Source organism: Pedobacter sp. SG908, assembly GCF_011759615.1.
Classification (GTDB): Bacteria; Bacteroidota; Bacteroidia; order Sphingobacteriales; family Sphingobacteriaceae; genus Pedobacter; species Pedobacter riviphilus.
Window position 1 is genome coordinate 519,043 of record NZ_JAAOYY010000001.1, and the last position, 230,686, is coordinate 749,728.

Consider the following 230,686-nt stretch of genomic DNA (forward strand, 5'->3'; position numbering starts at 1 on the left):
TGAGAGTGGAAGTAATTCAGATGGCTGGCATATTTCTCGTTTAGCGAAAATAGTTTTAAGTTTAATGTATAAGTTATCTTTTTTTTGATAAAAAGCAGGGAAAGAATATACCATGAATTATTATAATCTAAAACAGATCCGAAAACCCATACCTAAGTTGGTTGTAACGGATACAGACGGACAAGAATTATTTTCTTTCATTTTTACAGAAGAAAACGAAGAGATATTAACGGCAGATATAGCTGGCAGCGCATATTGTCTGGCGAAAAATCCCCTTAGTGAAAGAACCAGCTACGAATTAAAAAAAGATGATTTTTTATTTTGTGAGATCTTGGGTGGTAGCATTCCAATGTTAACCATCAAAAGCATAATATCGGATGATAATAACAATGATATCAGCGTAGAATTGAATATTTCTGCACATATTAGTTTTTGGACCAAACAACCCTCTCTTACCTTGTTTTATAATGAGGCCAGGTTATTTAAGATAAAACACACATTCTTTAGTGGCTGGGAACTTGAAAGTGCTGTGGCAGAAGACCATAAAAACTTCAATAATTTTCTTTTTACCTTTGTATCCCTGTTCGTAATTTCACAACGTGAGTTACATTTTAGAGTGCTGGGAGAGTATTAGCTTTTAAATATATTACCTGGATAATGTTATCAGCATTGCTCTTTCATCGCAAAACTGCCTAAGGGTTAAAATAATGTTCTGCAACCAGGAACCTAAAAGGAGTTAAGCATCTGAGCTTCCCTTACTATCTTTTTATACTTTGTTTTCTGTACGGAAGGTGGGAGCCTGATAATCTGCCGGCAAGTAGTCTTGCGGAATAGTTGTCGCGTTACCATCCCTGAGTGCCTTGTAGTGTGGCGACATGATCTCTACGCCGGCTTCGTTAAACTGATCCTGGATATTGGCATGTAGCCCTGAATAGATAACGGCCTGTTTGTTTGCAGATTTTGTAAAAGCATTAAGGCGATAGCTTACATAATAATCATCAAGACTAGTTTGGAGCACATAGGGCTTAGGTTCAGCCTCAATGAGCTCAGTGGCAAGTGCCGCATCAATCAGCAGTTGATGTACCTGTCTCCAGGGAACATCATAACCTATAGTAACTGTAGTATTGACGATGAGCCCCTTTTCGGCAGCTTCTATACTGAAGTTTATGGTATGGTTGTTCATCACAGTAGAGTTGGGGATAGAGACGATCTCATTCTGAATGGTACGTACCCGGGTTACCAGCAAGGTCTTTTCGGTAATATCACCTGTAACCTCACCAATTTTTACCCGGTCGCCGATCCTGAAGGCGCGCATATAGGTTAACACGAGGCCAGCAACAACATTGCCTAATGCACCTGCAGATCCAAAAGTAAACAGCACGCCCATAAATACCGATACTCCCTTAAAAACACCTGAATCCGATCCTGGCAGGTAAGGGAAGATCACAATGAGCATAAAGGCCAGGATCAACACCCTGATAATCTGATAGGTAGGGTTCGCCCAGTCTTTATAAAAGCCTGGAATGGTGAGCTTTCCCCGTTCAATCTCTGTTTTAATGAAGCGGACCAGGCGGATTACGTAACGAAAAACCACCAGCAACACGAGTATGGTCATCAGATCGGGGATATAGTGCCACACCGAAATGCCAATTTTTTTTAGTGGGCTGAGGATATAACTCAGCAGGTTGACAGAAAGATCACGGGTAAAGGGGAAAATGCCAAATAACACTGGAAAAGCAAGGTAAATAACCACCAGGATAACGGCGTAACGGATGATTTTTAATATAATGGCTATTGCGTTCTGTTGATGCGCAGCATCTAAGAGCTCATAATTTTTTATCCTGATCCCTTCTTTGAGGCGACCGTCTGAGGAAATAATTTTTCCGGACAGTTTTTTAAAAAGCTTATTGATCAGGTAAATCAGGGCAATAACCACAGTGATGACCAATAAGGTTAGCAGGATCTCTTCCAGGATAACCCGCCAACTGTTATCCTTCCGGTACTGCTCAAGGGCAGTCGATATTTTTTTCTTGATGTACGCTGTATAACTGTTACGGTCTTTTTTTGCCCAAAGTGCATCCTGGTCGGTGATTGATAATAACAGGCTGCTGCCATAGAGTAGGTCTGTAGATTGTTCTGCCGGGCTGATTTTGAGTGAGTCTGCTGAGTACCCAGGGGCATCACCAATGCGCTCTAGCCTCTCTGCAACCGCCCGGGCACGGTCTGATGCACTGAAACTTCCCAATTTGGCATAGATATAATAAAGGGTATCTGAATGAAAAACCACTGGTATGCCCTTGATGATGGAGCGAAGCGAATCAATCTGGTGTTGCTGGCTCGAAAGATGTACCGAATCTCTTTTCTTAAGTGAGGTGAGCTCTGCCATTAGAGATTCACGCTGGGATTTATCCGCTACACCCAATATGCTCACACGCCTTTCAAGCTCAGATCTTTTAAGTGAGTCTGATAGCCTCTCGGCAGACAGCTGGTTAACCCTGTCGAGATCATTTTCGAGTTTTTTAATGGCTACACTGTCGGTTTTTTTGTTAGCGCTATCTTGTCTTGCAATGCAGTTAAAGGTAGAAGCACAAATGATGAGGGCAAGTACGGTAAAAATTCTGATCATATTTTTTTCAATGGCTTTACCTAAAGTAATAAAATTAAGCCATAACTGAATAAAATCGGCGTAGGTTGCCATTAAAATGAGCCGATCAGATTTTGAACCATAACTGGGTTTTCATATTTAAACTAATTGAGTATTTGCGCCTAAAACAAATAAGTCATACCTTACCCTTAATTGCTAAGTCAGCTGCTTATGTTAGCCGCCGGGTATATATGAATTGCTTAATAAACGAATTACATCTATGAGAAAAAAACTCTTTTTGTTTGGAATAGGCTGTCTGCTGATTGTAGGCTTGTCGGAAAAAACATTTGCTGCAACAATTGTAAAACCAGATCATATGCAGGTGCTTACTGAGCCTGCAGCGCTGATTGGCCGCTGGGATATTACGGTTGATGTAAACGGAAAATTGGCACCAGCCTGGTTGGAAGTAAAACTATCGGGTTATAAAACTTTAGTGGGGTATTTTGTATCTACTGCAGGTAGTGCACGTCCGGTATCGGAAGTAAAATTTGCTGATGGCAAGTTTAAGTTTGAAATCCCGCCACAATGGGAAAATGGTACATCGAATTTGATTATCGACGGTACTGTGGCCGAAGCAGGCATCGAGGGGATAATGACTGATTGCAATGGTAAACAATATAGCTGGAAAGGTGTTAAAGCACCTTACCTGAAAAGAGCTGTTGCGCCAGCATGGGGTAAACCTATCAATTTGTTCAATGGTAAAGATCTATCTGGATGGAAAACCAATGGACCAAACCAGTGGATAGTGAAAAATGGTATTTTAACCAGTCCGAAAGCAGGTTCAAATCTTATTACTGAACAGAAATACAATGATTTTAAGCTCCATGTCGAATTCAGGTATTCAAAAGGTGGAAATAGCGGTGTGTACTTAAGAGGCCGTTACGAGGTGCAGATTGAAGATAGCAAAAAAGATGCGCATCCTAATAGCGTACTCTTCGGTGGTATTTATGGATTTTTAACTCCTAACGAAATGGTTACGCTTGGTCCAGATGAATGGCAGCGATACGATATTACTCTTGTTGGCCGTTTGGTAACAGTGGTAGCCAATGGCAAAACCATCATCAGTAACCAGGAAATTCCGGGCATTACCGGAGGAGCATTGGATAGTAATGAGGGAGAGCCCGGGCCTATTTATCTCCAGGGAGATCACGAACCGATCGAATATCGGAAAATTGTAATTACACCGGCAAAATAATTATCTCTAATAGGACAGGCTGTTTCATAAAATAGAGTTGCCAATCCCGAGGGATAATTTTATGCAAATTTTAGATTATAAGGGTCGTCATTTCCAACTCGATAGGGAATCACTTGCAAGTTTGAAAAACAGCTAAAAGATTTTATACTGAAGAAATAGTATCACTTTAGAAAATCTCTAAGCCAGTATTGAGCAGAACGATATACACAGCGAGGTAACAAACAAAAAATGCAGTTGACAATGCAAAATAGCGGGTTACCCTATAACTCCCCCTTTTAAATGGAAGTAGAAAAAGGATATTGAATATTTCTGACAACAATGCACATATAAAATTCAAGCAGACCATTACGCAGCTAAAGGCCACTACGAAAATGGCTGGCTGGATAATGATTCCTGAAAGAAGGCCATAAAGTGCACCCATAATAAAACTGATCAACAGAATAACAATGGCATATTTTAATCCCGATTTAAACTGGATCAGGAAATATCTGCCCAATTTTGGCAGTGGCGTTTTTATTTTCGTTGGGTTTAATTCTTTTTCAACTGTTGGGGTTTCCAATGCCTCATTCAAAGCTGCTTCATTTGTCTTGCGTTTTTTGCCTTTCTTTTGTTTCTTATAACGTGGCCACCAAATAATAAAACCAGTAATAAATAGGGCAAGTGGCATTAATCCGGCAATGATGGCAATAACCTGTGTAGGCCTGCCGCCAAAACTTCCATAGTGGATGGGTGTTAACCAGCTGAGGTAAGCATTACCTACATTGGGGAAATCCTTCCGGCTGTTCAATAGCACTTTGCCTGTATATTGATCAACAATAAGCATTTCTCTTTTTCCAACTTTAGGCAGGTTTCCACTAACTACATCTAAGCGGTAGGTACCTGTTTTTTCGGCCGGAAAAGCAATCCCACCAATATAACTGTTGGGCATTTTTTCTTTCGCTGCGGCAACAATATCTTTAAGTGGAAGGGGTACAGCCTGTGCATACCATGCCGATTTAGCTCCTAACAATTTAGCCACTCCTTGCGGCGATTTCCCGCTGAGCACGAATAACAGGGGGATAACAAGGGTAGAAAAAGTAATGGAAAAACCGGTAAGACTCAATATCGCCACAATGGGAGAGGAGTAAAACCCGAGTGAATTGTGCCAATCGTAATTTTGCCGTTTAAATGATCCCCTAAACCTTATTGTAAGTGCCGATTTTAGCTGTTTCCATTTTTTGGGGATCCATAAACGCAAGCCTGAAATGGTTAAAATTAAGAGGCAAAGTGACGCCAGGCCGCAAATATAACGGCCTGCAACAGGGATGAGCAGCGTACGATGCAGTTCGGTAACAATATGGATAAATGAACTGGTGTGTATTCTTTTACCCCCCGTTTTTCCCGTATACGGATTGATAAAGGTTTCTTCGCCCGTTTTTAAATTCATAACGCTGTATGCTTCATTGGGATTTTTGAAGTTGTTCAGCATCAGGTAGTCGATTTTTAGCTCAGGGTAATTCTTTTTAATGAGTGGTACAATCTCCTCAACGGGCATCTTTTGTTTCTGCGCAATTACCTCGAACAGATCAGGGTTCAGTGCACGATCGATCTCATCCTGAAAAACCAGGATACTCCCTGTAACGCCTACAAAGGCCACAATTGCGCCGGCAATAATACCCAGGTACAGGTGCCATTTGCCGAACCACCTTTTTTGATGTTTTGCCCAATTTAAACTTTTACGATTGTGTTCTGATTTCATTCTTGAGCGTAGCATCTCCGTTATGCAACATGGTTTGTTTACACGTACAAAGAAATCGTTTTAAATGCTTTTATCCAAATTATTTTTAATGAGTCTAAATAAGTGTTTTAATGAAAGCTGTTAATCAGAGTATTAATCGGGAGGAAAACAATGTATTCAAAACATTGGCGCATGTTAACTAGTATATATTTAAAAACACTTTCTGGTTAAAACATCGCGAGAGTTTAGGTTAATTCTTGTAAAATAATTCAGACGATTTATAGTATAGTGGGAAAAAATATCTAAAATTGATTGATACAATTTTATAACCAGGTATTAATGGCCGAAGCCCATGATTTTAGTGATGCCGAATTAACTGAACTGCTTAGAGAAGGAGACCGGGGCGCTTTTACCGTTATTTACAATAATTATTGGAAATTACTTTTCCAAACCGCGTACCGCATTCTCAATAATACTATCGCCGCGGAAGACATTGTACAGGATATTTTTGTGAGTTTATGGAACCGGAAAAACGAGGCGGTTATCCTCAATCTTAAAGCCTACCTGCAACAGGCTACACGGTTCGCTGTGTATGAGGCCATAAGGCAGAGGAAACATGACAGTAACTTTTACAACCGTTTGGCCTTGATAACGGCCGATATCATTACCGATAATCCATTGCTGTTTAAAGAACAGCAAGAATTACTCTCAGAGATTATCAACGCTCTTCCTGAAGACTGTAAGGAGAGCTTCCGCCTAAGCAGGGAAGAGGGTATGACCTACAAACAGATTGCTGCTGTGCTGGGTATTTCAGAAAAAACAGTAGAAAAGCGCATTACAAAGTCGCTAAAGCATATCCGTAAGGGCTTATCCTTAAGTGGATGTTTATCTGTACTCACCACCATATTTTTCTAATAACCCGAGTTCGATTAATTATTTTTAACTACTTAAGGTAACCGGGATTAAGCAAAGGCCGGGGCTGCTGTAACCGACGCTGCATAAGCTTTGCTTTCCTTAAAAATATCAAAGTAGTACCAAATGCTGTTATTTCTAATAACGTGAAAAAATATTTTCATTTAACCGTAGGGTATAGGCATCATTTTTACACTAGTAATAAAATGGTATCATGGAAAGACAGCGCTATTTAAATTTATTGGAAAAATATCTTGCTGGTAAATCCACCAGGAAGGAAGAGGCATTATTGGATGAGTATTACAAAAGACTGGAGGCAATGTCTGATGTGAGTTTATCTGATGAGCAGGAGTATGCCCTGAAAGCCTCAATCCTGGAAAAGATCGGCTCCAGGATTGACCTGCCTGAAGAGCAGCCCAAACAAACCCTAAAACGCTCTTACCGGATATGGTATGCTGCAGCATCCATATTGATTATGATTGCTGTTGGCAGTTTTTTTATCAGGAGAGATAAAAAGACACAGATCGTAAGCCAGGTACCAAATGCGGCAAAACAAGACATCAGGCCAGGATCGAACAAAGCTGTGCTGACCTTAAGTAACGGAGCACAGATTGTGTTAACAGACCCACACGCAGGGGTTTTGGCCAAAGAAGGTGCTACAGAGATTATCAAAAAAGAAAATGGGGAGCTGGTGTACAACCTCGGGGATAAAGCCACAGGACAAAGCACTCAGCCCGTTTACAATACCATAACTGTTCCCAGGGGCGGGCAGTATCAGCTTGTTTTATCTGATGGGAGTAAGGTTTTGTTAAATGCAGCTTCTTCACTTACCTATCCTGCTGAATTTAATGGCAGGTACAGAAATGTAGAACTTAAAGGCGAAGGCTATTTTGAGGTTGCCAAAAATACATCCAGGCCGTTCATTGTGAAAGCTAATGATGTTGAGGTACGTGTTCTGGGTACCCACTTTAATATTTCTGCTTACGGGGATGATGCCGATATTACCACTACACTGATAGAAGGTTCCGTTAGCATGAACAAGGGAAAACAAACCAAACTTCTTGCACCTGGCCAACAGGGTATTTCAGCTTATACCAACAGCGAAATTTCGGTCCAGCACGCCAATATCGAACAGGTGATGGGCTGGGTAAAGGGCAACTTTGTATTTAAAGATCTGAACATCAAAGAAGTGATGAAAATAGCCAGCAGATGGTACGATATCGAAGTAGAATACCGAGGTAACGTACAATCGAAAAAATTTGGCGGAACAACCTCTAGGTTCAGCAATATCACTGAGCTGCTGGATTATATGAAAATTACGGGGGGCGTAAATTATAAAATAGAGGGAAGGAGGGTTATTCTGATGAACTAATACATACCGTTTAAAGGAATAACGAAGCCGGAAGTGTACCACCACTCCCGGCTATACAGCCGATAAGACTGTAGTTAAGTATTCCGATATGATCACTTTCTATTAACCAAATATTCAAAAACCTAACAACCAAATGTATAAAAATTCTACTGCAATTAGATGCGGGAGGCATTCCTATATTCATTCTAAAATATTGCTGATTATGAGATTATCTTATTTTTTATGTCTGCTCTCTTTTATGCAGGTTAGTGCGGCTAGCCTTGCACAAAAGATAAGCCTGGATAAAAAAAATGCTTCTATAAAAGAAACCCTCGAGGATATCCGCCGTCAAAGTGGGTACAGTATTTTTTATGATGTAGACCTGCTTGCAAATGCCAGGGAAATTAATGTCCGCATAAAAGATGCCAGCCTAACAGAAGCTTTGGATAAGTGTTTTTTTAATCAGCCATTTAGCTATAAGATAGATAAAAAGACAATTTTAATCACGCCAAAAATCCTGCCCTCCGTAGCTGCCAGGTTAATTTCGATAACGGGCAAAATCAAAGGCGAAGATAACCAGCCCTTGTATGGGGCAACGGTGAGGGTAAAAGCCTCGCAAACAATAGCGCTTAGCGATAAAGATGGCAATTACAAAATTGCCGTTGTAGGACCAAGTGCCGTGCTGATTTTTTCCATGATCGGAATGGAAACTCAACAGGTTCCTGTAGAATCAAAAACGGTAATAAACGTTACGTTAAAGGCCCAGAACACGGGACTGGACGACGTGGTTATTGTTGGATACGGAGCAGTAAAAAGAACAGATCTTACCGGATCGGTAGCCGAAGTGAGTATGGGCGATTTCAATAAAGCATCGGTTAAATCTTTCGATGAGGCCCTTGCCGGAAGAGTTGCTGGTGTTAGCGTTTCGGGAAACGATGGACAGCCAGGATCGGTTAACAATATTGTAATCAGGGGTTATGGATCTATCACTCAGGATAACTCTCCGTTATACGTAGTGGATGGCTTTCCGATGGAAGACGGGATGAACAACTCCATCAATCCTGCCGATATCGAATCCATCAATGTGCTTAAAGATGCCTCCTCAACCGCTATATACGGCGCAAGGGGTGCAAATGGGGTAATCATTATCACCACAAAAAAAGGAAAGATCGGCCTGCCTATAATTACTTTTAATTCTTATTATGGGGTGCAGAATGTTGCAAAAAAAATGGAGCTTTTAAGCCCTTATGAATTTGTGAAATACCAGTTGGAGCTCAATCCCACGATAGCACCAACAACCTATCTAAGTGGCGGGAAAACTTTAGAATCTTATCGGGATGTTCAGGGGATTGATTTGCAGGATTATATCTATCAGACCGCTCCGATGCAGAACTACTCCCTTTCACTCAGAGGCGGGAATGATAAAACCAGATATGCCGTTTCCGGAAATATATTCGATCAGAAGGGAATTGTAATCAACTCTGGCTTTACCCGTTACCAGGGGCGAATGAACCTGGATCAGACCATTAATAAAAATCTTAAAGCAAGTGTAAATATCAATTATAGCAATAGCCGCTCTTCGGGGGTAAGCCCATCAGAACCTGGATCAAATACTTCATATAGCAACAACCTTTTTTATGCCGTTTGGGGATATCGCCCGGTTACTGGCGGTGATAATGATTCAGGTCTGCTGGATGAGCTTATAGATCCGGCACTCTCAGGAAATCTTTTTGGCGATTACCGGGTAAACCCAGTAATTTCTACACAAAACCAGATACAGAATACGATTACCGATAACCTGATTGCGAATGCTTTTTTAGATTATACCATATTGCCCGGCCTTAGCCTGCGGATATCGGGCGGTATTACACGCAATAATGTAAAACTGGAAGGCTTTTATAATTCCCAGACCAGCAGGGGAAGTATCTACAATACCTTTGGGGTTAACGGCTCTATTTATACTGTCCCGACAAATTCATGGCTGAACGAAAATACGTTAACTTATAAGAAATCGTTCAAAGGCGGGCATAATTTCAATGTAATGGGAGGATACACCATGCAGGCACTCAATTCCGCCCGTTATGGCTTTAGTGCAACTCAGGTACCTAACGAATCGCTCGGACTAGATGGGCTCGATCAGTCATCATTGCTCTCTTCAATATCTCAGCGTTCGAGGTGGGGCCTGTCTTCATTTCTGGCCAGGCTTAATTACGATTATAAATCAAGATACCTGTTAACCGCATCTATCCGCGCAGACGGATCTTCTAAGTTTGCCACAGGCCACCGTTGGGGAACATTCCCATCTGGCTCTTTTGCCTGGAACATGGCTAAAGAAGACTTTCTGTCAAACCTCCGATTCATCTCTGAATCAAAACTGAGGATAAGCTATGGTTTAACGGGGAATAACAGGATAGGCGATTTTAGCTACCTTTCGCAGATCCTTCTTGGGCCCCTCCCGGCTTATTCCTACAACAACGGTGCAGCCTCAACAGGTGCTCAGCTATCATCTTTGGGTAACCCCGATCTGAAATGGGAAACCACCGCCCAAACCAATATCGGTTACGATCTAAGCCTGTTCAATAATCGGATAAACTTTACCGTTGATGCCTACAGAAAAACCACAAGGGACCTTTTATTGCTGGCCAATCTTCCCTATACGCTGGGCATCGGTTCAGCCTATAAAAATGTTGGAAAGGTGCAAAATGAAGGACTGGAACTCTCCCTCAATACAGTAAATATACACACCAAAGATTTTACCTGGAAAACAGGTTTCAATATTAGCTTCAACAGGAACAAAGTGCTGGAATTGGCCGAGAACCAAAAAGAGATCCTGAGTCCGGTGTTTTTTGATTTTTCTTACAACTCGCTGTTTGCCTATACTGCACAGGTAGGCCAGCCCATTGCCCAGATGAGGGGCTATGAGTGGGATGGTGTTTATCAATACAGTGATTTTGATCAGCCAGCGGCAGGCACCTATGTACTGAAGAGTACCGTGCAGACCAATGGAACAGCAAGGGCAAACATCAAACCTGGCGATATCAAATACAAAGATCTGAACGGAGATCTGGTGGTGAATGCTGATGATATTACAACCATTGGTAGGGGCATTCCTGTTCATACTGGCGGTTTTGTGAACGATTTTAGGTACAAAGGTTTCGATCTGAATGTTTTTTTTCAATGGTCTTATGGTAACGATCTGATCAACGCCAACCGTTTGGTATTTGAGGGTAACGGAAAAAATACCCTCACGTTAAACCAGTTTGCGGTCTGGAGCGACCGTTGGCAGCCTGATAATCCCTCAAATACCCTTTTTAGAACGGGAGGGCAGGGGCCTTTTGCCTATTCGAGCAGGATTATCGAAGATGGTTCTTACTTAAGGCTTAAAACGGTAACCCTGGGCTATAACTTGAGTGAGCAGTTTGCCAAACGCTTAAAAATAAAATCGCTCCGTGTATTTGCTTCGGCACAGAATCTCATCACCTGGACAAACTATTCTGGTCCCGATCCGGAAGTTTCTATCCGCAATTCGGCCCTAACCCCAGGTTTTGATTATTCTGCCTACCCACGCCCAAGAACATTAACTTTTGGATTAAACCTCGTTTTTTAATTTATAGATGATGAAGAAGATATTTTTTATACTGGCCATGGTATTATTGGTAAGCAGTTCTTGCCAAAAAATACTCGATACCAAACCAACTGATTTTATTACCCCTGAATCTTTTTATGCCACTGCAGCAGATCTGCAGATCGCCCTCAACGGCGTTTATTCTCAGCTGATAGATGTCGATTGTTATGGTAATAACTACCTTTATATGTTCAATACCAATACAGATGAATCCTACGGGTTTACTGTCGATCTGGTAACTTCCTACCAATATGTGCCCACTGATGCTAAGGTAAACCTGTTGTGGAACAGCAGTTACATCGGCATCGAACGTGCCAATATGTTATTGGCCAATATCAATAAACCTACAATGGATGAAACCAAAAGGGGCATAATCAAAGGTGAGGCACTGTTTTTAAGAGCTTATTTTTATTTTCTGCTGGTGAGTAACTATGGCGATGTACCACTAAAACTCAATCCAACTTCATCAGTAAAAGATGTAGATCTGGCCAGAACACCAGCGAAGGATGTATATGATCAGATTGTTAAAGACATGACCACTGCAGAATCACTTCTTCAGACCCAAACGGCCACCTCTTTGGGTTATGGTGGCAAAGTAACCAAAACAGCTGTAGAAGGAATATTGGCAAGAGTATGTTTATATATGGCTGGTTTTCCGCTAAACCAGACTGATAAATACCAGGAAGCACTGTATTGGGCAAAAAAGGTGGTCGACTCCAAAGAACATGCCCTCAATCCAGATTACAGCCAGATATTTTTAAACTATGCCACTAATAAGTACGACGTAAAGGAAAGTATCTGGGAGCTGGAATTTTTCCGTGATAATAACGGTTTTGCAAACAAAGGAGGGACCTATGCGGGCCGCTTCTGCGGTATCCGCTGTAACGATGTCTCGGTGGGTTATAGCACGGGCAGTATTGTGGCTACCAGAAAACTGTTCGACCTCTACCAGATCAATCCTGCCAGTACCACTACGCCTAATAAAGCATCATTTGACCTGCGTAGGGACTGGAACTGTGCAAATTATACCTGGGGAACGGCAACTGTAGCCAAAAAAACTGCTGTTACCAGTACCTGGCTAATGTGTGCCGGGAAATGGAGAAGGGAATACGAGGAGGTTATACCAAAAAACTCGAACTATACCCCTCAGAATTTTCCGATGCTCAGGTACAGTGATGTGCTGTTGATGCTAGCTGAGGCAGAAAATGAAGTAAACGGACCAACAGCTCTTGCTTATGATGCAGTTAATCAGGTGAGAAGAAGAGCTTATGGCCTGTTGTTACCTGTTCCTCCCTCGCCTACAGTAAATGCTGCGCTTACTCCAGGGCTTAATAAAACACAGTTTTTGGATGCCATTAAACTGGAGCGCTCGAAAGAACTCTGTTTTGAGGCATTAAGAAGACCTGATCTGATCCGCTGGGGTAATTTTATTGGCGATATGAAAACTTTTTTGGCCTACGCTATTGCCAACGGAGGAAATAATACCACCATCACTACAGCTTCGAGGGTAATCACAGAGAGGAATCTGCTGCTGCCGATCCCAAGTTATGACCTTTCTTTAAATAAACTTTTAACACAGAACCCTGGGTATTAATGATGAAGATAAATTACACTAGGGATAGAAGGATGGTTCTTTCTATCGCCGTATTTCTGATGGGCTGTTTATTAGTCCCTATCCCGCTTTTTGCACAACAAGCTTCTATTACAATTGAACAAAAGGTAGCCGGTAATATTTTTTATCAAAACGATCAAAAAGAATTTGTGATCCATGTAACTGCCGATTCTGTTGAATGGGATTGTTATGATTTTTGGGACCAAAAAAAACTTTCGGGCAAAAAGGCAGTAGCCGGAGATACAGCCCTGTTGAATATTGAACCCGGTAAACTTGGCTGGTTTAAACTTTTAATTAAGTCTAAGCAGAATAGCGCAGTTACCGGTTCAAAAGAAACCTCTTTTGCCATTGTTTCCAATTTTGACCTGAGTACGGTTAGTCAATCTGCTTTTATCGGGCAAACACATGCCTGGCAATCAACCGATACCCTCATCCCGATTGCAAAGAAAATGGGCGTAAAATACGTACGTGATGCCATACGCTGGGATGCGGTAGAAAAACAGAAACAGGTATATACCTTTGGGACCAAGGAAGACAATTTTATCGCCCAGCTTGCCGCAAACAACCTTAAACCTTATCTGGTCTGTGCCCTATACAATCCTCTTTACGATAACGGCAAGGCACCTGTAAGTGCAGAGGGTAAGCTGGCATTTGCCAATTACGTAAAACAGTTGCTAACGAAATACCCCAGCATTGAAAATGTAGAAGTCTGGAATGAACCCGATATCGCTACGTTTTCGCAGGGATTAACTACGGAAGATCAAAAAACGACCTTTTATTATAACCTCTTAAAAGCTTCTTATGACGAGGTTCACCCGACTTTTCCAAATGTAAAAATTGTTGGCATGGTGGTCAGCGATCTGGCTACAGAAAGTTTTTTAAACAAGATTTTGCAGAAGGGAGCACTCAGCTCGATGAACGAGTATGCTTTCCATTCCTATATACCTGTTTCGGAAGCTATTGTGACCGATATTAACAAGCATAAAAACGTAATAAAAGCACATAACAACAATAACCTTATCCCGATTAACCTTTCGGAAACGGGTTTTACCACTTTTACCTTCACCGAAAAGGAACAGGCCAATAATCTGCCAAGAAGGATTGTAACCGCTCTGGCAAATGGGGTGCAAAAAATCGGTATTTATAATCTGCAGAATAAATCAACAGTAAACGATTCTGAAGGGGCATTCGGACTGATCAGGCATCCAGATGATACTTTAGGTGCCTATACGCCAAAACCAGGTTTTGCTACTTATGCCGCTTTAACCCGTCAGTTATCGGGCGCAACCTTTGTTGCGGAAGAACAGATCTCGCCAGGCCTGATCAATGCTTATAAATTTACAAAGGGCAGTGAAGAAATAAGGGTAATGTATTCACTTTCGGGTACGGGCGTGCGGCTTTTTACCGATGCAGCATTGCTCGAAGTTGTAGACATTATGGGCAATAGTACCGTCTACAATGCAGTAAACGATACCGTTTCCATCACCCTTGATGCAAACACGGTGTATATTAAAGGGGTGTTAAAAGCGCCTTTTGCCCAGGAAAAAATCTTGCCTGCAACCGTACCTTTTAGTTTAAAATACGGGTTTTATTTTGGTGGATACACCGAGGTAACCCAAGACAGTGTTGCGGCTGCCAAATGGATTTCTGCCATTGCCGAAATTGTAGGCCACGATGGAAAAAGAACCAGGGTAGTGGCCAAACCTGCTGTGCAGAGCAAAGCCACCTGGAAGGCAGCCATTACCAAGGCCGGGCAGTATAACATTTCGGTTTATATTCCCGCCAATGCAGCACTAAATGCCTATTCTACCACAAAAGCGAAATACACCATTTTCGCCGGTGGAACAGAAGTGGCTGCGGTAATTGTTGATCAATTTAAAGATCAGGGAAAATGGGTTAACCTGGGCAGCTACCAGTTACCGAGGGGAACCAATAATTATGTTGAACTAACTGATACATTACCAGCACACGATCGCCCTTTACGCGCCGATGCCTTAAAATTTACCTTAACACCTTAACTATGAAAAATATGATGCTTAAACGGCTTATGGTCGTTTCTATTTACCTGTTATTAAATATCCATTCTGCCATTGCTCAAGCCGCAGACACCTATCAGGTTGATGTGTGTATTTATGGCGGAAACTCTGCAGGGGTAATTGCGGCCTATAGTGCCAAGAAAATGGGCAAAACCGTCCTGCTGATCGAGCCTGGTAAAAATCTTGGCGGCCTCTCGTCGGGCGGACTCGGTTTTACCGATATCGGAAACAAATATGTGGTAACGGGTCTTTCGAAAGATTTTTACCGCAGGATAGGTACCCATTATGGCAAACTCGAACAGTGGGTATTTGAACCCCATGTGGCCGAAGATATCTTTAAAAGCTATATCAACCGTGCCAAGGTAGATGTGGTTTACGGATACAGACTTTCTAAAGTAGGAAAAGTAGGAAAATCTATTAAGACCATTACCATCGAACCATCTGAAGGCCAATCGAAAAATAAAACCGTGAGTGCTAAAGTATTTATAGATTGCAGTTATGAAGGAGACCTGATGGCAAAAGCCGATGTTACCTATACTGTGGGGCGCGAGGCGAATGCTAAATATAAGGAAACCTACAATGGTGTTCAACTCTTAGAAGGGCACCAATTTCCCGATCATATCGATCCATACCGGGTTAAAGGCGATTCGAGCAGTGGTTTACTCTGGGGGATCAATAAAGGCAGCTTGATGCCCCGCGGTTCGGGCGACAGTAAAGTGCAGTCTTATAATTACAGGGTCTGTTTAACAGATGATCCTCAGAACCGTATCGCCATTACCAGGCCACAGGGATACGATAGTACCCGCTACGAGCTGCTTTTGAGGTTGATGGAAAAACAGAAAAACAGATTAAGCCTCAACGATTATTTTATCTGGAGTGAAATGCCAAATCGCAAAACCGATATCAACAACAGAAATGGGTTTTCAACGGATATGATAGGCACCAATCATGGTTATCCGGACGGAGATTATGCTTCGAGAGCGAAATACATTGAGGATCTGACCTCATATACTAAGGGTCTGTTTTATTTTTTCGGGCATGACCTAAGGGTGCCGCAGGCACTTAGAAGCCAGATGTTGCAATGGGGGTATCCGAAAGATGAATACAAGGACAATAAAAACTGGTCTCATCAGGCCTACATCAGAGAGGCGCGAAGAATGGTAAGCGATTATGTGATGACCGAGCACAACTGTACCGGAAAGGCTATAGTAACTGATGGAATTGCTTTAGCGGCGTACAATATGGATTCTCACAACACCGAACGTTTGGTTGTCGATGGCATGGTTAAAAATGAAGGGAATGTCGAAATTCCAGGCATTTCGCCTTACCCGATCAGCTATAAAGCCATCGTGCCCAAAGAGCAGGAGTGTGATAACCTGATCGTACCGGTATGTTTATCGGCCAGTCATATCGCCTATGGTTCTATCCGTATGGAACCTGTATTTATGGTACTTTCGCAGGTTGCCGCAGTTGCCGCCAGCTTCTCGATAGATCAGGGCATAACCGTACAGCAGCTCGATTATAAAAAAATAAATGAAAAGCTGACAACCGATCCCCTGCTGGATGGAAGTACACCCGATCTGATTATCGATAACCTTTCGCCGAGGGTTAAAATAGAGGGGGACTGGGATTTAAAACCCGGACATATTTATGGTCCAAATGCACTTTTTTACAACAAATCGGATAAATCTCCGGCAAGCATCACCTTTAATGCAGATGGTTTAAAAGCCGGACAATATGAGGTTTTTAGCTATTATCCACTAACAGATAAAGGTTCGAATATTACCACTATTGAGGTTTTTGATGGAGAGAAGAGCCATAACCACAACATTTTGAAATCGGAGATCAAAGTGGTCGGTCAAACATCGGGCGAATGGGTTTCTTTGGGCAAATACAATATTAAAAATAATACCAAACCTTATGTACGGATCAGCAACCTTAAGGCCGATGGAACTGTAGTTGCCGATGCCGTATTATTTAAACCTTTGTCGGGTAAAAAATAAATAGATTAAGTAGGGTAATAGAGCTATTTACTGATATAGCCAAGAAAGATACCTTTGCTAATTAAATTATCAATCAAGAATCCCCGGCACTTTTCGGTAGCACCTACCGAAAAGTGCTTCAAAGATCAAACGTTATTTTGGTTCAACAACATTCAATATATTAAAAGGGGCCAGGTTGTAAACGAAATTCCCCTCGCTGTCCCTTCCTTTAACCCATGCCCTCAGCACATACTTTACTTTTGGGTTATAATGTTCCAGTTGTAAATGATATAAAAAGGTTTTTACCTTATGTGTCTCCCTAAATTGATCTTTTGTTCCGATATGCTCATCCTGAGCTACAACTTTAACTGTTGTTGGTTATACAAAGCTTAGTGGTTATGTTTTTTCTAAAGAGAGATAAAATTTGGTGGTAAAGTGGGAGGTTCTCCCACTTTTTAAAAGCTATAAATGAGTGCTTTTGGAAAAAAATCCAATAAATATGGTAGAAATTGGGCGAGTGTGACACTTTTTAATATTTTATTTTAAAAGGCTTATTACCAGTTATTAAGGCTTTTTGTCTTGTGCCTGTATACTTATTCTAAGTATCTTGCCGGGCCATAATTGTAACAAAAACAATGTGGAAAACTTTTTTGTGGTAAAAAGTGGTAAAAAGTGGTAGAACTCTTTACTTTTACACTAGATATAAAGTGTAGATACCACTATGACCCAACTTTTAGGAGAATTCGATTGTAAACTTGACGCAAAGGGCCGCCTTATGGTGCCTGCTGCGCTTAAGAAACAATTGCCTGATTCTGAGAAAGAAGGGTTGATTATTAATCGTGGTTTTGAGAAAAACCTGGTGATCTATCCAAAGAAGGTTTGGGATGCTATTGTTACCGATTTAAGCAAACTGAACATCTACGAAAAAAACAACAGAGAATTTATCAGGTCGTTTACCCGTGGTGCAACTGAACTTTCGCTTGATGCAGCCGGTCGTGTGCTTTTGCCAAAATCGCTGGTTGATTATGCAGGTATCGGAAGTGATCTTGTGTTGGCTTGTCAGTTAGATCGTATCGAAGTTTGGGACAAAAAATCTTACGAAGATATTTTTGATGATGTGCCAGAGAATTTTGCAAACCTGGCTGAACAGGTAATGGGTGGAAAGAAAGGAGGTGCTGATGGCGAATAATTATCATGTGCCTGTGATGTTGCAACCTTGCATCGATGGTTTGAATATTAAACCTGATGGTGTTTATGTTGATGTAACCTTTGGTGGTGGTGGTCATTCAAAAGAGATTTTGAAGCACCTTGGTCCGAAAGGAAGATTGATTGCTTTCGATCAGGATCCTGATGCGCAGGCAAATGTTCCTGTTGATGAGCGTTTCGTGTTTATTGATCAGAATTTTGGTTTCTTAAAAAATAACCTCCGTTTAAAAGGATTTAGGCAAGTAGATGGTATTCTGGCTGATCTGGGTGTTTCTTCGCATCAGTTTGATGTGCCGCAACGTGGTTTTTCAATCCGTCATAATGCCGATCTGGATATGCGCATGGATCAGCACCGCGACTTAACAGCTGCTGAAGTATTAAATACCTATACCGAAGATAAGCTTCATAAAATATTTGGAATTTATGGAGAGGTAAAAAATGCGAAATCTTTAGCGCGTGCTATTGTGACTTCGCGTTTGGAAAAGCCTTTCACTGATATCGATAGTTTAAAATCAGCTATTGCTAGTTATATCCCGAAAGGAAAAGAGAATAAATATCTGGCGCAGGTGTTTCAGGCATTGCGTATAGAGGTGAATGCTGAAATCCAGGTACTTGAAGATTTTTTGATGCAGGCTGCTGATGTATTGAAGCCGGGTGGCCATTTAGTGGTCATGTCTTATCATTCTTTAGAAGATAGGCCGGTTAAAAACTTTATGGCGAAAGGTAAATTCCAGGGCGAGGTAGAAAAAGATTTCTTCGGAAACCAGCAAAAGCCGTTTAATGTAATTACGCGGAAAGCGATAATGGCTACTGATGAGGAGATTGCGCAGAACAATAGAGCCCGTAGTGCGAAACTAAGAATTGCAGAAAAGATATGAATAGGTTTAGGGAAGAGATAGAAGAAGAAGAGGTTGGGCCCGAACCAGAGCTGAAAGCTGCGCCCAAAAGGCCAAAAACTGCTGAAGAAAAAATGGATAGTAATTCATTTATCAGTAAGCTTTTTAATGATGGATTAGTAAGTAAAGAGGCGGCAACTGATGCTTTGCCTTATTTGTGTTTTCTGGCCTTTTTGGGGATGATTTATATTGCCAATAGCCACTTTGCGGTAAACAATGTTCGCCGGATTGATAAATTAAATAAAGAAGTAAAAGAATTAAGATGGGAGTATAAGTCTTTAAAGGCTGATCTGATGTTCAAAAGTAAATTGACAGAGGTTGCTAAAAAGGTAGATACCCTTGGTATAAAAGAACTGATTGAACCACCAAAAAAAATAATTGTTAAAAGCGATGAATATTAGGGCAAACATCTTGCTTCGTGTATATCTGGCATTTGGCTTAATTGTGCTTTTTGCTTTCGCGGTATTTTTACGCCTCGGTCAGGTGCAGTTTGTACAGGGAAAAAAGTGGAAAGCTATGGCAGATAGTCTTTCAACACGCTATGTAAATGTGGAAGCTACCCGTGGAAATATTTATTCTAACGATGGTAGTTTGTTGGCTACTTCGATACCGGAATACGAACTGCGCATGGATATGTTTGCTGGCGGTATAGCTGATGACAAAGTATTCAACGAGAAGGTAGATTCGCTTGGTTATAAGCTTTCGCAGCTTTTTCAGGATAAAACCGCAAAAGAATATGCCCGTTATCTGCGTAAGGGCCGTCAGGACAGCGCACGTTATCTATTGATTCACCGCAAAGTGGGGTATGCTGATCTTAAAACCATCAGAACTTTCCCGTTATATAACATCGGTAAGTTTAGTGGTGGTTTAATTGCAGTTCAGCAGAATAAACGCATTCTTCCTTTCCAGGCTTTAGCTGCCCGTACTATTGGTTACAAAAACGAAAATGTTAAAAATGGTGTAGGTTTAGAAGGAGCTTATAAGGAATATATCAATGGTGAAACCGGAAAAAGATTGATGCAGCGCATCGCCGGAGGTGTTTACATCCCGGTAAATGAGGAAGCTGAGGTAGCGCCAAAAGATGGCGCTGACATTATTTCGACCATTGATGTGAATATGCAAGATCTGGCACAAAGTGCTTTAGAAAAACAACTGATTAAATCGCAGGCCGATCATGGTACCGTGATATTGATGGAAGTAGCCACGGGAGAAATACGCGCGGTAGCCAATTTTTCTAAAGTAGAAGAAGGAGTGTATAAAGAGAAGTTTAATTATGCTATTGCGGGTAACCAGGATCCAGGATCGACTTTCAAACTAGCCTCTTATATGGCTTTGTTGGAAGATAAGCTAATAGATACCAATACAATGATCGGGACAGGGTATTATCAGATCCCTGGAAAGCTGATTACGGATTCACACCCGAAAATTGAAACGGTTACTGCAAAAAAAGCCTTTGAAACGTCTTCCAATGCTGCAATTGCAAAGCTGATCAACATGCATTATGGCAACGATCCTATAAAATTTACCGATCACTTATATGATTGGCATCTGAACCAAAAAATGGACTTACAGATCCCTGGCGAGGCAATGCCGGTGGTTAAAAATCCTAAAACAAACAAAAGCTGGAACAAAAACATGACCCTTCCTCAAATGGCTTACGGTTATGAAATGCAGTTAACACCATTAAAAATGCTTACCCTGTACAATGCGGTGGCTAATAACGGAAAAATGGTGGCGCCAATTTTTGTAAAAGAGATCAGAAGATTGGGTAATCCGATCGAACAGTTTAAGGCAAGGGTGATCAATGATAAAATCTGTTCGGATGTTACCCTTAGCAAAATCAAAAAAATGCTTGAAGGGGTAGTGACTGAAGGCAGTGGAAAGCAGGTTGTTTACAATCCATTATATCTGATTGCGGGTAAAACAGGTACTGCCCAAGTGGCGGATGCGAATAAGGGATATAAAGCCAATAAACAATATCAGGCTTCTTTTGTGGGGTATTTTCCGGCTGATAAACCGAAGTATTCTTTGATTGTGGTAATCAACGATCCAAAAGGGGCCTATTATGGTGCTACGGTTTCGGGTCCGGTGTTCAGGGAAATTGCCGATCGTATTTACGCCAGCGATATGCAGATGTATAACGATGTGCCGACCCGTTTGGTGGGGAATACCGGAACGCCACCTACTAAAGCAGGGCAAAGTAAAGCGACTCAGAAGGTGTATAAAGCATTTGGTTTTAAACCGCTTTTTGCTTCAAAATCTGAGTATTACAATATTATAGATACCAGTGCAGGAACAGTTTTTCAGGAAAATAACGAGCGTAAAGGTGTGATGCCAAATGTGGCGGGAATGGGACTGAAAGATGCATTGTATCTTTTAGGAAATGCCGGTTTAAAAACCAAAGTTTTCGGGTCGGGAAAAGTGATTAGCCAATCAATAGCTCCTGGAACAAAAGTGGGCAAGGGACTGGGTGTACAAATAGAGTTGAATTAAAGGTGGAAGGTAAAAAGGTTTAAGGTTCTAATACTTGATTCTAAATACCTAATACTAAAAAGAATAAAAAATAAAATGCAATTACAGGATTTACTTTATGGCGTAACGATTAAAGAATTGGTTGGAAAAACCGATAGGGAAATCAATGCACTGAATTTCGATTCACGTAAGGTAGGTAAAGATGATATCTTTTTTGCGGTAGTGGGAACTGTTGCTGATGGTCACCAGTTCATTGAGCAGACTATTCAGCAAGGGGCGGGTGTAATTATCTGTGAAAATTTACCAGAAATCCATGATTTTAGGGTTACCTATATTAAAGTAGAAAATACATCGGTTGCTTTAGGGATTATTGCCGGTAATTATTTTGGTAATCCATCAGCAGATTTAAAACTGATCGGTATTACAGGAACAAACGGAAAAACCACCATTGCCACCATTCTTTTTAAATTATTTAAAGATTTAGGTTATAAAACCGGGCTTTTATCAACAGTAGAGAACTATATCAACGATACTGTAGTAGCAGCAACACATACTACACCGAATCCAATTGTCTTGAACCAGCTTTTAAGGGATATGGTAAGTGCAGGTTGCGATTATTGTTTTATGGAAGTGAGTTCGCATGCGGTATCACAACACCGGATCGAAGGATTGACTTTCTCTGGCGGAGTATTTTCGAATTTAACACATGATCATTTAGATTTTCATAAAACTTTTGATGCTTACCTGAAAGCCAAAAAAGCATTTTTTGATATGCTGCCTAAATCGGCATTTGCGCTGACCAATATCGACGATAAAAACGGTGCGGTGATGCTACAGAATACCAAAGCGCATAAAAAGACCTATGCCCTTAAGCAACTGGCCGATTTTAAAGCAAAAATTATCGAAAACCAATTCAGTGGCTTGCATTTAGATATCGATAACGAAGATGTTTACTTCAAGCTTGTAGGCTCTTTTAATGCGTATAACTTACTGGCTGTTTACGGAACCGCAATTTTACTGGAGCAGGATAAATTAAAGGTGCTGACTTTGTTGAGCCGTTTATCAGGTGCTGAAGGAAGATTTGATTATATCACTTCTGCTGATAAGATTATTGGTATTGTAGATTACGCGCATACGCCAGATGCCGTTCAGAATGTGTTGAGTACCATTGCTAATATCCGCAAAGGAACCGAACAGGTAATTACGGTAATCGGATGCGGGGGAGATCGTGACAAAACTAAACGACCAATTATGGCACAGGTGGCCTGCGATTGGAGTGATAAAGTGATCCTCACTTCAGATAATCCACGTACAGAAGATGCTCAGGCAATAATTAACGATATGGAAGCTGGGGTTTCGCCAACAAATAAGCGTAAAACCTTATCAATTTTAGATAGAAGAGAAGCTATAAAAACAGCCTGTCATTTGGCACAACCGGGAGATATTATTCTTGTTGCGGGTAAAGGACACGAAAAATACCAGGAAATTAATGGTGTAAGGAACCATTTTGATGATAAAGAAATTTTACTTGAACAATTAAAACCAATCAGCTAATGTTATATTTATTATTCGAATACCTGCATAAGCATTATGATATACCTGGGTTAAGGTTGTTTCAGTACATCACTTTCCGTGCTTCGATTTCTATTATTTTATCGCTGATTATTACTACGGTATATGGCCGTAGGCTGATTGATTTTTTGCATAAAAAACAGGTGGGCGAAACGGTAAGGAATTTAGGTTTGGAAGGCCAGATGCAGAAACAGGGTACACCTACAATGGGTGGTATCATCATTTTGCTCGGTATTCTTATCCCAACTTTATTATTTGCCAATATTTCCAATATTTATGTCATCCTAATGATCATTACCACGATCTGGATGGGTGCTGTAGGTTTCTTGGATGATTATATCAAAGTTTTCAAAAAAAACAAAGAAGGTTTGGCAGGCCGTTTTAAGGTAGTTGGCCAGGTTGGCTTAGGCTTAATTGTTGGCTGCACCATGTACTTTCATCCAAATATTGTAGTGAGGGAAACTGTGCAGGACGATGTAAAAAGCACTTCTTCTGTGCCAATGGTGTTGCGCCAAAAGGGCGAAACCTTTTACTATACACAAGATGTAAAATCAACCAAGTCGAACATGCCTTTTTATAAGAACAATGAGTTCGATTATGCCAAGGTATTGAAGTTTCTGGGTGGCGATTATCAGAAATATGGATTTTTCATCTTCCTGATTGTAACGGTATTTATCATTACTGCGGTGTCGAACGGGGCAAACATTACCGATGGGATTGATGGTTTAGCTACGGGAACTTCGGCAGTAATCGGGATTACGCTCGGTATTTTGGCTTATGTATCGGGTAACACCATTATGGCCGATTACCTTAACATTATGTACATACCAAACTCTGCAGAGCTGATGATTTTTGCAGGTGCATTTGTGGGTTCCTGTGTTGGTTTCCTTTGGTACAACTCTTACCCGGCGCAGATTTTTATGGGCGATACCGGAAGTTTGGCCATTGGGGGGATCATTGCCTCATTTGCCATCATGATTCGCAAGGAGCTGTTGATTCCGATTCTATGTGGGATATTCCTCGTAGAACTGGTGTCGGTAATTATGCAGGTATCTTATTTTAAATATACAAAGAAGAAATTTGGTGAAGGACGCAGGATTTTCCTGATGTCGCCTTTGCATCACCACTACCAGAAAAAAGGATATCACGAAGCCAAAATTGTAACCCGCTTCTGGATTATCGGAATTATGCTGGCAATTATGACCATCGTAACATTGAAGTTAAGGTAGTGGGTTAAAAGGTTTAGCGGCTTAAATACAGAAAGACTAAAGCTAAAATTACAATACGAAATAAAATTAAAATGCCCTTAGTGGTAAATAAAAAATAAAAGTGTGATGGTATTCTTGTCTTGATACCATTTACCAGATACTAAAAAAATAAAACAATGAGCACGAATAATATCACATCAAGCAATACGAAGTCAGCGATGACCGGGCAGAGCCGTGTGGTTATTCTTGGTGCCGGAGAAAGCGGGGTTGGTGCTGCAAAATTGGCTCAGGCAAAAGGTTTCGAGGTTTTTGTTTCCGATTACGGTGTAATTACCGATAAATATAAAGCTGCATTAGAAAAACTTGGTGTACCGTTCGAATCTGAAAAGCATACTGAAGAATTGATTCTGAATGCAACTGAAGTAATTAAGAGCCCAGGTATTCCGCCTACAGCTCCAATCATTAAAAAATTGGTAGCCAGAGGGATTTCAGTGGTTTCCGAAATTGAGTTTGCCAAAAGATATACCCAGGCAAAAACCATTTGCATTACAGGTTCCAATGGTAAATCTACTACCAGTTTATTAACCTATCATATCTTAAAAAATGCCGGGTTAAACGTAGGTCTGGCAGGTAACATCGGGCAAAGTTTTGCAGCCCAGGTGGCTACAGAAGATCACGAATATTATGTGCTGGAAATCTCGAGTTTTATGCTCGATGATATGTTCAAATTTAAAGCCGATATCGCAGTTTTGCTGAACATCACGCCAGATCATTTAGATCGTTACGACTATAAACTAGAGAATTATGCCGCATCTAAAATGCGTATAGTTCAAAATCAAACTGCAGAAGATGTTTTCATTTATTGTGCAGACGATGAAGAGAGCCTAAAAGCCATCGCGTTGATTAAGCCTATCGCAAAAGCCTTTCCATTTTCAATTACTAAAAAAGTTGAACTGGGTGCTTATTTAGAAGAAACTACTATACATATCCTTACAGAACCTAATAACCAACTAACCATGTCTATTTCAGATTTAGCCTTACAGGGCAAGCACAACATTTATAATTCTATGGCCTCAGGCATTGTGTCTAAAGTTTTAGAGTTAAGGAATGAATCCATTCGCGAGAGCATGGGTAATTTCAAGAATATTGAGCACAGGTTAGAGCATGTGGCCAAAATTTCGGGGATCGATTTTATCAACGATAGTAAAGCCACCAATGTGAACTCTACCTGGTATGCTTTAGAAAGTATGACCAGCGATGTCGTGCTGATTATGGGTGGTGTTGATAAGGGTAACGATTATAACATGCTTAAGGATTTGGTTAAAAGTAAGGTAAAGGCCATTGTTTGCTTAGGTAAAGACAATAAACGTATCCACGATGCTTTTGAGGATGATGTAGAAGTAATTGTAAATACTTTTTCGGCTGAAGAAGCTGCGCAGATTGCTTTCCACCTGGCTAAACGTGGCGATACCGTTTTGCTCTCACCAGCATGTGCAAGTTTCGATTTGTTTAAAAATTATGAAGACCGCGGAAACCAGTTTAAAGCGGCTGTTAGAGAATTATAATAGGAGGCTCAATATATGTTGCAGGCACTACTTAATAAAACAAAAGGCGATAGATGGATCTGGTTGATCATCATCCTGCTTTCGCTTATATCTGTAATGGCAGTATACAGTGCAACAGGTACCCTGGCGTATAAAAAAGGAGAAACCGTAGAAAAGCTTTTGCTTACCAAACACTTAATTTTTGTGTTGATGGGTATCGGGATGATCTATATTGCCCACCTCCTCGATTACCGCTATTATGCCGGTATTTCTAAAGTGCTGATGATTGTGACCATTCCTTTGCTTTTTTATACCTTGATATTTGGAACCAACTTAAACGATGCTTCGAGGTGGGTTAAAATACCAGTAATCGGATTAACCTTTCAAACTTCCGATCTGGCCAAGCTGGCCTTGATTACCTTTTTGGCCCGGATGTTGACTAAAAAGCAAGAAAATATTAAAAACGTTAAAGAGTCATTTATACCAATTATGGGTTCGGTTTGTGTGGTGTTTGTTTTAATCGCACTGGCCAATCTATCTACAGCGTTAATGCTGTTTGGTGTAAGTATATTGCTGTTAATTATCGGTAGGATCAGTATTAAACAGATCGCAATTGTGTGTGCAGGCGGTTTTGTGCTCCTGTTGTTCGTTTTCTTTTTGGGCCCAAGAAGAAAAACCTACATGTCGCGAATCAATACGTTCATGCATCCCGAAATGCAGCATTCAGATAAAACTTTCCAGGCAGATCAGGCAAAAATTGCCTTGGCTACTGGTGGTGTTTTTGGTAAAGGACCAGGTAATAGTACACAACGCAATTTCCTACCACACCCGTATTCCGATTTTATTTTCGCCATTATTATTGAAGAATGGGGAACCGTGGGAGGAATTGTAATCATGATACTATACCTGGTGCTTTTATATCGATGTATCAAGATCGTAACCCGGGCACCCAAGGCCTTCGGTGCGCTCCTGGCAGCCGGACTAAGTTTTAGTCTGACCATTCAGGCCTTTGCGAATATGGCTGTAGCTGTAGGGCTGGGTCCGGTAACTGGGGTTCCGCTTCCGTTGGTAAGCATGGGCGGTACATCAATGATCTTCACAAGTGTGGCTTTCGGCATTATACTCAGTGTGAGCCGCGATGTAGAAGAAAATGCCAAATTGACGCCGAAAGAAGAAAAAGTAAATAATAAAATAATTGTTGGAGAGATTCCGGCGATAGCGTAATTAATGATTGAATTAGTGAATAATTGAATTTATGCAATGATTAATGATTTGAGTGAATTAGAAATTGAATAAAACATCCCAAAGTTTTAAAGTTGAAATTAAATTAATAAATGATGGAGAATGTTAGTAAAATAGATTTTGTTACGGCAATAAAAGCAAGAACAAAAAAGTTGGTTTTAGATTCAATTAAGTTCTATCAAGCATTACCAAAAACCGAAGAAGCAAGAATATTAGGTAGGCAATTTATGCGTTCCTCTTCTTCAGTTGGATCAAATTATAGAGCAGCCTGTAGAAGCAGGTCAAAAGCTGAGTTTTACGCAAAACTTAGCATAGTTGTAGAAGAGGCTGATGAAACAGCTTTTTGGATTGAAATTTTAACCGAATCTGGAATTTCGGATTTAGTTAAAGCTCAGCCATTATTAAAAGAAGTAAATGAAATTTTGGCAATTGTAGCTAAGGCAAGAAAAACAGTAAGTAATAATAAATAGTGATTGAAGGAGTGATGATTGAATTAAAGAATGAAGGAATTGCCTGTAGCACTCACTCATTCAAAATTCTATCATTCAATAATTAAATATAAAATGAATAATTCCCCAAAAATTATCATATCAGGTGGTGGCACGGGCGGGCATATTTTTCCCGCCGTAGCCATAGCCAATGCGCTAAAACGCATGGAGCCAGCCTGTGAAATCTTATTTGTGGGTGCAATAGGCCGAATGGAAATGGAAAAAGTTCCTGCAGCCGGATATAAAATTATAGGACTGAACATTAGCGGGATGCAACGTGGCTCGATTATTAAAAATCTGGCACTCCCGTTCAAGGTAATCGGTAGTGTGCGTAAAGCCATGCAGATTATTAATGACTTTAAGCCCGATGCTGTAGTAGGTGTTGGCGGCTATGCCTCTGGGCCTTTGTTGTATGCGGCCTCTTTGAAAGGCATTCCTTACCTCATCCAGGAACAGAATTCTTATGCCGGCGTAACCAATAAGTGGTTAGGTAAAAAAGCTTCGAAAATCTGTGTCGCCTTTGATGGTATGGATCAGTTTTTTCCTGCAGACAAGATTTTGAAAACAGGTAATCCTGTCCGCCAGGAAGTAGTTGATATTAAAGGTAAACACCATGCTGGTGCCGAACTATTGAAACTAGATCCACTGAAAAAGACCATTATGGTTACCGGCGGAAGTTTAGGTGCGGGCACACTGAATAAGGCGATTGAAAAACATTTGCCCGAGATTATAGCACAAGATGTGCAGGTGATCTGGCAAACAGGTAAGTATTACTACAAAGGGATTATAGAAAGATTGGGCTTAGAATACCATCCGAATGTTCGCATTCTCGAGTTTTTAAATAAAATGGATCTGGCCTATGCAGCAGCAGATGTAATTGTGAGCAGGGCAGGAGCCGGAACCATAGCAGAACTTTGTTTAATTAAAAAACCAGTGATATTGGTGCCTTCGCCAAATGTAGCGGAAGACCATCAAACTAAAAATGCGATGGCATTGGTTAAAAATGGAGCTGCAATACTAATTAACGATCGCGCTGCAGAAGATACCCTGGTTAAAGAAGCGCTGGCATTGCTGGCAAATAAAGAACAGTGCGAAAAACTAGCTGAAAATGTAGCTAAGATGGCATTGCCGGAAGCAGATGAAATTATTGCGAACGAAGTATTGAAATTGATAAAATAAGCTTGAAGACTAAAGCATAAAGACCAAAGTAACGACAGATCGTCATTGCAAGGTCCGAAGCACAATCTTAATGCGATAGAAAATAAAAAATAAAACAATAGAAAGGCAAGCTTTAAGCTTTGGTCTTTCAACTTTCAGCTTAAAAAAATGGAACTAAGTAAAATAAATAGGGTTTTCTTTGTAGGTATCGGTGGTATCGGCATGAGTGCGCTTGCCCGTTATTTTGCTAAACGTGGTCAGGTGGTTTGCGGCTACGATAAAACCAGGACCAAACTGACTGAAACCTTAGAGCAGGAAGGTATTCTCATTACCTACCTTGATGAAGCCTCTTCATTGCCTTGCGCATTTTTGGATAATCATGATGATACCCTGGTGGTTTACACACCAGCAATTCCAAAAGACGCTAAAATTTTAAATCATTTTATAAATAATGGTTTTGCGCTCAAAAAACGATCTGAGGTTTTAGGGATTATTAGTAAAGGAATGTTCTGTATTGCGGTTGCGGGTACACATGGCAAAACCACAACATCATCTGTTGTTGCGCATATTTTAAAAGATACGGGTTACGATTGTACCGCTTTTTTGGGTGGAATAACCAGTAACTATAACAGTAATGTGCTTTTCGGTAAAAACAATGTAGTAGTGGTAGAGGCCGATGAATACGATCGGTCGTTTTTAACCCTCCACCCAGATGTAGCGGTGGTTACTTCCATGGATGCCGATCATTTGGATATTTATGGAGATAAAAGCCATCTCGAAGAATCTTTCCGTTTGTTTGCAGGTCAGCTCAAAGCCGAAGGTGTGCTTTATGCGCACGAAGGATTGCCGCTGGAGAAAAGCATCAGTTATGCCGCAAGTTCAACAGCAACGGCAAGAGCAGAGCATTTAAGGGTAGAAGGGGCGAAATTTGTTTTTGATTATACAGATAGTACTCAAAGCATCAAAGATATTAGTTTAATGCTTCCCGGTAAGCACAATGTAGAAAATACAACGGTTGCCATTGCTATTGCCTTACAGTTGGGCATAGATGCAGAAAAAGTGAAACAGGCAGTTGCAAATTTTAAGGGGGTTAAACGCCGCTTCGAATATATTGTAAATAATGGCAGTCAGATTTATATAGATGATTATGCGCATCATCCTGAAGAGCTGAGAGCTTGTTTTGATGCAGTGAGGCAATTGTATCCAGATAAAAAGTTGACGGTAATTTTTCAGCCCCACTTATTCACGAGAACGAGGGATTTTGCAGATGATTTTGCAAAAGTTTTAAGCACTGTTGACGAACTGATACTGCTGGAGATTTATCCAGCAAGAGAATTACCGCTTGAGGGGGTAAATGCTCAGTTTTTATTGGATAAAATCACTTTGGCAGATAAAAAAATATGTGGAAAAGATTTTGTGGTTCAGTATGTTAAGGATACAAAACCTGAATTAATTTTAACAGTAGGTGCGGGAGATATCGACACGATTATCGAACCCCTTAAAAATACTTTAAACAATGCTTAAACGGATAAACTGGAGCACAATTTTTACTGGCTTTGCCTGGCTGATCAGCCTGGCAGGGGTGGTTGTGCTTTTAAGTTTTATCAATGTGAAGAAACAGACTGTTAAATGTACTGATGTTAAGATCCTGATTCCCGGAGCTGATAATTTTATTGAACGCGAAGAAATAGATGCTATTTTAAAAGAAGATCAAGGTGTGCTTTTAGGACGTAACCTCGAAAATATCAATATTCATAAGATCGAGAAAAAACTGCAGTCTAACCCTTATATCGGTTTTGCTAAAGTATATGTAGATATGGATGGGGTGCTGCACATTGAAGTAAAACAACGTCAGCCGATCCTTCGCATATTGAACGAAAACGGGCAGGATTTTTATATTGATAATGATGGACTGAAAATGCCTATCTCATCAAATTTTACAGCTGATGTGCTTGTAGCAACAGGACATATTACAGAGGTTTTTGGTAGTAGGGTTGATACTTTGCATACACAATTGGCAAGAGATTTATACAAAACGGCACAGTATATTAAAAAAGATACCCTTTGGGATTCGCAGATCGAACAGATCGTGGTAGATCAGAAAAACGACATCGAACTGATACCAAGAGTAGGCAATCAACGTATTGTTTTGGGTAATGCCGATTCGCTTGAAAAGAAAATGAAAAACCTGTTGCTGTTTTATAAAAAAGCAATGCCACAGGTAGGATGGGATACCTATAAAACCATAAACATTAAATATACCAATCAGATTGTTTGTGAAAAAAGAGACTCAACAGGTCTTGGAAAAAAAGCAAAAACAATTTCTGCAGCCGATAGTTTGAGGATACAGCGAAGCGTGACTGACTCATTAATCAAAAGCACAATTGTTGCCACAATGGACGATCGGCCAGAGGCTGATCAACAAGAAAAAGTGGAGCCTAAAAAAATTGAAGTTCCAAAGGTTGAACCAAAAAAGGTTGAAGTAAAAAAAGCCGAACCTAAAAAGGTAGAGCCGAAAAAAACAACACCAGTTAAAACAGAAGTAAAAAAGCTAACAGTTATGTCAGCTACAAAACCAAGGGAAACGAAACCTGCGGATAAAAAAGAGAAACCGAAGCAAACGGTAATAACACAGCCAAAGCCGGCAAAATCTGAGGCTCAATTAAAAAAAGAGAAAGAAGCAAGAGAGAAAGAAATCAGAGCCCTGGAAAAACAGTATAAAACTCAGCAAAATTAACGAATATGGACAAGGCAAAATTTACCAGTCAGTCGCCCATCGTAGTAGGATTGGATATCGGTACTACAAAAATTTGTGTTATCGTTGGTCGTAGAACACAGCACGGTAAGATAGAAATCTTAGGAATAGGCAAGGCAGAATCGGCGGGAGTGACACGCGGAGTGGTTTCTAACATTCAAAAAACAGTGCAGGGTATTGCTCAAGCAGTTGAAGTAGCAAGCGGACAATCCAATGTAGAGATACAGGTGGTAAATGTGGGTATTGCTGGTCAGCACATTAAGAGCTTACAGCACAGAGGAATTTTAACAAGAAGAGAATTAAACAACGAAATCGGTAAAAAAGATATCGATAAATTGATTGATGATATGTTTAAACTGGTAATGCCACCGGGTGAGGAGATCATTCATGTATTGCCACAAGAATTTACCATCGATAACGAACCGGGAATCAAAGATCCGATCGGTATGGCAGGGGTTCGCCTTGAAGCTAACTTCCATATTATCTCTGGTCAGGTTACGGCTGTAAAAAACATTATTAAATGTGTAAACAATGCAGGGCTGCAAACTCAGGATTTAATTCTTGAGCCATTGGCTTCTTCTGAATCGGTGTTGAGCGAGGAAGAAAAAGAAGCTGGTATTGCATTGGTTGATATTGGTGGTGGTACTACAGATATAGCCATTTTCCATGAAGGTATTATCCGTCATACGGCAGTTATTCCTTTTGGTGGTAATAGTGTAACCGAAGATATCAGAGAGGGCTGCTCTGTAATGCGCAACCAGGCTGAGTTGTTAAAAACACGTTTTGGTTCGGCGTTGGCTGAGGAAAATAAAGAAAACGAAATTATTTGCGTTCCGGGCTTGCGTGGCCGTGAACCAAAAGAGATTTCGGTTAAAAACCTTGCTTACGTTATTCAGGCCCGTATGGAAGAGATCATCGAGCACGTATATTATGAGATCAAATCTTCAGGGTATGAGAAAAAACTCATCGGTGGTATTGTAATTACAGGTGGTGGTGCTTTATTAAAACACTTATCGCAGGCGGTTGAATATGTAACTGGTTTAGATTGCCGTATTGGTTACCCGAACGAGCACCTATCTAAATACGAAGATATGCCTAAAGCCATTTACGATGATCTGAAAAGCCCAATGTATGCAACCAGCGTAGGCTTGCTGATTAAAGGAATCCAGAAAGCTGAAGAATTAATTGAAGAAATGAAACAACCTGGTGTTTTTGTAGAAAAACCAAAAACAGCAAAAGAAAAGGAGAAACGTGGCCCAGGTTTGTTCGATAAATTACTGGCAAAAACAAGAACTTTCATTCAGGATGATATGAATGTGAGTGATGAAGATTACTTAAAAAGTTAATTACTTTTCCACAAAAGATGAGTTTTCCACATTATTAACAGTTGTGGAAAACGTCTGTTGAAAAAGTGTTAATATTACATTGAGTAATGAACAGAATTTAAAATTTTTAAACAACTGATTCATAAAGATATGCAGTTCGAAATGTTAAAAGATAAGTCTTCAATCATCAAGGTAATTGGTGTTGGAGGCGGTGGCGGCAACGCAGTGAACCATATGTACCTGTCTGGTATTACTGGTGTGGATTTTATTATTTGTAATACAGATGCCCAGGCTTTGGAATCTAGCCCGATACCTAACAAGGTACAATTAGGGGCTAGTTTAACCGAAGGAATGGGGGCTGGTTCTATCCCTGAGGTTGGTAAAAACTCAGCTATAGAGAATATAGATGATATTAAGGCAATGTTAGGTAGTACAACCAAAATGCTTTTTATTACAGCAGGAATGGGTGGTGGTACTGGAACAGGCGCTTCTCCAATCATTGCGAAAGCAGCTAAAGAACTTGATATTTTAACTGTAGCCATCATTACTACACCATTTTCTTTCGAAGGAAAAAGACGTAGACTGCAGGCCGACGAGGGAATGGAAGAGTTGAAAAAATATGTAGATTCTTACCTGGTTATCTCTAACGATCGCCTGCGCGAAATCTTCGGAAACCTAACCCTGGGTTCTGCCTTCGGTCAGGCCGACGATATTTTAACGACGGCTGCAAAAGGTATTGCAGAGATCATTACCGTTCCGGGTTATATCAACGTGGATTTTAAGGATGTGCGTACCGTAATGAAAGATAGCGGTGTAGCCATTATGGGTAGTTTCGCCGCTGAGGGGGATGACCGTGCATTGCAGGCTGTTGAAGGTGCTTTAGCTTCTCCATTGTTAAAAGATAATGAAATCGAAGGTGCCCGTTATATTTTATTGAACATCAGCTCAGGTTTGCGTGAGGTAACCATGGATGAGGTTTCGATCATTACCGATTATATTCAGGAGAAAGCTGGTTTGTCAGCTGATCTAATATGGGGTAACTGTACGGACGAATCTTTAAGTGATAAGCTTTCTGTAACCATTATTGCAACCGGTTTTCAAACATCAGAAGAACGTGTAAACGAAGAAAAAAATAAAAAGAAAATATCACTTTTAACACCTGAAGAAGCACCGCTAGTTCGTCCCGTTGAACCTGTAAACTCTTTCATTCAACCTAAAACAACGCCATCTTACGAGCCTGTTTTAAAAACTAAGGAAGAAGTTTCGCAAGCAGATCTTTTTGGTGGTATGTTCAATAAATCTGAACCTCAAAAAGTTCAGGAGCCAGAAAATAACGTGGTTCGCCATACTTTAATTGAAGAAGAGCCTCAGGTGGAAGAAGCAAAGGAAACCGGATTTGAATTCGAAGTTAAATTAGCAGAAACTAATTTTGTGTTCGAAACACCAGTTGCCCAAATGCCGCCAATGCCTGAGCCTGAGCCAGAAATCGAAATGCCGGTTGTTGGTTTAGATGACGACAAAAGTGATGAATCGATGGAAGAGCAATTGAAAAAATCTAAAGAGCGTATCTTACGTTTAAAAGATTTAAGTATGAAATTGCGTACAACCAATGGTTTACAGGAATTAGAAAACGAACCTGCTTACAAACGCAAGCAAATGCAGTTGCAACAAGTTCAGCATTCTTCTGAATCGCAGGTAAGTAGATTTACGTTAAGCAATGATCAGGATGGTGGTACAGAGATTAGACCTAACAATTCTTTCTTGCACGATAACGTTGATTAAAACGAACCAAATATAATTTTAAAGCCCCGTTGTAAAATCGGGGCTTTTTTGGCATAAAATTGGAGTATTAAAAAATCTTAATTAACACCTAAAAGATCATTAGGTTGATTTTAAGACGAATAAAGCTTAAATTCGCAAAATTTTATTATAAAAAACACATAATACATTGGATATATTTGATAAGATAGCAAAGCACATGGGACCTCTTGGCCAACACCAGAAATGGTCTCATGGGTATTTCTCGTTTCCAAAATTAGAGGGAGAAATTGCACCTCATATGCAGTTTCGCGGAAAAGAGCATTTGGTTTGGAGTTTAAACAACTACTTAGGCTTAGCCAATCACCCGGAAGTTAGAAAAGCAGATGAAGAAGCTGCTGCAAAATTCGGTATGGCTTATCCTATGGGTGCCCGTATGATGAGCGGTAACTCAAACTATCACGAACAGTTGGAGCAAGAACTTGCAGAATTTGTAGGTAAACCCGATGCATTTTTATTAAACTACGGCTATCAGGGCATGGTATCCATTATTGATACTTTGGTTGACAGAAATGATGTGGTGGTATATGATGCAGAATCGCATGCCTGTATTGTAGATGGATTACGTTTGCATATGGGTAAACGTTTTGTTTACAAACATAATGATATTGAAAGTGCCCGTAAGCAATTAGAACGTGCTACCAAATTGGTCGAAGAAACCGGAGGTGGAATTCTTTTAATTACTGAAGGTGTTTTCGGAATGAGTGGCGCTCAGGGCAAATTAAAGGAAATCGTTGATCTTAAAAAGGATTTCAATTTCCGTATTTTGGTTGATGATGCGCATGGTTTCGGTACTATGGGGAAAACTGGTGCTGGCACACACGAAGCGCAAGACTGTATTGAAGGAATTGATGTTTACTTTGGAACCTTTGCCAAATCAATGGCAGGTATTGGTGCCTTTGTTGCTTCAACAGAACAAATTACCAATTTCTTAAGGTATAACATGCGTTCTCAGACTTTTGCTAAGGCATTACCTATGCCAATGGTAATCGGTTTATTAAAACGCTTAGAATTGCTAAAAAGCAAACCTGAATTGAAAGATAAACTTTGGGAAATTGCAATGACCCTTCAAAAAGGATTACGCGAACGCGGATTCGATTTAGGTGTTACCGATTCTGTAGTTACTCCGGTTTTCTTAAAAGGTGAACTTTCAGATGCCACTGCAATTACTTACGATTTACGCGAAAATTATAGCATCTTTTGCTCAATCGTAGTTTATCCTGTAATTCCAAAAGGTATGATCGAACTCCGTTTAATTCCTACAGCCGTACACACGCTAGAAGATGTACAACGTACTTTAGATGCTTTTAGCGAAGTTGCTGAAAAATTAGAAAACGGATATTATAAAGAGAATCTTTTCGCTACCGTTTAAGATCTATAAAAATTTTTACAGAGCCCTTTAAATACGTTTAAAGGGCTTTTTTATGAGGCTTATTTTTGCAAAAAGCTGTATTTCAGCTACTTTTGTGTATTTTTTTTAAGGTGATATGTTTATAAATGGATAGAATGTGGAAAAAAATGGCATAGAAGGCTGTTTTTTATTGTTCTAAAAATTTTTTTATTTCATCAAACCCTTTAAATTAGAGTAGATAATTAAAAACTAAAACCTTAAAGAACCATAGGAGTAATTAAAAATGAAAAAATTCGAAGAAGTAAAGAGTTTAGTGGCAGCTTTGGAAGCTGATGCAGACAAATTTTATAACAAAGGTAACAGCGCAGCTGGAACCCGTATACGTAAAGGTATGCAGGATTTGAAAAACTTAGCTCAGGCCATCCGTTTGGAGGTTCAGGAAACCAAAAACAAAGCTTAAACGATCAAAATATGAATATTGAAAAGCCTCAGAAATTTTCTGAGGCTTTTTTGTATACTATATTTTCTCTTGTTGTTATTATTTATCACTAAATGCCATCTTTACTGTAAAATATATAAGACAAATTAGCCTTCATTGCATAAGTTTTCTTAGCTTTCTTTTTATTTACTCCAAGTAGTCTTTTAGATTACAAACATTAAGCGGAAATTTTGATTTTAAGATATATTGCAAGCTTTGTGTTAAGGCAAAGTAAGTAGAATACTGAAGTGCGCCAATCATTTGGTATGAAGTGATAACATTATTAACAGTATAAGGTGTCAAAACATTTGCAATACAATAAAGCAGACAGTAAAGATGTGGAGTATGTGCTAAGCATACTGAGTAGGGTGTATCCTGTAGATATTAAATTGAAAAAAGAATTTGAGCAACATCTCTTAAGGCTCAGGATTAAAAAAGACCAGATATTGTTCAATGAGAATGAAGTATGCGAATACATCTACTTCATTGTTAAGGGAGCTTTAATGGGTTGCACTACCCATAATAAACAAAAAATAACCACCTATATCTCAGTTGAAAATGATTTTGTAAGTTCTATATCCGGTCTTCATGGATCGGGTTATTCCCAGGAATATGTGGTAGCTGTAGAAGATACGGATCTGCTGGCCATCCATAATAATGAACTCAATCGTCTTTTTGCGCACCACTTCGATCTCAATTATATCTTTAGGGTTATTTTGGAGAAATATTATAAAGATGCCCAGCAAAGAGCGCACATTATCCGTGTGGGGAATGCAAAGGAGAGATATCTGTATTTTGCTAAAACCAACCCGGGATATTTAGACCGACTGCCCCTAGCGCTCGTAGCTTCACTGTTGAATGTTAAAGCATCAACACTATTATCCATCAAGAAAAATTTTTCGAAACCCAAAGAGCAGAGCAGAGATCTGGCAGAATGTGGGCAGAAATTAGAGCTCTATGTTAACAAACACCAGCTGTTCAGGCAAAAGGATATTAGGCTCCATTCTCTCGCCCAAAGGATCGGCATAAGCAGCCATGAACTTTCTGTGGTATTAAACAACTATTTCAATAAAAGCTTTATTGATTATATTAATCAGTATCGTGTAAATTGGATTAAAGGAAGCATCCAGAATCGTGATATCATGCAGAACTTTACGCTAGAGGCACTCGCCTACAGCGCAGGTTTTTCTTCACGGAGTGCTTTTTATAGCTCCTTTAAAAAATTAGTAGGAATGAGTCCGATCGAATATTCTAAAACCCTAAATCAGGAAAAACTTTAATTTAACGTTTCTGTTACGGAAAGGCACTCTTAAGGTATTTTTTATTCTATAGTTGTGTTGATTTATAATTCAGGACAAACTTGCTTCTGTATTATGCACTATAAGGTGCATGTTTGACTAATTTCGTAAAACAAACATAAATAATAGGTTTCATAGGCTGATATTGGCCAAAATTGATTAAGACTATGATAAAAATCATGCGATCTGCTGATTGGGAAGAGATTAGGACTATCTATCAAGAGGGAATTGAGACAGGTACTGCGAGTTTTAGGACACCTGATATTTCTTGGGAAGACTGGGATTCTTCACACCTTAAAGCTTGTAGGTTTGTGGCCTGGAAAAATAAAGAAATTATAGGCTGGTGTGCGCTTTTGCCAGTATCGGCAAATTATGATATCGGTAGGGTAGGTGAGATAGAAGTGTATGTTAAACATGGTTATAAAGGCCAGGGGATAGGTTCTTTATTGTTAGATGCCTTGGTTAAAGAAAGTGAAAATAAAGGCATTTGGATGCTTCAGGCTGGGATATTTTTGCAAAATTCGGCCATATTGAAGATTCATGAAAAAGCAGGCTTCAGGGTAGTGGGCTATCGCGAAAAAATAGGGAAGTCAAAAGGTGTTTGGCAGGATAACCTGCTGATGGAAAGAAGAAATAAATTGATTGCTTAGCAAAGATCTTTAAACCAAGAGGGTGTACAAAAAGACATCCTCTTTTTCGTTATATCAAAGTTGAAGTTTTCGGATGCTGATAAAACATTAGGCCATTTTATCATTTTGAGTATTATTTTCCCATAACCTGTTGATCTTCATTTTTAAAAGATACGAAAGGTTTTAACAATCGTTTTTTAGGTACTTTCACTACGATTTCTCTTAAGTTGTTGCTATCATAGCCAGTCTGAAAATGGCATTTACTTTTTGGCATCTCGCGAACATTGTAACAAATCCGCTTTTTTTTAATCGAATTTACATCTATTTTGATAAAGACTTGATGTACCCTATGCGTAAAATATCCATCCTTAAACTTAGCCTTTGCATCACATTGTTCGGTGTAAATCTCGGATATGCACAGCACAAAAGACAATCTTATGAGTCCATCGCCGTAAAAGTACAGATGAATTTTAACGCGAACCAGCCAGATCAAATATATTTCCTTACATCACCAGGATTTCAGAAGAAGATGACCAGCGAGCAATTTACCATTGGTATGAGCAAGTTTCATGCTAAGGTGGGAGATTGGACAAGTTATGAATTTAAGGATGAAAATGAAACCGGAGTTGATTATTTGGCAGTATTTGAAAACTCCCGCCAGATATTTTCGCTTAAAATTGATGAGCAAGGCAAAATCAGTAGGTTAAATTTTGCAACTGTTCCTGTAGTGATTGCTGAAAAATCTTCACGGGCAGCCAGCAATAATCTGCTTAAAGACTCCTTGGATCTCTGGGTAGAGCGAGTGGTGAGACCTTATATACAAAAAGGGAATACCTGCGGCCTAGAGCTAGCATTTATCCATAACGGACAAGTACGTAAATACAGTTACGGTTCAGTTAAAAAAACAGTAGATCAATTACCCGACGCGGCAAACACTATATTTGAGATTGGCTCGGTGACAAAAACTTTCAATGCATTGCTTCTTGCCGAGGAAGTAGTATCTGGTAGGATGAAACTCACAGACCCAATTAATCTTTACCTGCCGGATTCGATACCAGAACTGAGTTTTCAAAGCAAACCGATCACTTTACAACATTTAGTTAACCATACTTCTGGTTTCCCCAGATTGCCTAGTAATATTTTTAAGGGCAAAATAGATCCAAAAGATCCGTACAAGCACTACTTATCTGATTCGCTCTACAGTTTTTTGAGACATTATAAGCCTGCTATAATGCCTGGAACAGTATTTTCCTACTCCAATTACGGTGCAGGTGTACTGGGCACTATACTGGAACGTAAGTATGGAAACAGCTTTGAGCAGTTGATTGTAAGCCGGATATGTGATCCCTTAGATATGAGAAATACCAGCGTTACACTAAACGACGCTAATCAAAAAAACTTTGCGCAAGGTTATAATGAAATCGGTGAAACAACCGTACCCTGGGAGCTGGCATCACTAAAGGGCTCGGGAGCAATTCGCTCCACATTGGATGATATGGTTAAATATACCTGTGCGCAAATGGAGATGAGAGGACCTTTGAAAAAGGCAATTGCATTAAGTCATCAGTCTACTTTTGAAGGGAGAAATCAAAGTATGGGGCTTGGTTGGAGAATTACTAAGAGTGGCCCGAACTCCTATTTGCATCATTCTGGCGGAACCGGCGGTTTCAGATCCTTCGTTGGTTTTGATGTAGAAAGAAAGATTGGGATAGTTATTCTATCAAATGCCGCGGAAGACGTTACGACAATTGGTGAAGGATTTTTAAGATAACGGTGCCCATTGCTATCGATAATGAGATTTTTAACTATGTTGGCTCACCAATTGGTTTGAATTTAAGCCTTGAATTATTATTAAGGCGCTGAAGGGGGGAGCTTTTCGGACACCCCCCTTTTAATAAATTATCGGATAAATTTATAATCGTCTAAGCGGTCTGATTTTACGAAGCGTGTGAGCTTACCCTGATAAAAATAAAAGAAAGTAAAAGGTTCTGGTTTTGGGATAAATGAGTTTGAGATCATGCGGTAAACATTTGTACCATCATCATTGGCCAACATCAATTCTGCAGAACGATTAGCCTTTTTAAAATCACTTTCAGGCATCCCAATTACAATTGAAGATTCAACATACGATCGGCTTTTGCAGCCCACGGCCATTACCGCCATTAAGGCAATTAGTACTAATTTTTTCATGTGTGTTTTATTTGTGTGTACAGCGGCTGTTTCAATAATGATGCCTTTAACATTCCTAAAACTTTTGCAGCATTCTGGTTTTTTGAACTTTGTTTTAAGGTGTTGATAGCCAGTTGATTTATTTGCGTAATTTTTTATTTGCGCACAAAAAAACAGATTGTCTTCATTTACTTTTCAGCAAAATCAAACAATCTGTTCTAAAAAATATTAATTGGGATAGCGCTTAAGCCACCTCGCTTAGTTTTTCTATCTCTGCTATAATTGATTTCTCTAAAGATGCAGATGCCTTAACCAATGGCAACCGTACTGTATCGCCACAAACACCTAAATGTTTTAATGCTGCCTTTATTCCTGCCGGATTGCCCTCAGCAAAAGCCAAACGTGTAAACTCTATTAAGCTTAAATGAGCAGGCAAGGCCGTTTTATAAGCGCCAGCTAAACAAAGTTTCACCATATCGGAAAACTGTTTCGGTAAAGCGTTTCCGATCACTGAAATAATGCCTGCAGCACCTAAAGCGATCATCGGCAAGGTAACCGGGTCATCACCTGAGATTAAAAGAAAATCTGCAGGTTTATCCCTCATAATCTGGTTAAACTGATCGAAACTTCCTGATGCTTCTTTAGTAGCAATGATGTTTTTAAAATCATGTGCCAGTCTGCAGGTTGTTTCCGGACTCATATTGCTTCCTGTACGACCTGGTACATTGTATAAAATCAAATCTAGAGGAGAAATTTCAGCCAAATACTTATAGTGCTGATAAATTCCTTCCTGAGTAGGTTTGTTGTAATAAGGACTAACAGATAAAATTGCGCTATACCCGGCTGCATCGAAAGATTTAATGTCTTCAGCCACAGCTAAAGTGTTATTGCCTCCAATTCCGGCAACTAATGGTAATCTATTGTTGTTGATTTCAGCAGTATAGGCCCACACCTTCTTCTTCTCGTCCTTGGTCATTGTAGCGGTTTCGCCGGTTGTACCTAAAGAAACGAGGTAATCTATCCCTCCCTCTATCAAATGATTAATCAGGTTTTTTAAGCCATTATAATCAACTGATCCATCTGTGTTGAAAGGCGTAACTAATGCTACACCAGTACCCTGAAATTTGTTCATTTTAATTTATAATTATTGAATTTTGAATTAGTGAATGATAGAGTATCTGCTACATTCTATCATTCACTAATTCAATCACTCTCTCTCATTTTATTTTATCATCTCTAAAAGTTCGGCATCGCTGATGATCGGAACATTTAGCTTATTCGCTTTTTCCAGTTTCGATGGGCCCATATTATCGCCTGCTACCAGGTAATTCAATTTGCCCGAAATACCGCTCAGCATCTTGCCTCCATTGGCCTCAATCATATCTTTTAGCTCATCACGACTAAAATTTTCAAAAACGCCCGAAATTACGAATGTTTTTCCAATAAGCCTATCACTATCAAGCGTAATTACTTTTTCTTCAATTTCAAACTGTAATCCGGCTAATTTTAATAATTCTACCTGCTGTAAATGCTCAGATTTTCCAAAATACTCAACAATACTCTCTGCAATCCGCTGACCGATTTCATCAATGGTGATTAATTCCTCTACGGTAGCCTTAGAAAGGTTGTCGATATTCTTTACGCCAGCAGCAGTTTTTTTTGCAACTGTTTCGCCAACATATCGGATACCCAAGCCAAAAAGCACTTTCTCGAAGGGCATTTCCTTCGACTTTTCAATTCCGGTGAGCATGTTCTCGATCGATCGTTCTCCGAAACGGTCTAAGGTTTTCAGTTGATCCGATTTTTGATGCAGGGTATATAAATCACTGATGTGCCTTACAAGGCCATGTTTGTAAAAGGTTTCGATGGTTTCATCACCGAGCCCATCAATGTTCATCGCTTTCCGCGAAATAAAGTGCTGAATTTTACCTACAATCTGCGGCGGACAACCTTCATCATTAGGGCAGTAGTGTACCGCTTCACCCTCTTTTCTGATCAGTTCGGTTCCACATTCAGGACAATGATGAAGATAATGCACTTTGATGGCTCCCTGCAACCGTTTCTCAAGATTTACTTTAATGATTTTCGGGATAATCTCACCACCTTTTTCAACATAAACGGTATCACCTTCATGTAAATCTAAACGATCTATCTCGTTTGCATTGTGCAGAGTGGCACGTTTAACGGTAGTGCCGGCCAATAATACAGGTTTTAAATTGGCAACTGGCGTAACTGCACCTGTTCTGCCTACCTGATAGGTTACTTTTTCCAAAACAGTTTCAACCTCTGCTGCTTTGTATTTATATGAAATGGCCCAACGCGGAGATTTGGAGGTGAAACCCAATTCTTGTTGTTGTGCATAACTATTTACTTTGATTACAATGCCATCAATATCGTAACTTAGTTTAAAACGTTCGTTTTCCCAATGATGGATAAATTCCAGCACAGCATCGATGTTAGAAACTAGTCGGTTATGCTCGCAAACATGGAAACCCCAATCTTTTACGGCATTTAAACTTTCCCAATGGGTTTTGAATTCATTTTTATCGGTGTACAAGAAATAAATAAAACCATCTAAGGGCCGTTTAGCTACTTCCTTGCTGTCTTGCATTTTTATGGTGCCCGATGCAAAGTTTCGGGGATTTGCATAGGGGATTTCACCAAGTTCTTCGCGGGCAGCATTTAGTCGTAAAAAAGCAGCTTTATGCATAAAAATCTCCCCACGGATTTCGAAATGTTCAGGGGCAATGGTCGATTTGATTTGGTGAGGGATGGTATGGATGGTTTTGACATTGTTAGTTACATCATCACCTTTTGCGCCATCACCACGGGTAACTGCCCTTAAAAGTTTGCCATTTTCGTAAGTAAGACTGATGGAGAGACCATCAAATTTTAACTCACAAACATATTCGAAATTGTCGCCAATAGCTTTACGGATGCGTTCATCAAAATCACGGAGATCTTGTTCGTTATAGGTATTCCCCAACGATAACATGGGGTATTTATGGTTTACGGTAACAAAATTTTTGGTGATATCGCCACCAACCCGCTGCGTAGGCGAATTCGGATCGGCAAAATCAGGATTTGCTTTTTCGAGCTCGGTCAGGCGCTTTAATTTTTTATCAAACTCATAATCACCAATGGTAGGCATAGCCAGCACATAATAATTGTAATTGTGCTGGTTTAATTCGGCCACCAGGGCATCCATTTCTTCTTTTATTGCAGTTAGCGACATAAGACAAATATAGAAAAAGGAGCAGAGTGATTAATATTTTAGTTGTAAAAGCTGTAAATCTACCTTCTTGCTAAAAATGCCCATACGCTCTACGAATGGAATAACAAAGCTATTATTTAGCCAGCTGATCGATTCTGTGTTGGCATAATAAGAACTTTTGATATCATCTTTCGGAATCATATTGATCTTGTTTATTGTGCCCGATCCGAGATCCATTTCTGCATACATGGTGGCAACAGAACCACCATCTGACTGGTTGGCGAGGATACGAAGCGTATTTTCTGTTTGGTTAAATGATACATCCGAGCCTTCTCCCATACTACGGCTTAAGTAAGCACGGGGTAAAAATTGGTGATAAAGCGGTTTCATCTGGGTATCATATCCATTCATCAGTACTGAGCCTTCTGATGTAAACGAACCATGGCTACTGGAAACGCTGTATTTTGGAGAAATAGTAACAAGAAGTGTATTGTTGTATTCTGAAATATGCCTAATATTCATGTCTTTAGCGTCAGAGAAATGTAGGTCGTCGAATTTCTTATTGGCAGGCACAAAAGATTTCTGTAATTCTTTAATATGGGCTTTATCAAATACTTCTTTGGTAGAGGTGAAGCTTCCGTTATTAAAATCGATTCTTGCAATCAAAGTAGAGCGCTCTTTATTCGCATTTTTGTAGAATATACCAATATAATTGATCAATGGTTTTTTACTGCTTGCAAAAGTAATTGACGAAATATCTTCCTGATTAAAAGCATCAACAGGAATACTCACTGTTTTGAGCGGACTTGGGCTGCTGCTTAAATAAATGGCCACATTACACTTTCCTTTCGAAGCATCTACAGTACTAATGATGAAGCTCCCATCATCACCACAAGATGCCTTCCAGGTATCTCCATCTGGCATGTCAGGCTCCATTTTTTGAATTTGTTCTAGCTTATCATTAAAATCGATTACAGTATAACTTTGAGATTCGTTAAAGTCTTTGTCCATTTTAAGTGCGGTGAAAAAGCCCACCACTGGTAAGCCTATATGTACTTTACGCTTTAATGCTGTGAGTCTTGTCGCCATTTTAAAATAAGCGCCATTTTCCGAAAAAAAGAATTCTGGTGTTTCCACAAAATCCTTACTTCCATCATAAATTATTTTTTCAGAGATCAATTTGCCTGTTTTTTCTTCTAAAAGATAGGCTTTGAACTGATTGGAAAAACTTTTGAAATAACTGCGATCTGCGGCGGCAATAACCATAATGTTATTTTTGAATTTTCCAATTGCCATTGGAAAGCCCGAAAGCTCGGTAAGCCACTTTTGGCTTAACTTATCATCAATGGTAACTACAGCAAAATCAGCTTGGGGAACATCCACAATCATGGCAATGGCATTACCCGATAAATCTACCTTCGAGCCGTACCTACTATCGTAAGATGCTCTGATATTCCATGTTGGTTTTTTAATAACGTTAATCTGCTGTTGAGCAAAGGCATTAAACTGCAAAATGATTAGCAGTAAGGAGAACATTAGTTTAATTTTCATTTAGTTGTTTGGTTTTTCTCCAAATATATCAAAATAATTAAACCAGTTTTTTCTCGATCTCCCTAAAAATATCCATGTAATCTTTCTCTAAAACAGCTTTGAAAATACCCAATTCTAAGGTAAGCTGCAGCAGTTGTTTCTCGCTTAATGTTTCTGGCCACAAACGCATACAGATCCTGTTAAGGGCATAACTGATATTTTCGAGTTTCTGATAACTCAACAGGTATTTGCTGCTGATGAATTTCGTTAAAAATTCAAAAAATATTTCTGGATCTTTTAGCTTGCAGTGCTCCAGAAAATCGCTTAACGATTCTTTTTTTACCGCTTCGAGTTTATCATAAAAATGGTTTACCTGAATCAGGTTGTGCTCCACCAATAAATGATCTAACAATAACTCCAGGCCGATGTGGGCAAGAAAAGACGGACGAACCGCAGTATTTTCTACAATGGGCTTAATGAGCTGTTTAAGCTCGGTTGTTTTCTCCAGGAAGAAGTTTGAGGAGTGAAAAAGCAGGTCGACGGCTAAATGTCTTTTCCAGCCAAGCAGCAGATTTTCTTCATCTGGGTTTCCTTTAAACAGGAACTCATTCTTCTGGGGATATAAATTTGCCTCTTTTACAGCATTTTTAATCAGATCTGGCAAAACCGTTCCCATTACCACATGGGCATCATTATTTGCCCGGTCGAAATAATAATGGGATAAAAAGTTCATCTTGCAAGGTAATGTTTTCTGGTATGGTTGTAAAGAGCCAATAGTAAAATGTTGGTAAGGATAGAGAGGCTGCAAAGTGCAATTGCGATAACTCGTTTACAAAACCAACTAATTTGCTTTAAACTAAGCTAAAATTTTATCTTTGCACGCACATTATTAAAGTGTTTGTACAATGACGAATTTTGTTGAAGAGTTAAGATGGCGTGGCATGCTGCACGATATTATGCCGAATACTGAAGAAAAGTTAAACGAAGGTATGACTTCTGGTTATATCGGTTTCGATCCTACGGCAGATTCGTTACATGTTGGCCACTTAACGCAGATCATGACACTGATTCATTTTCAAAATGCCGGGCACAAACCATTTGCTTTGGTTGGCGGTGCTACAGGTATGGTGGGCGATCCATCTGGGAAATCTGATGAACGTAACCTTCAGACACCCGAGATGATTGAGCATAACCTGAAAGGGATGAAAAAGCAATTGGCTAAATTCTTAAAATTTGAAGAAGGCGGAAATGGCGCAGTAATGGTTAACAATGCCGATTGGTTTAAGGATATGAACCTTTTTACCTTTATCAGGGATGTAGGTAAACACATTACCGTAAACTACATGATGGCAAAGGATAGCGTAAAAAGACGTTTGGAAGGCGATTCTGGTCTATCTTTTACTGAGTTTTGTTACCAGTTGATTCAGGGTTACGATTTCTATCATTTATGGAAAAATGAAAACTGCCTGGTACAGATGGGCGGATCTGATCAATGGGGCAACATTGTTACTGGTACGGAGCTGATCAGAAGGAAAGATGCAGGTACAGCTTATGCCATTACGACGCAGTTGATTAAAAAGGCAGATGGAACCAAATTCGGTAAAACTGAGAGTGGTGCAGTTTGGCTGGATCCTGAGAAAACCTCACCATATAAATTCTACCAATTTTGGTTAAATGCTTCAGATGATGATGTGAAAAAATGGATCCGCATTTTTACCCTTAAAAATAAAGAAGAAATAGAAGCCTTGGAAAAGGAACATGATGCGGCACCGCATTTGCGTATCCTTCAAAAAGCTTTAGCTGAAGATATCACTATAAAAACCCATTCGGCAGAAGCTTTGGAAGCAGCCATTAAAACATCTGAGTTTTTATTCGGAAACGGATCTTTAGAATTTTTAAAAAGTTTGTCTGAAAATCAGGTGCTAGAAATGTTCGAGGGTATCCCACAGTTTAACATTTCGAAATCTGAATTAGCTGAGGGGATTGATGCAGCAACTTTGCTAGCAGAAAAGGCCACCGTTTTCCCCTCGAAAGGCGAAACCAAGAAACTGATACAGGGTGGAGGTGTTTCCATAAATAAAGAAAAAGTAGCTGATCCTATGCAGGTTTTCAATACTGAGCATCTGATCAACGATAAATTTGTCGTAGTACAAAAAGGCAGAAGAAACTATTTCCTTTTAATCGCTGAATAATATTTTCGAGCCCAATGAAATTAAAGGTAAAAGAATTATTCATTGGGCTCGAATTTAAAATAGAACGGAAAGTTGATCTTTCGCAAGAACTTTTATTAGAGCATATCAGTCATGAACTAAAAAAACTGGATTATGAGATTATAAAGCAATCTGCTGATATGATTAGGTTTGAAGACGGCTGGAACAATGTTCATAATACATATATCGGCTATCATTGGCATAGAATAGATAACGGAAGTTTTGAAATTGTAAAGACCAATGGTGAACAAAGCTTAAAATTCCTATTCTCGGTATCCATTTATGGAGTAATTTTAGCTGTTTTAGCGCTTTTTGGAATGAGCTGGGCTGTTGGTTATGAGGTTTTTCCTTTTGTCCTCATTTTTTTAGTGTTAAGCACTGTGAGAGGCATGGGGATCAAAAATAAAATGAACGAAATCTTTAACGCAGTTACCCGACCAGAAGTAAATTGATTATTTCTGTAAAAGAAATGATTTACATTTTTCATTAGATTCATGCTGTTAAATTTACTCCTGATCTGGCAAACGGTCCTTTTCATCTTTTTTGCGGTTAAAGCGGTAAACCAATGTTGCCGTGATTAATCTCCCAATCCCTTTAAAATTCGATTCTAAATAATACGTATCTGTTGTGGTAATCTGCTTATCTATAAATGAATCGAAAATGTTGTTTACTGCTAAGGTAACTGAAACTTTATCTTTAAACAGATCTTTACTAAGGGCGATATTAGCACGATACTGCGCTTTATTAACCGATTGGATATCGGTATTTTTGGCTCTATAGTTAAAACTGTACTCTATCGAAAAACTCTTCGGAAACTTCATTCGCGAGTTGATACGGGTAAACCAGGTATGGTCTTCAGATCCATACGCTTTATTTTCAAAGGAGCCTTGCTGCTTAAAAGCGTAATAGTTAAAATCCCACGATAATCGCCACCACGATAGCGGATTGTAAGTGGTCGAAATTTCCAGCCCATAACGGTCTTCGTAATCGAGATTAACTGGCGTATTCACAAAACCATTAACAGATTGCTTGAGTATAAATTCGAAATAATTAGTAGCATGTTTATAATAAAGTGATGGGTTGAAGGTGAGTTTTCCCCATCTTTGCAAGATGCCCAGTTCGAATGAGTTGGTGTACATCGGGTTAAGATCGGGATTGCCCACCGTTAAGTTTCTGGTATCTGATAAACCTGAAAACGGATTTAGCTGCCAGAACTGTGGGCGGTTTATCCTCCTGCTGTAACTTAACCTTAAGTCGGTATTTTTCTGCAGTTTGTAGGTGATATTGGCGGTGGGAAATAAATCGATATAATCTTTCGAGGCTGCGAAGCTACCTTGACGGTCTGAAACACCGATATCAGAAAGTTCGGCCCTTAGCCCAAGCAGATAGTTAAATTTTTTGAATTTGTTCTCGTACTGAAAATAGGCACCATAAATGTTCTCGTTGTATTTAAGCTTATTATCGTAAGCGGGAAGCAGTATATCATCTGCCTTGGCCCAATAATCACTTCTGATGGATCTGATATTTGCCCTTATCCCGGCTTCGAACTTCGAATCGCCAGAGAAAGTGCCTACAAAATCACTTTGAATAAATAGTGCATCGCTGCTTTCAATATCTCTTGATGTTAAACGGCTGGTGTTATTTAAGGGCGGGAAAGTTTTTTGTTGGGCGATGTCCTGGTTTTCATCATCATTCCAAAAAACATATTGTAAACTCGTATTCCATTTTTGATCCTTTTTATCAAAGGTTTTTACGTAATTCAGTTCGAGCTGATTGTATTTTTGCGGCTCTCTGTAATTCTCAAAACGGTTAATCGTGCTATCGAGCACATTGTTTTTATTGTAATAGTTGTAGCGGTAATTGGTGGTGTCTTTATTTACCAGTAAATCATGATAAAAGCTCCCGGTTAAGGTGTTTTTAGCGTTGATGTAATAATCCATTCCCAAATAAATATTATAAAGGTCATCGTTTCTTCCCTGTTCGTTATTTTGCCTTAGTATAGTCTGTACCCCATTATTTAAAACGCTTTGGTAGCGTTGCTCCGATCCATAAAGGTTCCGGTAGCGATAACCGATGTTGCTAAAGAGATTGATTTTTTCAGTTTTATAACTGAGGTTTAAATTACCGTTATAATTTGCCGGATCGCCAATACCTAATTGCACAGAACCATTAAAGCCACTTAGCATGTTCTTCTTTAATACGATATTAATAATACCTCCACCACCCTGTGCCTCATATCTTGATGATGGATTGGTAATTACCTCTACTTTTTCGATATTGCTGGCAGGTATCTGTTCTAAACCGTTGTTATTGGTTAGCATAGATGGCTTTCCATTAATTAATACCTGTACGCTTGCATTTCCACGCAGGCTTATGGCGCCATTGGCATCTACGTTTACAGAAGGTACATTATTTAAAATATCATTGGCAGAGCCTCCTTTTGAAATTAGATCTTTGCCTACGTTAAATACTTTTTTATCTAAGCTTAATTCTACCGTGGTTTTTTCTGCAGTTACATCAACCGATTTTAACAACTGAACGTCTTCTTTCAGGATAATGTCTCCAAGTTTAAAGCTCCGGGTTATTTCTCTGTTTTCGAGCAGTTGTGTTTTATAGGCAACAAATTCGATTTTAATGTGAAACCTGCCCGGTTGGGTGAAGAGCGTAAATTCGCCATTACTATCTGTAACTGTGCTTTTTAAATTTTTTTGATCAGCTACCGATAAAAGTTTAATACCCGCATTTTCGAGCGGTTTTAATGTTTTTTCATCTATAACCCTTCCGGTAAGTTTAACTTCGGTTTGCGCAAAGCTTTTTAGGGCCGATAATAAAAGGAGTAGGAAGCAAAATCGCTTAATCTGGTTCATGGTTTGTTTTAAATTTCCTGCAATATGGATATTAGCACAAAGTCAAAACCAGTTAGAAGCCGTATAGGTAAGCATGGCATTCAAAAAGAGGTATTTTGGACCTTAACCCATTTCATCACTCATTTTGATGTATCTATATGTGTTTTTGTTGCGTTCGTCGATAGTGCAAATTCAGATAGCTAAGAATTGTATATTTGTGTTGATGCCATTAATTGAGAGGATAGCCAAGTTCAGTTCCGCACATCGGTTTCTTAGCCATATTATTTTTTGGCTGGTTACCTCAATTGTATTTCTTAATCGCTATGATATTGATGAATACAATGATTTTCATAAAATCCTCATCCGGCATGCCTATTACATCTCTTTCACCATTATTGCTTCTTATTTTCTAACTTATTTAATTATTCCGCGGCTGATTACAGCTAAAACCTATTATGTGGTTGCCCTTTATTTCCTGGTAGGAAGTTATATTATCTGTGTTTGTTCAAGAATAGTGGTGGTGCATGTGTTGGAACCCTTTTTAAGAACACCACCTTTTGGCCAGGAGACTATTCTTGAAATTGCAACAGATGTACCTAAGCTTATTACCCACTATTTTCCCTTAACTTTTTCTGCAGCCTGGATTTTTGCCTTTATAAAATTAATTAAAGAACAATACGCGGTACAGCAACATAAACTTTCGTTAGAAAAGGAAAGGGCCGAAACAGAATTAAAGGCCTTAAAGGCACAGTTAAACCCGCACTTTCTTTTTAATACACTAAATAATATTTATTCGCTTTCCTTAGTTAATTCGCCTATCACCTCAAAATCAATTGCTGGTTTATCTGAAATACTAGACCATGTATTGTATCGATGCAATGGTACATACGTACCGTTATCAGCAGAAATTACGCTGATTAAAAATTATATAGAACTCGAAAAATTAAGGTATGGTGGTCGTTTAGAAGTGAATTTTACACATAAAATAGATCATGATGCCGTTATTGCCCCTCTAATTTTACTTTCATTGGTCGAAAATGCTTTTAAACATGGCGCGGGCGAAGATATCGGCGATCCTATCATTAATATAGATTTAAATCTGATTGATAATCGCTTCCGTTTTATGGTTTCAAATAGTTTTATGCCAGGGAAGAAGAAAGAAGAAAATAGAATCGGGATAAACAATATAACCAAACAGCTTCAGCTACTTTATCCTAAACAATACGATTTAAGCATTACTACTCATGATAATATCTTTGTAGTTTTACTGCACATAAACCTAAAAAACAGTACAGATAAAAAAGATAAGATTTATGAAAGTAAGGTGTCTTTTAGTTGATGATGAACCACTGGCTATTCAATTGATACAAAATCATATTAACCAGCTGGATACTTTTGAGGTTGTGGGTACCTGCTCAAACGCGATTAAAGCATTGGAGATGCTAAGGACCATACCGGTCGACCTGTTGTTCCTGGATATTAAAATGCCCCAGATTACCGGGATTGATTTTCTTAAAACCTTAAAAAAACCGCCTGCTGTAATTATTACAACGGCTTACCGCGAATATGCAATAGAAGGTTACGACCTTGATCTGATTGATTATTTGCTCAAACCCATTACTTTTGACCGTTTTTTTAAAGCTGTAGACCGTTATTTGAGATTAAGAAGCCCTATTATTAAACCTGAGGCAATCCCCGTAGCTACCCAGCAGTTTATTTATGTCAAAACAGGGGGGAAGTTTCACAATCTGAATAAGGATGAAGTATTGTATATTGAGAGTTTAAAAGATTATATTGTAATTCACTGTACCGATAGGAAGGTAACAGCCAAATACAAAATTGGTGAGCTGGAAACAGAACTTCAGAACAGCTCTTTTTTACGCATTCACCGCTCTTTTATAGTTAACCTGAAAAAGGTGACTGCTTTTACTGCTTACGATATTGAAATTGGTACAAAAGAATTACCAATAGGAGCGAGTTATAAAGAATATGTTTTTAAGAGACTGCAGTTAACCGCGTATAAATAATGCGAATTGCTTTTTGTGCAGTATTTCATCCTGAAATGAAAAAAGCCACTAAAGTGGCTTAAATGAGATGCTAATTTATAGACTCTAATTAAATACGTAAAACTTATTAAAACACTTATAACACTTGTATCTCTTAACTGAAATCCATGGCATAAGCGTTTTAAAGAGAAAACCCCTTGGCACCCGATAGGTTTCGAAATTTTTACACTTCGGGCATGATAAGCGGGTTTTAACTAAAGTTAATTCTTCTGAGGGTTCCATAATAAGCGTAAGTTTGGTTGGGTAAATCAAATTTACACAAAATAAAACCTAAGAATATCATCGAAAAACTACCATTTTGTTCATTTCATCGACTATTATTTCATTTTAAGGCAAAACGTGCTCAAAAGGGTTCTTAAAGGTGTTTTTTGTTTTATAATTTTTTACTTCTGTATCAGTTAACAGACAATATTCGAGTGATTTTTTTAGCGCATCGCTATTCATTTCCTGTCCAATAAAAACAAGCTCATTTTTACGGTCTCCAAAGTCATTATCCCAATCTGCATCAATTTCAGTTCTATTTTCAAGGTAGTCTACGTATTGTTCCCGTTCATGCGGTTGCATACTTGCCCACCAAACCCCTGCCGGATCGATACGTAGTGAACCGCCCGCTTGCGAGAAATTAATAGCCTGCTCAGGCATGGCAGCTAAATAGAAGATGCCTTTTGATCGGATAATATTCTGTGGAAATTCCTTATTGATGTAATGCCATAATCTTTCAGGGTGAAAAGGTTTTTTGGAACGGAATACCATTGAACTTATTCCATATTCTTCAGTTTCTGGCTGATGGATTTCTTCCAGTTCTTTTTTCCATCCGGCACCATCTGATGCTGATTCAAAATCGAATAGACCGGTATTTAAGAGTAAGACCGGATCTATTTCTCCAAAAAGTGTCTGATAAATTTTGGCAGTTGGGTTAAGTTTTGCAATTAACGTCTTAAGTACTTTAAGATCGGTATCGCTTACCAGGTCTGTTTTGTTCAATAAAATTACATTGGCAAATTCGATCTGGTCGGTAAGTAGATTTACTATAGTGCGTTTATCAGCTACATTATCAACCATGTGGCGGTCGGCCAGTTTATCTGCCGAACCAAAATCCCTGTAAAAATTATAAGCGTCTACAACAGTTACCATCGTATCTAACCGACTAAACCTGCTCAGATCAATGCCAGAGGCCTCATCAATAAAAGAAAATGTTTGGGCTACAGGGATGGGTTCAGATATTCCGGTGCTTTCAATCAGCAGGTAATCGAACCGATCTTCTTTTGCCAACCTTTCTACTTCAATCATCAGATCTTCACGCAGCGTACAGCAGATGCAGCCATTGCTCATTTCTACCAGCTTTTCATCAGTTTTAGATAAGGCATGTTGGCTTTTAACCATGGCAGCATCAATGTTTACCTCACTCATATCGTTTACAATAACGGCCACTTTTAAATCTTGCTTATTCTTTAATATGGCGTTGAGCAGCGTTGTTTTGCCGCTGCCTAAAAAACCGCTTAATACGGTTACCGGTAATTTCTTTATCATTTTAATGCAATTATGTTGCAAATATAATGTTGATTGCTTTAAATGCAACTAAATTGCTTTTATATTTGTCGACTAAATTTATTCTAATGAAACTACGGAGCTACAGAATCAACCTCGACCGGATAGGTATTACAGCCTCAACACTTTGTGCTATACATTGCGCCGCATTGCCATTTTTAATTACCGTTTTACCCTTGTGGGGGATGGGTTTTCTGGCCAATGAAGCGGTTGAGATTACCATGATAGCAGTTTCATTGATTGTAGGTATTTGGAGTTTAAGCACGGCATATCGCAAACAACACCGCCGTATGATACCAATCCTGGTACTTATTGCTGGCTTTGCATGCATTGCATTGGGGCATTTTTCGGGCATCGAACCATTGGAGCCCATCTTGATCCCAATTGGCGGCTTTACCATTGCTGTAGCCCATTATATCAATTTAAGAATGCTTAAATCTTGCCCATTGGGTCATCAATAGTCAACTATGTCAATGAACCATAAAATCTTATTTATCCCTGCATTGCTATTTATAATGATGTTAAGCCCTGCCTGTAAGCACGGTACAAATGATGGAATAGAACTGTACAGGCGTTATGCTATTAAAAATCTGATTGTTAAAAAAAAGCAAAAGGCAGCACATCATGATTAAAATCAGCTCATTAGCGCATGTTTATGATAAGGGGAGAAGCTTAAAATTTCCGTGCTGGGAAATCGCCGACATGGAGCAATGGCTTCTGCTAGGTGCATCAGGCAGTGGCAAGAGTACACTTCTTAATATTATTTCTGGTCTTTTAAAGCCAAGCCAAGGTGAAGTTTTAATTAACGGAACCGATTTATATACTTTGCCTGCAAGGGGCCGGGATAGGTTTAGGGGAAGGCATATCGGCATCATTTTTCAAAGGCCGCATCTTATTCGTTCTCTTGATGTGCTTGATAACTTAGAACTTGCTGCGGTAATGGCTGGTTTGCCTATAGATCATGAGCGAAACCTTTCGCTTTTAGCAGATCTGGGTATCGACGAGCTGGCTAAAAATTACCCCGATGAATTAAGTCAAGGGCAGTTGCAAAGGGTTTCGGTAGCACGTGCACTGGTAAACAAACCCGATCTGTTAATTGCAGATGAACCTACCTCTAGCTTAGATGATGAAAATGCCAATCAGGTAATCCATATGCTGACTACCCAGGCTAAAGATAATGGTGCTGCGCTGATTATTGCCACGCATGACGGAAGGGTCCGGGATCACATTACTAAAACCTACCTACTCTAATGAATATCTTTAAAATCAGTACCAAAAACCTCGTCAGGAATAAGCTCACAACAATTTTAAATATTATTTTGGTTGCCTTTGGTGTGGGCATCCTGTCTGTTCTCTTTTTGGCTTCTACACAGATTAGCAACAAACTGGAGAAAAATGCTAAGGATATCGATCTGGTTGTAGGTGCAAAAGGAAGCCCCTTACAGTTGATATTAAGCAGCATTTATCATATCGATTACCCAACAGGAAATATCCCAGCTAAGGATGCCTACAAATTAATGCAGAACCCGATGGTTAAAAGGGCCGTGCCATTGGCATTAGGCGATAATTACAACGGTTACCGGATTGTTGGTACCGATAGTACTTTCTCTAATCTTTATGGTTTATCCATTCAAAATGGCGGTTTTTGGCATAAAGATCTGGAAGTAACTTTGGGTAGCACAGTAGCTTTAACCACCAAGCTTAAGATTGGCGATTCTTTTTTCGGTGCACATGGCTTAACCGGGAATGGAGATGTGCATAAACAACATGCCTACCAGGTAAAAGGGATCTTAAAACCACAGGGAAACATCACTGATAATTTAATCCTCACTAATATTGGTAGTGTGTATAAAATGCATGAAGAGCAGCATGGCGAGGGCCATAGCCGCGCTCCTGTGGAAGAAGCCAAAGAAATTAATGATAAACAGATTACGGCCATACTGATCCAGTATAAATCGCCAATGTCGGTTATTCTTTTCCCACGGATGGTTAACCAGAGTACAAACATGCAGGCCGCATCTCCGGCCATGGAAAGTGCAAGGTTGTTTTCGCTCATTGGAGTTGGAATAGATACGCTACAATGGTTTGCCATATTTATTATGGGGATTGCCGCCCTGAGTATTTTTATCAGTCTTTACAACGCGATGAAAGAGCGGAAATACGATTTGGCCGTTATGCGTTGCCTGGGCGCATCAAAATTGAAATTGTTTTTTCTGGTCATGTTTGAAGGGGTTTTGGTTACGTTTATCGGTGCCTGTTTGGGTTTACTGATCGGCCATACTGCGCTTGAGGTAATCGGGATCTATCAGGAATCTTCGCAGGCAAAATTAACTGGGCTTACTGCAATTCCCCAAGAAGTCTATTTAATCTGGATCGGACTGTTTATAGGCACTTTGGCTTCACTTATCCCTGCTATGCAGATTTACAAAGTTGACATTGCCCAAACCTTAATCAAAGACAGATAACCTTAAAGGTTTATGTAATGAAGAAATTAGTTTTTTTGGTTGTTTTATGTTTAGGTGCCCAGGTATTGGCAGCGCAGGTTCGGGTACATACCGACATGCGTACGCCAACCTGGAATGTAATCGGCTTAAGGTACGATGCGGAACTTGCACCAGGCAAATGGGGAAGTGTTTTCCCACCGGCATTAAAAGCGTTAAACAATAAGGTAATCGAACTGCCGGGTTATATCATCCCCACAAAAGTAGGTTCGAAATTCAGCGAATTTATGTTCTCTATCGTGCCGATTGCCTCATGCCCATTCTGTGGTGCCGGAGATATCCCCTCAATGATCCAGGTGAAAATGCTGACGGCCATCCCGATTACAGAAAAGCCGATTAAACTTAAAGGAATCTTCATTATTAACGATTCTGGCGATGATAGGAGTGAGTTTTTTCTTTTAAATGCAAAACAGTTATGATCAAAGAATATATAACAGTTTTATTGATACTGATCTCTTTTTCTACCGCTGCGCAGGTAAATGTACATACTGATATGCGCACGCCAACGTGGAACCTGATTGGCCTGAAGTACGACAAACAGGTTAAACCGCTGGTATGGCAGGCAGTTTTTCCACCGGCATTAAAAGCTATCAATAACAAAGTGATCGAACTGCCCGGTTTTATTATTCCAACCAAAGTAGGCAATAGTTTTACCGAATTTATGTTTTCAATTGTACCGGTTGCCTCCTGTCCGTATTGTGGTACAGGCGATATTCCCTCAATGATTGAAGTTAAAACATTGAAACCGGTTACCTGGACAGAAGAACCGATTACTCTTAAAGGAAAGTTTGTAATCAACGATTCAGGCGATAGCCGGTCTACCTTTTTTCTTTTAGATGCTGTAAAACGATGAGACATTTATTATATGCTTTTTTTATTCTATTTTCGGTGTGTACAGCCACTGCACAAACGCAAAAACATAACCCAAAAGATCAGTTACGGTCTTTAAACTGGGATGTAATTGGCTCGGTGAAGTTTGAACTAACCGAAAAGAACGAGCTTTTGCCTCTTTTTACAGAATCGATCAAACGTTTTGAAAATAGAACATTTGATTTAACAGGTTACCTGATCCCGATAAAAAGCGGACAAAAGCAACAAAAATTCTTATTGGCCACACTACCGATCAACCAGTGTTATTTTTGTGGACAGAACGGTGTTCCGGTGATGATCATGATCGAAATGGAAAGCGCTACCGTTTACAGCGAAAAACCGATCCACGTGGAAGGGATTTTAAAACTGGAACAGAAGGATGCGAGTTATGCCCCACCAATCAGCATCAAAAATGCCAAACTCATTAATTAATTGCTTATTTTTGTATTGTTATGGAAAATAATACCGCGCGTTTCGAAAAACTTTTGGTTAAGAATGGACTAAAAAGAACTGCCCCACGTTTGCAGGTGCTGGAGATTTTGAGTGGAAGAGATTCTGCAACCTCGCAGCCTTATTTGGAGCAGGTGATGGGGAAGGATGCAGATCGCGTTACTTTGTACCGTGTTTTGCAGGCTTTTGAAGAAAAAGGGATTATCCACAAGGTTTTAGATCAACAGGGCACAGCCAACTATGCCATCTGCTCTGATGGTTGCAGTGCGCACGAGCATCATGATGAACATGTGCATTTTAACTGTGATAACTGCCATAAAATTTACTGTTTAGATACCGTTAAAATTCCGGCGCTAAAAGTTCCGGCAGGTTTTAAGGTAGATCATCTTAATCTGATTGCTACCGGTATATGTGCCAGTTGCTCGGATAAGATAAATTAATTACTGCACTAAAAGATTACAGCCTCTTATATCGGCATTGTCAAACCGGCCGAGTACTTCAAAACGCTGATCGGGATTGATCCTGCCCAGATCTTGTGTAGCAATAAACGAGCAGGAATTGATATTGGCCAAATCGATTACGTTAATGCCGCCAGTTCTGCCATTTTCGATTAAACTTAAAGGATCATTGGTATCTCGTATTAAAACCTGCATCCAGTTAGGGCAGTTAAAAATACCTTCACCCAAAGAATAAGCCTGAGAAAGTAGTTCCGTCATTCCGTATTCACTATGGATCGCTTTTACGCCAAACCCTTTGGTTAACTGTTCATGTAGCTCCTCGCGCACCATTTCTTTACGTTTTCCTTTCATTCCTCCGGTTTCCATTACAATCAGGCCAGGAAAATTGATATCGTATTGTTCTATAAAATCGAGCAGTGCATAAGTAACGCCTATTAAAATGGTTTTCTGATTTTTCGATTGGAGTTCGAGAAGGGTCTGTAGCAGCTCATCGTGGTTATATAAAAAATATCCGCTTTGCGGATGTTTGCTCTTTTCAATCAGATCGTTTACCATGTAAATTAATGATGATCCTGAGCGCTGTTGATAGGAGGGCAGTAACGCTAAAAAACAATAATCGGTAACATCACCATAAAATTCGGTGAAAGCCTGCAGGTAACTCTGCTCATAAAGTTTTGCATCAGTTACATGATGGCTACTCTGTATCATGCCCGTAGTGCCAGAACTGCTAAAAGTAACCTCAATAGGGGCGGTACTGCTTAAAACCGAGTGGCTTTTAAAAAAACTGATCGGCAGAAAAGGGATCTGCGCAATTTCGCTCACCTCATCAGCATCAACACCTAAGTGAAAAATATATTCGCGGTAAACATTGCAGTTTCGGGCCTGTAATTTAAAAATATTTAAAGCAATTGAGTTAAACTCATCTGCGTTTTTTATAGAAAATATATCCTCAGCTGTTAAATTCACGCTGCAAAAGTACAAAGCATTATGCTATTTTCTCGTCAGTTTTTTTAGCCAGCATAGCCATGCGGAACTGATAACCGCAATAACCGCTAATTCCAGCCACCAAACCGCTTAAAATACCTGTAACCAATAGCAGTGCCCACCACAGTTTTATACCTGTCATTACCGCTACACGGCCCGCGAGTACATTGTCATTAGGTAAGCTTTTAAATAAGGCATAGCCTATCCAAAGTAAGAAAATAGCAAGGAAAGATTGCCAGAAGGCTATTCTTCCTGTTTTGCCAATAATTCCACAGGTGGCAAAAGAAATTACAATGATCATCCACCAAGGAGCAATCATTTGCAGAAGGAAACAGATTATTAATATAACAATGAAAACCATTTTAGCCTATTTAGAAATTTTTAAACGAGAAATAACTGTGCCCGATTTATCATCAGGGCTTTGCATATAAAAAAGATCGTATAATTTGCCATTTGCCCAGGTATCGATCATATTATCATAAAATTTGCTTCCAGGATTGCCCGATTGGCCGCCTGGATAAACACCATGTCCCTTTGGCGTTTTACCCAGTTCAATCACCATCCGCCATGAGGGGCCATTGGCTTCGCTCAAAGCATTAATCGTTGTTTTCGCACCACCAATCTGTAAAACTTTCGAACCGAATCCCGGTATTTTGGCCAGATGTGGTACATTGGTCTGTTTTACATTTGCCCAGTCCCAATCTTTGTTAATCGGCCCAAAGCGTCTTTCCAAACTATCGCAGCTATATTTAAAAGCTTCGTTAACCAGATCAGATAAGGTCTCTTTTTTGCTGGTATTGATGTTATCATACCATCTTGCATTAGGTTCTTTCAGGATCATTTCCACCGTGCGGTCTCTCGAAGGGTAACGCATCGGGATGCCTTTCACCTCAAATTCATCCGCCCAGATATCATACGATAAACGTTTGGTCCATATTTCGAATACGCTGGCTGCAATTTCATGCGCATCATAGCGCTTGTTCCATTTGTTCAGGTAAGCCAATGCTTCTTTTTGCGTTGCATTTAACTGCTCATTGTTCAATAATGGTAATAATGCAGGTACCAGGTTTTGCGCCATAATGCTGTAATTGTCGGTCTGCATTAGGCGGATACTATCTAAAGTTGCTTTGCTCATCGCCGATAAACGGTCGTTTATCCTTTTGCCCCGCTCGTAAGGTGCAAATTCCCAGTTAATGTAGTATGGATAAGTAGTATCGGTAGAAGACTGGTTAGCTGAACTCACAAAACCGCGGGGTGGATTTTTAACTGTTGGATTCTGTGTATTTGGGATCCATCCCTGCCAATCGTATGCTGGGTCGGTACCATCCAGTATAAATTTGCCCTGATCTTTCCATTTTAATGGGAATTTTCCATTTGGCGTAATGGCGATATCATTATCTACACTGGCAAAAACGAAGTTCTGTGCGGGTGCAGTGTAAAAAGTTAAAGCCTTGCGGTAGTCGTTATAATTTTTACCCCGGTTCAGGTAATAAAAAGTCATGAGTTCGTTCGATTCATCATGCGCGATCCATCTTAAGGCATCACCAACGGGTACATTGTTGGCTCTACCATATTTAGGTTTCTGGAAATATACCACTGGGCCATGGTGAGTATAGTAAACCGTATCTACTTCATCTTTCCTTCCTCGTATTTTAATTGTTTCCAGCCTTTTGGTTGTGGCTTTCCATTTATTGTTGTACCAATATTCATTATGGGTAGAATCCTTAAACTTAATCTGATAAAAATCGAGTACATCGGCAGCAACATTGGTTACACCCCATGCTATTTTCTGGTTAAAGCCAATAATTACGCCAGGAGCTCCAGGTAAAGAAACACCGTAGGTGTTTACACCAGGTGCATGTAGTTGAATCTGGTACCAGATTGATGGAAGCGTTAAATCTAAATGCGGATCGTTTGCTAAGATCGGGTATCCCGATGCTGTTTTGGCGCCAGATAATGCCCAGTTATTACTGCCAATACCTTCTACTTTTTCTGTTGTTTTAACATCGCCGGTTTGCGCCTGAGTGAAGCTTTCTGGTGTTTTAGGTATTGCTAAGGGAGAAAAGTTCCATTTTGTGCCAACAGGGATGATCGGGTCTTCGCGAAAGGGGTAATCTGGGAAAAGATTTTTCGTCACCTCTGGCCCGAATTTTTTCAGGATGTTGGTCATGTAAAATTCATCAGAACCCATGGCCAGCACTGCCGACATCTGTTTTAAGAGCAAAGCACATTTTACAGGTGTCCAGTCTTCGGGTTTAAAATCGAGTATTTTATATTCTAACGGATAATTGGCTTTAGAAAGTGTTTTAATATAGGCATTAATCCCTTCGGTATAGGCTAAGATCATTTCTTTTGCTTTGGGATCTGCCATCATACCCTTTAAAGAGTTTTCTGCACCATAAACCATGCCCATCCGGCGTTGGTAACGGTCTACCTCAATAGCTTTATCGCCCACAACTTCACTAATTCTTCCAGCCGCAAAACGGGTCTGGAAATCCATTTGCCAAAGGCGGTGCATGGCGGTTACATAACCTTGTGCCAGATACAGATCGTGATCATTCTGAGCAAAAATATGTGGGATCATGCGGTCGTCAAAAACGATTTCGATTTTATCTATTGCTCCTTTAATCTTCGCTTTATGGTTAAACATAAAATGATTGTTTTCTGCATTTTGCCAGAAACCCATAAAAGGATTTAGGAATTTTAACAGTGGAGGTGTATTACCTAATTTAGTGTTAAATAAAAAAGCTAATGCAATCGGAATGATGATGCAGAACAGGGCTTTAATTTTATTCATAATGGCTAGCTAACAAGTCTTTTGCTAAGATAGGGCAAAATGACGGTTTATGTTTAATGCAAAATACAACAAACTGTAAATCAATCAAAATTATAATTTGGAATTGAAATTATTATGCTGACATAATTTGTTTAATTCAAAAAAAGAATTTAAGTTTATATAACTAATAATACAAACAACCAAATTAACAATCGTTTATGAGCAGAATTTTTACACAGATCTTCTATGTGTTATTATTTGTGTACGCAGGCAATATCGCGGCACAGGCACAGAGTATTACGGTAAGCGGTACCGTAAAGGATAAGCAATCGAAAGAAGGGCTAGCAGGCGTTAGTTTAACTATTAAAGGGCAATCTGGCGGTACAGCCTCCACAAGCAACGGTAGTTTTACTTTTACCACAACAGCAAAAGTTCCCTTCACTTTAGTCGCATCTTACGTAGGTTATGGTACAATAGAGCAGCAGGTTACCGGAAGCACTTCAGGCATTAACCTGGAACTCGAAACCGCGGTTGTATTGGGCGGTGATGTAGTTGTTTCGGCATCGCGTACACCCGAGCGTATATTGGAATCACCGGTTTCCATAGAGCGGATGAGCGCTGCAACCATCAGGGAAATCGCTGCGCCATCGTTTTACGATGCTTTGAACAATATGAAAGGTGTAGAAAGCAGTATGCAAAGTTTAACTTTCAAATCGATTAATACACGTGGTTTCAATTCAAATGGTAATACCCGTTTTAACCAATATATAGATGGAATGGATAACCAAGCGCCGGGACTGAATTTCTCGGTAGGTAATATCGTAGGTATTACTGAGCTCGATGTAGACAATGTAGAGCTTTTACCAGGTGCTTCATCTGCCCTTTACGGTGCGGGTGGTATTAATGGTACCTTGTTAATGACTTCTAAAGATCCATTTAAATATCCGGGCGCTAGCTTTCAATATAAAACAGGGGTAAACCATGTTAATGATGATAATAGCACAGTACAGCCTTTCAATCAATTGGATGTGCGTATGGCAAAATCGTGGAATAATAAGTTTGGCGTAAAGGCTGCATTTTCATTTCTTCAGGCCAAAGATTGGTACGGAAATAACTATTCAAACTTCGATAGGGTAGCAAGAACTGCAAAATCTGGTGATAGAAACAGCGATCCAAATTACGACGGGATAAATAGCTACGGTGATGAAGTGAGCCAGAATATGCGGAACGTAGCTTTAAGTGTTCAAAATGCAACCATTGCCGGAATAAATGCAGGTTCAGGTGGTGCAATACCAAACATTAAAACATTAATGGATGGTGCTTTTGGTGCTGCCATTCCAAACGCAGCACAACAGGCAGGGTTTTTAGCTGGCTTGCCATCAGCACTGCGTGGCCCGGTACAAAATTATTTTCCTTTTTACGTGGGTTTGAAAGCAGGTTTAATCCCTGATCAGAATGTTTCCAGAACGGGTTATAACGAAGAAAACCTGGTTGATTATGATACCAAATCGTTAAAAGTTTCGGGAGCATTATATTATAACATCAGTAGCACGGTACAGGTAGTTGGTCAGGCAAATTGGGGTACTGGAACTTCAGTTTATACCGGTTCTGACCGTTATTCTTTGCGCAACTTTAACATTGGCCAGTATAAATTAGAGGTAAAAGGCGAAGACTTTTTTCTGAAAGCATATACTACTCAAGAACGTTCTGGTGATTCTTATATTTCTTCTATTTTGGGTAGTTATGTTAATGAGATATCTAAACCATCAACAACCTGGTTCCCGCAGTATATAGGTAACTATGTTGGTGCAAGAGCAGCAGGGCAAAATGATGCCGCAGCACATGCATTTGCAAGAGGAATTGCCAATCAAGGTCGTTTTGAGCCAGGCAGCCCGCAGTTTGAAGCTGCAAAAGATAAAGTAATGAATACTACAATCAGTGCAACAAGCATTAATGCGCTAGATCCTTCAAAAAGTGTTTATGGCGCAAAATTCGATGATAAGTCAAATCTATATCACTACGAAGGCATGTACAACTTTACCAATCTTTTCGATAAAGTGGTAGAGTTTCAGGTTGGTGCATCATACCGTTTATATGATTTAAACTCGGCAGGCACCATTTTTAATGATTTAAATGAATCTATCGATATTAAAGAATACGGTGCATTTGCGCAGATCGGTAAAAAACTTTTTAACGATAAGGTTAAATTTACTTTTGCCGGCCGTTATGATAAAAGTCAGAATTTTGAAGGCCGGTTTACACCAAGGGTAACCGGGGTGTTCACAGTTGCTAAAAACAACAACATCAGGGTTTCTTACCAAACAGGTTACCGTAACCCAACCACACAAAATCAATACATCGACCTTTCGGTAGGTGGAGGTTCTCAAAGATTGATTGGTGGATTACCAGAAATTATGTTTTCTAAATACCATCTTGATAGTAATAAGCCGTTTACTGATGTAAGTTATCGCGCATTTTTAGCCTCGGCAGCTGCAACAGGTACACCTAACCCGGCATTATTGCAACAATATACTTTTGATGCAAGAGGTGTTCGACCAGAGAGTGTTCAGTCTTATGAGTTAGGTTATAAAGGATTAGTTCTTCCAAATTTATTGGTTGATGCTTATGGATATTATAACATTTATAAAGATTTTATCACTGCAGTAGACGTTTATCAGAATGTTAATGGAAGCTTTGTGAAATTCGGTGTTCCGGTTAATGCAGAAGGTAAAGTAACTTCTTATGGAGCAGCTTTAGGTTTAGATTATTTAGTGGGTAAATATACCATCAGCGGCAACGTTTCCTATAATAAAATAGGCGATTTACCAGTTAATTACATTAACGATTTCAATACCCCAAAAATCCGTTACAACCTGGGTTTTGGTAATAAAGAAATTATTAAAAACTTTGGTTTTAATTTGGCATATCGTTGGCAAGATCAATTCTACTGGAATTCTTCTTTTGCCTCAGGTCAGGTGCCTGCGTATAGCTCTCTAGACGCACAGGTGAGCTTAAGGGTTCCTTCAGTTCAATCAATCATTAAACTTGGTGGTTCGAATGTTTTGAATAAATATTATTTCACTTCCTATGGTAATCCATCGGCAGGCGCTATCTATTACGTAGCCATTAGTTTTAATCCATAACCAGTTAATTGAGTTTTAAGGGCCTTCTATGCTAAAAGTATAGAGGGCTTTTTTTTGCTGTTTAAACGGCTGGTTTGTCATCGTTACTACTATCAATCGCCTCTGTTAAGTCTTCTTTAATGAACTCCCATATTTTTCCTTTTAAACATATTGGATCAAAGTCATTATCTGCAGTAAGAAAGTTAGTGAAGTTTCTTCTGATCATTTCTTCATCATGAGTCCATTCGAAACGTTTTTTATGAAGTTCAATCATACCATTTACACTATAATCATCCAGCAATTCATGTAAGTCCCAAAAATCTTTCTTTCTGCCACCTCTTTGTACAATATCCATCTTCATTGCAATGATTTCAGGTATGGTTGCCATACGTACACCATCATGATTCGCATGATCTTCAAAAAAGGGGTCCATGCTGTAAAAGAGATCTAGCTTAACAATGTTCTCTTTATGCGTACCAATAAGATAGGACTTTCCTAGACCAGCAAATTGACCAAAATCACCTTGAACAAAGGCAAACTTATTCCTGAGTAACTTCTCAATTCGATCAAAGTCTATTGATCCGTATTTTGCATCTGTAAAAAGATCAATATCGACCGATAAACGGTGACCGAGATAAAGACTAAGCGCTGTTCCACCAACTAGCCGAAACTCAGATAACTCCTTTGCTTGCATAAGTTCAAGCAAGCAGCTTTTTAAAAGTTCGTTAACGGTATTCCAATGCATAATTTGATTTTTAGATACCTCGACCGGCTTGGTCAATACTATTAATGGCTACTTTATTCACTAAATCCTGTCCGTAATATCTAATTAGTTCATTTTTTTCATCGTTATTTCCCCGCTCCAATACTCTTTGAATAACAGATTTATATTGGCTTTTCCAGTTTATTTTATCAAAATCGGTATCCCAAAAAAGAATCTTTCTGAGAATTGATAAATTGGGTTTATCGGCTGCATTCCGTTTATTTTTTTCTTTCTGTATCTCATAGTAAGCCTGGAGTATAAGCATGGTGCCCTCTTCTAAACCCAAAATTTGATCTAGCTTAATGGAAAGTGAAGCTGTAATTCCTCTTTTACCTTTTGTAATATCATTTAAGGTCTGAGGATATTCGTTTAAAGAAAGCGCTAATGGGCCCTTTTTAAGCCTCCTTTTTTTAAGCTCCCGTTCCAGTATAAAGCCGGGGTGGATACCTTTAAACTTATCGATCAATTTTTCCATACTCAAAAATAAACAAAAATGTTTATAAATTTATGTTTATAAAAAATTACAGTATAGCTTTTTATTAAATAAAGAATGATACTAAATCTTCAGGCAAAATTGTTAAATAATATAGCTTAGTGTAAAAATCACACTATTTAAATAATCTTTTCATAAAAAAGCTACATCCCTTTTGTAAAATATTTGTATTATAGTACTTTCTTAAGCACATCCCGGTTTAAGAACCATGAATTTAAAATTTTGAATAAATAAGGATGGAAGCGCAAAACGACAAACCTAACGAGACAAGTGATCTGGTCGAAAAAGAGCAAGAAATACAGCATTTAAACAATCCAGTTGATATATCGGTAAAACCAATTGTTAAACAATACCTTGGTGCAGTTAAAAAAGTAAAAAAAGAGGGCAACCGTTTTTATTTTTCCGATGGTGATGCAAGAGTAGAAGTTCGGGTGGTAAGCGATGATATTATTCGCGTTCGCCTGGCTCCTCATGGTGTTTTCTTGGATGATTTTTCTTATGCAGTACCTGAGGTAGATCAAAAAGTTTCTGTTTTTAAAATGCAGGAACACGACGATCATTTCACGATCTCTACCCATGCAGTAACCTGTAAAATAGAAAAAGCAAACTTCCATATTTCTTTTTCTGATAATATCACCAATGTAGTAATGGTTGATGAAGCCAATTCTATGCACTGGGAAGAAAATGTAGATTTTGGTGGTTATTATATCTATGCAACCAAAAAATGCCATCCTGAAGAAAATTTCTTCGGTTTGGGCGATAAATCTGGCAATTTTAACCTGCGAGGCAGGCGGTTCGAAAACTGGAACACCGATGCCTACTCTTTCGGTTGGAACCAGGACCCACTTTACCGTACTATACCTTTTTATATCGGTTTGCATAATCAGGCTGCTTACGGTATTTTTTTCGATAATACCTTTAAATCGTATTTCGATTTCGGTTCTGAAGATGTAAATAAAACCAGTTTCTGGGCCGATGGGGGAGAACTGCAATACTATTATATCCATGGACCACACATTATGGATGTGGTTAAACGTTACGCATCTTTAACCGGAACGCACCCAATGCCACCAAAATGGACTTTGGGTTATCAACAATGCCGCTGGAGTTATTATCCTGAAACAAAAGTTAAAGAAATAGCCAAGCAGTTCAGGGAGCGTAAAATCCCTTGCGATGCCATTTATCTGGACATTGATTACATGGATGGCTACCGCTGTTTTACCTGGAATAAAAAGTACTTTCCAGACCCGCGGAGAATGATTAAAGAACTTTCTGATGATGGCTTTAAAACCGTGGTCATGATTGATCCGGGAATTAAGGTAGATGACGATTACTGGGTTTTTAAAGAAGGTAAAGAGAAAAGATTTTTCTGTCGCCGTAGCGACGATTATTATATGGAAGGACATGTTTGGCCAGGCCGTTGTCAGTTTCCCGATTTTACCAATCCAAAAGTACGGAGCTGGTGGGGTAATTTATACAAAGAATTGGTTGATATGGGGGTTGCAGGCTTCTGGAACGATATGAACGAACCAGCCGTGTTCGGTTCGGGCACTTTCCCTAACGATGTTCGTCATAATTATGATGGTTACCGTGGCTCACACCGTAAGGCACATAATGTTTATGGCATGCAGATGGTGCGTTCTACATACGAAGGACTGAAAAAACTAATGCGAAATAAACGTCCATTTACCATTACAAGAGCTGGTTATTCGGGCATGCAGCGTTATGCAAGTGTTTGGACCGGTGATAATATTGCAACCTGGGAGCATTTAAAGATTGGAAATATCCAGTGCCAGCGTTTATCGGTTTCTGGCGTGCCTTTCTGTGGAACAGATATCGGCGGGTTTAGCGGTGAGCCGGACGGCGAATTGTTTACCCGTTGGATCCAGCTAGGTACATTTTCTCCTTTTATGCGAGCACACTCTGCCGGCGATACAGCTGAACGCGAACCTTGGAGCTTTGGCCAATTTTTTGAAGATATTAACCGTAAGTTTATCGAATTAAGGTATCGCTTAATGCCGTATCTGTATTCGGTTTTCTGGGAGCATCATCGTTATGGTTTCCCTATTTTAAGGCCACTGGTGATGCTTGAGCAAGAAAATATCAGCAATAGTTTTCGTCAGGATGAATTTTGCTACGGTGATAAACTATTGATCTGCCCGGTTTTGGAACAGGGTGCAATCTCTAGAAAAGTTTACCTTCCGAAAGGGACCTGGTATAATTTCTGGACCAACGAAATTCTCGACGGCGGTAACGAATACACAGTTGATGCCAAGATAGACAGTATGCCGATGTTTGTAAGGGCAGGTAGCGTTTTGCCAGAATACCCGGTAATGCAGTATGTTGATGAAAAATCGATTACTGAAGTGATATTGAATATCTATCATAGCGATTACGAGGTAAATTCATACATGTACGAAGATCATGGCGATACATTTGCCTACGAACAGGATATTTATCTGGAAAAGAAATTTACTGTAAAAGGCGATAATCAGGCCATTAAAGTGAATCAGCGCAACGAAGGATTGTACACGCCTAATTACGAATTTTATGTTTGTAATGTTATCGGTGTAAAATTCCAAGTGAAAAAGATCATTATCGATAATAAAGAGGTGAAAGATTTTTATACCGACGATCAGAATATCCTGCATTTTAAATGCAATAAGAACTTTTTAGAAATACAGATCTTAAGTCTGTAACATTGAGCCCCAAATGCTGCTTAGTATTTGGGGCTTCATTCAATCTAACCAAAATACCTATGCCAGCAGCAAAAAAAGTTCCAGTAAAAAAAGTATCACAACCAAAAACTGATCAGCAGAAATCCGTTTGGATCCACAGTTTATTTACCGATTACGATATCGATCTTTTTCTTGTCGGAAAGCATTTTAGGCTTTACGAGAAAATGGGTTCACACTTAATTACGGTTGAAGGAACCGCCGGAACTTATTTTTCGGTTTGGGCCCCAAATGCCATTCGTGTTAGTGTAGTGGGTAATTTTAACGATTGGAACAATAGTTCGCACCCACTGAGCGTACGCTGGGATAAATCGGGTATTTGGGAAGGTTTTATCCCCGGTATTGCGAAAGGCGAAGTTTATAAATATTTTGTTAAGGGTTTTGATGAATCTGAGCATCTAAAGGGCGATCCTTATGCCAGAAGATGGGAACATCCGCCACAAACTGCTTGTATTGTTTGGGATACCGATTATACCTGGAAAGATAAAGCCTGGCTTAAAAAAAGAGCAAAAATAAATGCTTTGGATCAACCCATCTCAGTATATGAAATACATCTGGGTTCCTGGGAGCGCGATCCGGATAATCCAGAACGTGTTTTAACCTGTAGGGAAGTAGCCGGCAGGTTAGTGCCATATGTAAAGGAAATGGGGTTTACGCATGTAGAGCTGATGCCTGTAATGGAGTTTCCGTATTTCCCGAGCTGGGGTTATCAGATTACAGGTTATTTTGGGGCCAGTTCGCGCTATGGTTCTCCACAGGATTTGATGTACCTGATTAATGAGCTCCATAAAGCAGATATCGCTGTAATATTGGATTGGGTTCCTTCTCATTTTCCTGGTGATAGGCATGGTTTATATGAGTTTGATGGAACGCATCTGTACGAACATGCCGATATGCGTAAAGGCTTTCACCCCGACTGGAAATCATATATATTCAATTATGATAGAAATGAGGTGCGTTCTTTCCTGATCAGCAATGCTTTATTCTGGTTAGATCAATATCATGCCGACGGATTGAGGGTAGATGCCGTGGCATCGATGTTATATTTCAATTTCTCCAGAGAAGGTAAAGATGCTGCAACAAACGAATATGGTGGGAGTGAAAACCTTGGGGCCATACAGTTTTTACAGGACCTTAATGTAGCTGTTTATGGAAATTTTGAAGGCGTACAAACCATTGCAGAAGAAAGCAGCACTTACCCTGGGGTAACTCACCCAGTTCATGCTGGAGGCTTAGGGTTTGGGATGAAATGGATGATGGGCTGGATGAACGATACTTTAAAGTATTTTAAGGTAGATACATTGGGTAGAAAGCATCACCATAACCAATTGAGTTTTAGCATGACTTATGCTTTTACCGAAAATTTTATGCTTCCTTTTTCGCATGATGAGGTAGTGCATGGTAAATCGCCAATGTTGTATAAGATGCCGGGCGATGACTGGCAGAAATTTGCTAACCTAAGGGCTTTGTACGGTTATATGTTTACCCACCCGGGAGCAAAACTGCTTTTTATGGGGAATGAGTTTGGCCAAACCAATGAGTGGAACTTTACCCAATCGCTGGATTGGCACTTATTACAATACCCCCCGCACAAAGGCATGCAAGAAACAGTTAAAGCCTTAAATTTCCTGTACCGCAAAGAACCAGCGTTGTATCATTTCAATTTCAGCTACGAAGGTTTTCAATGGATTGATGCAGATAATGCTAACGAATCTGTATTTGTGTATATGCGCAAGGGACCAAAGGCAAAAGATACTTTGGTTATTGCGATAAACTTAACACCTGTGGTTAGGGAGAATTATAGAATAGGAGTACCTTTTAAAACCAAATGGACAGAAATTTTTAATACCGATGATATTGTTTATTATGGAGGCGGTATTAATAACAGAGGGAATATTGTTCCTGACCTGGAAAATTATAACGGACAGGAATATTCAATAATTGTTGATTTGCCACCTTTGGCTGTGGTGATTTTTAAGAGCAAGTAAAATATATTGGTTCCTATACTACGCCAAAACTATATATAAAAGCATAGTTTTGGCGTAATATGTGTTTATATATTACGTCAAAACTAAATTTTTAGTTACATTTGTTGTTGTAGATAAAGTATTTATGGAACATGTTGTAGGGCGAACTGAAGAAAATTGTTGCTAAACAAGATAGAGAAATCTGGTGAAAGTGAACTGATTGCTGTATATGGACGTAGACGGGTGGGAAAGACTTACTTAATCAGAAACGGATTTACTAAAGAAATTGCATTTGAATTTTCTGGTATCCATCATGCAACATTAAACCAGCAGTTAGAAAATTTTAGTCTGGCACTTACAAAAGTAACAGGCGGTTTCCCTTTAGCCAAACCAGAAAGTTGGATAGCTGCCTTTGAAATGCTGGTCCAATATCTCACCCCCTTGATAAAAAAGGAAAGAACAGTTATTTTTATTGACGAATTTCCCTGCATTGTTCCTGACTATGATTACAACTTACGGAGTTGCAAATAGTGACCGTTATCCAGGTTTGGTACAAAAAGAGATTACGATGGATGTGCTGTTTGATCATTAACCAGGTTGATCAGCCAATTTAAAAATTTAAATAAGAAAAGCCTCCCATTGCTGGAAGGCTTTCTTAAACTCTGGAGTGGAAGCTTCCAGAGAGGGTGCAAAGATACAATAACCATTGTTTCTTGCAAATGTTTTTTTTGCTAAATATTTATTGTATTCCAGTTGCCGTCGATTGTTCTTATCGATGGGTATTTCAATTGCTTCTTCAGGTAATAATCATATGTGCCATGCCAAAGACGCGGTTGGTTTAGGTTAATCGTCCAGATAAATGCTTTAATCTTTGAGTTTACTTCGTTTGTTGATAAATATCAATAAAACAGGCTTTTAGGGTGTTGTGAGGAGGGTAATGAATGAAGTGAACGAATAATCTGCCTCTGTACCTCCGTACTTTTGCATCAACGAGCAAACGAACTGATTTATTTTCTCCCTTTACTTTAAGCAATTGAAAAGACGCTCTTGTCTATCTTTCTTGGTGCTTGTGCTTTTTCTTATGCCCACGTATTTGCGTGCGCAGGTTGTAGCACAGTGTGAAAATACAAAGCGTACTTACGCAGATTTTCAAGGATCAATCCAATACGGGTTTAAGGTGTTGGGCGGGTCGTTAATTATGGGTACTATTTCAGATGCAGGAAACGCTGTTAATGGACAGGTTAAAGATGCATCAACATTAGGTGTTGGACTTGGCCTGGCGGGATTGGCATCTTCCACTCAATTCTTACAATTTAGCGCTGCAGGTGGTTCACCCAGATCAATTCCGGCCAATATTCCTGTTACCATTAAAATTTCACTCCCCACCGAAGTCTTGAGCGTTCTAAGCGGCGTAGAAATAGGGACATTTACAGGTTTACATACTGTTGCTGCTGATTGGCCCTTATTGGGATTGCTAGGTCCAGGTCATGATGCGGGATATGAGGCAACTACTGTTCCGATTTATAACTCTACCAATATAGCTGGTGTAATTAGCGGTTCGGGAGAGGTTGAGATTACACTCACGCCTAACCAGATATATAACGGGATTTATGTTAAGCTTGCCGGCAATTTACTATCGGTAGCTTTATCTACAAAGCTGTTTCATGCCTACATTATGGAAACGACTACTGATAAGATTGATTGTGATGAAGTAATTGATGTTTTATCGGGGGTACAGCCTACTGTTATTGGTGGGGTGTTAAATGCAACCGGAAAGGTAACTGATCCTTTCAATTCAATAGATAGCGATAAAAATAGCTATGCGCTGATGGATGTTGGGATCTCGGTGTTAAACAAAATATACCTTACAGCAATATTTAATAAGCCTTCTCAGCCGAAAGATTCTGTGAGCATTATAATAGGTAAGCCAGGGGGCGGATTACTTAATCTGAGTTTACTTACTGGGTTTATCATTCAGCCTTATTTAAATGGGGTTAAAGCGGGGGATGCCTTTGATAATACAGGAACTTTCCTAAATCTTCAGCTTTTTCCCGGTTCAACAGATAAATATGTACTGACCTTTCCAATTACCGAGGTTTACGACCGTTTAGAAATCACTACCGGAGGATTAGCAGGTGTGCTGGGTTCACTTCAGGTTTACGATATTAAAAGAAAATTGGCTAAACCACGCACATTGATCGATCCTGTCGCTGAGGATGCCAGGGCCATCTGCCAGGGAGAAACCACTACCTTTTCCGTTAACAATCCACAGGCTTGTACAGAATATAAATGGTACGATGCTGAAACAGGAGGCAATTTATTGTATACCGGAGAAAATTATACTCCTCCATCCTCGCTACTTGCCGGAGATTATAGTTACTATGTGCAAGGTAGCAGAACCTACTGCGTAACAGTGGTTTCTGAAAGACTCCGCGTGAAACTGAAAGTTCATCCACTGCCACCACTCGATGTTTCGGGTACAACAATCTGCAGTGGAGCAACAGCAGCATTATCTGTTAATAACTCCGATATCGCCCAATATACCTACAATTGGTACACCACTGCCAATGGAATTACACCGGTTAACACAGGGGCAACCTACACAACACCTACTCTTAATGCAAACACAACTTATTATGTAGAAGCCATTAATATATTAACAGGCTGTAAGAATGCGGGAGGCCGCAAAGCAGTGTTGGTAAATGTTAAGCCTCTTGCTGTTGTAAATCCGATTATTGGCGTAAATACCATCTGTGCCGGAACAACCACAACTTTAACCAATGATAACCCTTTGGGTGTTTGGAGCAGTAGTGATGCAGCCATTGCAACAATAGATGCTACAGGTAAAGTTACTGCAGTGGCTGCCGGTAATACGGTAATTAGTTATACAGTGGCTGATGACGCTACTTATTGCGGTAAAAAAGTAGATTTTTCTTTAACTGTAAATCAACAGCCCGATTTAACATTAGGACCAGATGCGGGTATTTGTGAAGGGTTGACCACAACCAGAATTACTTACACCAATCCTGTTTTTAATCCAATAACCTATAGTATTTCCTGGGCAGGGAATTTACTGCCTGCTGTTCTAAATCAGGCCTTACCTGCAAATGAAATTACCATTACTATACCCTCAACTACTCCTGTTGCAGTATACCAAGGAGTTTTAACCATTAAAAACGCAAATGGTTGCGAGCGTAATATCCCTTTCAATTTTAGGGTAAAGCTCGTACCGCATAAACCAACAGTATCTATTAACTAAAAAGAAAATAAATTATTCATCCCTAACAAATTAACATTATGAAAAAAAAATCTACAAAACGCAATCTAAGAATCTTTGTATTCTTTATGTTCCTATTGCCGCTGGGTGCCTTTGCACAAACGCCAAATGTATACCTATGCGGAACAGGTACAGTAAAATTGAATCCAACTTTCACCGGTTATACACCTGTTAATGGCGATAAAATTGTATGGACCGTTGATGGAACTGCGCAGGCTCCAGTTGTATTCGATGGAACAAATGCATTTTATCAGGTTCCTACAGGATTAGCAGTGGGAAACCATACTTACTCTGTTCAGGTTCAGCCAGCGGATGCGAATCTCTGTCCTAGTGATGCCTCTGATAATACCATTGTAGAAAAATTACCTACGCCTATTATCGCTGTTGCAGCTCCAGGAAGTGTTTATTGTACCGATCAAACAGCGACCACGGTAATTACGGCGAGTAAGGATGCTTCAATAACATTACCAACTGGTGTAACCATGACTTATATTTGGTCTGCAACTCTCGGTGGCACTGGAGTAGCGGATATTACAACTTTAGGGACAGCATCTACTTCTGGAGATACTTTTACGCTTAAAGCAGGTGTAGCTCCAGGTGCATATGTTTTCACTGCTATTGGAAGTTATGCTACAGGTGGTGTTCAGATTGTGCCTGCAACAACTTGTACTGCAACTGCCGGCAAAGCAATCACCGTTACAGTTAAACCGGGTAAAGCAACTATCTCCGTTGCACCATAAACTTTATTGTAAAGTTTAACCAACATGATGTTTAACAGGTTAGGGATAATTGTGTTCAGTGTGCTGCTGCTTTCTGCAGCGGCATGCTTTGCGCAATCTAACAATCCGAATACGCTTAACCTTAAACCAGGCGTTACCGTTAAACTTAGGGCCAGTGGTACAGGTGCTACGTCTTATCAATGGTTCAGAAATGGCGAGCCTATTGCTGGTGCCACTGCACAAGATTATGTAGTTAATTCAGCCGGAAAATATACTGTCATTACTTTTAGTCTGGGCGGCTGTAGCTCAGACCTCTCCGAAGAGATGGAAGTAGTGATGGAGTCGGTTATATCAGCAGATGTTTCTATTGTTAAAAGGTCGGAAAGTAGGCCGGTAATGAACACGGAGGTATTCAAATACAATTTATTGGTGCGCAATAACGGGCTGGGCATGGCTACCAACCTGCAGGTAAAAGACGATCTTCCAGAAAATCTAACCTTTGTAAGTGTTGATCCTACTGTTGTTGGTACGGCAAGTTACAACGAACAAACCAAAACAGTTTCCTGGGCTATACCGTCACTTGCTAATGGCAGTTTCGTTGAACTAATCATTAATGTAAGGTCAATGAAACCTGGTAATGTTGTAAATAGTGCGACTGTTAAGATTGATGAGATAGATCCCGATCCATCAAACAACATTTCTGTAGATACCAAGGAAATCACAGGGCTTAAAATTCCAAATGTGTTTACACCAAATGGCGATGGAAAAAATGAAACATTTTTTATCGAGCGATTAGACTTTTATAGCGAGAATCAGCTTACCATTATTAATCGCTGGGGAAGTACGGTTTATGAAAAGAAAGGCTATTTAAACGATTGGACAGCGAACGGTTTGGTAGACGGAACTTACTTCTATGTAATTAAGGTGAAAACTGCCAGCGCTCAATGGCAGGAATTTAAAGGCTATGTAACCGTAATGAGATAAATGAAAGTTAAAATGTGACGATATGAAAAAGATAGTTTTAACGACATTATTTAATTTTTTCTGCCTCTGCTTGTTTGCCCAGCAGAATGCCCAGTTTGGGCAATATATGTTCAATGGTTTATATATCAATCCTGCTTATGCCGGCTACAAGGAAGAACTCTATATGCAGGCTTTTGTGAGGGGCCAATGGACGGGTATTCAGGGGGCTCCCCAAACGCTTTCCATATCAGTAGATGAGGCGGTTAAGGAAGAAAGTTTAGGTTTGGGTTTATTGGTATCTAAAGATAAAATTGGCGCACAGAACTCGTTAAACCTATCAGGGAATTTTGCTTACCGCATTAAACTAGACCGTACCGAAACCAATGTACTTGCCTTTGGCGTTGGTATAGGAGTGATGCAGATGGGGCTTAACGGAAATCTGCTAGATCCCAATGAAAGTGGCGATAATAAGATTCCGACAGGTTATGAAAGCCGGATTGTACCTGATATTAGGGCTGGTGTACATTATTCGAATGAGAAACTCTTTATCGGTTTCTCTGCCAATAACCTGCTTACACAGTATCTTCCTGTTTTTAGGGATAATAATCTCCTCAGTATTACTTCCAAGCCACATTTTTATTTAACGGCTGGCATGATATTTCCAATCGACAATGATTTTATGTTCAAGCCTACTTTTTTGATTAAAGACGATTTGAACGGGCCAACCTCATTAGATCTGAATGCTTTTTTAATGATCAAAGAGAAACTTTGGCTAGGTGCTGCATATAGAACCTCTATAAAACTTTACCCTAAGTCGGCATTACAAGGCGATTTAAGGGCAAGAAGTGCCATCGGATTGGTTGCGGAGTTCTTTATTCGGGAAAATCTTCGGATTGGTTATGGTTACGACTACAGTTTAAATAAATTGGGTAATTATGATTATGGCTCACACGAAATATCTATCGGTTATTACTTGCAGACCGCAAAAAGTCGGAGGCCAAAGTGCTATTTTTAACAACAATCCTATCCTCATTCTTTTCTTTTGTTGATCATAATATTTGGTATGGTTAACTGTTGATCTGTAGTTTTGTTGATACAGATAAATGAATAAAATGAATATTTTAAACCTCTTGAATTACCTTGTGCAGGTCTTTAGTTGTTATGCTCCAACAACAAATTAAAGAGAATTATGATCAATTATACCACGTTAGGTTAGGAAAATCACTTTATAACAGCTTTATAACCGCAAAATTGTCTTAGTAATCTACTTTATTTTTATATTTCAATAGAATTTGCTATTATTAAGGGTCTAAAGTCTATCCCTATTTGTGTATGCTCGAATCTCGCAAGGCATTTTTGATAAACGCTGTGTTAAATTATTTCAGCAGTTTATGCCCAATAACACCTGGGTTTATCCTGGAAATAGAAAAAAATGTAGAACCGCTTCTGGTTAAAAAGAATAAATACATTTTATCGCCTATGGACAATAATGATTATGTTTTTTTTGTTGTATCGGGCTTAGTAAGAGGTTTTATTAAAGATGGTAATAAAGAGATTACCACCTGGATCAGTTTAGGGGAGGAATTTATTGGAGCCATTCAACATCCAGACGCAGATATTCAGCCCTCTATTGAATATCTGCAGGCATTGGAAAATTCGGAATTGGTTGCGATTCCGCACTTATTGATTGATAAACTTTACGCCAATTACCAGGAAACGAATGTTATTGGCCGCAAGATTTTAGCACTCCAGTATCACGCCGCCTCAGAGCGATCCATAATCGCACGGATCCCTTCGGCAGAAAGGCGTTATGAAAAATTCTTGGAACTAAACTCTTTAGATATATCCAGAGTACCTTTAAGGTGCATAGCCAGTTATTTAGGTATGCGTTTAGAAACACTTAGCCGCATACGCAGTAAGCTGGTAAAAGAGCCGATGTGGTGAAATGAAAAAAAAACTCAGTTGGTTCTGTGCTTATAACAGCTTATCGATTCATGTGAAAGAATGCGCATTTGAAAAACTATGTTTACATAACGTTATACACTTTTTACATATGCTGTACAATATTAAATTTCGCATACCGAACACTGCTTTTATGTTTAAATTTGGGTAAGTAAGAATTAAATCAACGGGACGATTTAGATTACGTTTATAAGCCGATCTGCTAAGGGAGGCTTATTTTGTTTCTGCTCTATCGTCAAACTTCCCTGCTATCAAATGGATTTTGTTAAAGTTTTTATAAAATGTTCTTGATGGTATATGCAGAAATCATCCCCAATTTTTAAGAAAATAAAGTACAGCATAAGTAGAAAAGGACTGACAATAGAATTACTTTATGTATGGGCAGCTGCACTAAATGCTTCTTTTTTTTATGGTGATAAACAATAAAAACAAAATAGGTGGGAGGGGAGTGAAGGTGGAAGTTGTGGTGGAGACTAAGTTTTTTTAATTTGTTAATATTCAAATCTTCATCAAATCTTAATCTTTCTGTAGTAATATTGCACATATAAGGGGTGAGAGCCTTATATCAACTTCATAGTTGAGAGCGTTAATTTAGATAGAGGGTGTGGCCAATGGCTACACCCTTTTTTTGTTTATGCTATTTTTCATTAAGCCAGCATGAGGTCTGTCTCTTCCAGTTGTTTCAATAAAGCTGGTACCTCATTCCAGTGGTTGATCCGCTGATGATGGTCTTTCGCTACATTGTGGAATGCGGTAAACATTAAAGGTTTGCCTTTGCAGAAATCGAGGTTTTTGCAATGATCATCAATTAAATAGTCGATATCAATAATGCTTTTATCGCCGCAAAAGATAATGTTTTTCCAACTGATGAAAGGGAAGTGCTCTGCAAGCCACTCGCGTTTTTCGAAAAGCGATAAGGGGAATTCCATAGCGGCTGAAACGATATAGATCTCGTAATCTTCCATGAGTTTTTTTACGGCTTCAACAGCACCTTCCATAACCGGCAGGTTCCTGAAAAAGCCTGTTCTGTTGCAGATCTTCATGACCATTGCCCTATCCGGAAAAAGTTCTTCTTCCGATTTGCCTTTTATATCGTTGCGCGTAAGCGAAATACCTGTTTCAATCTGATAGGTATGTAATATATGATCTTCGATGTCGGCCAGTACGCCGTCCATATCTATGCCAATGGTTTTTTTCATTATTGCTATATTTTGCAACAAAAATATTTAATATTGCAATATATTGCAAGTTTTATTCTTTTTAAATTTTTATATTTGCAATATATTGCAGTAATATGGTAAAGGAAGAGCGCCTACAGATTATTATTAATACCCTTGATAAAGACAGTAAAGTAAGGCTTGATGCTTTAAGCGCTTTGTTGAATGTATCAGAAGATACCGTGCGCCGCGACATTAAAGAGCTTGATTCGCAAGGGTTGCTCCGTGCCGTTCGTGGTGGTGCAATTTCCCGTTCTCCTATACCCCAACACTATAGAGATAGGGAAAAATACAATCAGCAACATAAGCAAGCCATTGCCAATAAAGCCTTGCAGTTTTTAAAAGATGGTCAGGTGGTTTTTTTTGACGGCGGTACTTCGGTAGTGGCGCTCGCTACGATATTGCCTACAGATTTAAAGATTACCATCATTACCAATAGCTTTCCGGTAGCCAATATCTTGGAAGATCACCCTAGTGCCGAGGTGATATTTGCGGGAGGAAGATTGCAAAAAACTGCATTTACTACTATAGGACAAGAAACCATCGATACATTTAAGAAGGTAAGGGCCGATATCTGTATGCTTGGTATCTGTAGTTTGCATCATAGTATGGGCATTACTTCCATTATTTATGAAGATGCCCAGTTGAATAATATTATGATTAGCCAGGCGCAGAAAACTATTGCACTATCCGCACTCGAAAAAATAAATACTGTAGAGCCTTACTATGTTTGCCCGGTTGATGATGTAGATGTGATTATCACCGAAACAGATCCTGATAATGCCATCCTTGTGCCTTATAAAAATTTGGGAATTGAGGTGATTTAAATATTGGTATATTTTTAATTGCGGAGCTGGCTTTTTTATTCTTAGGGGAAAGAAATAGTTAGTTATTCTTAGCTTAATCGTGATGTTGAGTGACTTTAGGCCACAGCGCGTACAAACTAAGGCTCTTTTTGCGTAAAAAGTGAAAACTTAATCCGCCTAAGCACAAAATTAAGAGCGAAAGAGAATTGTCTAGAGCACAATCCAGGATGGTGAATGTTTGTATGGTTCCTCCTGTAGGATTACCACTTCCTGGAGGGCAATTACCACCAGGATTAAGTCCATTCATACAAATAGTGCAGGGCGTTCCGGCAGTAGAACTCGAGTAACACTCTCCCGACAGATCTACGGAAGGTGATCCATCAAACAAAGTTCCGTTGTTGGTTTGGGTATAAACCCGTTGTCCGAGCGGCACAACGCAGCCTGTAATAGTGGCCTGCGCCATTAATTTTTGCACTGGGCAACATAATATGCAAATACAAAATAATAATGCCGCATTCTTCATATTGACAAAAATAAACTAAAATGCAGTATAAATACTACGTAATTTTGCTGTTTTTGATAATTGTCAATGTGAAAATTTGTTCAATTTTATCAGCTAATCTTGCTCATTTATAATGTGTTGCGGTATAATAGTGGTTTTTGAATAGCCTTTTTTTTGTTAATAGGTAAGCTGAAAATTTTTAGGAATGAATTTGATTCTTCTAATTGTCACTTTCATTGAGTTCTAGTGGGGACTTTCCATCCATGTTGTGTAAAATGCCATCTTTATGAATAAGCTGGTTTTTGGAGAGAGCCTAGCGGTAATTGATAACAGTGCCCCGTTTAGTGGATTTATGATAAATATTGGGTGGATGTGAAGGTTTACGGTTAATTCTTTCGAAATTTTATTGTTGATCTATTTCATCTCTGTTTATGTAAAAATCGATGTTGAAAGTATAATATTGGTTTGAGGATATGCTTTTTCAGTAAGCAATGGTAATAAATGCGGTAAAAAAAAAGCCTGTATAAAAGAAAAGAGACAATCTATCCAGACTTGTCTCTTTTTTCTAACCAAATATAAACCTGTTATGAGCCAGGCTTTGTCTTTAATCTTCTATCTAAACCAGGGTTTTTCAAGAAAATGATTTATCTTTTTTTATCGTGATAAACATCGTTTCGTTTATTACTCTACAAATATAGTAAAAAATTTGATAGTGTAAAAAATACACTAAGAAAATTTTAAGTATTTTTTTTGTCATTTTTTATTTCCTGTTCTTTTTCTATAAGCTTTTAGGATTTAAAATGATCGTACTGCAAAGATAAGGTAAAAATTTGTTAAGTAATTGTTAAATATTGTCAATTTATAGCACGATTTAGTCAAACGTTTGTTTAATCCCTTGCTTAAAATGATTTCTATCATATGTTTAGGTGTTTTTTGTCGTTTTTACGATTGTAAAGTTGATTTTTGTATGAAAAATTAATCAAAAAATATTTTTCGTGTCAATTTTGAAATAAAATTTATATGTGAAAATTGTGTTTAAAACAAAAAGGCAACATTAATTGAATAATGTTGCCTTTTATATGATTTGAAAATTGCTTAATGCATTTTTTTTATTACAAACTTGCGTAATATTCTACGAATTTAGCTAATGCAGAAGAATATCCCCATTCGTTATCGTACCAAGATACCACTTTAACGAAGTTATCGTTTAATGAGATACCTGCTTTAGCGTCAAAAATAGATGCATGATCATCGCCAATAAAGTCAGAAGAAACAACTTCATCCTCAGTATAAGCCAGCACGCCTTTTAATTCACCTTCAGAAGCTGCTTTCATAGCTGCTTTAATTTGCTCGTAAGTAGCTGGTTTTTCTAAACGTGCAGTTAAATCTACAACAGAAACGTCAGCAACAGGCACGCGGAAAGACATGCCGGTTAGTTTACCTTTTAATTCAGGTAAAACCATACCTACTGCTTTAGCGGCACCGGTAGAAGAAGGGATGATGTTAGAGAAACCACCACGGCCACCTCTCCAGTCTTTAGCAGACGGACCATCAACTGTTTTTTGAGTTGCAGTTACAGCGTGGATGGTGCTCATTAAGCCTTCAACAATACCGAAGTTATCATTTAAAACTTTAGCAATTGGTGCTAAACAGTTCGTAGTACAAGATGCATTAGAAACAATAGTTTGATCTGCAGTTAATTTATGGTGGTTAACGCCCATTACATAAGTAGGGATATCGCTATCTTTAGCAGGAGCAGAGAAAACTACTTTTTTAGCACCGGCAGCGATGTGTTTTTCAGCATCAGCGCGGGTTAAGAATAAACCTGTAGATTCGATTACAACTTCAACACCTACAGCATCCCATTTTAAATCAGCTGGATTTCTTTCTGCAGTTACGCGGATTGTTTTGCCATTAACAACTAAATTGCCATCAACAACTTCAATAGTACCATCAAATTTGCCATGTGTAGTATCATATTTTAACATGTATGCCATATAATCAGGCTCGATTAAATCATTAATCGCTACAATATCTAATCCTCTTTTTAATGCGGCTCTGAAAACCAGTCTGCCAATACGGCCAAAGCCGTTTATTCCAATTTTGCTCATTGTTTTTGTTAATTAGTGTAATGTTTTAATAAATTTTGTATTGGTTCTTTAATAATGCTTTTAATTTCCAAGCCATATTTGCCTGCTGTAAGTCTTAAGCGGTCTTCCAGTTCGGCCGCTACTTTACCTACGATATGCAGTTCGCTATCTTTATGTTTTTGTGAAGTAGGCAAGATATACGTTTCAAAGTATTTTTCAAATCCTTCATCAATCAGCCTGCGGATGTATTCGTGTTTGCTGTTCTGGGTGATGAAATCGAAAAATGAAGTTAAAAATATATTCGCCTGCGGCTTGTTGTAAATGCGTTCTAATATTTGAGGGCGGTCTAGATTGTGTGTTAAAGTAAATTTGGTCTCAATATCCTTTGGCATTTTTTGGCTTAAAAATTCTTTAAGGAGTATTTTTCCAAAGTAATTCGAAGAACCTTCATCGCCCAGTATATAACCTAATCCAAAGTTGTTGTTTATTGGCTTTTTTCCGTCGAAGTAGGCACAATGTGCGCCACTTCCCAACATGCCAACAATACCAGGTTTATCATAACAAGCTGCTTTAGCTGCGCCGAATAAATCATTTTCTACTACAATTTTACTGTATTTAAAAAACGATGCGAGGGTTCTGGCTAATTCCTCTTTTCTGTCTGCTGATGATGCCCCGGCTGCAAAAAAATAAATTTTCTTTATGTTTTCAGCATTGTTAACCAAAACAACTTTTTTGTTTAAAATCTGTAAAATCGTTTTTGGATCAACAAAGCAAGGGTTTAGGCCTGTAGTGTTACAATGTGCTACTACCTGTCCATTTTGTGTTAATTTCCAAAATGCTGTTTTCGATCCGCTATAAACAACTGCTACCATATTATATTGAAAGTACCTCTGTCATTTCCATTAAATCGGGCTCGAGTTTAAAAGAATGAGCAGTTAAAGCCTCTCTTATGCTGGTTAATTTTATTTCGTTTCCTTTTAAACCTACCATTTGCTCCGTTTCGCCTGCAATTAACGCATTTACTGCGGCAAAACCTAAACGACTGCCCAAAATTCTGTCGAAACTGCTTGGACTACCGCCACGTTGAAGGTGGCCAAGTATGGTTACTTTGGTATCGTAATGATCAAAAGTTTCTTTTACTTTTTTAGCAATATCGTAAGCACCGCCCTGTTTATGGCCTTCGGCCACGATAACAATACTTGATGATTTTTTTGTAGCTGCGCCTAAGGCCAGTTTATTAATTAATTCGTTAACGCTGGTTTCCCTTTCAGGTAATAAAACAGCTTCGGCGCCGCTGGCTATCGAACTTCTTAGTGCAATACAACCAGAATCGCGCCCCATTACCTCTATGAAGAATAAACGGTCGTGCGCATCGGCAGTATCCCTGATTTTATCAATCGCTTCGATTACAGTATTAATAGCTGTATCGTAACCTAAAGTAAAGTCAGATCCAACTAAATCGTTATCAATAGTACCCGGTATACCAATTACCTTAACGCCAAAAGTTTCTGAGAAACGTTTCGCCCCGGTAAATGTCCCGTCACCTCCAATTACGACTAGTCCGTCAATATCATTTTTCTTTAAGTTATTGTAGGCAATCTGTTGACCTTCGTCTGTTTTAAACTCTAAACAGCGCGCAGTTTTTAATATGGTACCGCCCAAGTGTAAAATGTTACTTACAGAACGGGCGTCCATTGGTTTTATGTTGTCGGTAATTAAACCTTGGTAGCCTTGCATTACCCCAAACATATTAATGCCATGGTAAATTCCGGTACGAACAACAGCTCTGATTGCAGCATTCATTCCAGGGGCATCGCCTCCAGAAGTAAGTACAGCTATATTTTTTATATTTGGCTTCATCTTTATAACACGAATATAGTGTGTATTTTTTACACTAAGTAATTTATTTTATTTTTTTTACTTAATATTGAAAGTCATACCTTTATCTGCTTAAAATAACTAAATTTTACTTTGGAACAAATTTTACCTCATTTAGATTCTGTATTCTCGATAGATTGCGTTTTGTTTGGATTTGATGGTAAGGAATTAAAAATCCTGCTCATTGAAAGGAATGAAGAACCATTTAAAGATTGGTGGGCATTGCCCGGTAATATTGTTGGCCCTGATGAAAGTTTAGATCAATCGGCCTCCCGCATTTTGTACGAACTTACTGGCTTGCGTGGCATTTATATGGAGCAGTATTATGCCTTTGGCGATCCGAACAGGCACCCGCAAGGTAGGGTAATTACTTTGGCTTATTACGCTTTGATTCGTTTAGGGGGAGATAAGGAACTGCGTCCGATTAGTACTTATGCCAAACGGGCAAATTGGCTGCCGATTACCGACCTGCCTAAACTGGCATTCGATCACCAGAAAATTTACGATAAAGGACTAGAAAAAATAAAACGCCGGATTAAACACCAGCCAATTGCTTTCGAACTTTTGCCGGAGAAATTTACCTTAACGCAATTGCAGCATGTTTATGAACTGGTTCTGGGTAAAAAACTCGATAAACGGAACTTTAGGAAAAAGATTGTGAGTTTTGGTGTACTGAAAGAGCTAGATGAAAAACAAAAAGGAGTTTCCTATCGTGCGGCTACTTTGTACCGTTTCGATAAACGTAAATACGCGAAACTTTTTGGTAAGGAGATCTCTTTTTAGATATGAGACATTAGATATAAGACAAGAGTAGGAACATAAGTTTAATATAAATGCAAAAATCCCCGATTTGAATTTCAAATCGGGGATTTTCTGTATGGTTTTAATCTGACTCAGGACTCCAGACTTAGGACTGAAGACTAGGCTTTAGGCGCTAACTCCAGGTGGTAATGTACCAGATCATCTATAGGTGAGCGGATAATTTTACCTACGCCCATTTCGTAACGGTCGGCTACAATACTTAAAATATCACGGAAACTATAACCTACTGAACCCACACAGTTTAATTTGTGGTCTTTGTAATTAGGGTAGTGGATGACCAAAGCTTCGAAAAATGCAGTAAAAGCATAATCAATGGTAGCAAAAGCATAATCCTCGTAGTTATCTTTAAAATCGTATAAGAATTTACTAAAGCTTGCGCAGAAACGGTTTGGCAGTGGTTTGTTGTAAATGTTATCGAAAATATCTTCGTTGGTTAAAGCGTAGTTATCGTAAAAAGCTTCACGTAATCCTTTCGGCATGTAACCTTTCATGTAATCGCTTAAAATACGTTTACCGATGTACGAGCCGCTACCTTCATCACCCAAGAAATAACCCAGTGAATCGATGTTCATGGTAATTTCAGATCCATCATAAAGGCATGAATTTGTACCTGTACCTAAAATAGCAGCAAATCCTGGCTCGTTTCCAAGGAGTGCTCTAGATGAAGCAAGTAAATCATGGCCTACAAAAATGGTTGCATTGGTAAAGATCAGTTGCATGGCATCGGCCACAATCTTAACATTTGCAGGTGTAGAACAGCCGGCACCGTAGTAATAAACTGCTGTTAATTTCTCTCTTTCCAAGTGGTCTGGAAGAGTCTCATTCAAAGACTTTACAATGTACTCTCCCTTCGAAAAATATGGATTGTAACCTTCGGTGTTAAAGTAAATTTTTCTGCCGGCCTCGTTAATCAAACACCAATTTGTTTTGGTAGATCCGCCGTCTGCAATTACTATCATTTTATTTATTTTTGGTTTTAGCACGATAAAAGTATAAAAAGTCTTATATTTTGTATCCTTTTTTTTAATAATTTTTTAACAATTTGTTGTTGTCGAAAATTAAGTGTGTAAAAAATACACTATATAGGGCGTTTAATCGCCGAAAAACCTTAAAATTATACCAGAAAGGGCATTGGTCTTTTTTTTTAACATCAATAATATTTTATAACAAAATAGCGAAATGAACAGCAGATTTTTAGATTTCAGGAGTGATACAGTAACCAAGCCAACTGCTGGAATGTTGGATGCCATGATGAATGCAAAAGTGGGTGATGACGTTTTTGGTGAAGACGAAACGGTGCATGCATTGGAGACAAAATTGGCTTCGACTTTTAACATGGAGGCTGGATTATTTTGTCCATCTGGAACGATGACCAACCAGATTGCGATTAAGTGTTTTACCCAGCCGATGGATGAGGTGATCTGCGATCAGACTGCTCATGTGTACCGTTACGAAATCGGTGGCATTGCCTTTCACTCGGGCGCATCGGTAAGGTTGTTGTATGGCGAACGCGGAATTTTAACGCCAGAGCTGATTGAACCCGAAATCAATGAAGATAATATTCACTACCCCAACTCCAGTTTGGTTGTTTTAGAAAATACAGTAAATAAAGGTGGTGGAAGCTGTTATACTTTGTCGCAGATTGCCCCAATCCATCACCTCTGCAATATAAAAGGATTGAAACTGCATTTAGACGGTGCGCGTATTTTTAATGCGCTTGTGGCCACAGGCGATCAGGCAGGTGAGTACGGCAAATACTTTGACGGCATTTCGGTTTGCCTGTCTAAAGGACTTGGTGCGCCAGTTGGCTCTGTGCTATTGGGCAACAAACAAATGATCCATAAAGCCCGAAAAATTAGAAAAGCTTTTGGTGGAGGCATGCGCCAGGCAGGATTTCTGGCTGCTGCTGGTATTTATGCACTCGATCATCACGTAACACGCTTAAAAGACGATCATGCCCATGCGCAGGCTTTGGCAAATGCATTGGCCAGCGCAAAATACGTAAAATCGGTAATGCCGGTTGAAACCAATATTGTTATTTTCGAAGTTGAAAAGGGATCAGCAGAGAAGGTTGTGCACCAATTGAAAGAAAAAGGACTGCATTGCAATTCCACCAGTGCAAGTACGATCCGTTTGGTAACACATTTGGATCTTAGTGCTGAAATGATCGATCAGGCAATCGAAATAATATTACATTTGTCTTAGGCTGAGCCCTAATTCGTGAGTCTTTAGTTCTGAGTCAATATGTCTAATGAAATTCTAACCAAAATGCCCAATAACTCCAAACCCATAATCCCAATCTCCAAACTTTTAATCGCTAACCGTGGCGAAATCGCTTTACGTATTATGCGCTCGGCAAAGGAAATGGGCATTAAAACGGTTGCTGTTTTTTCTGAAGCCGACCGTAATGCTTTGCATGTTCGTTATGCTGATGAGGCGGTTTGTATTGGCCCAGCGCCCTCTAACCAGAGTTATCTGGTTGGTGAGAAAATTATCGATGCCTGTAAATTAACAGGTGCTCAGGCGATCCATCCCGGTTATGGTTTTTTATCTGAAAATGCTGGTTTTGCGCAGAAAGTTGCTGATGCAGGATTGATTTTGGTTGGCCCTTCACCAGAAGCAATGGAAACGATGGGTAATAAACTATCGGCAAAGGCAGCGGCTTTAAAATACAATATCCCGATGGTGCCGGGAACGGAAGAAGCCATTCAGGATGTAGGCGAGGCAAAACAGCGCGCGATTGAAGTTGGTTTCCCCATATTAATCAAAGCTGCTGCAGGTGGCGGGGGTAAGGGGATGCGTATTGTAGAGCGGGCCGAAGATTTTGAAGAACAGATGCAGCTTGCCGTAAGTGAAGCTACCTCGGCCTTTGGCGATGGGGCTGTTTTTATCGAACGTTATGTTACTTCGCCAAGGCACATCGAAATACAGGTTTTGGGCGATACCCATGGCAATATTGTGCATCTTTTTGAACGTGAATGTTCTGTACAGCGCCGTCACCAGAAGGTGGTAGAAGAGGCACCATCGGCTGTTTTAACTGAAGAAATCAGGCAGCAAATGGGGAAATGTGCCGTAGATGTAGCCCGTTCGGTAAATTATACCGGAGCCGGTACAGTAGAGTTTATTTTAGATGAGCAGCTCAATTTCTTTTTTCTCGAAATGAATACACGCTTACAGGTAGAGCATCCCGTAACCGAGCTGATTACAGGCATAGATCTGGTAAAAGAGCAGATAAAAATTGCTTCAGGAGAAAAATTGAGTTTTAATCAGGAGGATTTAAAAATCAGTGGGCACGCCGTAGAACTTCGCGTTTATGCCGAAGATCCGGCTAATAATTTTCTGCCTGATATTGGTACCCTGCAAACTTATAATACGCCAAAAGGCAACGGGGTAAGGGTTGATGATGGCTTTGAGCAGGGCATGGAAATCCCGATTTATTATGATCCGATGATCGCGAAACTGATCACTTATGGTAAAGATAGGGAAGAAGCTATTGAGCGAATGGTGAGGGCTATTGAAGAATATGATATTACGGGGATAGAAACTACTTTGGGTTTTGGTAAATTTGTCATGCAGCATGAGGCTTTTAAAACAGGTAAATTCGATACGCATTTTGTAGGTAAATACTTTAAGCCCGAAAGTTTAAAGGTACAGGATGAAACGGAAGCCTTAATTGCCGCGGTAATTGCTGCAAAACTGTTTGAAAAGAAGGAGGTGAAGTTGGGCGGTGCGGTAGTTAAGAATAGTTCTGATTGGAGAAAAAATAGATTAAAATATTAGAGAATAGATTTAGTGCGATCGTCATTCCCTCCAAAGGAGTTCCTTTGGAACAACTTGATTGGGAATCGTAATGCCTCGGTAATATTTGCATGGGGAATTAAGATTCACGCCTGCGCGGGAATGACGATTTGTTGCAAAACTAAAATGATAAACACAAAATGTTCACTGGAATTATAGAAACGCTTGGCGAAGTTACTGCCATTAAAAACGACCATACCAATATCCACTTTACCATCTCTTCTGCAATTAGCCATGAGCTGAAAATCGACCAGAGTGTAGCCCATAATGGCGTATGCTTGACTGTGGTGGCACTGAATGATGGAACACATACCGTTACAGCTATAGATGAAACGCTAAATAAAACCAATCTCGGTGGTTTAAAAGTAGGCAGTAAAGTTAACCTTGAGCGCTGCATGCAAATGAATGCCCGTTTAGATGGACACATTGTGCAGGGCCATGTAGACCAGACCGCTGTTTGTGTGAAACGTGAAGCTCTGGATGGTAGCTGGGAGTACCGCTTTAAATATGATGCTTCTGCTGGAAATGTAACCGTAGAAAAAGGTTCTGCCTGTGTAAATGGCATTAGTCTAACTGTAGTAAATTCTGAGCCCGATGAGTTTTCGGTGTTTATCATCCCTTATACTTTCGAACATACCAATTTACAGGAAGTTGAAGTTGGTGATACGGTAAATTTAGAATTCGATATTATTGGCAAATATGTTGCCCGATTAATGAACCGATAAACTCTATTTTTGCTGCCCGTCTGTTGTTTTTCGTGTTTGATAAGTGGTGTTTTATTAAATTATTGCCGTTGTGCTAACGCTTAATTTTTCATAACAGTACAGGATGGTTGGTTAAATAATATTTCTGATTATCGTGTAGTTAAGATTAAAAAATTAACGCTAACCAATATGAACAGAAATTTCCGTACCTCAGGCACAATAACTAGCCTTGCCTTATTGCTTTTATTTACAACGAATGTTTTAGCACAGAAAATCTCCGTAAAAGATTTAACCGTTGAGCATCTAGTAAATCCTTTTAGTGTTGATAATCCTAAGCCTAGGTTTAGCTGGAAAATGATTTCGGATATAAAAAACACCAAACAGAGTAACTACGAAATCAGACTGGGTACAACAGCAAATATTGATAAAGTTTTATGGAAAAGGGCGATAAACACTGATCAATCGGTATTGATTGCGTACGATGGTCCAGGGCTATCCTCAAAAACTAGATATTACTGGCAGGTTAGGGTAAAAGACAACCATGGAAATGCATCTGTATGGTCGCCGGTTCAGTTTTTTCAAACAGGTTTAAAACCTGAGGATTGGACTGCAAAGTGGATTGCAGTAAATGGAAAAGATACTTCTTTAGCCAGCCCTTTGTTCAGAAAAGAATTTAACCTGAAGAAAGAAATAAAATCTGCAATGGTTTACATTACGGCCAAAGGTTTGTATGAGGCGAATATTAATGGCGGGCGTGTTGGTAATGCTTATTTTGCACCAGGGTGGACAAGTTATAAAGATCATATTCAATATCAGGTTTACGATGTTAAGCAGTCACTAAAGAAAGGGGCAAATGTAATTGGCGTTTCACTGGGCGATGGCTGGTACAAGGGACGTATAGGATTTAGTAATCAAAAACAATTTTATGGCGATACCAGGGCTTTATTACTGCAATTGGAAGTGGAATATACCGATGGAACTAAAGAAACCATTATAAGCGATAACAGCTGGAAAACAAGTTACGGGCCGATACTTGCTTCTAATATTTATGATGGAGAAACCTACGATGCCAGGTTAGAACTAGCTGGTTGGAGCAATATTGGCTTTAAAGAAAACACTAGCTGGAAACCTGCACAGGAACTGGCCAGGGGACAGGAAAAACTGGTTGGAATGAGCGGACCGCAGGTAACCAAACACGAAACATTTAAAGCCTTAAAAATATTTAAAACCCCGAAAGGTGAAACCGTTGTCGATTTTGGGCAGAATTTAGTGGGTTGGGTAATGTTAAAAGCCAAGGGGCCAGCGGGTACCAAAATTAGCATCAGCCATGCTGAGGTATTAACCAAAGAAGGGAATTTTTATACCACTAACCTCCGCTCGGCCAAACAACAGAACAATTATATTTTAAAAGGTGAAACTGAACAGGTTTTCGAACCACATTTTTCTTTTCAGGGATTTAGGTATGTAAAAATAGATGGTTACCCTGGTGAACTGAAGTTGGAAAACCTTACCGCAGTAGCTGTTTATTCGGACATGAAAACCAGCGGAAAATTCACGACTTCAAATCCTTTGCTAAATCAACTGCAGCATAACATTTCATGGGGACAGAAAGGAAATTTTGTTGATGTGCCAACAGATTGCCCGCAAAGAGACGAGCGTTTGGGCTGGACGGGCGATGCACAGGCATTTGCTACAACAGCTGCATATAACATGGATGTATCGGGCTTTTTTACCAAATGGCTGAAAGATGTTTCTGCAGATCAGCTTCCTAACGGTAGTGTTCCTTTTGTGATACCAAATGTACTGAGCCAAAATGATGCGGGTTCTGCTGGCTGGGCTGATGTGGCCACCATTATTCCCTGGGATATGTATGTATCGTACGGAGATAAAGGCATATTAGAAACGCAGTACAGTAGTATGAAAAAATGGGTCGATTATATTTCATCAGTAGCAAAAAATAACCTTTGGAATACGGGGTTCCACTTTGGCGATTGGTTGTTTTACAGACCTAATGATGATAACGATGGTCGTGCCGCAGTGACGGATAAGTATATGATTGCCCAAACATTTTATGCACATTCAACCCAGTTGCTGGTAAATGCCGCAAAGGTATTGGGCAAAACGGACGATGTAACCAAATATACCGCACTATTGGAGCAGATTAAAGCCGCTTACATCAAAGAAAATATGACGCCAAACGGTAAATTGATTTCTAACACCCAAACAGCATATGTATTGGCCTTACAGTTTGATATGCTGCCTGAAAACTTACGTGCGCAGGCTGCACAAAGATTGGTAGACAATGTAAAAGATTACGGAAACCACCTGACGACAGGCTTTTTGGGTACACCATACCTTTGTCATGTATTGAGCCGTTTTGGGCACGAAGATGTAGCTTACGATCTATTGTTGCAAGAAAGTTATCCTTCATGGTTGTATCCTGTTAAAATGGGGGCAACTACCATTTGGGAGCGCTGGGATGGCATTAAACAGGATGGCTCTTTTCAAACGGCTGATATGAATTCTTTTAACCACTATGCTTATGGCGCAATAGGCGATTGGATGTATAAAAATATTGCCGGCATTAATCCCCTGCCAGCGCAACCAGGTTACAAAACCATTTTAATTGCACCCAGACCAGGAGGGAAATTAACCAATGCTTCGGCAGAACTGGAAACGGTGTATGGCACGGTTAAATCATCATGGACGATTATGGATGGTGTTTTTAAACTCGATGTAACCGTTCCGGCCAATGCTACAGCAACCGTAATTTTGCCAAAAACCGATAAAAAGGAGGAAATAGGATCAGGTAGCTATCATTTTGAATACAAATATTAATCGCTTAATATTGCAGCATTGTAAAAAAGGACGCTATTAATAGTATTTCTTCTGCGAAAAATCGTCATTCTCAACTTGGTTGGGAATCTTAAGGCAATTAGTTTTAGGATTCCCGCCTGCGCAAGAATGACGATTTGGTTGAATTATGGTACGGTTTTTACACAATGCTAAAAAAAATAAATGTACAGTAAAGAAGAAGCAGCCCGCTTGCGCCAACAGTTTTGGATCAGTTTTGGGCAATACATGAAACCTGTCCCTTCAGCAAGCGGTTCAACCGTAAACTGGACGAACTACAAAACTGGCGTGAAGAACATCTTCTTTAAAATGGATGTTGATGCTAAAAAAGCCTTTATTAGCATTCAACTGTCACATCCCGATCCCGATATTAGGCACCTCATTTTCGAACAGTTCGAAGAATTTAAGCTTTTATTTGCCAATACGGTAAATGAAGAATGGGACTGGATAAAAGATACAACTGATGATTTCGGTAAAACGGTATCACAGATTTCAAGCAGCATTACTGGCGTGAGCATTTTTAACCAACAGCACTGGCCAACCTTAATCTCCTTTTTTAAACCCAGAATAATTGCCCTGGATGAATTTTGGGATAATGTAAAACCTGTTTTTGAAGATCTGGTTTAATCGGCCAGGTTTAGCTGTGCAATCCTATCCTTCGAAAATTTAATTTCTTCTTTATCATCCGTTAAGCTCGGTTTGCTTTTTAAATAAAGGTTATAATATTTGAGTGCATTTTTCTCCTGCTTTAAACGGGTATCATAAAATATGGCCAAGCGGTAATATAAAGTTGCTGTTGCTTTAAATTGTAAACCTTTTTTATAGGCTGCGCTTGCCAAAGCCAGTTGATTATTTTCTTCATAAACCAGTCCCAATAAAGAATAATAACTGGAAGTATTGGGCGAAATGGCCTCATCGATGGTTTTCCTGGTGTAAATAGCCGCCTGTGGATAATTTTTTAAAGCTCGGTAACTGAGCGATGTGTAATATAAGGTAGTTTCATTCCCCATCGCTGCTACCTCCAGTTGTTTAAAAAGATCGATTGCTTTCTGATATTTTTTGGTATAATAATAAGCTTTTGCAACATCTTTTACCACCCCTGCATCGGCAGCATCTTTCAATAATTTCTCTCCTGATGCAATCACTTCGCTGTACCTTTTAAGCTGATTGGCTATCGGAAGTTTCGCTCTTTGCAACACCAGGTTATCACTATCTCCCTTAATGGCAATATCGAGTACATGATAAGCTTTTTCGTATTGCTGATAAGCCGCATGCACCTCAGCGAGATCAGCAGCAACATCTCCCTCCAAGGGATTGATCTGATTAGCCTTTAAGAGGTAGATGAGTTTAAGGGAATCATTCTTTGGAGAACTGTACAAATTGGCCAGCAGTTTGTACACATTAAAATTATTGCTATCTATTTTTGCAATTTCGCTGTAGTACAGTTTGGCTTTTTCGGTATTACCTCTTTTGGTGTTAATACTGCCCAGGCTGAAAAGAATTGGCAAGCTCTGCGGCTGCAGTGTATAGGCCTTGCCATAAAATTTTTCTGCTTCTACATTATTGCCTGCCATTAAAAAACAATAGCCAATTTGGCTGAGGGTTTTAAAATCATTCACTTCTTCTCCGTAAATGCCTTTAAGGTATTGAGCAGCATCGGCATAACGTTGGGTCTGATAGAAATCGAAAAGTTTCTCCTTATCAACAGCGATTGCATTTTGTGCATATCCTGCTAAACTTAAACCAAATAAAATCAATAGTGTAAGAAGCTTTTTCATAACATATAATTTTAAACTAATTTATTAGTTGTTTTTGATAATTCCAAATCTGTTCGTTAAAAGATTAGCGAAATAAAACAAAACCAGCGCTAAGGGGTTTATAAGGAATAGTTTAACTAAAAATAAGAACCTATGAACACTTTAAAGAAGTTTGAATTAATGGAAAAGATCGTGCGTGAATTGGAAGATTTACAAAACTCTCAGCAGGCACTTATTCAAAAAATTGGTAAAATCGAAGTTGATAATATCGAATTGGGCGATAACCGCCTGGAAAAAGATTTACCGGATGTTCATCAAAATTTAGCTGATAACTTAGATACTATTTCGGGAATTTTAGATTACTTTGCAGGTAAAACACAAAACTTTGGTGATAAAAACAATGTTGATGCTTTAAAAGAACAAGAAGCCATTAACAATGCCACCAGCTAAATTTAATCGCGTATGAAATTTTTATCTTTAACTGTTGCCTTTTTGCTTGTTGGCCTATTTGCCAGCGCACAGGTACTGCCATCTTTCCAGCTGGGCATTAAAGCTGGTGCAAATTTTTCGAAATTTGATAGTGAAAACACTTTTAACAGTAACAACCGAGCTGGTTTTTATGGTGGCCTTTGGGCTAGGGTAGGTGCCGCAGGCGTTTACTTCCAACCTGAACTTTATGTATCAGGAAAAAAAGCAGATTTGGTAAGTGAGTCAACGGGAGAAGTAAATAAAGTGCGTTTTACAAGTTTAGATGTGCCATTATTGGTAGGTACTAAGTTTGGCGCCGCTGGTATTGGACTCCGTTTAAACACCGGACCAATGTTTTCGTTAATATTAGATGAAAATCAAAGTTTTAGTCAGGCTGCAGGTAGCGTTTTCAGGGCCGACTTTAAAAATCAGGCTTTGGCATGGCAATTTGGAGCAGGTTTAGACCTTAAAAAACTAAGCTTCGATGCACGTTACGAACTTGGTTTATCAAAAATCAATAAATCAGGTTATCCTGGCACTAAGTTGAACTTATTTACAGTTGGCTTAGGTTATAGGATTTTGTAGCAGCTCCTTGCGAATCGTCACACTGAATTTATTTCAGGGTCTTTTCTTTTTTAGCCTGATAGATGCTGAAACAAGTTCAGTATAACGATATTAGTTAAGTGCCCCCAATTAATAAAAAAGGGAGATAAAATTAATTTTATCTCCCTTTTTTATTAATCCTCTTTTTCCAGGTCAACTTCTGTTAACTCGTAGGCAAACGATCCGTTTTTTGGTATAATCGGTGTAGCTCTGCCAACACTCAGTGCTTTAATAAAAGATGCGCCGAAGTAAAATATCAACGAAGAGTAGAATACAAAAAGCATAATTACAATAATCGATCCTGCTGATCCATAGATGTTGCTGATGTTGCTCAGTGGTAATAAAATTCTTAAAATATACTTTCCTGCCGTAAAAAGGCACCCGGTTAAAAGGCCTCCAGAAATTGCTGCCCGCCAGGTAGGGCGTCCATTTGTTAAGTACCTGAAGAGTATGGTGAACCATGTAGTTACAATTACAACAAATACCAATTGATTAATCACTGAAGTTAAAATTAAGCCGAAAGATGGTGATCCTGATTTCAGATAGGCACCAATATAGGCCTGCACGCTATCGGCCAGCAAGCCTATAAAAAATAATATGCCAGCAAACAAGATAATCGTAACAGATATAGCTCTTGATTTAAGGGTATTAACAATCCCTTTTTTATCTTTTTGGCCTATATTCCAGATCTGCTCTAAAGAGTTTTTGATTACATTGAATAGTGTAGTGGCCACAAAAAGGAAAAATATAAAACTGAACAAAGTAACATACCAGGCCTGATTAATGCCCCGGATGTTTCTTAATGTAGTTCTGATCTGTATAATACTATCATTGTCGAGAATATTAGCCAAACGTTCGAATAGGTGTGTAGCCAATAACCTTCTATCGGTAAACATGCCGAAAAGCCTGATGAGTATAATTAATATTGGAGGTAAGGCGAAATTGGTGAAAAAAGCAGTAGCACCGGCCAGGCGCAAGGGATCATTCTGCTGAAATAAAATAAATGCTTTTCTTATGGTTGAGAAAAAAAACTTCAGATCTTCTGTTATGGATGGCATCACTCCTGCGTTAAACTCAAAAGGCCGAAAATAGTAAAAATACTTTATTCAGCCTTTTTTATGCATGTAAAGATTCTAGTTTGTTTTGGTGAAAACCAGCAAGGTTTTATCGCCATTTAACAGATATAGCTTATTATCGGTTATTTTAGCGCTATTAACCTGATTAAGAGCATGTAAGTATGCACGTTCTGCTGCATCAGTTTCCTGACAGAACATTTTAGTACCAAAAACATTTTTAACAGTAATTTTATTATCAGCAATTTCTCCCTTGCCACCATAGTTGTTACAGAACGATTTTCCGCTAATTTTCAAACTATCAGCAAAATTTAGGGTGGCTTTTGCCGAACTTGGTAGCGTTAAACCAGGCAATTCGCTCAACTCCCATTTGGTATTGTTAAAGCTTGCAGGATCTAATTTTTCTTTACAAGAACTCAATAATAAGATCAGCATTCCGCAGAAGATAAGGTGTTTCATAAGGTAAGGTTTAAATGATTTTCCTTTTTAGCATCAAAAACTAAACCATAAAAAGATAAAATTGCCTTTTGATTAAGCTAAATTGATTTTTTAATCTTCATCCAATGGTGTTTTATGCCATTGTAATCAAAAATAGAGATCCGTTTTAAACCTACTTTTTCCAATACGTGTATAGATCCCAGGTTATTGATATCTGCAATACCAATAATTTGATTCAACTTTAGTTCATTAAAACCATAGTCTCTCGCCGCCACTGCCGTTTCTGTAGCATAACCTTCCCCCAGAATCGTTTGCTGAACCGATAACCCAGGTCGTAATAATTAACGTGGTTGTTGGTAATTTCTTTAATCAATTTTAAGCCCGACCAACCTACAAAATTACCTGTTGCTTTTTCGATAACGGCCCATCTCCCAATACCATTTTCTATATATTGTTTTCTGATAAACTCGATTTCCGCAATACTTTGCTCGATTGATTTTACAGGCTTATTGCCAAGATAAAGATGCACCTCGGGGTCACTATTCATTTCAAACATACCCTCAGCATCGGTTGGTATTAGTTCACGTAAAATTAAGCGTTCGGTTTTGGCAAAAATCATCATAAGCTTGATTTTAAAAAATGGCCATCAATGATTAAAAGTTTTACACTTTCTTCAGATACTGACCGGTGCGAACTTAAATCGTCAGAAACCACATAAGTCATCCCTGTGCTCAGCGCGAATGTTGTTCCATCTTCCATTTCACTTGTAAAGCTACCTTCCAAACAATGTACAATGTGGCCTTTTTTGCACCAATGATCGGCAAGATAACCCCCAGAGTAGGTTACCATCCTGATTCTTAAGCCATCGAGGTTTAAGGTTTGCCAGGTTGCTGTGCCTGTTTCCCCTGGGTATTCTACTTTTTCTATCTGGCTCCAATCTATATTGGTAAAGGGGATGGTATACATGGCTGTTTTGCAGTTAATGATTAATCAAAAATAAGTAATTTAGTTTGAAGTCATTAATCTTTAGTCTACAGTCAATAATCGGCAAAGCATTAGTGGTTATAGCCAATACCTACTTACCAGCATAACACTAACGCTAGTTTTTATTTATCAAACGTATATCTGTTCTTTACCATTTAGGTAAGCAATAGGTAAGCAATGGGTAAGCATGGGGTTAACCTGGGGTTAACTTGGTGTACAGAAAGGGTAAACAAAAGGTACAGAAAGGGTAAAGAATAGGTAGAGAAGGGTAAACAAGGGGGTAGAGAAAGGTAAACAATGTCTTGTCCGTATATAGCTATACAGTTTGCTGAATTAATTTTGAATGGGCTATACAGCCGATTTTGTTATTTTTATTGGGACTATACATACAAAGGTGTTAATTCTGTTATTACTATACAACACTATTTTTCTTCTGAAGGATATCTTTTAGGTTTCCATCTTTTTTTAAGTTTTCCCTTTCTGAGGTGTGCCTGCTCCGGGGTGAGATAATCACAGCTGGCATGTGTCTTATTTGTATATAGCTGATCTATGATGGAATAAGTTTACCCTCTGAAAGCATATTACTGTTAATTTTTATTAACCGTAGTAATTTTCTGGTGACTTTGATAAAATAAGCGCAATAAAGATTATAAATTAGCAAAAAAATAAATAGCTATACCTATGAAAATTACGCTTTATGCACTCTTACTTTCCGTTGTTTTATTTGGCTGCGGTAAATCAGAAAAAGCCTACAAGGCAAAACCATTTACGGCCAGTGAAGATTTTAATGTTTTCCCGAAATCAAAGAAAAATATACTTACTATCGTAAAAACAGATTCTGGTGCAGTGGCAGCAGCCGATCGCTTTGCCATTCAGTATAAGGATACCACTATTATTATTGATGATGCACCAAATGCTGCTGCACAGAAATTTATTGTTGCATCATTCATCAATACCCAAAAAACAGCCGTGTTGGTTCAGGTGTCGAACGAAACGGGTAAAATGGCTCCATTTTATATCATTTCTGTTAATGATGGAAAAACTGAAGTGGTGAGCTTAAACAAGCCATCTAAAGGTGCTGAAGATAAAAAATATACAAACGGGTTGGAAGAATTAACACGTAGCAATATTTTGGTGAATAATGATTTCTTCATCACGACTATAAATTCAAGAGTTTATCCGGTGAAGAGACAAAACCCTGATGAACGTATCCAGGGGAAATTTTTTATGTACTCTAGCGATAAAACAACCTTAGCTTTTTTAACCGCCAATTCTTTGTACCAGGTAAATACGGCAACTGGCGAAACTTTTAACCTACCATTGCCAGCATCCCTTATTAACCAGCCTGAAACATTAGTAGGTAATATCCAAAGAGATTATACCTGGGTAGCAAATGCTAATGGCACTTCTTTCTTAAAGAAAAATGCTGATGATGACCGTATTGTAGATATTAAAGAGTTTAAGCACTAGTCTATATTGCTTATTCCATTTAGGTGTAGATAATGAATTTTTACGACAGGTATAAAAACGGAGAATCGCATAGCGTTTATGCCGATATTGAAAAATTAGGAGAAGAGGCATTTTCTCCTAGTTACTATCCTGATGTTGAAAAAGTATTGATTGAGACTTTCCAACGGGTTAGGTTCAATCTTGAGATTATCTACAAAGAACTTAAGAATATTGATTACGTTTTCTGGGCAGATGGGACGGGAAATGACGAAGCATTATTGATGCCCTTCTCTAATACGGACGAACTACTTAATATATTAGAGCAGAACATAGAACTGGTAGGTAAACTACCAGTATCGATGAAAATGTTTTACCAAATTGTTGGCTCGTGCAATTTTGCGTGGAATTATCAAGATGATCCAGATATTCTATGGGAGATGGCAGATCCTATTCAGGTAGCGCCTTTAACCGACTGTGTTTCGCAGGTAACCGATCAATACTGGCTGGAAGAAATGGAAGAATACATTCAGGATGATGATTTTGGCTTTGCATTTCTGGAGCTATCTGCTGACGATCTTCATAAGGATAATGTTAGCGGTGGCCCTCCGTATGCATTGCAGTTAAATAAGGAAAAAAGTATTGATAGTAAGTTTTTAAATGAACCTAATGACACAACATTTATCAACTATTTGAGAATCTGTTTCGAGAGTTGTGGATTTCCAGGTATGCCTTATGCTGATAATAAGGTATTTCAGGAATTCTTTGATAAAGTAAAGCCTCAACTGCAGAAAATATAAGACATTTTAACTAGCCAAGGTTAAACCACCATTGTCCTAAAGGTGAGATTTATTCTTGGCTTACTTACTTTTTTGGTTGGTGGAAGGCGATGTAACCAATTGGTTTGTGTTTCATCTTTCATTACCAATAAACTTCCATTTTCTAAAAATAAGGTTACGGTTTCTTTAGTTTTTTTGTGTTTAAAAAGAAATCTTCGCTCTGCGCCAAAACTTAATGATGCAATGGCAGAATCTTTAGCTAAGGCCTTCTCGTCGTCGCTATGGTAAGCCATTCCCTCATCACCGTTATGGTACAGGTTAAGTAAACAGGAATTAAAGGTGGTACCCATTTGCTCCTCTGATATTTTTTTTAACTCCAGTAATTCCTTTGTCCATGGTAAAGCCATTTTTGATTTATTGGAGTAGGTATAAGAATAGGCTTCATCTCCGTACCAGGCTACTTTTCTTTTGGTGATAATGTGTTTGCCCATAATAAAAGCTTCGTCGTTCTTCCATTCAATAGTATTCATCAGTGCATCGAAGTAATGATCGGCTTCTGGTATAGAAAATAATTTGCCATAATAATTTACTGTTCCGCCATATGGAAGCAGATTTTGGTTACTATCTATTGTTGTGTTGAATAAATCCATTGTTGATATGCCTTTCTTAAACAACGCCCACACGGACGGTAGCCATGCTGAATTGCTTCTTCTACAGAACGAAAAAATATGCGGTTTTCTTTCTTCATCCGCTTTCCCGATTTGCATTTAAGTAGTCCGTAAATCTTCAACCTGGCATTTCCACCGAAGCAGATGTCTTTGTTTTTGAAATGTTTTTTTAATTCTTCCGTTGAAATATCTGCATGTTTGATCATACAGGTTTAAATATTGGTTTTTGCTGCTTCCCAACCAATCATGGCTGTTTTTCGGTTCACTCCCCAGTGGTAACCGCCCAAAGCACCGCTTGATTGTATTACCCTGTGGCAAGGAATGAGAAAAGCCACCGGATTATCGCCAATCGCCGTGCCCACCGCTCTTGATGCATTAGGGTTGTGCAATTGTTTGGCAATGTTGCCATAAGTGGCCAATTTACCCATAGGGATTTTTAACAAGGCTTCCCAAACTTTTAACTGAAAGTCTGTCCCCTTTAAATGCAGTTTAATCTGGTGTAATTTGCTCCAATCGTGACTGAAAATATATAAAGCATTTTGTTGTTCTTTATCCAATATCTGTTGATACTGAGCTGCAGGGAATTGCCGTTGCAGATTTGCCAAAGCAATATTTTCGTCGTCGTAAAAAGCGATATGACAGATTCCTTTTGGGGTGCTGGCTACCATAATATTTCCGAACGGACTTTCTGCAAAACTATAATTGATATAAAGATTTTCGCCACCGTTTTTGTATTCGCCAGGTGTCATGCCTTCAATGTTTACAAAAAGATCGTGCAGTCTGCTGGTGCCCGATAAGCCGGTTTCTAATGCAGTATCGAATAAACTCTGGTTTTCTTTCAGCATTTCTTTGGCATAACCAATGCTAATATATTGCAGAAAACGTTTAGGAGTGGTACCTGCCCATTCGCTAAATAATCTTTGGAAATGAAAGGGGCTTAAATTTACTTTCTCTGCAATTTCTTCTAAACCTGGCTGTGTTTTAAAATTCGCCTTGATGTAGCTAATGGCTTCGGCTATGCGATTGAAATTGATCTCTTCTTGTACTTTCATGGTCTTGAATAATTGATATTCAAAAGTAGTTTGGAAAGAAACGACAAACTACCCGAAACTTGCTAAGTTTAACAGGATTTTAAAATCCTGTTTATTTAATTCCGTTGTCAATTAATTTCCTTGCTTGTGCAAGATCGGTATTTCCATTGATGTCTATATGAAGAAAATAAGGTGCTTGCCACTGTTGGGTTTTCTCTGCCTGTTTATTTGTTACTGTATCCCAGGGCGGATAAACCCTAATACCTCTTTTGCCTTCTATTCCTTTTGCTGTAATAATTTTATGTTGTGCCAATATGGCTTTTGGAAAAATGAACTGGCCAGATCTGTGGGCACTATTAACAGATATAATTAACAGATCAAATTCATCCTGATCAGTAAACGGAGTAGTAATTCCTGCTTCATTCCGTTTCCATATAGTTACAAATTGCCCCGTCTTGGTTGGGGTGATTTTAGAAAGGCGGTGTTTGATTTTTACGCTATTTAGCTCAAAGGTACAGGCCGCATATTCCTGACTTTCATTTTCAATTTGCAGGTTATTTATTTGATAATTAAGCGGGCCGTAAACTAAATTGGATGTGGCTAGTAATATAGATGATATTCGATTTATAAGAGTTTCTTCTAGAGGCATATTGGGCTTGCAAATTGAGATGGAAATCTATTTGTAACTAAGCTTATTGCTCTTCAATGATTGACTGTCCTTTCGATTTATCTCCTGATGTCCACTGCCAGGTTTCATGAAGTCTAATTTTGCCATTGGCTAATTGCTCTGGTTTTGAATTGCAGATTCCGGTCATGAGCTCGCCTTGTTTGTTTACCTGGTGATAGCGCATTTCGATGTTACCGTTTTCATCAACTAAGCCAATTAAATGGCCAGACATAATTTTTCCACCCTCATATTCTGCGGTTAGGATACTTCCTGTTTGTTTATATCTAAAAATGGTTTCATTTGATATTTCACCATTTTCTGTATTATTTACGGGTTTAAAAAGCTTGTTGTTATAGTTTATCATATTTGATAAAACTAATCATCTCCTCTTGAATTAAAAAATCAGCCGATTAGCTTCCGCAAATTTTAGATGTTTAATCGAGCAAACCAAAGCATTGTAACTAAGCTAGCCCAAACTTTCTTCTCTTTTTACCAGCAGGTAACGCTCTTCATTTAAAAGTAAGTAACCATATTCATAGCAGAAAATGTATGTGTTTCCATTCTGGGTTTCGTAACTATAGGTGTGGTATTCAAAATTAAAGCCTGCCGAAACCAGCTTTTTACTGGTAATCTTTGTTTTACCATTTGGATTAAGCGCAGCAAGGATAGCGCGATTCTTTTTGAGTATGTTATTTACCCTTTTAATCACGAGATTATCATCAATCTTCAAACGATTGTTGTAATTGCTGCGGCAAGAATCATCGCAGTATTTTTTATCGGCCCTTCCTCTGATCGAGGTTCCGCAGTCTAAACATAAACGTTCCATAATAATTTCTTTTTTTATTATGGGATGATGCCCTAATTTATAAAATAAAATGGTGGAATAAAAATAAAACATCATATTGAAGCTTTAAGGGCATGCTATCCGTGTATAAACGTTTATAAACGGCTATAAATGTTTACAATCCGACTAATTTTTGATGCCGTTTACAATTTTGTCCTGTCGGTTATCGAGGTGATAATTGTTCGTTAAACATTTAGAAACTTAAAATTTAAAGATCATGGAAAGTGCAGTTAACAAAGTAGTATTGAGCGGATTTGCAGGAGCAGATGCAGAAATTAAAAATTTTGGAAGTCAAAAATTAGCAAAGGTTAACCTGGCTATAAACGAAAACTATAGAAATTCATCAGGTGAGGAAGTAAAAAGAGTCCAGTGGTTTAATTTAAGTTTCTGGAATGCAAAAGCCGAGCTTGCCGAGGCTCAGGTTAAAAAGGGTACAAGCTTAACCGTTGAAGGTAGGTTACAGACCAATAGTTACGATGGCGCTGACGGGAAAAAGCGCTATGCAATCGAAATAGTTGTTAGCAATATAATTATCAAGGAAAGAGAAAAGAAAGAGGCCTTTTAGCTTATAGCGTAATCGCATCATATAGATGGTCAATTTATATGATGCGATTTAAAGATTATAGTTTAATGGAGAGGCCTGTGTAAAAATTAATTCCTGGTGCCGGGTTAAAATACCTTCCATTTGCGGCGTTTAAGTCGTTGCCTAAACTATATTTCACGTTAAGTAGGTTGTTTGCCCCTACAAATAGATCTAAATGGGTTTTATTGATTCTTAAATTTCTGATGCCTAATTTACTTTCAACCAAGTGATACCTTTTCGCAAAAACGGTATTGATATCGTTTAAAGGGATTGAAGAAGTATAATTGTGTTGTATAAATAGATAAAATGTTTTCGGAAAGTTAAATTCTAAACTATTGACTAAAATACTTTCCGGAACTCCAGTAAGTTTGTTACCGCTGAAAGTACTAGTGCCGTTCGCGAAATTTTCAAATCTAAAATGGCTAAAAGTATAATTACTTCTCCATTGTAAACCTGTTAAAAAAGACTCATTATTTTTGATCATCCAAAAGGCAGCTTCCAGTTCAATTCCCAGCTGTTTGGTTCCCCCGGCATTGATAAAATACTCGGCGTCGTTTTGATTTAACCTTCTAACAATAGCATCCTTCAAATGGTAACTGAATAGGTTTCCATTGGCGTAAAAACGATTGTTTTTGGTTTTATAACGCATGCCTAATTCGTAATTCCAGCCAAGTTCAGCCTGTAGGCCATTATTGATATTGTTATCCGACGATCTTACTTCTGCAATGGTTGGGGGCGAATAACCTTTACTAACTGAAGCCCTGGCCGAAAAATCAGAAGTGATGAGATAAGATACTGCTGCCTTTGGCATAAACTGGCCATCGAATTTTCTTTGTTTTGAGGCTATAACCACTGGGAAAAAACTCTCATAATTGTATCTGTAGAAATTTAAACTCGAAGCAAGTTCGATCAGGAATTTACTGTTGATGTCGAAGTTTAATCTGAAGTAAGCAAAATCCTGACCAGCTTTTAGGCGGTCTGAAGCCTGCATTGCTGCCGCTTCACCACCATTATTATTAAAATTTTTAATCTGACTTTTGGTGGCAGAATGCTCTAATCCAATTTGAGCATTAAATTTAAAGTCTTCTTTTGCCTGGGCGTATTCTAAGAATGTTCTTAATCCAAGTGTACTTTCGTAGCGCTTTTCATAATTGGTAATAAAGGGGTTCTTGAAATCGGTGTAAGAGGTGAATAAAGCAATTACGTGTTTCAACCGCTGACTAATCTGATAGGAATTCGATATCCCCCCGAAAATGGTTTTATTGTAAATGGCGGCTTGCTGTGAAATGGCCCCAGGTAACGTTGATGTTGCCGGACGGGCCAGTTTAGGGTTTTGATCTGATTGAGCAGCCGTTAACCCTCCTGGCGTTTCGTACTTTAAATCGCTATAAAAGGCAAAAGCCTTTAAACTGCCAGCACTGTTATAATTCCATTGCTGCAAAGTTTGAAAATATTTTCTATCCATTGCACTGTTTTCTCGGTACCCATCACTTCTCTGATATCCTTCGTTAAAACTAAAGCTGTACTTTTTATATTGCTGTTTAATCGATGCCGTTTGATGGAAGAGACCATAGGAACCGCCAGTAGCGGAAACATTAATTTCATTGCGGTTTATAGCGGGAGCGTTGATTAAAAGAGCACCTCCCGTATTTGCGCCAAAAATACTGGCTTCAGGACCCTTATAAATTTCCATCGTACCTACCGCAGAAACATCTAAAGCATTTAGGTAGGTATTTCCACCAGCATCCGTTAAGGGGAAATCGTCGAGGTAAATTTTAATATTCCGAATGCCAAAGGGAGACCGGAGCAAACTGCCACGGAGTGATAGGCGATAACTACCAGGCGAACGTTCTTCCATGCGTACACCAGGAACAGTATTTAGCATGCTCACTAATGAGCTGTTGGGCTGGTTTTTTATTAAACTACTATCTACCAGGTTAACAGCCGATACTGATCTTAGCAAGGTTTGATGGTTATAATAACCTTTTACAGTAACTTCTTCGAGTCTCTTAGTCGAATCGGGTTTTATTGTTTGTGCTAAACCAGTAAAAGAAAGTAATGTTAAGAGTAGAGTAAGGTTCGGTTTCAATAGGATGATAATTGATGGTTTAACCACAGATTGGCAGATAAATTTAGCGCATATTCTGGTAAAGCGCGGTTATTTTATAAACTATTATTATATCGTCTTCTACTTTTTACGTTATGAAAGTGGTTGATAGGCAAAAGTAACAGCGGATATGCGTATGGCTGCAAAAAGTTTTTATTTTCTAGCCAGCTCGGTTGATAAAGAAAATTAGTTTTAAAAGATAAAATTAAAAACGGAGAGAAATTTTTAGTGCGGCATAATTACCATAGGATTAAAATAATAAAAGGAAAGTACCCTAGAGCACCTTCCTTGAGAGCGCATATTATTTTCCCTGGCTCAATGCTATGATGATAACAGGGAAGTACGCTTATATAATTCCTTTAAAATTCAATTCTTGATTGATCTACAAAAATCCGGTCATCAAAAGATGGCGTGCTTCTGAGATTGTAAGAGTGGAGTAAAGGAATTTGATCATAATTTTTCCAGTATTAATTTGAAAACGATTAGTTAAAAACTAAGTTACGGCATTACACCTAATTTTTTAGTTAAATTTTGTTAAATCGTTTCTAACGCAAGCTGATTTAACCTGGTATTTATTTAACCAGATTTTCTTGCAATTTCTTTTCGATATCTTGTGCGTTTAATATCAGCGCAGAGAACTGAGGATCTGATTTTACCAGTAAAAATTTTCCGTTAGGAAGGATAATTGCGGAGGTTCCACAAGAAGTAACTTCTTTAAATAGTAATTTTCTAAGAAAGCCCAAATCGGTTTCTATTTCTAAACCTTTTGATTTAATTGGACTGAAACTTTTTCCCTCCTCACGATATTGGTAAATGGCAACTTTCGGCCTGGCCTCGGCTTTTTCGAGAATGTTTTTTTGAAAGGCCCATCTTACATTGTTCAAGAATTCTGCGTTCTGATAGCTCAGGTCTTTCCAACAGTCGTCTTTATTGAAATCGTATTTAATAATGATGGTGTCTTTTAAAGCTAGCCTTTCGTTCTGCTTTAAAAAAAGATGCAGAGAATCTACTTGCGACTCGGTTAATGTCCCTGCTTGATAGCGTTTACTTTCGTCAACATATAATTTGTGAGAACAGGCATATATAAAGATGGAAAGAAAGAGAAAGAAAGATAATTGAAGTTTGGTTTTAGGGTTACTTTTCATTTGTGTGAGCGTTAATGTCGAATTTCCCGATCAAATTTAGATTTACTGACCCAGAAAGTTCTTGAAAATAAATTTATAACTAAAATTTTATTAGACAATATTTTTGAATAGATATTTCGTCATTGCGGAGAAGGCTTTTCAGCCGACGAAGCAATGACGAAATCTTAAAGCCAATCAGTTGCAATGGAGCTGCCACTCAACCATTTAAAACCTTAGCTTTTTCCGCATCAAACTCTTCCTGCGATAAAATTCCGGCATCGAGTAACTCTTTTAAATCTAATAATGCCTGTTTTTTCGCAGCTGTATCATTTTTCGGAGTTTCAGCAGTATTTTTTGTTAATAGGGTACTTGTTTCTTGTACATTTTGCTTAGCTGGAAGGCCATATTTCAACAAAAGTTCTGTAATTTCATTAAAACCCTTAATATTCGAATAATCTATTGCTTTCTGTTCCTTTACATTTACAATGGTAGGGTCGGCCGATTTTTCGAGTAAAAATTTTACTGCATCTTTTTTACCATTGGCAGCCGAGTAATGTAAAGCAGTGTTCCCGCTTTCATCCTGAATATTAATATTTGCACCTTTTTCGATTAATAGCTTTAACATACTTAAATGGCCACTTTTGGCTGCTACATGCAGCATGCTTTCGCCTCCGTAGTTGTAATTGTTATCGAAAGAGAAGCTAGCCGAAATGGAAATGTTATTGGCAGTTTCTACCCATTCTAAGTACGAATACATGGAATCGTCGTTACCCGAAAGCGGTTTAGCATAGTTTACATCTATACCATTGGTTAAAAATAAATCAACAATTTCTTTCTGGTTATTGGCACAGGCATACCAGATAGGCGACAGGCCATCTTTTGATGAAACGAATACATCTGCGCCCTTTTCCACCAATACTTTGGTGAGCATCCTGTTGGCATCATAACAAGCAATTAGTAAGGCCGATTCTCCGGCATGATTAACGTGGTTAATATTTCCACCTTTTTCGAGAATAAGCTCAACCATTGGCGTGTTTTTAGATTTAACCGCAAAAATTAAGGGTGAATCGCCATGTTTATTAGTGGTGTTGATATTGGCGCCAAATTCCAATAATTTTTGAACAATTTCTTTGTTCCTCCAGCTTGCAGCAATAAGCAAAGGCGTTTCTGCCTCGTTATTTTCGCCGTCAACTTCAAGACCTTGATTGAGTAGTTTTTCTAACACTTCAATCTGTCCGCTTTGTGCAGTTAGGTGTAATAAGCTGTTGCCTTTAAAATCCTTAATATCAACTCTTGCACCTTTATCTAAAAGAAATAGTGCGGTTTGTTTCTGTTTTTGTAAGCATGCAAAATAAAAAGGTGTTTCGCCGGCATGATCTTCGTAATCTAAAGCTGCCCCACGATCTATTAAAATCCGTACAAGGTCTAAATATCCACGGTGGGCGGCATAATGGAGGGCTGTTCTGCCTTTTTCATCTGTATAACCTACCTCTACCTCTTGGTTGGCCAATAAAAGTTCGGCTATTTTGCGCTTGCCGCTTTCGCAGGCAATAATAAATGACATCGACATATTTTAAGATTGTTTCATGAGCAGTTCTACAGTTTTTATTTTCAGGTTATCATCAGATGCAAGCATCAGTGCGGTTTGATCCTGATCGTTGGTTAAAGCAATATCTGCTCCATTTTCAATCAAAAGTTTTACTTTACGATAAGTTTCTTTCGCTTTTTCTGCTTCATAGTTTACATTGTAGGCACAAACTTTATGCAGCAAGGTATTCCCTTCATTATCGGCCCTGTTTACATCTACCTGTCCGGTTTCCAAAACCGCCTGTAAAATATCAGCATGCTTTTCAGCGATTATATCTAACGGGGTTTTATCTGCACTGTACCAGGTGCTGGCCTGATATAGATCGGCACCATCTTCAATCAGTTTTTTAAGAAAATTTATCCCACTTTCACTGTTCGACATCATTCGCACATATTCAAATAATAATGTTTCGCCGTTTTTATTAACCTGGTCAAAAGCTGGTGAGGCGAAATTGCGCAGCGTATCGTATATGTTTTCACTCTGTGAATGTGCCACTGCATAAAAGAAAGCTGAATTTCCATCGCGGTCGGTATGATTGGGATCGGCGCCATTTTCGAGCAGATGGGCAATTAAATTTTTCTTGTTAAATTTTATTGCGGTAATTAATGGGCTTTCCTGCACCACATTGCCTTCATTAATGTCAATACCTTCGTTAAGGAGAATATCGATATATCCTTTAAGCAGATCGGTAGTCTGTTCATCGTTTAGGTTATACCTTCGGAAACTGCTTTTCACTACCTGATGGATGTAGTTTTCCTCTGCATTGTTTTTGAAGGTGGTGGTGCAACCTGCATCGATACATGCTTTAATCAGCGCTAAACTCACCCCGTTTTCGAAGAAATAACTTAATAGTGTTTTGGTGTTAACCTCGTCATTTAAGTTGTCGAAATGAGTAATAAATTCATTGAAAAATGCAATATCTTCATCATCATTACCAAGGTTGCGGACAATAGCCTGAAAAATGCTTTTGTCAAAACTGTCGAATTCATAAATGTCGGTTTCGATGGTTTTGTCCTTTAGCATCATAATCAGGATTTCGTACTGTTTCTCTCTCACCAGATGATCAAAAATCGATGACTTATGATGTTCCTGAATGCTTTTAGAAAGTTTTTCGCCGTTACGCATCATGCTTTTAGCCTCTTCGAATTTGCGGGCATTTAACTGTTGATCTAAGGTAGGTTCGGTCATTTCAATTAAAAAGTTTAAAATAGATAGATATGTGGTTTTGACACTACAAAAGTTTAGCCAAAGAAATAGTTCACGAAAAAATATTGGGGTGTTGCACTAAAGACAGATAAAACTATACCTTATTATAATATGGTCGTTTATTTTTTTGAAAAGCAATTGCAGTATTCCATTGGTTAATTTCTTCCTGCTCTGCCTTCTGCCATGAAAAATGGCATCCGTTCGATCAGGTTTATTTGGGGTATTTTTCTGCTACTATGTTAATTTTCTGTGCCACAGGCCTAAGTTTCTAGCCCTGATCGAAGCGGGTATCCCCGATATTTCATCGGGATAAAGCGGAGAGCAGGACTGACTCTAAATAGAGTAAATGACCTTGCGCTCCCTAAAAACAATAGTATGTTTTATTATTATTTCACTATGATGAAGATTATCTGTTTTTAACAAATGAATTGCTAATCCAAACCAGAAATAACATTGCGATGTTCCTTAATTCATTCGATTATTTTATCTTTAGGCGATTTTAAAAAGATCGGTTTACAAACCTAGAAACCGGTTGAATAATTAACCTTAATAAGCAAAATCAATATAAACATGTCAAATACATCAAAAATTATCTACACCAAAACCGATGAGGCGCCAATGTTGGCAACCTACTCACTTTTACCTATCGTACAAGCTTTTACCGCATCAGCAGGTATTGATGTAGAAACCAGAGATATTTCTTTAGCAGGAAGAATTTTGGCCAACTTTCCCGAGTATTTAAAAGACGATCAAAAAATTGGTGATGCGCTAGCAGAGCTTGGTGCTTTGGCTACCACTCCAGAAGCTAACATCATCAAATTACCAAATATTTCTGCGTCTATCCCACAATTGGTAGGTGCAATTACTGAGCTTCAGGCGCAGGGCTTTGCTATTCCAAATTACCCTGATAATGCGCAGACGGACGAAGAAAAAGCAATTAAAGCTAAATATGCAAAAGTTTTAGGTTCGGCTGTAAATCCGGTTTTACGCGAAGGTAACTCTGATCGTAGAGCACCTAAAGCCGTTAAAAACTATGCTAAACAAAATCCACACTCAATGGGTAAGTGGTCTGCAGATTCGAAAACCAAAGTAGCCAGTATGACTGAAGGCGATTTTTACGGTTCAGAGAAGTCTACCACTGTTGCTGAAGCAAGCCAATTTAAAATAGAATTTGTAGCTGCTGATGGTACAGTAACCGAATTAAAAGGTTTATCGCCACTAAAAGCAGGAGAGGTGATTGATAGTTCTGCATTGAGCTTATCTGCTTTAAAAACTTTTGTTGCCAAGGAAATTGCAGAAGCTAAAGCTGAAGGCATCTTATTATCAGCGCACTTAAAAGCAACGATGATGAAGGTTTCTGATCCGATTATTTTCGGGGCTATTGTTGAAGTTTATTTTGCAGATGTTTTTGCCAAATATGCGGATCTTTTCAAAGAACTAAATATTGATACCCGCAATGGTTTAGGTGATGTGTACGCAAAAATTGCAGGCAACCCTAAACAGGCAGAAGTTGAAGCGGCTTTGGCACAGGCCATTGAAAACGGACCTGCTTTGGCCATGGTAAACTCTGATAAAGGAATTACGAACTTACACGTACCATCGGATGTGATTGTTGATGCTTCTATGCCAGCAATGATCCGTACCTCGGGACAAATGTGGAACAAAGAAGGTAAACTTCAGGATACCATTGCTTTAATTCCAGACCGTTCTTACGCTGGCGTTTATACTGCAACCATTGATGACTGTAAAGCAAACGGTGCTTTTGATGTAACCACAATCGGTTCGGTGCCAAATGTTGGTTTAATGGCTCAAAAAGCTGAAGAATATGGTTCGCATGATAAAACCTTCCAGGCTACCGGTGCAGGAATTATCCGTGTTACCGATGCTGATGGTAAAGTATTTTTTGATCAGAAAGTAGAAAAAGGCGATATCTTCCGCATGTGCCAAACTAAAGATGCACCAATTCAGGACTGGGTAAAATTAGCAGTGAACAGATCGCGTTTATCAGAAACGCCAGCGGTTTTCTGGTTAGATGAGAAAAGAGCGCATGATAGAGAAATCATTGCTAAAGTCAACACCTATTTAAAGGATTACGATACTACAGGTTTAGATATCCGCATTTTAGCGCCGATTGAAGCAACTAAATTTACTTTGGAGCGTATCCGCAAAGGTTTAGATACCATTTCGGTTACCGGTAACGTATTGCGTGATTATTTGACAGATTTATTCCCGATTTTAGAATTAGGAACTTCAGCGAAAATGCTTTCTATCGTTCCATTAATGAACGGCGGTGGTTTGTTTGAAACCGGTGCTGGTGGTTCTGCCCCAAAACATATTGAGCAATTTATCGAAGAAGGTTATTTACGTTGGGATTCATTAGGTGAGTTTCTGGCACTTCAAGCTTCTTTAGAGCATTTATCTCAAACCCAAAATAATGCAAAAGCGCAGGTATTGGCCGATGCTTTAGATGAAGCTAATGCTAAATTTTTGGCAACCGACAAATCGCCAGGTAGAAAATTAGGTACTATCGATAACCGTGGTTCTCACTTCTATTTGGCTTTATATTGGGCTGAGGCTTTAGCTGCTCAAACAAAAGATGCTGATTTGAAAGCAAGATTTGCACCATTGGCTAAAACTTTATTAGCAAACGAAGCTAAAATTAACGAAGAGTTAATCGGTGCGCAAGGAAAGCCTCAAAACATTGGTGGTTACTATAACCCTAACGATGAGCTGGCAAGCAAAGCCATGCGCCCGAGTGAAACATTAAATACATCTTTAGCTTCTTTGTAAGCTAAATTTGAGTTGACAACTCTAAATATTAGCGTCCTGATGTAGAAATCAGGACGCTAATATTTAGAGTTGTCAACTTTAATATGCCTCTAGTACGGAAGTTGACAACTCTTTAATATTATTTCTGTCTGCGCGGCATAATCTATTGGATAATAGGTTCTATTACTTCAGGCGCTCTTGAGCCTCAATTTGTTCATTATACCAGAACTTTTGAGTTGTAAAGTCAAGGGGCCAGTCTCGTTGTGCCTTCGCTTTTATTGAGTTATCTTCAATAGTTAACATATATTCATAAGCATTTATTTGCTCATTAACCCAAAATTCTTGTGTGGTATAATCATCAGGCCAATCTTTTTTAGCTTTTGCTTTCAATTTTTCCGTAATTTCTTCTTTTGTTGCATCAACTACATCTTGTTGAGTATTGTTAACGTTTTCGACTTTTGGGGGATTAGGCTCTTTCTTTTCAACCGTATTTCGAATTTTTGATGGGATTTTATCATTCCCACCTAAATTTGATAATACAATTAAGGATATTATTACGGTTATTCCAATTTTCCATCCTTTGGATATAGATGAATTTTTCCAAAGGGCATAAAGGCCAACCGGAAAAAAGATTATACATAAAATTATTGTTAGCCAAGTTTTTTCGTACCAGCGACTTGAATGATTGGGAATTGTAAAGTTTGGATTTGTGTGGAAATCATTATTTTGAAAAGGCACTATATCTGTTTGAAGCAGTTTCTGTTTATTTTCTGATGATAATATCTTGGAGGTACTTGAAAGAATATTTTCAATATTCTGCCTGTTTTTCCCCATGTCGAATGCTCCCCCAAACATAATTCCTGTTTTAGGTGAGGAAGTAATCTGGACTTTGGTTCTATTTTCTGCGATTTCCGTCAACTGTATCGGTATATTTTCGCCCCAACTGTACAAGCTAACTCCTGCTTTTACCATAAACCGACCTTGTAGTTTATCTGCACTTTCGATCTGTAACCCTTTAATTGTTGGAATTGCAAATAACATTGCTTCAAAAACTTTGTCTTTCGACATTGGAAATTCACTTTCCCCGTTGTGATCTAAAAATGCCATAGTTTGTTTTTTGTTGATTATATTCAAAACTACACGGTTGATAATGATATACTTTACGGTTTTCCGTAGCAAAGAGGGATGATTAGCGCAGCTACTGTAAAATCTATTTCTAACCCGGTATTCTTGCTGGCTGATTAAAATACAATTGAGATATTGCGTTACTATGTTAGTTGGCACTTTGCCTACGTGAGGGATAGCAACGGAAAGCCCACAGCCCTCCCGATGTAAAATCGGGATTCATCGGCCGAGGATTTGTTGTATATAGCCTGATCCTTGCACGGCTTGGAGCACGCCCAGATAATTTTACTATTGTTAAGTATGAAACAAACCTTATTCATATCAATTTGTTATATTCATATAAATTAAAGGAGATCTATACCATGGCAATTAACGAGAATAAAGGATCGCAAGATAAAATACATAGTACCACAGAAAATAGCGAAATCAATAAAGAGAATTTAGCTTATGACGAAAATAAACAAAGTTATGAGCTAGATGTAAGAAGTACCGATAGCGATTACGATCATCCGATGGGTTACGAAACGGTTGCTGCAGGTGCGAAAGATGATGATTCTACATATGATGAAGCAAATCCGTATGTTGGCGATGAATATGCCCGTAATGAAGAAATTGCCGAAGATAACTTAGAAGAGCTGGGTATGCATGTAGACAATGGTGAAAGTGTTAAACTTAGTCCAGAGGATGAAATTCTTGCCCGTACACCAGAAGATAACCGCGACGACTTAGACGAAGAAGGTTATCCGATCAATGATACGCAATCCTAGTTAGCCGTATCTGGCTTGCAGTTGGCAGCCTTCGGTTCCCAGTAATTTAAAAACTGTCAACTGGAAACTGTCAACTGACTAAGGGTTAATGTCTAAATTAAATCTCCGACGCAGTTCATCCAGTTTTGGATTTTTGTTTACCAGATAATCGTACTTTTCGCGGTTACCATAGAGCCTGTTTTCTATTTTACGTTCAACAAGCTTATATGTAACCTCAACACCAAAGTTTCTAAGCTCGTTCCGCAAGAAATTTAAAAGCTCAACAGACTCTTGTTGTACGAGATGTTCTTGCGTTTTACTCTCTACCGAAATTTCGATCAGCTCGGGATTTAAAAGCGTAGGAGCGAAATTATTTAAGATGGTAAAAAGATTGATTTTATCTGCAGCCTTCATTTTCTGGGTAAAGGCATTCCACACTTCCAGTAAGCGGTCGTAACTAAATGCTTCTCGTGCATCGCCGGTAACTTTCTTTGGCCCCTCGTCATCATCTCCTTGGGCTATGCGTTCCAAATCGTTTAATGAAGGGATGAGTGTACTTATAGCATTTGCCTTCGGAATATTAATACTGATAGAAGTTGTGGATGGCTGCGGGCCAACCCTAGGTATATCCTTAGGCTTTTCTTCTGGGAGAATATTGGGTAAAACAGGGGCACTAAGGGCAGGTGCTGGTACAGAAATAGTCTTTTCGCTTTCAGCTTTCAGCTTTGGACTTTCAGCTTGCTCAGCTACGACATTAGTTTTTTTTTTATCCTGATCTACGTCAGTTGCTGTATTATTAGGATTTAAAGGCTGTTGTGCTAAGTTGACGACCGACCGGATGTGGCACATTTTAATCAGCGCCAGTTCTACCTGTAAACGTTGGTTTTTAGAGTTCTTATAATTTAGATCGCAGGTATTGGCCAGATTTAATGCTGTTAATAAAAACGATAATTCTGTTTGCCTGCACTGATCAAGATATTTTTGTTTAATATTTTCGCTAACTTCTAACAGTTTAATGGTCGATGCATCTTTGCCTACCAATAAATTACGGAAGTGAGTGGCCAGGCCGTTAATAAAGTTATTGCCATCAAAACCGTTATTTAATATTTCGTCAAACAGGAGCAGGGTTTGGCTAACTTCTGCTGCGGTTAAGTAAGAGGTAAGTTTGAAAAAATAATCGTAATCTAAAATGTTCAGGTTGTCGATTACAGCCTTATAAGTAATGTTCTTATTTGCATAACTGGCAATCTGATCGAACATCGAAAGCGCATCACGCAATCCGCCATCTGCTTTTTGAGCAATAATGTGTAAACCATCACTTTCGAAAGCAATATTTTCGCGTTGGGCAATGGTTGATAGGTGATTGGCAATATCTTCTACCTGGATGCGGTTGAAATCAAAAATCTGGCAACGTGATAAAATAGTTGGCAGTATTTTATGTTTTTCGGTAGTGGCCAAAATAAATATAGCATAAGAAGGCGGTTCTTCCAATGTCTTCAAAAAGGCATTAAATGCACTTTGTGATAACATGTGAACCTCATCAATGATATAGATTTTATATTTTCCGGCTTGTGGAGGTATTCTAACCTGCTCAATTAAACTACGGATATCATCAACAGAGTTGTTCGATGCCGCATCCAATTCGTGTACATTAAAAGAATGTCCGTTCTGGAAAGAAAGGCAGTTGTCGCATTGGCCACAGGCTTCCATATCGGCTGTAGGGTTGGTACAGTTAATGGTTTTTGCAAGGATACGCGCACAGGTTGTTTTACCCACTCCGCGCGGCCCGCAAAATAAAAATGCCTGGGCAAGCTGATTGTTTTTAATGGCGTTTTTTAACGTACCGGTAATATGCTGCTGGCCAACTACGGTTTCGAAGGTGGCTGGGCGGTATTTACGGGCAGAAACGATAAAATTTTCCATCGGCACGAAAATAGGAAAAATTTAAGTGTTGTAAGATTGAAAAGTTGGAATGTGGAAAAGTTGAAATACTGAAATCATTTATAAAAGATTGCGTAACATTTACCAATAAAATTAATCTAATCGTAAAACTTTATAAATGAGGATATTAATTTTTATTAGCGCGATATTGCTGTCTTTTGCAGGCACTTCGATGGCACAGGTTGATACTATAAATGCGCAAAACCATAAACTGGTGATGAGCAACCTGAAAGAGGGAAAAAACAGCTACCTGGTTTACATGACCGATTCTCTTGAAACGAAACGGACTGTTGGAGATATATGGGAAAGAACAACCGTGTTTAAAACAAGAGATAAAAATGATGTTGTAGAATTTGGCTGGAAATGGCTTCACAACGATTCCCTTTTCGCTACAATAACAAACATCTGCGACCGCAAAACGATGTCTCCAATTTATCATTATGCCAGTTATAAACGAAGAGGTATTTTTGCCTATGATTACAAAAATGGCTTGATGCAGCCATCTGATACCGTGAAAAATAATGATGCAATCAAAAAAGAACCGGTTAAATTGGATATCCCGATCATTTCATGGGAGCAGGATTTAGAAACCTACCCATTATTACCAATAAAAAAAGTTGGCCAGCAATTCGATATTTCCTTTTTCGATCCCAACGAAAAATCAGCTTCATACCATCGTTATGAAGTAGTTGGCAGAGAAGATTTAAAGTTGAATGTAGATATTTCGGTTAAGTGTTGGCTGCTTAAAATTAATTACAGCAAAGATAGTTATGCCATTTTCTGGCTAACCGAGAAATCAAAAGAGGTAATTAAAATGAAAGAATATTATAAAGGTAACTATCGTATAAAAGTTAAGCAATATTGATAATATCAATGGTGCAGGTTATAAAACTGTTTATAACTTGCTTCAAATGTATCAAAGCTGCCGTAAGTAAGTGTTATGGCTTTTTCAGTATCATAGCCCTGTGCAGTTAACTTGATGATGTTTTTTAATGCTTTGGTACTTTTGTTTTTAACGAAATAATAGATCATGCTATAGGCCGTATTATAGTTGTCGTCAATACCATGGCCGTAAAAAGTGCCATCGTAGATCCTGAAAAAAGTCTTTAACCTGTCGGTATCCTTAAAAGCTAAACCTGCTTTTATACTTTTAATCCGGTTGCTTTGTGGGTAGGCGTATAAATTTCCATCACTGTCGAAATCTAAGGTTTCGAAAAACTCAGCAAGGCCTTCATTTAGCCATTTTGGAGCCTTCTGATAATTAAATTGGAAAATGCTGTGACTGGCCTCGTGCAAGGCCACGGGAATAAAATCGCCACTCTTCATAATAAAAGCCTGGTTTATTGCCGGGATGTAGAATCCGGTTGATGATGGTGCATTATACTTGTTTTTTTCTATGCGGTAATCTTTTGATTTTCCATAAAGATTGATTTTAACAGGAACAGTAATGTTATTACTGGTTTCGAAAATTTCGTTGCAGAACATGCGCTCATAAGCAATTAGTTTTTCTATTTTCTTTTGCTCATTGTCGTTTATTTTGCAATTAACCAGATTGATCTCTACATATTGGGCGTAAGTTGAGAGACTGATAGAACTTGATATTAGAAATAATAGTAATTTATTCATTCTTATGTTTAAAGTTGTTAATTAAGACATGTAAATGTAAGCTATTGATTTTTTTTTAAAATGTAGTTTGTGTTTCTATATTTGCCTAATCTTAAAATTTAACAATGAAACGCTTTTCCTTACTGTTGCAGCTTCTACTGCCAATCATTTCTTTTGCCCAATCTAATTTTAAAAAAGGGTATATTATTAATAATAATAAAGATACTATTTCCGGATTTATAGATTATCGAGAACAAATTAATAACCCGATTTCGATAACTTTTAAAAAGACTATTAGCGGTGAAGCTAATGTTTTTGGGTTAAAGGATCTTTTAGGTTTTGAGGTTGAAGGTATGGTTAGCTTTAAAAAATATGTAGTGACCATAAGTTTAAGTAAAACCAACAGAGAAGATTTATCAATCGGAATAGATACATCTAATAAAATTGATGCAGTTTTTTTAAAGGTTTTGCAAAGCGGGGAAAATATTACCCTGTTTTCTTATCAGGATAATATTAAACTTCGGTATTATGTGTTAGAAAAAGGTAATGCAACACCTGTGGAGTTAATCAGAAATTTATATTACGATCCACACAATAATTCAGTAAGCTTAGTTCAGAACAAGTACATTAACCAGATACAAGAACTGTTGAGAAGATTTAATCTTACTAGGAGTGAAAGTGAATTAAAGGATCTTAAATTTTATAACAGCGATCTGATAAAAATGGCAACTTTTATCAATAATAATAATAATAAGGAAAAACCTAAATTTTCATCAGCCCGTTTTTTTGCAGGTACGGGTGTAAGCATTAGTCAGGCTCGGTACAAAGGAACCAACGAACTTAACAGTGCAGATGCAAGCGGTAACACTTCAATAATGCCTATGGCAAGTGTAGGCGTTGATTTATTTTTTAACCCAGCTGTTAGAAAATTGATTTTTAGAACGGAATTGTCATTTCTAACTGGGAAGTATAATTTATCTGTCACTTCTGCAGAAGCAGCCAAGGCATTGATTACACATGAATTTAATCAGTCTGTAATTAATCTTACGCCACAATTGGTTTATAATTTTTACAATACAGATAAGATCAAAGTTTTTGGTGGTATTGGTTTGGGGCTTAATCTAGCTTCTTACAATAAAAATCAGAGAACCCGTTTAAACACCTTAAATGGAGAAACATTCAGTATGGAGGAAGTTAAACTGGAAAAGTTTTACTTCTCTTTTCCAATTAATGCCGGTGTAGTAGTAAATAAAAGAGTTGAGTTTCTTCTTGGAGCTTCTGTGCCAGAAGCAATCAGTGATTACTTTGGATTTAAGTTAGAAATTCAAAGGTATAAATTGGGCGTGCGGTATCTTTTTGGGAAAAATTAGTATTTTATAGAATAACATTGTTGTTTTATTTAGTTGAAAAATTGAAATACAATATCTTTATTAATTGCATTCTATGATGCTTATTTCCTAATCGTAACCTTTTGTGAAAAAGAGCCAATAGATGGCGAATATTATCATTTTAAGAAAGATGGAAAAGCAGTTCAATGTTTTGACCAGATTCAGACAACACTTATAAAATCACTTCAGATACCAGATTTGAATTAAATATGGGCTTGTAAATCCATGTAGATTGATGAGTATTGATAAAAAATCTTTTGTTATCGTTGTTGAAGGACCTACAAGAGAAAGGGCTTACCTTACTGAATATACTCATTACTTAAGCAAATAGGCTGTTATTTTATAATAGCCTTCAATTCATGTCTATATTCTGAAGCACTTTTACCAGTAAACTCCTTAAATAATTTATTAAAATGGCTGAAATTGTTAAACCCGCTTTCGTAAGAAATATTGGCGATGCTGGTGGGTTTTTCGGCCAATAGCTTTGAAGCATGTACTACCCGGTATTCGTTTACAAAATGTGTAAAGGTTTTTTTGGTAATCTTTTTAAAATAACGACAAAATGAAGGAACAGTCATGCTCGACATTTCTGCAATGTGCTGTAAACTGATTTGCTCCTGGAAATGATCTTTTACGTAGTTAAAAATCATATTAATACGGTCGTTATCCTGCACCTGCATTTCCATCGAAAAACCATCGGCGTTTAAGATGTTGTAATCTTTAGCATGTTCGAGTTCCTTTAATACGCTAAGTAAGGTTAAAAGTCTTTCAAAAGGTGGCTGATCGTCCATCATTTCTATTCTATCGCCAACTACCCGCATGGTTTCGCTACCGAAGGCAATTCCAGCTTTCGATTTATCGAACAGTTCTTGTATTCCTTTGATCTCCTGCAGGCCTAAAAAAGTGCTGCCCAAAAAATCGGGTTTCATCTGGATAACGGTTTCGTTTTTGTTTCCGGTATTGGTATCGGTAAAGCCACAATGGGGAAGATTGCTGCCAATCAGAATCAGATCGCCTTCAGTGTAATAAGAAACGTGACTTCCAATTTGCCTTTTCCCCGAGCCACCATTAACAAACACCATTTCAATTTCAGGATGGTAATGCCAAAGATGCGCCATGTTGTTTGCATTTTCTACATACTTAGAATAATAGAACGAACTTCCAAAAGAAGGTTCAACAACCTCGAAACTTGGTTTCATACATGCTAAATTATTTCACCAAAATACATAAAAAATATGCTTTATTATAGCTTTTTGTCAAATGAAGGTATTGTTGGGGTAATATAGCATAGAAAGTGGAAAATATGCAACTCACTATATCCAAATTAGCCCCTTACCTTAGTATCATCATATAATGATTAACTCTTATAAAATAATTGGTTATGAAAAAGTTCTTAAAAATCGGTTTAATAGCAGCCTTGTTTTTTACTGCTACGGGTGTTCACGCTAACGATGATAATTTTACGCCAAACGTAAAAAGTGAAAAAAATAAATTTATTCGTTTTTCTATAGGTAAAGCAGAAGACGTTAATTTATCTTTTGTTGGTTCGGATCAGGAAGTATTGTTTGAAGAAAACATTCATGCTTCAGTTGCCTCTAGCAAAGTTTATGATTTAAATGCACTTCCTGATGGAAATTATGTGCTTAAAATAGAGTCTGATTTAAAACTGGCTAAATATACCGTTACCATTAAAAATGGCAAGGCTTTGGTTTCTGAGCCGAAAATCACTAACGTATTTAAACCGGTTTATACGCTAAAAGATGAGGTTGTTACACTTAATCTCGAAAATTTAGATAAAAGCCCAATCGAAGTGAAAGTTTACAACGAATACAATGATGAGGTTTATTACGAGGTTTTTAAAGATAGGACACAGTTGACTAAAAAATTCAATATCAGCAAAACAGATTCGAAAGAATTGACCTTCATGGTTAAATTTAAAGACGAGTCTTATGTTAAAACGATACAAACTTATTAATAACAACAGCTAATTGATATAGGGGGATTATCTAGACAGGTAATTCCCTTTTTTTTGTATAATTTAGAAGAGGTAAGATGGATGAACTAATACCAAGGCCCCTGCCGTCTGTTTTCTAATTTCCATCGTCCATTTCAATCTTACCATATTCTATTATTATTTCTTACTAATCATTTGATTTTAAGAAAAATATTGTTACTTTTGCATCCCCGTAATATACCTCGGGATTAAAAAATTAAAAACTTAATTAATAACAATGAATCAGTACGAAACTGTTATCGTTCTAACCCCGTTGTTATCTGAAGAGGCTGCGAAAGAGGCATTAGCTAAATTCAAAGCAGTTCTAACTGATAACGGAGCCGAAATTATCCAAGAAGATAATTGGGGTTTGAGAAAATTAGCGTATCCAATTGAGAAAAAATCAAATGGATTCTTCAACTTAACTGAATATAAAGCTTCAGGAGATTTGATCGCAAAATTAGAGCTTGAATTAAAACGCGATGAGCGTGTGTTACGTTTCTTAACTATCCGTTTAGACAAACACGCTGTTGCTTACAATGAGAAAAAGCGTAGTGGTGCTTTTAACAAAAAAACTAAGGAGGTTGCAGCGTAATGGCAAGAGAACAAATACAATACGTAACTGCCCCTAAAGTAGAGGATAACCGTAAAAAATATTGCCGTTTCAAGAAAAACGGAATTAAATACATCGATTACAAGGATGCAAACTTCTTGTTGAAATTTATTAACGATCAAGGTAAATTATTACCACGCCGTTTAACCGGTACTTCGTTAAAATTCCAACGTAAAGTGGCTCAGGCAGTTAAACGTGCCCGTCATATCGGTTTGTTACCTTTCGTTGCTGATCAATTAAAATAGGAGGCTAGAGATATGGAAATTATTTTAAAACAAGATATTAAAGGCCTTGGTGAGAAAGATGATGTAGTTACAGTAAAGCCAGGTTTTGGCCGTAACTATTTAATCCCTCAAGGATTTGCAGCATTGGCTACCTCTTCAGCTAAAAAAGTTTTGGCTGAAAACTTAAAGCAAGCTGCTTTTAAACAAGATAAAATTAAGAAAGATGCTGAAGGTGTTGCTGAACGTTTAACTGATGTTAAACTTTCAATCGGTGCTAAAGCTGGCGAAAGCGGAAAAATCTTCGGAGCGGTTAATACCATCCAGATTGCTGAAGCATTAAAAGCACAAGGCTTTGATGTAGACCGTCGTCGTATTACTTTCGAAACTGAACCTAAATTTGTTGGCGAATATGTTGCTAACTTAAACTTACACAAAGAAGTTAAAGTTCAGGTTCCTTTTGAAGTAGTAGCTGAATAAGCATTCTTTAAGAATCATAAAAAAGTCCTTTCAGTTTTTTGAAAGGACTTTTTTTATGATATAAAATCTGAGATATTGGGTTTGAGACCTGCCAATGCATAAATAATAAATCTTTAATCTCCAATCTAATATCTCAGATCTTTCCTATCCTTTCGGTGTAGTCGGTCTGATTTCTACCTTACTAGGTAAGGTTCTCGCTGGCATCGCTAATAAATCAACAATCAGTTTGCCCATATCCTCTGGCTGGATTTTCCAGGCATCATCTTCTGTATTAGGCTGATGATCGTTAAAGTGGCTCGCTACCGATCCTGGCATTATGGTACTCACCTTTACTCCATACTTTCTTAAATCGAGCATAACCGATTGCGTAAAACCAGTTAAGCCAAATTTGCTGGCATTATATGCCGAGCCGCCTGCAAAAAAGTTTGTACCTGCCAAGCTTGATATGGTAAAGATATGTCCCTTTGTTTTTTTGATTTCATCAACCGAGGCTTTAATGCTGTAAAAAACACCTGTTAAATTGGTATCAATGGTTTCTTTCCATAAATTAATGCCCAATTCATCAATTGGTGCAAAATGCCCTACACCAGCATTGGCAATGAGTATATCCAATTGTCCCCATTTTTCGAGTATCAGATTTACAGCATCCTGTTGAGATTTAAAATCCGCAACATCTGCTTCAATGGCCAATACATCCCCATGTGCCACAAGGAGTGATGCGGCCTGGTTTGCGCTGGCAATCGTCCTGCTTGTAATGGCTACCTTATAGCCTTCTTTTAAAAGGGCTTCTGCAATGCCGAAACCAATTCCTTTGCTTCCGCCCGTAATTAATGCAACTTTCATGTTGTTGTAACGTATGATATTGAAAAATGTTTAATTAGATTTTTTCTTGTTCTGGTGTGTAAGTTCCATGATCTGGATATCTTTAAAATCGACAGGCTGTCCTTCACTTTGTAAGGCAATAAAACCCTGAGTAAGCGCTTTTCTGTCAATTTTTATTTTCGGATCGTAGCGGTTGGCTACCCCGCCACCTATTTGTGGTTTGCTATATTGTAAAACGGTATCGCCGTTTATAATATGTGTTACAAGCGAATCGCCGAGCACAATCAGTTCTGCCGATACCCACTGATCGCCGTCGTATGTTTTTGATTTAGAGTCCAGGCAATGTCCATCATATAACTTACCCTGATAAAAAATATCTGTACCTGGCGAACACATATTTCCTGTAGGGCGAGGATGGCCATCACTTAAGCCACCTAAAAATTGCATCTCAATAGAGATTGGCCAGTCTTGTTCCTTAGGCATCGTTTTCGGATCCTGAGAATGGAACATTAAGCCGCTATTGCGTAAAGTATAACTTGGTGCGCCTTTTTGCAACTCACCAACCATGCGGTATTTTAATTTTAAATGATAGTATGAAAAAGGTGTTTTGTAATAAAGATGACCAAACTGATCATTAAAATCTCCATACTGATCATAACGTACTTTTATAATGCCATCTTCAACACGGAAGGTGTTTCCGAAGTTTACATTGTAATCGTGATGGTGGATTTTAACATTCCAGTCTTTGATGTCTTTTCCGTTAAAAAGAGTAACCCACTTTTCGTGACTGTTATTAATGTTTTTGGTTGTACTGCAGCCCCATAGTGTAACAGCAAGAAAGAGAAAGCCTAGTTTTTTCATTTCGTTAATTTTGGTTTGCGCTTTATTTAAAAATGTGAATCACAAAATACATAAACAAACTGATTTTAATGTACATTAAGCGTTTACCACGAGAATTTTGCATTTTGGCTTTATTTTTTGATCATAAAAAAACTTTTTTGCATTATTCCAGCTTCCTTCATTTCCCATCTTCCATCCCTTTAATTAACTTTGGCACATGGCGAAAACGCGGACAACCAGAGCTAAAAGCAAAGCAAAACATCCCCTTCTGAAAAAGATTACCAATATTGCCACAAAGGTATTTTTATATTTTTTGCTGGTTTCTGTATTTTGGGTAATTACATTGCGTTTTATTAATCCACCGATAACACTTTTAATGGTTTTAAGGAATATTGAGCGTAAAGCCGACGGGAAACCTTTTAAAACAGAGAAAAAGTGGATGAAATTTGAAGATATCTCTGACAACATGAAAAGGGCCGCAGTATCTGCCGAAGATCAACTCTTTTTAACACATATCGGTTTTGATATGAAAGCCATTGAAAAGGCTTTTGCCAGTAATGCTAAAGGAAAAAAGGTAAAAGGTGGGAGTACCATTTCGCAACAAACTGCTAAAAATGTTTTCCTGTGGCCTGGCCGCTCGTGGATTAGAAAGGGTTTTGAAGCTTATTTTACTTTACTGATTGAGCTGTTTTGGAACAAAGAAAGAATATTGGAAGTTTACCTTAACGTAATCGAAATGGGCGACGGAATTTATGGTGCTGAGGCTGCCGCACAGGAGTATTATGGTAAATCCTGTACAAAACTGACGAAGAAAGAAGCCGCTTTAATTGCCTCTTGCTTCCCAAATCCATTGCGCTGGACACCCAAAAATGCCACCCCATACATCAGACATCGCCAATACCTGATTTTAAGGAATATGAATAGGTTAGGGCCACTTGATTTTTAGTCCGCAGTCCATAATTTTGAGTCCAACAATTGACTAAGGACTTGAGACTCTCTGACTAAACTAATCGTGATCTTTATTCCACCTGATTTTTATTCCGCCCTTTTCGTCATCAATAGCTTTTAAGTGCAATACGATGCCACGCATACGGGCTTCTCTTTTTTCTGATCTGGTTAGGTTTTCATCTCCCTTTGGATTTCTCAATGGAATGTCCATCTCTACATTTGTGCCATTTCCTAAAGCATAAGTGCCTTTTACATTAAAGTTTAAAGCGCTGGAGTTTATCTGCATCGGACTGATTTCTACCTTATCACCACGGATATTAAGGGTTCCATCAAGGTTCTTGATTTCTACGTTTGATAGGTTCCTGTTGGCAAAAGCAAATTTCCCTACCTTAACCATGGGGTCGAAATTAACCAGTGCAGCATTGTTCAGGTTGAAGACCACTTTACCATTTATTGATCGGGGAAGAATTTTTCCGGTGTGCGATATCTTGCCTGAAATATTAACCAGTGATGATAAATAACCCTTTAAATTCTTGTTGGTGATGGTATTCTGTCCGAAGTTATCAAACGAATAAAAGAAATCTTTCACGCTTACATGGCTAATCTTAGAATTGATCTTAAAACTATTTGAAGCAGCTTCCTGCATAATATTTCCATTTAGCGATAACTGGCCACCTGCATGCGCCACGCTTATTTTGTTGAAGAATATTCCCCCGCCCCGCAAAGAAATATCGGCATCAAGGTTTTTGGCCAGAAAATTATCGTAAATGGCTTTATTAACTGTTAAACGGATATTCATTTTCGAAACTTCCAGTACATTGCTCAGCTCTTTCGAAACCACTTGTTTATTTCCGCCTGATTTTTTCTTTGCTGTTCTTGGTCCTAAGAAGGGTAAAAACTCTTTTAGGTAGAGCTGAGGACTCGACATTTTTAAGTTCACCAATATTTTTTCTGGAGCAGTATAATACAGGTTTGCAAAATTGGCGATACTACAACTTACATTAAGCTCGCTTTTACCCAATTGAAAATGTCCGTTCTGTATCGATAAATCATTCTGGTTAAAATTGATGTTTAAGGCACTTTTTACCAGGTGAAGCTTCCTCGGGATGTAAAGGATATCGGCATCAGCAATCTGTATTTTTCCAGAGACAACCGGTTTGGTAAACCTGAAGTTATCAATATCAGCCTTGCAATATAACCTTAAGTTGGCTGTACCGTCTTTAAATTCAAAATCGTTTGTACCTAATGAATTGTTTAAATTGGATAGGGGGAATTGCGAGGTTACCAATCCGGTGGCAATTGGACGAGATAAATTATTTACCGTAAAAGTGTCGATCTTAAGAGGCGCATTAAAATATTTTGCTGTAAGCCTGTGGAACCTGATCGATGAGTTTTCATCACCAATAATACCACCAACAGTATCCCGATTGGTAAAGGAACCGTCAAAATTACAAGCCGTTAATTTACCTGCCGGAATAGAAACTACATTATCTCGAACGGTTATGCCCACTTTAATTAACGGATCTCCATATTTTCCTGATCCATCGTCAACGATATTTCCCCGGATATTGATCGGTTTTTCGATGCCAAACTTTAAGAGTTTGGAAGAGATATTTGGCGATAGGAGTAAAGCAACGTCTCTAAATAAAATATCATCCACAGCAATGTTAATGGCAAAAGCAGATTTATCCAGTTCTATTTTAGCACCGATTTTAAAAGGATGGCCGCCGATGTTTAATATTTCGGGATTTAGTATTACTGCGTCGAGATCCCGGCTATAATGTGCGTTTAAGGTGCCTTCTAAGGTTTTGTCTTTCAAAAAACTACCTTTACGCGTGTTAAAGGCGAAACTGTTTACTTTAGTCATTAACTTGATTTTACCTGTCCAGCCGCTATCAGGGTATTGCATTCTGCCCTGGACTTGATCGATATCGAAGTTGAATAATTTGAATCTTTTTTTGTTATCCAATACCAGACTCACCTTGTTAAAATCAATTTTTTTAATTTCTAGCGCGGAGGATTTAGGGGATGATTTTTTTTCTGCTTTCGGTTTTCTCTTAAAAATACTGGTGTTGCTATAGCCCGTAGAATCGGTGTAGATATAGATAGATGCATTGTTAATGGCAATCTGTTTAATGTTGATATTGCCTACAATAAGCGAAAGTACATTTAAAGATACGTCTATATCCTGTGCCTTTAAAAGGTCGTGTTTATGTTGGTTCCACAGGCTATCTCTGAGTAAAACACCATTTAAGGATACTGAAACGCCCGGAAAACTTTTAAGCAGCGTTGGCTCCATGCTTGTAGCGGTAATTTTTCCGTTTAAATTTTTATTGAGCTGTGACAGGATAGAAGCAAGTACTTCTTTTTTATTTTTGCTGATGTAAAATGCGCCTGCTAGCCAGGTTAGGATAATCAGCACAACAATAACCGATATAATTTTTAAAGAGATTTTGAGCCAGCGCTTCATAGACATTATTTGATTTATCCAATATAATGTTTTTTGCTTGCTAATTGTTTGGCTGATAGTAAAAAAATAGCTGTAATAGCGCTACAGGTTTTGCGAATCAGTTAGCCTAAAAGTGATTGCAGGCTGGGGTGGTACTGTGAGGTGAGAAAATGTGTAATCGTGAAATCGGCCAAACGATGCTTGTAAAAGGGATCTTCCATCAGGATTTTTTTTAATTCAGCCTCATCTTTAGCTAGGGCCAAAATAATCCCACCGGTTCGGGGTACCTTTCTGCCCGAAGCCACAAAGATATGCTGGTCGTAGTATTTTCTTAAAAATTGAACATGCGCCTCCATATGTTCATCCAGTTCTTCTAGTGGAACAATATATTTAAGATCTACAATAAACACTGGTCTACAATAAATGTGCAAAAACAGTAGAATGCCAGCTGTTTTGAAAAGGAACTTCCCATTTAGATTCGAGCTCGGCCAGGTTTTGAACCATGTTGTTAAATACAATGGTTTCTGGTGTAACCTGTTTAATGTTGACAAGAGTTTCAAAATCTTCTTTGCTGTTTACCACAACCTCTCCATTTACCTTATAGGCAATATTGAAGCGGTTAAAAAGATCTACATGGTATTCCTGCTCAATTTCTTTGATCAATCGTACAGAGCTATCGATAGAGCAACCGGTAACACCCGCCTGACTTTCATCAACCGTTAGGATAATAAAAAAGCCATAGCGAATTTCTGCTTTTGCAAGCAATTCGTTTCCATGTGCTTTCCATTGGTTAGTAAAAGCTGCTAATTTGTTTAAGATCTCGGTTTCTTCAATAGAAGTAAACTTTCGATCGCTTTGGTATATCCAAACTCTTGATTGTGGAGAAAAACTCATATACAAATTTATGATTTTAATTAAATTGGTGTGTTTAAAACGCTAACCTGATGAAAAAGTTTACACTCTGCTTGAAAATATCGCTTCTTTCGGCTTTTTGTATGTTTTTATGTGCTTTTTCCGACCCTGAAACCATCACGCAATCGATTAATTTCCTTCAAAAAACATTTACCGATCATTACGATAACAGTCAGGAAAGCGACCAAGTAAAGCGTTATGAGCTAAATGTTACCAACAATGGCTTTTGCCGTTACAAGCGTTACTTTAATAACGGTAAAACGGAGTATTTCGCATTTAGGCTCTCGAAATTTAAAGATATGGATTATTATGGTACAACTACTTCGGGCAAATTGTATATCCATACCAAAGGAGACGATGTAATTGTGCAGACCTATAAAGATAGGGGAGGCGATGTAGATTCGATGGCTACACAGCTGGTTATTCCGTTAAAAAACATAGAGGCTGAAGATTTAAATCTTATCCGTGATAACCTGAATAAAATTAATGCAGAGGTTTCAATTTCCCAAAAGCCATAGGTGAATAATTAACCTGCTGCAATTGCTTTCCTAAAATGAGAAACTAAAAATCATAATGTTGGTCATGCCATATAAAGTAAAATAGTAAGATTTTTGGTTGTTTTTGGAGCGTTTATTATTCGCTTTTTTGAAAATTACTCCTGCTCTGCGCTTGATCACGATAAAATATCGGGGATGTCGCTCCAATCAGGGCTATAAACTTAGGGCTGTGGCAGGGAAAACTGGCCTAGTAGTGAGAAATTGTTAAAGTAAACTGGATAATGATCAAGAAATTTCTGAAAATAAGTTAAAAGACTTATATTCAGTCAACTTAAAACAATCTCATCTTGAAACGTAGAAACTTTATTTATTTAACTGGTGTAGGCGCTGCTGCAGCCATGCTTCCTTCCATTCCAGTTTTTGGGAAAGAAATTTCCCCCGAGCAGGCTTTAGAGTATATTGATCCTGCAGCAAAAAAAATCATGTCGGATGTGGCCTTAAATGCGGCACGATCAAAAGGCGCAACTTATACTGATGTTCGTGTGGGCAGATACCTGAACCAATACGTTGTTACACGCGAGGATAAAGTAGAGAATATTGTAAATACCGAATCATATGGGATTGGTATCAGGGTAATTTCGAATGGCAGTTGGGGTTTTGCGGCAACCGACAAATTGGATAAAGATAGCATTGCCAAAGCAGCTGAACTGGCGGTAACTATTGCCAAAGAAAATTCCCGTTTGCTAAGAGAACCTGTAAAACTAGCACCACAAAAAGGATATGGTGAGGTAAGCTGGAAAGCGCCGATTGAGAAAAATACTTTTGAGGTGCCGATAAAAGAAAAGGTAGATTTATTGCTGGCGGTGAATGATGCTGCCATGAAAGGTGGTGCTGATTACATCAACTCTGTATTATTTGCGGTAAATGAACAAAAATATTTTGCTTCAACTGATGGTTCTTATATCGACCAGGATATCCACCGTATCTGGCCTACTTTCTTTATCACTAAAATAAATAAGGAAACAGGTAAGTTCGAAACCAGAAATGCATTAAGTGCACCTACAGGCAAAGGCTACGAATATTTAAATGCAAGGCCACAGGATAAAATACAAACGCCTTCCGGTACGCTTTACAAAGGCAGGTACGATATGCTTGAAGATGCTACTCAGGCAGCCAAACAGGTAGGCGAAAAGATGAAGGCAAAATCGGTAGAGCCAGGCAAGTATGAGCTGGTATTAGATCCTTCACATTTATGGTTAACCATTCACGAGTCATGCGGTCATCCAACCGAACTCGACCGCGTATTGGGTTATGAGGCCAATTATGCAGGAACGAGTTTCCTAACCTTAGATAAATGGGAATCTAAAAAATTTAATTATGGTAGCAAGGAAGTTAATATTACTGCCGATAAAACAGAAGTTGGATCGTTAGGGGCTGTTGGTTACGATGATGAAGGTGTGAAATGCGGAAAATGGGATGTAATTAAAGATGGTATATTGGTAAATTACCAGGCCATCAGAGATCAGGCACATATATTAGGTTTAAATGCCTCGCAGGGATGTTGTTATGCCGATAACTGGAGCAGTGTTCAGTTTCAGCGTATGGCAAATATTTCTTTGCAACCAGGTAAGGCCAAATTGAGTATAGCAGATCAGATCAAAAATGTGGAAAAAGGCATTTACATTGTAGGCGATGGATCTTTTTCTATCGATCAGCAGCGTTATAATTTCCAGTTCGGAGGTCAGCTTTATTACGAAATTAAAGCGGGGAAAATTGTTGGTATGCTTAAAGATGTAGCTTATCAAGCCAATACTCAGGAATTCTGGAATTCGTGTGCGGCCATTTGTGATCAAAGCGATTACCGTTTAGGAGGTTCGTTCTTTGATGGTAAAGGCCAGCCTGGCCAGGTAAGTGCTGTATCTCACGGATCGGCAACTGCACGTTTTAATAAAGTTAATGTAATCAACACCGCTAGAAAAATCTGATAGAAATTATGCCAATCTTAACAAAAGCAGAAGCAAAGGCACTTTTAACTAAAGTACTTTCTTACTCTAAAGCCGAACAATGTGAAGTAAATTTAAATTGTTCAGATAGCGGCAACCTGAGGTATGCCAGAAACGCAGTTTCTACCAGTGGTGGAATTAGTGCCAACAGTTTGGTAGTCAGTTCTGCTTTCGGAAAAAAACTCGGTACAGCAACCATAAATGAGTTTGACGATGCTTCATTAGAAAAAGTAGTGCGCAGAGCAGAAGAACTTGCGCAACTTGCACCCGAAAACCCTGAATTTATGCCTTTTCTTGGCCCTCAGGAATACGGTGCAGATTCGCCCACCTTTTCTCCTGCTACAGCAGCCGTTACCCCAAAAGACAGGGCCGATGCCGTACAGGCCAGTTTAAAGGAGGCTTTGGATAACAAGCTGAATGCTGCCGGATTTTTATCGAACAGCGTGGGCTGCGCGGCAATGATGAATAGTAAAGGTTTATTTGCCTACAATACCTCAACCGATGTTGCTTTTAACATTACGGTAAGAACTGATGATGGTAAAGGCTCTGGTTATGCCACCAGAGGATATACTGATTTTAGCAAGCTCAATGCAAAAGCCGATACAGTTATAGCAGCCAAAAAAGCAATGTCGTCGGTAACGGCAAAGGCCATAGAGCCAGGAAAATATACCGTTATTTTAGAGCCAACTGCGGTAGCGGTGATGCTGGAAAACCTATTCTTCTCGATGGATGCCAGACAGGCCGATGAAGGACGGAGCTTTATGAGCAAACCGGGGGGGAAGACAAAATTGGGTGAGCAACTGGTGGATGCAAGAGTAAATATTTATTCAGACCCATGGAATCCTGAACTTCCAACTTCAACATGGTCTGGCGACGGGCGGCCACAGCAGAAAGTAAACTGGATAGAAAAAGGAGTAGTTAAAAATTTATACAGTTCGAGGTACTGGGCGCAGAAAACCGGAATTAAAGCGATACCCTACCCTGGCGGTGCCATTATGCAGGGCGGAACCAAAAGTCTGGAAGAATTGATCAAAGGAACAGAAAAGGGAATTTTAGTAACCCGTTTATGGTATATCCGTACGGTAGATCCACAAACTTTATTACTAACCGGGTTAACCAGGGATGGTACTTTTTATATCGAAAATGGAGAAATCAAGTTTCCGGTCAAAAATTTTCGTTTCAACGAAAGCCCGATTATTATGTTGAATAACCTGGATGAGATCGGAATAGCGGAAAGAACAGTAAGTGCCGAATCGGAAGCCAACTATCTTTTACCTCCATTAAGAATAAGGGATTTTACCTTTACCTCTTTATCTGATGCGGTGTAGAACATAAAATAAATAAAAATGGCCCGAGTATTTAATACTCAGGCCATTTTTTTTGATAAAAGAAGTTGTTACAGGCCGTTAGCCCTTGCTGTAATCTCAGCAATGTCCAATACCTTAACTTCCTGTTCTTTATCTTTTAGTTTAATACCGTCGCTTAGCATCGTCATACAGAAGGGGCAACCTGCAGCAATAACCTGCGGACTGGTTTGTAAGGCCTCATCAATACGTTCTACATTGATGTCTTTATTTCCCTTTTCTGGTTCTTTAAACATCTGAGCGCCACCGGCACCACAGCATAAGCCATTGCTTTTGCAACGCTTCATTTCTACTAACTGTGCATCAAGCACCTCTAGAGCTTTTCTAGGCGCTTCGTAAATTCCATTTCCCCGGCCCAAATAACATGGGTCGTGATAGGTGATTTTTTTGCCTTTAAAACTTTCGCCACCTTCGGCTTTTAGTTTGCCCTCGTTAATTAAATCCTGTATCAATTGCGTATGGTGGATCACCTCGTAAGTGCCGCCTAAACCCGGATATTCATTTTTAATAGTATTGAAGCAGTGTGGGCAACCTGTTACAATTTTTTTGATGTTGTAAGCATTTAATACCTCAATGTTGGTCATGGCCTGCATCTGGAAAAGAAATTCGTTACCAGCCCTTTTAGCGGGATCACCGGTGCAGCTTTCTTCTGTTCCTAAAACAGCGTATTTTATGCCTACATGATGTAAGATCTTGCAAATGTCGCGGGTAATTTTCTGCGCTCTTTCATCGTAACTTCCAGCACATCCAACCCAAAATAATATTTCCGGTTCTTCACCTGCGGCCATTAACTCGGCCATTGTAGGGACTTTAAATTCCATTTGTCTATTATCAAGTATCTATTATCAAGTATCGAGTATCAAGTATCGAGACCTGGTCATTATTATTTTAATTCAATGCCAACTGAAAACGGCTAATTGCTAGCTTTCTTGTGCCCAGTTAAAACGGTCGGCTGGCGAGTATTTCCACGGTGCCTGGTTATTCTCAATATTTCCCAGCATCGCATTAATACTTCCGGGTGCCTGCGATTCTTCCATCACTGCAAAGCGGCGGAGCTCCATAATAATCTGTAAGGGATCGATATTTACCGGGCAAGCTTCTACACAGGCGTTACAACTGGTGCAGGCCCAAATTTCTTCTCTGCTGATGTAATCATCCAATAAAGATTTTCCATCCTGATGTTCTGCACCATGTTTATCAATGTTTTGGCCAACTTCGGTAATCCGGTCGCGGGTATCCATCATAATTTTTCGTGGCGATAAAAGTTTGCCTGTAATGTTTGCCGGGCATACCGACGTACATCTTCCGCATTCGGTACAGGTATAAGCATTCATCAGGTTTACCCAGCTTAAATCGGTCACATCTTTTGCGCCAAATTTACCTGGTTCGGTTTCTGCCGAAACAAAAGAAGGATCGAGCATCGCTTTTACCTCATTGGTAACAGATGCCATATTGGTAAATTCACCTTTGGGTTCCAAATTAGAAAAGTAGGTGTTTGGAAAGGCGAAAAGAATATGAAAATGTTTCGAATAGGGCAGGTAATTTAAGAAAGCTAAAATGCCAATAATGTGGAACCACCAACAGCTACGTTCTACAATAACCAAGGCACTTTCTGATGAAGGCAGGATATTGATTAAATACTGACTTACCGGAAATGCACCTGCATTAACATAATGGGTGGCACCTAAAAGTTGTAATTTTGCATCGGCTGCATTCATTAACAAGAAAGCACTCATTAATAAAATCTCTGTGATGAGAATATAGTTGGCATCAGATTTTGGCCAGCTTTTCATTTCTACACCACTAAAGCGTTTAAGTTTTAGAATGTTCCTGCGGACAAGAAAAATGGCACAGGAAACCCAAACAGTAAAGGCCAGGATTTCGAAAGATCCTATGAGAAAGTTATATAAACCACCCAAACCATTAAAAATACGGTGCGTACCAAATAAACCATCTATCATGATCTCCAATACTTCGATATTGATAATGACGAAGCCGATGTAAACAAAAAAATGGAGAAAGGCAGGGATAGGGCGAACAACCATTTTAGATTGTCCGAAAGCCACGCGAAGCATGGTCATTAATCTTTTTTGCGGCTGATCTTGTCGATTTACCGGCTTGCCTAAACGGATATTGCGAATTATTTTACGCAGATTAACTGTAAACAGCGCAATTGCTGCAAGTGTAAGTACTAGAAAAAGGATCTGTGCTACCATGCAATATTAGATTGTTACGCTAAATTAGGATATTAATCTAAATAAATTACTATGCATGCATAAAAAAATAATAAAAATTGTTTGTTTGTACTCATTCTAAGCAACAATAAAAGCTTATTTTTAAGAAAGGCGAAAAATTAATTAATTGATAATCAGAGTGACAATGAAATAATCGAAAAAAAATTTTGCTTTTGAAAAAAGAACGCTACATTTGCAATCCCAAACGGATGGTGCCATAGCTCAGTCGGTAGAGCAAAGGACTGAAAATCCTTGTGTCCCTGGTTCGAATCCAGGTGGCACCACTTCCAAAAGCCTTACAGAAATGTAAGGCTTTTTTTGTTTTCAGATTTTCGCTATTATTTTATGGAAATGAATTGATCTGATTGGCTAAAATCGTTTGCGAGAGAGCAGAAGCCATTATTGGTTATTATATGGTTAATAAAATTAGCAGAATTTATATTTTTTTTTGACTGCATCTTGTTGACTGCCAGAAAAATGTATTCATTGGCCTAAACAGGGCCAGCTTTTTTTTAAAATAAATTCGAATCGTTTTTTGGATTTGGGAAAAAGAATACTACATTTGCAATCCCAAAAGGGGGTGCCATAGCTCAGTCGGTAGAGCAAAGGACTGAAAATCCTTGTGTCCCTGGTTCGAATCCAGGTGGCACCACTTAAAAAACAAAAGCCTTACAGAAATGTAAGGCTTTTTACGTTTTGCGGTAGCATTCATTTATGTTTCTACATGATATTCGTTTTGTTTTTCGGCTAGTTCTTTAACCTTATCTAAGGCTTTTGGCCAGGTTTTCTCAAAATACTCTTTCCAATCTTCGGTAATATCCATATCTATAATAAGCTCGGTTTTTCCATCTTTTTCTTCGAGGGTATAATTTTCTAATGATTCGCCCCAGTCCTTGCTAAGATTTTCCTTGCCATCTTTTATTTCGCCAAGGTGTTTGATAGACATGTACCGATTAGGGATATTATCTTGAATTACGGCTACCATTCCATCTCCGTTATCGCCCAGAAATAAGGCTTTGCTTCCTTTTTTCCAATCGGTTTCTACGCGTGATCCTTCTGCAAAGATGGCTGTCCATTTTGGATAACTTTCTACACCAAAAAGCACATCCCAAACTTTTGCGGTTGTAGCGTTAATTGTGGTTTTAAATTTAATCTTTTCCATGGTTCTTGGTTTTAAATCAGATAATCTAGTAATAACAAATTTGCGAATGATTTGATTGACTTAAGCGGTGCAAAGGCGACAATTTGTGGGGGTATAAGGGCTAACATCTAAAAACGATGGATTAGCATATCTTTTAAAATTTAATAAATATTTCAGCGAAAAGTAATTTAATCGGTAGATTTACGTAATCCATTAATACATATGCTAGAGCGCACAATATTTTGGATTAAATTTAGTTTGTTGTAGACAAAAGTTATTGCCGAACAACCTAAAACAACCTAACTATTGGCTAATACGTATATATAAAAGATAATGTTACTATAATCTCCATGAGAAATAAAAGATTCCTTTACCTGGTTGCACTAGGTTTTTTAAGCTTTGGGGCCACTACTGGCTGCAAAAAGAGCAGTGCTACGCCTGATGAGCCCGAAACTCCACCGGTTGTGACAACGCCCAGCGGAACGCGGGATGAATTGACTAAAGATTCTATTTTTTTATACGGCAAAGAACTTTATTATTGGAATACTTCACTGCCAACTTATGCAGCGTTTAACCCACGTGGATTTAGCTCGAATGAAGCTGAGCTATATGCCATGACTCAATATTCTTTAGATCCGGCGACAGGAAAACCATATGAATATGTAAGTACTTCCGGCGAACCTAAATATTCATTTTTCGACTATACGGCAGCTACAGCAGGTAAAACAGGAGCGCTTAAAGCGGATGTAAACGGCTCAGCCAATGATTACGGTTTTTCTGTTCAGTATAATTATAATAGTACTACAGATTTAAGAGTAAAATATGTTTATCCAAGCTCATCGGCTGCATTGCAGGGTTTAACACGTGGCTGCCGGATCACCAGTGTGAATGGAAGAACAGATCTGACCTATCCTGGTGCAATTAATTTTTTAAATAACGCTATTTTTGGTACAAATGCAACGGTTACTTTGGCTTTCAATGATATTGGTGGTAACCCGAAAACAGCAGTTGTATCTAGAAGTTTATATACCATTAATCCGATATTATTTACCAATGTTTATACGGTTGGTACAAAGAAAGTGGGTTACATTGTATTTAATAGTTTCACCAATAATGCCTCTTCAGCCATAAATGCGGTTTTTTCTAATTTTGCTACACAGGGCGTAAGCGAATTGGTTATTGATTTACGTTATAATGGTGGGGGTTATGTTTCAACAGCTACCGAGATGATCAATTTAGTAGCACCGGCAGGAGAAACGGGTAATACAATGTTTACTTCTTATTACAACAACTATCTACAATCAATCACTACTGCACAGCGCAGGGCCTCCGTTTTGGCGCACCAACCGTTGTTGGATGATGCTGGTAAATTACAAACCTTTACCTCAGGTGTAAATGGAAAGTATGCTACTTATGCAGATTTAAATTATTCGCCAACAGCTGCCGATAATATAGAGAAATTTGCAAAATCAGGTAGTTTAACATTAAACAGGGTTTATTTTATCGTAACAGGATCTACTGCATCTGCAAGCGAGTTAACCATTAACAGTTTAAAACCGGTAATGGATGTAAAGCTAATTGGTAGAACAACCTACGGTAAACCTGTAGGCTTCTTTCCGATCAGGATAGACAAGGTGGATATGTATATTCCGGAATTTGAAACCAAAAACAAAATTGGCGCTGGTGGCTATTATTCTGGCCTAACGGTTGATAAAGAATCGCCGGAGGATTTAAGTAAAGCATGGGGTGATGAAACAGAGACTTTACTGGCCTACGCATTATTGTATGCTAAGAATGGGAATTTTGTGACTACGGCCACTAAAACAGCTAGTTTAAATACATCGACCACAGCAGTGCCAAAACTATCAATAGCTGAATTGAGAGAGCTAGATGAAAAGTTGGATCCAAAAGGCTTTAAGGGAATGGTAATGACGCCTCACAAGAAATTTTAATTGAACTTTTTAACGAAAATGCCCGCTTAACCAAAAATATTAAGCGGGCATTTTATTTATAGCGGATTTACAATAATATTTTACTGCTGATATCTTTATTGATGGTAATGTAACCCGGATATTTAACAGGCGTATTGCCAAGCATAAAGGTTGGTTTTATTTTAATGGTTAATAAACCTAATTTTTCATCTCTTGATGATGAACCTTTCTGAGCGGCCTTGACAATATCGTTAAAAACATTGCCATTAGATACTAAACCGTAAATATTGCTCACCAATTGTACTGGAACAGTAACGGTTTGACCTTGCGAAATACTTACATTTTGATTAACGATGCCTTCTGCCAAATCGGTATTATTAACCAATATCTTATATTCGAATTGGTTTATGGCTGCTAAATTGCTCGACGGGTTGGTTATTTCTAAATTCAGATTGGCTCTTAAAGGGATGTCTTTTCTCAGTAAACCCAATGCAACCCCAGGCAGGCTGGTTAAGCTAAAACTTTGCTGGTCCATTAATTTTTTAACATCCGTACCGGCAATCGATACCTGTTGTACACCTGTAATTTTATAGGTGCAGTCTTCCAGGGCTTTTATCTGCTGTGCCTGCCTGTTTATTCCACAGCCAAAAAGGCCAACAGTTAAAAGGCATACTAATAATCTTTGTTTCATTTTATGTGTATTAAGTGATAGCATAAGTACCCAAAAATTTGGATATTTATGTACTGCAAACATAACGCCAAAATAATAAATCTATTTCAGAAGGGGCTGCTTAATTCGGGTTACCTATTTAACCGAGTGTTTATCTCAATAATTAACTCAATTAGTCGGTTAGCCGATTTAAACAATTGATCCAAGTTACTAACTTTACAAAAAACAAAAGATATGGCAATTACCATCCGCAAGATAACTGCGCAGGATAATACTGCAACAGCTGAAATGATCAGGACGATTTTAAGGGAATTTAAAATAGATAAGCCGGGTACGGTTTATACCGATCCTACAACTGATGAGTTATCTACACTTTTCGAACACCCCCAATCGGCTTACTGGCTGGCCGAAGAGGATGGGCTTATTGTTGGCGGCTGTGGTATATACCCGACCGAAGGCTTGCCGGATGGTTGTGTTGAGCTGGTTAAATTGTATACCTCGGCATCTTCGCGTGGGAAAGGCATTGGCAAAATGCTCATGGAGAAAAGTATAGAGTCGGCGCAGCACTTTGGTTATAATGAGATTTATCTGGAATCGTTTCCCGATCTTAAAAGGGCAATTGAGATGTACGAAAAGGCAGGGTTTAAAAAACTCGCTGCTCCATTGGGTAATTCTGGCCATTTTGCCTGTAACGTTTGGATGCTACTGGTTTTATAGATGGTTAACCGGTTAACTGTTGTAATTGAGAAATCCAGCTCAGTTAACCGATTTACATTTGACCTTTTATTCTTAATTTTTGCCTACCCTGTTTTCCTCGTCGCCTGTTCCGGTTTGTCTGCTGCGGGCAGTTTTAATTTTCATGTTCCCGAATTTATAGGTAAAACTTAAGTTTATCCTGCGGCTTTCCCATTCGTTCTGCCAATAGGTTTTAATGTTATTGTATTCCAGATTGGCCCTAAATTTACTCGTATTAAAGATATCGTTTACTTTTAAAGCTAGTGTTGCATTTTTGTGCCAGAATGACTTTTTAGCACCAATATTTAACTGGTAACTCCCTAAACTGCGGAATAAACCAGAAATTGAAGGAGAATCGTAATAACCATACATGGTTAAACTGTAGTTCTTAGGCAAAGTGATGGTATTATCCGACATAACAGACCAGTTCCACGAGAAGGCATTATAGCCATTTCCCTGTACTGCCGATGTGGTGCGGTTATAACCAACCGAAACTTCGGTACTGTTGTTCCACCATTTGGTTACATCAAAAGGGCTTCCTGTGGCCATATAAAAGTTTGTGGTACGGTTTAGGTTTTCTGGTCTGGAGATACTTTCTTTTGTGTTATTGTTCTGATAAACCACTTCCCATATCGATCCATTACTGACCGAATAACTTAAGGTTAGTACCCTGAAGTTTTTAATCGAGTAATTAAATTCAAAGCTGTTGGCGTAAGATGGCTGTAATAATGGGTTTCCCTGCAATGCCGTATATGGGTCGGTATAAAAGGTAAAGGGATTTAAACTGCTATATGATGGTCTGTTAATGCTTTTTCTGTATGCCGCTGTTACGAGGTTGTTTGAATCGAGTTTTAAGGAAATAAAAAGTGTTGGAAAAAGCTTCCAGTACTTTCGGTCAATCAACGTATTGGTGCCCGATGAGCTGCCGTCGCCTAATGTCTGTTCGGCTCGTAAACCTGCTTTGATCTGTATGTTTTTAAAACTTTGATCAAGAGAAAGATAACCGGCATTAATGTTTTCATTGTATAAAAAGGCATTGGTTCTGTGGGGATCGTTAACCCAGCCTTCTGTTTTTAAAGAGTCGAAACGTACATCGCTCTGCGATTTTACCCAGCTGCTTTTCCAGCCTGTTTCCATTTTTAACGTTTTCGAAAAATTTAAGCTATAATCGGCCTTGATGGAATAGATAGAAACATTGCCCATTCCTTTATTGCGTAGATCGATCGGATTGCCGATCAACTGATCACTAGCATTGAGGTAATTATTGGTAAAGGTTTCGTTCTTGCTATTATCGTACTGAACATAATCCGCATCAAAACCCAATTCTCCACCCAAAGTATCTGTTTTGAAACGGTAGTTTAGGTTAATGGCGTGGTTTTTTTCGGTATTGCTTTGTGGATTAAACATTGATGTCCCACCCATTTTTATACCAGCTGCATTATAATTTACCGAATTGCTGTTTACCTTGGTTTCTTCGGGAGCGGTAAAGCCCTTCACCATTAAACCCAATGTATGTTTCTCGTTAATAAAATAATCGGCACCGGTAGAGTAATTTAAGCTGTTGGTTACGGGGTGCCAGAAATTAAGCTGGTTATATTGTTCATTGCCAATGGATCTGTTTAAAGTTAGCCTGTTGTATGAGTTATAGTGTCCGGCATTTAAGCGTACATAGGTGCTTACCTTACCGATATTGTAATTCAGGTTGGTACCAGCATAAACTTTTTCATAACGGCCATAACCACCACCCAGATTCATGTTTCCATTAAAGCCCTGCATTTTATTTCTTTTGAGTTTAATGTTGATGATCCCTGCTGTGCCAGCAGCATCGAACGAGGATGGAGGGTTGGAAATCAGCTCGATTTTGCTTAATACCGATCCGGGTAAAGATTTTAAGTAAGTAGTTAATTCCATGCCCGTCATATAGCTCATCTTACCATCAATCATCACGTTGATTCCTTTTTTACCTTTCAGCACAATGTTATCGTCCTTATCCAGTTTTACTCCAGGCAACCGGCTGATTACTTCCAGTGCATTATCACCTGCGGTATTCATCTGTTCTACGTTTACAATCACGCGGTCTGCTTTTTGATCAATTACAGGCATTTTCGATACGATGTTTACATCTTTCAGATTTTGAGCGTGGTCTGCCAGTATAATTGATGGAACCTTAACAGCCATATCTTTTACTTCAAATGGTGCAGATTGATTTTTACCGTAACCCATCATTAAGGCTTTAATGAGGTATCTGCCAGATTTAACGTTGGCAAACTCATAAATTCCCTGTTGGTTGGTAACTTGTAAGGCAACTGAGGCCGAATCGGGTAAATGGATTAATGCTACTGAAGCATAATCGAGTGCTTTATTGCTTTTATCGGTAACAGTTCCCGATACCTTAATGTTTTGAGCAAAAGCGGTTTGAAAGCTAAAAATAAGCAACGTAAAAAGAGCAGATTTAAATAAAAGGTTCATCATCATGTTTGTTTTATATTGACGGTTCAAAGATGAAGAGGTTGCATTAGTCTAAAAATTAAATAATCCCAACCCTTTAAAATATTATCCCAATCCGTTTTCCGGCCATAAAAGGTGTTGATCCTTAAATTGTACAGGTTGGGATAATTATTTGCATGTTTGGAATAAGAAAATAGGCAGTTAAAAAAGCTTTGTATAGTTTTAGACCATGAAAACAATAAAAATCATTTCCATTCACATACTTTGCTGGTTACTTGTATTGGGTTATTTTTATGGCGGCTATTTAATTGATGGTACGACTTTTAGCAAAGCCGCTTTAAATATCTCTATGAATTTTATACAATTGATAGAGTTCTACATCTGTTACTTATGGGTATATCCAAGATTCTTGAAAAAGAATAAATTACCGCAGTTAATCGGCGGCATTTTGTTTACCATTGCGGTATTTATTGCACTTCGGTATTTAATAGAAGAAGTGCTTTATTTAAAATGGCTTGGTTTTCATAATTATGACGATGGTATAACTGCTTGGGCCTACATCTCAGATAACATTTATTGGAGCATTGGTTTTATTGTTACGCCTGCTGCGGTTTATGGTATTGAGCAGAGCTTTAAATCTGAACAGGTGAACAGGAAACTTAAGGAAGAAGTGGTGAAGGCTGAACTTTCATTTTTGAAATCGCAGATCAATCCGCACTTTCTGTACAATACCTTAAATTATGTGTATTCTTTAGCCATTCCTGTTTCCGATCAACTGGCCAATGCTGTTTTGCGTTTATCTGATCTGATGCGATATACACTAAACGATAGTCCGGATGGTAAAGTAAGGTTAGATAAGGAAGTCGAATATTTAGAGAGTTATGTGGCGCTTTTTAAAATGCGCTTTGAACCAAAATTTTATGTCGATTTTATTACCGAAGGTATCGCCGATCAAAAAATTGCATCTCTGATATTGATCCCTTTTGTGGAAAATGCTTTTAAACATGGTGTCGTAAATGATGAGGGCCAGCCTGTACGCATTAAACTTAAGGTGCAGAACAAGCGCTTAAGTTTCGAAGTGAGCAATAAGATCAGTCATGCACAAAAAGACCACTCAAGTGGTGTAGGCATGGTAAATATCCATCGCAGATTAGATTTGATTTATCCCGAAAAACATGAATTGTTGATTTCCAATAATGGCAATACCTATAAAAGTACTTTGATCTTAAATCTCTAATAGATAATTTGTACCATTGAAATATTTTATTACACTTAGCTTTAAACGCTAATCCCTAACTGTTACCTTATGATCCGTTGCCTTGCTGTTGATGATGAATCTTATGCCTCAGATATTATTGCTGCCTTTATCAATAAAACACCTTTTTTAGAGCTGGTTGGAACTACTACCAATGCTTTTGAAGCACTTAACCTGGTGCAGGAGGGTAAGGTAGATCTTGTTTTTTTAGATATACAAATGCCTGAATTAACTGGAATCCAGTTTTTGAAAATCTGTGGCGGTAAATGTAAGGTAATCCTAACCACGGCTTATCCCGAATACGCTTTAGAAGGTTTTGATCTTGATGTGGTAGATTATTTGCTTAAACCGATCTCCTACGAGCGTTTTTATAAAGCAGCTACGAAAGCACAGCAGATTTTACAGCCTGTGGCACCTGTTCAGCAAGAAATTGTTGTACAGCAGGCAGCACAGGGAAACGATTTTATTTTCATCAAAGGGGATACCAAAAACAAGTTTATTAAGGTTAATTATGAAGATATCTTGTACATAGAGGGATTGAAAAACTATGTTTCAGTTTATACCGCTACCCAAAGGATTGTTACTTACCAGGCGTTGCGCGAATTGGAGACTGAGCTGCTTCAGCCTCCATTTTACCGCATTCATAAATCGTATATTATCTCTCTCGAAAAAATTAAAATGATAGATGGAAATACCGTTTATATTAACGATCAGGCTATTCCAATAGGCGAAACTTATAAGGAAGAGTTTTTTAAAGTGGTGAGGGAGGGGAAGAAGAATGGTTAGTTTGGTTAATTGTTGAGGGTTTGATTGCTAAATTGTTGGTGTAATATTCTGTTAAGCGGATCGGCTAGTTTTTAACAATTCAACAATCAATTAACCAATTTAAACAGTTAACCGATTAACCTTACAGTGTTCATAAATTATCCAAATTATTTATTCCGTTTTTTATAAGTTTGCTGCGTAAAGATTAAATCAGACATCATCATGCAAGAAACGAATTCGCTAAACCAGGTTGCAGAATTTCACACTACCTTTAAACATCCTATTTTAGAAAATCCGGTTATTCCTTCAAAACAGCGAGCCAATTTGCGTATTTCGCTTTTAGCCGAAGAATTGAAAGAATTACAGGAAGCAGTAGAAAATGATGATCTGGTAGAAGTTGCTGATGCGCTTTGCGATTTGCAGTATGTTTTGGCCGGTGCCATCCACGAGTTCGGCTTAGGCGGAAAATTTAAAACTTTATTTGATGAAGTTCATCGCTCTAATATGAGCAAAGCCTGCAAAACCGTAGAAGAAGCAGAGCAAACCATTCAGTTTTACTTAGATAAAGACCAGACTGAATCTTATTACAAAGAAATCGACGGACTATTTTTGGTATTCAGAAAATCTGACGACAAGACTTTAAAATCGATCAACTACTCGCCAGCTGATTTAAAATCACATTTGGTTTAACCCATAAATAAGCTCGAATTGAAAAGGCTAAAACAAATTGTTAACGAGCTAAAATTAACACAGGCAGCGCCTGATGCAGCTTTAATGCGTGAGTTTATTTTTTACTCACCAAAAATGCCTTTACGCCTGCATCAGGAGCAGCTTATTGCTGCATCAAAACAGTTTAGCCTCCAGGTTTTTGATGCCTATTTTACCAATGCCAATGTAACCATTAATTGTTTTAGCTGGGGAAATGGAAAGCGAAAACTGTTACTTACACATGGCTGGGCCTCAAAAGCTTTAGATTTTTATGAGCTCATTATTGAACTCCAGAAAATAGAAGATCTCGAGATTATTGCTTTTGATGCACCCGGAAACGGAAGTTCCATCTCTGAATTTTCTAACCTGATGTTATATGTTGGTTCGGTAAAATCTATTACCTTAAATTATGCACAGCCTGATGTATTGATTGGGCACTCGCTTGGTGGCATGGCCAATGTAATTGCTTTGCAAGAGCTCGGTTTAGCTCCCGATCTGCTCATTAGTATTGCACCTTTAATCAGGCTGAAAGAAAACTTCGAGCAGAGTCTCGATTCGGTGAACATCGGCAAAAAGGACCAGGATATCTTTTTTAATAACTTTGCCAAAGAGTTTCCCGTTCCTGCGAGCCATTTTAACCTGACTGAATTGTATGAGTTGAGTCCTGGCTTAAATCATTTTCTGGCTTATGACCCAGCCGATCACATTTCGCCATACCCATTCCTTAAAGAATTTTTGGATAAATATCCTGCAATCAGTTCAAAATCTTTTGAAGACGTAGGCCATTATAAAATCCTCAGATCGGTTGATGTGATTGAAGATATTGTACAGAGAATCCAATCTTTACACTAAAATCAAGCTGTATATTCTGTTATTTTAAATGTACTTTTTGATATTATTTAGCATAACAGTCTAAATTGTAAGGTGCTTTAGTTAATTTAGGTTGTCGTTTTAAAACGCTAACCAAATTATGGATACTTTTCGCAAGTATATTCATGCAGATCAGTCAGATCAGAAGCAGCAACCAGATTGGGGTATAAATGTGCTTGATGTTGGCCATTCTATCCATCCTATAAATACGGTTTATCCTGATTCAAAACACCCCGAAGGTTATTTTTTCGAATGGGACAAGGGTAGGGTACTTGCTGAATATCAACTGGTTTATATCGCTTCGGGTACGGGTGTATTCGAAGCTGAAAAATTAGGTAGGGTTGATATCCAGCCTGGAACACTGTTTTTCCTTTACCCTAGAATTTGGCATCGCTTTAAGCCCGACGCAGATACCGGTTGGACAGAGTATTGGGTCGGTTTTGAGGGCAGTTATGCCAACCACCTGATGAAACAGGAGTGTTTTAATCCTGAGCGTCCGCTGATCCAGATGGGTTTTAATGCCGAATTTATCAACATCTTTATCCAGCTCATTGATACCATAAGATTTGGCGGCCCAGGCAGTAATCAGCTGGCAGCTTGTTTAACCATCCAGTTATTAGGCCTGGTTTACGCTTCCGCGTTACTTAAAGCACAATCCAACAGCAGAAAAACACAGCTGATCAATAACATCAAATACAGCATTCACGAAAACTTAAATACCAATATTTCGCCCGAAGAACTGGCCGCAAAACACAACGTCAGTTATGCCTGGTTTAGAAAAGCATTTAAAGAAATCACCGGAAAGTCCCCAGGTCAGTACCAATTGAACCTTAAAATCCAGAAGGCTGGCAAAATGTTAAAAGAAACAGATCTGAGCATCGCCGAAGTGGCTTTCCAGAACGGATTTGAATCTGAGTATTATTTTTCGAGAATTTTCAAGAGCAAAATGTTGCTGTCACCATCTAAATACAGAAACAATTCATAATCATCATGATTAATCACCCATTTAGAATAGGCCTGTTCGGCATAGGTTTAGATACATATTGGCCACAGTTTGACGGCTTAGAGCAGCGACTGACCGGCTATTTAGCACAGGTAGAGAATAAATTGAAAACCCATGGAGCAGAGGTTTTAAATGTAGGTTTGGTAGACAATGCTGAGAAAGCTTTTGATGCCGGGCACGATTTTAAAAAAGGCGACGTAGATGTGATTTTTTTATATGTAACCACCTATGCTCTGTCCTCAACAGTTCTTCCTGTGGTAAGAAGGGCAAAGGTTCCGGTAATTATTTTAAATCTTGCACCTAGCGAAGCCATTGATTATACTGGTTTTAATCAGTTAAACGATCGTACCAAAATGACCGGAGAGTGGCTGGCTTATTGTTCTGCCTGCCCGGTTCCGGAAATTGCGAATGTATTTAAACGTTCAGGAATTCAGTTTCAACAGATTACAGGCGTACTGAACGATGCAGAAACCTGGAAAGAAATTAGCGAATGGGTAGAGGCAGCTAAGGTTGCACATATTATGAATCACAATACACTCGGCTTGATGGGCAACTATTACAGTGGCATGTTGGATATCTATTCTGATATCACATTGCAATGCTCCGTTTTTGGCAGCCATATAGAAATTATTGAACCCGATGAACTTACAGCCTTGAGGGAAGAACTTTCTGAAGATGAGATTAAGGCAAAAATTGAAGAATTTAAATCGGTTTTTGAAATTGATTCCTCATGCGAGGCCTACGAATTAAACCGTGCAGCAAAAACTGCAGTGGCATTAGATAAATTGGTAGCGCGTTACCATTTAGGATCGATGGCTTATTATCATAAAGGGACAGGTAATGCCAATGGCGATACCATTAGTTCCATCATTCTGGGCAACTCGTTGCTTACCGCAAAAGGAATCCCTGTGGCAGGAGAATATGAAGTGAAAAATGCACAGGCCATGAAGATCATGGATAGTTTTGGTGCCGGAGGTTCATTTACAGAATATTATGCTATGGATTTTAAAGATGATATAGTATTGATGGGACATGATGGCCCCGGGCATTTGGCCATTGCCGAGGGGAAAATAAAAGTAAAGCCATTGCAGGTGTACCATGGTAAGGTGGGCAGTGGTTTATCTGTGGAAATGTCGGTGAAACATGGGGCAGTAACCTTGCTCTCGGTTGTCGAAAACAATGGAAAAATCTTTTTTCTGATTGCCGAAGGTGAATCTGTAGCCGGACCGATTCTCGAAATTGGAAATACCAATAGCAGATACAGATTTCCTATCGGCGCAAGAAAATTTGTAGAAGATTGGAATACTCATGGGCCAGCGCACCATTGTGCAGTAGGCATTGGGCATATCGGGGCAAAACTAATCAAACTGGCCAAATTGCTTGGCATCGAAGTGGTTCAGGTTTGTTAATGCGAAATGGGGATAATGACTTAGGTTTTTATATGATTTATAGCCCCTCTTGGTCTATCGTGTGGACATATATTTTTTAAGTATTTTTAGGCATTTTGCTAACCAACTTTAATAAAGCACGGATTTTAACCAAGGATGCTGTCAATCCCAGGAGCCGGGGAAATCAAAAAAACAGGTGCACAACAGTAAAAATGGCACTAACAAACCTGAAACGCAGTGGTTTTGTGTTCATAACCGATTATTTAATTTTAAAAAATATTGAACACAAAACGAAGTGTCACTGTTTTTTTTGATGCGTGTGAGATTGCGCAAAAGGCTCATTGCTGGATTGACAAAGCGCTTTGGGTACTTTGGCGCTCCAAAGTACTATGCCCCGCGGCATAGAGCGATAGAAGAATGTTATAATTAATTGTGTTCACACGATAGCTCATGGCGGGAAGGTTTCAAACGTATTCCATCCACCAGATTATCCCCATCCATAACAGTGCATAACAGTTAAAATTACTGTATATTCTATTTTAGAGCAACCAAATATTATTAATGTAGCATGCAAGCAATTCTAGGTGTAATTTTTCATTTCTTCGGCGGGTTTGCCTCCGGAAGTTTTTATATCCCTTACAAAAAAGTTAAAGGCTGGGCCTGGGAAAGTTACTGGATTGTTGGAGGAATCTTCTCCTGGTTAATCGTTCCGCCACTTGCTGCTTTTTTAACCATCCCGAATTTTACAGCGATTATTACCAGTACAAATGGTAGTATTTTATGGTTAACCTATTTTTTTGGTGTGCTTTGGGGTATCGGTGGCTTAACCTATGGTTTAGGCGTTCGTTATCTGGGTGTATCATTAGGAAGTAGTATTATTTTAGGACTTTGTATGGTTTTGGGTTCAATCCTGCCATCCATTTACTTTGATTTTTTCCCGCAGGCAGGTAAAGATACTTTTACCATGTTTTTACATACCGATTGGGGGCGTATGGTATTGCTGGGGCTTTTAGTCTGTGTTGTTGGGATTATCATCTGCGGTAAAGCAGGTATGATGAAAGAAAAGGAAATGAAAACTGGTATTACCGATCCGCATGGCATGGAGGTAAAAACAGAATATAAATTCGGTCTTGGTTTATTCGTGGGGATTGTATCGGGTGTTTTAAGTGCCTGTTTCAATTTTGGTATTGAAGCCGGAAAACCAATGGCTGATGCTGCTAATGCGATCTGGAAAGCAGCAAATCCTGCTGAAACAGGTAATTTCTTATTTCAGAATAACGTTACTTATGTAATTGTGCTTTGGGGTGGTTTAACCACCAATTTTATCTGGTGTATGGTTTTAAATGCAAGGAATAAAACATTTGGCGATTATACCAATGCAAAAACGCCATTATTAAAAAACTATATTTTTTCTGCATTGGCAGGTACCACCTGGTTCTTACAGTTCTTTTTTTACGGTATGGGCGAAAGCAAAATGGGCAATGGTGCCAGTTCGTGGATTCTGCACATGGCCTTTATCATCCTCATTGCCAATGTATGGGGATTGGTATTAAAAGAATGGAAAGGTGTATCAAGTAAAACTTTGATTACTGTTTTGGCAGGTATTTTAACCATCATCATTTCGGTACTCATTGTGGGTTATGGAAATTCAATAAAAGCTTAATAAATAAAAATTTAAATAGAATATAAGAATGTCAATCGATACGAAAAACTATAAGTATGTAAGCTATCTGTGGGACGAAGAAGAAGCCGCAAAACTGGCTGGTGATGAAGTTGCCCTCTTAATTTATCGCTCTAATTTATTGGGCGCAGATTTACGCTTAACCAATTATGGAGGTGGAAATACCTCGTGTAAAGTATTGGAAAAAGATCCGCTTACCGGTTTAGAAACCGAAGTAATGTGGGTAAAAGGTTCTGGTGGCGATTTAGGTACCTTAAAGAAAAGTGGTCTTGCAGCATTATATGTTGATCGTTTACGTAGCTTGAAAAATATTTATCGCGGAGTAGAACATGAGGATGAAATGGTTGAATTATTTAATCATTGTATTTTCGATTTAAGTTCCAAAGCACCATCAATTGATACACCTTTGCATGGTTTCCTGCCATTTGCACATATCGATCATTTGCACCCAGATGCGGCCATTGCTATTGCTGCGGCTAAAGACGGTAAAAAAATTACAGAAGAATTATTTGGAGGAACGATAGGTTGGGTAGAATGGAAAAAACCTGGTTTCGAACTGGGCTTGCAATTAAAGCAGTGTTTAGATGAAAATCCAGGCATCCGCGGTATTATGTTAGGCTCGCACGGTTTGTTTACCTGGGGCGATACCGCTTACGAAAGTTATCTGAACACTTTAGAAGTAATTGAAATCTGTTCTGATTACCTTAGCCAGAATTATGGTAAAAAAGGTCCGGTTTTTGGCGGACAAAAGATTGAAAGTGCAGCAGCAGATCAGCGTAAAAAACAAGCAGCTGCTTTAGCGCCTGTTTTGCGAGGTTTATGCTCTTCTAAACAACACATGATCGGTCATTTTACCGATGATAGCCGTGTTTTAGAATTTATCAATTCTAATGATTTAGATCGTTTGGCTCCTATGGGAACCAGTTGTCCCGATCACTTTTTAAGAACGAAAATCAGTCCATTGGTTTTAACTTTAGCAAGCGATGCCGATTTATCGGATGTTAAAGCACTAAAAGAAACATTGGAGCCCGCTTTCGAAGCTTATAGGGCCATGTATACGGCTTATTACGAAGCTTGTAAACATGCAAATAGTCCGGCCATCCGAGATACCAATCCAGTGGTTATTTTATACCCTGGTATTGGAATGTTTACTTTTTCAAAAGATAAACAGACAGCAAGGGTAGCTGCAGAATTCTATATCAATGCCATTAATGTAATGAAAGGTGCTGAAGCGGTTTCTGAATATACTTCATTGCCACATCAGGAAGCTTTTAACATCGAATATTGGTTGTTGGAAGAAGCGAAGTTACAGCGTATGCCAAAGCCAAAACCTTTAACGGGTAAAATTGCTCTGATTACAGGTAGCGCCGGTGGTATAGGTAAAGCAATTGCCAAGAAATTTGTTGCCGAAGGTGCTGTGGTAATTTTAAACGATATGAATGCCGAGCGTTTAGAAGAAGCAGGGAAAGAATTTGCGGGCCTTTATGGTAAAGATTCTTACAGTACTGCAATTCTAAATGTAACCAGCGAAAATGATATTAAACAAGCTTTCGATTCAGCTGCTTTGGCTTTTGGTGGGGTAGATATTGTGGTAAACAATGCAGGATTATCGATCTCTAAAACCATTGCCGATCATACCGAAAAGGATTGGGATTTATTATATGATGTTTTGGTAAAAGGCCAGTTTTTTATTACCCAGGCTGCAACAAATACGATGCAAAAGCAGAATATTGGTGGCGATATCATTAATATTGTAAGTAAGAATGCTTTGGTAAGCGGACCAAATAACGCAGGTTATGGCAGTGCAAAAGCCGCGCAATTACATTTGAGCAGGTTAAATGCTGCTGAGCTGGGTGCCGATAGTATCCGTGTAAATGTGGTTAATCCAGATGCTGTAATCAGCGATAGCAATATCTGGGCTGGCGGTTGGGCAGAAGGCCGTGCAAAAGCTTATGGCATTACCGTTGCAGAGCTACCGGCATATTATGCAAAACGTACTTTATTGAACCAGATCATATTACCAGATGATATTGCCAATGCCTGTTTCGCTTTTGTGGGTGGCTTGTTGCACAAATCAACCGGAAACGTTTTAAATGTTGATGGCGGAGTGGCTATGGCATTTGTAAGATAAAATCCTTGGTCTGTGTCCTCACAGACCAAAACGGATAATTAAAACTAGTGGGTCTGTGGAGACACAGATCACAGAGAATTTAAATTCAGTTTTAGTGAGTTATTTAACCGGTCTGTGTTTAATCACAGACCGAAAATAACTTTAATTTTTATAATCTTCCTCGTTTGTCACAAAGCGATTCCTTTGGAATAACGAGGATGAGAAAGAATGGCGATTGTATCGCCACATAATTAACCTAATAAAAAACCAAATATTCTCATGAATATCGAGCAGAACCAAATAGAAAAACATAACGACTCCCTTTTAACTTCACATCAACGCAAGCTTGCTTTTTTAAAAGAAGATTGGGCGCACGTTGATGTAGAAAGTGTAATCCAGAAACTGGTTGATTTTCAGATTGCCATTCCAAGCTGGGCTTTAGGCACAGGTGGAACACGTTTTGGCCGTTTTGCCATTACTGGTGGTGAACCACGTACCATTGAAGAAAAAATTGAAGATGTTGGCCTGTTACATGCGCTAAATGGTGCAAGCGGTGCAATTTCACTTCACATCCCTTGGGATATCCCTCAAAATGCAGAAGCTTTAAAGTCATTAGCCGCTAGCTATGGTTTGAAATTTGATGCCATGAACTCCAACACCTTTCAGGATCAGGCAGGTGCTGCACACAGTTATAAATTTGGTTCGCTTCAAAATGTAAATAAAAACATCCGCAAGCAGGCAATTGAGCATAATATCGAGGTAATTAAACATGGTATCGCGCTGGGGTCTGATGCTTTAACTGTTTGGCTTGCCGATGGTTCCTGCTTCCCTGGGCAGCTTAATTTCCGTAAAGCCTTTGAAAATACTTTAGAAAGTCTTCAGGAAATCTATTCTGCTTTGCCAGAAGATTGGAAAATGTTTGTAGAGTACAAAGCCTTCGAGCCTAATTTTTATTCAACTACAGTTGGCGACTGGGGACAATCCTTATTATATGCCAGTAAATTGGGTAAAAAAGCCTATACTTTAGTCGATTTAGGCCACCACTTACCTAATGCTAACATTGAGCAGATTGTGGCTTTGTTGCTAATGGAAGGAAAATTGGGTGGTTTCCACTTCAACGATTCAAAATATGGCGATGATGATTTAACTACAGGAAGCATTAAGCCTTACCAATTGTTTTTGATTTTTAACGAGCTGGTAGAAGGGATGGATGCAAAGGGCATGAACCATGCAAAAGATTTAGGCTGGATGATTGATGCCTCACACAATGTGAAAGATCCTTTAGAGGATTTATTACAATCTGTTGAAGCCATTATGATTGCCTATGCACAGGCTCTATTGGTGGATAGAAAAGCCTTAAATGAAGCGCAAAACAACAATGATGTGGCAAGAGCACAAGAAATTTTGCAGCATACTTTCCGTAGCGATTTAAGGGCTTTAGTAGCTGAGGCCAGATTAAGGGCTGGAGCTGCTTTATCACCGATAGCGCTTTACCGCGATTTAGATGTAAGAAATAAGTTAGTTAATCACCGCGGAAATACTGTTGCTACAGGTTTGTAAATAGAGAAATAGAAAATGCCTAAACCTGTTATTGCCATATTTGATGTTGGGAAAACGAATAAAAAACTTTTTTTGATCGACGAAAACTACAGTATTGTTTACGAGCGATCTGCACGTTTTGTAGAAACTATTGATGAGGATGGTGAACCATGCGAAAATCTCGAAAGCCTGCGTTCATCAGTTTACGATTCCCTGCATCAGGTTTTGCAATTGAAAGAGTTCGATGTTAGGGCCATAAATTTTTCTACTTATGGTGCCAGTTTTGTTTATCTGGATGAAAATGGCAATCCGTTAACACCACTTTATAACTACTTAAAGGAATACCCGGAGGAGCTTAAAAAAAGCTTTTATGCAAAATACGGAGGTGAGGAGAAGATTTCGTTAGAAACGGCATCACCAATTTTAGGCAGCTTAAATTCGGGCATGCAATTGTATCGTCTGAAAAATGAAAAGCCCGAAATATTTAAAAAAGTGAAGTGGGCTTTACACCTACCACAATATTTAAGTTATTTAATTACGGGTAAGGCCGTGGCCGATATTACCAGCATTGGCTGCCATACCCAGCTCTGGGATTTTAATAAAAACGAGTACCACAGCTGGGTAACAACAGAAAAGATCGACGATAAGTTCGGAGCCTTTACACCTGCTGATTCGAGCCTGAAAGCCAATTTTGAAGGTAACAGCGTTAAGGTTGGTGTAGGCTTGCACGATAGTTCTGCCGCACTGATCCCTTATCTGGCCAATTTTTATACGCCATTTGTACTTATCTCAACCGGAACTTGGTGCATCAGTTTAAACCCCTTTAACCAGGAACCTTTAACTGCCGAAGAACTTAAACAAGATTGTCTGTGTTACATGCACTTTAAAGGGAAAGCGGTAAAGGCCTCACGTATTTTTGCAGGTTATGAGCACGAGGTGCAGCTTAAACGGATCGCCGAACATTTCGATCGTGCAGCCTATCTGTTTAAACATCTGAAGTTTAATCCTTCAATGATTTTGAAGCTGGCCAATAAAATCCCCGAAAACCAACAGGAACAACAAGGCTTTTCGGCAAGTTCAGCTTTCCCGGAGCGAGATCTGAACCTCTTTCAAACGGCAGAAGAAGCCTATCACCAATTGATTTTCGACCTGATTAAACAACAGATTTACTCCTTAAAGCTGATTTTAAATGCAGGTGTAAAAAGAATTTTTGTAGATGGTGGCTTCGGAAAAAATGCAATTTATATGCATTTATTGGCTACTTCTATTCCAGATATTGAGGTTTATGCCTCTTCAGTTTCGCAGGCTACGGCAATAGGCACAGCTTTGGCAATAAACGACGCCTGGAATGAAAACCCGGCACCAACGGATATGATCCAGTTAAAATACTATTCTGCTATACAGCGTACGATAGATTTTTAGATTTTCCGTATATTAGAATTTCCTATATCAATACAACCACTTTGAAACCAGAAGATTTAATCCCCTATATTAACGTCGACGAGTATTCGTCGACGCCAAAATACAAGCAATTAACCAATGCCATTTTGGCCGCAATTGAAAGTGGTAAGCTTCTGAAAAATAGTTTGTTACCTTCTATTAACGAATTGAGTTTCAGTCTGGAAATGTCAAGAGATACTGCAGAAAAAGGTTACCGCAACCTCCGGAAACTTGGGGTGGTAGATTCTGTACCGGGCAAAGGTTATTTTATTATCAATACTGATTTCTCGCGTAAACTAAAGGTTTGCCTGCTTTTTAATAAACTCAGTACACACAAAAAGATCATTTACGATTCTTTTACCAAAACCCTTGGCGAGCGTGCTGCCATTGATTTTTATATCTACAACAACGATTTTGCGCTGTTTAAAAAAATGATCGTTACCAAACGCGACGATTATTCGCATTTTGTAATCATTCCACATTTTTTAGAGGGGGGTGAAAATGCACATGAAATTATCAATACTATTCCCAAAGAGAAATTGGTCATTCTTGATAAGTTGTTGCCAGGAGTAACCGGCGATTATGCTGCGGCCTATGAAAACTTTGCTCAGGATATTTACGCGGCTTTAGAACAGGCTTTAGACCGGCTTTCGCATTACCGAACCTTAAAAATTATCTTTCCAAAAAACAGCTATTTTCCGCACGAAATTCTAACAGGGTTTTATCGGTTCTGTCAGCAGTATGCTTTCGATCATAAAGTAATCCACAACATTAAAGACGAGGAAATTAACCCAGGTGAGGTGTACATCAACCTGATGGAAGATGACCTGGTTACACTCATCGAGCGTTTAATTGCTCAAAAACTTAAAATCGGGAAAGATGTTGGTGTAATTTCTTATAACGAAACGCCTTTAAAAAAGATTATTTTGGATGGAATTACCACCATTTCAACTGATTTTAGCGAATTGGGTGCTCAAGCTGCCGAATTTATTCTCAACGGAAAAACCGAGAAGGTAGCAGTACCTTTTTATTTGAACTTGCGTAAATCGCTGTAGATGAGGTAATCGTCATCCTGACCTGTAGCGAAGCGGAGAGCTACGAAGTAAACCGAGCTTTAAGCGAGCCCACCGAAGGTAATTTATTTCAGGGTTTTAATGCAAAAAAAAGATAAAACAAGTTCAGCATGACGATTTTCTGATTTTTTCTGAGCATAAATTATTCATTGTGCATAAAAACCTAAAAAGAGGTTTTAGCTAAAACTTATTAATGATTACTTTTATCACTTAGCTATTTTAGTTTAAATGAGTGAACAGGTAACCGCGCATCTAGCATCAGAACAAAATCCTTACGATTATATTTTAAAGGATTTTAACCTGAAAAATCTGAGCCAGATTGTTATCCTCAAACATTTAAGCGGATTGATCCATACGGATGTTAAGGGCTTTTACCAACTTTTTCCAGAGCAGATTGAGCTGGATTTTGCAGCCTTTAGCGATGAATCCTCTGGATTGCCTTTCCCAATTGTTCAGGTGCAGCAGCATTCAAACTTCGTAAAACTTTCTTGTCGTTGCGCTACGCCGAAACATAAATTATGTGAGCATCAGGCCAGAGTTTTATATAATATCCTCCAACGCCAGGATTTGCTTATTTTCTTCGATGCTAACCTTCGGAGGCAAAAGCTTTTAAAAATAGCAATTGACTATGGTTTAGAAAAAGAAGAAAACCTCGATCTTCTTTTTAACCTGAAATATGAAAATGGCCAGGTAGATATCCGCCCAAAAATGGATGCCCTCCAGCCATTTAACAAGGAAGTCCAGCAAAATTTGCAGGAACTTTTACTACCTGCAAGTAAACCCAAAATAAAATTACAGGCCAAAAACGATCCAGGCAAAATGATCCTGGTTTTTGGACAACACCGCTATTACAATAATTTAACAGTAGAATTATTCGAGGCCGAAACCACTAAAAGTGGTAAGGTTAAAAATCCTATAAAAGGAATTAATCCAGTTAATTTGCTGTTTAATACAAATGATAACGATGAGGTAAAGTTTTATAGCGGTATTACCACTTTTCAGCAGAATTATAATAATGATCAAAGTGAAGCAGAAATAGAAGCCTTAAAAGCGATTGCTAAAAACCCTAAACAGATTCCTTTTTACCTGCAGGATAGTAAACAGTCTGTCGCTATTCAGGCGTCGACGATTTCAGCGGTTGATGTGCATTTACTGGAGGTAGACCTGCGCCTTTCTGTAAACCAGCGCGATGATTATTACGAAATTACAGGCCGGCTGATTATCGAAGGCAAATCATATGAACTGGATAACCTGGTATTGGTGCACCAATATTTTATTAAACTTAAAGATCAGCTATATTTAATTGGCAGGCTCGATTTTCTACGCGTAATCGGGTTTTTCAAAAAGCAGAGTAACAGGTTAATCTTGCACAAAACAAAATATCCAGAGTTTCAAAAAAATATTTTGGTGCCTTTAGAAGGAAGTATCCATGTAGATTATTCTTATTTAAAACCTGCCACCAAAAGCCAGATCGAAGAAAAAGGTTTCGATCTCGAAAACGAGCAGTTGATCTACCTGTCTGAATCTGAAGATTATATCCTCCTTACGCCGGTAATGCGTTATGGGAACCTGGAAATTCCTGTGCTGTCTAAAAAGCAGATCCAGGCACAAGATAAACTCGGCAACCTTTTCACTTTACACCGCGACGAAAATGCCGAGCTGCAGTTTATCGGAAACGTGTTGAAACAGCATCCTTATTTTTATGATCAGGAAACCAACGACTCTTTTTACCTGCACCGCAAACGGTTCCTGGAAGAAGCCTGGTTCCTTGATGCTTTTGAGGTATGGCGAAATAAAGGCATTCATATTTTAGGTTTTAACCAGCTCAAAAACAATAAACTGAGCCAATTTCAGGCTAAAGTTAATATAGAGGTTTTAAGTGGGACAGATTGGTTCGAAACCAAGGTAAAAGTGAAGTTTGGCAAACAACAGGTTGCGTTAAAACATTTGCATAAATCGATCAGGAACAAAAGTAAGTTTGTAACGCTTGATGATGGAACCCAAGGTATATTACCTCACGAGTGGATCGAAAAATTTGCTGCTTATTTTAGTGCGGGCGAAGTAACCGAAGATGCCATTCTTACGCCAAAAATTAAGTTTGCTTCTATAAACGAGCTTTATGAAGATGCTTTGTTGGATGGTGATGTAAAGAACGAATTGAAACTTTACAAACAGAAATTTGAAGGGACAGATTCGATTCAGGAAGTTGAAGTGCCAAAAGGTTTAACAGCAACACTACGTCATTACCAGAAAGACGGTTTAAACTGGCTCAACTTTTTGGATGATTTTAACTTTGGTTCTTGTTTGGCCGATGATATGGGATTGGGTAAAACCATCCAAGTTTTGGCTTTCATTTTATCACAGCGCGAAAAAGTAAAGCACAATACCAATCTGGTGGTGGTTCCAGCTTCGTTAATATTTAACTGGAAAGCAGAAGTAGAGAAGTTTGCACCATCTATAAAGGTAAAAACCATTTATGCTGGCGAACGGACGAAAACAACTGATACTTTCGATGATTACGAAATCATTTTAACTTCTTATGGAACATTGCTTTCTGATATCCGTTTCTTAAAGGATTACCGCTTTAACTATATCTTTTTAGATGAATCGCAGCTGATTAAAAACCCAGACTCGCAACGTTATAAAGCAGTTCGGATGTTGCAATCGAGGAATAAAGTAACGATGACAGGAACACCCATTGAGAACAATACCTTTGATTTATACGGACAGCTATCATTCGCTTGTCCGGGTTTATTTGGTAGTAAACAGCAGTTTGCCGATTTATATTCAACCCCTATAGATCAGTTTAAAGACAGTAGAAGGGCAGAAGAACTCCAAAAAAAAATAAGACCGTTTATTCTCCGCAGAACAAAGGAACAGGTAGCGAAAGAACTTCCCGATAAAACAGAAATAGTACTGTATTGCGAAATGGGGACCGAACAGCGTGAAGTATACGAAGCGAACAAAAAGGAAATCCAGGACTTTATTTTGGGTAAACAGGAGGATGAACTGCCTAAAAGTTCGATGCATGTATTGAAAAGCATTACCACCTTACGGCAGATCTGTAATTCGGCCGCGTTATTGGCTGATGGGAAATCTTATCTACAGGCTTCCTCAAAAATTGATGTGTTGATGGAGCAGATTGAGAGCAAGGCGGGAAAACATAAAATTCTTGTTTTTTCTCAGTTTGTAACCATGCTCGATCTGATTAAAAAGCAATTGGAAAGCAGGGGAATCAGATATGAATACCTTACTGGGCAAACCCGCAAAAGAGCTGAAGTAGTTAGCTCTTTTCAACAAAATGCTGATATTCCCGTTTTCCTCATCAGTTTAAAGGCAGGCGGAACCGGATTGAACCTTACCGAAGCTGATTATGTTTATCTGGTTGACCCATGGTGGAACCCTGCTGTAGAAAACCAGGCGATAGATCGGGCATATCGGATCGGCCAGCATAAAAATGTAATGGCTGTGCGTTTAATCTGCCCTGATACTATCGAGGAGAAAATTATGAAACTTCAGACCACCAAAAAGGATCTGGTGAAAGATTTGATCCAGACTGATGGGAGTTTATTCAAGAATTTAACCAAGAAAGAATTGTTAGGATTGTTGAGTTAAATTTATCCATGTTGTCATCCTGAGCCTGTCGAAGGACCATGCTGATAAATCTAATTTTGGTTCGTGAAGACACTAACCAAAGTGACAAAAATAGATTTCAAAAAACCGTCGTCATTCCCACGCAGGTGGGAATCTTAAAGCTTATGGTATTACGATTCCCAATCAAGTTGGGAATGACGATACGACTTACAAATGCAATGCACAATAAGTCAATCATCTAAATCCCAACCTCAAACGCATAACCCAAAAAATCAGGTACATTAACACTCTCTACAATTTTCCAATCCTTCTTTTCTGCAATGAAATTTGGCACTGCAAGTCCTGTGCTTTTGGCCGCGTTGATATAAAATTCCATTTTTGCTGGATGGTTTGGCGAGCAGGCATTATATGTTCTGCCAAATGCTTGTTTTTCCAAAAGTTTTACCGCAACGCCTACAGCATCTGTTTGGTGAATGAGGTTTACCGGAGCTAGACCATTTGGTATATTATTTTTTCCGGCAAAAAATCTCCCTGGGTTGCGATCAGGACCAATTAAGCCCGCAAAGCGGATTACTGTGCAGTTTTCGGGAAAGAGCTCCTTAAACAGAATTTCCGCAGCTAAAACAACTCTTCCCGAATCCGTATCGGGATTTGGTATGCTGGTTTCATTTACTGTTTTGTTTTCATCTGCATAAACACTTGTCGAACTGATCAGCACCACATGTTTCGATTTATATTTCGCTACGGCCAAAATTGAATTTATCTTTTGGGGATAATCAAGAAGTTCAGTAGAATTACGCTTTGGAGGAATACAGATAAACAAGGTGTCAGTCTCAAAAAATGCAGGATCGGCTACAACCGCTTCAGTTGTAAAATTGACTAAAAACGGTTGTATATCTTCTGCCTGAAGTATTGCCAATTTTTCCTGACTTGTGGTAGAACCCTTTACGGTATAATTTAACCCGATCAGTTTTTTGGCTAAAGCCATGCCGAACCAGCCGCAGCCTAAAATCGATATGGTTTTAATGCTGTTTTCACCTGTTGTGTTATCTTGAATCATTTGCACTAAAGATAAATAGTTCGCTTTATAATTTGCCCTGATTCATGTCAATTCTGTTTTTTGTAAATTGTTTTCGAGAGCTTTAAAATGCCATCATCATAAGATGTCGGTTTAAAGTTAAATGCTTTTTCAAATTTGCTAGAGTCGAAAAGATAATCATGATCATACTGGTAGTACATTTCTACAGTACCGGCAACTACTTTTTTAAATAAACCTATTAAGCGCAGCATCAATTTATTAATGGTCAGATATTGAGGCTTAGTTTCATAAATCTTTGCAGCCATCTCGATAAGAACTTTTCCTTTTAAAGGAGCGGCGGTTGGCAGGTGCCATACCTGGTTGCCAGAATCGGGTGTTTGTCCTAACAGAAACAAAGCTCTTCCAGCATCTTCAATGTAAGTAAAACTGTGTAAGGTATTCGGGTTTCCGATCCATTGCGCTTTTTCTTTTTTGGCAAACTTATCGAGCACCATCATATCGAAAAAGCTGTTCATAGAATCTGTTCCGTAAAAATCAGCAGCACGGGCAATGGTTACGTTTATTTGGCCTGCCTTGGCCTCGTTCATTAATTGTTCGGCTACTTTTGCTCTTACTTCTCCTTTTAAACTACATGGATGGTAAGGTGTATCTTCTGTCATTGGCCCATTTACCAGACCGTACATATAAACATTATCAAAAAATATTAGCCTTGCACCGGTAAGTTTAGTTAAGTTAATTACATTTTGAATAATAATCGGCCACTGTTGTTGCCATATTTTAATGTCGTAAACCAAACCAGCGCACAGGTATATTACTTTCGAACCTTCGGCTGCGGCAAAAAGTTCAGCCTCATTTAATAAATCGGCCTTAACCCAACTCGCATTGGGATTGCTTGTAGAAATTGGTTTTCGGCTAACCAACCTAATGGTTTCGTTAGCATTGATCAATTCTCTGGTTAGTGCGTTTGCTGTTGGTCCGCCGGCGCCAAGTATAGTATGCATATCTTTGTTTTTTGATTGGTTCAAAGTTATGCGGCGTGGAGCCGTAAAAACGTTAACAAAAGATAAGGTTTAAATTTAATCCTTTAAAAGGAGCGTCCGTTTACGAATACGGGAGAGGGAGACGGGAGTGATACCTAAAAAGTTGGCTATAAAGTGCTGTGGAATGCGCTGGAAAATATCTTTTGCAGTTTTCTCGAGTGCGGTATAACGTTCTTCAGGGCTTTGGGTAATAAAAGCAGTAACGCGGTCTTCATAACAGCAGATGTAGTATTCGGCAATTAAACGACCAAAACGCTCCATTTTTAAAGCCAGTAGCGGGTGGTTTAACATTTGTTGCAGACTGTGGTGTGAGATCATCACCAACTCTGTTTCTTCAATTGCCTGAATGTAGTTGGCGGTAGGTGTACGTTTCAAGAAACTTTTATAAGCACTCATCAACTCATTTTCAAAACTAAAGTACCCGGTGATTTCCTGTCCGTCTTTAACGTGGTAGTAGCGAACGGCACCACGGGTAATAAAGCACATATAGTCGCACACTTTTCCTTCTACTGCAAAATGTTCTTTTTTGTTTAGGATGGAAAAATTAAGATATTGAATAAAGATTTCCCATTCTGCATCGTTAAACGTTACAAATTGGGCAATACCGTTTCTAAATGCTTCAAGTTGGGCCTGTTTATCCATATCAATAATTAAATCCTGTTTAAAGATACAGATTAATCAATCATGATTATCCTTTGTCCAGATTGTAGCAAGCTCTGCAACGTGGCTCATAACTTTCTTTTTCGCCCAATAAAACGGTAGCTTCATCAGCAACTGTGCGGTAACTGTATAAGGCCGGATTACCACAGCAAACACAAACCGCATTTACCTTGGTAACATGTTCGGCAATGGCCATTAAAGCAGGCATTGGGCCAAAGGGTTTGCTCGTAAAATCCATATCCAAGCCGGCAACAATAACACGTATACCTTTAAGCGCCAGTTTGTTGCAAACATCAGGTAGTTCGTCATCAAAAAACTGGGCCTCATCTATACCAACCACCTGAGTGTTGGTGCCAAGTAATAAAATGGCCGAAGCGCTATCAACAGGTGTAGAGTTTATGGAGTTTAAATCGTGCGAAACCACGGCAGTTTCATGATATCGGGTATCGGTACGGGGTTTAAAAATTTCGACATTCAATTTAGCAATCTGCGCTCTTTTTAACCTTCTGATCAGTTCTTCTGTTTTACCAGAAAACATAGAGCCACATACCACTTCTATACTTCCCGAAAATTCGCCCCTTGTTCTAAAATTTTGTTCGCTAAATAACATGCCTGTTTTTTTATTCCCCTATGTGCGTTCTATAATTTTTAAACCGAACAAATATGAGAATTATGTGTTATTTTTGAACACATAGTTACCAACATAAATCGACTAAAAATTCGTTTTAATTTTATGATGAACCAACAAGATATTTTCAGAAAGATCGGCAGCATTTTAACGGAGTTAAATGAGCAATATCAGTTTTTAGCTCAAAATCCTCAGCAATTAAACGATTTGGAACTGGAGCTTTTTCTGGCTAATGCCCATTTCCTTTCTGATCATGTTAATATCGTCAAAAAATTAAATGCTACAATAGAAGAAAAACCCGCTGAACCTGGAAACCATGCCTTATTGGCCGAACAAAATACCATTATATTGCCCGAAGCTGAAAAAAGTTATGTAGAAGATGATGAGTGTTTCGATCCACAGGAACTAGAAGAAGTGGCAACGGCGCAGGAAGAGGAAGAACGGGTAGATGTAAAGCCTAAGCAGGAGGTGCTTGATGATGAAATTATTGAAGAAGAAAAAGCTACCTCGCTTTTGAATAACGATTTTTTTAAGCCAGACCAGGACGATCATACTTTTGAATTTGTATTGGGCAAACACGATGAAAACGATCAGTTCGATTATGAAGCAAAATCTGTTGAAGAAATTTTCGATCGCCCGTTAAGCAAAGAAGAAGCAGAAATTTTAGCGCGCAAAAAGATAATTCATGAAAAGGAAGATGCTTTATCTGTTCAGGAAGAGGCTTTACCTACTGAAGAGGATGAAATTGGTCCTGAACCTTTTTTAATTCCGCACGAAGAAGAAGTGCCTGAAATAATTACGAAAGAAGAAACAGTTGTAGCCGCTAAGGTAGAAGAACCTATACCGGCAGCTGCTACTCAGCCTATTGAGGCACTGAAAGGTGTAAAACTGGATGACCCTATCATTTCGCCACCTGTTGAGCAGGAGCGCCCTTTGTTTACGCCTGAGGCTGTTCCTGTAAAACCAGCTCCACAACCCGAAGCAGCTAAACCTGCGCCAAGTTTAAATGATCTGCTTGCCAGAACAAATGGAAAAAGCGATGAGCCTGTTAAAGCACCTATTGCCGATTTAAAACAGGCGATTAGTTTAAACGAAAAGTTACTTTTTATTAAAGATCTTTTTAATGGGTATAACCTGGCTTATTCGGAAGTAATTGATATCATCAATAAGATGAGCAGTTTCGAAGCCGCAGATAGCTATCTTCAGAATAATTATGCAGCGAAAAATAACTGGGCCAATAAGCAGGCCACCGTTGATCAATTTTACGAGTTACTAAACCGAAGATTTAGCAAGTAGAGGTGTTAGCCCGCGCTATCGTCATACTGAACTTGTTTCAGTATCTATCACGCATCGTCCTCTTTTATAACAGGGATGGACACGATTGGCACTTGTAATGTCTTGTAAAAGCCTGTTCAGATTTTCTCATTTAAATCCTGACCCCGAACATGCGGGATAAGATGGCGCGTGTCTTTTGATATCAACAATTAAAACTTTGTAAATGATTAGGAAACGAACGTTCAGTATTTCATGGCTACTGTAGCCCCGCCATCATTTCAATCTTTTTGAGAAAGCTGCTGCACATTATGAATGTGGCTGCCCAAAAAGTATTTCCATTTTTGTCGGGTTTATTTACCTGGGATAGTAGCACTGTATAGCCCACCTAAACCCGATAAAAGCGAACACGAAGTAAAGCGTTTAGCGGGAGCAGACGAAAATTTGATTGCAGGTTTTGCTTTCCAAAAACAATCAATATCTCTAACTATGTTAGTGTAAAAGATTAACAAATAACCGTTTAGATTAATTTTCCGCTTCAAAATATCGACTTAGGACTTAGGACTAAATAAATCCCATTCGGTTAGAATCGAGCTTTAAAAAGATAAACAGTAAGATTGTAAAACTCCATAGCGACGAACCACCGTAACTAATAAATGGTAAGGGAATCCCGATTACCGGAATAATCCCAATGGTCATTCCGATGTTGATGAATACGTGGAAAAAGAGGATACAGGCCACACTATAGCCGTAAACCCTCGAGAAGGTAGACCGCTGCCTTTCTGCCAGATTGATCAATCTCAATAATAAAAATATATACAAGCCAATCACAACCGAACAGCCCACAAAGCCCCACTCTTCGCCAATGGTAGAAAATATAAAGTCGGTACTTTGAGCCGGTACATAGCCATATTTAGTTTGGGTGCCCTGTAAAAAACCACGGCCGGTTGCCTGCCCTGAACCTATGGCAATTTGCGATTGAATTACATTATAACCCGCACCTTTATTATCGGCTTTAAGACCTAACATCAGTTCGATACGGCTTCGCTGATGTGGTGCCAAAATCTTTTCATAGGCAATTTTAACCACAAACAAATAAGCGATGGCAATGATGGTTACCAATACGGTAGAAAATATGATTTTCTGTTTCCGCCTGTTATTGTAAATGAAAAGACCGCCAATAGTAGTTAGGATAAGAATCAGTATGTAAGTTGGCACCAGGAAATCGGCAACAAACAGTACAATCATTCCAAGGAAAATCAACAGGAAATAACCAGATAGGCCCTCTCGGTATAAAGGGAACATAAAGGCCAGGAAAACTAATGCAGAGCCCGTATCGGGTTGCAACATAATTAATAAAAGGGGGGCTAACACAATCAAGCCGGCAATTACAATTGATTTAATATCCCTGAATTTCGGATTGAAAGTGCTCACATACCTGGCTAAAAGTAAGGCTGTACCAAACTTGGCAAACTCTGAGGGCTGTAGTCTAAATGATCCTATAGGTATCCAGGCTTGGTTTCCGCCTACATTTCTCCCCACAAAGAGTACCACGACCAGCAGAAAAAGGGTAGCTCCATAAATAAACGGTGCAAATACGTTAAATAACCTTCCGTCGAACAACAAAATTGATAAACCTAATATCAACCCGGTAATCACATAAATTAACTGTTTACCATAACTGCTTGCAAAATCGAAACCTGTTGCTTTATCTGGATTGTAAATAGATGCATAAACATTGATAAAACCAACTGCGCATAAGGCAATATAGATTAAAACGGTAATCCAATCTACATTAAAAAAGAAACGGTTTCCCTGTTGTTGCATCGTTATTTATTGGTTACAGGTTTATGGTTTACAATGGGTTCATTTACTTTAGGCTTGGTAACAATATTTTGTTTTAGTATTACCGATTTTAATTTTAAACTATCTTTAACCTTTTTAAGCGAATCTGTCTTTTTTATGTTTAAACTGTCTAATTTGGTGAGTTTAACTTTCTTTGTCTTATCGATTAAAGCAGGTAAAAGATTGGTTTCTGAGAATGCTTTTACGGTATAACCATTCGAACGTGGTTTAATTGTATCCGTTAGATATTTTTCTACTATAAAACTTGATATCGGAGCGGCATAGGAACCTCCAAAGCCACCATTTTCCACAATCACTGCAATGGCAATTTTAGGGTTGTCCATTGGTGCAAAACCAATAAAAACCGAGTGGTTTTTACCATGTGGATTTTGTACGGTTCCGGTTTTTCCGCACATCACAATATTGGGTATCTGCGACTCTTTGGCTGTTCCCCAAGGACTGTTCACCGCATCTCTCATGCCATCAATTACAATAGGGAAATATTTTTCATCTACACCTACATAGTTTTTAACAACATATTCTTTTTTTACTACATTTTTATCGCCGATACCTTTAATTAAGTGTGGCTTCAAATAATAACCACGGTTGGCAATTGCTGCCATAACGTTGGCCATTTGCAATGGGGTAGAGGTAATCTCACCCTGGCCAATGGCCTGCGAAATTACAGTGGTGTATCCCCAGCGTTTACCATAGATTTTATCATAATGGCTACCTTGATAAAATATCCCCTTTTTTTCGAAAGGCATGTCGATGCCCAATTTCTGGCCAAAACCCCATTTAGAAATCTGCTCGTGCCATTGTGCATAGGTTTGACGCTGGTTTTTCATGCCATTTTTAGTGATGATGTTCTGAAAAACATGACAGAAATAGGTGTTACAGGAGCGGGCAATACCACGTTGCATGTTAATGGTTCCATCTACGTGCTCGCATTTTACTTTATGGTTTCCGGCCATATAATAACCAGGACAAAAAAATGTAGTATTAGGGTCGATGGCACCATCTTGCAAGGCAACCAAGGCATCAACAGGTTTAAAAGATGATCCTGGCGAATACTGACCTGCGATAGGGCGCACGATTTGTGGACGGTAGGGATTTGCAATCAGGCTCATGTAATTTTTCCCCCAATCTTTACCAACCAATTGATTTGGATCATAACCAGGGCTACTCACGAAGGCTAATATCTCACCTGTAGATGGCTCAATGGCTACAATTGCACCTACTTTATTTTTCATCAGCTCTTCGCCAAGGCGCTGAATTCTAATGTCTAACGACGAAATTAATCGATCACCAGAGACGGCATTGATATCGTATTTTCCACCAGCATAACTGCCCTGGGCAATGTTTCTGGCATCGTACAGCGTATTAATTACACCTTTTTCGCCTCTTAAAAAATCTTCGTACGACCGCTCTAAACCACTTTTTCCAATAAAATCGCCAGGTTTATAATACCCTTCCGATTTTTCAATATCATCAGGACTTACTTCTTTTACATAACCGAAAAGTTGTCCGGCAATGCTATCAGGATAATGCCTCACCGTTCTGTCCTGGGTTCTGAAACCCGGGAAACGGTACATAATTTCCTGTAAGCGGGCATAACTCTGAACCGAAATCTGGCGCTCGAAAAACGTAGCCTGATAATTTGATTGCGCCCTGGCTTTTTTTAGTTTCTTGCGTACATCTTCTACGGTAATTTCTAAGGCATTGGCCAGTGCAAGGGTATCGAAAGGTTTAACTTCGTTAGGCGTAACCATTAAATCGTAAACGGGTTCGTTCTGTACGATAACCTTCATGTTTCGGTCGAGGATGGCACCACGAGCCGGATATTTATAAATTTTACGCAATACGTTACTCTCGGCAGAACTGAAAGCCTTGTCGCTAATAATCTGGATATAAAATAACTTCCCCAATAAAATCAGGGCGATTACAATAAATAATCCTTGAACGATATATTTTCGGTTAAATAATTGATCCATTAACGTGGTGTTCTTCTATAGAATATAAACTCTACCAATAAAATAATAAGCAGTGTAAAGATACAACTTAAGCCGCATCTCATTAAGGTATAACCAACTTCGGTTAGCCTAAATGTTTCTAAAAAGAACAGCACCAGATGATGTGCAACAACGCAAAGAAAAGCATAAAGCGAAAACCATTGGAAACCCATATAACTTAACGATGGTTCTGGGTCGTCAATTGCGTCGCGGTTTAAACTTATTGAAATAAAAGAAATCCTCACAAAAGCCAATACTACGCACGCCGTGGCGTGTACGCCCATGGTATCGTAAAAGGCATCGAGGGTTAATCCTGTTCCGAAAGCCAATAAGTACAGTAAAATATTGGGGATTCCGAATGGAAGCAGGAGCAAAAACAGCACATAAATAAACGGTGTAGAAAGATCATAAAAGCCCATGTTCTTGAGCAAGAATATCTGCACAAAAAGTAGTAAAAACCACCTGATCACATTTATAATAATGATTCTACTATTCATTCGGTTTAGCGATGCTTTCTAAAGCCTTTTGCTCTTCAGCTTTTTTATCTTTAACCACATATACATATTGCAATGTGCTAAAGTCAGTAAATAAATTTAATTCTGCTGATAAGAAATTATCATTGGTGGCCACATTTGCCTTGCTAATTTTTCCAACCAAAATCCCGGCAGGAAAAGATCCATAACCTGAAGTAACAACGGTATCGCCTACATACATTTTAATGTGGTTCGGTACTTCTTTAACAAATGCCTTTTTAATATCAAAATTTCCGTCACCCCAAACTAATGAGCCAAGCGCATTGTTCTTTTTTAAGGTTACACTAATCTTCGTGTCTTTATGTAGTAGCGATTGTATGGTTGCCAAATGTGCCGAAACATCACGGATAAAACCAACTACTCCACGTTGAGGCGCAATAACGGCCATGCCACTTTTAATACCGTCAACTGTCCCTTTATTAATGGTCATGATGTTGTTGCGCAAAGTGATCGAATTTTTAATCACCTTAGCTGCCAGATATGTGTATTGCTGATTGGTAACCGTATCTACCACTTTAACATCTTTAGCTGTATCTATCGTGGTTAATCCCAGTAACTGGCTTTTAAGCTTCGCGTTCTCTGCCGCAAGACTATCGTTAACCATTCCCAGGTTTAAATATCGTTTAAAAACATTTAACCTTTCATATGCGCTGCCAACTACTTCATTGCTTGAGTTTAAGGTTACGCTCCGCTGATAAGCGTTATTTTTCACCGTGAGGTAGATGCCAACGATAAAAAAAATGATAAATAAGAAAAATGCGTTGTATCTGCTGATGAAAATCCAAAGGTTACGCATTTGAGTTTGGAGTTAAAAGATTGGAGTTGGGAGTTAAAAGTTTGGCGTATGAGTGGAAAACTCCAAGCTCACAACCCCAAACCCCAAGCTAAATGTTATTGCATTAAGAATTTATATCCGCCTATATTTTTAAGGGCAATGCCAGTTCCACGAACTACTGCACGAAGTGGATCTTCTGCAACGTGAACAGGTAATTTAGTTTTAGCCGCTACGCGCTTATCTAAACCTCTTAACAATGCACCACCCCCAGTTAAATAAATACCAGTCTGGTAAATATCCGCTGAAAGCTCTGGAGGAGTAATCTCTAAGGCTTTTAAAATTGCTTCTTCAATTTTAGAGATCGATTTATCTAAACAGTGTGCAATTTCGGTATAAGAAACAGTGATCTGTTTTGGTACACCGGTCATTAAATCGCGACCTTGAACTGCGAAATCGGCAGGAGCATCCTGTAATTCAGGTAAAGCTGCACCAACTTCAATTTTAATTTTTTCAGCGGTACGGTCACCAATCATAATGTTGTGTTGGCGGCGGATGTAGTTTACAATATCAGAGTCGAAATTATCTCCCGCAACGCGGATAGATTGATCGCACACGATACCAGATAAAGCGATTACCGCAATTTCTGTGGTACCGCCACCTATATCAATAATCATGTTACCCATGGGCTCTTCTACATCAATTCCGATACCTACAGCAGCTGCCATTGGCTCATGAATTAAGTATACCTCTTTTGCACCGGCAATTTCGGCTGAATCGCGCACTGCACGTTTTTCTACTTCAGTAATACCAGAGGGAATACAGATTACCATACGTAAAGATGGAAACATCCATCCTTTACCGCCATTAAGCATGCGGATCATCCCTTTAATCATCGCCTCAGCAGCGTTAAAATCGGCAATTACACCATCTTTTAATGGACGAACGGTTTTAATATTATCGTGGGTCTTACCCTCCATTTGCATGGCCTGACGGCCAATAGCAATAACTTTGTTTGTAGTACGATCGAAAGCAACAATAGATGGCTCATCTACAACTACTTTGTCGTTATGTATAATCAGGGTATTCGCAGTGCCTAAATCGATGGCAACTTCTTGCGTAAACCAGTTAAATAATCCCATGTATAAGGTATGTTTTCTTTATTTTATCAAATCTATACTATTCCTAATGTAAAAATAGCTTTTTTATTGTTTTAAGTTTTATTTTCTTCGGTTATTAATTGTTTTTAAGGCAATTAAAATATTCAGAAAATAAAAAGCTAAAAGACAAAAGCGATTTGCAATGTACTTTAGCCTTTAAGCTTAACTAGTGTTTAAAATGTCTTACACCGGTAGTTACCATAGCAATACCTTTTTCATTTGCTTTGGCAACAGAATCGGCATCTTTAATTGAGCCACCTGGCTGTAGAACAGCTGTAATTCCGGCATCGGCAGCAATTTCAACACAATCAGGGAAAGGAAAGAAAGCATCAGAAGCCATTGCAGCACCTTTAACGCTGAATCCGAAAGAAGCTGCTTTTTCAATCGCTTGTCTTAAGGCGTCAACACGCGAAGTTTGACCAACACCGCTCGCAATTAAAACATCATCCTTAACCAGAACAATGGTGTTCGATTTAGTATGTTTTACAATTTTGTTAGCAAAGAACAGATCTTTTAGTTCTTGTGCAGTAGGTGCTTTATCGGTAACAGTTGTCATTTGCTCCGGACCTTCGATAATTAAATCTTTATCCTGCTCAATTACACCGTTTAATAATGTTTTAAATTGTTTTTTGCTCAATTCAACCTGGTTACGCTGCAAGATAACGCGGTTTTTCTTTTTGCTGAACAGCTCGATCGCTTCTGCTTGGTAAGAAGGTGCAATTAACACTTCAAAAAACAAGTTGTTAATTTCTTCTGCTGTTTCAAGATCAACCTCCACGTTGGTAATCAATACACCGCCGAAAGCCGAAACCGGATCACAGGCCAATGCATCAAGCCATGCCTGTTTAACAGTAGGGCGAGAGGCAATACCACAAGCATTGGTATGTTTTAAGATCGCGAAAGTTGGATCTTCAAATTCGTCGATTAAAGCAACGGCTGCATCTACGTCAACCAAATTGTTGTAAGAAAGTTCTTTACCGTTAAGTTTGGTAAACATGGCATCTAAATCGCCATAAAATACACCACCTTGATGTGGGTTTTCACCATAACGTAAAGTTTTAGCTTCAGTTACACTTTGCTTAAAAACATCAAGCGGCTCTTCTGTATTGAAGTAATTAAAGATTGCAGTATCGTAATGAGAAGAAGTATGGAAAGCTGTTTTAGCGAACGATTTACGTTGTGCTAAAGTAGTTTCGCCATTTTGCGCTTCTAATTGGGCTTGTAAAGTAGGATAGTCGTTTTTCGATGCGATAATTACCACATCGTTAAAGTTTTTTGCAGCTGCACGGATTAAGGAAATACCACCGATGTCGATTTTCTCGATAATTTCTTCCGGTGTTCCGCCTGCTTTTACGGTTTCTTCAAAAGGGTATAAGTCAACAATAACCAAATCAATCTCAGGAATTTCATACTCAGCAATCTGCTCCTGGTCGCCAGTTAATGCTCTACGGTTTAAAATTCCGCCAAATACTTTTGGGTGTAAGGTTTTAACACGTCCGCCCAAAATAGATGGATAACCAGTTAAATCCTCAACCGCTGTAACAGGGAGGTTTAAATCTTTAATGAATTGTTCTGTTCCACCGGTTGAAAATAATTGTACACCTTGTGCGGCTAACAATTTTACCAATGGCTCCAAACCATCTTTATAATATACTGAGATTAAAGCGTTTTTGATTTTAATGGATTGACTCATTCTACTGAAAATTTTGAGCCGCAAAGGTAGTAAAACAGAGGGATTTATTTAGGTGATGAAACCAATAAAAATGAAATTATTTGTATATTTTTCTTTATTGGGTATTTTTTATCTTTCGTTGGTATTTCTAAGCGCTGCACCTGCAAATAGAATTTATATTAGCAGCTTGTATATCATTGCTTTATTATAATTTTTTAGTGCTTGCTGCTGGCTTGGAAATTAGCATACCAATCTTCCAAAACATCAATTACAGGAAGAAGGGTTTTCCCTAAATCAGTGAGTTTATATTCTACGCGTGGAGGAGATTCTGCAAAAGCCTCCCGTACAATGAGTTTATCGCGTTCCATTTCTTTTAGCTGTGTGGTTAGTGTACCCTGGCTTAAGAAATTTGTTTCGCGTTTCAGTTCTCCAAATCTTTTAGGACATTTAGCAGCAATGGCTTTAATAAGCATAATTTTCCATTTGCCTCCGATTACCTTAAATACGCTCGTCAACGGAGAGTCATTTAAAAATAAAACTTCATTTGTAATTGCTTTATACTCATTATTAGTACTGTTTTGCATACTAGGTACTGTTTAAGTGACTACTTGATTGTCGTTATAGGCTTTTCTTCCTTTGAATTTTAAATATAAGAAAAGCATGAAAAAATATAGAAAATGGTCTGTGTTCCTGATCGCCTGTTCGGCCATATTTTTATCCGTGTTAGATCTGTTTATTGTAAACGTGGCGCTTCCATCTATTAAAACTGGCATTAATGGGACAGATGCTGATATGCAGTTTATAATTGTGATGTATATTATAGGTTATGCCTCCTTTCTAATTACCGGAGGGCGGGCAGGAGAATACTTTGGAAAGAAAAAGGTATTTCTGGCCGGAATGCTGATTTTTACCCTTGCTTCTTTATTCTGTGGTTTGTCACAATCGGCTACCCAGCTTAATGTTGCCCGCTTTATACAGGGCATAAGCGCAGCATTCATGGTGCCCCAGGGCATGGCTTTTATCCCCGGTTTATTTCCCGATCAGAAAGAGCGGATAAAGATGTTGGGCATTTATGGCAGTATAGCTGGTACCGCTTCGGTTATTGGTCAGTTTTTGGGTGGATTGATTCCTGATCTTGAAATTATTTCCCAGAGCTGGCGTTTGATTTTTTTGATCAATGTACCCATTGGCATAACTGCTGTTATGCTGGGTTTCAAGTATCTTAAAGAATTGCCTGTAAAAACTACCGGGAAATTTGATTTTATCGGCAGCTTATTACTAATGTTAACCTTAACAGCCTTTATTTATCCACTAATACAAGGTAGGGAGCTAGGTTGGCCGATCTGGAGCATTACTTTATTGCTGTTATCGGGGGTATTGCTGCTGGTATTTATTTATTATCAACAATTAGGTGTTGGGATGGGGAAGCTTCCGCTTATTAATTCAGGTTCCTTTAAAAATTTCGATTTCAGGATGGGACTTTTAATTTCCCTGTTTTATTACCTCGTTCAGGATTCTTATTTCCTGATTAATACGGTTAATTTACAGCGTGGGATGGGCATAAGTTCTGCCCGTACCGGGATATATTTTGTTTGCCAGGGACTTGGTTATGTAATGGCATCAATGTTTTTTACGCCATTAGTGACCCGTTATGGTAAATCGGTCTCGTTAGCAGGATCTGTGATAATGATTACAGCATTGCTTTTTCATCTGATTGTATTTAATTCAAATGCCGCGTCGCAATTATATATAGGTATAGTGTTGTTCGTATATGGAATAGGCTGTGGCACCATTTTACCTTCCTTAATGACGATATCGCTGAAAAGTATACCTGAAGATAAAATGGGGACTTCATCTGGTATTTACTTAACAATGCAGCAGATTTCGGTAGCGCTTGGGGTTGCTCTTGTTGGTGGTATTTTCTTTAGTAAACTTCAACATCCGGTTCTGGCTTCGCAATTTTCCGTAGCTTATCAATGGGCAACTTTGCTCAATATCGGGTTTCTTATTGTTGTTAGTGCATTATTGTTGCTGATGTCGAAAATGAAGCAGACCTGATGCTTTTATTTCTTAGTAATGAAAATATTTTTCGGGTCGTATTTATTAATGATGAAGGAAAACGATGATTTTTATTGTTTTGGTCATTTTATAAATTAACATAATCAATGTTTCAATTAAATCGTAGAAAAAAGTGGACCGATATAACAATAGTTTTTAAGATGCATGAATCTTTTATAGAAAAACAATTGGCCAAGTATGGCATGCCCGCACAGGGGGATTGTGACGAAATTATATATACAGAGAAATAGAAATATTCAAACGCCTTATGCCATATTTAATTACATCCTAAATAATAAGGTTTGGACGCAGGAAGTAATTAACACCAATGCTGCTATACAAGTTGGCGATACCCTAAAATTGCGGTGTGCTAAAAATGATCCCGAGATTTTTAAGATCGAATAAGCGCACTGGGCCGGTATTACTTTTTTATCTTCTTCACAATGGTTTCTACAATACGTGGGTAATGCTGGTGTTCGAGCTGCTGTCCTTTAAACTTTACCATTTCCAGATTGTCGTTTTTGTCGATCCTGTAGCGGGCTTGATAAATGTATTCCCCTTCATCATAGTTTTCGTTAACATAATGAATGGTTATGCCGCCTTCGGTTTCACCTGCAGCCATTACCGCATGGTGCACGTGGTCGCCATACATACCTTTTCCTCCAAATTTTGGGAGAATTGCAGGGTGGATGTTTACAATCCTGCCAGGATAGGCATTGATCAGGCTTTTGGGGATTAGCCAAAGAAAACCGGCCAGTACCACAAAATCAATCTCCAGGTTTTTGAGCAGGTCTACCACTTCATCCGTTTTATAGAACTCATTCTTGTCGAAAATATGAGTGGGAATTTCAAAATTATCAGCTCTTTGTAATACATATGCATCGGCATTGTTGGTCAATACCAAAGATATTTCTATTTCATTACTCCGCTTAAAATGCTCCATCAGCTTTTGGGCATTAGAGCCAGAACCTGATGCAAAGATGGCTATTCTTTTTTTCACTCAAAATCGTTTTGTCCAAAAATAGTATTTTTAAGCCTGTTTTCTTAACGGAAAAGAATTTTTATTCAATTATGTTAAAGTATTATTAATGAATAATTTTAACGTATTTTTGCGGTTCGGAAACAGGCTTCAATTTTAATGAAAAAAAAGTTGAAAGTGTTTTGTAATTTAAAAACATTAATCCTATATTTGCAACCCGAATTATAGGAAACGAATAAGAAAAATAAAAGGCTAAATAGAAATGGCAAATCATAAATCTTCATTAAAAAGAATTAGAGCAAACGCAACAAAACGTTTACGTAACAGATATCAGGCAAAAACTACACGTACTTTCATTAAAAGATTACGTGCTGCAGAAGATAAAAAATCTGCATCTGATTTATTGCCTAAAGTAATCTCTATGTTAGATCGTTTAGCTAAAAAGAATATTATCCACAAAAACAAAGCGGCTAATAACAAATCAAAATTAACGAAATTCGTTAACGGTTTAAAATAAGCCAATTATTACGATATTAGGAACGGCATAGGTTTAACTTATGCCGTTTTTGTATTTATACTTTTTTGGGGAGAGAAATAATTTAAACCTTAATTTTTCTTCAATTATTTTACGATATTAGTAAAGGCATCCCAACCAAAAGTTAGGGTGCCTTTTTTTTGTCTTAAAATGGAAAATTACGAACAGAAATTAGGTATAAAGTTATGGGCTGAAGAAGATCGCCCGCGTGAAAAACTTTTATTGCACGGCCGAAGGCATTTAACAGATGCCGAACTGATTGCTATTTTAATTGGCTCGGGAAGTAAAAATGAAACCGCTGTAGATTTAAGTAAAAGGATTTTGTCTTTTTACGATAATAATTTAACAAAACTGGGGAAAGCTTCTATTCTAGAGCTATCGAGGTTTAAAGGTATTGGAGAAGCCAAAGCATTAACTATTATAGCCGCTTTAGAGCTTGGTTTGCGGCGAAAGGAAACTGCCGAAGAGACGATTACTCATGTTACTACTTCTAATGATGTTTATAAGTATTTACATCAAACCTTCGCTAATCTCAATCACGAAGAATTCTGGATATTACTTCTAAACAGGTCTAACCGGGTAATTGGTAAATTTTTGATCAGTAAAGGCGGGCAGGCAGGTACAGTAGCCGATCCGAAAATTATTTTTAAAACAGCTTTAGAAAACAATGCAGCGAATGTTGTATTGGCGCATAACCATCCTTCGGGAAATTTGAAGCCCAGTGAGAGCGATGATAAGCTGACCAGGGATATGGTAGCTTCAGGAAATTTGCTTAGTCTGTATGTGGTTGATCACCTGATTTTTGCCAATAACCGATACTATAGCTATAGGGATGAAGATTTAATTTAAAAGATATTAGGTTGTTAAAATACAATTAACGTTAAATTAGTATAATAGCGGCTTAAAATTAGGAGTTACTGGCTAGCCAGCATTAATCAAATTGTGTAATTATTATTTATGAATACTTTAAAAATCATCCCTGTTTTTCTTTTGCTAACCGTTGTGGCATTTGCGCAAAAAACGGCAGTTCCAATTAATATCATTACCTATAACATTCGCTTAAATGTGGCATCAGATGGTGTTAATGCCTGGCCAAACCGAAAAGATAATGTAAAAGCTTTAGTGAAATTTCATGATGCTGATATTCTTTGTGTACAGGAAGCCTTACCCGAACAGTTTGATGCACTTTTGGAGAATTCCAATTTTGATGTAGTGGGTGTTGGTAGAGAGGATGGTAAAAGAAAAGGAGAATTTTCAGCTGTTTATTTCGATAAAGACCGCTTTGCCAAAAAAGACGGTGGAACGTTTTGGCTATCGCAAACGCCTGATGTCCCTTCAAAAGGATGGGATGCTGCGCTTAACCGTATATGTAGCTGGGTAAAACTTTATGATAAGTTAAATAAAAAAGAATTTATCGTGTTTAATACCCACTACGATCATATCGGGGTAAAAGCGAGAATTGAATCGGCTAAATTATTGAAACAAAAGATACAGCAGATTGCGCCGACATTACCTGTTGTTTTTACCGGCGATTTAAATGTAACACCAGAAACAGAGGCCATTGCTACCATTAAATCTTTTCTTACCGATGCAAAAGAGATTTCTGTAGAGCCTCCATATGGCCCGACAGGTACTTTTAATGATTTTGATTTTAACAGTGATCTGAAAAACAGGATCGACTACATTTTTGTAAACAAAGGATTTAAGGTGCAGAAATTCGCCGTATTAACTGATAGTAAGGATAAAAGGTATTATTCTGATCATTTACCTGTTTTTTGCAGACTTTGGTTTTAATAAATGCTGTTAAAATCTTTGTTTCCCTTCCAATTCGAACTTTTTGGTAACCAATACCATTATCACTATATTTTCGAAACACTGGCATTTATAATTGGTGTTAGGTTGTATTATTTCTATAAAAAAGGAATTAAAGACCCGATATCTGACGAAAACAGGCTGTGGATTATGTTGGGCGCTATGCTTGGGGCATTAATTGGCTCGCGTTTAATTGCTGTGCTCGAAACGCCTCAAGTACTACACCATCTTAGTTTTTCAATTCTTTATCAAAGTAAAACCATTGTTGGTGGCTTGCTAGGAGGTTTGTTCGGTGTCGAATTAATAAAAAAGATAATAGGCGTGGATATCGCCTCTGGAGATATCTACGTTATCCCAATTTTGGTTGCCCTTATTATAGGCCGTATCGGTTGCTTTTCCATGGGGATTGATGAGCCAACCTATGGTGCTCCTACCCACTTTTTTATGGGGATGGATCTGGGCGATGGTATACTCCGGCATCCCATCATGCTCTATGAAATGATTTATCTGATACTTTTGATTTGCCTTTTTAATAGCTTAAAACATCATAAAGAACTCATTAACGGAGATCGGTTTAAATTATTGATGGTGCTGTATTTCTTTTTCCGTTTTTTGATAGAATTTATAAAACCTTACCATTCATTATTTTTAAACTTAAGCAGCATTCATTGGTCTGCATTGTTTATTTTTATTTATTATTATAGATTCATCTTCAGAATTTCTAAACAGATTTTACATAAACAGTAAACATTATGGCCAATACCAGGGATTATATATACTACGATTATACCAAAAGTCTTTGTCCGGAATGTTTGCAGCTTTGTGATGCGAAGATTGTTTTTCAGGATGCTAAGGTATTCATGCTGAAAAATTGCAGAACACATGGCGATAGTAAAGTAATGATTGCTGATGATGTAGACTATTACAAACAGATCCGGAATTACAATAAACAATCGGAAATGCCGCTTAAGTTTAACACCAAAGTGCATTACGGCTGCCCTTACGACTGTGGTTTGTGTACCGACCATGAACAGCATTCGTGTTTAACGGTAATAGAGGTTACCGATCGTTGCAACCTGGCCTGTCCAACCTGTTATGCCATGTCGTCGCCAACTTATGGCAGGCACAGAACTTTGGCAGAAATAGAACGGATGATGGATGTTGTAGTAGCAAACGAAGGCGAGCCCGATGTGGTACAGCTCTCAGGCGGAGAGCCAACAGTACATCCTGATTTTTTTAAGATTTTAGATCTCGCCAAAAGCAAGCCCATTAAACACCTGATGGTGAACACCAACGGTATCAGGATTGCCAAGGATATTAATTTTGTAGAGAAACTGGCAACTTATATGCCCGATTTCGAAATTTACCTGCAGTTTGATAGTTTCAGTGCTGATGTATTAACCAAGCTAAGGGGCGAAGACCTTACCGAAGTAAGAAGAAAAGCCATCGATCACCTCAATCAGTTTAATGTATCTACCACTTTGGTTGTTACTTTACAAAAAGGATTAAATGATCATGAAATTGGCGATATTTTAGCTTATGCGCTTAAGCAGAAATGTGTTCGCGGCGTTACTTTCCAGCCTACCCAGGTTGCCGGAAGAAATGATGATTATAATGATCAACAAGGAAGGATTACCTTAACTGAGGTGCGTAGAAAAATTTATGAGCAATACCCAACCTTTACCCCACAAGATTTAATCCCTGTGCCCTGTAACCCCGATGCATTGTGTATGGCTTATGCATTAAAAATCGGCGACGAAGTGATCCCGATGACACATTTGATCAATCCCGAGGATTTGCTCAACAATTCGAAAAATACGATTGTTTTCGAGCACGATGAAAAGTTGAAAGAACATATGCTCAACTTGTTTAGCACGGGTGTTTCGGTAGACTGTGCCGAAGATACCTTTGGCGAATTAATGTGTTGCCTGCCAAGGGTAAAATCAGATAGTTTAAGTTACGATAATTTATTTCGGATTATCATCATGAACTTTATGGACCCGCTTGATTTTGATGTACGAGCTGTTAAAAAATCCTGTGTACATATTGTGAGCGATAAATATAAAATGGTACCCTTCGAAACCATGAATATCTTTTACCGCGACAACAAAATAGATCTGATCAGGGAAAAATTAAATATGAACTAACATGGAAGGCTTATTCGTATTATTGATTGTTTATTGTCTTATCGCAGTTGTACTCTTTGTTGTGGGGATTATTCAGATTATCATTAAGTCATCAAGGAACGAACCTGTAAAACCAGGGCTAAAATTGCTTATTATTTCAGTAATTATGGTGGTAATCGGTTTTGGTGCTTGTGCCGTATTGCTCGCCAACAGTTAATTTCAAAATAAATCCATGGAAATTTTTATTGTATATTGGGTAATAGTTGTATTGTTATTCGTTATTGGCATTGTTCAGATCATTGTAAAGGCAGCTAAAAATCAACCCGTTAAACCCGGACTTAAATTAGTTATTGCCTCGGTTATTATGCTGGTAATAGGAGCAGGGGCATGCGCGGTAATTCTATCTAATTTAAATATTGGCCATTAGACATTTTTATTGTGTCAAGATTGCTGGTTTAACTTTCTCCTTTGACCTTTAAATAATATCTTTGCGTTTTATGAAATTAGAGTGTCCTTCGAGATTTGTCTTGATAATGGACACTCGCTACTTGATACTCCAAAATGAAAATATCATATAACTGGTTAAAACAATTCGTACAAATTGATAAAACACCTCAAGAACTTTCGTTAATCCTCACCAATGTTGGTTTAGAAGTAGAAAGTGTAGAAAAAGTTCAGCCTGTGGTGGGCGGTTTAGAGGGATTACTTATTGGCGAAGTATTAACCTGTGTTCAACATCCCAATGCAGATCGTTTGCGTATTACTACTGTTAATGTTGGCGGTAAAGAAAACCTGCAGATTGTATGCGGTGCGCCAAATGTAGGTGCTGGCCAAAAAGTGGTGGTAGCTACAGTGGGTACAACGGTATATCCTTTAGAAGGAGAGCCTTTTAAGATAAAAGAATCAAAAATCAGGGGAGAGCTTTCTCAGGGAATGATCTGTGCCGAAGATGAAATTGGCTTAGGTAAATCGCATGATGGGATTATGATCCTTGCAGAAGATACCGAAGTGGGTATCCGTGCAAAAGACCATTTTAAAATGGATGATGATTTTGTTTTCGAAATCGGATTAACGCCAAACCGTGCCGATGCGGCTTCTCATTTAGGTGTGGCGAGAGATTTAGCTGCTTATTTCAGAAGTGAATTTGAAATGCCTGATCTTTCTGCTTTCAAAACCGATAACGAGAATCTGGTTATCCCCGTTGAAGTTGAAGATTTGGCGGCTTGCCCACGTTATAGCAGCCTTACCGTTTCTGGTGTTACTGTAAAAGAATCGCCAGAGTGGTTAAAAGATAAATTAAAGGTAATTGGTTTGCGCCCGATTAATAACGTGGTTGATATCACCAATTATGTACTTCATGGTTTAGGTCAGCCTTTGCATGCTTTCGACGCCGATAAAATTACTGGCGGAAAAGTAATCGTTAAGAAAGTTGCAGAAGGAACACCTTTTGTAACGCTTGATGATGTAGAGCGCAAGCTGAGTGCAGATGATTTAATGATCTGCAATGCTGAAGCACCAATGTGTATCGCAGGGGTTTTCGGCGGAAAATCTTCTGGTGTTGATACCGAAACCAAAAATATTTTCTTAGAAAGTGCTTACTTTAATTCGGTTTCTGTTCGTAAAACATCGAAAAGACATGGCTTAAAAACCGATGCATCTTTCCGTTTTGAGCGTGGTACCGATCCGGAGATTACGGTTACGGCTTTAAAATACGCAGCTTTATTGATTAAAGAACTGGCTGGGGGAGAAATTTCTTCATCAGTTTCTGATATTTACCCAAATCATATCAAGCCCTTTGAGTTTGAAGTAAGTTATACCAATATTAATAAATTAATCGGTGCAAATATCCCTTCGGCCGAAATCAAACACATTATTACAGCTTTAGGGATTTCGGCAACCAATACATCTGACGATACTTTGGCTTTAAGGGTGCCATCATTTAAAGTGGATGTAACCCGCGAATGCGACATTACAGAAGAGGTATTGCGTATTTATGGTTATAACAACATCGAAATCCCTTCAAAGGTAAATGCATCACTTTCTTACAGCATTAAGCCCGAAAAAGAAAATACGCATAATGTAATTGCAGATATGCTAACCGCTAATGGTTATGCAGAAATTATGTGCAACTCGTTAACTAAATCGGCCTATTCGAAAAATTTAGATGAGGCAGTATTTATTTTAAATCCGTTAAGTAGCGATTTAAATGTAATGCGTCAAAATTTATTGATGCCGGCTTTAGAAAGTGTAGCTTACAACCAGAACCGTAAAAATGCCGATGTGAAGTTTTACGAATTCGGTAAAACTTATCATTTAATCAATGAGCAATATGTAGAGCGCCCAAGGCTGTTATTGTTGATTTCGGGCGCTAAACAAAGCGAACAATGGAACCAAAATGCTAAACCGGTAACTTTTTATAATTTAAAATCAGCAGTTGATGCCATTCTATCGCGTTTGGGTATTGCAAGTTATCAATCAGATGTTTTAAACGATGAAAACTTTGCTTACGGAATTAAATATTTCCGTGGAGATAAAACCCTGGTAAGTTTCGGTGCTGTTTCAAAAGCCGACCGTAAAGTGGCTGATGTAAATGCCGAAGTATTTTATGCTGATTTCGATTGGGCAACCTTGTTAGATATTGTAAGGAAAAATACAATTGTGCACAAAGATGTTTCTAAATACCCGCAGGTTCGCCGCGATCTTTCATTGTTGATTGATCAGAATGTAACTTTTGATACCTTGAAAGGTATTGCGTTCAAAACCGATAAAAAGCTGATCAAAGCGGTTGGTGTATTCGATGTATACGTTGGCGATAAATTACCAGAAGGGAAAAAATCTTATGCCCTGAATTTTATCTTACAGGATGAAGAACAAACCTTAACCGATAAGCAGATCGAAAATACAATGCAGAAACTAATCGCGAATTTAACGGCACAAGCTGGTGCAGAAATTAGGAAATAAAATATAAATTCGTATTTTTAGAAATAAATTCATGGCTTCTGTTGCAGATCAGTTAGATAAAGTATTACAAAAAACAGCTCAGGTAATTGAGTTATGTAATGCGCTACAGGAAGAAAATGATTTATTAAAGCTTGAAAATCAATCGTTAAAAGTAGCACTCGATACGGCGAAGAGCAAAAATGTAGAACTTGACGAAAAATTAAGGGTTACAAAATTGGCTAAAAGTATAGAGGGAACAAGTGAAAAATCGCTTGACATTAAACAAAAAATTAACGATTTTGTGCGGGAGATTGACAAAAGTATTGCATTATTAAAAAAATAATGATGCAAGGAAATCAGAAACTAAGCTAAACAAATGGGAGAAATCTCGATTAAAATAACCATTTCCGACCGTATTTATCCATTAAAGGTGAATATGGAAGAGGAAGAAATTGTGAGACGGGCAGCAAAAATGATCAATGAGCGCATAAAAGATTACCAGGATAATTATGCGGTTAGAGATAAGCAGGATCTTCTTTCTATGGCCGTGTTGCACTATGCAACAGCCGTATTGAGAACAGAAAACAAAGTACAAAACCAAGATACCGCTGTTGCCGATAAAGTTGAAGAATTGGATGTTTTACTCAGTAATTTCTTTTCAAAATAAGGTTCGTTCTTTAAACATTTCGTCACTCTGAACTTGTTTCAGAGTCTTAAAAAAAAGAGTCTGAAATGAATTCAGGATGACGCAACGTTGTATATATTAGCACAAAAATATAGCCGCAGCTAGTTTTTGAGTTTCAAATTTTATAAAACTTAACACTTCAATATCTATAGGGTTAAGAGGGCGTATTTCATCTGCTATGGCACCTGAAAATGGCTTAAACCCTAATTATGCTTAGTTGAGGTTTAAAATGTATGAGACTTTAAAAAATTAGTTGCGGTTTTTTTTTTACATAAAAAACAAAATGGAAATAGTTGAAATATTAGGATACGTATTTGCCGTAATAGCGGGTATAGCTATCGGAGTAGTGGTAGGAAGATTCCTCCTGCGTAACTTGCTTAAACAGCAAGAGGTTGCTGCACAGAACAAAGTGAAGAAGATTTTAAAAGATGCAGAAAACAATGCAGAAATTTTAAAAAAGAATAAACTTTTAGAAGCAAAAGAGAAGTTTTTGCAAATGAAAGCGGAGCACGAACAAGAAGTGAATGCCAAAAACAATAACATTAACCAACGCGAAAATACCATCAAGCAGAAAGAGCAATCGGTAAACCAGCGTATGGAAAATTTTAATAAAAAAGAACAAGAACTCGATAAGCAAAAAACCGTTTTAGAAAAACAGACCGAAATTGCCATTAAAAAGCAAGAAGAGGTAGAAGTGCTTAAAAACCAGCACCTAAAACAATTAGAAACCATTGCTGGTCTTTCTGCCGAAGAAGCTAAAGAGCAATTGGTAGAAAATCTGAAACAAGAGGCCCGCACACAAGCGATGATGCAGGTGAAGGATATTGTGGATGAGGCAAAATTAACGGCGAGTAAAGAAGCTAAAAAAGTAGTCATCCAAACCATTCAGCGTACCGCTACCGAGGCAGCGATTGAAAATTCGGTTTCTATTTTCCACATCGAAAGTGATGAGATTAAAGGTCGGGTAATTGGTAGAGAGGGTAGAAATATCCGTGCGCTAGAAGCTGCAACAGGTATTGAGATTATTGTGGATGATACACCTGAGGCCATTATTTTATCAGGTTTCGACCCGGTAAGAAGGGAAATAGCCCGTTTGGCTTTACACCGTTTGGTAACAGATGGCCGTATCCACCCTGCACGTATTGAAGAAATTGTAGCCAAAACCAAAAAACAGATCGAAGATGAGATTGTAGAAATTGGCGAGCGTACAGTGATCGATTTAGGTATCCATGGTTTACACCCTGAGTTAATCCGTATGGTAGGCCGTATGCGTTACCGTTCATCGTACGGACAAAACTTGTTACATCACTCTCGTGAGGTAGCTAATTTCTGTGCTACTATGGCTGCCGAATTAGGCCTAAATGCTAAAATGGCTAAACGTGCAGGTTTATTACATGATATAGGTAAAGTGCCTGATGATAACCCTGAATTGCCACACGCAATTTTAGGTATGCAATTGGCCGAAAAATATAAAGAGCACCCTGAAATTTGTAATGCTATTGGTGCCCACCACGATGAAATTGAGATGACTTCAATGATCTCTCCAATTGTGCAGGCTTGTGATGCCATTTCTGGTGCTCGTCCGGGTGCACGTCGTGAGGTGGTAGAAAGTTACATTAAACGCCTTAAAGATTTAGAAGAATTGGCTTTATCTTACCCTGGTGTTGAGAAAACGTTTGCCATCCAGGCTGGTAGAGAATTACGTGTAATTGTAGAAAGTGAGCGTATTACTGATGCACAGGCAGAACTTTTAGCTGCAGATATTTCTACCCGTATCCAAACTGAAATGACTTATCCGGGGCAGATAAAGGTTACCGTAATTAGAGAAACCCGTTCTGTAGCATTTGCAAAATAAATAAGGTGATTTCACCGAATCGTCATCCTGAACTTGTTTCAGGATCTTAGTAATAGAAAAGATGCTGAACTGAATTCAGCATGACGAGTGGTTTAATAAACAATATTAAGCGATGGATATTCCATCGCTTTTTTTTATTTTTACATAATGAGCAAGCAAACCCTAACAACCGAACCAAAACGACCAGCAGACATACTTTTTGATAAGTATGCTGAAAGCCATCAAAACCCTACAAACAAACTGGTGCATTGGATCTGCGTTCCATTAATTGTTTTTAGCTTATTGGGTTTAATCTGGCAGATCCCTTTTCCGCATATCGGTTTTTTAGGTAGCTACAATGGTTTCTTTAACTGGGCCTCTTTTCTATTGGCCTTTAGCCTGTATTATTATTTTACATTATCGCCCGTATTGTTCTTCTTAATGATTTGGGTGGTAGGTTTAATGAGCTACATTATTGTAAAAATTGAGCAAGCAGTGGGCTTAGGGAGTGGAACGGCTTACGCCATTTATGCCGCAATATTTGTTGCCGCCTGGATTGGTCAGTTTATTGGTCATAAAATTGAAGGCAAAAAACCATCATTCCTGGATGATGTTAAATTCTTGTTAATTGGTCCGATTTGGCTATTGCACTTCATTTGCAAGAAAGTAGGGATCCGTTACTGATCTAAAAAGAGTAGTTAACTTCTAATTAACCTTAAGGTAAAACAATGTTAATTAACACCTAATCTAAAGTTAACATTGTGGTAATAGTTTTGCCTTTATCAAATAAAGGCAAATTGGAATTACTAAACTCTTTTAAAAGAGCGGCACTTACCGTGTTCGCTTTGACGATCAGCATACTTTCGTATGCCCAAACCGGAAAAATTTCTGGAACAGTTACTGACAAAAAAACCGGCGAAACCTTAATTGGGGTAACGGTTAAAATAGCTGGAACCACCAAAGGTGTTTCTACCGATATAGAAGGAAGGTACGCTATTGGTGGATTAACTGCAGGAAAATATACCTTGAATTTATCTTATGTAGGTTACACATCTAAGAATGTAAGTGACATTCAGGTTTCAGGTAATCAGTCAACTATTGTAAACTTAATTTTAGAAGAAGCGGGGGGGGCAAATTTAGGTGATGTAACAATCACAGCCTCAGTTAAACAAGAATCCGTGAATTCTTTGTACGCTTCACAGAGAAATAGTACTCGTATCTCAAGCGGTATAACGGCAGATCAAATTAGAAAATCGCCTGATAAGAATACTTCTGAAGTTTTAAAAAGGGTGAGTGGTGCGAGTATTCAAGACGGAAAGTTTCTAGTTATTAGAGGTTTATCTGATCGTTATAATGTTGCGCTAATCAATAATTCATTGTTGCCTAGTACAGAGCCTGATAAACGAGCATTCTCTTTTGATATCATTCCTTCCAATATGATTGACAAAATTGTGATAAATAAAACTGCAACTCCTGATTTACCTGGAGACTTTGCTGGCGGTGTTACACAAGTGGTTACCAAAGACATACCTGACAGTAAATTCATCAACTTTGCTGTTTCAACAGGTTATAATACTCAATCGACTTTTAAAGATTTTTATTCGAACGAAAGGAACAGTACTGACTTTTTAGGATTTGATGATGGAACCAGAAGTTTGCCGACAAATTTTCCTAGTACCAGGGGTGCGTATAATGGAGGATCGACAAACCTTAGGATAGCCAATTCGAAATTGTTTCCTAATCTCTATGCTGAAAGAAAATATATCGCTTTACCTATGCAGAACTACCAGTTTACATGGGGGAATGTTGCCAAATTTAAAAACGAAGGCACCTTTGGAAGTATAATTTCACTAAACTATAGGAGAGAGCAAAACCAAAGAATTGCAGAACGTGAAGCTTTTGATGGTATCAACTTTATAAATAAATATCAAGATTTAAATTATAGATACAATGTAGCTTTGGGTGGACTTGCTAACTTTTCATATAAAATTAGAAAGAATAAAATTTCATTAAAAAACTTATTTAATCAATCATTCGAAGATAGTTACATAAACAGAAATGGGTTTATAAATCAAAATACTGATATCAGATATACCTCTTCAGAGGTAAATCAAAAATCACTATTAAGTTCCCAATTAGAGGGCGAACATCAGTTGGGTGAGAAAAACATTAAGCTAGAATGGAATTTGAACTATGCTTTAATTAAAAGAGAACAGCCAGATTTACGGACAATTATGTATGGTAGCATTCAAAATTCGAACTCACCATTTAGTTTAATTGATGATAATACCAAAAGATTTTTCTCTGATTTGAATGAGAATAATTATGGTGGAAGTGCTTCACTAAGCCTTCCCATTAACGTTTTTAATAAAAAAGGTACATTCAAATTTGGTGGTTTGAAACAATTAAGGGATAGAGATTTTAGTGCTAGAATTTTCCTGTATACTCCAGCTAGCTCTAGTGAATTTGATGCAAATAAATTAATCCTTCCAAAAGAAAGTATATTCAGTACAAATAATATCTCCAGAGATGGATTTGTGCTGGATGAAATCACTAACAATCAAGATAGTTATACAGGGAAAACAGATTTAAATGCAGGTTACCTGATGTTAGATCAAGCACTTGCTGAAAAGGTGCGTTTAATTTTAGGAGCAAGGGTTGAAGGTTATAAACAAACCATTGATGCTCTGAATAGCACAGGACAAAAAAGGTCTTACGAGAAAGACTTTTTTGATGTACTTCCTTCATTAAACGTGACATATAGCTTAAATGAAAAGTCTAATTTCAGACTTTCTGGTTCAAGAACTGTAACCAGACCTGAACTTAGAGAATTAGCACCATTTGTTTTTGTTAACCAAGAAGAAGGTGTTCAGATTGCTGGTAATCCTGAATTAGTAAGAAGCCAGAACACGAACGCTGATATCCGATATGAATACTATCCATCTCCTGGTGAGGCATTTACTTTCTCCGTTTTTTATAAAAATTTCCAGAATCCAATTGAACAAGTCACAGATGGTTCTTCAACGGCTGACAATTTAAAGTTCAGTTATCAAAATGCTGATAAGGCATATACGTATGGCTTTGAGTTAGACGTTCGTAAGAAACTTACTTTCTTGTCTGACGCTAAATGGTTAGAGAACTTAATTGCATTTGCAAACTTTACGTATTTGAAATCTGAAGTTCGATCGAGTATCCCTGGTTTCCAAACCCGACAACTACAAGGTTTGTCACCTTTTTTGATTAATGCAGGTATCCAGTATAATTCACCTGAAACTGGTTTGTCATTCAATGCGCTTTATAACAGAATTGGTGATAGAATTGGTAAGGTTGGTAACGAATCTGTGCCAAATATCTATGAGAAAGGAAGAGATGTTATAGATTTTCAGATCTCTAAAAAAGTGCTAAAAAACAAAGGGGAGATTAAGCTGAATGTTTCAGATATTCTTAACCAATCAAATGTATCTTTCTTAAACTTCGGACCAAATAATAAAACCTTTAACAGATCTGATGACGCTATCTATTATAGCTACAAGAGCGGTACGAATTTTACAATAGGATTTAGTTATAACATCGATTTTAAAAATAAATAATTAATTAACAATAACTTAATCTGTGTTTTGCTTTGTGTTAAAAGTATCCAGGTTAATTTGCTTAAACAAAATTTGAACATGAAAAATTTTAAAGTATTATTGGCATCGTTATCAATTTTAGCTGTAACAATGTCTGCTTGTAAGAAAAACGATGGCGACCCGATAGTAGAGGAGCCGGCTGCGCCAGAAACAATCCCAAGTAATATAACCGCAAATAAAACGCTTACTGCAGATAGAGTGTGGATATTGAAAGGTGAGACTCACGTACAAAGCGGTGCGGTTCTTACTGTTGAAGCTGGAACGGTTATCAAAGGTGATTTATCTTCTAAAGGCGCTCTTGTAATTGATAAAGGAGCTAGAATTGAAGCGGTAGGTACTATCGATAAGCCTATTGTTTTTACATCCGGTAGAGCAGCTGGAGATAGAAATCCAGGTGATTGGTCAGGTATTACAATCATTGGTAATGCACCAACCAATAGAACTTCAACATCTAATGTTGAGGGTGGTGTGACAGGAACTTTTGGTTTAGGCACTGTAGCTAATGACAACTCGGGTACTCTAAAGTATGTACGTGTAGAATATGCCGGTACTGCGTTTAGTTCTAACAGTGAGGTAAACGCACTTAGCTTTTATGCAGTAGGTAACGGAACAACATTAGATCACATTCAAGTATCTTATGCAAAAGATGATGCTTTTGAATTCTTTGGTGGAACTGTTAACGGAAAATATTTAATTGCTTACGGTACATCTGACGATGATTTTGATTTCGACTTTGGCTATTCTGGTAAAATTCAGTTTGCTGTAAGCTATAAATTATCTGGTTTTTTTGATGCGGGCGATCAAAGTAATGGTATAGAATGTGATAACGAGTCAACAGTGCCAGCTGCTGGTCCTTCAGGACCTATTACAAAGCCAATTTTATCTAATTTTACCTTCGTTGGTACAAATGGAAATGATAACCCAGGATCTACCAATAACTTTGCTGCACGTTTTAGGAGAGGAACTAGATTCATTTTGAACAATTCTGTTTTATTAGGGTATAAAGCTGCTGGATTCTCTTTAGAATCTTCTTATACTGCAGCAGACTATGTTTCTGGAGCTGCTACTTTTAAAAATAATTTAGTGCATGCAGTAGCTAATCCATATCAATCTTTTGATGCCGGTGCACAAGGTGTAATTACATCGGCTGCAATCAAAACAAAGGCAGAAACAGAAGGTAATGTAACTTTAGCTGCTGTTACGGATGCAGGTTTAAAAGCTCCATTAACCGCTACAGCTCCAGACTTAATTCCTAATGCTGGTTCTGCTGCTTTAGCTGGAACATGGATAAGCCCAGATGGCTCTTCATTCTTCACGACTGTGACTTACAGAGGTGCTTTTAGTGCAACTGATAACTGGACAACTGGTTGGACAAACTTTAACCCAGGTGCTAAAGTTTACTAGAATATAGTTAAAATATTTTAAAAAGGCCTGTGTCATTCTTTATGACGCAGGCCTTTTTTTATACTGCATTCATATGCATTACATTGATGTATTTAAAATTATCAAAAATAGCATCATTTAGTTTGCAACTTAATATTTAGTTAATTTTCATTTAATCCATTGTAGGTATTTTTAGTTATGAAAAATCTAAATACCTATGTTCTTAAAATTACAATAGTTGTAGTTTTATCAATCTCCTCCCTAATGGGTTGTAAAAAAGATGAAATCAAAATCGAACCCGTTACTAAAACAACGGAAGTATCAGAAATTGAGTTTTCAAAACTACTACAGTTTATTTCTATAACTACCACTGCGCCAAAGGATCAAATTGTATACAATGAAAAGACCAAAGAATTTGTTGTGTATGGTTGGTATCATAAAAGTTTAGCAGATGTTCAATCTGAGTACGATGCTGCAAATGAATATAAAGCCACATACGAGAAATAATATGAAAAAACAGATATTCATTTTGTTAGCTATTATGATAATAGCTACAACTTCGTATGCTCAGGTAATATTACAGTCATTTCAAATTGGACAGAATTATTTACAAGGAACATCTCTCAAAGTAGCAAATATAAATTCTGCAACTCCTTTTAAGTTTCTTGTCTCTGTAACTAGGGGAATTAATTCTGGAGGAGGCTTTGTTTCTGGTAATTGTACAATTAAGCTATATTACACAGAAAATCAAAGTAGCGATTCAAATATTCCAGATGACCCAACAAGCCTGCTTTTATTTACAAAAAACATAACATCGTCCGACTATAATTCAAGTCAGGTAATTTTAGCTGATTTAGATGCATCACTGCCAGCGAATAAGCAATATGGAAAAATATTGGTTAAGTTCGAGTTTGTAGATAATCAGAATATTAATCGGGTAAGTTATTCTTCCACTCGCTATGGGATTTATGTTGTACCTACTACACCTCCTTCGCCAGTAGAAATAAATGGTCTTGTAACTTATCCAGCTGTCAGAAATTTAACTTACATCAATCAGCCGTTTCCATTGCCATTTGAAAATAATCCTATTGGGATTAAACTTCCTGAGGAAAAACTTGATTTAAAATGGGATCAAACTAAACTAAATACTCCTGAGGTGTTTGTTACACTTTTTAGCACAACCTCAACGGTTGCTATAACCAAAATTAAAATCACAAATAATGGAAGTTATTCTTTTAACTTCTCATCACTCAACTTAGGCTTTTATTTTAATAGCTATTATATAAAAATAGAGAACTCTGTTGGTGATCAGTATGGTAAAAGCGGAACATTTCGTTTTCTAAATGACCATTTGCCATTATGGAATGGAAATTTTCCTTCTTCTTATACAAATGCAAATTGGATTTTCAGACCAGATAGTTCTGGCTCGTACAATGGACTTTATGCCTTTTGGTTTTCTGGAAGAATAAATGCATCTAATGTTATTGTAGATTTATATGATAGCAATGGTAACTTTTTCAAAAGATTATCAGAATCGACTCCTAATACAGGTGCATTTTATTATCAGTCAGATGATAATGTAATTCCGAGAACTAGTACAAGTTTTTATCAATACAAAATAACATCGAAAGAAAATCCGTCTGAATTTGGGTATTCTGAAGTATTCAATTGGTGGTATGATTAACTCAAAGTGGTTAAAAAGGCCCAAAGTTAATTGCGAGTACTGAAAAAGTCCTCTTAATAGTTGAGTTGAAAAAGCGCAGAGAACCTTAGTTTCTCTGCGCTTTTTTGTATATTAAATAGGAATAGTCTAGATTTTCCATTGCTAGAGAGTTATGGAGAAGAAATCTATGCTTATGGTAGTAACTCGGATGTAAAAACTGCGAGGATTATTTCCTTTAAAGTTCAGCATCTTCAGGATTATGGTATCGAAACAGGCTACTATAGTGCTACAAATCTTAATAATATTCGCATTCGTTATGCAATTTTGGTTACGCCTGGTAATGGTTTACAACCCATCACATTCATAAAAATAGTTAAGCCAATTAAAGTTGATTACCACTTAGTATTACCAAGTTATCCCCAAGGTAACCTTAGCTATAGCTAATATTCGCCAATCCTTTACCCTTTAGGTAATAAATTAGGTAACGCCAGGGTAAAGAAAAGGTAAGCCTGGGGTAACCCTGGGGTTAACTTGGTGTACAGAAAGGGTAAATAAAAGGTAAACAAAGGGTAAAGAAGAGGTAAAGGAATTTTGCGCTTTTTTTTTAGAGTGTATAGGAGAGTGGGCAAGACAAACCGTTACTTTTAATTAAGTACCAGCTGATCAAAATAAATCTGTTGCAAAAAAAAGCAGGGTAATTTCCATTAGAAAATTATCCTGCTTATTTGTTTAAAACTGGTTACGCGCTAAAAGCGATCTATTCTATTACTGTATGCGGTTAACTAAATTTTAATTTACTCGGTAACTGGCTCTTTTTTTACTGCCTTCTTTGCGGCAACAGGTTTTACTGTTTTTGCTTTTGGTGCAATAATTGGTGTTTCTTCTTCTTTAATATATGGCGTTATAGAATTATCTTGAGTAGCGAAAGTAACTTTTTTAGTTAATTGCTTGGCAAACTTCTCGATTACTTTATCTGTTTTTTTGGCTTTGCCGTATTGGATAACCAATTCGTTAAATGCAAGGGCTAATTTCGATTCTAATTCTTTACGTAATTTTTTGCTTGTCGAATGATTTTTCGACTTGGATTTATTCTTTTTCATCTAGAACTTATGGGATTTTTTCAAAGATAAAAAAACAGGAAGTTAAATTAATATTATGATTATGTTAACAAAATGTTTGGTGCTTAACATATAAAATATTTCCTATAACTTAGTTTAAATCAGATAGATTAGGTTTTAATCCAACGAATATGAACTATCCAGTATTAATCGGAGTAATTATTTTAGTTACCATTTTAATCGTTTATCTTATCAAAAGAAATCAAAAAGACAAAAAGGAATTTGAAGAAGAGGTAATCCAGTCAGAACTTCCACCTGAGAAAGACGATAAAGAAAACCTTTAAAAAGTATTTCCTGGGGCAATGTCGCCACCTAGATCTAACGTATTCTGGAAACCTTCCAGATATTGAAGTAAATGCCGCTCAGCATTTGCATAAGAGGTAAATGTAGATGCTGGTTCATGGGCATCAGCATCAGTTTTACTTTTGTAAAATGAACTGATTTTGAAAACGAAAACTTTGCTATCATTAATGGGCGACATAATTCTAGCCTTTATGGCGTGGCCGTTTACCTCAACAAAAAATTCTTTTAAAACGGTATAGATAAGGGCAGACATAAACAAGGTTTTAGATAAACTCAATATAAGAAATCTAAATTAACTTAAATAGCTCATGAATCAACTTGTTATTGATAAGATAATGATTTTTTAACATTAAATTAACGTGTGTTTTTCTATTGAATTTGAAATGACTATTTCTTAGCAGGCTCATAGGCATAAACCACTTCGTATTTACTGTTCTTGAAATTTGAAGAAAGTTGTCCGATTTTTAGATTCTGAGCCTGAGGGGTAGGCTCACAATAAGAATATTTCTTGCCTTTATAAGTAACTGGTTCTCCGATTGGTTTATCAAACTGTACGGCAATTGTTAAATGTTTAGGGTAAAGCAGGGCAATCATCGGCAGGTTATATATTTCTTTTACCAGGTAAAAAAATAATGCAGCCCGGTCATCGCAATCGCTGTAGGTACTTAATAATGTCTGTTCTGGGGAGAAACGTTTTTCCATCCCGAAATTTTCACCGTCATCTTCATATAAAAAGCCATAACGGGTAAACCTCATCAGGTAATCAACACCTTTTTTCTGATCCATGTGTTTCAGGTTTTCTTTTAAGGTGGGAATAAGAGAGCTGTATGTTTCCCTGCTCAAAGGAATGTTAAAATAACTCTCAAAATCTACTACCGGATAGTTTTTGAAAATGGTTTGCACATCTTTATTAACTTTTAGCTTAAAATGATGGATTTTCTGACGGTAACTAAATTCGATATCTTTTTCCTGATAACTTTCCGGTTTGAAATCGGGCATTCTCGTTACCTTATAAGAAAATGGATTTTTAGCTTCTGGTATTATAATTTTGACGGGTTTGTAAGCATCGGCCTGTTTAAACAGTTTGCCATAATCGTGGTAATTTAAGCACATAAATTTTTTACCGTCAACCGTAAAAAACGGAATGTCGCTGATATCCTCTTCATTTCTCACATAAAAGATTACCTGATCATTGCCTACCGCTAACCTTGCATCGTAACCACATTTACTTAGTAAAAACCATTTGTATAAGGTATAGGCGAAATAATTATCTGCTTTTGGGCTAATCTGTTCAGCTGTTTTGCGGATTAATTGATAATAAATCCAGTCGTTTAGATTATATTTTTTCTGGTATTTCTCTAAAGACGAAATAAGTGGTGTGTAATTGCCAGATGAGATACGATAGTAAAAGTTTGAAACAGCTGGTGTTGTTGCGGTTTTGGGTATAGGAAAAACGACTGAAGAATCGACACTAAAATTAAAGGTCCCATCATAAAAATCGAAAGAATAATTCTGTCCCTTCGAGATGACGGTATTCATCATCAGGCAAACGAACAAAATGGTCCTTAAAATATATGTGTACATCCCTCTTTTCAAACCGCGCTATATTTGGTTATATTAAATTTACTTATTATTAATATAAAAGCAACAATTTCTTTATGTGAACAATTTTTGCAGTGCTTAACCTAATGTTAATATTAAGGCCGATTCGCGGAGGTTAAAATTGTTTCATCATAGAAAATTATGGTGTTAGAAATTTCCTTCCATTACATTAATAAATTCTATAAATAACATTTCAGTAATACCAATTTAACATAGTGGCTCTACTTTTGTGACATAAATATTTGGTTAGTATTTATAAAGTTTAGGTTAGTTGATAATAAAAAACCCAGATGGATGTCTGGGTTTTTTTTGCTTTTATTTATAGATTCTTGCCGAGCTTTTCGAGCATTTCTGGTGGGATATTATGCGTATCAACCACTAAGAAACCATCTAAACAATCAGAAAACTTAGGATCGATATTAAAAGAAATGATCTTTGCATTTAAGTTCATATACTGCCTTAGTAATACAGGGATTTTAATGTGTGAATTTTCAATATCGCCAATAATACTATCTAAATCTTTAAACGATTCGCTGCTATCAACCAGGGTATCGGTAGCAATAGGCAGTAAATCGGCTTTGAATTTATTTCGGGGTTTAACATATTTCGCCATTTCATAATCGAAATGGTTTTTGGTAATGTAATCAACTATTAAAGCTTTGCTAAATTTAGAAAAATTGTTGCTAATGCTCACCGGTCCGAACATATAACGGTACTGAGGATTATCGATCAGGTATTTTAAAATGCCTTTCCAAAGCAAAAACAATGGAAGCGGTTTACCCTGGTATTCTTTTCTGATCCATGATCTGCCGAGCTCGATCCCCTGCCTTAACATCGGGTAGAACTGATCTTTCATTTTAAACAGTTCTGACAGGTAGAAGCCACGGCGGCCCATGCTTTCTAAAATTTCATCTCCTTTACCAATCCGGTAAGCCCCCACAATATTTTCTAAATCTTTATCCCATATAAACAAGTGGTTATAGTAGATGTCGTAATTGTCGAGATCGATTTTTTTGTTGGTGCCTTCACCAACCTCACGGAAAGTAATTTCACGCAAACGGCCAATTTCTCTTAAAATATTCGGGATTTTTAAAGTCGGAACAATGTATACTTCGTAATTTTTCTCTGTCCAAACCCTGAAATCTTCCAGAACCGCCACCTCATTTTTAATTAAAAGTCTCGAAGTTTCTTCAATTACCTCAACAGGTTTCTTTTTGATCTTAAATAAGTTTAATGGGTTAAAGAGTTTTTTCTCTGTATCTAAACCAACACCAAGCGCATATGTACGGGCTCTTAAAAAGTCCATCAGTTTATTGCTGCTGTTCATATGCGAAATTTCAGACACGGCTATTGGTTTGCCAATCCGTACCTTAATGGTTCGCCCGTGTTTATTTAAAAACTCTGAAGGTAGCTTTGCTGTTCGTAGTGTAGGGTGTATGAAGCTTAAAATGTTAAAGAAAACACCGTTATTACCATGGAAATAAATAGGTACAACAGGTACTTTTGCTTTTGCAATCAGTTTTCCAACAACAGGGTGCCACATCCTATCGGTTACCTGTTGAGCATCTAATTTAAAGGTAGAAACCTCACCTGCAGGGAAAATACCAATTGGTGTTCCATTTCTAAGCAAATCAAAAGTAGTTTTTAATCCACTGATGCTTGAAGAATGCTGCACATTTTCGAAAGGATTTACGGCAACAAAAAATTCATCAAGATTTGGTATTTTTTTCAAAATGAAATTTACCATTACCTTGGCATCAGGTCTAACCGTGCATAAAAGTTTAACTAAAGCCAAACCTTCTACACCACCATAAGGGTGATTTGCAATGGCAATAAAAGGGCCTGTTTTGGGAATACTGTTTAAATCATCATCATCAAATTCTATAGAAACACCAATGGTTTCTAATATCTTGTCTACAAATTCTAAGCCTTTAAAGTGTTGATTTTGAGCGAATACGTCGTTGATGTCGTTCAGTTTCATGATCTCCATCATCAAACCTGCTAAACCTGGTACACCTAGCTTATCTATCTTTGTTGCTTTCGCAAACTCAGATGTAGTTATGATCTTCATATAAAATTCTTAGATTGTTGATAGGCAAAACCTATTCTGTTTTGCAATCCCAAAAATAAGATTTATATTTATAATCCACATGTCATATCGCATCAATGAGAATTTGGTTCAACAAAAATTTTGGTGTTAGCAAAAGTGAATTCAACGGGCTATTGGTTCTAGTCTCTATTATTATTGTAATTAGGGCTACACCAGTTATATATGGTTATTATCAGCCAAATTTGAAAGATGATCCCAATCTTTTAGCACAAATTCAGAGAATAAACATTACCGATCAGGTATATGCCAATACTATTCGGGATCGGATTGAAAATACAAATCCTGAAAAAACGGTTAAACTTTTCAAATTCAATCCCAACACTTTAGATGTAGAAGGTTGGCAAACTTTAGGGCTATCAGCAAAACAGGCGCAATCTATTATAAATTATACCGCTAAAGGCGGTAAATTTTACAAACCAGAAGATCTTCAGAAAATGTATACTATTTCGCCAGAAATGTATAAAAAGATACTGCCTTATGCCAACATACCCGATCAGCCCATCAATGCCTCCAAAAAGTATATGCCTTTTGAAAAAAAGGAATATGCTAAAAAAGCTTCAGTAATTGTTGATATTAATCAGGCAGACTCGACACAATTGGATGAGATTAAAGGCATTGGCGGAACTTTTGCGCTCAGAATTATTAAATACCGTGAACGTTTAGGCGGTTTTTACAAAAAAGAACAACTTCTTGAAGTTTATGGTTTAGACTCTAATAAATATGCAGAAATCAAAGATCAGATTGAAATCAGTAATATCCCGTTAAAAACAATAAATATAAACACAGCAACTTTTAACGATTTAAAGCGTAATCCATATCTTTCTTTCAAACAGATCAATGCCATTATTCAATACCGCAAGCAGCATGGCAATTATTCAGGCATAGCCGATCTGAAAAAGATTGTGCGCTTAAACCAGCAGGTAATCGATAAAATTACGCCTTATATTTCTTTTTAGAAGCAATATTTATTTTTGGTTTTGGAAAGCAAAACCCGTATTCCATAGGAAAGTTTCTTCCTGCTCTTCGCTTTACTCCGTTGCACTCCGTGTTCGCTGCGATCAGGTTTAGATACGCAGGACAGTGTGCTGCAAGCTTTTGCAAATAATTTAAAGGCACGTTGTTTCTGTACCTTGCAACCCCAAATCTTATTACCGGCCGCGCCACCTAAACCTAATGGGAGCGACACCAAGTAAAGCGGACAGTGGGGCTGAATAATGCCAAATGCTTCCGGCTAGCTTTCCTAAAAAACAAACCGTATTAAAGATTCCATTGTTTTGGAAAGCAAAACCTGTATTCCATAGGGAAATTTCTCCCTGCTCTTCGCTTTACTCCATTGTACTCCGTGTTCGCTGCGATCAGGTTTAGATACGCAGGATAGTACTGCAACCCTTTACACCAATTAAAGGCATGTTGTTTCTGCGCCCTGCAACCCCAAATCTGATTACTGGCCGTGCCACCTAAACCCAATGGAAGCGTGCACGAAGTAAAGCGTACAGTGGGACTGCATTATCCTAAACGCTTCGAGCTTGCTTTCCTAAAAAAGCAAACCGTATTTAAAGATTTTAAGCTGTTAATATTTTGTCCTTATTCAATTGAAACTTATTTTCTAAAATATTCGGTTAAAGTTGTAAAATAAATAATAAAAACTTTCTGCGTTAATTTCAAGCTTTAAAATTAACCGATAAACTTATTGAACCGAATACCATTTCATTCTGTAATTGCACAAATATTTAATGGTAACTAACTATCAAATAATTGTTTATAATTGCCATAACTAACTACAAAATATAAATTTAATGAGCGTAAGCTTCGATTTTTCAGAAACAGAAACTCAGCAGAGTGTAAAGGCCATGGTCCGCGATTTTGCAGAGAAAAACATTCGTCCACATATAATGGAATGGGATGAGGCACAGTATTTTCCTGTTGAATTGTTTAAACAGCTCGGGGAACTAGGTTTAATGGGCGTTTTAGTTCCCGAAGAATATGGTGGCTCCGGACTGGGCTATCAGGAGTATGTTGATATAATTGTAGAAGTAGCCCGGGTTTGTGGTTCAATCGGTTTATCATTAGCTGCACACAATTCTTTATGTACTGGCCATATTCTGGCATTTGCCAATGAAGAACAGAAACAAAAGTGGCTGCCGAAGCTCGCAACAGCCGAGTGGATTGGTGCCTGGGGATTAACCGAAGCCAATACAGGTTCGGATGCCTTAAGAATGATGACCACTGCGGTTGAAGATGGCGACGATTACATTATTAATGGGGCAAAAAATTGGATTACCCATGGCAAAAGCAGCGATATTGCGGTTGTTATGGTAAGAACAGGGGAGCAGGGGAGCTCGAAAGGGATTTCGGCCATTGTGGTAGAACGTGGTACACCTGGTTTTACCGCTGGGAAAAAAGAAAATAAACTGGGCATGCGGGCATCAGAAACCACAGAAATGATTTTTGATAATTGTCGCGTACCAAAAGCTAATTTGTTGGGCAATGTTGGCGAAGGCTTTAAACAGGCCATGAAGGTTTTAGACGGCGGAAGAATTTCTATTGCTGCATTGGCCTTAGGGATTGCAAAAGGTGCTTTTGATGCTGCTGTTGCCTATTCGAAACAACGCCAGCAGTTTGGTCAGCCAATCTCCAGCTTCCAGGCCATTAGTTTCAAACTCGCTGATATGGCTACAGAGATTGAAGCAGCAGAGTTATTGATCAGGCAGGCGGCAGATTTAAAGAACAGGCATTTGCCTATGACAAAAGAATCGGCAATGGCGAAATATTTTGCCTCAGAAGTTTCGGTAAGGGTAGCTACAGATGCCGTTCAGATATTTGGTGGTTATGGTTATACTAAAGACTTTCCGGTTGAGAAATTTTATCGGGATAGTAAGTTATGTACAATAGGAGAGGGAACATCAGAAATACAAAAAATTGTAATTGCCAGAGAAGTATTGTCGAGGTAGAGGGCTTAGGCTTAATGTCGATCACCTTAAACTTTACACTCTAAGCCTCAACCTTATTAAAAACCAAATATATTATGAGTAATCCGGACGGTTTAACCGCCTCCGGATTTTTTTTGTTTTAAAATTTTCAAAACCAAGCTGATTAAAACTATGTTTTTACTAAAGACTAAAGTTGTTTGGCGCTTAGCGGTAGGCGTTTGGAGCAGTTAAACAATTAACCGAATTAACCATTCTTGAAATATTGAACTAATAATTAATAAATAAAGAAAATGGCAAAGTATTCAGAAAAAGCAGGTGAGAAAGTAGAAAAAACCATGCATGAGATGAAAGAAGGTAAGCTTAAAAGCGGATCAGGTAAAAAAGTGACTTCCAAAAAGCAGGCTATTGCTATCGGATTATCTGAAGCCAGGAAAGAAGGGGCGAAGGTGCCTAAAAAAGATTAGAAGGTGAAAAGTTTATGGTGTAGGATTTTAAAACTAATCTTCAGAATAATAATTCCCCCTAAACCCTAAACCCTAAACCCTAAACCATTTGCCTTATTGCGTTATATCTTTCGTGGTTAAAATGCTATCCACAACATAAACACTAAATCCACGCCATGGCAGGGTGTGTTTATATTCTTTGTAGTGTAATTCGAAAAATTTGCCACTATTGGCCATCATTTTTTCAGCAATTTCCTGATTAGCGATAGAAAATTCGAATTCGTTGTTCTGTAGCGTTCCTGTTTGTCTAGATTTTATTCCGCTCTGGATCAATTTCCCTTCGTAGGTTTTAAATATGTAGCCCTTTTTCACTACATAATTTAATTCGCCGGCTTTTACGCCTTCGCCAAAAACAAAGAAATAACGATAATAGCAAATTGCTACGAGTAAAATAACGACTATGACTGCGATAATTGAGCCTACTTTTTTGCCTGTTGTCATTTTAATTTTTTGAATTAAAAGTAAGAAAAGAATAGAATATACTAACCATCTCGACTAAAAAAATGCAAGCGTATTTTTGCTGATTTAATACTGTTTTTTTTGTGTTAAAAGTTTTTTTAGTTTGATTTTTGTGTTTAATTTCTAGTTTTTTTAGATTTTAATTGTTTTTTTTTATTAATTATTTGTTTTGTATATTAAATTATTACATTTTTTATTCTTTTTTATTGTGTTTTTTTAGTTTTTTTATAAAAATCATAACCTAAACAAACTTTTTTAACCAAATATCACTATTTTATTAAGTGAATTTTTTAATTCACGGTAAGATGGGTGGTATTTTTTTTTGTTTTTAATCAGATCTAAGGGTTTTTTCTTGAATGTGTGTGGCTTTTTTAGCTTATTGATCGATTGTATAAGGTTGGTTTTGTAATTGAATGCAATTTCCTCAATAATAACTAATCAATAAACTAAAACTAAAAGCATGAAAGAAAAATTACTCGTTTCGTTCCTTCTCGTGGTGATGAGTTTCTCTGTATTGGCACAACAGAAAAAAATTACCGGAAAAGTTACATCAGAAAAAGATGGCCTTCCTATCCCAGGCGTTTCAGTTGTGGTACCTGGTGCAAGAATTGTAGCACAAACTGGCAGTGATGGCGTATATAGTATTGCTATCCCCAACAGCACCGCTTCTCTTACCTTTCGTTTTATTGGTTTTGCAAGCAAAACCGTTTCAATTACTGGTTCAACTTTAAACGTTGCACTGAAAGAAGAAAATAATGATTTAACCGATGTTATCGTAACTGGATACGCTACATTAAGGAAGAAAGATAATATCGGATCTATTTCCACAATTTCGGGTAAAGATCTCGAAAATAAACCCGTTCAAAGTTTTGACCAAGCTTTGGGCGGAAAGGCTGCCGGTGTTCAGATTACCATACCCAATGGTGTGCTAAATAATCCTCCGGTTATCCGTATCCGGGGTACAAACTCAATATCATTGAGTTCTTATCCTTTAATCGTAATCGATGGTGTGGCCACCTACACAGGAGATTTGAGTGGTTCTAGTGCACCAGGTAATGCCCTGTCGAGTATAAATCCAAATGATATTGAGCGTTTGGAGGTTTTAAAAGATGCAGCTGCATCGGCTATTTATGGTAGTCGCGGAGCTAACGGCGTTATACTAATCACCACTAAAAAAGGGAAGACAGGTAGGGCAGTTGTTAATTTCGATACCTGGGTTGGGTCTACCAAGCCAAGAAACTTGCCCGTATTATTAGATGCATACCAATACACTGATCTTAAAAATGAAGGTTTGAGAAATGCAGGTACTTTCGATAATACGAACCCTGTTTTAGCAAACAGGAAGTATTTCGCACTATCAAATGACGCTTCAGGAAATGTAATCAATACCAATTGGTACGATTATGTATATAGAACAGGTTATTCCAATAGCAATACCTTGAGCATTTCGGGTGGTAATGAATTTACAAACTATTACATGTCTGGTAGTTATACTAAACAAGAAGGTATTGTGGCAAATAATAACTACAATAGAAAGGCTGGATTATTTAAGGTTGATCATCGGGAAGGGAAGATTTTTGCTGTTGGTGGTAAGTTGTCCTATTCGAATGAAGAAAACCTCTCTGCCACATCTACTGGTTCTTTGGCCGGAGAAGCTTTCGGAACAGGTGGGCTTGGTAGGTTGGCAATTGTAACGGCGCCCAATGTTTCTCCCTATAATAACGATGGAAGTTACAGTGTGTTTAACGCAACAACTATTGGTAGGGGGGCAAATGTGGGTTCGGATGTTGGGTTTTATAATCCGGCGGCAGTACTTAATTTAGACCGCTCGAATAATGAGATCAATCATATTCAAGGCAATATTTATTTGCAGGCAAATATTACCCCTTGGTTAAATGCCAAATCTACCTACGGAATCGACTATATATTTTCTGATAACGATTCTTTTGCTAATCCAATTAATGGTGGTTCGGCAGCTGCAGGTGGTTCAGCAGCCGAAAGTCTGAATAAAAACAAACGCTGGGTGTTAACAAATACTGTCCAGGCAAACCGCACCTTTGCTCAAAAACACAATGTCTCCCTATTATTGGGTAATGAGCAACAAAGGAGTACTTCTTTGGGGTTTGGCGCATCGCGTACAACACTATCAGATCCTGCATTTAATGTTTTCGCCGCTGGGTATGCTACGCCATCGGTAAATGTTGCCAACATGGGCGAAAATTACCTTGTTTCTTTTTTCAGTGGGTTAACTTACGATTATGATAAGAAATATTATCTAACGGCAAACGTCCGCCAGGACGAATACTCTGCATTTGGAGCAGACAATAAAAAAGGCGTTTTTTATGGAATAGGATTGGGTTGGGAAATAGCAAATGAGAAATTCTGGGCAAAAGCAGGTTTAGATAAGGCTTTTTCAAGTTTTAAGATTAGAGGTTCATACGGAACGGTAGGTAATACCAGTGGTTTAGGAAACTTGGCTTCATATTCATTCTATAGTACAGGTTTATACAACGGTTCGCCAACTTTAGTGCCTAGCCAAACAGGAAATGACCAAATTGGCTGGGAATCGAGCAAAAAGCTTGATTTAGGCTTTAATTTTGGTATTCTGAACGATAGGATTACTGTTGAGGCAGCTTATTATAAGAACTCACTTGATGGCTTAATTTACGAAGTTCCTCAGGTGCCATCCGCGGGTTTACCATCAAGACCTCTGCTTAATATCGCCTCTATGTATAATAAAGGATATGAGTTTACTGTTAGCGGGGATGCCATTCGCTCCGCTAGCTTTAGTTGGTCTCCTTCCTTTAACATATCATATAATAAAAATGAAATTACTTCACTTTCGGAGGGACTAACTCAATTTATACAAGCCACATCTACATTAGAATCGGCAAGTATTTCGAAGGTTGGAGGGCCCTTGGGAATGATTTATGCTGTCCAAACAGCTGGTGTAGATGCAGCCACAGGCAGAAGAATTTTTATTGAAAAATCTACAGGAAAAAAAGTGCTTTATCAACAAGTGGCTCCTACTGGGCAATTCAGATACTCTTATGAAGATGGTACAGAAGCCAAGAATGGTATTTCCTTAAATAATGACGGCATTGCTTACCGCAATACCCAACCTAAATTTTCGGGAGGTTTCGATAATACATTTCGCTACAAACAGTTTGATTTAGGTCTTACTTTTACGTTTCAACTTGGCTTTTATATTTATTATGGAACAAACTCTGGTTTAAGAGATCAGCGTTTTTGGAACAACTCTGAAGATATGTTAAGAAGATGGACGGCACCAGGTCAGGAAACTGATATTCCAAAAATCATCAATGGAGATAACGTTTCTAATGGTTCATCATTCCCTATTGATGTTAATGTTTTTAAAGGCGATTTTCTTAAATTAAGGAGCGCCAGTTTTGGCTACACACTGCCAAAAGACTTTTTGACTAAAATAAGGCTTTCAAATGTAAGGATATACGTGAGCGGAAATAATCTTTTGATTTTTACGAAATACCCCGGATCAGATCCAGAAGTATCTTCAAATGGAAATTCAATTGCAGGTAACTCTGCCCAAGGGGTAGAAAGAAACTCAGTAGGGAATGGTAGAGTGTTTACAGCAGGTTTATCAGTTAAGTTCTAATAAATAATTTAAAAAAAATGAAAAGGAGACTAATATATATCACTTGTTTAACAATTGTTTTGTTTGCAAGCTGCAAGAAAGAATTTCTTACGCCAGAGTCAGAAACTGCTGTTGCAACGCTCAATTATGCACAGTTTTCAACTGTAGGAAGAATTCAGGGCCAGGTATTGGGTTTGTACGCTGGTTTAAGGGCGGGAGACTTTTATGGAAGCCGTTATCTGGTTTATAACGAACTCAGGGCAGATAATTTTATTGCACAAAGCAGCAACTCAGTAACGGCTTACCAAACCTATAATTATACACTAGGAAATGGTGCACAAGAAGTTACTGATTTTTGGGCTTCTGCCTACAACACGATAAACAGATGTAATTTGTTTATTGAAGGGATGGCGGCAAAAGGAACTTCGGTAGTTGGCGATGCAGTAGCCAAAAACTATATTGCAGAGGCTAAATTAATTCGTGCCATATCTTATTATAGCTTACTTCAGCTTTATGCCAGACCTTATTATGATGGTTTGGGAATAAAACCGGGTTTGCCATTGCGTTTAACAGGGAATTCGGTAGCTGGGAATTACGATCTGGCCAGAAGTTCAGTTGGTACGGTTTATACGCAGATTCTGAAAGATTTAAATGAAGCAGAAACAGATCTGCCCTTAACTTACGGAACCGTTGCGGTAACTAATGTAACAAGAGCGCATCGAAATACAGCAATTGCATTTAAAACAAGGGTATATCTTACCATGCAGAAATACGCCGAAGTAATAACTGAAGCAAATAAAATTGTAAGCACCGGTGCCCCTTTTATAGCTACAACAGGTGTTCCGCTTTCTTTGCAAAATGATATTACCAATGTGTTTAAAGCCCCATATACCACAAGCGAATCCATTTTGTCGATGCCCTTTGTAAGTGGAACTGAAGTAGGCGGAGGACAAAGTGCTTTAGGCTCATATTTTTTTGGGGTAAAACTATACTCTTTAAATCCAAGTGGAATTATCGGAGATCCAACTTTTACAACTGCAGATAAAAGAAGGAGTTTTATTACCATATCTGCAGGGTTACCTTATATGTCTAAATTTCCCACACTTGCCGCCGCGGGATATGCAGATTATGTTCCGGTGATACGTTATTCTGAGGTATTGCTTAATCTTGGTGAGGCTATTGCAAGAAGTACAAATTCTGTAGATGCAAGAGCTGTTGCCTTGCTCAATGCTGTAAGGTCTAGATCGGATGCAACAACTGTTTTTACCGTGGCAGGCTTTGGTTCATCACAAGCCTTGTTTGATACTTTCCTCAAAGAGCGTAATATCGAATTTTTGGGCGAGGGTTTTAGGAGTCCTGATTTGTTACGTTTAGGCTTAACCATCCCTGGTAAAAGCAATGTTGATCCTGTGCCTCCAACTTCGACACAATATATTTGGCCAATCTCGGGAGCAGAGTTGTTGTACAATAAACTCATGACTGATAATTAATATTTTTATGCACGCATAAAGAGATAATCTGCTAACAAAGATTGTCTCTTTATGTTATTGGCTATTGTTTTTGAGTGCTTAAATTTTGTTTTATTGTAATAATGGAGAGAAGGGTAAGTGTCATTTTTTAAAGATGCTACTATTTAATCTCAATTAAATCTAAAAATAATAACCAAACCTTTCTAGTTTTCAATATTTTGCTTACATTTGCAGCCCCGATAACAAGGGAAAATTTAAAAACCACGAGAGGAGGTATTTCAGCGTTATGATCATTATCAACATTAAAGACGGCGAATCATTAGATAAAGCCCTTAAACGTTTCAAGAAAAAGTTTGAAAAAACTGGTGTATTGAGAGAACTACGTAGTCGCCAAGCATACGAGAAAAAATCCGTTGCTCGCCGTACTGAAATTAAACATGCTGTTTACATTCAGAATATGAATCAAGATACAACTGCATAGTTGTTTAAGATATAATATATTAAAGTCCCAATCGTTTGATTGGGACTTTTTTGTTTTAAAAAGAAATGAAAAACTTTACAATAAACAATTAATTAATGATTTCTTTATATCAAAACTATTTGTAACTTCATATCAATACCCCGCAAAACGTTATTGAATGTTGCTAAAAAGTTTTATCACCTATTTAACTCACGAGAAGCGCTATTCTCCGCATACCGTTACTTCTTATCAAGCAGATTTAAATCAATTTGAAGAATTTGTTAAGCGATCGGAACTGGATTTTCTTGAGGTAAAACATACCCACCTGCGCAGTTATCTGGTTGAGCTGATGGAGGAAAAAATATCGGAACAGACCATTAATAGAAAACTTTCAGCTTTGCGGAGCTTTTATAAATTTTTGCATAGAGCCGGAAATATTGATCAAAATCCCACTGCTTTAATTAAAGCCCCAAAAACCCCTAAAAGGCTGCCTGTTTTTGTCGATGCACAAAAAATGGATCATTTATTAGATTCGGGGCAATATTTCGATGAAAGTTTTCCTTCCGTTCGAGATCATTTGGTAATCGAACTGCTTTTTGGAACTGGTATGCGTTTAACAGAACTGCTGCAGTTAAAAGATACTGATATTGATATTTATTCAGGAACGATAAAAGTATTGGGTAAAAGGAATAAAGAAAGAATTATTCCTGTAAATAAACAGCTTATCAATCAGGTAAATACCTATATTGACCTAAAAAAGTTGCAAAACTTTAATAACAATTTGCTTATCTTAATCGTTACCAATACAGGTGCAGCGGCATATCCAAAATTAATATACCGTATTGTTACCTCATACCTAAACCACGTATCAAGCAATGAGAAGAAAAGTCCCCACGTGCTCCGGCACAGTTATGCAACAAGCCTGTTAAATGCAGGAGCAGATCTGAATGCAATTAAAGAACTTTTGGGCCATGCCAGTTTAGCGGCAACCCAGGTTTACACCCATAATTCGATCGAAAGATTAAAAACAATTTATAAACAAGCCCATCCAAAGGCATAAAAAAAGGAGGAAAAATGAAAATCGGAGTTCAATCAATCCACTTCAGTGCAGACAGTAAGTTGTTAGATTTTATACAAAAAAAAGCAAATAAGCTAGATCAGTTTTTCGACCAGATTATTAGCGGGGAAGTGTATTTAAAGTTAGAGAATGTAGAGGACGAGGCCAATAAGATCAGTGAGATTAAACTCATTGTACCTGGAGGTACCCTCTTCGCTAAAGAACAATGTAAATCATTTGAAGAAGCCACAGATCTGGCAATCGAATCGTTAAGAAAGCAGATTACGAAACATAAAGATAAAACACGTGCGAAATTAAGTGAGCATAAAGCAATTTTAAGTGAAAGCGAAGCCGCTGACTATTAATAAGCCACAAAAATTATATAAGCGAAAGAGCAGTACAGTTAAATGTGCCGCTCTTTTTGTTTTTGATGATAACGTTCTTTGGTGTCGCCATCTCGAGCGTACTTTTGATGTTTCGCTAACGCTTCAGTTGGGATTACGGCATTTCTTTATATCAGTTTTCTCAAATAATTAAAGAAAACCGAGCGCTATTCGTGCATGTTGCTATCAACTAATTCTAATTTTTTAAACAATTCTTCATAAAGAAAGCCTGTCTTGCTACCTAAATTTCAACTTTATTGAAATTAATTTGTTCGTTATTTGTTGTTGATTATTGTGATTACGCATTATAATCACGTTTAAGAGGACAATAGCCGAAAAAAAAGGAAAAAAAATATTCAATTTTAAGCGATTGATTATTAAGCTTCTTCAGGCATATAATGAGCACTAACTAAAATAACTTCATTATTTTTTTCAAATTTATTTTGAAGTGAAATATAAGTGTGTATATTTGCATTCCCTTTCGGAAACGGTGTTAGGCCAAGAAGAAAAGGCTTGTTCTTTAAAAAGATAAAAGTTTTAAAAAAACACGTTAATAGTATGAAAAATGAAGATTTTTCGTATCATTGCACAAAATTTAAAGCCTCCTTAGCTCAGCTGGTAGAGCAACTGACTTGTAATCAGTAGGTCATTGGTTCGATTCCGATAGGAGGCTCTTTTTATTTTAAAGTGTTAGCATTTTAAAGTAAAAGATGGGGAGATTCCAGAGCGGCCAAATGGGACAGACTGTAACTCTGTTATCGCAAGATTTCGAAGGTTCGAATCCTTCTCTCCCCACACTTTAAATGAATGACCAAATGTTTTAATGATAGAATAATTCTCTCATTCTTTCATTCAATCAATCACTGGTTTTTAAAAGCGGAAGTAGCTCAGTTGGTAGAGCGATAGCCTTCCAAGCTATAGGTCGCGAGTTCGAACCTCGTCTTCCGCTCCAATAAAAATTAGAAAGTGGGCAGTTATCGGTAACAGTTTTAACATAGTTAAAACTAAATAAGCTGGAACTGGAAACTAAAAAGCCGACTTAGCTCAGCGGTAGAGCACTTCCTTGGTAAGGAAGAGGTCGTGGGTTCAATTCCCATAGTTGGCTCAGGTATAATAAAGCTTTGTTAAATCTGTTTAATAAGCAGAGTAGACAAGGTTTTTTGTGTTGAAGTAACAATAAATAAAAAATAATAAAAAGTTAACCTACTAATTAGTTATAAATAAAATGGCAAAAGAAAAATTTGACCGCAGTAAACCGCACTTAAACATCGGTACAATCGGTCACGTCGATCACGGTAAAACAACTTTAACAGCAGCTATTACAAAAGTTTTGGCTGATGCTGGTTTAACTGAGGCACGTTCATTCGATTCAATTGACTCTGCTCCAGAGGAAAAAGAAAGAGGTATTACAATCAATACAGCTCACGTTGAGTATTCAACAGCTAACCGTCACTATGCGCACGTTGACTGTCCAGGTCACGCGGATTACGTGAAAAACATGGTTACTGGTGCTGCTCAGATGGACGGTGCAATTATCGTTGTTGCTGCTACTGATGGTCCAATGCCACAAACTCGCGAGCACATCCTATTAGCTCGTCAGGTTGGTGTACCTTCATTAGTTGTATTCATGAATAAAGTGGATATGGTTGATGATCCTGAATTATTAGAATTAGTAGAAATGGAAGTTCGTGAATTATTATCATTCTACGAATTCCCAGGTGATGATATTCCTGTAATCCAAGGTTCTGCATTAGGTGGATTAAACGGCGATCCTAAATGGGTTGGTAAAATTATGGAATTAATGGATGCTGTTGATAGCTACATTCCAATTCCTCCACGTTTAACTGATCTTCCATTCTTAATGCCTGTTGAAGACGTATTCTCAATTACTGGTCGTGGTACTGTTGCTACTGGTCGTATTGAGCGTGGTGTAATCAACTCTGGAGATCCAGTTGAGATCTTAGGTATGGGTGCTGAGAACTTAAAATCTACAGTAACTGGTGTTGAGATGTTCCGTAAAATCTTAGATTACGGTGAAGCTGGTGATAACGTAGGTTTATTGTTACGTGGTATTGAGAAAACTGATATCCGTCGTGGTATGGTAATCTGTAAACCAGGTTCAGTAACTCCTCACACTGATTTCAAAGCTGAGATCTATGTATTATCAAAAGCAGAAGGTGGTCGTCACACACCATTCTTCAACAAATACCGTCCTCAATTCTATTTCCGTACAACAGACGTTACTGGTGAGATTTCACTAGCTGAAGGTACTGAGATGGTAATGCCAGGTGATAACGTTACAATCACTGTAAAGTTGATCAACGCTATCGCAATGGAAAAAGGTCTACGTTTCGCTATCCGTGAAGGTGGTAGAACAGTAGGTGCTGGTCAGGTAACTGAAATTTTAAAATAAATCCTAAATCCCGGTTTACCGGGACTTAAGAAAAAATAAGAAAAGCGAAGTGTTTGGGTACACTTAAACACTTCGCTTTCTAAATACGGGAATAGTTCAACGGTAGAATAGAGGTCTCCAAAACCTTTGATCAGGGTTCGAATCCTTGTTCCCGTGCTCAAAACAGTGGTTGAGTAATTGAATGAGTGAATGATTGAATTTGAAAGTTAGCTTTCGAATATTATCATTCACTCATTTAGTCATTCTGTCATTCAATAAATTAAATATGGCTAAAGTAGTTGAGTTTATAAAAGAATCGTACGATGAAATGACCCAGAAGGTTACATGGCCTACCTGGGGCGAACTGCAAAGTTCTGCAATTCTTGTATTAGTGGCTTCTTTAATTATTGCATTGGTTATTTTTGCAATGGATAAAGGATCAACATTTGTGTTAGATACTTTTTATAAATCACTTTCTAATTAATATTTACTAATGAGCGATCTAAAGTGGTACGTTGTAAGGGCTGTTAGCGGTAAAGAAAAGAAAGTAAAGCAGTATATTGATGCTGAGATCAGCCGTTTAGGTTTCTCTCATTTGGTTCCGCAGGTTTTAATACCAATGGAAAAATACTACCAAATGAAAGATGGTAAAAAAATCGCCAAAGAACGTAACTTTTATCCAGGTTATGTTTTAATCGAAGCTACATTAGATGGAGAATTAGAACATATCATTAAAGGAATTAATAGTGTGATTGGTTTCTTAGGTGATAAAGCTGGTAATCCTATCCCAATGCGCCAGGCAGAAGTGAACCGTATTTTAGGTGTGGTTGATGAAATGAGTGAGCAGGGCGAGACCATGAATGTACCTTACTATGTTGGCGAAGGTATTAAAGTGATGGACGGACCTTTCAATGGTTTCTCAGGTATTATCGAAGAGGTAAACGAAGAGAAGAAAAAACTGAAAGTAATGGTTAAAATCTTCGGTCGTAAAACACCACTTGAGCTTAACTACATGCAGGTAGAAAAAGAATAAGAAATTTTTTAAAATAAAATAAGACCGCAAGATTTACTTTTTGCGGTTTTTTCTTTTTAATGGTTTTTTAAATTGCTTACAAAAACCTAAGTTTTAAGCTGTAAGAACAAAGGAGTTATCTTTATTTGAGATTGAAAAGATTGCATATCCTATAATTGTATAGTCGGTACAATGGTTGTTCTTAACCGTTATATCAGGTATATTCCTAATATGTTATACATTTAAAAATATATTTCGCTGTATCTATTGCAGTAATGTAAGATTATCCATATCTTTGCAGTCCTTTAAGCTTTATAGGAGCTATAAGGAATTAAATGTTACATGCTTCCACTATTTAACATTGAGTTTTAAATAAACAAAAAACACAAAATGGCAAAAGAAGTCAGTGCAATGATCAAATTACAGATCAAAGGCGGAGCGGCAAATCCATCGCCACCAGTAGGACCTGCATTAGGTGCTAAAGGGGTGAATATCATGGAGTTTTGCAAACAGTACAACGCTCGTACCCAAGATAAAGCAGGTAAAGTATTGCCAGTTGTAATTACTGTTTATGCTGATAAGTCATTCGATTTCATCATCAAAACCCCTCCGGTAGCTATTCAGTTAAAAGATGCTACTAAATTACAGAGTGGTTCTGCTGAGCCTAACCGTAAGAAAGTTGGGTCGGTGACCTGGGACCAGATTAAAGTTATTGCTGAGGATAAAATGCCTGATTTAAATGCATTTACAATCGAATCAGCAATGAGTATGGTTGCTGGAACAGCACGCAGTATGGGAATCACCGTTTCTGGTGACGCACCCTGGAACAATTAATTAAAAAACAGTTTACAACAGTGGCGAAATTAACTAAAAATCAAAAAAAGGCACATGCTAAAATAGAAGCTGGTAAAGCTTATACTTTGAAGGATGCTGCTGCTTTGGTAAAAGAAATCACTACTACTAAATTCGATGCTTCAGTTGATATTGATGTATCTTTAGGGGTAGATCCGCGTAAAGCCAATCAAATGGTACGTGGTATTGCTACTTTACCACACGGAACAGGTAAAACTGTACGTGTTTTAGCTTTAGTAACTCCTGATAAGGAAGAAGAAGCGAAAGCAGCTGGCGCAGACTTCGTAGGTTTAGACGAGTATGTAGCTAAAATTGAAGGTGGTTGGACCGATGTAGACATTATTATCACTACACCAGCTTGTATGGCTAAGGTAGGTAAATTGGGCCGTGTTTTAGGTCCAAGAAACTTAATGCCTAATCCAAAATCTGGAACAGTAACTAACGAAGTTGGTAAAGCTGTAACAGAAGTTAAAGCAGGTAAAATTGATTTTAAAGTAGACAAAACGGGTATCATACACGCCTCGATAGGAAAAGTATCATTCCCAGCAGATAAAATTTATGAGAATGCACTTGAGATTATTCAAGTAATTTCTAAATTAAAACCATCTGCTGCAAAAGGAACTTATTTTAAGAGCATTCACGTGTCTTCTACAATGAGTCCTGGGATTGCAATTGAAACAAAATCAGTAGCGGGGATCTAATCATGAACAGAGAAGAAAAAAACGAAGTAGTTTTAGAACTACAAGGACAAATGCAAGAGTTTGGCAATTTCTATATTGCTGATACATCTAGCCTTTCTGTAGAGCAGATCAATAACATCCGCCGCAAATGTTTCGAAGGTGATATCGTAATGAAGGTTGCTAAAAACTCTTTAATCCGCAAAGCGATTGAAGGTTTAGATGGCGATGCTTCTGAGATATACGAAGCGCTTAAAGGTTCATCATCATTATTATTCTCAAAAACAGCAAACGCTCCGGCTAAGTTGATTAAAACTTTGAGAAAAACTTCTGATAAACCTGTGCTTAAAGCAGCATATATAGATTCATCAGTATACGTTGGCGACGATCAATTGAATAACTTAGTAAGCTTAAAATCAAGAGAAGAGCTTATTGGCGATATCATTGGATTATTACAGTCACCAGCTAAAAATGTTCTATCTGCACTTCAATCAGGCGGTAGCAAAATTGCAGGAATTGTTAAAACTCTTCAAGAAAGAGAAGGTTAACGAACACCTTAAGTTCGCAAATTAAACAAAATTATTACACACGTAAATTTTTAAAATCTTAATAAAATGGCAGATTTAAAAGCGTTTGCTGAGCAATTAGTAAACTTAACAGTAAAAGAAGTTAATGAATTAGCTCAAATCTTAAAAGATGAGTATGGTATTGAGCCTGCAGCTGCTGCTGTAGTTGCTGGTCCTGCTACTGGTGGTGATGCACCTGCTGCTGCTGCAGAAAAAACATCTTTTGATGTAATCTTAAAAGAAGCTGGTGGTCAGAAATTAGCAGTTGTAAAACTTGTTAAAGACTTAACTGGTTTAGGTTTGAAAGAAGCTAAAGACTTAGTAGACGGAGCACCAAAAGAATTAAAAGCTGGTGTTGCTAAAGACGAAGCAGAAGCTCTTAAAAAACAATTAGAAGAAGCTGGAGCAGTAGTTGAGATTAAGTAATCACTTAACTTAGCTAAGCTAAAAATGTATTAGACACCGACTGAAAATGTCGGTGTCTTTACCTGTTTATAAACATCTCATTTTGTTTGGTTAATGAGCCTGTTTAAAATCTGAACCAAACAAATAGTTTATTCTTAAACTAAAATCTTTTAGTCCATTGGCAAAGACAGTCGAACAAAGAGTAAATTTTGCAACTAGTAAGCACATTATAGACTATCCGGATTTTCTGGATGTGCAATTGCAATCATTCAGAGAATTTTTCCAGATAGATACCACATCAGACGACCGCTCAAGCGAGGGTTTGTTTAAAGTGTTTGCTGAAAACTTTCCAATAACAGATTCAAGAAATATCTTCGTATTGGAGTTTCTTGATTATTTTGTTGATCCGCCACGTTACGATATACACGAGTGTATTGAGCGTGGATTAACCTACAATGTTCCATTAAAAGCAAAGCTTAAGCTTTCTTGTAATGATGTAGAACATGAAGATTTTGAAACCATTATCCAGGATGTGTACTTAGGTACTATCCCGTATATGACACCAAAAGGTACGTTTGTTATCAACGGTGCAGAACGTGTTATCGTTTCGCAATTACACCGTTCTCCAGGAGTGTTCTTCGGCCAAAGCCGCCACACTAACGGAACCAAATTGTACTCTGCACGTGTAATTCCTTTCAAAGGTTCATGGATCGAGTTTGCTACAGACGTTAATAACGTGATGTATGCTTATATCGATCGTAAGAAAAAATTCCCGGTTACCACTTTATTACGTGCTATCGGTTACGATTCTGATAAAGACATCTTGGAACTTTTTGATCTTGCTGACGAAGTAAAAGTTAGTAAATCTGGTTTAAAGAAATATATCGGTCGTAAACTTGCGGCAAGGGTATTGAAAAAATGGGTTGAAGATTTTGTTGATGAAGATACCGGTGAGGTAGTTTCTATCGACCGTAATGAAGTGATTCTTGAAAGAGAAACCGTTTTAGAAGACGAACACATTGATATGGTTATCGAAGCTGGCGTAAAAAGCATCATCTTATCGAAAGAGGATGGCGCAAGTCAGGCTGATTATACCATTATATATAATACATTACAAAAAGATACCTCAAACTCAGAAAAAGAAGCTGTAGAAAACATCTATCGTGCTTTGCGTAACGCAGAACCACCTGATGAGGAAACAGCGCGTGGTATCATTGATCGTTTATTCTTTTCTGATAAACGTTATGATTTAGGGGATGTTGGTCGTTACCGCATTAACCGTAAATTGAAAATGAATACGCCTGATGAGGTTAAAGTATTAACAAAAGCAGATATTATTGCGATTGTGAAATACCTGATCAAATTGATCAACTCAAAAGAGGAAGTGGATGATATCGATCACTTGTCTAACCGTCGTGTACGTACGGTAGGTGAGCAATTGTACGCACAATTTGGTGTTGGTTTAGCCCGTATGGCCAGAACAATCCGTGAGCGTATGAACATTCGCGATAACGAGGTGTTTACACCAACTGATTTGATTAACGCCCGTACGTTATCATCTGTTATCAACTCTTTCTTTGGTACCAACCAGTTATCTCAGTTCATGGATCAAACGAATCCATTAGCAGAGATTACTCACAAACGCCGTTTATCGGCATTAGGCCCAGGTGGTTTATCACGTGAGCGTGCCGGTTTCGAGGTGCGTGACGTTCACTATACCCACTATGGTCGTTTATGTACGATTGAAACCCCAGAGGGACCAAATATTGGTTTGATTTCATCACTTTGTGTGCATGCAAAAATCAATAATTTAGGTTTCATTGAAACACCATACAAACGTGTTGAAGATGGTAAAGTAGTTGTTGATTCAGACGTTATTTATTTATCAGCAGAAGATGAAGATGGTAAAACCATCGCTCAGGCAAATGCAGAGTACGATGATAAAGGTAACTTTACGACACCACGTGTTAAAGCGCGTTACGAGGGTGACTTCCCGATTATTGAGCCTGAGAAATTAGACTTAATGGACGTTGCACCTAACCAGATTACTTCAATTGCTGCTTCGTTAATTCCATTCTTGGAACATGATGATGCGAACAGGGCTTTGATGGGATCAAACATGCAACGTCAGGCCGTGCCATTGTTACGTCCTGAAGCACCAATTGTTGGTACAGGTTTAGAAGGTCGCGTTGCACGTGACTCGAGAACGCTGATCAATGCAGAAGGTGATGGTATTGTAGAGTATGTTGATGCTAACGAGATTACCATTAAATATGAACGTAACGAAGATGATCGTTTAGTTTCATTTGAAGGCGATAGCAAAACTTACCGTTTAATTAAATTCAAAAAAACCAACCAGAATACTTGTATCAACTTAAAACCAATCGTTAAGAAAGGTCAGAAAGTTACCAAAGGACAAGTGCTTTGCGAAGGTTATGCAACTGAAAATGGTGAATTGGCATTAGGTAGAAACTTGAAAGTGGCGTTTATGCCTTGGCAAGGTTTCAACTTTGAGGATGCGATTGTAATCAACGAGCGTATTGTTCGTGATGACGTTTTCACTTCATTGCATATTGAAGAGTTTGAATTAGAAGTACGTGATACTAAACGTGGAGAAGAGGAATTAACACCAGATATCCCGAACGTTTCTGAAGAGGCTACTAAAGACCTTGATGAAAACGGTATTATCCGTATTGGTGCTGATGTAAAAGAAGGCGATATTTTAATTGGTAAGATTACGCCAAAAGGAGAATCTGATCCTTCGCCGGAAGAGAAATTACTACGCGCTATTTTTGGTGATAAAGCAGGTGATGTTAAAGATGCGTCTTTAAAAACTCCTCCTTCAATCCAAGGTGTGGTAATTGATACTAAATTATTCAGCCGTGCTAAGAAAACTACAAAAGCTGAAGAAAAATCAGCAATTGAGAAATTAGACAAAGGATATAACAATATCACTGAGAAATTAAAAGCTGAATTAGTTGACAAATTATTCACCATTGTAAATGGAAAAACATCGCAAGGTGTATACAACATTTACAAGGAACTATTGGTTGCTAAGGGAGCTAAGTTTACGCAGAAAATTTTAGCCGAACTTAATTATGATCACATTAGCCCTAACAAATGGACTACTGATGATGATAAAAATGAGCTGATTAAAATGTTGCTGCATAACTACGGTATCCGCGTTAATGAAGAACTTGGTGCTTACAAACGCGATAAATTCGCAATTAGTGTAGGTGATGAGCTTCCATCGGGTATTGTACAAATGGCAAAAGTTTATGTTGCTAAAAAACGTAAGTTAAAAGTAGGTGATAAAATGGCGGGTCGCCACGGTAACAAGGGTATTGTTGCACGTATTGTACGTGATGAAGATATGCCTTTCTTAGCTGATGGTAGCCCGGTTGATATCGTGTTGAACCCACTAGGTGTACCTTCACGTATGAACCTTGGTCAGATCTACGAAACCGTATTGGCATGGGCTGGTAAAGAATTGGGTGTTAAATTTGCAACTCCGATTTTTGATGGTGCTACGCACGATGAGGTGGAAGAATGGATTGCTAAAGCAGGTGTTCCAGCTTCAGGAAAAACCTACTTATACAATGGTTTAACAGGTGAGCGTTTCGATCAGACTACAACTGTAGGTATTATCTACATGTTGAAATTAGGTCACATGGTTGATGATAAGATGCACGCCCGTTCAATCGGACCATACTCATTAATTACACAACAACCATTGGGTGGTAAAGCCCAGTTTGGTGGTCAGCGTTTTGGTGAGATGGAGGTTTGGGCATTAGAGGCATTCGGTGCAGCTAATATTCTTCAAGAGATCTTAACCGTTAAGTCGGATGATGTAATCGGAAGGGCCAAAACTTACGAAGCCATTGTTAAAGGTGAAAACCTACCAACGCCAGGTGTACCAGAATCGTTCAACGTATTGGTACATGAGTTACGTGGATTAGGTTTAGATATTACGTTAGACTAAGTATTAAGTATTAAAGTATCAAGTATCAAGACGGGTAATCCGATCTTGATACTTGATGCGAAATACTTGCTACTCAAAACAAAAAGATATGTCTTACAAAAAGGATAATAAATTAAAAAGCAATTTCACATCAATCACGATTAGCTTATCGTCTCCAGAAATTATTTTGGAACGTTCAAGCGGTGAGGTGTTGAAACCAGAAACCATTAACTACCGTACTTACAAACCTGAGCGTGATGGTTTGTTCTGTGAGCGTATTTTTGGTCCGGTAAAAGATTACGAATGTCATTGCGGTAAATACAAACGTATCCGTTATAAAGGTATTGTTTGCGATCGTTGTGGTGTTGAAGTAACTGAAAAGAAAGTACGTCGTGAGCGTATGGGCCACATTGCTTTAGTGGTTCCTGTTGCACACATCTGGTACTTCCGCTCTTTACCAAACAAAATCGGTTATTTATTAGGTTTACCTACTAAAAAATTAGATTTAATTATCTATTACGAGCGTTATGTAGTTATCCAGTCGGGCTTAATGGCCGAGGAAGGTATCAACTATATGGACTTCTTAACAGAGGAAGAATATTTAGATATCTTAGATAAATTACCTAAAGAAAACCAGTATTTAGACGATAAAGATCCTAATAAATTCATCGCCAAAATGGGTGCTGAAGCATTAGAAGATTTATTAAAACGTATTGATTTAGATACTTTATCTTACGACTTACGTCACCAGGCAGCTAACGAAACTTCTCAACAGCGTAAAAATGAGGCTTTAAAACGCCTTCAGGTTGTTGAAGCTTTCCGTGGTGCCAATACACGTATCGAGAATCGCCCTGAGTGGATGATTGTTAAAATCGTTCCGGTTATTCCACCAGAATTACGTCCGTTGGTTCCATTAGAAGGTGGTCGTTTCGCTACTTCCGATTTAAATGATTTATACCGTCGTGTAATTATCCGTAACAACCGTTTAAAACGTTTGATCGAGATTAAAGCACCAGAGGTAATTTTACGTAACGAAAAACGTATGTTGCAGGAAGCTGTAGATTCGTTGTTCGATAACTCACGTAAGGTTAACGCGGTAAAAACTGAAGGTAACCGTGCCTTAAAATCACTTTCAGATATTTTGAAAGGTAAACAAGGTCGTTTCCGTCAGAACTTATTAGGTAAACGTGTGGATTATTCAGCTCGTTCGGTAATTGTTGTAGGGCCTAGCCTTAAATTACACGAGTGCGGTATTCCTAAAGATATGGCTGCTGAGCTTTACAAACCGTTCATTATTCGTAAGATGATTGAGCGTGGTGTAGTAAAAACAGTTAAATCTGCTAAGAAAATCGTTGATAGAAAAGATCCATTAGTTTGGGATATTTTAGAAAATGTATTAAAAGGTCACCCGGTATTATTAAACCGTGCACCTACGCTACACAGATTAGGTATCCAGGCTTTCCAGCCAAAATTAATTGAAGGAAAAGCAATCCAGTTACACCCATTAGTTTGTACCGCATTCAACGCCGATTTTGATGGTGACCAGATGGCTGTTCACTTACCGTTAGGTAACGCAGCAATTTTGGAAGCCCAGGTATTAATGTTGGCTGCACACAACATCTTAAACCCTGCAAATGGTACGCCAATTACAGTACCTTCTCAGGATATGGTTTTGGGTCTTTATTACATTACTAAAGGCCGTAGAACAGATGAAACTAGAGTTGTAAAAGGACAGGATTCTGCTTTCTATTCTCCAGAAGAAGTTATTATTGCTTATAACGAGAAAGAATTAGACTTGCATGCATTTATCAAAGTAAGGGTAAATGTTAAACAAGCAGATGGTTCTATCGTTAATAAATTAACTGAAACTACGGTAGGTAGGGTATTGTTCAACCAAATGGTTCCTGAAGAGGTTGGTTATATCAATGAATTATTAACCAAAAAATCTTTAAGGGATATTATTGGTGAAGTAGTGAAAATGACTGGTATGGCCCGTGCTTCTCAATTCTTAGATGATATCAAAGAATTAGGTTTCAAAATGGCATTCCAAGGAGGTTTATCATTCAACCTACAAGACGTAAACATCCCGGTAGAAAAACATACTTTATTAGAACAGGCAGCAGCTGAGGTTGAAGAGGTAAGAAACAACTATAACATGGGTTTCATTACCAACAACGAGCGTTATAACCAGATTATCGATATCTGGACCCGTATCAACAACAGGTTAACTACTTTCGTTATGACTCAGTTATCATCAGATAACCAAGGTTTTAACTCAGTTTACATGATGCTTGATTCAGGTGCACGTGGATCTAAAGAGCAGATTCGTCAGCTTTGCGGAATGCGTGGTTTGATGGCGAAACCTCAAAAATCAGGTTCAGGTGGCGATATCATTGAAAACCCGATCTTATCAAACTTTAAAGAAGGTTTATCGGTATTAGAGTACTTTATCTCTACTCACGGTGCGCGTAAAGGTTTGGCGGATACGGCGTTAAAAACGGCGGATGCGGGTTACTTAACCCGTCGTTTACATGATGTGGCACAGGATATGATTGTTAACGATAACGATTGTGGTACCTTAAGAGGTATGTATACCACTGCGTTAAAAGATAACGAAGATATTGTTGAACCATTATACGATAGGATTTTAGGTCGTACTTCATTACATGATGTGTACAATCCATTGGATAACACTTTATTGGTAGGTGCGGGCGAAGATATTAACGAAGATGTAGCTAAATTGATCGAAGAATCTCCATTAGAAGGTATCGAGATCCGTTCAGTATTAACTTGCGAATCTAAACGTGGAGTTTGTGCATTATGTTATGGCCGTAACTTGGCATCTGGTAAACGTGTTCAAAGAGGTGAGGCAGTTGGTGTAATTGCAGCACAGTCAATCGGTGAGCCAGGTACACAGTTAACACTTCGTACTTTCCACGTGGGTGGTACTGCATCAAACATTGCTGCAGAATCTAACATCGTAGCTAAGTTTGATGGTGTTGTTGAGTTCGAAAATATCCGTACAGTAGATACACAAACCGAAGATGGAACAGTACAGGTTGTATTGGGCCGTTCAGGTGAGTTTAGAATTGTTGAGCCAGGAAGCGGTAGAGTTATCGTAACCAACAACATTCCGTATGGAGCTTTCTTATTCGTTAAAGAAGGTGATAAAGTAACTAAAGGCGATAAAATTTGTTCGTGGGATCCGTACAACGCGGTTATCCTTTCAGAGTTTGCTGGTAAAGCACAATTCGATGCCATTATTGATGGTGTAACTTACCGCGAAGAATCTGATGAGCAAACTGGTCACCGCGAAAAAGTGATTATCGATACCCGTGATAAAACGAAAAACCCTTCAGTTCAGATCGTTGACAAAAAAGGAGAGTTTATCAAAGGTTATAACATCCCGGTAGGTGCACACGTTTCAGTTGATGAAGGTGAAACGATCCAAACAGGTCAGATTATCGCTAAGATTCCTCGTGCAACTGGTAAAACCCGAGATATTACGGGTGGTTTACCTCGTGTAACGGAATTATTCGAAGCACGTAACCCATCTAACCCAGCTGTAGTAACTGAAATTGATGGTGTGGTAACTTTAGGTGGTGTTAAACGTGGTAACCGTGAAATCACAATCGAATCTAAAGATGGTGAAGTTAAAAAATACCTTGTTCCATTGTCGAAACACATCCTTGTACAGGATAACGACTTTGTGAAAGCAGGTATGCCATTATCTGATGGTTCAATTTCTCCTGCTGATATCCTTGCAATTAAAGGACCTGCTGCAGTTCAGGAATATTTAGTAAATGGTATTCAAGAGGTTTATCGTTTACAAGGTGTGAAAATTAATGATAAACATTTCGAGGTGATTGTTCACCAGATGATGCAGAAAGTTCACATCGAAGATCCGGGAGATACTATTTTCTTAGAAAACAATGCAGTAGATCGTTGGGACTTCTCAGAAGAAAACGATGCCATGTACGACAAGAAAGTTGTTGAAGATGCAGGCGATTCGACTGAATTCAAACCAGGTCAGATTGTTTCATTACGTAAATTAAGAGATGAAAATTCTCAATTAAAACGTAAAGATTTAAAACAGATCACGGTGAGAGATGCAAGACCGGCAACTGCGAGTTCTATCTTACAAGGTATTACACGTGCATCATTAGGTACTAAATCGTTCATTTCTGCGGCTTCGTTCCAGGAAACTACGAAAGTATTAAATGAGGCAGCAATTGCAGGTAAACGCGATAATATGTTAGGCTTGAAAGAAAACGTGATCGTAGGTCACTTAATCCCTTCAGGTACTGGTGTTCGTGGTTACGAAAGAATCATTGTTGGTTCTCAAGAAGAATACGATAAATTATTAGCTTCGAAACAAGAAGAAGTAGAAGCTTAATATTTTTGATATTTTATTTTAAAACTCCCTCAATATTGAGGGAGTTTTTTGTTTGGAACAGATTTGTAACTTTAATATCTAATATTATATTCAAAATTCCGCCATTAAGCAGCGGAATTTTTTATTTTTGAACTATTATGGAAGAACAACAAAACGATAATCAATTAAATATAGAGTTATCTGAAGAAATTGCTGAAGGAATTTTTTCTAACCTGGCTATTATTACCCATTCAAATACCGAATTTGTATTGGATTTTATCCGTGTAATGCCGGGTATACCAAAGGCAAAAGTTAAATCGAGGATTATTTTAACTCCTGAGCATGCAAAGCGGTTATTATCAGCATTAGAAGATAATATCCAAAAATTCGAAGCCGTAAACGGACGTATTAAAACTCAAGAAGAACCACCTTTTCCTATGGGCTTCGGCGGACCAACTGCCCAGGCGTAAGACAATCAAAATTCTTACGAACAAATACTTGTATACTATGTTAGCATAGTATATATTTGTGTATAACCATTTATAAATGAAAAAAATTTTATTGAGCGTATTACTTTCTGCCCCACTTTGGGTTTTGGGGCAGGGTTTCCAGGTTAATTTACAAGGACAGAAACAAATTGGTATGGCCGGTGCAGGTTCTGCATTGGCCTTAGATGAGGCTTCTGTATTTTACAATCCTGGTGCAGTAACTTTCTTAGAGAAAAACTCAGTTTCAGCAGGAGTAAACCCATTATTGTTTAAATCAGCTTTCAAACAAAGCGGTTCTAACATCACAGAAAATGTAAAGAACAAAATTGCCCCACCTTTCGAGTTTTATGCTGTTTGGGGGCCGAAATCAAATAAATGGAAGCTCGGTCTGGGGGTATATACTCCATTTGGTGGTTTGGTAGATTGGGGCGATAACTGGTCTGGTAAGTATACTTTAACCTCATTAAATTTAAAAGCAATCTATTTTCAGCCCACTTTAAGTATTAAAATTACCGATCGTATTGGTATCGGTGCTGGTTTTGTGTACAACCATGGGGATGTAAACCTTCAAAGGGCATTACCAGTAAATTATCCTGACGGGCGCTCTGGCCATGTTACCTTAGATGGTACGGGTAAAGGTTACGGATGGAATGCTGGTTTATATATTAAAACATTAAGCAATAGCTCTTTTGCCCTGGTGCATAAATCGAAAGTAATTACGAAACTGGATGGGGGTACGGCAGACTTTACAGTTCCACAATCATTAACAGGATCTTTTCCTCCTGGAAATACATTCAATGCCGAATTGCCTTTGCCTGCAACAACTAGTTTAGGTGTTGGTATTCCGTTATCAAAAAGTACCGTTTTAGCATTTGATGCGAGTTGGGTACAATGGCATATTTACCAGGATTTATCATTTGATTATGCGACCAATACGCCAGCCTTGGCTGATACTAAATCTGCCCGCAACTATCGTGATGGTTCATCATTTAAATTGGGTATCAATCATCAGGCATCAGAAAAATTAGCTTTAAGAGCTGGTGTAGGTTATGCTTTCTCGCCGGTTCAGGATGGCTATGTAACACCAGAGGCACCAGATGCTGACCGTTATATTTTAAGCGCCGGTTTAGGTTATACGCCTACCCGCCATTTCGAAGTAAATGCATCGTTCTTTTTTGAGGATGTTAAATCGCGTAAACAAAAGAATATTGAAACAGGCCTGGATGGTACCTTTAAAACGCTGGTTTATGCACCTGGTATTTCATTAACTTATAAATGGTAGGAGGAATTTAAATGAAAAGATATATATTAAATAGTTTCGTTGCTGCTATCATCCTTTTTGCAGCAGCTTGTAAACCCGAAATAGAAACCCCAGCTGGTACTACTGCCGGGCAGGCTAATTTTAGCAAGTACATCGCTGTAGGAAACTCATTAACTTCAGGCTTTGCTGATGGCGGTCTGTATTTAGAAGGACAAAAGGTAGCTTATCCAAATTTAATTGCTGCTAAAATGGCTACGGTGGGTGGTAGCACATTTACTTCTCCATTTTTTACTGATGAACATTCAAATGGTTCAGGTTATCTTGCCTTATCCGCACTGGTTAATGGTACGCCAACGTTAACACAGGTAACTGATAAATTAGCATATAGAGATGCAGCCAAACATCTAGATAAATATAGCGGTGAAATCCAAAATTTGGGTATCCCAGGTATGCGTGTCGATTTATCTTTTGATCCTACGCTTACTTTTAGCGCTGCTAATCCATATTTTGAACGTTTATTAACTGATGCACAAGTGGGTAAAACCAATTATTTTCAGTTTATACAAGGTAGAAACCATACTTTTTTCTCACTTTGGTTAGGAAATAATGATGTATTGGGTTATGCAACTAATGGTGCAGTTACCGTTACCGGCGACCCAACCACTGTGTTAACGGATAAAGTAACATTTTCATCATTGTATGCTAATTTGTTAAATGCTTTAACCGCTGGCGGTCAAAAAGGCATTGTAGCAACCATTCCAGATGTAACAGCTATTCCGTATTTTAATACTGTTAAGCCATCTTTGCTGCTTGCTGCAGCGAAGGCAGCTAATCCAGCTGCTCAGGCAGTATTCATTCAAACTGGTACAGGAGCAGTAAGAGCTGCAACTGATGAAGATTTAATCCGTTTGCCTTTCCAATCAGCTGGTTTGTTCGGTCAAGGTGCCATTCCTTATGGTTTACACCCCTTAAATCCAATCGAAAATAAATGGGTATTGGATAAGGATGAAGTAATTAAAGTAAAAGACTATGTAAATAGCTACAACAGCAGCATTAAATCTTTAGCTACCAGTAAAGGCTTGGCGATTGCAGATACCTATAGTTATTTTAACCAGGTTAAAACAGGTTTGAATATTCAGGGGGTAGGTATCAATGCTGCATTTATTAGCGGTGGTGCCTTTTCTTTAGACGGAATTCACTTAACCCCACGCGGAAATGCGGTAATTGCCAATGTATTTATCGACGCAATTAATGCTAAGTATGATTCTACCATACCTTCTGTTGATATTACACAATATAGAGGAGTAAAATTCCCTGATAAATAAATCATCTTTTAACGGATAAATAAAAAAAGAGCATTTATGCTCTTTTTTTATTTATCCGTTATTTTGTTTTCTATAAAGTTTATAATTTCTGCACTTTGATAGGGTTCGAACCAGGTTAATTCATCATCTCTTCTAAACCAGGTTAATTGGCGCTTAGCAAAACGGCGGGTATTTTGTTTAATTGAAGCAACAGCATCAACAAGAGATAATTTTCCGTCCAGGTAATCGAAAAGCTCACTATAACCTACCGTGTTTAAAGCATTGTATTTTTTAAATGGGATTAGCGATTTTACTTCATCAACTAAACCATCGGCAATCATTTGATCAACTCTTCTGTTAATTCGGTCATAAAGAACGGCTCTATCAGTATTTAACCCGATTTTGATAATATTAAACGGTCTTTCCTTTTTTGTAGCCGAAAGCATTGAAGAAAGTTTTCGACCTGTTGATAAGAATACCTCCAAACCCCTGATCATTCTTTGTGGATTTTGTTGATCTACCTTTACAAAATATTCTGGATCCAATGTGGCCAGCTGTTTTTGGATACTGGATAATCCTTCTTCTTCAAATTGTTTATTCAGCCTTTCACGTACCGCTAAATCAATATCCGGCATTTCATCCAAGCCATTTATTAAAGCGTTTACATATAATCCGGAGCCCCCCACCATAATAGCGAGATCGTGGTTTTGGAAAATTTCTTCAAGTATTTTTAAACCTTCTACTTCAAAATCGCCAGTGCTAAACAATTGTGAAACAACATGAGAGTTAATGAAGTGATGTTTAGCCGCCGCTAATTCAGTAGCATCTGGTTTAGCCGTTCCAATTTCCATTTCCTTAAAAAACTGACGTGAATCTGCAGAAATAATTTCTGTACCAAAATATTGAGCCAGTTGAATAGCCAGGGCTGTTTTGCCTATTGCAGTAGGGCCAACAATGGATATTAAGGTTTTTGGGTGAGGCATAAGATTTGTATAAAATAAAAGCTGCCAAATTTAAATATTTGGCAGCTTTTTGCATTTATTATTTTGATGCTAATTAATAGTCATCTTTATGGCCATCATCTTCGAAGTTATCGCTATCAGAAAATTCATCTCCGAATTCGTCTTCTTCACTTTCTTCATCTCCGTCTCTTTCTTCCTCGTTGATGCCCATTTCGCCCATGGCTTCTAATTCGTCAGTGTCTTCAGGTACAAAGTTCATTTCATTTAAGAAATCAAATTCGCTGGCAGTAGCAGCTGCACCTCTTGGATCAACGGATTGTGGACTGTTCTGCTCCATTATTTTTGGTGCCTCGCCAGTGCTTTTGGCTAAAAACGGGTACTCGATATTCGGATCGGCATCTAAAATTATTTTTACCAACTCTACATGGAAATCGTAAGGGCGATCGAAATTATAGATATAGTAAAACTTTTGATGCGGATCTTCAATAAAACCGCTCAATTTAGAATTCTCCATTAAAACTACACGGTCTTTTTTACGTTCGTTTGGCAAATAGGCAATTTCATCTCCCTTTAACCAATTGTCGGTGCTTACATAAAAAGAGGAAGATTTTTCGGCATTATAACCTGTAGATCTGTGAATAGCCTTATGCAGGTCTTCAAATGTTTGGTTTGATTTAATGTCGATCTCTCTCACAACATCATCAAAATCTTCGAAAGTAATTCTAAATTTATAAATAGCCATTATAGTGTTTTGGAGCCGTAAAAATAAAGTTAATTTATAATTACCACAAATATCAGGCGCCATAAAAGACATCCTAATTGTAGTGTTTTAGCAATTAAATTATTTATTAACAGGATTTAATCCCATTTGTTTTGCCTGATTGAGCATAAAATTAAATGCTTCCCGATAGTCGTTCGTAATCTCACCTTCCAGTATGGCCTCACGGATGGCATTTTTAATTATGCCAACTTCTCTTCCCGCTTCAAGACCAAAAGTTTCCATAATATCATTTCCTGAAATAGGAGGTTGCCAGTTTCTAATTTTATCGCGTTCTTCCACATCCTTAAGCTTTTGTTTAACCAGCTCAAAGTTGTTTCTATATTTTGTTTTTTTGTATTCGTTTTTCGTTGTTACATCGGCATTGCAGAGCAACATCAGGCTTTCAATTTCCTCTCCGGCATCAAAAAGTAATCGCCTTACAGCAGAATCTGTAACGGTTTCCTGTGCCAGAACAATCGGACGTAAATGAAGCTGCACCAATTTTTGCACATACTTCATCTTTTCGTTTAAAGGAAGTTTTAGCTGTGCAAATATTTTTGGAACCATTCTGGCACCTCTGTCTTCATGGCCGTGGAATGTCCAGCCGTGGCCTTCTTCAAAACGTTTGGTAGCAGGTTTGGCAATATCGTGTAAAATAGCAGCCCAGCGCAACCATAAATCATCCGTATCTGCACAAATATTATCCAATACTTCTAAAGTATGGTAGAAATTGTCTTTATGGCCTTTTCCTTTAATAATCTCTACGCCATAGAGCTGCGCCATTTGGGGAAAAATAATATGTAATAATCCGGTATCAAAAAGGTGTTTAAAACCTATTGAAGGTTTTTTAGAGAGAATAATTTTATTCATCTCATCTGTGATCCGTTCTTTTGAAACAATACTGATGCGCTGTTTTTGTGTTTTAATGGCATTTAGGGCAGCCAGATCGATATTGAAATTAAGCTGGGAGGCAAAGCGGATTGCCCTCATCATGCGCAAAGGATCGTCAGAAAAAGTAATTTCAGGATCAAGTGGTGTGCGGATGAGCTTATTTTCCAGGTCTTTAATCCCGTCAAACGGATCTAGCAGTTCACCAAAATGATCAGTATTTAAATTAATCGCCAAGGCATTGATGGTAAAATCTCTGCGCAGCTGGTCATCTTCCAAGCTGCCATCTTCAACAATGGGTTTACGCGAATCAGAACGATAAGATTCTTTCCGGGCACCCACAAACTCTACTTCTAAATCCTGAAATTTAATATTTGCTGTGCCGAAATTTTTAAAAACAGCAACTTTAGTGTTCAGTTTTCTGCCAACAGCTTCAGCATATGCTATTCCACTACCTACAACAACCACATCAATATCTTTTGAAGGTCGATCTAAAAATAAATCACGAACAAATCCTCCGATTACATACGCTTCAGTTTTATTCTTATCGGCGATTAATGATAAGGTTTTAAATATTGGGTTTTGCAGGTGAACTCCTAAATCCCCTGAAGGGGACTCGTTGTTCCCCTCGTTCAAATTAAATTGCATATGTAAGGGTAATTCATTTCCTCAAAATTAAGAAAAACATTTGGGGATAAAGACCGCTATGAATAAAAGCCCTTTAAGGGGTTGGGGGTGCTTACTTCCTAATAAACTCAAATTGTCCACCGGGAGAAAGTTTCATAATGGTTGATGGCTTTTTGCTGGTTCGATTTTCCTGCTCGAAATCTACTACGTAATCAACAGCATTGATAATTTCAGGATCGATGTCGTCAAAGAATTTTGGCGAAGGCTGTCCACTTAAATTTGCAGAGGTTGAAACAATAGGTTTTCTAAAACGTTGGATTAACGGTGTGCAAAAATCGTGTTTAACAATTCTGATGCCCACACTGCCATCGGCATTGATTACATTTTGAGCTAAGTTTTTTGCCCCGGAAAAGATAATGGTTAATGGATTTTCTGCATATTCAATTAAATCGTAAGCCACATCGGGGATTTCAGCTACGTAACTCTGCAGTTTGCTATCTACATCCAATAATACAATCAGGCTCTTTTCGGCAGGACGATTTTTTATTTTAAGTACTTTATCTACTGCTTCTGGATTTGTAGCATCGCAACCTATTCCCCAAATGGTGTCGGTAGGATACAAGATAACCCCGCCTGATTTTAAAACTTCTAAAGCCTTATTAATTTCATCTCTAAGCATGCAGCAAAGGTATTTATAAATAGGAAGTTAAATTATGTTAATGTTTATTTTTTTTAACGTTACAATATTTAGTTTTGCAGTCATTCTAGATTACAATCTTAGGCTGGTTCTATAGAAATCAAATGGATTTGTAAAATTTATATCAGTGCTAACCTTTTCATTATAAAATTGTTATATTTAATATAGGTTATTTACAAAAGCAACGCAAATGAAAACGACACAAAAATTATTAATGCTTTTTACAGTAGTATTGGCATTAGCAGGATGTACAACACTCCGTACCGCATCTGACTATGATAAAAATGTTGATTTAAGTGGTTATAAAACTTACAATTTTTACGATAAAGGCATAGCGAGGGTTAAACTTAATAATCTGGATAAGCGCAGATTAATAGCTGCTGTTGAATCTGAAATGAACGCTAAAGGATTTACAAAATCAGATCGCCCGGATTTATTAGTGAACCTGGTGGTGGTTGCCAGGGAAAAAACCGATGTATATGGTCCAGGTTATTATGGTGGCTGGGGTTGGGGCTGGCGTGGCGGCTGGGGAAATCCATTCTGGGGCGGTGGAACCTATGTAAACCAATATATCGAAGGCACAATTATTATCGATTTCTTAGACCCTGCTAAAAAGATTTTATTCTGGCACGGACAAGGATCTGGTTTTAATCTCGATAGTTTCAATAAAAGAGAACAACGTTTATATACAGGAGTAAAAGAAATACTGGCACAATATCCGCCAACAGTTACAGCAGCTAGATAAGTTGTAAATCTTAATTAAGATAACAAAAGGGTTGTTGAATTTTTAAATAAATTCCAGCCCTTTTTTTGTGTACAGGCTATTTCAACTTAAACCTGACATTCGCAGAAAGCCCGCAATCCGATCCTTCATCGGATGAGGACTTGTAGCATTGGCAGGACTAACGTTTAATAGTCTGCAGATTGATCCTGAAAATTACATATTCATTATCCTTTAAACCAAGGGCGTATAGATATACCAAAAGGATACCTTTTTAAAGAGATAGGTAGCAATCCATTAATTGTTGAGTAACAACAGGACTATTGAATTTTTGAACAAATTCCACCCCTTTTTCTTTCATCTCTTTTTGCAGCTGAGGGCTTTCTAGAATTTGATTAATGGCTTTTGTAAGTGCAGTGGCATCATTTGGCGAAACATATAAGCTATCTGGCCCGCCGGCTTCTTCTAAGCATGAACCTGTTGCTGCAACTACCGGAACGCCTGAATACAAAGCCTCAATAATAGGAATACCAAAACCCTCGTAAAAGGAAGGATAAACAAAAACACTTGCCATTTGATAAATGCCGGGTAGATCGGCAAAAGGAATGTTTTTTAGGAATATGATCCTGTTTTTAAGACCAAGCTTTTCTATTTCTTTCTCAACAGTTGTAAAATAAGCAGTTTGTTTACCAATCACTACCAATTTATATTCTTCGTTTACTTCTTTTAAAGCCTGAACCGCCAATTTTAGATTTTTACGTTCTTCAATGGTGCCAACATTCAGAATATATTTATCAGGCAGTTTATAGGTTGTCCTAATCCTACTTAACGTTTCTTTCGCGAAAGGTGTTTTAAAACTATCATCGCAGCTCTGGTAAATTACCTCAATCTTTTCAGGGTTAATTCCGTATAGATCGATAATGTCTTCTTTTGTTTTTTCGCTGATGGCGATAATCTTATTGGCTCGTTTACAAGCAGAT

198 protein-coding genes and 7 tRNA genes (1 of these 205 cut by a window edge) are annotated in these 230,686 nt (G+C 38.3%); 134 read left to right on the forward strand and 71 right to left on the reverse strand.

The window, feature by feature from the left end; all coding sequences use genetic code 11:
• Positions 1–112 precede the first annotated feature (112 nt).
• Positions 113–634: a hypothetical protein gene (locus tag FHT21_RS01985; RefSeq protein ID WP_167293124.1), complete on the forward strand. Its 522-nt coding sequence runs from the start codon at positions 113–115 to the stop codon at positions 632–634.
• Positions 635–766: 132 nt separating this feature from the next.
• Here FHT21_RS01985 and FHT21_RS01990 read toward each other — a convergent pair whose 3' ends face one another.
• On the reverse strand, positions 767–2,698 hold the full coding sequence (locus FHT21_RS01990; RefSeq protein WP_243853834.1) for a mechanosensitive ion channel family protein: 1,932 nt from the start codon (positions 2,696–2,698) through the stop codon (positions 767–769).
• 166 nt (positions 2,699–2,864) lie between these two features.
• Here FHT21_RS01990 and FHT21_RS01995 point away from each other — a divergent pair, with 166 nt between their 5' ends.
• Positions 2,865–3,839, forward strand: coding sequence for a DUF1080 domain-containing protein (locus FHT21_RS01995; protein ID WP_167293125.1), 975 nt, complete (start codon positions 2,865–2,867; stop codon positions 3,837–3,839).
• 166 nt (positions 3,840–4,005) lie between these two features.
• On the opposite strand, the gene FHT21_RS02000 is transcribed toward FHT21_RS01995, so the two are convergent.
• Positions 4,006–5,577 (reverse strand): PepSY-associated TM helix domain-containing protein, encoded by a 1,572-nt coding sequence (locus FHT21_RS02000; protein WP_167293126.1) that lies wholly within the window; start codon positions 5,575–5,577, stop codon positions 4,006–4,008.
• A 318-nt stretch (positions 5,578–5,895) separates the two neighbouring features.
• Between FHT21_RS02000 and FHT21_RS02005 the strand changes: the two genes are divergently transcribed.
• The 25 genes from FHT21_RS02005 (at position 5,896) to FHT21_RS02125 (ending at position 40,285) form a co-directional block, all read left to right on the forward strand.
• The gene (locus FHT21_RS02005; protein WP_167293127.1) at positions 5,896–6,471 is read left to right on the forward strand and encodes an RNA polymerase sigma-70 factor; all 576 of its coding nucleotides are present in this window, start codon (positions 5,896–5,898) and stop codon (positions 6,469–6,471) included.
• A gap of 211 nt (positions 6,472–6,682) precedes the next feature.
• Positions 6,683–7,840 (forward strand): FecR family protein, encoded by a 1,158-nt coding sequence (locus FHT21_RS02010; RefSeq protein WP_167293128.1) that lies wholly within the window; start codon positions 6,683–6,685, stop codon positions 7,838–7,840.
• A gap of 202 nt (positions 7,841–8,042) precedes the next feature.
• Positions 8,043–11,426, forward strand: coding sequence for a TonB-dependent receptor (locus FHT21_RS02015; RefSeq protein ID WP_167293129.1), 3,384 nt, complete (start codon positions 8,043–8,045; stop codon positions 11,424–11,426).
• 7 nt (positions 11,427–11,433) lie between these two features.
• Complete coding sequence (locus tag FHT21_RS02020) at positions 11,434–13,038, forward strand: RagB/SusD family nutrient uptake outer membrane protein (protein WP_243853835.1); 1,605 nt, start codon at positions 11,434–11,436, stop codon at positions 13,036–13,038.
• Positions 13,038–15,074 (forward strand): hypothetical protein, encoded by a 2,037-nt coding sequence (locus FHT21_RS02025; RefSeq protein WP_167293130.1) that lies wholly within the window; start codon positions 13,038–13,040, stop codon positions 15,072–15,074. The genes FHT21_RS02020 and FHT21_RS02025 overlap by 1 nt, the downstream gene beginning before the upstream one ends.
• 11 nt (positions 15,075–15,085) lie before the next feature.
• Entirely contained in the window at positions 15,086–17,095 is a 2,010-nt protein-coding gene (locus FHT21_RS02030) for an FAD-dependent oxidoreductase (protein WP_208398853.1), read from the forward strand.
• Positions 17,096–17,795: 700 nt separating this feature from the next.
• Complete coding sequence (mraZ, locus tag FHT21_RS02035) at positions 17,796–18,263, forward strand: division/cell wall cluster transcriptional repressor MraZ (RefSeq protein ID WP_167293132.1); 468 nt, start codon at positions 17,796–17,798, stop codon at positions 18,261–18,263.
• Positions 18,253–19,158: a 16S rRNA (cytosine(1402)-N(4))-methyltransferase RsmH gene (gene rsmH, locus FHT21_RS02040; RefSeq protein WP_167293133.1), complete on the forward strand. Its 906-nt coding sequence runs from the start codon at positions 18,253–18,255 to the stop codon at positions 19,156–19,158. The genes mraZ and rsmH overlap by 11 nt, the downstream gene beginning before the upstream one ends.
• On the forward strand, positions 19,155–19,577 hold the full coding sequence (locus tag FHT21_RS02045) for an FtsL-like putative cell division protein (protein WP_090499216.1): 423 nt from the start codon (positions 19,155–19,157) through the stop codon (positions 19,575–19,577). Before rsmH ends, FHT21_RS02045 begins: the two co-directional genes overlap by 4 nt.
• The gene (locus tag FHT21_RS02050) at positions 19,567–21,669 is read left to right on the forward strand and encodes a penicillin-binding protein (protein ID WP_167293134.1); all 2,103 of its coding nucleotides are present in this window, start codon (positions 19,567–19,569) and stop codon (positions 21,667–21,669) included. Before FHT21_RS02045 ends, FHT21_RS02050 begins: the two co-directional genes overlap by 11 nt.
• A gap of 75 nt (positions 21,670–21,744) precedes the next feature.
• Entirely contained in the window at positions 21,745–23,202 is a 1,458-nt protein-coding gene (locus FHT21_RS02055; RefSeq protein WP_167293135.1) for a UDP-N-acetylmuramoyl-L-alanyl-D-glutamate--2,6-diaminopimelate ligase, read from the forward strand.
• On the forward strand, positions 23,202–24,449 hold the full coding sequence (gene mraY, locus FHT21_RS02060) for a phospho-N-acetylmuramoyl-pentapeptide-transferase (protein ID WP_167293136.1): 1,248 nt from the start codon (positions 23,202–23,204) through the stop codon (positions 24,447–24,449). Before FHT21_RS02055 ends, mraY begins: the two co-directional genes overlap by 1 nt.
• A 155-nt stretch (positions 24,450–24,604) precedes the next feature.
• Positions 24,605–25,993 (forward strand): UDP-N-acetylmuramoyl-L-alanine--D-glutamate ligase, encoded by a 1,389-nt coding sequence (gene murD, locus FHT21_RS02065; RefSeq protein WP_243853836.1) that lies wholly within the window; start codon positions 24,605–24,607, stop codon positions 25,991–25,993.
• Positions 25,994–26,008: 15 nt separating this feature from the next.
• A complete protein-coding gene (locus FHT21_RS02070; RefSeq protein ID WP_208398854.1) occupies positions 26,009–27,196 on the forward strand; it encodes an FtsW/RodA/SpoVE family cell cycle protein in 1,188 nt (395 codons plus the stop codon).
• Between the two features lie 110 nt (positions 27,197–27,306).
• Complete coding sequence (locus FHT21_RS02075) at positions 27,307–27,684, forward strand: four helix bundle protein (RefSeq protein WP_223833553.1); 378 nt, start codon at positions 27,307–27,309, stop codon at positions 27,682–27,684.
• Between the two features lie 93 nt (positions 27,685–27,777).
• Entirely contained in the window at positions 27,778–28,881 is a 1,104-nt protein-coding gene (gene murG, locus FHT21_RS02080; protein WP_167293137.1) for an undecaprenyldiphospho-muramoylpentapeptide beta-N-acetylglucosaminyltransferase, read from the forward strand.
• Positions 28,882–29,028: 147 nt separating this feature from the next.
• Positions 29,029–30,384 (forward strand): UDP-N-acetylmuramate--L-alanine ligase, encoded by a 1,356-nt coding sequence (gene murC / locus FHT21_RS02085; protein ID WP_167293138.1) that lies wholly within the window; start codon positions 29,029–29,031, stop codon positions 30,382–30,384.
• Positions 30,377–31,597: a cell division protein FtsQ gene (locus FHT21_RS02090; RefSeq protein WP_167293139.1), complete on the forward strand. Its 1,221-nt coding sequence runs from the start codon at positions 30,377–30,379 to the stop codon at positions 31,595–31,597. Before murC ends, FHT21_RS02090 begins: the two co-directional genes overlap by 8 nt.
• A 5-nt stretch (positions 31,598–31,602) precedes the next feature.
• A complete protein-coding gene (ftsA, locus tag FHT21_RS02095; protein ID WP_086545007.1) occupies positions 31,603–32,961 on the forward strand; it encodes a cell division protein FtsA in 1,359 nt (452 codons plus the stop codon).
• 129 nt (positions 32,962–33,090) lie between these two features.
• Positions 33,091–34,722, forward strand: coding sequence for a cell division protein FtsZ (gene ftsZ, locus FHT21_RS02100; RefSeq protein ID WP_167293140.1), 1,632 nt, complete (start codon positions 33,091–33,093; stop codon positions 34,720–34,722).
• A gap of 166 nt (positions 34,723–34,888) precedes the next feature.
• Entirely contained in the window at positions 34,889–36,130 is a 1,242-nt protein-coding gene (locus tag FHT21_RS02105) for an aminotransferase class I/II-fold pyridoxal phosphate-dependent enzyme (protein ID WP_086545008.1), read from the forward strand.
• 262 nt (positions 36,131–36,392) lie between these two features.
• On the forward strand, positions 36,393–36,569 hold the full coding sequence (locus tag FHT21_RS02110; protein WP_029278061.1) for a hypothetical protein: 177 nt from the start codon (positions 36,393–36,395) through the stop codon (positions 36,567–36,569).
• A gap of 314 nt (positions 36,570–36,883) precedes the next feature.
• The gene (locus FHT21_RS02115) at positions 36,884–37,867 is read left to right on the forward strand and encodes a helix-turn-helix domain-containing protein (RefSeq protein WP_167293141.1); all 984 of its coding nucleotides are present in this window, start codon (positions 36,884–36,886) and stop codon (positions 37,865–37,867) included.
• Between the two features lie 185 nt (positions 37,868–38,052).
• Entirely contained in the window at positions 38,053–38,535 is a 483-nt protein-coding gene (locus tag FHT21_RS02120) for a GNAT family N-acetyltransferase (protein WP_167293142.1), read from the forward strand.
• 232 nt (positions 38,536–38,767) lie between these two features.
• Entirely contained in the window at positions 38,768–40,285 is a 1,518-nt protein-coding gene (locus FHT21_RS02125; RefSeq protein WP_167293143.1) for a serine hydrolase, read from the forward strand.
• 128 nt (positions 40,286–40,413) lie between these two features.
• Here the strand turns inward: FHT21_RS02125 and FHT21_RS02130 are convergent, their stop codons facing one another.
• The 5 genes from FHT21_RS02130 to FHT21_RS02150 form a co-directional block, all read right to left on the reverse strand.
• Entirely contained in the window at positions 40,414–40,704 is a 291-nt protein-coding gene (locus FHT21_RS02130) for a hypothetical protein (protein ID WP_167293144.1), read from the reverse strand.
• 223 nt (positions 40,705–40,927) lie between these two features.
• Entirely contained in the window at positions 40,928–41,815 is an 888-nt protein-coding gene (dapA, locus tag FHT21_RS02135) for a 4-hydroxy-tetrahydrodipicolinate synthase (protein WP_167293145.1), read from the reverse strand.
• A 90-nt stretch (positions 41,816–41,905) separates the two neighbouring features.
• On the reverse strand, positions 41,906–43,918 hold the full coding sequence (ligA, locus tag FHT21_RS02140; RefSeq protein ID WP_167293146.1) for an NAD-dependent DNA ligase LigA: 2,013 nt from the start codon (positions 43,916–43,918) through the stop codon (positions 41,906–41,908).
• Between the two features lie 30 nt (positions 43,919–43,948).
• The gene (locus FHT21_RS02145) at positions 43,949–45,448 is read right to left on the reverse strand and encodes a hypothetical protein (protein ID WP_167293147.1); all 1,500 of its coding nucleotides are present in this window, start codon (positions 45,446–45,448) and stop codon (positions 43,949–43,951) included.
• A 37-nt stretch (positions 45,449–45,485) separates the two neighbouring features.
• Positions 45,486–46,160 (reverse strand): ACP phosphodiesterase, encoded by a 675-nt coding sequence (locus FHT21_RS02150; RefSeq protein ID WP_167293148.1) that lies wholly within the window; start codon positions 46,158–46,160, stop codon positions 45,486–45,488.
• 172 nt (positions 46,161–46,332) lie between these two features.
• On the opposite strand from FHT21_RS02150, the gene tyrS reads away from it, so the two are divergent.
• Together tyrS and FHT21_RS02160 are read left to right on the forward strand one after the other, a co-directional pair.
• On the forward strand, positions 46,333–47,619 hold the full coding sequence (tyrS, locus tag FHT21_RS02155; protein WP_167293149.1) for a tyrosine--tRNA ligase: 1,287 nt from the start codon (positions 46,333–46,335) through the stop codon (positions 47,617–47,619).
• Between the two features lie 14 nt (positions 47,620–47,633).
• Positions 47,634–48,089, forward strand: coding sequence for a DUF4870 domain-containing protein (locus FHT21_RS02160; protein ID WP_167293150.1), 456 nt, complete (start codon positions 47,634–47,636; stop codon positions 48,087–48,089).
• Between the two features lie 54 nt (positions 48,090–48,143).
• On the opposite strand, the gene FHT21_RS02165 is transcribed toward FHT21_RS02160, so the two are convergent.
• Entirely contained in the window at positions 48,144–50,504 is a 2,361-nt protein-coding gene (locus FHT21_RS02165; RefSeq protein WP_167293151.1) for an outer membrane beta-barrel family protein, read from the reverse strand.
• Between the two features lie 202 nt (positions 50,505–50,706).
• Here FHT21_RS02165 and FHT21_RS02170 point away from each other — a divergent pair, with 202 nt between their 5' ends.
• Together FHT21_RS02170 and FHT21_RS02175 are read left to right on the forward strand one after the other, a co-directional pair.
• Positions 50,707–51,822: a histidine kinase gene (locus FHT21_RS02170; RefSeq protein WP_208398855.1), complete on the forward strand. Its 1,116-nt coding sequence runs from the start codon at positions 50,707–50,709 to the stop codon at positions 51,820–51,822.
• The gene (locus FHT21_RS02175; RefSeq protein ID WP_167293152.1) at positions 51,797–52,510 is read left to right on the forward strand and encodes a LytTR family DNA-binding domain-containing protein; all 714 of its coding nucleotides are present in this window, start codon (positions 51,797–51,799) and stop codon (positions 52,508–52,510) included. The genes FHT21_RS02170 and FHT21_RS02175 overlap by 26 nt, the downstream gene beginning before the upstream one ends.
• Positions 52,511–52,876: 366 nt before the next feature.
• Here the strand turns inward: FHT21_RS02175 and FHT21_RS02180 are convergent, their stop codons facing one another.
• Positions 52,877–54,079: a GTP-binding protein gene (locus tag FHT21_RS02180; protein WP_208398856.1), complete on the reverse strand. Its 1,203-nt coding sequence runs from the start codon at positions 54,077–54,079 to the stop codon at positions 52,877–52,879.
• An 86-nt stretch (positions 54,080–54,165) separates the two neighbouring features.
• Here FHT21_RS02180 and FHT21_RS02185 point away from each other — a divergent pair, with 86 nt between their 5' ends.
• Genes FHT21_RS02185 through FHT21_RS02220 form a run of 8 tightly spaced genes read left to right on the forward strand, consistent with a single transcriptional unit; the run spans position 54,166 to position 58,358 of the window.
• Complete coding sequence (locus FHT21_RS02185) at positions 54,166–54,558, forward strand: MerC domain-containing protein (RefSeq protein ID WP_167293153.1); 393 nt, start codon at positions 54,166–54,168, stop codon at positions 54,556–54,558.
• 12 nt (positions 54,559–54,570) lie between these two features.
• Entirely contained in the window at positions 54,571–54,729 is a 159-nt protein-coding gene (locus tag FHT21_RS02190; RefSeq protein ID WP_167293154.1) for a hypothetical protein, read from the forward strand.
• On the forward strand, positions 54,722–55,348 hold the full coding sequence (locus FHT21_RS02195) for an ATP-binding cassette domain-containing protein (protein WP_167293155.1): 627 nt from the start codon (positions 54,722–54,724) through the stop codon (positions 55,346–55,348). The genes FHT21_RS02190 and FHT21_RS02195 overlap by 8 nt, the downstream gene beginning before the upstream one ends.
• Positions 55,348–56,562 (forward strand): FtsX-like permease family protein, encoded by a 1,215-nt coding sequence (locus FHT21_RS02200; protein WP_167293156.1) that lies wholly within the window; start codon positions 55,348–55,350, stop codon positions 56,560–56,562. Before FHT21_RS02195 ends, FHT21_RS02200 begins: the two co-directional genes overlap by 1 nt.
• Positions 56,563–56,579: 17 nt before the next feature.
• Positions 56,580–57,017: a hypothetical protein gene (locus tag FHT21_RS02205; protein WP_167293157.1), complete on the forward strand. Its 438-nt coding sequence runs from the start codon at positions 56,580–56,582 to the stop codon at positions 57,015–57,017.
• Positions 57,014–57,451: a hypothetical protein gene (locus FHT21_RS02210; RefSeq protein ID WP_167293158.1), complete on the forward strand. Its 438-nt coding sequence runs from the start codon at positions 57,014–57,016 to the stop codon at positions 57,449–57,451. The genes FHT21_RS02205 and FHT21_RS02210 overlap by 4 nt, the downstream gene beginning before the upstream one ends.
• Positions 57,448–57,900 carry a hypothetical protein gene (locus FHT21_RS02215; RefSeq protein ID WP_167293159.1) on the forward strand — a complete coding sequence of 151 codons (453 nt, stop codon included), beginning with the start codon at positions 57,448–57,450 and terminating at the stop codon, positions 57,898–57,900. Before FHT21_RS02210 ends, FHT21_RS02215 begins: the two co-directional genes overlap by 4 nt.
• Positions 57,901–57,920: 20 nt before the next feature.
• Positions 57,921–58,358: a transcriptional repressor gene (locus FHT21_RS02220; protein ID WP_167293160.1), complete on the forward strand. Its 438-nt coding sequence runs from the start codon at positions 57,921–57,923 to the stop codon at positions 58,356–58,358.
• Here FHT21_RS02220 and FHT21_RS02225 read toward each other — a convergent pair whose 3' ends face one another.
• From FHT21_RS02225 to FHT21_RS02235, 3 genes are read right to left on the reverse strand one after another with little or no spacing between them, the layout of a single operon-like run.
• Positions 58,359–59,342 carry an acyl transferase gene (locus FHT21_RS02225; RefSeq protein ID WP_317169935.1) on the reverse strand — a complete coding sequence of 328 codons (984 nt, stop codon included), beginning with the start codon at positions 59,340–59,342 and terminating at the stop codon, positions 58,359–58,361.
• A gap of 19 nt (positions 59,343–59,361) precedes the next feature.
• Positions 59,362–59,721, reverse strand: a complete 360-nt coding sequence (locus tag FHT21_RS02230; RefSeq protein ID WP_167293162.1) for a hypothetical protein — start codon at positions 59,719–59,721, stop codon at positions 59,362–59,364.
• Positions 59,722–59,727: 6 nt separating this feature from the next.
• Complete coding sequence (locus FHT21_RS02235) at positions 59,728–62,157, reverse strand: penicillin acylase family protein (protein ID WP_167293163.1); 2,430 nt, start codon at positions 62,155–62,157, stop codon at positions 59,728–59,730.
• Positions 62,158–62,354: 197 nt separating this feature from the next.
• Between FHT21_RS02235 and FHT21_RS02240 the strand changes: the two genes are divergently transcribed.
• Positions 62,355–65,279 carry a TonB-dependent receptor gene (locus FHT21_RS02240; protein ID WP_167293164.1) on the forward strand — a complete coding sequence of 975 codons (2,925 nt, stop codon included), beginning with the start codon at positions 62,355–62,357 and terminating at the stop codon, positions 65,277–65,279.
• 61 nt (positions 65,280–65,340) lie between these two features.
• On the opposite strand, the gene FHT21_RS02245 is transcribed toward FHT21_RS02240, so the two are convergent.
• Both FHT21_RS02245 and FHT21_RS02250 read right to left on the reverse strand, forming a co-directional pair.
• Positions 65,341–66,003, reverse strand: coding sequence for a nucleotidyl transferase AbiEii/AbiGii toxin family protein (locus FHT21_RS02245; protein WP_167293165.1), 663 nt, complete (start codon positions 66,001–66,003; stop codon positions 65,341–65,343).
• Between the two features lie 10 nt (positions 66,004–66,013).
• Positions 66,014–66,496 (reverse strand): plasmid maintenance system antidote protein, encoded by a 483-nt coding sequence (locus FHT21_RS02250; RefSeq protein WP_167293166.1) that lies wholly within the window; start codon positions 66,494–66,496, stop codon positions 66,014–66,016.
• A 254-nt stretch (positions 66,497–66,750) separates the two neighbouring features.
• Between FHT21_RS02250 and FHT21_RS02255 the strand changes: the two genes are divergently transcribed.
• The 8 genes from FHT21_RS02255 to FHT21_RS02290 all read left to right on the forward strand — a co-directional run bounded on the left by FHT21_RS02255 (position 66,751) and on the right by FHT21_RS02290 (position 78,119).
• Positions 66,751–69,213: a glycoside hydrolase family 31 protein gene (locus FHT21_RS02255; RefSeq protein WP_167293167.1), complete on the forward strand. Its 2,463-nt coding sequence runs from the start codon at positions 66,751–66,753 to the stop codon at positions 69,211–69,213.
• Between the two features lie 59 nt (positions 69,214–69,272).
• A complete protein-coding gene (glgB, locus tag FHT21_RS02260; protein ID WP_167293168.1) occupies positions 69,273–71,237 on the forward strand; it encodes a 1,4-alpha-glucan branching protein GlgB in 1,965 nt (654 codons plus the stop codon).
• 159 nt (positions 71,238–71,396) lie between these two features.
• Positions 71,397–71,747, forward strand: a complete 351-nt coding sequence (locus FHT21_RS02265) for a hypothetical protein (RefSeq protein ID WP_167293169.1) — start codon at positions 71,397–71,399, stop codon at positions 71,745–71,747.
• Between the two features lie 550 nt (positions 71,748–72,297).
• Positions 72,298–74,475: an Ig-like domain-containing protein gene (locus FHT21_RS02270; RefSeq protein WP_167293170.1), complete on the forward strand. Its 2,178-nt coding sequence runs from the start codon at positions 72,298–72,300 to the stop codon at positions 74,473–74,475.
• A 38-nt stretch (positions 74,476–74,513) separates the two neighbouring features.
• Positions 74,514–75,233 (forward strand): hypothetical protein, encoded by a 720-nt coding sequence (locus tag FHT21_RS02275; RefSeq protein WP_167293171.1) that lies wholly within the window; start codon positions 74,514–74,516, stop codon positions 75,231–75,233.
• 24 nt (positions 75,234–75,257) lie between these two features.
• Positions 75,258–76,196, forward strand: coding sequence for a gliding motility-associated C-terminal domain-containing protein (locus tag FHT21_RS02280; RefSeq protein ID WP_167293172.1), 939 nt, complete (start codon positions 75,258–75,260; stop codon positions 76,194–76,196).
• A 22-nt stretch (positions 76,197–76,218) separates the two neighbouring features.
• Entirely contained in the window at positions 76,219–77,190 is a 972-nt protein-coding gene (locus FHT21_RS02285) for a type IX secretion system membrane protein PorP/SprF (protein WP_167293173.1), read from the forward strand.
• A gap of 317 nt (positions 77,191–77,507) precedes the next feature.
• Positions 77,508–78,119, forward strand: coding sequence for a Crp/Fnr family transcriptional regulator (locus FHT21_RS02290; RefSeq protein WP_167293174.1), 612 nt, complete (start codon positions 77,508–77,510; stop codon positions 78,117–78,119).
• 665 nt (positions 78,120–78,784) lie between these two features.
• Here FHT21_RS02290 and FHT21_RS02295 read toward each other — a convergent pair.
• Positions 78,785–79,336, reverse strand: coding sequence for a 5'(3')-deoxyribonucleotidase (locus FHT21_RS02295; RefSeq protein WP_167293175.1), 552 nt, complete (start codon positions 79,334–79,336; stop codon positions 78,785–78,787).
• 95 nt (positions 79,337–79,431) lie between these two features.
• Between FHT21_RS02295 and FHT21_RS02300 the strand changes: the two genes are divergently transcribed.
• Positions 79,432–80,181 (forward strand): DeoR/GlpR family DNA-binding transcription regulator, encoded by a 750-nt coding sequence (locus tag FHT21_RS02300; protein WP_167293176.1) that lies wholly within the window; start codon positions 79,432–79,434, stop codon positions 80,179–80,181.
• 1,593 nt (positions 80,182–81,774) lie between these two features.
• On the opposite strand, the gene gap is transcribed toward FHT21_RS02300, so the two are convergent.
• From gap to pfkA, 3 genes are read right to left on the reverse strand one after another with little or no spacing between them, the layout of a single operon-like run.
• Positions 81,775–82,773, reverse strand: a complete 999-nt coding sequence (gene gap, locus FHT21_RS02305) for a type I glyceraldehyde-3-phosphate dehydrogenase (RefSeq protein ID WP_025144555.1) — start codon at positions 82,771–82,773, stop codon at positions 81,775–81,777.
• A gap of 8 nt (positions 82,774–82,781) precedes the next feature.
• Positions 82,782–83,624, reverse strand: coding sequence for a hypothetical protein (locus FHT21_RS02310; protein ID WP_167293177.1), 843 nt, complete (start codon positions 83,622–83,624; stop codon positions 82,782–82,784).
• 1 nt (position 83,625) lies between these two features.
• Positions 83,626–84,612, reverse strand: coding sequence for a 6-phosphofructokinase (pfkA, locus tag FHT21_RS02315; protein ID WP_167293178.1), 987 nt, complete (start codon positions 84,610–84,612; stop codon positions 83,626–83,628).
• A gap of 111 nt (positions 84,613–84,723) precedes the next feature.
• Between pfkA and FHT21_RS02320 the strand changes: the two genes are divergently transcribed.
• Positions 84,724–85,413 carry an NUDIX domain-containing protein gene (locus tag FHT21_RS02320; protein ID WP_090982558.1) on the forward strand — a complete coding sequence of 230 codons (690 nt, stop codon included), beginning with the start codon at positions 84,724–84,726 and terminating at the stop codon, positions 85,411–85,413.
• A 137-nt stretch (positions 85,414–85,550) separates the two neighbouring features.
• On the opposite strand, the gene FHT21_RS02325 is transcribed toward FHT21_RS02320, so the two are convergent.
• Positions 85,551–86,411, reverse strand: coding sequence for an N-acetylglucosamine kinase (locus FHT21_RS02325; RefSeq protein WP_167293179.1), 861 nt, complete (start codon positions 86,409–86,411; stop codon positions 85,551–85,553).
• A gap of 220 nt (positions 86,412–86,631) precedes the next feature.
• On the opposite strand from FHT21_RS02325, the gene FHT21_RS02330 reads away from it, so the two are divergent.
• The 5 genes from FHT21_RS02330 to FHT21_RS02350 all read left to right on the forward strand — a co-directional run bounded on the left by FHT21_RS02330 (position 86,632) and on the right by FHT21_RS02350 (position 93,434).
• Positions 86,632–87,657 carry a GntG family PLP-dependent aldolase gene (locus tag FHT21_RS02330; RefSeq protein ID WP_167293180.1) on the forward strand — a complete coding sequence of 342 codons (1,026 nt, stop codon included), beginning with the start codon at positions 86,632–86,634 and terminating at the stop codon, positions 87,655–87,657.
• Positions 87,658–87,696: 39 nt separating this feature from the next.
• On the forward strand, positions 87,697–89,232 hold the full coding sequence (accC, locus tag FHT21_RS02335) for an acetyl-CoA carboxylase biotin carboxylase subunit (protein ID WP_243853837.1): 1,536 nt from the start codon (positions 87,697–87,699) through the stop codon (positions 89,230–89,232).
• Positions 89,233–89,390: 158 nt separating this feature from the next.
• Complete coding sequence (locus FHT21_RS02340; RefSeq protein WP_167293181.1) at positions 89,391–89,975, forward strand: riboflavin synthase; 585 nt, start codon at positions 89,391–89,393, stop codon at positions 89,973–89,975.
• A 168-nt stretch (positions 89,976–90,143) separates the two neighbouring features.
• A complete protein-coding gene (locus FHT21_RS02345) occupies positions 90,144–92,792 on the forward strand; it encodes a glycoside hydrolase family 78 protein (protein ID WP_167293182.1) in 2,649 nt (882 codons plus the stop codon).
• A 180-nt stretch (positions 92,793–92,972) separates the two neighbouring features.
• Positions 92,973–93,434, forward strand: a complete 462-nt coding sequence (locus FHT21_RS02350) for a DUF4268 domain-containing protein (protein WP_167293183.1) — start codon at positions 92,973–92,975, stop codon at positions 93,432–93,434.
• On the opposite strand, the gene FHT21_RS02355 is transcribed toward FHT21_RS02350, so the two are convergent.
• Positions 93,431–94,585 carry a hypothetical protein gene (locus FHT21_RS02355; RefSeq protein WP_167293184.1) on the reverse strand — a complete coding sequence of 385 codons (1,155 nt, stop codon included), beginning with the start codon at positions 94,583–94,585 and terminating at the stop codon, positions 93,431–93,433. The genes FHT21_RS02350 and FHT21_RS02355 overlap by 4 nt on opposite strands.
• A gap of 132 nt (positions 94,586–94,717) precedes the next feature.
• On the opposite strand from FHT21_RS02355, the gene FHT21_RS02360 reads away from it, so the two are divergent.
• Both FHT21_RS02360 and FHT21_RS02365 read left to right on the forward strand, forming a co-directional pair.
• Entirely contained in the window at positions 94,718–95,014 is a 297-nt protein-coding gene (locus tag FHT21_RS02360) for a hypothetical protein (RefSeq protein ID WP_167293185.1), read from the forward strand.
• Between the two features lie 12 nt (positions 95,015–95,026).
• Positions 95,027–95,617, forward strand: coding sequence for a porin family protein (locus tag FHT21_RS02365; RefSeq protein WP_167293186.1), 591 nt, complete (start codon positions 95,027–95,029; stop codon positions 95,615–95,617).
• Between the two features lie 152 nt (positions 95,618–95,769).
• Here FHT21_RS02365 and FHT21_RS02370 read toward each other — a convergent pair whose 3' ends face one another.
• From FHT21_RS02370 to FHT21_RS02385, 5 genes are all read right to left on the reverse strand, one after another.
• Positions 95,770–96,693, reverse strand: coding sequence for a YihY/virulence factor BrkB family protein (locus tag FHT21_RS02370; protein ID WP_167293187.1), 924 nt, complete (start codon positions 96,691–96,693; stop codon positions 95,770–95,772).
• Between the two features lie 75 nt (positions 96,694–96,768).
• Positions 96,769–97,167, reverse strand: a complete 399-nt coding sequence (locus tag FHT21_RS02375) for an META domain-containing protein (protein ID WP_167293188.1) — start codon at positions 97,165–97,167, stop codon at positions 96,769–96,771.
• A 77-nt stretch (positions 97,168–97,244) separates the two neighbouring features.
• Positions 97,245–97,421, reverse strand: coding sequence for a GNAT family N-acetyltransferase (locus FHT21_RS24910; protein ID WP_317169936.1), 177 nt, complete (start codon positions 97,419–97,421; stop codon positions 97,245–97,247).
• Complete coding sequence (locus FHT21_RS02380) at positions 97,388–97,768, reverse strand: GNAT family N-acetyltransferase (RefSeq protein ID WP_243853839.1); 381 nt, start codon at positions 97,766–97,768, stop codon at positions 97,388–97,390. The genes FHT21_RS24910 and FHT21_RS02380 overlap by 34 nt, the downstream gene beginning before the upstream one ends.
• On the reverse strand, positions 97,765–98,112 hold the full coding sequence (locus FHT21_RS02385; RefSeq protein WP_167293189.1) for a DHCW motif cupin fold protein: 348 nt from the start codon (positions 98,110–98,112) through the stop codon (positions 97,765–97,767). Before FHT21_RS02385 ends, FHT21_RS02380 begins: the two co-directional genes overlap by 4 nt.
• A gap of 699 nt (positions 98,113–98,811) precedes the next feature.
• On the opposite strand from FHT21_RS02385, the gene FHT21_RS02390 reads away from it, so the two are divergent.
• Positions 98,812–99,600, forward strand: coding sequence for a hypothetical protein (locus FHT21_RS02390; protein ID WP_167293190.1), 789 nt, complete (start codon positions 98,812–98,814; stop codon positions 99,598–99,600).
• Between the two features lie 32 nt (positions 99,601–99,632).
• On the forward strand, positions 99,633–100,376 hold the full coding sequence (locus tag FHT21_RS02395; RefSeq protein ID WP_167293191.1) for a hypothetical protein: 744 nt from the start codon (positions 99,633–99,635) through the stop codon (positions 100,374–100,376).
• 20 nt (positions 100,377–100,396) lie between these two features.
• Here FHT21_RS02395 and FHT21_RS02400 read toward each other — a convergent pair whose 3' ends face one another.
• The 6 genes from FHT21_RS02400 to FHT21_RS02425 form a co-directional block, all read right to left on the reverse strand.
• Positions 100,397–101,005, reverse strand: a complete 609-nt coding sequence (locus FHT21_RS02400; RefSeq protein WP_167293192.1) for an alpha-ketoglutarate-dependent dioxygenase AlkB — start codon at positions 101,003–101,005, stop codon at positions 100,397–100,399.
• The gene (locus tag FHT21_RS02405) at positions 100,981–101,229 is read right to left on the reverse strand and encodes an Ada metal-binding domain-containing protein (protein WP_167293193.1); all 249 of its coding nucleotides are present in this window, start codon (positions 101,227–101,229) and stop codon (positions 100,981–100,983) included. The genes FHT21_RS02400 and FHT21_RS02405 overlap by 25 nt, the downstream gene beginning before the upstream one ends.
• A gap of 6 nt (positions 101,230–101,235) precedes the next feature.
• A complete protein-coding gene (locus tag FHT21_RS02410) occupies positions 101,236–102,075 on the reverse strand; it encodes a methylated-DNA--[protein]-cysteine S-methyltransferase (RefSeq protein ID WP_167293194.1) in 840 nt (279 codons plus the stop codon).
• A gap of 91 nt (positions 102,076–102,166) precedes the next feature.
• Positions 102,167–102,703 (reverse strand): MepB family protein, encoded by a 537-nt coding sequence (locus FHT21_RS02415; protein WP_167293195.1) that lies wholly within the window; start codon positions 102,701–102,703, stop codon positions 102,167–102,169.
• Positions 102,704–102,746: 43 nt separating this feature from the next.
• Complete coding sequence (locus tag FHT21_RS02420) at positions 102,747–103,085, reverse strand: n-acetylglutamate synthase (RefSeq protein WP_167293196.1); 339 nt, start codon at positions 103,083–103,085, stop codon at positions 102,747–102,749.
• A 102-nt stretch (positions 103,086–103,187) separates the two neighbouring features.
• The gene (locus FHT21_RS02425; RefSeq protein ID WP_167293197.1) at positions 103,188–103,547 is read right to left on the reverse strand and encodes a hypothetical protein; all 360 of its coding nucleotides are present in this window, start codon (positions 103,545–103,547) and stop codon (positions 103,188–103,190) included.
• Positions 103,548–103,782: 235 nt separating this feature from the next.
• Between FHT21_RS02425 and ssb the strand changes: the two genes are divergently transcribed.
• A complete protein-coding gene (ssb, locus tag FHT21_RS02430) occupies positions 103,783–104,130 on the forward strand; it encodes a single-stranded DNA-binding protein (protein ID WP_167293198.1) in 348 nt (115 codons plus the stop codon).
• Positions 104,131–104,185: 55 nt separating this feature from the next.
• Here ssb and FHT21_RS02435 read toward each other — a convergent pair whose 3' ends face one another.
• The 4 genes from FHT21_RS02435 to FHT21_RS02450 form a co-directional block, all read right to left on the reverse strand.
• Positions 104,186–106,237: a TonB-dependent receptor gene (locus FHT21_RS02435; protein WP_167293199.1), complete on the reverse strand. Its 2,052-nt coding sequence runs from the start codon at positions 106,235–106,237 to the stop codon at positions 104,186–104,188.
• Positions 106,238–106,827: 590 nt separating this feature from the next.
• Positions 106,828–107,400, reverse strand: a complete 573-nt coding sequence (locus FHT21_RS02440; protein ID WP_167293200.1) for a hypothetical protein — start codon at positions 107,398–107,400, stop codon at positions 106,828–106,830.
• A gap of 196 nt (positions 107,401–107,596) precedes the next feature.
• Entirely contained in the window at positions 107,597–108,943 is a 1,347-nt protein-coding gene (locus tag FHT21_RS02445; protein ID WP_243853841.1) for an ankyrin repeat domain-containing protein, read from the reverse strand.
• A 9-nt stretch (positions 108,944–108,952) separates the two neighbouring features.
• Positions 108,953–110,155, reverse strand: a complete 1,203-nt coding sequence (locus tag FHT21_RS02450) for an ankyrin repeat domain-containing protein (RefSeq protein WP_167293202.1) — start codon at positions 110,153–110,155, stop codon at positions 108,953–108,955.
• Between the two features lie 588 nt (positions 110,156–110,743).
• On the opposite strand from FHT21_RS02450, the gene FHT21_RS02455 reads away from it, so the two are divergent.
• Positions 110,744–112,963: an NADP-dependent isocitrate dehydrogenase gene (locus FHT21_RS02455; protein ID WP_167293203.1), complete on the forward strand. Its 2,220-nt coding sequence runs from the start codon at positions 110,744–110,746 to the stop codon at positions 112,961–112,963.
• 162 nt (positions 112,964–113,125) lie between these two features.
• Here FHT21_RS02455 and FHT21_RS02460 read toward each other — a convergent pair whose 3' ends face one another.
• The gene (locus FHT21_RS02460) at positions 113,126–114,049 is read right to left on the reverse strand and encodes a hypothetical protein (RefSeq protein ID WP_167292723.1); all 924 of its coding nucleotides are present in this window, start codon (positions 114,047–114,049) and stop codon (positions 113,126–113,128) included.
• A gap of 380 nt (positions 114,050–114,429) precedes the next feature.
• Here FHT21_RS02460 and FHT21_RS02465 point away from each other — a divergent pair, with 380 nt between their 5' ends.
• Positions 114,430–114,834, forward strand: a complete 405-nt coding sequence (locus tag FHT21_RS02465; RefSeq protein WP_167293204.1) for a hypothetical protein — start codon at positions 114,430–114,432, stop codon at positions 114,832–114,834.
• Positions 114,835–114,912: 78 nt separating this feature from the next.
• On the opposite strand, the gene FHT21_RS02470 is transcribed toward FHT21_RS02465, so the two are convergent.
• Positions 114,913–116,736, reverse strand: a complete 1,824-nt coding sequence (locus FHT21_RS02470; RefSeq protein WP_167293205.1) for a DNA polymerase III subunit gamma/tau — start codon at positions 116,734–116,736, stop codon at positions 114,913–114,915.
• A gap of 136 nt (positions 116,737–116,872) precedes the next feature.
• Between FHT21_RS02470 and FHT21_RS02475 the strand changes: the two genes are divergently transcribed.
• Entirely contained in the window at positions 116,873–117,619 is a 747-nt protein-coding gene (locus tag FHT21_RS02475; RefSeq protein WP_167293206.1) for a hypothetical protein, read from the forward strand.
• 5 nt (positions 117,620–117,624) lie between these two features.
• Here FHT21_RS02475 and FHT21_RS02480 read toward each other — a convergent pair whose 3' ends face one another.
• Positions 117,625–118,380: a DUF1570 domain-containing protein gene (locus tag FHT21_RS02480; RefSeq protein WP_167293207.1), complete on the reverse strand. Its 756-nt coding sequence runs from the start codon at positions 118,378–118,380 to the stop codon at positions 117,625–117,627.
• Between the two features lie 104 nt (positions 118,381–118,484).
• On the opposite strand from FHT21_RS02480, the gene FHT21_RS02485 reads away from it, so the two are divergent.
• On the forward strand, positions 118,485–119,729 hold the full coding sequence (locus FHT21_RS02485) for an outer membrane beta-barrel protein (RefSeq protein ID WP_167293208.1): 1,245 nt from the start codon (positions 118,485–118,487) through the stop codon (positions 119,727–119,729).
• A gap of 353 nt (positions 119,730–120,082) precedes the next feature.
• Here FHT21_RS02485 and FHT21_RS02490 read toward each other — a convergent pair whose 3' ends face one another.
• Positions 120,083–120,946, reverse strand: coding sequence for an AraC family transcriptional regulator (locus FHT21_RS02490; RefSeq protein ID WP_167293209.1), 864 nt, complete (start codon positions 120,944–120,946; stop codon positions 120,083–120,085).
• 182 nt (positions 120,947–121,128) lie between these two features.
• On the opposite strand from FHT21_RS02490, the gene FHT21_RS02495 reads away from it, so the two are divergent.
• The 4 genes from FHT21_RS02495 to rplI all read left to right on the forward strand — a co-directional run bounded on the left by FHT21_RS02495 (position 121,129) and on the right by rplI (position 123,054).
• The gene (locus FHT21_RS02495) at positions 121,129–121,722 is read left to right on the forward strand and encodes a hypothetical protein (RefSeq protein ID WP_167293210.1); all 594 of its coding nucleotides are present in this window, start codon (positions 121,129–121,131) and stop codon (positions 121,720–121,722) included.
• A 256-nt stretch (positions 121,723–121,978) separates the two neighbouring features.
• Positions 121,979–122,335 (forward strand): 30S ribosomal protein S6, encoded by a 357-nt coding sequence (gene rpsF, locus FHT21_RS02500; RefSeq protein ID WP_086545075.1) that lies wholly within the window; start codon positions 121,979–121,981, stop codon positions 122,333–122,335.
• Positions 122,335–122,598, forward strand: coding sequence for a 30S ribosomal protein S18 (gene rpsR, locus FHT21_RS02505; RefSeq protein ID WP_010599582.1), 264 nt, complete (start codon positions 122,335–122,337; stop codon positions 122,596–122,598). Before rpsF ends, rpsR begins: the two co-directional genes overlap by 1 nt.
• Positions 122,599–122,610: 12 nt before the next feature.
• A complete protein-coding gene (gene rplI, locus FHT21_RS02510; RefSeq protein WP_167293211.1) occupies positions 122,611–123,054 on the forward strand; it encodes a 50S ribosomal protein L9 in 444 nt (147 codons plus the stop codon).
• A 144-nt stretch (positions 123,055–123,198) separates the two neighbouring features.
• Here rplI and FHT21_RS02515 read toward each other — a convergent pair whose 3' ends face one another.
• Both FHT21_RS02515 and FHT21_RS02520 read right to left on the reverse strand, forming a co-directional pair.
• Positions 123,199–123,897 carry an SDR family oxidoreductase gene (locus tag FHT21_RS02515; protein WP_167293212.1) on the reverse strand — a complete coding sequence of 233 codons (699 nt, stop codon included), beginning with the start codon at positions 123,895–123,897 and terminating at the stop codon, positions 123,199–123,201.
• 30 nt (positions 123,898–123,927) lie between these two features.
• On the reverse strand, positions 123,928–124,737 hold the full coding sequence (locus FHT21_RS02520) for a DUF1080 domain-containing protein (protein ID WP_167293213.1): 810 nt from the start codon (positions 124,735–124,737) through the stop codon (positions 123,928–123,930).
• Between the two features lie 196 nt (positions 124,738–124,933).
• Here FHT21_RS02520 and mtgA point away from each other — a divergent pair, with 196 nt between their 5' ends.
• Entirely contained in the window at positions 124,934–125,662 is a 729-nt protein-coding gene (mtgA, locus tag FHT21_RS02525; protein ID WP_167293214.1) for a monofunctional biosynthetic peptidoglycan transglycosylase, read from the forward strand.
• A gap of 60 nt (positions 125,663–125,722) precedes the next feature.
• On the opposite strand, the gene FHT21_RS02530 is transcribed toward mtgA, so the two are convergent.
• The 3 genes from FHT21_RS02530 to FHT21_RS02540 form a co-directional block, all read right to left on the reverse strand.
• On the reverse strand, positions 125,723–128,134 hold the full coding sequence (locus tag FHT21_RS02530; RefSeq protein ID WP_167293215.1) for an AsmA-like C-terminal region-containing protein: 2,412 nt from the start codon (positions 128,132–128,134) through the stop codon (positions 125,723–125,725).
• A 101-nt stretch (positions 128,135–128,235) separates the two neighbouring features.
• Positions 128,236–128,523 (reverse strand): YciI family protein, encoded by a 288-nt coding sequence (locus FHT21_RS02535; protein WP_167293216.1) that lies wholly within the window; start codon positions 128,521–128,523, stop codon positions 128,236–128,238.
• A 4-nt stretch (positions 128,524–128,527) separates the two neighbouring features.
• A complete protein-coding gene (locus FHT21_RS02540) occupies positions 128,528–129,007 on the reverse strand; it encodes an ABC transporter ATPase (RefSeq protein WP_167293217.1) in 480 nt (159 codons plus the stop codon).
• A 50-nt stretch (positions 129,008–129,057) separates the two neighbouring features.
• Here FHT21_RS02540 and FHT21_RS02545 point away from each other — a divergent pair, with 50 nt between their 5' ends.
• From FHT21_RS02545 to FHT21_RS02555, 3 genes are all read left to right on the forward strand, one after another.
• Positions 129,058–129,543 (forward strand): hypothetical protein, encoded by a 486-nt coding sequence (locus FHT21_RS02545; protein WP_167293218.1) that lies wholly within the window; start codon positions 129,058–129,060, stop codon positions 129,541–129,543.
• Positions 129,544–129,869: 326 nt separating this feature from the next.
• The gene (locus tag FHT21_RS02550; RefSeq protein ID WP_167293219.1) at positions 129,870–131,507 is read left to right on the forward strand and encodes a TldD/PmbA family protein; all 1,638 of its coding nucleotides are present in this window, start codon (positions 129,870–129,872) and stop codon (positions 131,505–131,507) included.
• Between the two features lie 8 nt (positions 131,508–131,515).
• Positions 131,516–132,853, forward strand: a complete 1,338-nt coding sequence (locus FHT21_RS02555) for a TldD/PmbA family protein (RefSeq protein ID WP_208398857.1) — start codon at positions 131,516–131,518, stop codon at positions 132,851–132,853.
• A 68-nt stretch (positions 132,854–132,921) separates the two neighbouring features.
• Here FHT21_RS02555 and FHT21_RS02560 read toward each other — a convergent pair whose 3' ends face one another.
• Positions 132,922–133,710, reverse strand: coding sequence for a (Fe-S)-binding protein (locus FHT21_RS02560; RefSeq protein ID WP_167293220.1), 789 nt, complete (start codon positions 133,708–133,710; stop codon positions 132,922–132,924).
• Positions 133,711–133,809: 99 nt separating this feature from the next.
• Positions 133,810–135,105: a (Fe-S)-binding protein gene (locus FHT21_RS02565; RefSeq protein ID WP_167293221.1), complete on the reverse strand. Its 1,296-nt coding sequence runs from the start codon at positions 135,103–135,105 to the stop codon at positions 133,810–133,812.
• 229 nt (positions 135,106–135,334) lie between these two features.
• Here FHT21_RS02565 and FHT21_RS02570 point away from each other — a divergent pair.
• Both FHT21_RS02570 and FHT21_RS02575 read left to right on the forward strand, forming a co-directional pair.
• A tRNA-Phe gene (locus FHT21_RS02570) sits at positions 135,335–135,407 on the forward strand.
• 295 nt (positions 135,408–135,702) lie between these two features.
• Positions 135,703–135,775, forward strand: a tRNA-Phe gene (locus FHT21_RS02575).
• Between the two features lie 60 nt (positions 135,776–135,835).
• Here the strand turns inward: FHT21_RS02575 and FHT21_RS02580 are convergent.
• On the reverse strand, positions 135,836–136,285 hold the full coding sequence (locus FHT21_RS02580; RefSeq protein WP_167293222.1) for an SRPBCC domain-containing protein: 450 nt from the start codon (positions 136,283–136,285) through the stop codon (positions 135,836–135,838).
• Positions 136,286–136,614: 329 nt separating this feature from the next.
• Between FHT21_RS02580 and FHT21_RS02585 the strand changes: the two genes are divergently transcribed.
• A complete protein-coding gene (locus FHT21_RS02585; RefSeq protein WP_167293223.1) occupies positions 136,615–138,216 on the forward strand; it encodes a S41 family peptidase in 1,602 nt (533 codons plus the stop codon).
• A gap of 67 nt (positions 138,217–138,283) precedes the next feature.
• Here FHT21_RS02585 and FHT21_RS02590 read toward each other — a convergent pair whose 3' ends face one another.
• Positions 138,284–138,886 carry a hypothetical protein gene (locus FHT21_RS02590; RefSeq protein ID WP_167293224.1) on the reverse strand — a complete coding sequence of 201 codons (603 nt, stop codon included), beginning with the start codon at positions 138,884–138,886 and terminating at the stop codon, positions 138,284–138,286.
• Positions 138,887–139,099: 213 nt separating this feature from the next.
• Here FHT21_RS02590 and FHT21_RS02595 point away from each other — a divergent pair, with 213 nt between their 5' ends.
• A complete protein-coding gene (locus FHT21_RS02595) occupies positions 139,100–139,582 on the forward strand; it encodes a GNAT family N-acetyltransferase (protein WP_167293225.1) in 483 nt (160 codons plus the stop codon).
• 72 nt (positions 139,583–139,654) lie between these two features.
• Here the strand turns inward: FHT21_RS02595 and FHT21_RS02600 are convergent, their stop codons facing one another.
• Positions 139,655–142,075, reverse strand: coding sequence for an outer membrane beta-barrel family protein (locus tag FHT21_RS02600; RefSeq protein ID WP_167293226.1), 2,421 nt, complete (start codon positions 142,073–142,075; stop codon positions 139,655–139,657).
• Between the two features lie 202 nt (positions 142,076–142,277).
• Between FHT21_RS02600 and FHT21_RS02605 the strand changes: the two genes are divergently transcribed.
• The 12 genes from FHT21_RS02605 to FHT21_RS02660 all read left to right on the forward strand — a co-directional run bounded on the left by FHT21_RS02605 (position 142,278) and on the right by FHT21_RS02660 (position 159,495).
• Positions 142,278–143,285: a sensor histidine kinase gene (locus FHT21_RS02605; RefSeq protein ID WP_167293227.1), complete on the forward strand. Its 1,008-nt coding sequence runs from the start codon at positions 142,278–142,280 to the stop codon at positions 143,283–143,285.
• A 69-nt stretch (positions 143,286–143,354) separates the two neighbouring features.
• The gene (locus tag FHT21_RS02610) at positions 143,355–144,089 is read left to right on the forward strand and encodes a LytTR family DNA-binding domain-containing protein (protein ID WP_167293228.1); all 735 of its coding nucleotides are present in this window, start codon (positions 143,355–143,357) and stop codon (positions 144,087–144,089) included.
• A 201-nt stretch (positions 144,090–144,290) separates the two neighbouring features.
• Positions 144,291–144,758 (forward strand): nucleoside triphosphate pyrophosphohydrolase family protein, encoded by a 468-nt coding sequence (locus FHT21_RS02615; protein WP_167293229.1) that lies wholly within the window; start codon positions 144,291–144,293, stop codon positions 144,756–144,758.
• Between the two features lie 18 nt (positions 144,759–144,776).
• Positions 144,777–145,628 carry an alpha/beta hydrolase gene (locus FHT21_RS02620; RefSeq protein ID WP_167293230.1) on the forward strand — a complete coding sequence of 284 codons (852 nt, stop codon included), beginning with the start codon at positions 144,777–144,779 and terminating at the stop codon, positions 145,626–145,628.
• A gap of 118 nt (positions 145,629–145,746) precedes the next feature.
• Positions 145,747–146,631 carry an AraC family transcriptional regulator gene (locus FHT21_RS02625; protein ID WP_167293231.1) on the forward strand — a complete coding sequence of 295 codons (885 nt, stop codon included), beginning with the start codon at positions 145,747–145,749 and terminating at the stop codon, positions 146,629–146,631.
• A 5-nt stretch (positions 146,632–146,636) separates the two neighbouring features.
• A complete protein-coding gene (locus FHT21_RS02630; protein ID WP_167293232.1) occupies positions 146,637–148,058 on the forward strand; it encodes an arabinose isomerase in 1,422 nt (473 codons plus the stop codon).
• A gap of 547 nt (positions 148,059–148,605) precedes the next feature.
• Positions 148,606–149,700 carry an L-rhamnose/proton symporter RhaT gene (gene rhaT, locus FHT21_RS02635; RefSeq protein WP_167293233.1) on the forward strand — a complete coding sequence of 365 codons (1,095 nt, stop codon included), beginning with the start codon at positions 148,606–148,608 and terminating at the stop codon, positions 149,698–149,700.
• 28 nt (positions 149,701–149,728) lie between these two features.
• Positions 149,729–151,849, forward strand: coding sequence for a bifunctional aldolase/short-chain dehydrogenase (locus FHT21_RS02640; RefSeq protein ID WP_167293234.1), 2,121 nt, complete (start codon positions 149,729–149,731; stop codon positions 151,847–151,849).
• Positions 151,850–152,107: 258 nt separating this feature from the next.
• A complete protein-coding gene (locus FHT21_RS02645) occupies positions 152,108–153,388 on the forward strand; it encodes a sugar isomerase (protein ID WP_167293235.1) in 1,281 nt (426 codons plus the stop codon).
• A 15-nt stretch (positions 153,389–153,403) separates the two neighbouring features.
• Positions 153,404–154,789, forward strand: coding sequence for an FGGY family carbohydrate kinase (locus FHT21_RS02650; RefSeq protein ID WP_167293236.1), 1,386 nt, complete (start codon positions 153,404–153,406; stop codon positions 154,787–154,789).
• Between the two features lie 41 nt (positions 154,790–154,830).
• The gene (locus FHT21_RS02655) at positions 154,831–155,862 is read left to right on the forward strand and encodes a GntR family transcriptional regulator (protein ID WP_167293237.1); all 1,032 of its coding nucleotides are present in this window, start codon (positions 154,831–154,833) and stop codon (positions 155,860–155,862) included.
• Between the two features lie 246 nt (positions 155,863–156,108).
• Complete coding sequence (locus FHT21_RS02660) at positions 156,109–159,495, forward strand: DEAD/DEAH box helicase (protein WP_167293238.1); 3,387 nt, start codon at positions 156,109–156,111, stop codon at positions 159,493–159,495.
• A gap of 217 nt (positions 159,496–159,712) precedes the next feature.
• On the opposite strand, the gene FHT21_RS02665 is transcribed toward FHT21_RS02660, so the two are convergent.
• From FHT21_RS02665 to FHT21_RS02680, 4 genes are all read right to left on the reverse strand, one after another.
• Positions 159,713–160,534 carry an SDR family oxidoreductase gene (locus FHT21_RS02665; RefSeq protein WP_167293239.1) on the reverse strand — a complete coding sequence of 274 codons (822 nt, stop codon included), beginning with the start codon at positions 160,532–160,534 and terminating at the stop codon, positions 159,713–159,715.
• Positions 160,535–160,581: 47 nt separating this feature from the next.
• Positions 160,582–161,514, reverse strand: a complete 933-nt coding sequence (locus FHT21_RS02670; RefSeq protein WP_167293240.1) for an NAD-dependent epimerase/dehydratase family protein — start codon at positions 161,512–161,514, stop codon at positions 160,582–160,584.
• A 75-nt stretch (positions 161,515–161,589) separates the two neighbouring features.
• Complete coding sequence (locus FHT21_RS02675; RefSeq protein WP_167293241.1) at positions 161,590–162,195, reverse strand: Crp/Fnr family transcriptional regulator; 606 nt, start codon at positions 162,193–162,195, stop codon at positions 161,590–161,592.
• Between the two features lie 46 nt (positions 162,196–162,241).
• Positions 162,242–162,823, reverse strand: a complete 582-nt coding sequence (locus tag FHT21_RS02680; protein ID WP_167293242.1) for a thymidine kinase — start codon at positions 162,821–162,823, stop codon at positions 162,242–162,244.
• A gap of 123 nt (positions 162,824–162,946) precedes the next feature.
• On the opposite strand from FHT21_RS02680, the gene FHT21_RS02685 reads away from it, so the two are divergent.
• Positions 162,947–164,137, forward strand: coding sequence for a hypothetical protein (locus FHT21_RS02685; RefSeq protein ID WP_167293243.1), 1,191 nt, complete (start codon positions 162,947–162,949; stop codon positions 164,135–164,137).
• Positions 164,138–164,677: 540 nt separating this feature from the next.
• On the opposite strand, the gene rodA is transcribed toward FHT21_RS02685, so the two are convergent.
• The 7 genes from rodA to FHT21_RS02720 form a co-directional block, all read right to left on the reverse strand.
• The gene (gene rodA / locus FHT21_RS02690; protein WP_167293244.1) at positions 164,678–165,940 is read right to left on the reverse strand and encodes a rod shape-determining protein RodA; all 1,263 of its coding nucleotides are present in this window, start codon (positions 165,938–165,940) and stop codon (positions 164,678–164,680) included.
• A gap of 2 nt (positions 165,941–165,942) precedes the next feature.
• Positions 165,943–167,952 carry a penicillin-binding protein 2 gene (gene mrdA / locus FHT21_RS02695; RefSeq protein ID WP_167293245.1) on the reverse strand — a complete coding sequence of 670 codons (2,010 nt, stop codon included), beginning with the start codon at positions 167,950–167,952 and terminating at the stop codon, positions 165,943–165,945.
• Positions 167,952–168,467 (reverse strand): rod shape-determining protein MreD, encoded by a 516-nt coding sequence (locus FHT21_RS02700; protein WP_167293246.1) that lies wholly within the window; start codon positions 168,465–168,467, stop codon positions 167,952–167,954. Before FHT21_RS02700 ends, mrdA begins: the two co-directional genes overlap by 1 nt.
• On the reverse strand, positions 168,460–169,299 hold the full coding sequence (mreC, locus tag FHT21_RS02705; protein WP_167293247.1) for a rod shape-determining protein MreC: 840 nt from the start codon (positions 169,297–169,299) through the stop codon (positions 168,460–168,462). The genes FHT21_RS02700 and mreC overlap by 8 nt, the downstream gene beginning before the upstream one ends.
• A gap of 95 nt (positions 169,300–169,394) precedes the next feature.
• Entirely contained in the window at positions 169,395–170,417 is a 1,023-nt protein-coding gene (locus tag FHT21_RS02710) for a rod shape-determining protein (RefSeq protein ID WP_010601761.1), read from the reverse strand.
• 184 nt (positions 170,418–170,601) lie between these two features.
• Positions 170,602–172,128: a bifunctional phosphoribosylaminoimidazolecarboxamide formyltransferase/IMP cyclohydrolase gene (purH, locus tag FHT21_RS02715; RefSeq protein ID WP_167293248.1), complete on the reverse strand. Its 1,527-nt coding sequence runs from the start codon at positions 172,126–172,128 to the stop codon at positions 170,602–170,604.
• A 194-nt stretch (positions 172,129–172,322) separates the two neighbouring features.
• Positions 172,323–172,691 carry a helix-turn-helix domain-containing protein gene (locus FHT21_RS02720; RefSeq protein WP_167293249.1) on the reverse strand — a complete coding sequence of 123 codons (369 nt, stop codon included), beginning with the start codon at positions 172,689–172,691 and terminating at the stop codon, positions 172,323–172,325.
• Between the two features lie 76 nt (positions 172,692–172,767).
• Here FHT21_RS02720 and FHT21_RS02725 point away from each other — a divergent pair, with 76 nt between their 5' ends.
• Complete coding sequence (locus tag FHT21_RS02725; RefSeq protein WP_167293250.1) at positions 172,768–174,165, forward strand: MFS transporter; 1,398 nt, start codon at positions 172,768–172,770, stop codon at positions 174,163–174,165.
• 421 nt (positions 174,166–174,586) lie between these two features.
• On the opposite strand, the gene FHT21_RS02730 is transcribed toward FHT21_RS02725, so the two are convergent.
• A complete protein-coding gene (locus tag FHT21_RS02730) occupies positions 174,587–175,165 on the reverse strand; it encodes a phosphoribosylglycinamide formyltransferase (RefSeq protein WP_167293251.1) in 579 nt (192 codons plus the stop codon).
• Positions 175,166–175,406: 241 nt separating this feature from the next.
• Between FHT21_RS02730 and rpsT the strand changes: the two genes are divergently transcribed.
• From rpsT to FHT21_RS02815, 17 genes are all read left to right on the forward strand, one after another.
• Positions 175,407–175,661 carry a 30S ribosomal protein S20 gene (rpsT, locus tag FHT21_RS02735; RefSeq protein ID WP_029277289.1) on the forward strand — a complete coding sequence of 85 codons (255 nt, stop codon included), beginning with the start codon at positions 175,407–175,409 and terminating at the stop codon, positions 175,659–175,661.
• Between the two features lie 168 nt (positions 175,662–175,829).
• Positions 175,830–176,528, forward strand: coding sequence for a DNA repair protein RadC (gene radC, locus FHT21_RS02740; protein WP_167293252.1), 699 nt, complete (start codon positions 175,830–175,832; stop codon positions 176,526–176,528).
• A gap of 108 nt (positions 176,529–176,636) precedes the next feature.
• The gene (locus FHT21_RS02745) at positions 176,637–177,473 is read left to right on the forward strand and encodes an endonuclease/exonuclease/phosphatase family protein (protein ID WP_167293253.1); all 837 of its coding nucleotides are present in this window, start codon (positions 176,637–176,639) and stop codon (positions 177,471–177,473) included.
• A gap of 3 nt (positions 177,474–177,476) precedes the next feature.
• Positions 177,477–178,238 carry a prolipoprotein diacylglyceryl transferase family protein gene (locus tag FHT21_RS02750; protein ID WP_167293254.1) on the forward strand — a complete coding sequence of 254 codons (762 nt, stop codon included), beginning with the start codon at positions 177,477–177,479 and terminating at the stop codon, positions 178,236–178,238.
• Between the two features lie 5 nt (positions 178,239–178,243).
• Positions 178,244–179,638 (forward strand): radical SAM protein, encoded by a 1,395-nt coding sequence (locus FHT21_RS02755; protein WP_167293255.1) that lies wholly within the window; start codon positions 178,244–178,246, stop codon positions 179,636–179,638.
• 1 nt (position 179,639) lies between these two features.
• Entirely contained in the window at positions 179,640–179,834 is a 195-nt protein-coding gene (locus tag FHT21_RS02760) for a hypothetical protein (RefSeq protein WP_167293256.1), read from the forward strand.
• Positions 179,835–179,849: 15 nt separating this feature from the next.
• Positions 179,850–180,044, forward strand: a complete 195-nt coding sequence (locus FHT21_RS02765) for a hypothetical protein (protein WP_167293257.1) — start codon at positions 179,850–179,852, stop codon at positions 180,042–180,044.
• Between the two features lie 134 nt (positions 180,045–180,178).
• Positions 180,179–182,578, forward strand: coding sequence for a phenylalanine--tRNA ligase subunit beta (gene pheT / locus FHT21_RS02770; protein WP_167293258.1), 2,400 nt, complete (start codon positions 180,179–180,181; stop codon positions 182,576–182,578).
• A gap of 31 nt (positions 182,579–182,609) precedes the next feature.
• Positions 182,610–182,900, forward strand: coding sequence for a hypothetical protein (locus FHT21_RS02775; RefSeq protein ID WP_138820612.1), 291 nt, complete (start codon positions 182,610–182,612; stop codon positions 182,898–182,900).
• 33 nt (positions 182,901–182,933) lie between these two features.
• Positions 182,934–183,224: a cell division protein ZapA gene (locus FHT21_RS02780; RefSeq protein WP_029277272.1), complete on the forward strand. Its 291-nt coding sequence runs from the start codon at positions 182,934–182,936 to the stop codon at positions 183,222–183,224.
• Positions 183,225–183,525: 301 nt separating this feature from the next.
• Positions 183,526–185,097: a ribonuclease Y gene (gene rny, locus FHT21_RS02785; protein WP_167293259.1), complete on the forward strand. Its 1,572-nt coding sequence runs from the start codon at positions 183,526–183,528 to the stop codon at positions 185,095–185,097.
• Between the two features lie 147 nt (positions 185,098–185,244).
• The gene (locus FHT21_RS02790) at positions 185,245–185,760 is read left to right on the forward strand and encodes an Mpo1-like protein (protein ID WP_167293260.1); all 516 of its coding nucleotides are present in this window, start codon (positions 185,245–185,247) and stop codon (positions 185,758–185,760) included.
• Positions 185,761–185,873: 113 nt separating this feature from the next.
• On the forward strand, positions 185,874–188,666 hold the full coding sequence (locus FHT21_RS02795; protein WP_167293261.1) for a TonB-dependent receptor: 2,793 nt from the start codon (positions 185,874–185,876) through the stop codon (positions 188,664–188,666).
• A 78-nt stretch (positions 188,667–188,744) separates the two neighbouring features.
• Positions 188,745–190,109, forward strand: coding sequence for a hypothetical protein (locus tag FHT21_RS02800; RefSeq protein ID WP_167293262.1), 1,365 nt, complete (start codon positions 188,745–188,747; stop codon positions 190,107–190,109).
• A 177-nt stretch (positions 190,110–190,286) separates the two neighbouring features.
• On the forward strand, positions 190,287–190,595 hold the full coding sequence (locus tag FHT21_RS02805; RefSeq protein ID WP_167293263.1) for a hypothetical protein: 309 nt from the start codon (positions 190,287–190,289) through the stop codon (positions 190,593–190,595).
• A gap of 1 nt (position 190,596) precedes the next feature.
• Positions 190,597–191,772, forward strand: a complete 1,176-nt coding sequence (locus FHT21_RS02810; protein WP_167293264.1) for a hypothetical protein — start codon at positions 190,597–190,599, stop codon at positions 191,770–191,772.
• Positions 191,773–191,910: 138 nt separating this feature from the next.
• A complete protein-coding gene (locus FHT21_RS02815) occupies positions 191,911–192,195 on the forward strand; it encodes a hypothetical protein (RefSeq protein ID WP_167293265.1) in 285 nt (94 codons plus the stop codon).
• 350 nt (positions 192,196–192,545) lie between these two features.
• Here the strand turns inward: FHT21_RS02815 and FHT21_RS02820 are convergent, their stop codons facing one another.
• Positions 192,546–192,851 carry a hypothetical protein gene (locus FHT21_RS02820; protein WP_167293266.1) on the reverse strand — a complete coding sequence of 102 codons (306 nt, stop codon included), beginning with the start codon at positions 192,849–192,851 and terminating at the stop codon, positions 192,546–192,548.
• A gap of 149 nt (positions 192,852–193,000) precedes the next feature.
• On the opposite strand from FHT21_RS02820, the gene FHT21_RS02825 reads away from it, so the two are divergent.
• Complete coding sequence (locus FHT21_RS02825) at positions 193,001–193,153, forward strand: hypothetical protein (protein ID WP_167293267.1); 153 nt, start codon at positions 193,001–193,003, stop codon at positions 193,151–193,153.
• On the opposite strand, the gene FHT21_RS02830 is transcribed toward FHT21_RS02825, so the two are convergent.
• The 3 genes from FHT21_RS02830 to FHT21_RS02840 all read right to left on the reverse strand — a co-directional run bounded on the left by FHT21_RS02830 (position 193,150) and on the right by FHT21_RS02840 (position 196,845).
• Positions 193,150–193,425, reverse strand: coding sequence for a hypothetical protein (locus FHT21_RS02830; RefSeq protein ID WP_167293268.1), 276 nt, complete (start codon positions 193,423–193,425; stop codon positions 193,150–193,152). The genes FHT21_RS02825 and FHT21_RS02830 overlap by 4 nt on opposite strands.
• A 134-nt stretch (positions 193,426–193,559) precedes the next feature.
• Positions 193,560–194,756, reverse strand: a complete 1,197-nt coding sequence (locus tag FHT21_RS02835) for a hypothetical protein (protein ID WP_243853843.1) — start codon at positions 194,754–194,756, stop codon at positions 193,560–193,562.
• 337 nt (positions 194,757–195,093) lie between these two features.
• Positions 195,094–196,845, reverse strand: coding sequence for a GNAT family N-acyltransferase (locus FHT21_RS02840; protein WP_167293269.1), 1,752 nt, complete (start codon positions 196,843–196,845; stop codon positions 195,094–195,096).
• A 95-nt stretch (positions 196,846–196,940) separates the two neighbouring features.
• On the opposite strand from FHT21_RS02840, the gene FHT21_RS02845 reads away from it, so the two are divergent.
• The 3 genes from FHT21_RS02845 to FHT21_RS02855 all read left to right on the forward strand — a co-directional run bounded on the left by FHT21_RS02845 (position 196,941) and on the right by FHT21_RS02855 (position 200,278).
• Positions 196,941–197,840, forward strand: coding sequence for a helix-hairpin-helix domain-containing protein (locus FHT21_RS02845; protein WP_167293270.1), 900 nt, complete (start codon positions 196,941–196,943; stop codon positions 197,838–197,840).
• 840 nt (positions 197,841–198,680) lie between these two features.
• Complete coding sequence (locus FHT21_RS02850; protein WP_167293271.1) at positions 198,681–199,835, forward strand: acyl-CoA dehydrogenase; 1,155 nt, start codon at positions 198,681–198,683, stop codon at positions 199,833–199,835.
• Positions 199,836–200,104: 269 nt separating this feature from the next.
• On the forward strand, positions 200,105–200,278 hold the full coding sequence (locus FHT21_RS02855; protein ID WP_167293272.1) for a DUF6496 domain-containing protein: 174 nt from the start codon (positions 200,105–200,107) through the stop codon (positions 200,276–200,278).
• Between the two features lie 93 nt (positions 200,279–200,371).
• Here the strand turns inward: FHT21_RS02855 and FHT21_RS02860 are convergent, their stop codons facing one another.
• A complete protein-coding gene (locus FHT21_RS02860) occupies positions 200,372–200,758 on the reverse strand; it encodes a hypothetical protein (RefSeq protein ID WP_167293273.1) in 387 nt (128 codons plus the stop codon).
• A gap of 478 nt (positions 200,759–201,236) precedes the next feature.
• Here FHT21_RS02860 and FHT21_RS02865 point away from each other — a divergent pair, with 478 nt between their 5' ends.
• The 22 genes from FHT21_RS02865 (at position 201,237) to FHT21_RS02970 (ending at position 225,072) form a co-directional block, all read left to right on the forward strand.
• Complete coding sequence (locus FHT21_RS02865; protein ID WP_167293274.1) at positions 201,237–204,410, forward strand: SusC/RagA family TonB-linked outer membrane protein; 3,174 nt, start codon at positions 201,237–201,239, stop codon at positions 204,408–204,410.
• Positions 204,411–204,427: 17 nt separating this feature from the next.
• Positions 204,428–205,879: a RagB/SusD family nutrient uptake outer membrane protein gene (locus tag FHT21_RS02870; protein ID WP_167293275.1), complete on the forward strand. Its 1,452-nt coding sequence runs from the start codon at positions 204,428–204,430 to the stop codon at positions 205,877–205,879.
• Positions 205,880–206,144: 265 nt separating this feature from the next.
• On the forward strand, positions 206,145–206,339 hold the full coding sequence (gene rpsU / locus FHT21_RS02875) for a 30S ribosomal protein S21 (protein WP_086549247.1): 195 nt from the start codon (positions 206,145–206,147) through the stop codon (positions 206,337–206,339).
• Positions 206,340–206,496: 157 nt separating this feature from the next.
• The gene (locus FHT21_RS02880; RefSeq protein ID WP_167293276.1) at positions 206,497–207,378 is read left to right on the forward strand and encodes a tyrosine-type recombinase/integrase; all 882 of its coding nucleotides are present in this window, start codon (positions 206,497–206,499) and stop codon (positions 207,376–207,378) included.
• 14 nt (positions 207,379–207,392) lie between these two features.
• On the forward strand, positions 207,393–207,740 hold the full coding sequence (raiA, locus tag FHT21_RS02885) for a ribosome-associated translation inhibitor RaiA (protein WP_025143266.1): 348 nt from the start codon (positions 207,393–207,395) through the stop codon (positions 207,738–207,740).
• A 618-nt stretch (positions 207,741–208,358) separates the two neighbouring features.
• Positions 208,359–208,431 (forward strand) — tRNA-Thr (locus tag FHT21_RS02890).
• 39 nt (positions 208,432–208,470) lie between these two features.
• Positions 208,471–208,553, forward strand: a tRNA-Tyr gene (locus FHT21_RS02895).
• 81 nt (positions 208,554–208,634) lie between these two features.
• A tRNA-Gly gene (locus tag FHT21_RS02900) sits at positions 208,635–208,710 on the forward strand.
• An 81-nt stretch (positions 208,711–208,791) separates the two neighbouring features.
• A tRNA-Thr gene (locus FHT21_RS02905) sits at positions 208,792–208,863 on the forward strand.
• Between the two features lie 120 nt (positions 208,864–208,983).
• Complete coding sequence (tuf, locus tag FHT21_RS02910; protein ID WP_086545150.1) at positions 208,984–210,171, forward strand: elongation factor Tu; 1,188 nt, start codon at positions 208,984–208,986, stop codon at positions 210,169–210,171.
• Between the two features lie 85 nt (positions 210,172–210,256).
• Positions 210,257–210,327 (forward strand) — tRNA-Trp (locus tag FHT21_RS02915).
• A 109-nt stretch (positions 210,328–210,436) separates the two neighbouring features.
• Positions 210,437–210,634 (forward strand): preprotein translocase subunit SecE, encoded by a 198-nt coding sequence (gene secE, locus FHT21_RS02920; protein WP_029279332.1) that lies wholly within the window; start codon positions 210,437–210,439, stop codon positions 210,632–210,634.
• A gap of 9 nt (positions 210,635–210,643) precedes the next feature.
• Positions 210,644–211,183 (forward strand): transcription termination/antitermination protein NusG, encoded by a 540-nt coding sequence (nusG, locus tag FHT21_RS02925; RefSeq protein WP_025143263.1) that lies wholly within the window; start codon positions 210,644–210,646, stop codon positions 211,181–211,183.
• 369 nt (positions 211,184–211,552) lie between these two features.
• A complete protein-coding gene (gene rplK, locus FHT21_RS02930; RefSeq protein WP_010601094.1) occupies positions 211,553–211,996 on the forward strand; it encodes a 50S ribosomal protein L11 in 444 nt (147 codons plus the stop codon).
• A gap of 20 nt (positions 211,997–212,016) precedes the next feature.
• Entirely contained in the window at positions 212,017–212,715 is a 699-nt protein-coding gene (gene rplA, locus FHT21_RS02935) for a 50S ribosomal protein L1 (protein ID WP_025143259.1), read from the forward strand.
• A gap of 2 nt (positions 212,716–212,717) precedes the next feature.
• Entirely contained in the window at positions 212,718–213,239 is a 522-nt protein-coding gene (gene rplJ / locus FHT21_RS02940) for a 50S ribosomal protein L10 (protein ID WP_010601096.1), read from the forward strand.
• A 66-nt stretch (positions 213,240–213,305) separates the two neighbouring features.
• The gene (gene rplL / locus FHT21_RS02945) at positions 213,306–213,683 is read left to right on the forward strand and encodes a 50S ribosomal protein L7/L12 (protein WP_167293277.1); all 378 of its coding nucleotides are present in this window, start codon (positions 213,306–213,308) and stop codon (positions 213,681–213,683) included.
• A 157-nt stretch (positions 213,684–213,840) separates the two neighbouring features.
• Positions 213,841–217,644 carry a DNA-directed RNA polymerase subunit beta gene (gene rpoB, locus FHT21_RS02950; RefSeq protein ID WP_167293278.1) on the forward strand — a complete coding sequence of 1,268 codons (3,804 nt, stop codon included), beginning with the start codon at positions 213,841–213,843 and terminating at the stop codon, positions 217,642–217,644.
• A gap of 88 nt (positions 217,645–217,732) precedes the next feature.
• Positions 217,733–222,019: a DNA-directed RNA polymerase subunit beta' gene (rpoC, locus tag FHT21_RS02955; RefSeq protein ID WP_167293279.1), complete on the forward strand. Its 4,287-nt coding sequence runs from the start codon at positions 217,733–217,735 to the stop codon at positions 222,017–222,019.
• A 137-nt stretch (positions 222,020–222,156) separates the two neighbouring features.
• Entirely contained in the window at positions 222,157–222,468 is a 312-nt protein-coding gene (locus FHT21_RS02960) for a DUF3467 domain-containing protein (RefSeq protein ID WP_167293280.1), read from the forward strand.
• Positions 222,469–222,544: 76 nt separating this feature from the next.
• Positions 222,545–223,768: an outer membrane protein transport protein gene (locus tag FHT21_RS02965; RefSeq protein ID WP_167293281.1), complete on the forward strand. Its 1,224-nt coding sequence runs from the start codon at positions 222,545–222,547 to the stop codon at positions 223,766–223,768.
• A gap of 11 nt (positions 223,769–223,779) precedes the next feature.
• The gene (locus FHT21_RS02970) at positions 223,780–225,072 is read left to right on the forward strand and encodes an SGNH/GDSL hydrolase family protein (protein ID WP_167293282.1); all 1,293 of its coding nucleotides are present in this window, start codon (positions 223,780–223,782) and stop codon (positions 225,070–225,072) included.
• A 47-nt stretch (positions 225,073–225,119) separates the two neighbouring features.
• Here FHT21_RS02970 and miaA read toward each other — a convergent pair whose 3' ends face one another.
• The 4 genes from miaA to FHT21_RS02990 all read right to left on the reverse strand — a co-directional run bounded on the left by miaA (position 225,120) and on the right by FHT21_RS02990 (position 228,967).
• Positions 225,120–226,034 carry a tRNA (adenosine(37)-N6)-dimethylallyltransferase MiaA gene (gene miaA, locus FHT21_RS02975; protein WP_167293283.1) on the reverse strand — a complete coding sequence of 305 codons (915 nt, stop codon included), beginning with the start codon at positions 226,032–226,034 and terminating at the stop codon, positions 225,120–225,122.
• A 73-nt stretch (positions 226,035–226,107) separates the two neighbouring features.
• The gene (locus tag FHT21_RS02980) at positions 226,108–226,755 is read right to left on the reverse strand and encodes a plasmid pRiA4b ORF-3 family protein (protein WP_167293284.1); all 648 of its coding nucleotides are present in this window, start codon (positions 226,753–226,755) and stop codon (positions 226,108–226,110) included.
• Positions 226,756–226,854: 99 nt separating this feature from the next.
• Entirely contained in the window at positions 226,855–228,309 is a 1,455-nt protein-coding gene (locus tag FHT21_RS02985; protein ID WP_167293285.1) for an HD domain-containing protein, read from the reverse strand.
• A 91-nt stretch (positions 228,310–228,400) separates the two neighbouring features.
• Positions 228,401–228,967 carry an L-threonylcarbamoyladenylate synthase gene (locus tag FHT21_RS02990; protein WP_167293286.1) on the reverse strand — a complete coding sequence of 189 codons (567 nt, stop codon included), beginning with the start codon at positions 228,965–228,967 and terminating at the stop codon, positions 228,401–228,403.
• Between the two features lie 208 nt (positions 228,968–229,175).
• Between FHT21_RS02990 and FHT21_RS02995 the strand changes: the two genes are divergently transcribed.
• Entirely contained in the window at positions 229,176–229,730 is a 555-nt protein-coding gene (locus FHT21_RS02995; RefSeq protein ID WP_167293287.1) for a DUF4136 domain-containing protein, read from the forward strand.
• Positions 229,731–229,980: 250 nt separating this feature from the next.
• On the opposite strand, the gene FHT21_RS03000 is transcribed toward FHT21_RS02995, so the two are convergent.
• Positions 229,981–230,686: the 3' portion of a glycosyltransferase family 1 protein gene (locus FHT21_RS03000; RefSeq protein ID WP_167293288.1), read on the reverse strand. 404 nt of this gene lie beyond the right edge of the window; 706 of the gene's 1,110 nt are visible here — the last part of the coding sequence; the start codon falls outside the window, past its right edge — the gene reads right to left on this strand; it ends in the stop codon at positions 229,981–229,983.

Coding starts and splice junctions, on each gene's coding strand:
- FHT21_RS01985 (WP_167293124.1), top strand. CDS start 113: ATGAATTATTATAATCTAAAACAGATCCGAAAACCCATACCTAAGTTG.
- FHT21_RS01990 (WP_243853834.1), bottom strand. CDS start 2,698: ATGGCAACCTACGCCGATTTTATTCAGTTATGGCTTAATTTTATTACT.
- FHT21_RS01995 (WP_167293125.1), top strand. CDS start 2,865: ATGAGAAAAAAACTCTTTTTGTTTGGAATAGGCTGTCTGCTGATTGTA.
- FHT21_RS02000 (WP_167293126.1), bottom strand. CDS start 5,577: ATGAAATCAGAACACAATCGTAAAAGTTTAAATTGGGCAAAACATCAA.
- FHT21_RS02005 (WP_167293127.1), top strand. CDS start 5,896: ATGGCCGAAGCCCATGATTTTAGTGATGCCGAATTAACTGAACTGCTT.
- FHT21_RS02010 (WP_167293128.1), top strand. CDS start 6,683: ATGGAAAGACAGCGCTATTTAAATTTATTGGAAAAATATCTTGCTGGT.
- FHT21_RS02015 (WP_167293129.1), top strand. CDS start 8,043: ATGAGATTATCTTATTTTTTATGTCTGCTCTCTTTTATGCAGGTTAGT.
- FHT21_RS02020 (WP_243853835.1), top strand. CDS start 11,434: ATGATGAAGAAGATATTTTTTATACTGGCCATGGTATTATTGGTAAGC.
- FHT21_RS02025 (WP_167293130.1), top strand. CDS start 13,038: ATGATGAAGATAAATTACACTAGGGATAGAAGGATGGTTCTTTCTATC.
- FHT21_RS02030 (WP_208398853.1), top strand. CDS start 15,086: ATGATGCTTAAACGGCTTATGGTCGTTTCTATTTACCTGTTATTAAAT.
- mraZ (WP_167293132.1), top strand. CDS start 17,796: ATGACCCAACTTTTAGGAGAATTCGATTGTAAACTTGACGCAAAGGGC.
- rsmH (WP_167293133.1), top strand. CDS start 18,253: ATGGCGAATAATTATCATGTGCCTGTGATGTTGCAACCTTGCATCGAT.
- FHT21_RS02045 (WP_090499216.1), top strand. CDS start 19,155: ATGAATAGGTTTAGGGAAGAGATAGAAGAAGAAGAGGTTGGGCCCGAA.
- FHT21_RS02050 (WP_167293134.1), top strand. CDS start 19,567: ATGAATATTAGGGCAAACATCTTGCTTCGTGTATATCTGGCATTTGGC.
- FHT21_RS02055 (WP_167293135.1), top strand. CDS start 21,745: ATGCAATTACAGGATTTACTTTATGGCGTAACGATTAAAGAATTGGTT.
- mraY (WP_167293136.1), top strand. CDS start 23,202: ATGTTATATTTATTATTCGAATACCTGCATAAGCATTATGATATACCT.
- murD (WP_243853836.1), top strand. CDS start 24,605: ATGAGCACGAATAATATCACATCAAGCAATACGAAGTCAGCGATGACC.
- FHT21_RS02070 (WP_208398854.1), top strand. CDS start 26,009: ATGTTGCAGGCACTACTTAATAAAACAAAAGGCGATAGATGGATCTGG.
- FHT21_RS02075 (WP_223833553.1), top strand. CDS start 27,307: ATGATGGAGAATGTTAGTAAAATAGATTTTGTTACGGCAATAAAAGCA.
- murG (WP_167293137.1), top strand. CDS start 27,778: ATGAATAATTCCCCAAAAATTATCATATCAGGTGGTGGCACGGGCGGG.
- murC (WP_167293138.1), top strand. CDS start 29,029: ATGGAACTAAGTAAAATAAATAGGGTTTTCTTTGTAGGTATCGGTGGT.
- FHT21_RS02090 (WP_167293139.1), top strand. CDS start 30,377: ATGCTTAAACGGATAAACTGGAGCACAATTTTTACTGGCTTTGCCTGG.
- ftsA (WP_086545007.1), top strand. CDS start 31,603: ATGGACAAGGCAAAATTTACCAGTCAGTCGCCCATCGTAGTAGGATTG.
- ftsZ (WP_167293140.1), top strand. CDS start 33,091: ATGCAGTTCGAAATGTTAAAAGATAAGTCTTCAATCATCAAGGTAATT.
- FHT21_RS02110 (WP_029278061.1), top strand. CDS start 36,393: ATGAAAAAATTCGAAGAAGTAAAGAGTTTAGTGGCAGCTTTGGAAGCT.
- FHT21_RS02120 (WP_167293142.1), top strand. CDS start 38,053: ATGATAAAAATCATGCGATCTGCTGATTGGGAAGAGATTAGGACTATC.
- FHT21_RS02125 (WP_167293143.1), top strand. CDS start 38,768: ATGGCATTTACTTTTTGGCATCTCGCGAACATTGTAACAAATCCGCTT.
- FHT21_RS02130 (WP_167293144.1), bottom strand. CDS start 40,704: ATGAAAAAATTAGTACTAATTGCCTTAATGGCGGTAATGGCCGTGGGC.
- dapA (WP_167293145.1), bottom strand. CDS start 41,815: ATGAACAAATTTCAGGGTACTGGTGTAGCATTAGTTACGCCTTTCAAC.
- ligA (WP_167293146.1), bottom strand. CDS start 43,918: ATGTCGCTAACTGCAATAAAAGAAGAAATGGATGCCCTGGTGGCCGAA.
- FHT21_RS02145 (WP_167293147.1), bottom strand. CDS start 45,448: ATGAAAATTAAACTAATGTTCTCCTTACTGCTAATCATTTTGCAGTTT.
- FHT21_RS02150 (WP_167293148.1), bottom strand. CDS start 46,160: ATGAACTTTTTATCCCATTATTATTTCGACCGGGCAAATAATGATGCC.
- tyrS (WP_167293149.1), top strand. CDS start 46,333: ATGACGAATTTTGTTGAAGAGTTAAGATGGCGTGGCATGCTGCACGAT.
- FHT21_RS02160 (WP_167293150.1), top strand. CDS start 47,634: ATGAAATTAAAGGTAAAAGAATTATTCATTGGGCTCGAATTTAAAATA.
- FHT21_RS02165 (WP_167293151.1), bottom strand. CDS start 50,504: ATGAACCAGATTAAGCGATTTTGCTTCCTACTCCTTTTATTATCGGCC.
- FHT21_RS02170 (WP_208398855.1), top strand. CDS start 50,707: ATGCCATTAATTGAGAGGATAGCCAAGTTCAGTTCCGCACATCGGTTT.
- FHT21_RS02175 (WP_167293152.1), top strand. CDS start 51,797: ATGAAAGTAAGGTGTCTTTTAGTTGATGATGAACCACTGGCTATTCAA.
- FHT21_RS02180 (WP_208398856.1), bottom strand. CDS start 54,079: ATGATAAAGAAATTACCGGTAACCGTATTAAGCGGTTTTTTAGGCAGC.
- FHT21_RS02185 (WP_167293153.1), top strand. CDS start 54,166: ATGAAACTACGGAGCTACAGAATCAACCTCGACCGGATAGGTATTACA.
- FHT21_RS02190 (WP_167293154.1), top strand. CDS start 54,571: ATGAACCATAAAATCTTATTTATCCCTGCATTGCTATTTATAATGATG.
- FHT21_RS02195 (WP_167293155.1), top strand. CDS start 54,722: ATGATTAAAATCAGCTCATTAGCGCATGTTTATGATAAGGGGAGAAGC.
- FHT21_RS02200 (WP_167293156.1), top strand. CDS start 55,348: ATGAATATCTTTAAAATCAGTACCAAAAACCTCGTCAGGAATAAGCTC.
- FHT21_RS02205 (WP_167293157.1), top strand. CDS start 56,580: ATGAAGAAATTAGTTTTTTTGGTTGTTTTATGTTTAGGTGCCCAGGTA.
- FHT21_RS02210 (WP_167293158.1), top strand. CDS start 57,014: ATGATCAAAGAATATATAACAGTTTTATTGATACTGATCTCTTTTTCT.
- FHT21_RS02215 (WP_167293159.1), top strand. CDS start 57,448: ATGAGACATTTATTATATGCTTTTTTTATTCTATTTTCGGTGTGTACA.
- FHT21_RS02220 (WP_167293160.1), top strand. CDS start 57,921: ATGGAAAATAATACCGCGCGTTTCGAAAAACTTTTGGTTAAGAATGGA.
- FHT21_RS02230 (WP_167293162.1), bottom strand. CDS start 59,721: ATGGTTTTCATTGTTATATTAATAATCTGTTTCCTTCTGCAAATGATT.
- FHT21_RS02235 (WP_167293163.1), bottom strand. CDS start 62,157: ATGAATAAAATTAAAGCCCTGTTCTGCATCATCATTCCGATTGCATTA.
- FHT21_RS02240 (WP_167293164.1), top strand. CDS start 62,355: ATGAGCAGAATTTTTACACAGATCTTCTATGTGTTATTATTTGTGTAC.
- FHT21_RS02245 (WP_167293165.1), bottom strand. CDS start 66,003: ATGCATTGGAATACCGTTAACGAACTTTTAAAAAGCTGCTTGCTTGAA.
- FHT21_RS02250 (WP_167293166.1), bottom strand. CDS start 66,496: ATGGAAAAATTGATCGATAAGTTTAAAGGTATCCACCCCGGCTTTATA.
- FHT21_RS02255 (WP_167293167.1), top strand. CDS start 66,751: ATGGAAGCGCAAAACGACAAACCTAACGAGACAAGTGATCTGGTCGAA.
- glgB (WP_167293168.1), top strand. CDS start 69,273: ATGCCAGCAGCAAAAAAAGTTCCAGTAAAAAAAGTATCACAACCAAAA.
- FHT21_RS02270 (WP_167293170.1), top strand. CDS start 72,298: ATGCCCACGTATTTGCGTGCGCAGGTTGTAGCACAGTGTGAAAATACA.
- FHT21_RS02275 (WP_167293171.1), top strand. CDS start 74,514: ATGAAAAAAAAATCTACAAAACGCAATCTAAGAATCTTTGTATTCTTT.
- FHT21_RS02280 (WP_167293172.1), top strand. CDS start 75,258: ATGATGTTTAACAGGTTAGGGATAATTGTGTTCAGTGTGCTGCTGCTT.
- FHT21_RS02285 (WP_167293173.1), top strand. CDS start 76,219: ATGAAAAAGATAGTTTTAACGACATTATTTAATTTTTTCTGCCTCTGC.
- FHT21_RS02290 (WP_167293174.1), top strand. CDS start 77,508: ATGCTCGAATCTCGCAAGGCATTTTTGATAAACGCTGTGTTAAATTAT.
- FHT21_RS02295 (WP_167293175.1), bottom strand. CDS start 79,336: ATGAAAAAAACCATTGGCATAGATATGGACGGCGTACTGGCCGACATC.
- FHT21_RS02300 (WP_167293176.1), top strand. CDS start 79,432: ATGGTAAAGGAAGAGCGCCTACAGATTATTATTAATACCCTTGATAAA.
- gap (WP_025144555.1), bottom strand. CDS start 82,773: ATGAGCAAAATTGGAATAAACGGCTTTGGCCGTATTGGCAGACTGGTT.
- FHT21_RS02310 (WP_167293177.1), bottom strand. CDS start 83,624: ATGGTAGCAGTTGTTTATAGCGGATCGAAAACAGCATTTTGGAAATTA.
- pfkA (WP_167293178.1), bottom strand. CDS start 84,612: ATGAAGCCAAATATAAAAAATATAGCTGTACTTACTTCTGGAGGCGAT.
- FHT21_RS02325 (WP_167293179.1), bottom strand. CDS start 86,411: ATGATAGTAATTGCAGACGGCGGATCTACCAAAACAAATTGGTGTTTG.
- FHT21_RS02330 (WP_167293180.1), top strand. CDS start 86,632: ATGAACAGCAGATTTTTAGATTTCAGGAGTGATACAGTAACCAAGCCA.
- accC (WP_243853837.1), top strand. CDS start 87,697: ATGTCTAATGAAATTCTAACCAAAATGCCCAATAACTCCAAACCCATA.
- FHT21_RS02340 (WP_167293181.1), top strand. CDS start 89,391: ATGTTCACTGGAATTATAGAAACGCTTGGCGAAGTTACTGCCATTAAA.
- FHT21_RS02345 (WP_167293182.1), top strand. CDS start 90,144: ATGAACAGAAATTTCCGTACCTCAGGCACAATAACTAGCCTTGCCTTA.
- FHT21_RS02350 (WP_167293183.1), top strand. CDS start 92,973: ATGTACAGTAAAGAAGAAGCAGCCCGCTTGCGCCAACAGTTTTGGATC.
- FHT21_RS02355 (WP_167293184.1), bottom strand. CDS start 94,585: ATGAAAAAGCTTCTTACACTATTGATTTTATTTGGTTTAAGTTTAGCA.
- FHT21_RS02360 (WP_167293185.1), top strand. CDS start 94,718: ATGAACACTTTAAAGAAGTTTGAATTAATGGAAAAGATCGTGCGTGAA.
- FHT21_RS02365 (WP_167293186.1), top strand. CDS start 95,027: ATGAAATTTTTATCTTTAACTGTTGCCTTTTTGCTTGTTGGCCTATTT.
- FHT21_RS02370 (WP_167293187.1), bottom strand. CDS start 96,693: ATGCCATCCATAACAGAAGATCTGAAGTTTTTTTTCTCAACCATAAGA.
- FHT21_RS02375 (WP_167293188.1), bottom strand. CDS start 97,167: ATGAAACACCTTATCTTCTGCGGAATGCTGATCTTATTATTGAGTTCT.
- FHT21_RS02380 (WP_243853839.1), bottom strand. CDS start 97,768: ATGATGATTTTTGCCAAAACCGAACGCTTAATTTTACGTGAACTAATA.
- FHT21_RS02385 (WP_167293189.1), bottom strand. CDS start 98,112: ATGTATACCATCCCCTTTACCAATATAGATTGGAGCCAGATAGAAAAA.
- FHT21_RS02390 (WP_167293190.1), top strand. CDS start 98,812: ATGAAAATTACGCTTTATGCACTCTTACTTTCCGTTGTTTTATTTGGC.
- FHT21_RS02395 (WP_167293191.1), top strand. CDS start 99,633: ATGAATTTTTACGACAGGTATAAAAACGGAGAATCGCATAGCGTTTAT.
- FHT21_RS02400 (WP_167293192.1), bottom strand. CDS start 101,005: ATGGATTTATTCAACACAACAATAGATAGTAACCAAAATCTGCTTCCA.
- FHT21_RS02405 (WP_167293193.1), bottom strand. CDS start 101,229: ATGATCAAACATGCAGATATTTCAACGGAAGAATTAAAAAAACATTTC.
- FHT21_RS02410 (WP_167293194.1), bottom strand. CDS start 102,075: ATGAAAGTACAAGAAGAGATCAATTTCAATCGCATAGCCGAAGCCATT.
- FHT21_RS02415 (WP_167293195.1), bottom strand. CDS start 102,703: ATGCCTCTAGAAGAAACTCTTATAAATCGAATATCATCTATATTACTA.
- FHT21_RS02420 (WP_167293196.1), bottom strand. CDS start 103,085: ATGATAAACTATAACAACAAGCTTTTTAAACCCGTAAATAATACAGAA.
- FHT21_RS02425 (WP_167293197.1), bottom strand. CDS start 103,547: ATGGAACGTTTATGTTTAGACTGCGGAACCTCGATCAGAGGAAGGGCC.
- ssb (WP_167293198.1), top strand. CDS start 103,783: ATGGAAAGTGCAGTTAACAAAGTAGTATTGAGCGGATTTGCAGGAGCA.
- FHT21_RS02440 (WP_167293200.1), bottom strand. CDS start 107,400: ATGAAAAGTAACCCTAAAACCAAACTTCAATTATCTTTCTTTCTCTTT.
- FHT21_RS02445 (WP_243853841.1), bottom strand. CDS start 108,943: ATGTCATTTATTATTGCCTGCGAAAGCGGCAAGCGCAAAATAGCCGAA.
- FHT21_RS02450 (WP_167293202.1), bottom strand. CDS start 110,155: ATGACCGAACCTACCTTAGATCAACAGTTAAATGCCCGCAAATTCGAA.
- FHT21_RS02455 (WP_167293203.1), top strand. CDS start 110,744: ATGTCAAATACATCAAAAATTATCTACACCAAAACCGATGAGGCGCCA.
- FHT21_RS02460 (WP_167292723.1), bottom strand. CDS start 114,049: ATGGCATTTTTAGATCACAACGGGGAAAGTGAATTTCCAATGTCGAAA.
- FHT21_RS02465 (WP_167293204.1), top strand. CDS start 114,430: ATGGCAATTAACGAGAATAAAGGATCGCAAGATAAAATACATAGTACC.
- FHT21_RS02470 (WP_167293205.1), bottom strand. CDS start 116,736: ATGGAAAATTTTATCGTTTCTGCCCGTAAATACCGCCCAGCCACCTTC.
- FHT21_RS02475 (WP_167293206.1), top strand. CDS start 116,873: ATGAGGATATTAATTTTTATTAGCGCGATATTGCTGTCTTTTGCAGGC.
- FHT21_RS02480 (WP_167293207.1), bottom strand. CDS start 118,380: ATGAATAAATTACTATTATTTCTAATATCAAGTTCTATCAGTCTCTCA.
- FHT21_RS02485 (WP_167293208.1), top strand. CDS start 118,485: ATGAAACGCTTTTCCTTACTGTTGCAGCTTCTACTGCCAATCATTTCT.
- FHT21_RS02490 (WP_167293209.1), bottom strand. CDS start 120,946: ATGAAACCAAGTTTCGAGGTTGTTGAACCTTCTTTTGGAAGTTCGTTC.
- FHT21_RS02495 (WP_167293210.1), top strand. CDS start 121,129: ATGAAAAAGTTCTTAAAAATCGGTTTAATAGCAGCCTTGTTTTTTACT.
- rpsF (WP_086545075.1), top strand. CDS start 121,979: ATGAATCAGTACGAAACTGTTATCGTTCTAACCCCGTTGTTATCTGAA.
- rpsR (WP_010599582.1), top strand. CDS start 122,335: ATGGCAAGAGAACAAATACAATACGTAACTGCCCCTAAAGTAGAGGAT.
- rplI (WP_167293211.1), top strand. CDS start 122,611: ATGGAAATTATTTTAAAACAAGATATTAAAGGCCTTGGTGAGAAAGAT.
- FHT21_RS02515 (WP_167293212.1), bottom strand. CDS start 123,897: ATGAAAGTTGCATTAATTACGGGCGGAAGCAAAGGAATTGGTTTCGGC.
- FHT21_RS02520 (WP_167293213.1), bottom strand. CDS start 124,737: ATGAAAAAACTAGGCTTTCTCTTTCTTGCTGTTACACTATGGGGCTGC.
- mtgA (WP_167293214.1), top strand. CDS start 124,934: ATGGCGAAAACGCGGACAACCAGAGCTAAAAGCAAAGCAAAACATCCC.
- FHT21_RS02530 (WP_167293215.1), bottom strand. CDS start 128,134: ATGAAGCGCTGGCTCAAAATCTCTTTAAAAATTATATCGGTTATTGTT.
- FHT21_RS02540 (WP_167293217.1), bottom strand. CDS start 129,007: ATGAGTTTTTCTCCACAATCAAGAGTTTGGATATACCAAAGCGATCGA.
- FHT21_RS02545 (WP_167293218.1), top strand. CDS start 129,058: ATGAAAAAGTTTACACTCTGCTTGAAAATATCGCTTCTTTCGGCTTTT.
- FHT21_RS02555 (WP_208398857.1), top strand. CDS start 131,516: ATGCCAATCTTAACAAAAGCAGAAGCAAAGGCACTTTTAACTAAAGTA.
- FHT21_RS02560 (WP_167293220.1), bottom strand. CDS start 133,710: ATGGAATTTAAAGTCCCTACAATGGCCGAGTTAATGGCCGCAGGTGAA.
- FHT21_RS02565 (WP_167293221.1), bottom strand. CDS start 135,105: ATGGTAGCACAGATCCTTTTTCTAGTACTTACACTTGCAGCAATTGCG.
- FHT21_RS02580 (WP_167293222.1), bottom strand. CDS start 136,285: ATGGAAAAGATTAAATTTAAAACCACAATTAACGCTACAACCGCAAAA.
- FHT21_RS02585 (WP_167293223.1), top strand. CDS start 136,615: ATGAGAAATAAAAGATTCCTTTACCTGGTTGCACTAGGTTTTTTAAGC.
- FHT21_RS02590 (WP_167293224.1), bottom strand. CDS start 138,886: ATGAAACAAAGATTATTAGTATGCCTTTTAACTGTTGGCCTTTTTGGC.
- FHT21_RS02595 (WP_167293225.1), top strand. CDS start 139,100: ATGGCAATTACCATCCGCAAGATAACTGCGCAGGATAATACTGCAACA.
- FHT21_RS02600 (WP_167293226.1), bottom strand. CDS start 142,075: ATGATGATGAACCTTTTATTTAAATCTGCTCTTTTTACGTTGCTTATT.
- FHT21_RS02605 (WP_167293227.1), top strand. CDS start 142,278: ATGAAAACAATAAAAATCATTTCCATTCACATACTTTGCTGGTTACTT.
- FHT21_RS02610 (WP_167293228.1), top strand. CDS start 143,355: ATGATCCGTTGCCTTGCTGTTGATGATGAATCTTATGCCTCAGATATT.
- FHT21_RS02615 (WP_167293229.1), top strand. CDS start 144,291: ATGCAAGAAACGAATTCGCTAAACCAGGTTGCAGAATTTCACACTACC.
- FHT21_RS02625 (WP_167293231.1), top strand. CDS start 145,747: ATGGATACTTTTCGCAAGTATATTCATGCAGATCAGTCAGATCAGAAG.
- FHT21_RS02630 (WP_167293232.1), top strand. CDS start 146,637: ATGATTAATCACCCATTTAGAATAGGCCTGTTCGGCATAGGTTTAGAT.
- rhaT (WP_167293233.1), top strand. CDS start 148,606: ATGCAAGCAATTCTAGGTGTAATTTTTCATTTCTTCGGCGGGTTTGCC.
- FHT21_RS02640 (WP_167293234.1), top strand. CDS start 149,729: ATGTCAATCGATACGAAAAACTATAAGTATGTAAGCTATCTGTGGGAC.
- FHT21_RS02645 (WP_167293235.1), top strand. CDS start 152,108: ATGAATATCGAGCAGAACCAAATAGAAAAACATAACGACTCCCTTTTA.
- FHT21_RS02650 (WP_167293236.1), top strand. CDS start 153,404: ATGCCTAAACCTGTTATTGCCATATTTGATGTTGGGAAAACGAATAAA.
- FHT21_RS02660 (WP_167293238.1), top strand. CDS start 156,109: ATGAGTGAACAGGTAACCGCGCATCTAGCATCAGAACAAAATCCTTAC.
- FHT21_RS02665 (WP_167293239.1), bottom strand. CDS start 160,534: ATGATTCAAGATAACACAACAGGTGAAAACAGCATTAAAACCATATCG.
- FHT21_RS02670 (WP_167293240.1), bottom strand. CDS start 161,514: ATGCATACTATACTTGGCGCCGGCGGACCAACAGCAAACGCACTAACC.
- FHT21_RS02675 (WP_167293241.1), bottom strand. CDS start 162,195: ATGGATAAACAGGCCCAACTTGAAGCATTTAGAAACGGTATTGCCCAA.
- FHT21_RS02680 (WP_167293242.1), bottom strand. CDS start 162,823: ATGTTATTTAGCGAACAAAATTTTAGAACAAGGGGCGAATTTTCGGGA.
- FHT21_RS02685 (WP_167293243.1), top strand. CDS start 162,947: ATGATGAACCAACAAGATATTTTCAGAAAGATCGGCAGCATTTTAACG.
- rodA (WP_167293244.1), bottom strand. CDS start 165,940: ATGCAACAACAGGGAAACCGTTTCTTTTTTAATGTAGATTGGATTACC.
- mrdA (WP_167293245.1), bottom strand. CDS start 167,952: ATGGATCAATTATTTAACCGAAAATATATCGTTCAAGGATTATTTATT.
- FHT21_RS02700 (WP_167293246.1), bottom strand. CDS start 168,467: ATGAATAGTAGAATCATTATTATAAATGTGATCAGGTGGTTTTTACTA.
- mreC (WP_167293247.1), bottom strand. CDS start 169,299: ATGCGTAACCTTTGGATTTTCATCAGCAGATACAACGCATTTTTCTTA.
- FHT21_RS02710 (WP_010601761.1), bottom strand. CDS start 170,417: ATGGGATTATTTAACTGGTTTACGCAAGAAGTTGCCATCGATTTAGGC.
- purH (WP_167293248.1), bottom strand. CDS start 172,128: ATGAGTCAATCCATTAAAATCAAAAACGCTTTAATCTCAGTATATTAT.
- FHT21_RS02720 (WP_167293249.1), bottom strand. CDS start 172,691: ATGCAAAACAGTACTAATAATGAGTATAAAGCAATTACAAATGAAGTT.
- FHT21_RS02725 (WP_167293250.1), top strand. CDS start 172,768: ATGAAAAAATATAGAAAATGGTCTGTGTTCCTGATCGCCTGTTCGGCC.
- rpsT (WP_029277289.1), top strand. CDS start 175,407: ATGGCAAATCATAAATCTTCATTAAAAAGAATTAGAGCAAACGCAACA.
- radC (WP_167293252.1), top strand. CDS start 175,830: ATGGAAAATTACGAACAGAAATTAGGTATAAAGTTATGGGCTGAAGAA.
- FHT21_RS02745 (WP_167293253.1), top strand. CDS start 176,637: ATGAATACTTTAAAAATCATCCCTGTTTTTCTTTTGCTAACCGTTGTG.
- FHT21_RS02750 (WP_167293254.1), top strand. CDS start 177,477: ATGCTGTTAAAATCTTTGTTTCCCTTCCAATTCGAACTTTTTGGTAAC.
- FHT21_RS02755 (WP_167293255.1), top strand. CDS start 178,244: ATGGCCAATACCAGGGATTATATATACTACGATTATACCAAAAGTCTT.
- FHT21_RS02760 (WP_167293256.1), top strand. CDS start 179,640: ATGGAAGGCTTATTCGTATTATTGATTGTTTATTGTCTTATCGCAGTT.
- FHT21_RS02765 (WP_167293257.1), top strand. CDS start 179,850: ATGGAAATTTTTATTGTATATTGGGTAATAGTTGTATTGTTATTCGTT.
- pheT (WP_167293258.1), top strand. CDS start 180,179: ATGAAAATATCATATAACTGGTTAAAACAATTCGTACAAATTGATAAA.
- FHT21_RS02775 (WP_138820612.1), top strand. CDS start 182,610: ATGGCTTCTGTTGCAGATCAGTTAGATAAAGTATTACAAAAAACAGCT.
- FHT21_RS02780 (WP_029277272.1), top strand. CDS start 182,934: ATGGGAGAAATCTCGATTAAAATAACCATTTCCGACCGTATTTATCCA.
- rny (WP_167293259.1), top strand. CDS start 183,526: ATGGAAATAGTTGAAATATTAGGATACGTATTTGCCGTAATAGCGGGT.
- FHT21_RS02790 (WP_167293260.1), top strand. CDS start 185,245: ATGAGCAAGCAAACCCTAACAACCGAACCAAAACGACCAGCAGACATA.
- FHT21_RS02800 (WP_167293262.1), top strand. CDS start 188,745: ATGAAAAATTTTAAAGTATTATTGGCATCGTTATCAATTTTAGCTGTA.
- FHT21_RS02805 (WP_167293263.1), top strand. CDS start 190,287: ATGAAAAATCTAAATACCTATGTTCTTAAAATTACAATAGTTGTAGTT.
- FHT21_RS02810 (WP_167293264.1), top strand. CDS start 190,597: ATGAAAAAACAGATATTCATTTTGTTAGCTATTATGATAATAGCTACA.
- FHT21_RS02820 (WP_167293266.1), bottom strand. CDS start 192,851: ATGAAAAAGAATAAATCCAAGTCGAAAAATCATTCGACAAGCAAAAAA.
- FHT21_RS02825 (WP_167293267.1), top strand. CDS start 193,001: ATGAACTATCCAGTATTAATCGGAGTAATTATTTTAGTTACCATTTTA.
- FHT21_RS02830 (WP_167293268.1), bottom strand. CDS start 193,425: ATGTCTGCCCTTATCTATACCGTTTTAAAAGAATTTTTTGTTGAGGTA.
- FHT21_RS02835 (WP_243853843.1), bottom strand. CDS start 194,756: ATGTACACATATATTTTAAGGACCATTTTGTTCGTTTGCCTGATGATG.
- FHT21_RS02840 (WP_167293269.1), bottom strand. CDS start 196,845: ATGAAGATCATAACTACATCTGAGTTTGCGAAAGCAACAAAGATAGAT.
- FHT21_RS02845 (WP_167293270.1), top strand. CDS start 196,941: ATGAGAATTTGGTTCAACAAAAATTTTGGTGTTAGCAAAAGTGAATTC.
- FHT21_RS02850 (WP_167293271.1), top strand. CDS start 198,681: ATGAGCGTAAGCTTCGATTTTTCAGAAACAGAAACTCAGCAGAGTGTA.
- FHT21_RS02855 (WP_167293272.1), top strand. CDS start 200,105: ATGGCAAAGTATTCAGAAAAAGCAGGTGAGAAAGTAGAAAAAACCATG.
- FHT21_RS02860 (WP_167293273.1), bottom strand. CDS start 200,758: ATGACAACAGGCAAAAAAGTAGGCTCAATTATCGCAGTCATAGTCGTT.
- FHT21_RS02865 (WP_167293274.1), top strand. CDS start 201,237: ATGAAAGAAAAATTACTCGTTTCGTTCCTTCTCGTGGTGATGAGTTTC.
- FHT21_RS02870 (WP_167293275.1), top strand. CDS start 204,428: ATGAAAAGGAGACTAATATATATCACTTGTTTAACAATTGTTTTGTTT.
- rpsU (WP_086549247.1), top strand. CDS start 206,145: ATGATCATTATCAACATTAAAGACGGCGAATCATTAGATAAAGCCCTT.
- FHT21_RS02880 (WP_167293276.1), top strand. CDS start 206,497: ATGTTGCTAAAAAGTTTTATCACCTATTTAACTCACGAGAAGCGCTAT.
- raiA (WP_025143266.1), top strand. CDS start 207,393: ATGAAAATCGGAGTTCAATCAATCCACTTCAGTGCAGACAGTAAGTTG.
- tuf (WP_086545150.1), top strand. CDS start 208,984: ATGGCAAAAGAAAAATTTGACCGCAGTAAACCGCACTTAAACATCGGT.
- secE (WP_029279332.1), top strand. CDS start 210,437: ATGGCTAAAGTAGTTGAGTTTATAAAAGAATCGTACGATGAAATGACC.
- nusG (WP_025143263.1), top strand. CDS start 210,644: ATGAGCGATCTAAAGTGGTACGTTGTAAGGGCTGTTAGCGGTAAAGAA.
- rplK (WP_010601094.1), top strand. CDS start 211,553: ATGGCAAAAGAAGTCAGTGCAATGATCAAATTACAGATCAAAGGCGGA.
- rplJ (WP_010601096.1), top strand. CDS start 212,718: ATGAACAGAGAAGAAAAAAACGAAGTAGTTTTAGAACTACAAGGACAA.
- rplL (WP_167293277.1), top strand. CDS start 213,306: ATGGCAGATTTAAAAGCGTTTGCTGAGCAATTAGTAAACTTAACAGTA.
- rpoC (WP_167293279.1), top strand. CDS start 217,733: ATGTCTTACAAAAAGGATAATAAATTAAAAAGCAATTTCACATCAATC.
- FHT21_RS02960 (WP_167293280.1), top strand. CDS start 222,157: ATGGAAGAACAACAAAACGATAATCAATTAAATATAGAGTTATCTGAA.
- FHT21_RS02965 (WP_167293281.1), top strand. CDS start 222,545: ATGAAAAAAATTTTATTGAGCGTATTACTTTCTGCCCCACTTTGGGTT.
- FHT21_RS02970 (WP_167293282.1), top strand. CDS start 223,780: ATGAAAAGATATATATTAAATAGTTTCGTTGCTGCTATCATCCTTTTT.
- miaA (WP_167293283.1), bottom strand. CDS start 226,034: ATGCCTCACCCAAAAACCTTAATATCCATTGTTGGCCCTACTGCAATA.
- FHT21_RS02980 (WP_167293284.1), bottom strand. CDS start 226,755: ATGGCTATTTATAAATTTAGAATTACTTTCGAAGATTTTGATGATGTT.
- FHT21_RS02985 (WP_167293285.1), bottom strand. CDS start 228,309: ATGCAATTTAATTTGAACGAGGGGAACAACGAGTCCCCTTCAGGGGAT.
- FHT21_RS02990 (WP_167293286.1), bottom strand. CDS start 228,967: ATGCTTAGAGATGAAATTAATAAGGCTTTAGAAGTTTTAAAATCAGGC.
- FHT21_RS02995 (WP_167293287.1), top strand. CDS start 229,176: ATGAAAACGACACAAAAATTATTAATGCTTTTTACAGTAGTATTGGCA.